Here is a 230686-nt window from a genome sequence, read left to right on the forward strand (position 1 = left end):
CCAGGCGAGCGACAGGCTCGTCGAGCCGACCGGCAGGCTCGTCCAGGCGAGCGACAGGCTCGTCGAGCCGACCGGCAGGCTCGTCCAGGCGAGCGACAGGCTCGTCGAGCCGACCGGCAGGCTCGTCCAGGCGAGCGGCAGGCTGGTCCGGGCGAGCCGGGTGCTCCTCGGAGCTGGCGGTCGGCTGGGTGGGGTCGGCGACGTCAGGACGTGTGTCGAGGGGGGCGGCACGGTCGTCGAGTCGGTTGGCCGCCTCGCCGAACTGGGCAGCCGGCTGACCGGGGTGTGGACCTGGGCCGAGGGGGTTGGCTGGCTCGTCGAGACGGTCGGTGGGGGTTGCCGGGGTGCGCGCGGGGTTAGCAGGTGGGTTGGCGTCGTCAGGACGTGTGTCGAGGCGGGCGGCCGGGGCGCCGAGCCGATCGGCTGGGTTGGCGAAGTCGCCGATCTGGCGGAGCTGGGGACCTGGGTCGACGGGGGTGGCAGGGGCGTCGAGGTGGTCGGTGGAGGTTGCGGGGGTGCTCGCCGGGTTGGCGGGGTGAGCAGGTAGCTCGGACGGCTCGGGGGGCGCGTCGAGGTTGGATGGCTCGGTGGCCGCGGCGGGGGCGAAGGGGGACGGGCCGGTGAAGGAGGCTGGTTCGTCTTCTTCGTCAGTGGGGTCGGGTTCTACGACGGCGGCGATTTCCGCCGTCGGCGCGTCGTCGTCGGCGGTCGGAGGTGAGGCGTGCGCGGGAGGGGTGGCTGCGGGCGCGGGGAGGCTGGCGTCCGACGCAGGCGCGGGAAAGGTGGCTGCGGGCGCGGGAACGCTGATCTCCGACGCAGGCGCGGAAGGGCTGGTGGCCGACGTCGGCGTGGGAAGGGTGGCTGCGGCGGCGGGAGGGGTGGCCGCCGGTGCCGGGCCGCGTGTGGTGGGCGCTTGGTTGGAGGTCGGGATGGTGGGGTTTTCGACCCATTCGCCGTTGATCCAGGCACCGCCTACCCATTCGCGGTCCGGTTGCGCGGGTGCGGTGTCGTCGGCGAAGGGGTTGTATTCGCTCGTGGCGTCCCGGTCGGACCAGGCCGGTTGTTCGGCGGTCTCCCAGTCCTGCTCGTCGGCGGGAGGGTCCTGTTGGTACGCCGCCGCGGCCGGAGCGTCGGCGAACAGGCTCGCGTAGAAGTCCTCGCCGTCGTGCACCCCACCGCCGACGCGGGGCGGCTCCGAGGACGGCAGCGAGCCGTACGGGAGGCCCACTCCGATCTCGCCCTCGGGCAGATAGGTGCCCGGCGCCGGCCCGCCACCCTGGAAGCCGACCGGAGCGGACGCCCCGGCAGCAGACGAGGGAGCAGGCGGAGCGGACCCGTCATCCTGCTTGCGTCGCCGCAGCCAGCCCTGCTTCTTCTCCACGACGCCGTACTCGTCCTGGACAGGCCGAGCCGGCCGGTACGGCGTCTGTTCGTAGTGCGGCTCCGGCGCGACGGTGACCGACTCGTCGATCGGCTGCCCGGTGAACGGGCTGATACCGGGCGGAACGACGTACGACTCCTCGTCCTCCGGGCCCTCGGGTGCTCCAATCACGAGATCTTCAACGACCGAGACCTCGGCTGTGTCAGGGTCGTCTGCCAACTGTTCGCCGATTGCAAGGTTGAAGTCCGCCGCCGCGGCCACGCCGGCCGGCAGATCCGGCTGCACCGGCGAGCGCGGATCGATCCCGAACCGGTCGAAGAACTCCCCCAGCGCCTCGGCCGTGATCCCGGACTGCCCGGCCGTCCGGATCAGTTGCACGCCGAACGGCAACAGCTCGTCCAGCCCGCCGAGGTAGTCGCACCACTCGGCGACCCACTCGATCATCTCGCCGGCGGCTTCCTCGTCCGACGTGATCCACTGGCCGATCGGCGCGAACCCGTCGTCGAGCGGCTGCCACGGATCTCCCGGGTACGACGCCCGCGCCCAGGTGCCGTTGAACGCGCCGTACACGAAGCCCAGCTCGCCCGAGGAGATCAGCCGCCGCACCTCCGGCTGCCCGATCCAGTCCGGCGACCCCGCCAGCAGGTCGGCCCCGGCGGTCCGGCTGTGCTGGGTGTGGAACCCGAACAGCACCGCCCGCCCGCCGTCGAGCCGGGCCATCCGCAGGAACGACGCAGTCTCGTCCTGATGGTGGTACCCCGTCTCGTCGGCGTACCAGCGCCGGTCGAACCCGGTGGCATGCGCGACCGCGGCGAGCGCGACCCAGCGGGCACGCAACTCCTCCGGGTCGTCCAGGTCAACGAGCGGCATCAGGGTCTCCAGAGCATTGGAATCCAGGGCCAGAACGCTACCCGAGCCCCCGGACACTGACCACTCAGCTGTCCACAGGCTCCAGGATGGCGACGCATTCGATGTGGTGGGTCATGCCGAAGAGGTCGAAGGCCCGCAGCGACGCGATGCCGTACCCGAGGCCCGCAAAGGACTTCAGGTCCCGCGCCAGCGCCGCCGGGTCACACGCCACATAAGCCACTCGCCGAGGCGTCAGCGCCGCGATCCGGCGTACGACGTCCTTCCCCGCACCGGTCCGCGGTGGGTCCAGGACGACCAGGTCCACGTGCTCCAGGCCCTGCCCGACCGCAGTGTTCAGCACGCGGTCGACGTCACCCGTCTCCAGCGTCACGTCGGGCAGGTCGTGCAGGTTTCGCCGCGCGTTCCGGACCGCATCCTTGTCGCCCTCGATCGCCAGCACCGGGCACCCGGCCTCAGCCAGGAACGCGGCGAACAGCCCGACACCCGAGTAGAGGTCGAGCGCCGTCTCCCCCGCCGCCGGCTCCAGTCCACTCAGGACGGCGTCCACCAGCGTCTCGGGCGCGGCAGGGTGCACCTGCCAGAATCCATCGGCCTCCACCCGGAATCGCCGACCCCGCACGACCTCCACCACACGCCCACCGGGTGCCTCGTCAGTCAGTACGGCGGTCTTGCCCTCAGACGACACCACAGCCTGCACCGACGTGACATCAGGCCACCGCTGTCCCAGCACGTCCGGACTGTCCGGGTGCGCGATCAGGCACTTGTCGATCTGGATCAGGTTGTGCGACCGGTGCGCGTACATCCCGGGCCGCCCGTCCACCACGGCGTACCGCATCCGGGTCCGCCAGCCGAGGCCGTCGTCCCCAGGCGACTCCATCACCACGGTGCGCTCGATCCCGCCGATGCGCCGCAGCGTGTCCGACACCACGGTGGCCTTCAGCCGCCGCTGCTCCACGATGTTGGCGTGCTGGAAGTCACAGCCTCCGCACAACCCCGGCCCGGCGTACGGGCAGGGCGGATCGATCCGCTGCGGTGACGGCGTGAGGACCTGTACGGCGTCGGCCCGCAGGTACTTCGCGTTCTGCTCGGTGATGCGGGCGTGCACGAGCTCACCCGGCAACGCGTGCCGGACGAAGACGACCTGCCCTTCGTACCGGGCCACGCAGTGTCCCCCGTGTGCTACCGGCCCTACTTCGAGCTCGACTACCGTCCCGACGATGTTCTCGTCTGTCACCGATCTCCTGACGCCTTGCGGGCTCCACGCCGTACCTGGCCTGCCACCCGTTCCTCCCGGTCCTGCCGTTCCTCGGCCACCTGCGATGAGATCAGCTGGTAAGGAACCGACGTAACCATGACACCAGGTGTGAACAAGAGGCGCCCCTTGAGCCGCAGGGCGCTCTGGTTGTGCAGGATGTGCTCCCACCAGTGGCCGACGACGTACTCGGGGATGTAGACCATCACCACGTCCCGCGGCGACTGCCGCCGGATGTCCCGGACGTACTGCAGGATCGGCCGGGTGATCTCCCGGTACGGCGAGGCCAGCCGCTTCAGCGGAACGGGGATCTCCCGGCGATCCCACTCGGCCTGCAGCGCCTCCGATTCCTCCCGGTCGACGTCGACCGTCACCGCCTCGAGCGTGTACGGCCGGGCCGCCTTGGCAAAGGCGAGCGCCCGCAGGGTCGGCTTGTGCAGCTTCGACACCAACACGATCGAGTGCACCCGCGACGGCAGCGTCAGATGCTCGTCGCCCTCGACCGCCATCTGCTTGGCGACCGCCTGGTAGTGCCGCCGGATGCCTTTCATCATCAAGAAGAGCACCGCCATCGCGATGATCGCGATGTAGGCGCCGTGGGTGAACTTCGTGATCAGCACGATCACCAGCACGACGCCGGTCATGGTCAGGCCGATCGTGTTGATGATCCGGGACCGGTACATCTGCCGCCGCCTGGCCCCGTCGGTCTCGGTCTTCAGCAGCCGGGTCCAGTGCCGGACCATGCCGATCTGGCTGATCGTGAACGAGACGAACACGCCGACGATGTAGAGCTGGATCAGCCGGGTCACCTCGGCGTCGAAGGCGACGATCAGGAAGATCGCGAACCCGGCCAGGAGGATGATGCCGTTGCTGAACGCGAGCCGGTCGCCCCGGGTGTGCAGCTGCCGCGGCAGGTACCCGTCCCGGGCCAGGATCGAGCCGAGCACCGGGAAGCCGTTGAACGCGGTGTTCGCGGCCAGCACCAGGATCACGCCGGTGGCCGCGGCGACCAGGTAGAAACCAGGCGAGAAGTGGTCGAAGATCCCCTTCGCCAGCTGACCGATGACCGGGTCCTGGTGGTAGCCCGGCCCGAGCGGTACGCCGTTCTGCTGCAACTGGGTCGCCGGGTCCTCCGCGAACCGCACCTTCATCACGTTGGCCAGCGCCACGACGCTGATCATCATCGCGATCGAGATACCGCCGAGCAGCAGCAAGGTGGTCGCCGCGTTCTTGCTCTTCGGCTTCTTGAACGCCGGCACACCGTTGCTGATCGCCTCGACACCGGTCAGCGCCGCACACCCGGACGAGAAGGCCCGCAGGACCAGGAACCCCATCGCCAGGCCGCCGGCCCCCTGGACGAACGGGTCCTCGGCGACGAGGTCGAAGGACGCCGTCTCGGCGCTCGGCAGGGTCCCGAACACCAACCGGCCGAAACCGAAGGCGGCCATCCCGAGGATGGTGACCATGAAGATGTACGTCGGTACGGCGAACGCCGCGCCGGATTCGCGGATACCGCGCAGGTTCATCGTGGTCAGGAACAGCACCGCGATCACCGCGGCGGTGACCTGGTGACCTTCCAGCGCCGGGATCGCCGAGGCGGCGTACTGAGCGGCTGACGAGATCGACACCGCCACGGTCAGCACATAGTCGACCAGGAGCGCGCTGGCCACGGTCAGGCCGGCCGTCGGCCCGAGGTTCACGTTCGCCACTTCGTAGTCGCCGCCGCCCGACGGGTAGGCGTGCACGTTCTGCCGGTACGACGCCACCACCACGAGCATCACCAGTGCGACGACGATGGCGACCTTCCACGAGATCGTCAGCGCGGTCAGGCCGGCCAGCGACAGGGTCAGGAAGATCTCGTCGGGCGCGTAGGCGACCGATGACAGGGCGTCGCTGGCGAAGACCGGCAGAGCGATGCGCTTGGGCAGCAGCGTCTCACCGAGCTGGGTGCTGCGCAGCTTGCGCCCGAGCAGCAGCCGTTTGCCGATATCGCCGAGAGCGGGAGTCACACCGGTGATGTTAGAGGGAGGCCAGGTCTGGTGATGCTAGAGGGAGCCCGGGTCCGGTGATGTCGGCGGGAGCCCCGGTGCGGTGTAGCGTCTATCCCTGCCGAACCGATGCCAGTGGCCCCGAGGCCGGGGCAAGGAGTGAAACCGAGTGCACGTCGTCATCATGGGCTGCGGCCGTGTCGGGTCGACGCTCGCGCGGACCCTGGAGAAGCGCGGCCACACCGTCGCGATCATCGACCAGGCGGGCGACTCGTTCCGCCGGCTGAGCCCCAACTTCACCGGCCGGACCATCACCGGCATGGGCTTCGACCGGGAGATCCTGATCGAGGCCGGGATCGAAGCGGCCGAGGCGTTCGCCGCCGTCTCGAACGGCGACAACTCCAACATCCTGGCCGCCCGGGTGGCCCGGGAGAACTTCGGGGTCAGCAACGTGGTCGCCCGCATCTACGACCCGGGCCGCGCCGAGGTGTACCAGCGGCTCGGCATCCCGACTGTCGGCACGGTGCGCTGGACCGTCGACCAGATGATGCGCCGGCTGCTGCCGGAGGGTTCCGAGCCGGAGTGGCGCGACCCGTCCGGCACGGTCCGGCTGGCTGAGGTGCACGTGCACTCCGGCTGGGTCGGCCGGCCCGCGTTCGACATCGAGAAGGCCACCGGCGCCCGGGTCGCGTTCCTGACCCGGCTCGGCGAGGGGCTGCTGCCCAAGGCCGACACGGTCATCCAGGAGGGTGACCTTGTCCACGTGGTGATGCTGGAACGGGACGTCGTCGCGATCGAGTCCCAACTCGGCACCGAGCCTGAGGAGCTGTGATGCGGGTAGCCATCGCCGGCGCCGGTAACGTCGGCCGCTCGATCGCCGCCGAACTGCTTGAGAACGGCCACGAGGTGCTGCTGATCGACAAGGATCCCCGGGCGATCAAGGCCGAGTCGGTGCCGCGGGCCGAGTGGCTGCTCGCGGACGCCTGCGAGCTGTCCTCGCTGGAGGAGGCCGCGCTGCAGCGTTGCCAGGTGGCGATCGCCAGCACCGGTGACGACAAGACCAACCTGGTCGTCTCGCTGCTCGCCAAGACCGAGTTCGGCGTTCCCCGGACCGTTGCCCGGGTCAACCATCCGCGGAACGAGTGGATGTTCAACGAGGCCTGGGGTGTGGACGTCTCGGTGTCCACCCCGCGGATCATGTCCGCCCTGGTCGAGGAGGCCGTCTCGGTCGGCGACCTGGTCCGGCTGTTCACCTTCCGCCAGGGCGACGCGAACCTGGTCGAGCTGACTCTGCCCGAGGACTCCCCGATGATCGGTCAGCGGGTCGGCGACGTCGACTGGCCGCTCGACACCGCCTTGGTCGTCATCCTGCGCGAGGGCCGCGTACTGCGCCCGGACCCGGAAGGCACCCTGGAGCTGAACGACGAGCTCCTCTTCGTCGCGGCGGACGAGACCGAGGAACAACTCGAGGACATGCTCTCCCCCCACCACCGCAAAGCGCAGTGAAGTGCAGAGCCCGGGCCTGATGGCACGGGCTCTTCTTACTTCTTGTTCCCGCGGAGCAGGTGCGTGACGTGGTCGCGGGCCTCGTCCCATTTGTCCGGTGGCAGTGATCCGCGCAGTACGGCGTACGCAAGCCAGAGCGCGAGGGCGTAGAACGGGAGTCCCAGGCCGATCTTCGCGATGCCGAGCGCGTTCAGGCTGCCGGTGAAGTACAGCGGCACCTGCACGATCAGGCGGATCGCGAACAGGCCGACGAACACCATCGTGGCCCGCGAGAAACCTCTCAGCATGGCTGGGTCCCGCCGCCAGGCGGTGCCGGTCTGCGTGATCACGCCGTACAGGACGCCGAACAGCGGCCAGCGGATGAGCACGGTGATCAGGTAGAGCGTGCCGTAGCCCAGGTTGGTCAGCAGGCCCGGGACGTAGAAGTCCTTGGCGTTCCCGGTGCGGTTCGCGACCCAGGCGGAGATCAGGACGCCGACGAAACCGCCGAAGACGTTGCGCAGCGGCTGCCGGCGGATCAGGCGCAGCAGGGCGATCGCCGCGGCGCCCCCGATCGCCACCATCAGCGCCAGCCGCAGATTGTGGTCGGTGGCCGCGTAGACGATCAGGAACGCGATCCAGGGCAGGCCGATGTCGAGCAGCGCACCCCAACCGCCGAGCGCGTGGAAGAAGTCCTTGTCGCTGGACGGCGACTTCTTCTTCTCCTCGTCGCTGGTCAGCTCCGCCTCGGCGGCTTCCACCTCCGGACGCAGCATCTCGACGAGGTGCTCGTCGAGATGTTCGTCCAGTTTCCGGCGCGGGCCGGTCTCGGCCTGCTGGTCGTCGTCGACCTGGTCGTCGTCGACCTGGTCGCGGCGCGGCTCAGCCATGCGCGGCCTGCGGACGCAGCTCGTACCGCGGGTTGAACATCACCCGGTCGCCGTCGACGACACCGATCCGCCCGGAGGCGATCAGCTCCGACCCGGGGTGGATCCCGGCGATCTGGCGCCGGCCGAGCCAGATCAGCTTGACCGTACCGGTTCCGTCGTACAACTCACCCTCCAAGGCAGGTACGCCGCCGCGCGGGCTGAACGTGATGGTGCGCAGCGTGCCGAACAGGGTGACCAGCTCCCGGTCGTGGCAGCCGGTGATCGACCGCGCACCACAGTCCTGCGCGAAGTCCTGGAGGACTTCGGCGTCCTGCTGCTCGCGATCGCCGGCCAGGCCGCGGAACGCGCGCCGCCATAGCCCAGCGGGTTTGTCGCTACCCATGATTCGAGTGTAGTCCGTCAAGCCTCGGGCTCGGGCGCCGGTTGAGCGCCCGGCGGCAGCCGCAGCGGCAGCGACTCGCGCACCGCCATCGGCTCGGCGCCACGGACCACGATCGTGCTGCGCAGCGTCTCCTCCATCGGCGGCGTCGCGTCCGGCTCGACGGCGGCCCGGCCGAGCACGGTGGCCCGGAGCAGCCAGCGCGGGCCGTCCACACCGATCACCCGGGAGGTCTGGCTGAAGATCTGGCCGTCGGGGTCCTCGACCGGCACGACCAGCACCAGCTCGGTTCCGAACGGGCCCTCGGTCTCGGTCGCGGTCCCGCCCATCCGGCTCGCCTCGGCGGCAATCTCCCGGCGTACTTCGGACCAGATGCCAGCCGTCTTCGGCGCCGCGAACGCGCGCAGCTCGAGCGCGGAGTCCTCCAGCACCAGCAGGATCGCCTGCACCTGGCCGGACTGCTCGTCGACCTGCAGCCGCAGCTCCATGCCCGACTGGCCTTTGATCACGAGTGCGCCAAGGTCGATCCGGTCCTCCTCCTCGAGGAGCGCGGGGTCGACCTCAGTCGAGTCGAACGGCCCCTCCGCGCGAGGTTCCGGGGTCGCTTCCTCGTCGGCCACCAGGTCGGCGGTGGTCTCGGAGTCCTCGTTCTTGGCCTTGCGGCGGAAGATCACAGCCTTGCCTACTTCCTGATTCTCGATTCGTACAGCCGCCGTAGTCTCGCGTATCCGTCAGGTCAACGCCACGCACCTGATCAGCGTGTCACATGGCCGAAGCCGCCGGTCGAGCCGTACCCCCCGTCGCCGCGGGCCGACCCCGGCAACGTGGCAACCTCGACGAACCGCGCCTTCTCCACCCGCTGGATCACCAGCTGCGCGATCCGGTCGCCACGGCGCAGGGTGACCTCGGCGTGCGGGTCCAGATTGATCAGGCAGACCTTGATCTCGCCGCGGTACCCGGCGTCCACGGTGCCCGGTGCGTTGACGATCGACACACCGTGCTTGGCGGCGAGCCCGGAGCGCGGGTGCACGAACGCGGCGTACCCGTCCGGCAGGGCGATCGCGATCCCGGTGCCGACCAGGCCGCGCTCGCCGGGCTTCAGGGTGATGTCGCTCGCCGCGACCAGATCAGCGCCGGCGTCGCCGGGGTGCGCGTACGACGGGACAGGCAAGTCGGGGTCGAGTCGCTGGATCAGAACCTCGGTCACGGGGAGGACCCTATCGACGCGCCCGGACGGGTCACGTGCCAGGCTGGCCCTGTGGGTACCTATCGCGAACGCCTGAGCGTGCCGGTGTCTTGGTGGATCATCGCCACCGCCTTGGTTGTCACCCTGTTCGTGATCACCTACGTACCGGTGGGCGGCTTCGCCGGCGTCCTTGCCGGTGGCACCGCCGCACTCCTGCTGGTCCTCTTCTTCCTCCAGTACGGCGCCGCGCGGGTCGAGGTGGACGCGGAGCGGCTGCGAGCCGGACGGGCTGTGATCGAGCGGGTTCACCTCGGCAAGGTCGAGGCGCTGACCGGGGACGACGCGCGGCACGCGTTCGGGCGGGACTGCGATCCGAAGGCGTACCTGCTGCTGCGCAGCTACGCGCGGGGGGCGGTCCGGGTCGAAATCACCGATCCGCGCGACCCGGCGCCGTACTGGGTGATCGCCACGCGGCGCCCGGACCGGTTGGCAGCAGCCCTGACGGGGCACAGCGTGGCAAGATCCTGACTGTCGGGATTTGCGTTAGGAGGCTGCTGTGTTCGGAGCGAAGATCGGCTGGAAGCTGGTGCTGACCGCGTTCACGCTGGCCGTGGGCCTGGTCGCGAACAAGGCGGTCAGCACGGCCTGGAAGGTCGGTTCGGGCGGGAAACCGCCGAAGGACGGCCAGGGCAGTTACGCCGAGGTCGTCAGCTGGGCGGTCGCGAGCGGCGCGGCGGCGGCCGCGGCGAAGCTGTTCGCCGAGAAGCGCGCGGCGGCGTACTACCTGAAGTCGACCGGTCACGCGCCGCCGGGCTACGAGCAGGACGCCACCAGGCGCCTGGTCAAGGGCACGGACACCAGCCTGGTCAAGAAGAACGACTGAAGAAAGACCAAAGCCCGCCTCGCGCCGCTCGGCGGGGAGGTAGTGGGAGGGGCCTGGTCAAGAACGAGCTGGACTGACCGCCCAGGGGCATGGCAAGACGAGCGCGACCGACCGCCCCAGCGGGGCATGGCATGACGAGCGCGACCGACCGCCCCCTGTGGGGAAGAAAAGACGAGCGCGACCGCCCCTTCGGGGCAGGGCATGACGAGCGCGACTGACCGCCCAGGGGGCATGGCAAGACGAGCGGGACCGTCCCCAGGGCTGGGGACGGTCCCGCTCGTCATAAAGCCGAAGTAGGGCGCTGGTGTCAGGCTGCGCAGTCGCGGCAGATCAGCTGCCCGTTCTTCGTCTCAGCGAGCTGGCTGCGGTGGTGAACCAGGAAGCAGCTCGAACAGGTGAACTCGTCGGCCTGCCGCGGGAGCACCCGCACCGCCAGCTCTTCGTGGCTCAGGTCGGCACCGGGCAGCTCGAAGCTCTCGGCGGCCTCGGCCTCATCCTCGTCGACCTTGCCGGAGTTCTTGTCGTGACGGCGAGTCTTCAGTTCCTCGATCGACTCTTCGGAAGCGTCTTCGTCCGTCTTGCGCGGGGCGTCGTAATCAGTCGCCATGGTGTTTCCCTGCCCTCTTCGTACCCGTGGTGTTGCCTGCTGAGCCCTTGAACGGGTGGAGCGGCCGAGAAATTCCGCGTTGGAATCTTTCGTCCCCCGAAACCCTTGACAGCCAGGCCGGGACCGGCAACAACCGCTCCCGAGGACGGGATTGTGCCCTATGAAGGGCCCTACGCGCGCGTCAGGGTCCACCTAGCGACCCGCGTGTCGCCACAAATGTCAGGACCGAACATCAGAATGCTCATGAGTGCGCGATATTGCGCACGAACGCGCACTCAGCAACACTTACGCGCGCAAGGGGTCTGTCGCCGCCAGCAGGTCGTGGAGCGGCTCGAACAACGCCGGACTGGCCGCGATCGACATCTCCGGCGACACCGCGGCCCCGTTCAGCCCGCCGACAGCCGCGCCGGCCTCGGACGCGATCAGCGCGCCCGCGCCGTAGTCCCACGGATTCAGTCCGCGTTCGAACACCGCGTCCAGCCGGCCGCACGCGACGTAACACAGATCGATCGCGCCGACCCCGATCCGCCGGATGTCGCGGACCTTGGTGATCAGTTGCTGGATCACCTCGGCCTGCACCTGCCGGCGCGCCGGGTCGTACCCGAACCCGGTGCCGACCAGGGCGGTGCTCAGCTCGGTGCACCCCGACACCTGGATCGGCTTGCCGTCCAGGAACGCACCGCCACCCAGCGTCGCGGTGAACACCTCGCCCTTGGGCGCGTCGACGACCACACCGGCCACCGTCCGGCCGTCGTACTCCACCGCGATCGAGACGGCGTACGTCGGGATGTCGTACAGGTAGTTCACGGTGCCGTCGATCGGGTCGACGACCCAGCGGACCCCGCTGGTGCCGACCACGTCGTCACCCTCCTCGCCGAGGAACGAGTCGTCCGGCCGGGCCTGCAGGATCCGGGCCCGGATCAGCTCCTCGGACTCCCGGTCGACCGCGGTGACCACGTCGGTGACGGTGCTCTTGGTGTCGGCGACGGTGATCGTGCCGCGGCGGCGTTCGACGATCAGCCGCGCCGCCTCCTCCGCCACCTCCACAGCCAGCTTCAGCAGGTCCTGGGGGCTTTCAGTGCTCATCCACGTCCTCGCTTCGCTCCGGGCGCGCATGAGACACGGAGCGCACTGTGCCTGATGATGAACTCGGTTCGCTCGGTCATACGGCTTCCTTCGCTGGTTGAGTCGGGCGACGCAGGGGTGGGCAACAGTCGTGGCGGCAGTCGTCCCAGGCTGGGCCGAGCCTGCCGGCACACGGCCGGGCCGGCTCCTCGCCACGCTCGGCCGCGGCCCGTTCGACGACCAGGTCGCGCAGCATGGTGACGAACCGCTGGTCGGTGCCGGGCGTCGCGGCCCGGGCCATCGGCAGCCGCAGCTTCTCGGCCGTCTGCTCGGCCTCGGTGTCGAGGTCGTAGATGACCTCCATGTGGTCGCTGACGAACCCGATGGGTACGACGGCCACACCCGGTACGCCGTCCGCCGCGAGGGCCTCCAGATGGTCGTTCACGTCCGGCTCGAGCCACGGCACGTGCGGCGGGCCCGACCGGGAGCAGTAGACGAGATCGGTGCGTCGCGCCTGGCCGGTCCGCCGCTCGAGCTCGGCGCTGATCTCCGCCGCCACGTCCAGGTGCCAGTCGACGTACCCGTTGCCGTCCGGCCCGCTGGTCGCGTTCATCGCGGTCGGGATGGAGTGTGTCACGTAGGCGATCGCCGAGCCCTCGGGCAGCTCACCGAGCGCCTTCGCGGTCGACTCGACGAACGAGCCGACGAAACCGGGGTGGTTCGCGTAGTGCCGGAGCTTGTCGACCCGGGGCGCGTCCGGGACCTGCCGGGCGGCGTCCTCGAGGTTCTCCCGGTACTGCCGGCAGCCCGAGTACGACGGGTACGCCGCGGTCACGATCACCACCGCCCGGCGGATCCCGTCATCGGCCATCTGCCGCATCGTGTCGGTCAGGTACGGCGCCCAGTTCCGGTTGCCCCAGTAGATCGGCAGGTCCAGGCCGATCTCGTCGAACGACTCCCGCAAGGCCTGGAGCAGCGCGCGGTTCTGGTCGTTGATCGGGCTCCGGCCGCCGAACGCGTAGTAGTGCTCGCCGACCTCCTTCAACCGCTCGTCCGGGATCCCCCGCCCCCGCGTCACGTTCTGCAAGAACGGCAACACGTCGGCCGGCTTCTCGGGCCCCCCGAAGGACAGCAACAGCACCGCGTCGTACGGCGAAGCATCCACTGGCATGCTCCAAGTTTCTCAGTTCGGTCCAGGGCGCGGACCGCCAGGCCATCACAATCGCCCCCGCGCGGCCCGGCTGAGCGCGAGGGGCAGAGCACACCCGCGCTTGTGATGGCGTGGCGGTCCGCGCCCAGCGGTTAGGGTGTTCCCGGTCCCCATGCTCAAGCCCTACGTTCATCTCATGCGCCGTCCCGGTGCCAGTGCGTTCTGCGCCGCCGGGATCCTCGGACGTATGCCGATCTCGATGATCGGGCTCGGTATCGTCATCCTGATCGCGCAGGAGAGCGGCTCCTACGGTCTGGCCGGTGCGGTGTCGGGCGTCGCGGTCGTCGCGGGTGCGCTGACCGGCCCGATCCAGGGCCGCCTGGTGGACCGGTTCGGGCAGCGCACGCTGCTGATCATCGGTTCCGTCGCCTGCACGATCGCGCTGGCCGCGCTGCTGGTCGCCGTACGAGCCGACTCGGCCACCTGGGCGCTCTACGCGCTGTCGTTTGTTGCCGGTGGCACCCGTCCGCAGGTGGGCTCGTTCGTCCGCGCTCGCTGGACGCACCTGCTCGGCCGCGGCCGGGCGTTGCAGACCGCGTTCGCCCTCGAGGCGGTCGGCGACGAGGTCGTCTTCATCGTCGGGCCCGTCCTGGTCACGATGCTCGCCACTCAGGTCAGCCCGTATGCCGCTCTGGTCGCAGCGGGCGTACTCGGCCTGGTCGGTGGCATCTGGCTCGCACTGCTGCGCGCGTCCGATCCGCCGGGCCGAGGCAAGTCGGACGGGACCGAGCAGGCACCACTCCCCAGGGTCTCGATCCTGCTGCTCAGCCTGATCGGACTCGGTCTCGGTGCGACACTCGGTGGTACCGAGGTCATCACGGTCGCGTTCACCACCGAGAAGGGCCAGGCCGGTCTGGCCGGCGTCGTACTGGCCGTTTGGGCGTTCGGCAGCCTGCTCGCCGGTCTCTGGTACGGCTCAGTGCACTGGCGTGTGCCGGTCGAGCGCCGACTCCTGATCGGCACGATCCTGCTTGCCGTCACGCTGGCCCCACTCCCCTGGGTCGACAGCGTCTGGATGCTCGGTGTGGTCCTGTTCGGCTGCGGTATGACAATCGCGCCGACCATGGTCGCGGTGACGGCCTGCGTCGAAGAGTGGGTACCGCCGCAGCGGCTCACGGAGGCGATCACTTGGACGGTCACCGGGATCCTGCTCGGCGTCGCGCCCGGCAACGCCGCGGCCGGGCATGCTGTCGACCTGTGGGGCCCGTCCGACGCCTACTGGGTGCCCTTCTCCTTCGGCATCGCCTGTGCCCTGATCGCCGCCGTCTCCATCACCTTCGCCCGGCCCAAGACCCGCTTCGCGCATAACTAGGCTTGCAGCTCCTCTGGCGGGAGATGTGAGGGTGTGGGCATGGACCACTCGATCGGCGAGCTGGCCCGGCGGGCCGGGTTGAGCGTGAAGACGGTGCGGTACTACTCCGACCTCGGGCTGCTGGAGCCGCGTCGTACTGCCGCCGGCCACCGCCGGTACGACGCCGGCGCGGCGGCGCGGCTGGAGCTGATCCGGACGTTGCGGAGTCTGGGCATCGAGCTGGCGCAGGTGCGCGCGGTGCTCGAGCGGGAGCGGACGCTCGCCGACGTACTCACGGCACACGCCGAGGCCGTCGCCGTACAGATCCGGACGCTGCGGCTGCAGCACGCGGTGCTGTCGGTGGTCGCCCATCGTCACTCGACCCCGGAGGAGCGCGAACGTATGCACGAACTGACCGCCCGGTCCGCGCAGGAACGCCGTACCTTGATCGCGGACTTCCTGACCTCGACGCTCGGCGACGATCCGGACTGCGCCGCGATCCGGCAGAACCTGACCCCCGTGCTCCCCGACGACGCCGAACCCCGGCAGGTCGAAGCCTGGCTGGAGCTCGCGTCACTGGTCCAGGACGACACCTTCCGGTCCGCGGTACGGCGGATGGCCGCCGGCTACCGCGTGATCATGGCGGCGGCGCCGCTCCAGCACGATCCCGAGGTGCAGGGCCGGTTGATCGAGCTCCGGCGTACCGAAGCTGATCGCCGATGGGAGCGGTATCTGGAGTTGCTAGCAGTTGTGAACGGTTGGGCCGCGCCGTCACGGGTTGCGGGGTAGCGGCGCGTTCCAGCCGCGGCGGATCGCCAGCAGGCGGATGACGAAACAGGTGATCGCGCCGGAGATCGGCACCCACACGGCGTCGTACTCGAGTGCCGCCGCGACCACCACGATGCCGGCGCCGAGGAAGGCCGGGGTGGCGTAGATCTCGGACCGCAGGACTACGGGGACGCGGCCGCTGAGGATGTCGCGGATCACGCCGCCGCCGATACCGGAGATGGTCCCGAGCAGGGCGGCCGAGAGCGGTGACAGGCCGTACTCGATCGCTTTCCGCGCCCCGATCACACAGAACAACGCGAGGCCGGCCGCGTCGAAGATGTTCACCAGCCGCTCGAGCCGGCCGATACCGGGATGCAGGAAGAACGTGATCAGCCCGGCCGCGACCGGGACGACAAGGTAGCGCCAGTCCTCCAACGCGGCCGGCGGGGTCGCACCGATCAGTACATCCCGGATGAAGCCGCCACCGAGCCCGGTCACCAGCGCCAGCACCAGGATGCCGAACACATCGAGCTTCTTCCGTACGCCGACCAGCGCGCCGGTGATGCCGAACACGAAGATCCCGACCAGATCGAGCACATGCAGAGCCACAGCCGCACGGTAAACCACAGGCGGCACCGCCCCGCCGCGCTCTATCGTCTGTGGACATGACCGAGCGCAGCGAGGTCGTCATCAAGCACAGGCCGGCTCGTGCCTCGTCCGCGCCCGGAGCGAAGCGAGGACGCGGATGAGCAAAGCGCCGGACGTCGACTACACCGCAACCTCCCTGCGCCCGGACGGGAACACCCTCCCCCAAACACTCCGCGAGAACCTGGCCGTTGCCCTAGGCAGCGAAGTCGCCGAGCCCGGTCCGCCGGTCGGCTCAGGCTTCACTGGCGGCTTCGCAGGCCCGGTCCGGCTGGCCGACGGCCGCCGAGTCTTCATCAAGGCCGCTGACGACACCCTGCACCCCTACAGCGCCTACCAACGCGAGGCGGAGGTAGTCCCCCAGCTCCCACCGGAGCTCCGCATCCCCGCCATCCTGGCGACTGCTCACGCAGTCGACGAAGAAGGAACGTCGGGTGATGCCGAGCCGCGTGGCGCCCGACCCGGCGGCGAGGCGCCGGATGGTCGCACCGATCCGGCTCCCCCGCCCGATGGCGATCCCCGTCCCATCACTCCGGCTCCCCCGACCGATGGCGATCCCCGTCCCATCACTCCTTCTCCTCCGCCCGCCGAAGGCGGGCAGCGATGGTTCGCGGTGGTGTCGGAGTGGGTTGACGGGCGGATGCCCGGGAACCCGTGGACGGCGGTGGACTTCGAACTCGTGACCGCGACCTGCGAACGGATCGCGGAAGTGATGGACCCGAGTCCGTTGTCCGGGCTGGAGACGTTCTTCAGTGATATCGCCGGTGGTGATCCGTCGCCACTGGACATTCCGGGTCTGATCAACGCCGGCGACCTGCCGCTCCCTACTGGACTGCAGCCATGGGTCCCGCGGATCCTGCCCGAGCTGGCCGACCTCGTGCAGCTCGCGCCCGAGGCGTTCGCCGGGAGTACGGCGACGCACGGTGATCTGCGACCGGACAACCTCCTGATCGACACCGAGAGCGTCTGCTGGACTGTCGACTGGAACTGGCTGGCCCTGGGGCCGCGGTGGATGGACTGGGTGGGGTTACTGCCGGTGGCGCAGCACCACGGCATCGACACGGCCGCCGCGATCCGGCGCAGCCCGCTGACGGCCGGCGTACCGGGTGACCATCTCGACTGCTTCGTCGCGGTGGTGGCGGCGTACATGATGAAGAACACCGACGCGCCACCTCCGCTCGGTTGTACGCAGGCCGTCCGTGAGCACCAGCGGTTCTACGCCTGGACCTTCCTCGACTGGCTCGCGGTACGACGCAACTGGCTACCTTAGACACATGAACGAGCGAAGCGAGTTCATCATCCGACACAGCCTGCCAGTGCCTCATCGGCGCCCGGAGCGAAGCGAGGACGTCGATGAGTAAAGGGCCGGCCACGAGGTTCAAGGTCGAGGTGCTGGACGGCGAGCGGACGTCGCGGCGGGAGGACGTCGTCGTCACCGAGGAACCGCTCGAGCTGCGGCTGGAGTGGCCCGGCCGTCCGCCCGAGCCGCTGGTGGTGACGATGCGGACGCCCGGTTCGGACTTCGAGCTGGCGGCCGGGTTCTGTCTCGGTGAAGGGTTCGCGACCCGGCCGGACGCGATCAAGACCGTTGCCTACTGCACCGATGTGAAGCTGACCCGGGAGCAGCAGTTCAACACCGTCACCGTCACGTTCGACGGCCCGCCGGACCGGGAGCCTCCGCAGCGGTACGGCGTGACGTCGGCGGCCTGCGGTGTCTGCGGCCAGCAAAGCCTCGACGAACTGGCCGAGCGCGACTACGCCCCCGTCGACCCGGTCGAGGTGCCGGTCGACGTCGTACGACGCCTGCCGGACCTGCTGCGGGAAGGCCAGCCGATGTTCAGCCGGACGGGCGGGCTGCACGCGGCCGGCCTGTTCACCGCCGACGGCCGGAAGGTCGTGGTGAAGGAGGACGTCGGCCGGCACAACGCGGTCGACAAGGTGGTCGGGTGGACAGTCCTCAACAACCACAGCCGCACAGGCCTGGTCCTCACGGTCAGCGGGCGCGCCGGCTACGAGATCGTCCAGAAAGCGGTCGCCGCCGGGATCGGCATGATCGTCGCGGTCGGAGCTCCGTCCAGCCTGGCCGTCGAGCTGGCCCGTCGCTTCAACGTCACGATCGCCGGGTTCACCCGAGGCGACCGCTGCGTCGTGTACAGCGCGCCGGAACGGATCACCCGTCCAGTTTGATGAACGTTGCGCGCGGGACGTACTCGTAGCGGTCCGGCATGCAGGTCAGGATGATGATCTGGCCGTGGTCGCCGGCCCGGCCGAGGAGTGCGCCCATGTCGCGCAGCCGAGCCTTGTCGGACCAGCCGAGCGCGTCGTCGAAGATGACCGGCACACTGCCCTCGCCCGTGCTGACCAGATGGCTGATCGCGAGCCGCGTGATGATCGCCAGCTGCTCCTGCGCACCCGTCGACAGGGCCTCGACCGGCAGCCGCACACCATCCAGCTCGCGCTCCGACACCGCGAGGTCGTCGTCCAGCCACACCCGGAACGACGGCCCGTACACGCTCCGCCCGAGTGATTCGATCCGGCTCTGCAGTGGCTCGGAGTACTTCGTCTGCGCCTCGGCCCGATGCCGGCTCAGGGTCTCGAACACCCGCCGGGCCGCCTCAGCCCGGCGCCGCAGGCTCTCGTGCTCCGAACGTACGGCGGCCAACTCCAGCTCGGCCACATCGCGCCGAGTCGCCAACCCGTCCCGCCCCGACTGCTCCAGCCGGCCCTCGGTCGTCCGCAACGCGTCGCGCAAGGTGTCCCGCTCAGCCTGAAGCCGCCCGGCAACGGCCAGCGCGTCGGCCAGCTCACCGGCGACCTGATCGGCTCCGGCCGCATCGACCTGCTCCTGTACGGCGGTCAGCTCCTCGAGCACCGCCTCGACCTCAGTCGTCGCCTCCCCCTCAGCCGCTGCCACCGCCTCGTCGTCGAGGACCGCGCGTGCCGCCTCCAGCGCCTCGACAGCCGCAGCGACCCGCTCGGCCGCGATCTCCGATCGGGCCCGCGCGTTCTGTGCCTCGGACCGATCCTCGTCCGCCGCCTTCCGGGCCTGCGCCGCCGCGAACTCAGCGTCGCCCAGCAACCGCTCCACCTCGGCCAGCCCGGCGCGGGCCTCCTCCAGCGCGCGCTGCGCACCGGCGAGGTCACCGGGCTCAGCCGCCGGTAGCTCGAAGCCCTCGAACAGCGTGTCGAGCGGCGAAGCGAACTCCTCGAACAACGACATCTGCCCCGGCACACCTTCGACCGCCGGCTGCTTGTCGGAACTCTCCTCGGGTTCGTCCGTCCCGAGTCGGGCGGTCAGCACCGCGATCCGCTCCCCCGGATCCCCACCGGCCGTCAGCGAACGCTCGGTCCGCCGCGCCTCGTGCAGCTCGGCCGACGCCGTGGCCGCCTTCCGCAGCAGCTCCCGCGCCGCCGCGACGTCCTTCACCCCCGCCTTCTTCAGCAGGTCCTTCTCCCGCCGGACCGCGTCGTCCACCCGCGACCGCAGCGTCGCCGCTTCCCCACCGGCCCGGACGGTCACCTCGACCAGCCCTGGTACGCCGACCACCAGCTCACCGGAGACGAGCACCTCGGCCGATTCGTCGAAGCCCAGTTCGGCCGGCACCGCACCAGCAGCCGCATCCAGCCCGGTCCCGGACAACTCGACCGGCTCGGCGCCCAAGCGCCGTACGGACACCTCCGGCACGCCGGCTGCCAGCGCGGCGCGGGTCTCGACGACCGCCGCGTGCGCGTCCTCCAGCGCGGCAACCATCGCGTCGTCCACCTTGATCCGGTCCAGGATCGTGCCGGCCGCGGCGATCCGGGCCCGCACGTCGACCAACTCGGCCTGCTGGCCCAGCAGCCGGTCCAGCTCGGCGCGATCCATCAACTCCGAGACGCGGCGTTCCGCTTCCTGGACGTCGGTACGGCGGGCGTCCTTGAGCTCGACCACTTCGGCCAGCGCCGCCTCGGCCGCGTGCACGGTCTCGGCCGCCGTCTTGGCCACCGTCTCGGCGTCGGTACGCCGTGCGGCCAGCTCGGCCTCGATCCTGGTGAACCGTTCGACCTCGTCGAGCAGCCGTTCCCGCTCGACCCGGGTCCGGGTGTGGTTCTCCAACCGGGCGCGGGCCGTCTCGGCCCGGTGCCGCACTGAGTCACGGCGGAGCAGGATCTCGTCGGTCGCCTTCTTGCGTTCGCGCAGCTCCTCGACGGTCGTGAGGTGATCGTTCAGCCGACTGGTGACGTCCTCGAGGTCGAGGGCCAGCCGCTCGGCGCGCCGGATGTCCTGCTGGACCTCCTCCATCGCCCTGACCGCCTGGGCCGCGCTCAGCTCGGCGGCGGCGACCGCCTTCTCGGACTTCGCGAAGTCGCCGGTCGGCCGGCCGCCGCGGGTCCAGTAACGCAGGTACTCGTGCTCGACAGCTGTCACGAGTGGCATCGACGCCCCGTCGACCGGCGTACCGGACTCCGCTGTCACCGCGGTGATCAACGGCTCGGCATCGGCCGGTGTCGGCAGCACCAACGATTGCCCCTGGCTGACCATCAAGGTCTGCCACAACACCGGGTCGACATGGTCGTGGAACAGCCGCTCGGCCTCGTTGTGCGCCTCGCGTCCGGTCCAGGACTTACGCCGGCCGTCCGCGTCGACGATGGCGAGCTCGGTGGAGCGGTTCTTCAGCCAGCGCTTGGTGTAGGTCAGCTCGCGCCCGCCGAGGGTGAGCTCGACCGTCACCTCGGGACCGACGTCCTGGCCGACCGGCTGGATGTCGCGGATCCGGGTCGACTTCGAGTCGTCCGGCAGGTCGAAGATCAGGGCGAACGCCTCGACCAGGCTGGACTTGCCGACCTCGTTGTCGCCGACCACCACGGTGGTGCCGAGTGCGGGCAGCTGAACGGTACGGTCCGCGACGCCGCGGAAGTTCCGCAGCGTCAGACTGTGCAACCTCATCCCGCGTCCCGGGCCAGTCTGTGCATCAACGACAGCGCCGCGCCGGCGCCCTCGTCACCGGCGGCCAGCGCCTGCCGCAACTCCTCCATCGCCGCCCGGGCCGGCCCGCTCAGCTGCAACGCGTCCAGGTCGGCCGCATCCGGTGCCGGCCGGACGGTCCAGAACTTCGCCCACCGCTCGACACTCGCGAACACCTCGCCCTGGGCGTCGATCAGCATGTCCAGCCGGCTGTACAGCGGCAACGGCAGCGAACCGTCACCAGCCAGCCGCACGTAGGTCCGTTCCTTGTCCGGAAGCTCCGCGAACCAGTCCTCGAGCGCGTGCAGCGACTCCTCGTCGAAGAGCTCGACCCGGTGGTCGACCATGTGCCACGCGCCGACCCGCACCGGCTCGACCGCGAGGTCGCCGGCGCCGATCGTCACCTTGAGCACGTTGCCCGGATCGGTCTCCTCCGGAGTCGTCACCTCCTGCGTCCCGGAGAACCAGATCCGCTCGGTCACCTGGGTGGTCGAGTGCCGGTCACCCAGGCCCACGTAGTGCAGCCGCCCGTCGGCCACGGCCGCCTCCAGCGCGGCCTGGTCGATGGTCGGTACGTCGGACATGCCGCCACTGAGACTGGTCAGCTGACCATGCGCGAGCAGGATCCTCGTCGTACCGGCCGGGGCAGGCTTCAGCTCGGCGTACCCGGGAGCCGCCGGGTCCGACAGCGGGCGGCGCGAACGCCAGGGCGCGCCGACGATCTCGACACCGGGCAGGATCTCCAGCGGCTTCGTATCGGTCAGGACGGTCACGTGCTCGGGCGCGTGCGCCTGCCACTGCGCCGACGTCCACAGCGAACCGGGCTCCAGCGCGTCGTGGTTGCCGGGGAGCAGGACGACCGGGACCGGGATCCGCTTGAGCGCTTCACAAGCACGCAAGATGGTCTGCCGCTCGACCTGGTTGTGCTCGAACACGTCGCCGGTGACGACCACGAAGGCCGCTCCGGTGCTGGTTGCGACGTCACCGATCCGCGCGACAGCATCCAGCCGGGCCTGACCCCACCGGGCCTGACCGTCCGGCCCCAGGAACCGGCGCATCATCCCCAGCTGCCAGTCCGAACTGTGCAGAAACGTGATCGACTCTTCCATCGCGCTGAGAACGCTAACCCGACCCACCGACAACCGCCCAACCCAACACACCCCAACCGACACACCGCCCACACTCCGGACGCCCTCATTCCCCACCTTGAGAACCCCCCAACCACTTTTCCGGCCCCAAAGTGGTTGGTGGCTTCTCAAGGTGGGGTGAGAGGCTCGGCAGGTGGAGACGGAGAGGTTGAGGTTGCGTCGGTTCACGGGGGACGACGTGGAGCAGCTGGCAGGGCTGGATTCCGATCCCGAGGTGATGCGGTTCCTGACCGGGCAGGCGACGCCGCCGGAGGAGATCGCGAGCGTGGTCCTGCCGGCGATTCTCAAGGTGTACGACGAGCATCCGGGGCTGGGGACGTTTGCTGCTGAGCAGAAGTCCGATGGCGCGTTCATCGGGTGGTTCGGCCTGCAGCCGACGGCCGCGCCGGCCACAGTGGACGTCGGCTATCGGCTGAATCGGACAGCGTGGGGCAAGGGGTACGCGACCGAGGGAACCAAGGCACTGATCGACAAGGCGTTCGGCGAACTCGGGATGGAGCGGGTGGTTGCGGACACGATGGCGGTCAACCACCGGTCCCGCGCGGTGATGCGGCGGTCCGGGCTGCGGTTCGTGCGGATCTTCCACGAGCATTTCGACGACCCGCTGCCCGGCACCGAGTTCGGCGAGGTCGAGTACGCCATCGACCGCCGTACCTGGGAAGCTGGACGACGTGCCTGACGCTGAACGCCCGTACGCCGTCCTGGACATCGACGCGACGTTGTCCGACACCAGTGAGCGGATCCACTTCATCGAGAAGCGGCCGAAGGACTGGGACTCGTTCTTCGCACACGCCAAGGACGACGCCGTGCTCGACGAAGGGCTCGCGGTCGCGACCACACTGGCGGCCGACCACGAGATCGTCTACCTGACCGGCCGGCCCGAGCGGCTGCGGCGGGACACGCTGAGGTGGCTGAAGGACAACGGCTTCCCGGACGGCAAGGTCTACATGCGCGGCAACACCGACCGCCGCCCGTCAGTGACGATGAAACTCGGCCGGCTGAAAAGGCTGGCCGAGCAGCGTCCGGTCGCCGTGCTGGTCGACGACGACGTCAAGGTGTGCGCGGCCGCTGAGAAGGCCGGCTACACGGTGATGAGGGCCGACTGGGGACTCGACGCCGAGACCCAGCCGACCCTCTTCGAAGCCCAGGAAAAAGAGGGCCGCACCTAGCTACTTGCTCAGCCCGACGATCAAAACGTTCGGGTACGGCGGGTACGGCGGCAGGAAGAAGTTCTGCACCTTGGAGCCGTGCAGGAACGCGTTGCGGGCGTAGATCAGCGGGACCACCGGCGCGTCGGCCATGATCTGCTTGTCCACGGCTCCCCACAGACCGGCGGCCTTGGTCCGGTCCGACTCGGCGGTGGCCGCGGCGATCGCGCTGTCCACCGCCGGGTTGGAGTAGCGGGAGATGTTGTAGCCGCCGTTACCGGCCTCCGATGACGCGAACAGCGGCTGGATGTTGCCGATCGCGCTCGGGAAGTCCGGCAGCCAGCTCGACACGGTCAGGTCGAAGTCGGGCTTGTTCCCGGTGATCAGGTCGGTCAGCGGCTCGGTGTCCAGCGGCTTGATGGTGACCGTGATCCCGGCCCGCTTGAGGCCCTGCTGGATCGCCTGCGCCACGCTGAGACCGGTCGCGTTGTCGGCGGCCAGGACCAGGTTGAGGTTGCTCACCCCGGCCGCGGCGAGCATCGACTTGGCCTTCTCCGGGTCGCCCTGCGGCGGAGCCTGGTACAGGTCGTACTTCTGGTAGCCCTCGATGCCCGGCGTGATCAGCGTCGTCGCGATCTCACCGCCGTACTCCGGTCCACCCTCGGCAACCTGGACGGCCTGCTTGTCGACGGCGTACTGGATCGCCTTGCGGACCTCGGGATTGGCCAGCGCCGGGCGCTTGGTGTTCATCGCCAGGTACTGCAACGCACCGGACGGCGACGTTGCTACGCGGGCCTTGACGGCCGGGTTGCCCGACACGGTCGGGATCAGCGCGGCCGGCACCGAGACACCGGTGGCCGCGGCGAACTTGTCGTCACCGGCGTCCGCGATCAGCCGCTGGTTGACCACGTCGGCCTGCAGGCCCATGTCGATCACGATCGCGTCCGGCAGGCCGGTCCGGGCCTCGTCGGTCGACTTGTCCCAGTTCGGGTTGCGTTCCAGCTCGAGCTTCGAACCGGGCGCGTACGACTTCACCTGGTACGGGCCGCTTGCGACCGGGTCCTCGCCGTAGTGAGCCGGGTCGGTGTCGGCCTTCTTCGGCACCGGCGAGAAGGCCGGCATGCTGACCACCCAGGGCCAGTCGCCGAACGGCTTGTTCAGCTTGAAGACGATCGTCGTGTCGTCCGGCGTCTCGATCGACGCCAGCTGGGCGCCCTTGTACGGGCCGGTGTACTTGTCCCCGCCGACGAGCAGCGACTTGTGGTAGCCGAGGCCGCCGGACAGCTCCGGTGCGAACGACCGCTCCACGCCGTACTTGATGTCGGCGGCAACGATCGGCGAACCGTCGGCGTACTTGAGACCCGGCTTCAGCTTGTACGTCCAGGTCTTACCGCCGTCGCTGACCTGACCGGTGTCGGCGGCCAGGTCCGGGACGAGCTCGGCCGCCTTGTCCGGCGAGGTCTTCCACGAGGTCAGGCCGCGCAGCACCAGGTGGATCGTGCTCGTGCCCAGGTTCTGGCTCTTGGCCGGGTCGAGGCTGATCTCCTTGCTGGTGCTGAGGACGTGGAACGTGCCGCCCGCCTCAGCGGCCGCGGTGCTGCCACCAGCCGCGGGGGGCTGGTTGTTGGCGTTGCAGGCGGCCGCCGCCAGCGCCAACGCGGCCGCAACCGCGACCGCTCGGGTAATCCGCTTCATATTGTCCTCTCAGAGGTGGGGAGCTCAGGGAAGTAGCAGGCGGCCCGATGCTCCGTACTGCCCTCAACTGGCTCAAGCACCGGCCGTTTCGTTGCGCAGACGTCCTCGGCCTTGTAACACCGGGTCCGGAACGGACAGCCGGACGGCGGGTCGATCGGCGTCGGCACATCGCCCGACAACACGATCCGATCGCGGACGCCGCCGGGCGCGGGCACGGGCACGGCGGACAGCAAAGCCTTGGTGTAGGGGTGCGCGGGAGCCGAGTACACCTCGGCCGCCGGGCCCTCTTCCACGATCGTGCCGAGGTACATGACGGCCACCCGGCTCGCCACCTGTCGTACGACGGCCAGATCGTGAGCGACGAGCACATACGACAGGCCGAGCTCGTCGCGGAGGTCGGCGAGCAGGTTCAGCACCTGCGCCTGCACGGACACGTCGAGTGCGGAGACCGGTTCGTCACAGACGAGCAGATCAGGCTTCACCGACAGGGCCCGCGCGATACCGATGCGCTGACGTTGACCGCCGGAGAACTCGTGTGGATAGCGCTCGAGGTGTTCTTCGGCCAGGCCGACCTGCTCCAGCAGTTCCACCAGCTGTGCCCGGGTCGGGCGGACGCCCTGCGCGCGGAACGGCGTGGTGAGGATCGTGCCGACCGACTGGCGCGGGTTCAGCGATGCCTGCGGATCCTGGAACACCATCTGGATCTTGCGCCGGACCGGCCGCAACCTGCGCCCACTCATCCTGGTCACGTCCGTACCGCCGATCGCGACCTTGCCGGACGTCGGGTCGAGGAGCCGGGTCGCGACCCGGGCCAGCGTCGACTTGCCGGACCCGGACTCGCCGACCAGTCCGACCGTCTCGCCTTTGCGGACGACGAAGTCGACACCGTCGACGGCCTTGACCGCCCTGTTCTCGCGCCACGGCGCGCCGCGCACACCGAAGTACTTCCGCACTCCTTCGAGACGGAGCAGTTCGTCAGACATCGGACGGCCTCCGACCCAGGTGGCAGGCTGCCTCGTGATCGCCTTCGCCAGGTCGCGGCGTCAGCTCTGGTCGCTCGGTGACGCAGCGCTCGCCGACCCGTTCGGTGTAGGCGCACCGCGGCTGGAACGGGCACCCGGTGGTGATCGAGCCGGGCGACGGCGGACTGCCCGGGATCGTGGTCAGCCGCGGCTTGGGCGGAACGTCGACCCGCGGCATCGCACCGAGAAGCCCCAGGCTGTACGGATGCGCCGCGCGCTGGAACAGGTCGCGGACCGTACCTCGCTCGGCCGCGCGTCCGGCGTACATGACCAGGACGTCGTCCGCCGCCTCCGCGACCACTCCGAGATCGTGCGAGATCAGGACGAGCGCCGTACCGAACTCCGACTGGACGTCCTCGAGCAAGCGCATGATCTGCGCCTGCACGGTGACGTCGAGCGCGGTGGTCGGCTCGTCCGCGATCAGCACCTTCGGGTTGTTCACCAAGGCCATAGCAATCACGACCCGCTGCCGCATTCCCCCGGAGAACTCGTGCGGGTAGCTGTTCGCCCGCCGGGCCGCGTCCGGGATGCCGACCAGGTCGAGCATCTCGACCGCACGCCGGCGGGCTTCCTTCTTGGACACGTCGTGGTGCAGGCGGTACGCCTCCGCGACCTGCCAACCGACGCTGTAGTACGGATTCAGCGCGGACAACGCGTCCTGGAAAACGAGCGCGATGTCGTTACCGCGGACCTTGCGGAGTTCCTCATTGGACAGGCCGATGAGCTCACGGCCGTCCAGCAGCACCTCACCCTTGACGTCGGCGTTCGACGGCAGCAGGCCCATCACGGCGGCGGAGCTGACGCTCTTGCCGGAGCCGGACTCGCCAACGATCGCGAGCGTCTTGCCGGGCGCGACCGCGAGGTCGATACCGCCGACGGCCGGGACCAGGCCGTTCTCGGTCCGGAAGGTCACGTGCAGGTCGTGCACCTCGAGCACCGGCCGGTCAGCCATGGCTCACCCTCGGGTCGAGCAGGCCATGCACGATGTCCACCACCAGGTTCGCGAGGATGATCAGGAACGCCGAGAACAGCGTCGTGCCGACGACGACGGCGACATCGAGCTGGCCGACCGCGCTGATCAGCAGCTCGCCGAGGCCCTGCATGCTGAACACCTTCTCGGTCAGGATCGCGCCGCCGAGCAGACCGCCGAGGTCGAGGCCGAACAGCGTCACGATCGGCACCAGCGCGCCACGCAGCCCATGGGTCAGGACCACCCGCGCCTCCCCCGCCCCCTTCGCTCGCGCGGTGGTGACGTGGTCGAGGTTCAGCTCCTCGAGCATCTGCGCCCGGGTGAGCCGGATGTACGCCGCCCCGTGCAGCAACGCCAGCACGAGCCAGGGTGTGACCAGGTGCCAGGCCCAGTCGACCGGGCTCTCGATGAGCGGGACGTATCCGTTGACCGGGACCATGTTGAGCCAGAACCCGAACACCAGGATGGCCAGCAGGCCGACCAGGAACGACGGCGACGCGACTCCGATCAACGCCGAGCCGACGGCCAGCCGGTCCAGGAGTTTGCCCCGCTTGAGCGCGGCGACGACACCGAGGGACACACCGATGACCAACCAGAGCACCGCGGCACCGAGCGCGATCGACGCGGTGATCGGCAGCCGTTCGAAGATCAGCGTGGTGACCGGCCGGGCCAGCGGGAACGAGTAGCCGAAGCAGGGCGCGTTGCACTGCACGGCCGCCGCACCCTCGCCGAAGGTCCGGCCGGCGAAGATGCCCTTGAGGAAGTTCAGGTACTGCTGGATCGTGCTCTGGTCCAACTGCATGAAGTGCCGCGCCTGCTCCAGGCGGTCCGGCGTACAAGGCTTGCCGCAGGCGAGGTGGGCCGGGTCCGCGGGCAGCGCGTAGAAGATCAGGTACACAGCGAGGCTCAACGCGAGCATCACGAGTACGGCGGCGGCGAGACGTCGTACGACGAACCACGCGAGGTCGGGCATCAGTTGGCCCTCCTCAGCCGTACGTCGAACGCGTCGCGGACGCCGTCACCGAGCAGAGTGAACCCGAGTACGGCGAGGAACAGCGCGGCACCGGGGAACGCCAGGAACCACGGGTCGGCGCCGGTGTAGACCCAGGCGATCGAGTCCGAGATGGACCGGCCGAGACTCGGTGTCGGTGGTGGTACACCGACACCGAGGAACGACAGTGCGGCCTCCGCGGTGATGTAGCCGGGGATGGCCAGCGTCGCGACGACGAGCACCGGGCCGAGGAGATTCGGCAGCAGCTCGCGGGTGATCACATGCCAGCCGGACGAGCCCACGCTGCGGGCGGCCTCGACGAACTCGCGGGTGACCAGGGACTTGGCCTGGTTGCGGATCAGCCGCGCGAGGGTCGCCCAGCCGAACACGCTGAGCACCAGGATCAGCAGCAGCCAACGCGGGAAGCCGGCCGGGACGATGATGCCGAGGGCAATCATGAAGACCAGCTGCGGGAAGCCGAAGAGGAAGTCGATCAGTCGCGACACGACGGCGTCGTACCAGCCGCCGAAGTACGCCGCGCTGATCCCGACCAAGGTGCCGACGATCGTGGTGACGACCGTCGCGGTGACCGCGATGAACAGCGAGGTCCGCAGGCCGAGCACCACGATCGAGAACAGATCGCGTCCGGTCAACGGCTCCACGCCGAACCAGTGGTCGCCGCTGACTCCGCCCATCGCGCCCTTCGGGGCGTTGCCGCGGGCGGGATCGAGGAGATCGATGTGGTACGTGTACGCGTCCTGTCCCGCCAGCCTGACCAGCAACGGCGCCGCGGCCGCGACCACGATCAGCCCGGCCACGAGGACGACACCGACGCGCGCACTCCGATCCCGCCGTACCCGGCGCATCGCCTGCCGGGTCGGCGACACGGCCTCGACGACCGACGAACTCACAAGCACTCCCCACAGATCGAAACACGCGGCCGACAAACGGTAGGCCGCATCCTCCCACCAGCCAGGTCCCATCCCGAATTCCGAGAATCCCAACCCAAGAACTCGAGATTCGTGCACCCGCCATCGCACGGGCTGTGTTTGATATAGTGAACGCATGGTTCAGCAGATTGCTCCAGCCGTCCAGCACTCCATCTACCTCGAGGACAGCTATCTGACCGAGGTGGTGACTCGGGTCGTGGCCGTCAGGGACGACGCGGTCGCCGTACGGGAGAACGTGTTTCACCCACAGGGCGGTGGGCAACCAGCGGACCGCGCGTGGGTCGGTGAGTGTGAGGGGGTGCCGTCCCGAGGTGATGACGGGCTGGTCTATCTGGTGACCTCGGAGCCGAGCGGATTGAGTGAAGGCGACGTCGTACGGGCGCGGGTGGATGCTGAGCTTCGGTTGCTGCATGCGGCTCTGCACACGGCGGGGCATGTGGTGGACGGGGTTGCCCGCGCCGAGGGGTGGACGTGGGCCGGGAACAACCACTTCCCGGGACAAGCCCGGATCGAGTTCACTTGCCCAGAGCCCGAGCTCGCGGATGCGGCAGAACGGCTCCAGGCTGGAGTGGATGCGGCACTCGCGGCCGATCTGGCGGTGACCGCAGTCGAGCGCGACGGACTTCGGGTTGTGCGGGTCGGGGACCTGCACGAGGCGCCGTGTGGCGGGACGCACGTACGCAGCCTCGCGGATCTGGCCAGCGTGACCGTCACCGGTGTGAAGGTGAAAAAGGGACGCATTCGGGTGTCTTACACGGCGACGCATCGGCCGCTGCGATGACGCGGTCTGTCAGCAGTGCGGCCGCAGCGGCAGGTCTGCAAGTACTGCGGAGACGTCAGCAGCGCGGGATGAGTCAGGCGGAGCTAGCCCGGCGGACTGGGCTCAGCAAGGCGACGCTCTCCCAGCTCGAAGCCGGTGCGAGCAATCCGACGATCGACACGCTCGACGCGATCGCCGTTGCGCTGGCACTCCCCCTCACCGACCTCCTCACCCGTCCGGCAGACTCCGGAACGCTGCACCTGCAGGCGACCGCGGCCGAGTCCGACGGCCCCACCCGGGAACTGCTTCGGCGGATCAGCGGCGGCAACAGCCTGGAGATCTGGCGACTCCGCCTGCCGCCAAACACCTCGGTCGAAGGCGTCCCCCACGCTCCCGGCACCAACGAGCACCTGCTGGTCGCCGCCGGCCGGCTGACCGCCGGACCATCCGGTGACCTCCGGCAACTCGGCCACGGTGACCTGCTGGCGTTCGCCGGCGACGCACCGCACAGCTACCACACCAGCGACACCTCAGCCGACGTCACCGTCGTCATCGCCTCCCCTGTCCAGGCCTGAAACCCACTGGAGTCGAGCGACCGGCCGCCGGACACTGTGGTGATGGACGCGGCGGAGGTTGCACAACGGTTGGTGGCTGAGGAGTACCCAGGCGCCCGGGCGGCGTGGCTGGGTGGCAGCGTGGTGCGGGGTGACGCGTCGTCGACGTCCGACCTGGACATCACCGTGCTGCTCAGCGGACCACCGGCGCCGATGCGGCGGTCGCTCGAGTACGGCGGTTGGCCGGTCGAACTGTTCGTGCACACCGAGGACTCGCTCGCGTACTTCTGCGACAAGGACCGCCAACGGTGGCAGCCGACCATGATGCGCCTCGTCGGCGAGTCGATCGTGTTGCTCGACACCGACGGATCCGGAGCACGGTTGCAGCAGGCGTGCCACGAAGAAGTCGTGGCCGGCCCGCGGGCGTTGACGACCGCTGAGCTCGATCTGCTCCGCTACACGATCACCTGCCTCCTGGACGACCTCACTGACGCCGCGACTGCCGACGTACGCACGGCCATCGCGTCAGTCCTCTGGCAGGACGCGGCCAGGCTCCTACTCACCGGATCGCAGCACTGGTCGGGCACTGGCAAGGGAATGCTGCGGGAGCTCACGGCGTACGACGAGCGGCACGGGACCGACCACGCCCATGCTCTGCTCGCCGGCGTACGCGACCCGGATGCACTGGTCGAGGAGGTGGACGGCATCCTCGACGCGCACGGTGGGCGGCTGTTCGCGGGGTTCGAACTGGCCGCTCAGCCCGTGTGACTCCTACTCCGCGTCGATCAGTTGCCAGTCGCGGCGCTTGGGCAGCACGCGTACGGCGATCACCGCGACCAGCGCACCGAGCAGGAAACCGGGGATGGTCCAGCGCCAGCCGGTGAACACGCTGGTCGAGGCAGCCTGGGTCTGCGCTGAGGGCTCGGACGCCTGAGCCGGTGGTTCGGACGCCGGAGCCTCTCCGGATTGGCCGCCGATGAAGGTCGGACCGCCCGACCAGGACTCACCGCTGCGTTCGCCGGAGAGCAGTTGCAGGGAGCCGAGCAGCTTCAGCAGCCCCACGCGGTCGCTCGGCGTGTGCCAGGTGGGCTTCTCCGGCAGCGTGGAGCCATCCATCGACGCCGTGGTAGCGATCCACGGACCGCCGGGGGCGTCCGGATAGATGACGTCGATGCGCCAGACCGACATGTCGTGGATCAGCCAGGTGGCACGGACGAAACGGCCGACGTCATGCGGCTCCTCGCCGACCGCGTCGCGCGATCCACTGACCTCGGTCAGCCGCTGGAGTTCGGCGTACCGCTTGTCGTCGTAGCCGACGGCAACCACCTTGGGCGGGCTGCTGAGCAGCACACTCGTCGGCCCCCCGGCCTGGGCAGGGGCGGCTCCGAGAGCCGCGACGGCGAGCATAACGACGAACAGAGCAAGAGTACGGCGGATCATGGCAGCTCTCCCTGAGACTAGGACTCACCCTGGTACACCGCCGACGGCTACGAGGTTCCCTGTGCGAGCCGGACCGCCCGATCCATGTCCGCGACCCCTTCCAGCCGGAAGGTGACACCGGCCCGGACCCAGACCAGCGTGGGGCCTGCCACCCGCACGCGGCGCTCTACTCCGGCGGAGTCGACCAGCACGAGCTCATGCGCTGTGTCGAACCAGTAGCCGTTGATCTCCGGTACGTGCTGCAGGCTTTGGTAGTACTTCTTGAAGTAGAGCGGCGACACCTCGGCCTTGAACTGCTCCAGCCGTACGCCGTCCCACCCGATCGCCACGAACCCCGGTGAAGCCTCAACACCTTTCGGCGTACCCAGCTCACTGGGCAGGGCCGGCTTGAACCCAGCTACTCGCTCTGCCTCCTCCAAAGACAGCTGACCGGTCACGGCGGGTGGTGCGGTGGGCGCACTGGTCGGACCGCTCCCGACCGGTTGCGCCCGCACTCCCCCGATGTTGAGCCACTCCGCCACGGTCGCACGCACAGGAGGTGTCGCTACCGCACCCGCGACCAGCACCAGGAACAGAGCCAGGAACGTCCGCCACCTGTCCCGCAGCGACCGCCGCACCGGGAGGTCCGCCACTCGGGTCAGCACCGCGGCCTCCAGACCCTCATCGACCGGAGGCACGACGGCGGAACGGCCGAGAGCCCTCAGTTCATCGTCCAAGTTCATCGCTGCACCTCCTTGTCGGGGAGAGAATCCCGTAGGCGTCCCAGTGCTCGGTGCAGCCGGGACTTGACCGTTCCACGCGGCCAGCCGAGCACCACGGCCGTCTCCTGCTCGTCCAGGTCCAACAGGTAGCGGCAGGTCACCACCAGCCGGAAAGGCTCCGGCAGCGATCGCACGGCCTCCAGCAACTCCCGCCGCCGCTCCAGTGACACAGCCTGCTCGGCAGGGTCCAGTACGACGTCCAGCGGCGCGGCCAGCTCCTCGCGGTGAGACCGGCGGCTGCGGGACCGCAGCACATTCCGCGTCTCGTTGGCCACGATCCGCAGCAGCCAGGGCCGGAAGGCGGCCCCGGTCCGGAAGCTCCCGAGCGCCCGGTAGGCCTTCACGAACGACTCCTGCACGACGTCGTCCGCATCCGCACCGGCGCCGAGAAACACCGCCGTCCGCTTCGCCACCTGGGCATGCCGCACCACCAGCTCGCCGTACGCGGCAGACTCCCCACCCCGCACCCGAGCCAAGATCTCCGCCTCGCCCGTCCCGCTGATTCCGCCTCCTGACGCCCGACCCACCACCCCGCCGACCAGCGAGGCGGCTCCAACCCACACCCCCGCCCAAGCGAGCGGGTTCAACCCCCCGCCTGGCGAGGCGGGTTCAACCCCACACCCCGCCGAGCGGAGCGAGGCGGTGCTGACATTGTCACTACACCGCGGGTAAACAGATGGTTCCGTGTATAGGGTCGGTTTGTGCCTGAAGTCGACGCGAGTTTTCTCGCCCTTCCCCGTCATGAGCTTGCCGAGGCCGCCCTGCAGCGGGCCAAGGACCTCGGCGCCACGTTCGCCGAGTTCCGGCTGGAGCGGATCCGGTCGGAGTCCATCTCCCTGCGCGACAGCCAGCTGGAGAACGCCCAGGACGACGAGGACCTCGGCCTGGCGGTCCGGGTGATCCACGACGGCACCTGGGGTTTCGCCGCCGGGGTCGCGCTGACGGAGGACGAGGCCGTCCAGGTCGCCGAGCAGGCCGTGAACATGGCCCAGGTGTCCCGGCCGATCAACGCCGAGAGGATCGAGCTCGCCGACGAGCCGGTCTACCGCGACACCACCTGGATCTCGTCGTACGAGATCGACCCGTTCAGCGTTCCCCGGGCCGAGAAGGTCGCGCTGCTGACCGACTACAGCGACCGGCTGCTCCAGGCCGAGGGCGTCGACCACGTGAGTGTCAACGTCGCCTCGGTCCACGAGTGCAAGTACTACGCCAACTCCGCGGGGACGTCGTTCACGCAGCAGCGGGTCCGGATCGGGCCGAAGATCACCGCCCATGCCGTGCAGGCGGGCCGGTTCGACTCGATGAGCACCTGCGCGCCACCGGCCGGCCGCGGCTGGGAGTACCTGACCGGCACCGGCTGGAACTGGGACGAGGAGCTGGCCAACATCCCCGGCTGGCTGGCCGAGAAGATGGCCGCACCGGGTGTCGAGGCCGGCACCTACGACCTGGTGATCGACCCGACCAACCTGTGGCTCACCATCCACGAGTCGATCGGCCACGCCACCGAGCTCGACCGCACGCTCGGCTACGAGGCCAACTACGCCGGGACCAGCTTCGCCACCATCGACAAGCTCGGCACGCTGAAGTACGGCTCGCCGATCATGCAGGTCACCGGCGACCGGACCGCCGAGCACGGCCTGTCCACCGTCGGGTACGACGACGAGGGCGTGGCCGGCCAGCAGTGGGACCTGGTCAAGGACGGCATCCTGGTCGGCTACCAGGTCGACCGCCGGATGGCCAAGGTCAACGAGGGCCTGCTCGGTACGCCGCGCTCCAACGGCTGTGCGTACGCCGATTCGTCCGGCCACATCCCGATCCAGCGGATGGCGAACGTGTCGCTGCAGCCGGAGCCCGGCGGCCCGTCCACCGAGGAACTGATCGCCCGGGTGAAGAACGGTATCTACATCGTCGGCGACAAGTCCTGGTCGATCGACATGCAGCGCTACAACTTCCAGTTCACCGGTCAGCGGTTCTACAAGATCACCGACGGCAGGCTGGACGGTCAGGTCCGCGACGTCGCCTACCAGGCCACCACGACCGACTTCTGGGGCTCGATGGAGGCCGTCGGCGGACCACAGACCTACGTCCTCGGCGGGGCGCTCAACTGTGGCAAGGCCCAGCCCGGCCAGTCCGGCGCCGTCAGCCACGGCTGCCCGACGGCTCTGTTCCGCGGCGTCCGCATTCTCAACACCACGCAGGAGGCCGGCCGGTGACGATCGCCATTCAGCTCACCCCGCAGGACACCATCGAGCGGGGTCTCGCCCTCGCCGCCGCCGAGGGCGCCGACGGCTGCGTCGTCATCGTCACCGAGACGTCGAGCACCAACCTGCGCTGGGCCAACAACACCCTGACCACCAACGGCGCGATGCGCGGCTCCAGTGTGACCGTGATCGTGACGGTCGGCCCCGGCGAGGGTACGGCGGCCGGCGTCGTCGGCCGCTCCTCGGTCACCGACACGACGTTGCGGGAGATCGTGTCGGCCGCGGTCGCGACCGCGCGGTCGTCCAGCCCGGCCGAGGACGCTCGCCCACTGGTGGACGGCACCGTCAGCCCCGACTGGGACGAGGAACCCGACGAGACCACGGTCAGTGTCTACGAGAAGTTCGCGCCGGCGCTCGGCGAGACACTGAAGCGGGCCGGCCGCGAGAGCCGCTGGCTCTACGGCTTCGCCGATCACCAGGTCGTCACCGTGTACGTCGGTTCGTCCAGCGGACTGCGGTTGCGCCAGGCACTCCCCCGCGGGTTCGTCACGGCCACCGGCAAGTCGGGCGACCTGAGCCAGTCCGCGTGGGTCGGCGCCGCCACCCGCGACTTCAGCGACATCGACGCGCACGCGATCGAAGCCGAGCTGATCCGCCGCCTCGGCTGGGCGAGCCGGACCGTCTCGGTCGACGCCGGCCGGCACGCGACCGTGTTGCCACCGGCTGCCGTCGCGGACCTCACGACGTACCTCTACTGGTGCCTGGACGGGCGGGAAGCGTTCGAGGGGCGCAGCGTCTTCGCCAAACCGCCGGGTGGAACGCGGGTCGGCGACGTGCTGTCGGCACAGCCGGTCAACCTGCGGTCGGATCCGCGGCTGCCCGGGCTGGAGACGTTCCCGTTCGCGGTGGCGCGGTCGTCCGGCGGATCGTCCAGCGTCTTCGACAACGGGCTCACGCTGACGGCGACGGACTGGATCCGCGGCGGCAAACTCGAGGCGCTGATGACCAGCCGGTACACCGCCGACCTGATCGGTGCTTCGGCCGCGACACCGGATATCGACAACTACGTGCTGTCGGTCGACGGCGCGACCGGGACCACCGACGACCTCGTCGCCGGGCTCGACAACGGTCTGCTGCTGACCTGCCTGTGGTACATCCGGATGGTCGACCCCCAGACCCTGCTGCTCACCGGCCTCACCCGGGACGGCGTCTACCTGGTCGAGAACGGCGAGGTGACCGGTGCCGTGAACAACTTCCGTTTCAACGAGAGCCCGGTCGACCTGCTGTCCCGGTTCACCGCGGCCGGCGTGACGGTGCCGTCGTTCTCGCGCGAATGGGGTGACTACTTCTCCCGGACCGCGACGCCGCCACTGCTGATCCCGGACTTCAACATGTCGACGGTCAGCCAGGCCAGCTGAGCCCTGAACAGCGAAGGCCCCGCGAACCAGATCCGGTTCGCGGGGCCTTTCGGCGTAGAGATCAGACCGTCGGGTAACCCGGCTCGGCGGGACCCGCACCCGGCTGACCGAAGCGCTCGGCGCCCTTCGGGTCGGGACCGTACTGGTTGTCACCGGCCGTGCCCTCCTGGGCGGCCAGCACGATGAACCAGATGAAACCGACACACGGGATCAGGTTGATCAGGATCCACCAGCCGCTGCGGTTCGTGTCGTGCATGCGCCGGATACCGACGGCGATCGACGGCACCAGCACTGCCAGGCTGTAGATCGTCGACAGCCAGCCGGACGAGCTGGTGCCCGAGCCGAAGTCCAGGCCGAGGATCCGGTCCAGGATGCTCAGGATGATCGAGATGATCACGTTGAAGAGCACGAACATCCAGTACTCTTTGCGCCGGGCCCGCCCGCTGAACACGGCGTATTTCTTGAGGACGTCGATGTACCACTGCATTACTGTTTCTCCGATGGTCGAAGGTGAGACGCGGACAGAGCCTGTCGGAACCGGTCGGGTTCGTCAATGCAAGTTTTCGCTTTGGTGACCACACCGCAACCTGGCACGCCGCAGCTTGAGTGAACTTCACCTTTTCGGGACCGCGCGCTACTAGAGCCGGCTTCAACTTCCCGGCGGAGAGTGCGTCATCAGCCTGCTGGGACGGGTTTCGCCAGCGTCACCCGCCACAACCGGCGCGGACCTTCGGCGTACGTCGTGGTGTCGTCGAGCCGCCATCGCTCGGCCAACTCGTGGATCAGCGCCTCGTCGAAGAACCGGCCGGCAAAACCGTCGTGCACCGCCAAGCCGCCCTCGAGTTGCGGCCAGCGACCCGCACACGGATCGTCCGCCGACCAGACGGCGTACACGAACAGCCCGCCCGGGCTCAGGACGCGGTGCACCTCACCGACCAGCGACCGCAGCTCGGCGCGGGTGAACGCCATGTTCAGCAGGACGTTCGCGAACACCGCGTCGACGGTCGCGTCGGCCGGCGGCAGCGGATCGCGGACGTCGTGCAGCGCCGCCGTGACGCGGTCGTCGAGCCTCTCCCGCTGAGCCTCCAGCCGCAGTTGGTCGAGAGCGGACGCACTGAAGTCGGTGGCGTGCACGCTGAAGCCCTGCTGGGCCAGGAAGAGCGCGTCGCGGCCCTGTCCGGCGCCGAGCTCGAGGACATCGTCGATGCCTGCGGCACCGAATACTTCGGCCGCCCACCGGGCCGCCGCCGACGGCTCGGTCCCGTGCAGGTGCGGATGCTGCTCGTACGCCGTCTGCCAACGTTCCTGCTGAGCTCGTCCGAGCTCGACGTGTCCAGTGTTCATGGTGCTCCCCGTGTTTGTCACGCCGGTCTGGACGACCGGCAGACCGCAGCAGCCTACGTCACGAATTGAGTAGACGTACTCACGCGGGCGCCCGTTCCTTCGCGCGAGAGTGAGGTGAGACTCAGGAGGAATGCATGAACGCCCATGTCGCCCCCTTCCATTGCCCGGCCTGTCACAGGCTGTTACATCTCACCGTGGAAGCAGGTCCGCAACCTGCGACTCTGCCTCCGTTGCCCCAGACACCTCTTCCACCACCGCCGAACTTTGCGCCGCCGGTCTACGCGCCGCCTCCGCCGCGCGGCATCCCCGCACCACCAAGACCTACACCCGCGCCTTCCCCTCGACCGCAGCCGATCCGCCGGCAAGCGGCCAGTGTCCAGCCGCTCCCGCCACCGCATCCGCCGGTACGGCGTCCCGCACCGCCGCGGCGCCGGTTGAGTCCGCAGGCCACGCTCCTCAGCCTCGGCGTGCTTCTCCTGCTCGCAGCGGGTGTCACGTTCCTCGCGGTCAACTGGGACAGCCTCCCGGTCGCCGCACAGGCGGGCATCATCGGCATCCTCGCCGCGCTGGCGTTCGCCGGTTCCCTTCCCGCCACCCGTAGCTCGCTCGCCGCGTCAGCCGAAGCCCTCGCGATCCTCGGCTGCGGCCTGCTCACCGTCGATCTGTACGGCGCCCGCGCGCTGGGACTGATCTCACCGGATGCCGTCGACGGTCTCACCTTCAGCGCGATCGTCTTCGGGACCGTTGCCCTGGTCAATCTCCTGATGACCCGGCTGGCACCCAAGGTCGTCACGTACGGCGTCACCACAGTCATCGCGGGCCAACTGCCGTTGCCGCTGGTCCTGATCGATCGCGTCAGCCTGCCTTGGCTGCTCGCGGCGCTGCTCGGCCAGGTCGTCATCACCCTCGTGCTGTCGGCAAGGGGTACGCCGATCGTTCGCCGTACCGGCGCGATCACCTCGGCCGTCGTGTTCTGCGGCATTTTGGTCACGGGGATGGCGCGCACCTTCTCGGGCTTGCTGACCAAGTACTCCGTCGACTACCGAGACTTCACCGGCACGTCGTACACGCAAGCGGAACTCATGACCGTGATCGCCACCACCGCGGTCGTCTGCATTGCCGCGATCACTGGAATCCTCATCCTGCGGAAGCGGCCACTCCCGTCATCCGTCACACCGGGACTCGGCGAAGCGGTCTGCGCCGTTGCCGCCGGATTCGCGGTTGCCACCTGCCTTCCGCAAGTGCCCGGCCCGGGTCGCTGGTTGACCACCGGCCTGGCAACGGCCCTCGCGATCACCGTCATCCTGCGCCACCGCCGTACCGGCACGATCTCGCTGGCCCTGCAGGTCGTGACCATCACTGTTGCCTCAGTCGACCTTTTGTTCTGCCTGTGGCTGGCCGACGTCCGGCAACTCGGCTTCATCGCCGGCATCGTCGCCGTACTGGCGGTCTTCGCGGCCCTGCGTAAGGTGGTCGACGCGGCGCCGGCGGCCGGGGTCGCCGGTCTGGGTGCGCAGCTCGCCGTCGTGCTGTTCGCCATCGACGAGTTCATCAGCCTGTGGGCGGGCGCGGTCAGCCTCGCGGTGATCGGCGCATGCGCCACCGGTCTGGCCTGCCGGTACGTCGGCCGGCCGCTGGAGCGAGTGCTGATGCCTTCGTCGGCGAGCGCCGTACTGCTGGCCGAGCTCATCGCGGTGCTGGTGTCCGCCGATGCCGCCACCGGTGTCGTCCTCACCATCGCCGCCGCGCCACTGGTTGCCTACGGCATGAATCCGGTCCGCCGTCCCGCGCTGCTGGTCGCCGGGCTGCTGCTGATCGTCGCCAACACCGCGTTCGTGCTCGCGGCCGACGGTACGACGATCGAGTGGTTCACCGTGCCACCGGCGATCGTGATGCTCAGTCTCGGCATCCTCGCGTGGCGCGACCAGCCGAGCTGGATCTTCCTCGGTCCCGGTCTCCTGATCGGTCTGGTGCCATCGGCATTGATTGCTGATGGCAACGATAACTGGATCCGGGTGACGCTGGTGGTGGCCGCCGCCCTGACGGTGATCGTCGCCGGCGCACAACTGGGCCGCCAGGCTCCCTTCGTGATCGGCGCCGCCGTGCTGGCCAAGATCGGCATCTGGCAGTTCGTCGAGGTCGCGCCACTGATCCCCCGCTGGATCACCCTCGGCGCGGCGGGTGCGGTCCTCCTCGCCGTCGGCGCGACCTACGAACGGCGGCTGTCCCAGGCCAGGCACGCGGCCCGATGGCTCTCGGCGTTGCGATGACGCGCGCGGCCGGTTTCCCCGGTGACCCGCTGATCCGCATACTTGGTTCCAGGCGAATCACGACCCGGGGGCCGGATGACGAACCGCAGCGACAAGCAGACGGCGGACGTGCTGCTGCTTGCCAGCGTGCTCGAGAAGCTGCGCACCCATGACGGCCTGACCGTCGCCCGGCTGCACGCCGGCCGGACCGGGATCGCGGCGCCGTTGATGGAGCTGGCCGCGACCCGCCGGTTCGCCACCGTACATGAGCTCGACGTCGCGTCCGCCGCGTTCGACCTGGTCGTCAACTGCGTCCGCGACGATCTGCACGGCACCCAGCAGATCGTCGCCGACGCGGTTCTGGCGCTCGGCCTGCACGTGGACACACACGCTCATGCCGGTATCGACGAGCGGATCACCCGTGCGCTGTACAGCACCTCCCTCGGCCGGCGCCGCGAGACGTTGCTGAACAACTGGCACCGGCTGCACCAGGCGCTCGGCCACGAGCCGGGCGAGGCCCCCAGCGACCGTGCCCTCCGCGGTACGACGGAGCCCGCCGTACTGCGCGAGCTGGCCAACCAGCTCATCCGCCGCGACATCTACTCGGTCGGCTCGAAGACGGTCGTGATGCTCGACGCGGCACCGGCGACCGATGTGGCACCGGCCGGCCGGGTGATCGTGGTCGGCGGCGCCGTGATGGACGCGACCTTCCGCACCAAGACCCTGCCGATCCCGGAGACGTCGAGCGAGGCGTACAGCTTCGACCTCTCCCCCGGCGGCAAGGCGCTGACACAGGCGGTCGCGGCCGCCCGGCTCGGGCTGAAGACATCGCTGATCGCCGCCGTCACCGACGACCGGTTCGGCGAGGAGATCCTGGAGCATCTGCGCGACGAAGGTGTCGACACGTCGCTGGTGAAGCGGGTCCGTGGCCGCCGGACGCCGTTCACCGGAGTGTTCGAGAAGGAGCTCGGCGACAGCATCGCGGTCGTCTGGCGGAACCAGAGCGAGGTCTTCCTGGCGCCGGAGGACATGGACGAGCGGCGGGAGCCGCTGGCCGCCTGTGACGCGTTGCTGCTGACGTTCGAGGTGCCGCGGGAGACGATGCAGCAAACGCTCGCGCTGGCCACCCGCGACCCGGACAACCGGCCGCGGACGATCGTCACGCCAGGTCAGCCGTACGTCGACGAGCGCATCTCGCGTGACACGTTCGGGCGGATCGACTACCTCGTCGCGCACCCCTGGGAGCTGGGCAGTTTCGCCTCCCAAGGCCACGGGCCGTTCGACCCGGACCCGGTCGCGCGAAACCTGCTGGCCTTCGGCGTGGAGACCCTGTGCATGCTGGTCAACGGTGGCTGCACGGTCTACTCCGGCCCCGCCCACGACGTCATCAGCGTGCCGACGATCCCGTCCATCTACAAGGAGTCGTCAGCCGCCCGGGACGCGTTCTGCGCGGCTCTCGCGGCCAAGCTCATCGACAACAACCACAAGTTCTCCGGACAGGTCGCCCTCTGGGCCGCGGCGGCGATGTCCTGCGCCACCGCCGACTTCCCGCTGTCCAACTCGATGCCCGACCGCCAGCGCATCGACGCCCTGCTGGCCCGCTCGCCGTTCACCGTGAACGGCGGCGGACTGGCCTGAACAGCGGCAAGGGGTCGGGTCAGCGGCGGAGACGGCGCTGGTCGTCCTCCGGCACCGGCTCGGTCTCGCCGCGGAGGCGGCAGCAGAAGATGACGGAGTCGAGCAGCTTGGCCCGGCTCTGCTCGAACCGGCCGCGCGGGTTGGCGGCGCGGAGCTCGACCAGGTTCGCGCCGCCGAAACGGGTGCGCAGCTGCCGCGGGCTGGCGTAGATCCCGTCGACATACAGGTACGGCCGGGCCTGGATCGACATCCATTGCTGCCAGTTGGCGGCCCGATAGCTCGCACCGACAAATCCCAGATTCGGGTCGACCGCGGTGGTGAGCAACTGAACCGACGGAATCTCGCGCCGGATCACCTGCCGGACTTTGGACAGCAGGAAAGAGATCGCATTCGCCGGCGCCACGTCGAACGAATACACCCGGGAGACGTCCCAGGCCGCGCCCAGCGGCACCCCGAACTGGGTCTGCAACTGGCGCCCGACCCGCATCCATTCCAGCGGGGAAACACTGCACAGCGTCACCGGAAGCTTGTTCACCGGGTCCACCAGGGCGAAGTTCACCGACCCCGCACGGGCACTGCGCAGGTAATGCAAGCGGCTGAAGATCTGGTCCGCCTCGCTGTTCCCGAGGCGTACGAAACGCAGGTCGGAGAGCGGATACTTGTCTTTCGGAATGAGGTCTTCGATAGCCCGCTGATCGTGCCGTAACCGGACCGCGTTGCGATTCAGCTCGGCGATCACCGCGCCCCGCCCGACCATGCCGTTCGGGCGCGCGAGCCGGGGCAGATGGAGCAGCGTCCGGACACTCAGCGCCCGGCTCGGAACGCCGTGCCGGCGCACGGCATCGGCCAGCAGATCGGCGAAGTCCGGAGCATGCCTTCGGCAATCATCCAGCGAAAGCCGGGCTCCTGGAGACGGGGAAACTGCTGGGACTGGCGGCCGGGGAACGACCGTGGGAACCGCCGGACCGGCGGCACTGATGACCACGCGAGAATGCTAGCCGACAGTTGCCGCGTCGTCGCAACTTCCCAACTGGACGAGTTTTGGCGGCGTGTTGCACTCGGTCCTGCGGGTTGCTGCCAGTTGGCAGCCGGCGATTGCCAACTGGCAGAAAATGGTACGCCGAAACCTGCCAGCGTATCGCTGCGGTCGCCAAGCGGCGGCCGAGCGCACGGGCACGGCTGCCAAAATCATGTCCGGACAAAGAAGGCGATGCCAATTTTTCTGGATTGACAACCGATTGTCGTGGCGTTCACTGAAAGCGTAACCAAAAACGCCGACCCGCCGCCTTACTCTAACCAGTTCGCGGCGAATGACAAGCAGTCAAGGGAAGTGAATCGAAGGAAAAGAGGAAACGCCATGCCTCCCAACGAATTCGTCGCGACCATCGTCGTGCTGGCCAGTGCGATACTCCTGATCTCCTTCTGGAAACAAATCCTGTTCATCCTGCTCTTCGGAGTCGTCATGGTCTTCTGCTTCGGCCTCTACAACGTCGCCACCGCGATGGGACGCTGAATCAGCACCGGCTCCGCCTCACTCGACACCCGCCCGGGACTCCCCGGGCGGGTATTTTTTCGTAGGCTCGCAACGTGAGTGACTCCGCCGCGGATCTCAGCCTGACCGAGGTGCTCCAATTACTGGAGCAGCGCAAACTCTCCGCGCGCGAACTCGTCGAGGATTGCCTGCGCCGGATCGACCTGTCCGAATCCGCCATTCGCGCCTTCGTCACCCGCACCCCCGACCTCGCACTCGAGGCCGCGGACCGCGCCGACCAGGCCAGGGCGACGGGCGAGCCGGTCGGACCGCTGGCCGGCGTACCGGTCGCGGTCAAGGACGTCTTCCTGACCAAGGGCGTGCTCACCACCGCCGGGAGCCAGGTCCTGGCGAACTTCGTCCCGGCCGAGGACGCCGCGGTCTGGGAACGGCTCGCGGCCGCCGGTGCCGGCATGCTCGGCAAGACGACGACCCACGAGTTCGCCTACGGTACGGCGTCCTCTCCCACGGCCAATCCGTGGGACGTGCGTCGCACCCCGGGTGGATCGTCCGGCGGCTCGGCGGCAGCACTCGCCGGGCGGATGGTCCCGATCGCCACCGGGACCGACACCGGCGGCTCGCTGCGCATCCCGGCCGCCGCCTGCGGTGTTTCCACCCTCCGCAGCGCCCGCGGCCGTATCTCCCGGTACGGCGTCATCCCGCTGAGCCCGTCGTTCGACGTCGCCGGACCGATGGCCCGCCGGATGCTCGACATCTCGATCCTGATGCGGGTCCTGGCCGGCCATGACCCTCGCGACCCGGCCACCCTGGACGAACCGTGCCCGCCGTACCCGCTCGAACCACCGCACGACCTGACCGGTGTCCGCATCGGCCTGCCGATCGAGATGTCCTGGCAGCAGGTCGACGACCGGATCACGGTCGTTTGCCGGGACGCGCTCGATCTTCTGGTCAGCCGCGGCGCCGAACTGGTCGAGATCGAGAACCCGCCGAACGCGACGGTGGTGCTGGAGAAGTCCACCGGCGTCTTCGACACGATCAACGAGAGCGAAGCCCGCCAGATCCACGATCCGCTCGTCCCGCACAGCCACCTCTACACCCCGCAGGTCCGCGAACGCGTCCGCAAAGGCGAGGACATCCCGCGCCACCGCTACGACGAGGCCCTCCGGCTACGCATCCACTGGACCCGCGACTGGCGTCAACTCGTCCACGTCCATCGCCTCGATGCCATCGCGCACCCGACCATCGACGCGGCACCGCCGTTGATCGACCACACCCGGCCCCCGAAGGGCCCTCGCATCCGCCTGTCGGTTCCCTGGTCGATCGCCGACTTCCCGGCCCTCAGCGTCCCGGCCGGCTTCGACGCCCGCGGCCTGCCCGTGGGCCTGTCGCTGGCCGCTGTCCCCGAACGCGAAGCCGACCTCCTCGGCCTCGGCATCCGGATCGACGAGGATCTCCAACCCTGGCGGCACGGCCCACCGACCGTCGTCTGACTCACCAAGGTGTGGTCGGCAGAATCGGCTGTGCGGTGTGCAGGGGGTTGGGGATGGTGCCGGTGGTGGGGATGGGTGGGCGGGTGTCCAGGTCGGCGTAGCCGAGGGTCAGGCGGTAGCCGTTGAGCGGGTAGCGGGCGAAGGTTTCGGCGAGGAGGGCAGTGGCTGCCAGGCGGTCGGCGTACTGGGGGAAGGTTTGGCCGTAGAGCTCGACTTCTCCGTGGGCCATGCCCCAGAAGTCTGCTGGGTCGAGGAGGCCGGTGTCTGCCAGGAGGTCGGCGAGGGGGTTGAGGACGCCGAGGAGGAGGGCGTCGACGAGGTACTGGCGGAGGATGTGCCAGGGCTTGCGCGGCAGCACGCGGTCGTGCGAATCGGGTTCAATGCCTCGGGCAACGACCTCGTCGGTGGAGACATTGATGTCGTCGACCAGATCCTTGATCACGATGCGCGCGGGCAGCCCCTCGGGGCCGCAGATGACCGCAAGGTTCTCGCCGTGCGGATTCACCGTGATGCCGTAGTGGTGCATCAGGTGCAGCAGTGGCCGGAGGAGAGCCGAGAGCAGGTGCGAGACCCATTCCCGCGGGTCCGCGCCGGACTTCTCGATGAGGGCTTGGACGAGTGGACCGTCCGGGGTCGTGTGCAGTACAGCGGCCAGCGCCCAAGCCGTCTCGTTCGGGTGCAGCCGCGGGTCGAGCGGATCACGCCAGATGCAGCCCAGCGTCTCGGTCCACTGGTAAGGGATGCCGGGCGCGGTCGACAGTTGCGGGTGGCGGACGGTGACAGACGCGACCTCACCGAGCAATTCGGTGCCGAGCCGGCCAAGCACCTCGTCGCGGTGCCACAGGCCGCGCAACCACTGGGTGATCATCGGCGCCGCCAGCGTGCAGTGCTCGGGGATGCCGCGATACACCGACGTGTTCAGGATCTTCAGCGGCAGCTTCACCTGGTAGCGCAGCGGCTGGGAGATGTTCACCATCGTCCGGATCGACTGCGTCGGCAGGTAGTCGTCCGGCCCCTCCCCCAGTACGACGATCTCGCCGCCGGCCAGCTCCCGCGCCCACTGCGTCCGTACGACGTGGTCCAGCTGCCACGGGTGACACGGCAACCACACATACGAGTCGGGATCGACCAGCTTCCCCCGGAACGCCTCCAGCACCTCAGGACCCAGCTCACGCCCGACCACCGAGTGCTCCGACAGGTCCGGCGTACCGCGGAACTCCGCAAGCCCACGCCGTACGGCGAGCCACACCAGTCGCAGCGGCGTGCGAGCCTCGGGCGCATAACGCAAGCTGTCCTCGGCCGAGAACCCCAGTCGCCCCTTGTTGGCCACCAGCAGCGGATGTCCGGTCAGATGCCCTTCCAGCCGGCTGTGGTGCAGATCCAGCAACTCAGACCGTCCGGCGGCTGTAGTAGCCATCCGTACGTCGGCCGCCAGTGTGCTGGCCAACTCCGCCACGTACCCGGCCACAGTGGACCCGTCCAGCCCCAGTACGCCGGCCGCATCGACCAGGAACTGCACTGGGTCGGTCGCGACCTCACTCTCGTCGTTGCCCAGGATCCCGGCAGTGGTACGTCGTACTGAGTCAGGAGCCACCCGCCAACTGCCGAAGGCACCGCGGGTCGCGGCGAACGTGTAGGACACGGCTCCGAGGTCGAGGCGATTGTCGACCGGCTGCAGCAGGTTCTCGGTGCAGAACTGAGAGATCAGCTTCGCCAGCAACTCTGACGAACACCTGGTCCATTCACTCATCCGGGGATGGCGAAGCTCGTGAACGCGGTGGACTTGGGCAGGCGGAACACCTCACGTCCGGCGACCGCGTTCAGGATCGTGGCGTTGCGGATGGCCCCGATACCGAGGTCAGGTGCCGCGACACCGTGACTGTGCAGGTCGGCGTTCGAGACGAACATCCGGCCGGCCAGAGAATCGTCGGTAGCGACGCTGTGATCCCTGTTGATCATCCACCGGCCGGCGGCGTCGCGCCGTACGCGATCCTCCAACGCACTCATGAAGGGCAGCGGCCGGTTGCGGTAACCAGTTGCCGCGACCACCGCGTCGCAGAAGTGCTGGAAGTTCTTCCCGCTGTCCGTGTGGTGCAGCGTCAGCTCCACGCCGTCGGCACGCGCCACAGCGGACACCACGGCAACACCGCACTGCAACTCGACGGGCGCGACCGGGGCGGCACCGAGGTCTCGCTGGTAGAGCACGTCGTGGATGTCGTCGAGAGTGTCCGACGAGATGCCTTTGTAGTGCCTCCACTGCTCCTTGACCAGCTTGTCGCGCGTCGGCTCGTCCAGTGCGTGGAAGTAGTCGACGTACGACGGTGTCGTCATCTCGAGCACCAGCTTCGAGTAGTCCAGCGGCGCGAACGACGGTGTACGAGTCAGCCACGACACCGCGGGCCCGCCGGCCGCGTTGGCACGCAGCAGGTCGAGTGCGCACTCGGCACCGGACTGCCCCGATCCGACCACCGTCACGCGGCCTGCACGCAGCAGGTCCTCCCGCCGGAACAGATAGTCCGCCGAGTGCAGGAAGCGCTCCGACGGCAGACCGCTCAACGCAGCAGGGACGAACGGCTCAGTACCCACGCCGACCACCAGATGCCGCGCCTCGAACGTCTCCACCCCGTCCCCACGTTCCACAGTCAGCTCGAACACCGAGCCGTCCCACGACACGTCCCTGACGTGGTGACCGAAGTGCAACGAGTCCAGCTGGGCGGCGCACCAACGCAGGTAGGCCTCGTACTCACGCCGGGTCGGGTGGAATTTCTCCCGCACATAGAACTGATACAGCCGGTCGTTGTCGCGCAGGTACGACAGGAACGACAGCGGGTGCGCCGGCTCGACCAGGCTCACCAGGTCGGCCAGGAATGACACCTGCAGCATCGCGTCGTCGAACATCAGCCCGCGGTGCCAGGTGAACTCCGGGCGGCTGTCCAGCACCGCGATGCGTACGTCGTCCACACCGTCGGCCAGTGCGGCCAGTCCGAGGTTGAACGGGCCGCAGCCGATCGCGATCACGTCATAAGGGGCGGTACTCATGTTCATGCCTCCACGGTCCGGGTGCGGACCATCAGTAGTGCTGTCTTCTCGGGAAGCTGTAGCTCCCCTTGGCTGACGAAGCCGGCCGCGGCGAACGCGCGGACGGACTGGGTGTTGTCGATGTCGGGCTCGGCCACGACCCGACGGCAGTCCGGGTCGGTTCCGAGGAGCGCGTCGGCGAGGGCCCGTAGCAGCCGGCGTCCCAGCCCTCGACCGATCCGCGTGACCTCGCCGATGGCGACGTGGACTCCCCAGTCGTGCTCGTCACTCGGGTAGTACTCGGCCAGTCGGTCGTGCCTCACCCGGTAGAGCTCGACGTACCCGAAGTCCTCCGAGTCGACCGCTGCCACACAGGGGATCGAGTGCTCGCCCGCTGCTTGACTGCTCAGATCCTGCGCCCAGCGCTCCTCCGGCCAGTCCTGCTGCCACCACCGCTGGATGTGCGGCTGCGCCATCCAGTACGCGATCTTGGCTGCATCCTCGGGACCGGCGGGTCGCAGGTCGAAGCCGTTGTCCAGGTGGAGCATCGGGTTGAGGTCGCACCTCATCGCAGCGGGTTCGGAATCTCGAGGTACACCGACTGAGCGTCCAGCGGCGCGACCACCTCATCGATGCCGCGCAGTCGGGTCAGCATGTTCGCCTTGCACGGCAGGGTCTCTGCCTCCAGCCAGCGCCGCGCAAGCCGATCACCATCCGGCCCAGCAGCCTTCAGCAACGGCAGGGCCAGGGTCAGCCGGTCACGCACGACACCAAGTAGCGAGTCTTCATCCGCGACCCCGTCATAAGCCAGACACCCCACGACGGCCAGCGCCTGGTTGTGCAGCAGGTAATAGGTCAGTCGATCGTCGACAATCGGATCATCGACCACAGCCAGCGTGGAGTCCCGCAGCCCGGTCACGGCCAACAGCCCAGGCAGGTACGACGAAGCCAGGTAGTACCCCTGGTTGTCGCGATAGGCGCCACCCTTGATCCGATCCACACCGTCCAACCGCACCAATGTGTTCTGCTGGTGCGCCTCCAGCCCGATGCCCGTCTCGGCGTACAGCTGCAGCATCGGGATCAGCACGTTGTCGATGTACGTCGCCACCCAGTCGGCCGGGTCCTCAGCGGCGTACTCACTCAACCGGCTGACCCGACCGGGCCGTGGTGCGACCAGACCGGCCAGGCACGCGTAGCTGTTGACGTCAGCCGGCACCTCCCGTACGGCGACGTCCAGACCGGTCAGCGTCGGACCACCCTCGTCGAGGGCCACCCACGCGGGATCGCGGACGATGGTGAACCGCGGGTGTGCGGTCGCCGTACCAGCGTTGTACGCCGCGTCCAGCAACCTGTTGATCTCCAGACCGCGGCGCAGTTCGGTCGGTGTCGACTCTCGGCGTGAGTTCGTGATGCGCAAGCCCAGTGACAGCTTCAGCATCACCGGCAGGTCCGGGTGGTACACGGTCCGCAGGCTCGACGTCGGGTACCACTGAGCGCCCTGCGGGCCTAGCGATTTCACGCGGCCTTCTTCAATGAGCTTCGCCACCCGCGGGCGCTGCAGCACGGCCGCGGCCTGCCACGGGTGCGCCGGGATCAGCACCCGGCCGGCCGACGGAGTGATACCGGCCAGCGCGCCCATCAACTGCAGAGCGTCCAGTCCCTGCAGGGCGGGCGCGCCGGCCACCTGGTCCGACGACACCAGTTCGGCGTCGGCTTCGAACCAGTGCACCGCGAAGCGGCCGCCGAGCTCCGGTGAGTACGCCGCCAGCTCGTCACCGCTCAGTCCGTCCCGGCTCTTCGGCGCCGGATGGTTCAGATGCCCGAACAGCAGCGCCTGCTCCATCTCCAGGAAGCGCCCCGGACCACGCTCGCCGTCAGCCTCGACGAACAGTTCGACGTTGCGGACCGACTCCGCGGTCCGGGCCGCGAGATCCTCGACCTCGGCCGGATCGGCACCGGCCGACAGCAACCGGACCAGGTCCTCCGGCGCCGGCGGCACGCCGTCCACCAGTACGTCGGTGAACTGGTGCAGGCCGGTCCGCGACGCATGCTCGACCCGGACCGTCACGGTCGAGTCGCCCACGTCGAACGCCAGCGGACCGACCGCGACCGGGATCGGTGTCTCCCGCGTGTAGCACCGCAGGATCGCATTCAAGTGGGCAGTAACTGCTGCCGAGGTCATGGGGCCTCCCGGCCTGGACTGAGGAGCGGAGCGACGGTCATGGGGCCCTCCCGCCCTGGACTGAGGAGCGCAGGGAGCGCAGCGACCGGAGTGACGAGGGAAGGGCGGGAGGCAAGGGCCCCATGACCCGCCGGCGCCGAAGGCCCGGCCAAAAGTACTGTCACGCCGCTCCTTCGCCAGTCGCCGCCCGGACGTCGAGGCCGGTGGCCACGACCTGATCGAGCAGGTCCTCGATGTCCGACGCGGTGGCGTTCGGGTTCAGCAGCGTCAGCTTCAACGCGACCGCCGCCGGGCGGCCGCCGCGGGCCGGCAGCTTGGTCCGGCCGATCAGTACCCGCCCGGACGTCAGCAACCGGCGCCGGACCTCACCCTGGAGGGCGTCCACCGAGGAACCCTCCAGCCCCTGCCCGGCGACCCGGAACAACACCGTGGTCAGGGTCACCGGCGCCAGCAACTCGAGGTTGCTATCGGCAACGACTCTGGCCGCGGCGGCGTGCGCGAGCTCGTGGCAGGTGTCGAGCATCTTGCCCAGTCCGGCCCGTCCGTATGCCGTCAACGTGGTGGCGACTTTGACCGCGTCCGGACGGCGGGTGGTCTGCAGGCTCCGGCCGAGCAACCCGTCCAGACCGGAGTCGATGTCGTCGGCCGGGTTCAGGTAGTCGACCGAGCGGCCGAAGGAGGCGAACCGGTTCCTGTCCGCCACCAGCAGCACGCTGGTCGCGGCCGGCTGCCAGCCGATCTTGTGCAGATCCAGCGTCACCGAGTCCGCCTGGGACAGGTCGGCCAGCAGCGGCGCGAGCTGGTCGGAGAACAAGGCCCCGAATCCGTACGCCGCGTCCACGTGCACCCAGGCGCCGTACTCCCGGGCCAGCTCCGCGATCGGCGCGATCGGGTCGACCGAGCCGTAGTCCGTCGTACCGGCCGTCGCGACCACCGCGACCGGGGTGCGGCCCGGTTTGGCGAGTTCGTCGGCCAGCACGTCGGTCCGCATCCGGAAGTTCTCGTCGGCGGCGATCGTGACCGCGGCCTCCTCCCCGAGCCCGAGGGCGGCGCAGGCTCGCTGGACCGAGAAGTGGGCCAACTCGGAACAGAACACCACCGGGTGATCGAGTCCTTGCAGGCCATGACGCCGTACGTCGACACCGACAGCGGCGGCCGCGCTGTCGCGGGCGATCAGTACGGCGAGCAGGTTGGAGATCGAACCACCCGGGGTGAGTACGCCGTCCGCGTCCGGACCGAAACCGGCCAGGCCGGCCAGCGCCTTGACCACCCACTGCTCGATCGCCAGCGTCGCCGGACCGGAGTCGTAGGTGTCCATCGACGCGTTGCTCGCCGAGGCCAGCGCGTCCGCGTCGACCGCGACCTGCAGCACCGGCGGCTGCAGGTGGGCCGCGGCGTGCGGGTGGCTCAGATCGATACCGCTGTCCGCCAGCAGCCCCGCGATCAGATCGAGGGCGGCCGACTCCCCGACGCCGGTCGAGGGGATGCGCGGTTCCCCCAGCACGGCGGCGGTCCGCCGCAGTACGTCGGCAGGCGTGCCGGCCGGCAACGGCCCACGGCCTGGATCGGCGACGGTCGAGGCCAGCGGCCACGAAGTGAACGGGCTGCGCACCGGGGCGGGCAGCGCAGTCAGACGCGCGGGTTGCGGCATCCAGATCTCCCGAGGAGTTGTTAGGTAAACCTTAGTAAGGCAGACCTAACTTAGTCGGGTCGATCAGTATCGTGTCAACTCCGCTGCGTGGCGGTCCAGCAGCTGAAACCTCACCCCAGCAAGGGAATCAACGCCCGTACGGGCTCCGAGTCAGCACGAATGTGGCGAGGTTCACGTGGCTGACCTCCCGCCCCTCCCGCACCACTCGTAACTTCTCCCCGGCAAAATAGCCGTCGCGGCCCTCGTAAAGATCCGGACCGATCGGCGAGAACCTCGAGGTCAGCGCGCCGGACAGCTGCAGGATGCCGCCCGAGACAGTCATCGCCAGTGGCGAGTTTCCCCAATACCAGTGGCCCAGCAGCTCTTCGCCCTGGTCGAGCGCCGGCTCGGGCACCCACTCCTGCGCGAGGATCGGTTCGTGGGTGACCAGAGTGCGCAGCAAGTCCGGCGGCAACGACGCGACCCGGCCGTACGTCGCGTTGCCCAAGGTCACCGCGCCGATCCGGCGGACCCGGTCGACGAACAGGCCGGCCAGGAAGCCGGGCATCGAGCCGGTGTGGCCGATCAGGAGGTACGGATCGTCGGCGATCAACCGCAGGCCGAGGCCGTACGACGCGGTCAGGCCTTCGCGTGGATCGGCGGCCGACACCGCCGCCATCTCCTCGACCGTGTCCCGGCTCAGCACCTCATACACCGGGTCGATCCAGAACATCGCGTACTTCGCCAGGTCCTCGATCGTGCTCCACAGCTGCCCGGCCGGCGCCATCGCACCGGCGTCGTACGCCGGCTCCTCCATCAGCTGACCGCTGAACGGGTGCACCGAGTACCCCTGCGCCGACGGGTTCGCCGGGAAGTACGTCGTACGCCGCATCTCCAACGGGTCGAGGATGCGCTCCTGGACCAGGTCGAGCCAGGACGCGCCACGCAACCGGGCGGCGATCTCGCCGAGCAACGCGTAGCCGAGGTTCGAGTAGTGGTGCCGGCGGTCGGCCGGGCCGGCCGCCTGCGACTCGTCCATCGCCGCGGTCAACTGCTCGAACGAGACCCCCGGATTGCGTTCCCACCAAGGGCCTTCCGGCTCGGCGTTCATACCACCGCTGTGGGCGAGCAGATGCCGGATCGTCCTGTCCCCGAACGCGATCCCGGGCAGATGCTTGCCCACGGCATCGTTCAGCGCGAGCAGCCCGTCGTCCCGGCACTGCAGCACCAGGATCGCCGTCAGCGTCTTCGTGATCGACCCGATCCGGTACTGCACGTCCGGACCGGGCGCACCGCCGTCGGCTGTGGCGAACCGCCCGCGCGACCCGGTCCACACCAGCGAACCGTCTCGGACCACTCCGGCGTTGACCGACGGCAACTTCCATTCGCTCTGCGCCGTCGCGATCTCGGCGTACAGAGAAGCGGCGGTGTCAGGACGTACAGAAGTCACTCAAAGGCCTCCGGGGCTGGGCAGGAGCAGATGAGGTTGCGGTCGCCGTACGCGCCGTCGATCCGGCGGACCGGCGGCCAGTACTTCGACGTGCGGTCGACCGAGCGCGGGAACGCCGCCTCCTCGCGAGTGTAGGCGTGCTCCCACTTGTCGTTGATCACCGACTCGGCGGTGTGCGGCGCGTTCACCAGCGGGTTGTCCGCGGCCGGCCACTCTCCCGCCGCGACCCGGTCGATCTCGTGCCGGATCGCGATCATCGCGTCGCAGAACCGGTCCAGCTCACCCAGGTCCTCGGACTCGGTGGGCTCGACCATCAGCGTGCCGGCCACCGGGAACGACATCGTCGGCGCGTGGAAGCCGTAGTCGATCAGCCGCTTCGCGACATCGTCGACCGTGATGCCGGTCTCCTTCGTCATCGGCCGCAGGTCGAGGATGCACTCGTGCGCGACCAGGCCGTTCTCGCCCGTGTACAGGACCGGGAAGACACCCTCGAGCCGCTTGGCCACGTAGTTGGCCGTGAGGACCGCGGCCTTGGTGGCGGCGGTCAGCCCCTCGGCACCCATCATCCGGATGTACGCCCACGAGATCGCCAGCACACCGGCGGACCCGAACGGCGCCGCGCTGATCGGGCCGACACCGGACTCCGGCCCGGCCTGGTCCAGCAGCGGATGGTTCGGCAGGTACGGCGCCAGGTGAGCGGCCACGGCCACCGGACCGACACCCGGACCACCGCCGCCGTGCGGGATGCAGAACGTCTTGTGCAGGTTCAGGTGGCTGACGTCGCCGCCGAACTCACCGGGTTTCGCGAGGCCGAGCAGGGCGTTCAGGTTCGCGCCGTCGACGTACACCTGACCGCCGTGGTCGTGGACGATCTGGCAGACCTCGGTGACGCTCTCCTCGTACACGCCGTGCGTGGACGGGTAGGTGATCATGATCGCGGCCAGCTTCGCCGCGTGCTCGGACGCCTTCACCCGCAGGTCGTCCAGGTCGATCGTGCCGTCGTCGTTGCCCTTGACAACGACCACCTTCATGCCCGCCATCACCGCGGAGGCCGCGTTGGTGCCGTGCGCGCTGGCCGGGATCAGGCAGACGTTGCGGTCCTCGTCGCCGTTGGCCCGGTGGTAGCCGCGGATCGCGAGCAGGCCGGCCAGCTCACCCTGCGAGCCCGCGTTCGGCTGGATCGACACCTTCGCGTAGCCGGTCACCTCGGCCAGCCAGCGCTCCAGCTGACCGATCAGCTTCACGTAGCCGGCCGCGTCCTCGATCGGTGCGAACGGGTGCAGGTCGGCGAACTCCGGCCAGGTGACCGGCTCCATCTCGGTGGTCGCGTTCAGCTTCATCGTGCACGAGCCGAGCGGGATCATGCCGCGGTCCAGCGCGTAGTCGTAGTCGGACAGCTTGCGCAGGTACCGCAGCATCGCCGTCTCGGACCGGTGCGTGTTGAACACCGGGTGGGTCAGGTAGTCCGACGTACGCCGTACCGCCTCGGGCAGCGCGGCCGTCTCGAGCCCGCCGTCGTACTTGAGGTCGAAGGCGTCGCAGACCGAGCGGAGAGCGTGTGCGTCGGTCTTCTCGTCGCAGGAGATGCCGACGTGGTCGGCGTCGACGAGGCGGAGCCAGATCCCGTTCTGGCGGGCGGCGTCGACCACGTCCGCGGCACGGCCGGGGACGCGGGCGAGCACGGTGTCGAAGAAGTTGTCGTGGACCACCTCGACACCGCCGGCCCGCAGCGAGGCGGCCAGCTTGCCGGCGTAGTCGTGGACGCGTTCGGCGATCGCCTTCAGGCCGTCCGGCCCGTGGTAGACCGCGTACATCGACGCGACCACGGCCAGCAGGACCTGCGCCGTACAGATGTTCGAGGTCGCCTTGTCCCGGCGGATGTGCTGCTCACGGGTCTGCAGCGCGAGCCGGTACGCCGGGGAGCCGTTGGCGTCGATCGAGACGCCGACCAGGCGACCCGGCAACGACCGCTCGAGACCGGTGCGGACGGACATGAAGCCGGCGTGCGGACCGCCGTAGAACAGCGGTACGCCGAAGCGCTGGGACGACCCGATCACGATGTCGGCGCCGGCCTCACCCGGTGCCTCGAGCAACGTCAGGGCGAGCAGGTCCGACGCGACCGCGACCAGGGTGTCGCGCTCGTGCGCGGCGGCGATCAGCGGCTTGAGATCGCGAACCACACCGCCGGAGCCCGGGTACTGCACCAGGAAGCCGAAGAAGTCACCCTCGGGCAGGCCGTCGGTGGTGTCGGCGACCACGACCTCGATCCCGAGTGCCTCGGCCCTGGTCTGGACGACCGCGATGGTCTGCGCGAAGCAGTCGGCGTCGACCAGGAAGCGGTCTGACTTGCTCTTCTTGTTCGACCGGTGCGCCAGCGTCATCGCCTCGGCGGCCGCGGTGCCCTCGTCGAGCAGCGACGCGTTCGCGGTCGGCAGACCGGTCAGGTCCGACACGACGGTCTGGAAGTTCAGCAGCGCCTGGAGCCGGCCCTGGGAGATCTCCGGCTGGTACGGCGTGTAGGCCGTGTACCAGGCCGGGTTCTCGACCAGACGGCGGACGATGACGGACGGGGTGAAGGTGCCGTAGTACCCCTGGCCGATCATCGAGGTGGCCACGTTGTTCCGGGCGGCCAGCTGGCGCAGCTCGTGCAGCGCGTCGACCTCGGAGGCCGGGTCGGGCAGCCGGAGCGCCTCGGCGGACCGGATCGACGCGGGGACAGCGGCGTCCACCAGCGCGTCGACGTCGTCGTACCCGAGCAGCTGGACCATCCGCGCGACCTCGTCCGGGCGCGGTCCGATGTGGCGGTCGGCGAAGGCGGCCGAGACCTGTGGGGTGTCATTCACTAGAGGCTCCGTTGCTGACAATGCTGCCGGTGGCCTCCCCCTCTGTCACGCCCGGTGCGCGCTCCAGAGTCGCCTGTGGCACTCGGTCCTGTGGCCTGAGAGGTTCCGGGGAGGAATTGCCCCTTCGGCGCCCGGGTCAACGGGTCTCTCCCGAATGCTGTGTACGGCGTGTCCGAGGCTACCAGGAATCCCCGAACAGTTCGGGCAGCAGCCGCCGCGCGACCGGCCTCGCCGCCGCGACCTGCTCGGCGGTGGCCGACGTCATCGGCCAGCGAACCCGGGTGCCGACGTCGGCCCAGCCACCGACCGCGGCCAGGAACTTGTCCAGCGCCGGGTTGGACAGCCCGGCCTTCTGCAGCGGTACGACGTGCTGGGCGAAGAACTCACCGATCCGGCGCTCGACGTCCAGATCGTGAGCGTGCGAAACCGCGCCGTTGGGCGACAGCGCCGCGACGTTGGAGTAGCTGCCGTGTGCGCCGAGTAGCGACATGCTGGCGAGGAAGTGACCGGGCACGAAGATCGACAACCGGGATTTCGTTGCCTCGTCGAACCATGCCTTACCGCCACCGGCGGCCTTGAGTCCGATCAAGCTCGGCACCGCGGCGGCCAGGGAGCTCAACAGGTGAGGACCGACGGTGGTCTTCGCATGCGGTGGGTTGTAGAGCACGAGCGGGACGTCACCGGCCGCGTCTGCCGTACGCCGGAGAAAGTCCAGGACCTCTTGTTCACTCAGCGGGAGCCAGTCCGGGACGATCACCTGGATCGCACCCGGGTCGAGTGCGGCTGCTCGTCGTACCCGGTCCAACTGCAGTTGGGCGGACGGATGACTCGCGCCGATCTGGAACTGCTTGCCGGTGGCCGCCAGCACCTCGTTGATCCGGTCGAACTCGTCCTCGGTCAGGGTCTGGAACTCCCCCGCCGTGCCGTGGGCGTACAGGCCGTCCAGTTCGGTGACGGCCAGCGTGGCCGCCTGGGCCTCCAGCCGGCGGTAGTCGATGGAGTCGTCGGCGTTGAGCGGCAGCAACAAAGTCGCCCACACACCGCGCAGTGTTTCGGCGGTGAGTGGGCGCACGGTGTTCTGGAAGGAGTCAGCCGGTCATGCGAGCGCGACGGCGGGCGGCGAGCTCGTCGTTGGCGTGGTGGTCGTCGTCGTGACCGTCGGCACGCTCGGTGGGCAGCTCGGACAGCGAGCCCTCGACCTCGCGCCAGACGCCGCCGAGCGCGATACCGAACACGCCCTGGCCGCCGGCCAGCAGGTCGATCACCTCGTCCGGCGAGGTGCACATGTAGACCGAGGCGCCGTCGCTCATCAGGGTGATCTGGGTCAGGTCGTCGATCCCGCGCTTGCTCAGATGGGCGATCGCGGTCCGGATCTGTTGCAGTGAGATCCCGGCGTCGAGCAGCCGCTTGATCACCTTCAGCAACAGTACGTCACGGAAACCGTACAACCGTTGCGTGCCCGAACCGGTCGCCGGGCGCACCGACGGCGCGACCAGGCCGGTGCGGGCCCAGTAGTCGAGCTGACGGTAGGTGATCCCGGCCGCGGCGCACGCCGTCGGTCCGCGGAACCCGACATCCTCCGGCATCGGCCGCAGGTCGTCGTCGAAGAGCAGACCCTGGACGCCGGCGGTAGCGGCCGCCTCGGCGTGTGCTTCGGACGTCGACTGCGCCGTCAGATCCGTGTCGCCGGTGCGTGTCACGCCTGAGCCTCCCTGGGTACCGACTGGAACGGGTCACATCCGTGGAGTGACAACACCCCACAACTCCTTCAAGGTAAGCCGCCGATCAGGGAGGGTCAACGATCACAGCCCTGGTCCGAGAGCGTGTCGCGACCCTGACCTCAATCGTTACCTGCCGTGCCTTGTACCAGACCGTTCAAATCTGCCTCGACCGAGCGGTCCAGTGGTCAGCTCTTGTCGAAGTCCTCGGGCGTCACCTGGTCGAGGAACTCGCGGAACCGCTCGACCTCCTCTTCCTCCTCCACCTCGTCGGTGCCGGCCGCCTCACTGTCCGGAACCGGGATACCGGCCTCGGCCAGGATCTCCTCGGTGCAGAACACCGGGGTGCCGGTGCGCAGCGCCAGTGCGATCGAGTCCGACGGGCGTGCCGAGATCTCGGTCTTGTCGTCGAACACCAGGATCGCCTCGAACACGCCGTCGGTCAGGTTCACGATCCGGACCTGGCTGAGGGTGTGCCCGAGCACCCGGATGGTCTCGGCGAAGAGGTCGTGCGTCAGCGGCCTGGGCGGCTCCATCCCCTGCTGGGCGAAAGCGATCGCACTCGCCTCGGCCGCACCGATCCAGATCGGCAGGTACCGCTCGCCCCCGACCTCCCGGAGCAGCACGATCGGCTGACTCGAGGGCATCTCAACCCGGACTCCGACCACGTCGACTTCGCGCACACCTTCAGCCTACTCCGACGCCCAGCCGCGAGCAGTCCCACGGGTGCGCCCAACTCGGTGGGCATCCCCTCAACTCGGACGTCCCCCCAAGATTCCGAGGGCACACCCCCGATCCAAGGGGTCATCCCCTCAACTCGGTGGTTGCCCACTAAGAATCCGAGGGGGCAACCCCCGACCCGAGGGGTTATCCCTGCGGATTGGGGGTTTGCGGGTGGGTCAACGAGGCAGACGGGAGCGGACCAGGGCGGCGTGCAGGCGGACGGCCAGGGCGGCGAGTTCCTCGGTCTTCTCGGTACGGCGGGGGCCGGTGACCTGCTCGATCAGGCCTGCCTCGCGGTCGGCCGCAGTACGGAACAGGCGCAGGTGGCGCGGCTCGATGCCGTACCGCGCGAACTCGCCGGCCAGCTTGGCGACCAGGATCGCGTCCCCGTCGTAGTGGTTGCCGCGGGCCACCACCAGTCCGTGGTTCTCCAACTGGTCGAGCAGGTCGGCCGGGATGTCCGCAGCGGCCCGCAGCTCCTCCCGGGTCAGCTTGAGCTCGGTGCCGTAGGCACCGAAGTCCTCGGCGGACGGCAGACCGGGGGTCTCCGGGACCGAACTCGGCGCGACCGGCGGGCCGCTCGCCGACGGCTGCAGGCCGCGATCCATCGCGGCCAGGTGCTCCTTGATGACCCGCAGCGGCAGGTACTGGTCACGTTGCGCGGTCAGCACATAACGCAACCGCTCCACGTCCGCGGCGCTGAACTTGCGGTAGCCCGATGCGGTGCGGGCCGGCGTCACCAGCCCCTCGGCCTCGAGGAAGCGGATCTTGGAGATGGTGACGTCGGCGAACTCGGCCTGCAGCAGCTGCAGCACCGCACCGATGCCGCGACCTTCCGCGGACGGCTCAGGCTTGGCCACTGGCGTAGTACACCAGCCGGTACTTGCCGATCTGGACCTCGTCCCCATTGTTGAGCTGGACCTCGTCGATCCGGTCACGGTTCACGTAGGTGCCGTTCAGGCTGCCCACGTCGCGGACCTTGACGCCGTACGCGTCCCGGCGGAACTCCGCGTGCCGGCGCGACACGGTCACGTCGTCGAGGAAGATGTCGCTGTCCGGGTGCCGGCCGGCGGTCACCACGTCGACGTCGAGCAGGAACCGGCTGCCCGCGTTCGGCCCGCGCTGGACGATCAGCAGGGCGGACCCGGCCGGCAGGGCGCCGACCGCTGCCTCGTCGGCCGCCGACAGCGGCTCACCGGTGCCGGCGGGCTCCGGCTCGGCACCGATCGGGGTGAGCATCGCGGTGTCGGTGACACCGGGCGTCGCCGGGGTTGCCGTCGTGCGGTCCGCGCCAGGGAGCATCGCTCCGCACTGCGAGCAGAACCGGCTGCCCTCGGAGTTCTCGTGCCCGCACTGGTTGCAGAACGGCATGCTGTGATCCTCCCGATCGCCGGCGGTCCGGCGACGTTTTCAATAGACCCCGTATGACAAGTGTGGACTCGGAAACGCGAACCTCAACCCTCTACCAGCGGTTGAGGTCCGGCCAACCTATCAGTTCGTTCCAGGCCGGCTCCGCCCGGTCCGCACGCTGCGTACCCGGCCGGTTCCGGCCTGCTCGGCTCAGCTCTGGTCGAGCTGGCCCTGGTACGTCTCGGCGTCCATCAACGCATCGACCTCCTCGGCGTCCTCGACCTCGATGTCGAGCAGCCAGCCCTCGCCGTACGGGTCGGTGTTGACCAGGTCCGGCTGGTCGGCCAGGGACTCGTTCACCGCGGTCACGGTGCCGTTGACCGGCGCGAACAGGTCGCTCACGCTCTTGGTCGACTCCAGCTCGCCGCAGGCGTCGCCGGCCCGCACTTTGCTGCCGACCTCGGGCAGCTGCACGTACACGATGTCGCCGAGCGCGTCCTGCGCGAAGTCGGTGATGCCGACCCGCACCGGTCCGTCGCCGCCGGCCTTCACCCACTCGTGCTCGGGCGTGTACTTCAGGTCTTCGGGGTACACCTTCGTCCTCTTTCGCTCAAGGCACCGCTACTTGGTCGGGCTGGCTTACTTGGTCGGGCTGGGCGCCGGGCGAGCGTAACGATGCTCCTCGGGCACGTGCAAGGCGGTGATCTGGACCAGCGGCAGCTCGTTCACCTCGGCCGTTCCGCCCACCTGCGGGCCGGTCACCTCACTGACCAGACCGCCCGGGAAGTTGGCCGCCTCGGACAGGTTGTGCGACTCCCCGATGGCTTCGATCACGTACGGCGAGTTGACCTTCTGGCCGTCGATCCGGATCCCCGGCGCGTCGTCGACGAAATCGGTACTGGCGACCACCCGGACCGAGCCGTTGATCTGGATCGCCTCGGCACCGGCGTCGCGCAGTTCCTCGATCGCGTCCAGCAGGTTGCTCGAGCTCATCTTGCTCTCGGGGTCGTTCAGCGTGATCCGCACCCCCGGGCCCTGCGCGGGCAGGGTGCCGGCCAGGATGCCGAGCACCCGGATCTGCGCCTCGGCCTGCTCGCGGGCGGTCTGCGCCTTGTCCGCGCTGGACGACAGCGAGTTCTTCCGCTCCTCCAGCTCGGTGATCTCGCTCTCCAGCCGGCGGGTGTTCTGGCCCAGGCCGTCCAGGATGGCGATCAGGTCCTCGCGGCGGGCGTTCTGGTAGCCGTCGTCGGCCCGGTTCACCCGGACCTGGACGACCGCCATACACGCGACCAGCGCAAGCACCACGGCCACGATCGCCTGACCGCGGGACGGCTTGAAGCCTGCCTTCAGCCGCCGCAACGCCAGGTTCGGCGTCCGCGGTTGCTTCGGCGCCGGCATCGGCGTCGGCTCGTCCGGATGTGGCGCCTCGGCCGCGGGCGTCGTACCGGGCTTGGGGTCCGGGGTGGGGTCTGGTTTGTCGTCGCTCATGTCAGGCCCTGAAGACGTGCCGGCGGATCGCGGCCATGTTGGTGAAGATGCGGATGCCCAGGACGACGACCACGCCCGTGGACAGCTGGGAGCCGACGCCGAGCTGGTCGCCCAGGTAGACGATCAGCGCGGCGATCAGCACGTTGGAGATGAACGAGACGACGAACACCTTGTCGTCGAAGATCCCGTCCAGGAACGCACGCAGCGCGCCGAACACCGCGTCGAGCGCCGCCACCACCGCGATCGGCAGGTACGGCTGAGCCCACTCCGGTACGTCGGGCGCGACCAGCAAGCCGATCACGACCCCGATCACCAGTCCGAGTACGGCGATCATCTCGGTCCACTCACCTTCGCGTAGCGCAACGCGATGGTCGCATCGGCGGGCACCAGCAAGGATTCCTCCGTCGTGATCGTCATCCGGACATCGAAGTTGCTGACCAGGTACTGCACCCACTGACCGCCCGAGCTCTGGGCGAACCGGGCCGGCAAGGTCGCGGTGTCCCCGATCGCGAGCACCGTGTACGGCGGCGTCAGCGAGCTGTAGTCGACCGTGATCGCACTGCCGGCGCCACGGATCGCGGTCATCGAGGTGAGCCGGTGACCGTTCACCGAGATCGCCTCCGCGCCGGCCGTCCACAGGCCGTTGACCAGCTGCTGCAGGTCGACGTCCAGCAGGCGGCCTTCCTTGTCCGCGTCCTTCGCGTCGTCGACCACGGCCTTGATCCCCGGGCCGGTGACGGCGATCGCACCGGTCTGCAGCTCCAGCGCGTCCAGCTGCTGCTGCAAGGCGGCACCCGAACTGGTGTTGCTCAGTCCGCTGGCCTGCAATCGCCGTACCTCGTCGGCCAACTGGGTCTGCTGGGTGCGCATCCCGTCCAGCCGGGTCTCGGCCTGGTTGATGCGGGTGATCAGCTCCTTGCGCTGCTTCTCCGCCTCGGGCGCGGCTCGGTAGTTCTGTGAGGCCGCGACGGCGAGCAGGAAGCCGAGCACCACAGTGGCCGCGACGAGCATGACGCGGTGCCGGGTCCGGGCCGGTTTGCCGTCCTGTTTCGGTCGGGTCCGGGCGGCGACGGCGTACCCCTCGTCGAGCGGGTGGGCCATCAGGTTGTTCAGCAGCGACATGGAGGCGTCGACACGCCGCGGCTTGGGTGGGGCCTGCTGAGTCACGGTCTACCCGGCCGGGTCGTTGATCGGCTTCACCGTCTGGACCAGGTGGCGCAACTGGGCGAAGTACAGCGCGCCGGCCCAGTAGTACAGCCCGGTGCCCCAGATCGCGAACGCCCAGCCGAACACCCGCGCGAGCAGGTTGAGGGTGCTGTCGCCGTCACCGAGCAGAAGCAGCGGGAACGCGTACAGCAGGCAGAACGTGGCGGACTTGCCGAGGAAGTGCACCGGCAGCGCGTTGAAGCCGCGGCGGTGCAGGGCGGGCAGGGTGAAGGTCAGCAGCAGGTCGCGCAACGGCAGCGCGATCGCCAGCCACCACGGGATGATGTCGCGCAGCGCCAGGCCGAGCACGGTGGCGAAGATGTAGAGCCGGTCCGCGACCGGGTCGAGCATCTGGCCGAGCCGGGTGGTCTGGTTCATCCGCCGGGCGATCTGGCCGTCGGCCCAGTCGGTGAAGCCGGACACGGCCAGGACCAGGATGGCCCAGCCGTCCTCCTCCGGACCGAGAATCAGCCACAGGAACAGTGGCACCCCCAGCAACCGGAGGAAGCTGAGCGCGTTCGGGATCGTCAGTACCCGGTCGGACACTTCCAAGTCCGGCACGCGACCCCTCCCTCTCTCACCCTGATTCCCGTCGTAACTCTACTTGGGCACGCCGACAGGTTTACGCCCGGCCACTCCCGGGAAGCCCCGGCCTTCCCCTGATACCTGAACGCCCCCGCTCGGATCCCGCTACGCCCGCTGCGAACCGGTGACCCGATCGATATCCAAGGGTGATGCTGAAGCCGTCTTACCCTGATCTGAACGGGAGGAGTGCAGGTGAAGTTCCTGGTCCTGATCTACGGCAATCCGGAGTCCCGGAAGGTGTGGGACTCGCTGAGTGACGAGCAGAAACGCGAGGGGATGGCCGGCTATGCCGGCTTGCACGAGGCACTGGCCGCCAGTGGGGAGCTGGTCGCGTCGGAGTCGCTCGACGACCCCGAGCGCACCAAGCAGGTGCGGATCCAGGGCGGCCAGGTGATGACGACGGACGGGCCGTTCGCCGAGGTGAAGGAGCAACTGGCCGGGTTCTACCTGCTCGACTGCGACAGCATGGAGCGTGCGATCGAGATCGTGCCGCAGATCCCGGAGGCGCCGTTCAGCATCGTCGAGATCCGCCCGGTCCGGGACCTCGGTGCGCTGATGTGATGATCGAGGAGCTGCTGCGCGAGCTCGCTCCCCAGGTGCTCGCCCCGCTGGTCCGCCGGTACGGCGACTTCGACGCGTGCGAGGACGCCGTACAGGAGGCTCTGCTGGCGGCGTCACAGCAGTGGCCGGTGGACGGCGTACCGGACAATCCGCGGAGCTGGCTGATCACAGTCGCGTCGCGGCGGCGGATCGAAGTGCTGCGAAGCGACGTTGCGCGGGCGCGGCGGGAGGCGGCGGTGGCTGCCGACGTTGTCCCGGAGCCGGCGCCGTCGGTCGATGACTCGCTGACCCTGCTGATGCTCTGCTGTCATCCGGCGCTGACGCCGCAGTCGCAGGTCGCGCTGACGCTGCGGGCGGTCGGCGGGCTGACCACGAGCGAGATCGCGCGGGCCTTTCTGGTGCCAGAGGCAACGATCGGGCAGCGGATCAGCCGGGCCAAGGCGAAGCTGCACGGTGCCCGGTTCGCCCTGCCACCCGCTTCCGAGCAACCTGAGCGACTGGCCGCCGTACTGCATGTGCTCTATCTCATCTTCAACGAGGGGTACACCGCGTCGTCCGGTTCGTCGCTGCACCGGGTCGAGCTGAGCGCGGAGGCGATCCGGCTGACCCGACAGCTCCGGGAGCAGTTGCCGGCCGAGGGTGAGGTCGCCGGGCTGCTGGCCTTGATGCTGCTGACGGACGCGCGGCGGCCGGCCCGTACGACGGCCGACGGCGCGCTGGTGCCGTTGCCGGAGCAGGACCGGTCGCGGTGGGACGCCGAGGCGATTGCCGAGGGCACCGAGCTGATCGAGTCGACGTTGCGCACGGCACCGGTCGGGCCCTATCAGTTGCAGGCCGCCATCGCCGCCGTCCACGATCAGGCGCGCCGGGCCGAGGACACCGACTGGCGGCAGATCCTGATGTTGTACGAACTGCTGGAGTCGACCGCGCCCGGCCCGATGGTGACCCTCAACCGCATCGTCGCCGTCGCCATGGTCCACGGCCCGGCCCGCGGACTCGCACTCCTCGACGACGTCGACCCGGCGTTGAAGGACCACCACCGACTGGCCGCCGTACGCGCCCACCTACTGGAACTGTCCGGCGACCTCTCCGCCGCCCGTGCCGCCTACGACCAGGCGGCCCGCCTCACCGCCAGCGTTCCAGAGCAGCGCTACCTACGATCCCGCGCCAACGCCCTCTGAGCTCGTTCAGCTCGCCCACTCGGTGGAGTGCTGGACGAAGTACTCCGGCTCGCTATGGACCGGGATCACGCAGAGGAGGTGGCCGCCTGGGGCGCGGAGGGTGTGGCAGCCCTGCCAGCTCGACACCTCGACCGCACCGAGTCCGACGAGCCGTGCGACCTCGGCGGCGACGTCATCGGTCTCGATGTCCAGGTGGTACCGCGGCTCGTCGTCGACCGCTTGCACCGCCGTGACGTAGCCAGGCACCGCGTCCTCGAGCACGGTGAACTGTGGCTCTCCGGGCGGCGTGGACGTCTTCACACCGAGCGCGCTCGCCCAGAACTCAGCCGCCCGGTCCGCCTCGTCCCGTCGTACGTCGATCAGAAAAGTAGACACCCGGCTCCTGTGCATGCGATCAAACTATCCGCCGATCCGTCAGAATCGACCAGTGCAAACTCCTGAGGCGTCGTACGACGCTTTGACCGATCGCGTCGCGTCTCTGTACGAGCAGGGTGCCCACGAGCAGGCGCTCGCCGTACTCGACGATGCCGACGACACCCTCCTCCCCTGGGTGGCTGAGCTGACCCACCTGCGTGCCTGTCTGCTCGCCGTACTCGGCCGACCGGAAGCTGCCCTCGCCGCACTCCAGTCCGCCGCCAGCACCGGCTCCTGGTGGGACGAGTCCCTCCTCACCGGAGACGACGACTTGGCCACCCTGCAGGATCTTCCAGGCTTCGCAGACCTCCTCAAGCTGTCCCGCACGCACCGCGATGCAGACCTGTCGTCACGCCCGGCGAGTGCTGAGCCGGTTGTTCGGCTGCCGAGCGGTGAGGTGCGCGGAGTGGTGGTTGCTTTGCACGGTGCCGGTCAGCGGGCGACTCATGCGGCGCGCGACTGGGCGAGTGTGACGTCGCTCGGCTACGCGCTCGTGTGCGTGGAGTCGTCGCAGCTGATGTCTCCCATGTACCGCACCTGGCCGGACCCATCGCGCTCTCGGGACGACATCGCTCAAGGGCTCGCCCACCTGCGGTTCGAACTGCATTCCCTGCCTCTCGTCGCAGCAGGCTTCTCCGCAGGCGGTCGGGTCGCACTCGACTGGGCTCTGAGGGCTCAACCGCGGCGTGCCGACGGCGTCGTCGTACTGGCTCCGGCAATCCGCCAGCTGCCCGCCGAGGCTGTCGGTGCACTGGAGCCTGCGGTGGTGTTGATGGGGACGGACGACAACCTGCGTGACGTTGTCGAGGAGGCTGGTGAGCAGTTGCGCGGCCTCGGAGTCGCGGTGGAGTGGTTGCCGGGTGTGGGCCACGAGTTCCCGGCGGACTTCGCGGATCAGCTCGAGCGCGTGTTGTTCCGGAAGTAGAGCGTCCGGAACGCGGGTTAGCCTTCCGCTCATGAGTGCGATGACGCCGATCGAGGCGGAGCAGCTGACCGTCGTACCCGCGAACGAGGCGTCGTGGGCGGACCTCCAGGCGGTCTTCGGTACGGCCGACGCGGGGCATTGCCAGTGCCAGCGGTTCAAGATCCGCGGCTGGATCTGGCGCGACTCGACCCAGGACGAACGCACCGCGATGCTGCAGGACCAGACCGCGTGCGGCGACCCTTCCGCGACGACCACCAGCGGCTTGGTCGGGTACGTCGACGGCACACCTTCCGGCTGGGTCGCGGTCGAGCCGCGGACGGCGTACCCGAAGCTCTGCACCTCGCGTATCCCGTGGACCGGCCGGACCGAGGACAAGGACGACGAGGGCGTCTGGGCGGTCACCTGCATGGTCGTCCGCAAAGGCTTCCGCGGCCGCGGCCTGACCTATCTGCTCGCCCGCGCCACCATCGATCACGCCTGTTCCCGGGGTGCCCGCGCCCTCGAGGCGTATCCGATGGTCACCCAGCCCGGCAAACAGATCACCTGGGGCGAACTCCACGTCGGACCGCACCAAGCGTTCGAAGAGGCCGGCTTCAAAGAGGTCACCCGGCCCACCGTCCGCCGAACTGTCATGCGCATCGACTTCTAGCCTGCGGAACCTCCGCCTGGGGCCAGCCTGTCTATACGGTGAGGGCTACCGGGGAGAGCAGGTGGGCGTGGGCAGGGACGAGGACTTCAGCGAGTACGTCGCAGCGCGCTGGCCCAGCCTGGTGCGCTCCGCGGTGCTCCTGGGTTGCTCACCCGCCGAGGCTGAGGACCTCGTCCAGACTGCGCTCGAACGGTGCCTGCTGAAGTGGCGCAAGGTCCAGGCGGCCGACGACCGGGATGCCTACGTTCACCGGATTCTGATCAACACCTTCGTCTCGGGACGTCGCCGACGCTGGACAGGCGAGAAACCGACGGAGACCCTGCCCGAGCACACGGACATCGACCACACCGCCGGCATCGACGACACCGACGCCGTCATGCGTGCCCTCGACCGACTACCCAGCGACCAGCGCACCGCGGTGGTACTGCGGTACTACGCGCACCTGAGCGAACAACAGATGGCAACCGTCCTCGACGTCGCCACCGGCACCGTCAAGAGCCGTCTCTCCAGAGCCGTGAAAGCCCTGGCCCAGGACCCGAACCTGGCCGAACTGCGGGGAACCCGATGATCGAATCCAAACTGACCGACCTCCTCGAACGGGCCGCCGACCACACCACCCCCGGACCACCACCGATCGACGCGATGTACGCCGGCGCCGGCCGCCGACGTCGCCGCCGCACCGTGGCGCTGTGCGCATCCGCAGCCTTCGCCGTCCTGGCCGCGACCGGCGGAACCGCCCTGCTCGTGAATACGCGCCCGGCCCCGGAGGACGCTGCACCGCCCATCGCTTCCACCAGTCCGGGCGTACCCACCGACCTGCGCCTAGTAGGCATCGGGCACGTCGCCGTCTCCGTACCCAAGGACTGGGGCACCAACCAGCAACACTGCTTCACACCGACAATGGACACGGTTCTCATCGACGTTGGCGCCGTTGACCTCTGCTTGATCGATCGTCCGCGCGGAGTCGAGAGTCTGTACATGGCGCAAGGTAAGCCGTCCCAGGACTTCCGGTCCGATGAGACGATCGAGGTCGACGGTGTCCGCGCCGAACGTCAGCGGACGAAATGTGTCCCGGGCGGCCCCGGAGAGGCCGACCTGTGCCGTGGCATGGTGTTCCTCCCGTCCCTCGACGTGTCGTTCCGGGCCGAGTCGTCCACCAACGCCGACGAGGTCGACCGCATGCTCGAACGCATCTCGATCGTCCCGGACCGCGTCGGCGTACCGCCGTTCCAGTGGATGTGGAGCCCGCGCGACGGAACCTCAGGTGAGAGGTACGCCGCCGCCCTCCGCAAACTCGGGCTGGTCCCCAAGATCCGAACCATCAAATCCCCCGGCTACACCCCCGGCGAGCTCCTGGCCATCTCCCCCGCCGCAGGCACCATGCTTCCGCCTGGATCAACAGTCACCCTCACTGTCGGCGCTCGCTGATCTCGCCTCGCGGTCACCGGGACTCCAATAGGGTGAGGTCGCGGGTGGCGAAGCGGTGGTGTTCGCATTCCTCCTCCATGAGCACGGCCAGGCATTCGGCCACTGGGCGTTCTCCCTCGGGGTAGCCGGGGGCGGGCGATCGCAGGCACGGGCGGCCGAGGTCCGCGTCGGTCAGGCCGTCCAGCACCCGGCGCACCACCGCGACCCGGTCCGCGCGAGCTTCGAGGACCTCGGCGTACGACGGTTTCGCGTCGAGGTCCATGCCTAGCGCAGCGGCATCGGCCGGATCGTAAGCGGTCTGCGGCAGGGCCAGCGGGTGGAACGGACGCTCCTGGTCGAGGATCGTGCGCCTCACCCAGGAGTCGGTGATGAAGATGAGGTGGCGCATTGTCTCGACGTACGACCACTCGTCGTCGACTCGTTCGTGCCGGACGGGTTCCGGCAGCCGCTCGGCGCGGGCGGTCAGCTCGGACCACAGCCGTTCGATGGTGGTCCACATCGCCCGGAAGCCGTCGGCGTCCTGGATGTTCCGCAGTTGCACCCGCTCGGGATGGCGGCGGTCGAGCTCGGCTTCGACGTACCCGGTGACGTCGATCCCGTTGACGACCAGGTTGCTGACATACCCCGAGATGTCGAGGTCGACCAAACATCCGTCGACGATCTTTGCCCGAGTCAGGTCACAGTCGACGAACCGCGCACCCCGCAGATCGTTCACCATGAATGTCGCCCCACGAAACCGGTCATTCGCCCCGTCGTCGTGATACCCCGCCGACCACCGATGCGGCCCAAACTGCGCTACGTCATTCACCGCGCCATTCTCACCCCCACCACCGACACTCAGGTACTCGCGGCCGACAGGTGGCGACGAGATTTCGACGCGCTGGTCAGTAGACTCCTGCCTGAAATTGTACGTCACCGGTTGGAATGGTGACGGGAGTGCCGGTGTTGTGGGTGGTAATTCGGACACGACACAGGAGGCGGCAATGAGTACTGGCGATGTGAAGCGTGATTTCAAGCTCGAGGCTGTGGTGATTCCGGTCGCGGACGTCGACCGGGCGAAAGCGTTCTACGAGAAGCTGGCCTGGCGGCTCGACGCGGACTTCGCGTTCGACAACGGGTTCCGGGTGGTTCAGTTCACGCCGCCGGGCTCACCATCGTCGGTGCAGTTCGGCACGAACATCACCTCGGCGGCGCCGGGCTCGGCCCAGGGGCTGTACCTGATCGTGTCCGACATCGAGGCCGCGCGCAGCGAGCTCGCCGCTCGCGGGGTCGAGGTCAGTGAGGCGTTCCATCCGGCGACACCGGGCGCCCAGTTCCAGGCCGACCAGAGCGGTCGCATCGGCGGGCCGGCGGACGAACGCTCCAGCTACGGTTCGTTCGCGACGTTCAGCGACCCGGACGGCAACGGCTGGCTGCTGCAGGAGGTCACGACCCGCCTGCCCGGCCGCGTCGACCCCGCTGAGACGTCGTACAGCTCGGTGGACGATCTTCGACAGGCCTTGCAGCGTGCCGCGGCCGCCCACGGCGAGCACGAGAAGCGCAATGGCGGCCAGTACGACGAGAACTGGCCCGAGTGGTACGCGACCTACATGGTCGCCGAACGGACCGGCCAGCCACTCCCGGAGTGACCAGTCGCATCCAGGTCTTCGCGATCATGCATTGACACGAGCTCGCGGGACGCACCTGGGGGCGTATGGATGCCCACAGTGCCGCTGGACCTCGCTTCTCTGCACTAACTCGGCGGTGGCTAAGCGCCCCCGAGCCGTGAAGCCGCACGGCTGCCGGTCTGGGCTGCTATGGGCGGGTGTGGAGGAATCGGGCCAGCGGAGCGTCGTCCCATATCTGAGCCTCGATGTACCGCTCGGGAGCTCGGCTTCCGTCCGGATTCCACGCCTGCGGCAGACCGTGGTCGTCGATCAGCCGGAAGATCTCGTCCTTCGTGTAGACCTGGCCCCGGTACGGTTTCCCGTCGCCGTACCGCATCGTCGGAAACAGATCGCCGTAGGTGAAGCTGATCACTTGCGTGTCGAGCTCGTCGATACCAAGCGTCAGTTCGCGGCCGTCGCGGTACCACTCCACGATCCATTCGCAGGCGCCGAGCGTCATGTAGTGCGGGCGGGCTCTGACAGGCTCACCGCCCTTGCGAATGAACAGCTCCCGCGCCCGGCTTTCCAGCTGTCTCCGGATGGTCAGGTAATCGTCGGTCCGGCGGCTGGCGAAGACGTCACCCCGCTCCTTGAGCCTGCGTTGGACCGCCTCGGCCTCCTCCACCGGCAGATCCGAGAGGTTCCTGAATGGCCCGCATTCGTGCTCGTAGTAGTGGTGCAGGGTCCAGGTCCTCGGTGTGCCGCCGTCCACCCGCCGAACCTTACGGGCCGCCAACCACGAGATGGCCAAGTGGTGCAGTCAACAGAGCGGATGAACTTAGGCCTGCACTTGCCCGGCCCCTCACCGCCATGCCCGATCGACCTGGGCGCGACATGGCCGAACCTGCTAGCTCTTGCTTGCCCGGTTGCTGGTCATCATGACTCGGCGGCGGGCAGGCGGCGGTGCCGGGCAGGTGGCTTCGGCACAGGCGGCGGGCAGGGAACTTCGGCGCAGGTGGCACTGGCGTGCGGCTTCGGCGCAGGCGGCGGTGGCCGGCGGTGGCTTCGGGGCAGGCGGTGGCCGGCTGGTGGCAGGCGGCGGTGGCGGGCGGTGGCTTCAGCGCAGGCGGTTGGTGGCGGGCAGGCGGCTTCGGCGTAGGTGGTGGTCGGACTGTGCGTTGGGCACGGGTCGAGGCGCGCGGCGGGTGGTTGCCCGGCAGTACAGCAGTAGTCGTGGCGAGTGGTTGCCGTCGTCCATCGACGCGGCGACCAACTCGCCCAACAGCAGCGTCGCCGCGGGTGGTTGCCGGCGCTACAGCAGCAGTTAGCACCCACGACAGGTCCACTGTCCCCCGTTAGTCGTAGGTGGCTTCGGCTTGCCAGGTTGTTTGGTGGAGGGTGAAGAGCCAGGCTCGGGTGTCGGCGGTGGTGAATTGGAAGCGGGCGCGGCGGGACTCGGCGCGCGGGTCCCACCAGCGTTCGTCGACGAGCCAAGGGCCGGCCCAGGCGGTGATCGGGTGAAGCTTGTTGCTGTCGGCAACTTGTGGGCCAGGGTCGAGGCGGAAAGCGGTGGGGGTGCCGGAGAGGGCGCCGCGGGCGCTGACCGAGACCTCGGTGCCGTCCTCGGCGAGGACCTGGGCGGGAAGTGGGGTGGGGAAGATGGTGGTGGGCGCGAGGGTGGGCCAGCGGTTTGGGTCGGTGGAAGTGATCGAGCCCGGCCACGGCTGATCCGCGGGATGGGCCGGCACCGGGCGGTCACCCCACGGGACCAGGGTCTGTCGCTCGGCGAATCCGCGACCGCCACCGATCACCACCGACGCGACGGCACCATGGCCGAGCATGCTCTGGACCCGCGACAGCGCCCGGTGGATCCGCTCGTCCGGACCGCCTCCCCACAATCCGTCGACATGGGCGCCAACCGGGTCGACCTGTTCCGGAATGAGACGGAGCCGTACGACGGGTGACGTCAGCTCGGTCGTCGCCGTACCGCTTCCCTGCAACTGCCAGCGGACCCGATCCACCACGTCTGCCGCGGTGAACCAGCGCGGATGCAACCACTCCCGCTCGTGGATCCGGCCGGACTCGGTGCCGGCCTCGACTCGCAGCGTCGTACAGACCAGGCCGAGCTCGGTCAACCGGGCGATCAGGTCGTCGGCGACTGAACGGACCGCGAAGGCGACCTGGTCGACGCGGTCCACCGCCGGCTCGAAGTCGAGGACGCGGATGAGCTCCGGCGGGACCTCGCGGCCGACCACCGGACGATCGTCGGACCCGCAGGCGAGCCGGTGGGCGAAAGCGCCGTCGGGGCCGAATCGGGTCAGCACCTCGGTAGGAGACAAGCCCGCGAACGCACCGAGCGACCGCAGCCCCAGCCGGCGGAGCAGGTCGGTGAGCGTCGGTTGCTCGAGCGTGTCGACACTGAACGGCGCCAGGAACTCCGCCGACTCCCCCGGCGGGACCACCAGGATCCGCGTCGCAGCCGAGCTCGACCTCGCCGCCTGCTCGGCGGCGAACGGGCCGTCGGCGATCCCCACCCGGCTCCCCGGTACGTCGAACGTCTCGAGCCGGTCGAGCAGTTTCTCCGCCGCCGCGGACTCGCTGCCGTAGAACCGGGTCGGGCCGCGCGCCTTCAACGCGCACATGCCGGGGCGGATCACCTGGATGCCGGGGACGAGCGCCTCCAGGCAGCCGATCACCGGGTCGAACGAGCGGGCGTCGATCACCGGGTCGTACTTCAGTACGACGAGCTCCGGGCAGCGTGACTGCGCGTCCCGGGCGCGCAGACCACGACGCACTCCTTCAGCCCGGGCCGCGGCGGAGGTGGCGAGCACCCTGCCCTTCTCCAGTACGGCGATGGGCTCGTCCGGTGATCGCCCGGCCGCCACCGCGGCCGCCGTCACCGGCCAGTCCGGCACCCAGATCACCATCGTGCGAGTCGGTCCACGACCACTCATCAGCCCACCGCCTCGTCCTGCCAGCGCGGAGCCTCCTCGCCCAGCGGATCGACCGAGCGACGCGAATCCACCGAACGACGTGGATCAACCGAACGACGTGGATCGGCCGAGCGGAGTGGATCGGCCGACTCGACCGACCGGATGGCGCCGTCCGGCCCAGGGAGCCAGAGCTGGTGCTTCCGTTGGCGTACGGCGGCTCGCCTGCCAGTCATCACGACCGTCGCCTGTCGCGCGGCCAGCAGTCCCTCGCCGGATCCCAAGCCGGTCCAGGTATTGCTCTCCACCTCCAGCCGCGCCTCGCTCCCCGGCCAGGAGCCGACCGCGATCAACACCGCACCTCGGGTCCGCAGGCGCGCGGCGAGCCGGGACGCCTCCCCTGGTGTCACCTCACCCGGCGGACGGACGACCACCACGGTCAGAGCGTCGACCAGTGCGGCGACGACGTTGAGCCAGTCGTGCTCCGGATCCGGCACCAGAACCAGGCGGTCGAGATCCACACCGAGCCCTCGCGCCGCCTCCGCCCCGAACGTCGGCAACCCGACCACCCCACACCACGCGCCCTCCGCGGACGGGCCGGCCATCATCGCCATCACCAGGGCGGACGAACCGCGGACGGAGTACGCCGAACCGCCGCGCAGACCTGGCCCGGCCAGCAACTCGGAGATCGCCGGCAGGGTGGGCAGCACCCGATCCACACTCGCCGTGTCCAACGCCTGCTGCACTCGCGTCTCGGTAGTCCGCGGCGCCGGCACCACCTGCCGTAACCTCACCGGCTCGGCGGTCTCGTCCAGCTCCTGGACCTGGGCAGCCTTCTGGGCCTTGGCCCGGGCGAGCAGCATCCGCGCCTGGTCCAGCGCCGTGACCGGTGGTCGCGCTCGATCTACCGCAGAAGTCCCCGTCATGAATCCATGTTCGAACACCTGTTCGAACATGTCAATGCGGTCGTCCACAGCCCGCCGAGATACTAAAGTCACGGTATGCGACGGGTCGATCATCCGCGGCTGATCGCCGCGCTGCGCCGGGTCGAGGACAGTATCGACGAAGCCTGGCGGGAGTTCTGCGCCGAGTCCGGGATCACCCCCGGTACGGCGGACGAGCGCGAACTGGCCGAGGTCGTCCTGCAGGACACCTCCGAGTTCGACTGGCGGGTCGTGGACGGCGCGCTCAAGCAGCTGACCTGTCCGGACTGCGGCTCAGGTCTCGGTGCCGGCCCGGCCGGTTGTGCGAGTTGCGACCAGGCCAACGGCTTCCGGTTCGCCGCTCGCGAGGTCGACCGGCCCGACGTACCACCTGGCAACGAGCACGCCATCCGCGTCTCCTCCGCAGTGGCCCGGACCAGGCACCGGTACTCACCACGAGCCCGCGCCGGCTATGAGCTCTATCTCCCGGATCTACTCGAAGGCGCGCTCCCGACGACCCCAGAGGCACAGCGCGGCAAGGCCATCATCAACGAGCTCTCCGACGACGAGCTGGAGCAGCTCCTCACTCCAGCCGACCTGCAACCGAAGGACGCCTGATGGACGAGCTGTACGCCGAGGTCGTCCAGCACCACGACGACCTCGCCAACTGGCTGAGTGGCCAGGCTGGTCCAGACCTGCTCGAGACGTTCAGGAATGCGCACCGCCCGGACTTCACCCTGGTGACGATCGACGGCGCCCACCTTGACCTCAGAGCCCTGATGACCTCGCTGGCCGATGCGCACAACGCCGTACCCGGGCTGCAGATCAGCATCGAGGAGTTCGAGGTGCTACTCAGCACCGCCGACGTGGCCGTGTGCAGGTTCATCGAGCGCCACTCACCCGGCGCACTGCGCCGGGTGACCGCCGTACTCACGCCAGAGCCGCAGGCCCGGTACGGCGTCCGGTGGCTGAGTGTGCACGAGACCCGGGTGGGCTGAGCGAACGTAGGGTGGAGCCATGCCGAGGACTATTGCCACCAACACCAAGGTCGACCTGGACGGGCTGCTGGAGTTCGTCCGGCCGCGCCACCACATGCTGCTGATCACCACTCGGGCGGACGGTACGCCGCAAGCGTCGCCAGTGTCGGGTGGTGTCGACAACGAGGGCCGCATCGTCATCTCGTCGTACCCCGAGCGGGCCAAGAGCACCAACGTGGAGCGGGACCCGCGGACCAGCGTCGTGGTGCTGTCGGACGAGTGGAACGGCCCATGGGTGCAGGTGGACGGCAGTGGCGAAGTGATCCAGCTGCCGGAGGCGGTGGAGCCCCTGGTGGAGTACTACCGGTCAATCTCCGGTGAGCACCCGAACTGGGACGAGTACCGCGAGGCCATGCGGACGCAGGGTAAGTGCCTGATCCGCATCACCCCGGAGCGCTGGGGTCCATTGGCGACAGGTGGGTTCCCGGCTCGCCTGGCCGACTGAGTGCGCACTGCGCTCGTAGTACACGCGCACCCCGATGACGAGGTGTTCGCCACCGGTGCCGCTACCGCGGTGCTGAGTGATGCTGGCTGGCACGTCGTACTGCGTGTTGCCACGCAAGGAATCGGTGACGCAGCGAACAAGTTGCAAGCGTCCTGCGACTTGCTGGGGATCGACGAGTGGGACTGGCTGAGCACCAAGGACCGCTGGGTTGACGATGGTGGGCGAGCTGGGCCGAACAGCCTGGCGAGTGCTTCGCCAGACGATGAAGTCGCGAGGGCCATCCGCGAGGTCTCGCCACAGTTGGTGCTCACTGTGGGCAGAGACGGACTCACCGGGCACCCCGACCACATCGCCATCTCACAAGCCGTGCAGCAGCAGCCGTGCTACGCGTTGGGAGCGCGGCTGCGAGCACACGATGTGCAGGCGGGCCACGACTACCTCCAGCAACTGCTGCCCGGTGAGCAAGTCGGGTCAGGACTCGTGACCGGGTGCACCACTCCCCTGCAGGAGATTTCCGGTGCACCAGATATCGCCGCACGACGTACAAGAGCTTTGGATCAGTACTACGACGGCCTCGGTACGACGCCGATCCAAGAGCTCCTCACGACGTACGGCAGACGCGGTGACGCCCTGCTGCTTCGGTCGGTGTTCGAGGTGAGTGGCTGGGGTGTGGATCGGTTCGAGGTGCTCAGCTCTTCTGGTAGCGGCGTTCCATCGTTTCCGTGATGCGCCGCATCGCGCCTTCGAGGTGCTCGCGCAGCGCGGCTTCCGCACCGGCTTCGTCGTGGGCGACACAGGCGTCGAGGATCGCCTGGTGCTCACGCCGCGTCTGCTCGATCCGCGCCTTGGTCTGACGGGAGCCGAACCGGTAGCGCTCGCTGTTCTGCCACACGGGCTCGATCGCGCGCGGCAGCCAGCGCGAGCCGCCGGCCCGGTAGATGGCGAAGTGGAACTCGGTGTGCGCCTGCCGGGAGGCGATGTTGTCGCCGGCCTTGGAGAGCCGGACGTGCTCGGCCAGTGCGGCTTTGGCCAAGGTGGCGTCGGCGTCGGTGAAGCGGGTCGCGGCCGCGCGGACGGCGAGGGACTCCAACGCCAGCCGGGTTTCGTGAGTGTCGCGCAAATCCTCCATCGACAGCTCGCGGACCCACGCGCCCTTGTGCGGGACGATCTCGACCAGTCCGAGTGCCTGCATCCGCCGCAGCCCTTCGCGAATCGGCATCTGGCTCATGTCCAGCCGCTTGGCGAGTTCCTCGAGCCGGAGCGCCGTACCACTGGGGAGCTCACCGGACAGGATGAGTTCGTGCAGTTCGGCGGCAGCCTCCTCGGCGAGAGTACGACGGCCGGTCGGTCCCCCGGGCGTGAGCTCGAGTCGTCGGGTCATAGGGTGCGGGCTGCCTCTCTCCTCCATGCACAACTCTGGGAGGTAACCGTAGCGGGCAGCAGGTGATCTGGGGCACTCCGACAACAGATTGCCTAGCGGAGATGTGCGGACCACCGATTGGTCTAGTCCGGCAGCGCACAACAGGCAGGCCGCTAGAACGCCGTCAGGTCGACGAAAACCCTGCGATCGGGACCTACTCGATCGAGCGCGTCACCGATCCGATGGGCAGGCAACACCTCGACGTCCGGCCGCACCTGCACAGGCGTTATGTCTGCCAGCGCTTGGCTGACGGCACCGGGCTCGATGACCGTTCGCTGCAGGTTCACCGGCAACACTCGCAGGTCCCGGCCGATCAGCTGATGCAGGTCGATGGTGGTGAATTCACCAGCCTTGTAGCCCAGTACTGCGACCCGCCCGCCCGGAGTGATGTGTCCGAGCACCCCACTGGTCACTGGACCGCCCACAGTGTCGATCGCCGCGTCACACCAGGGCAGTTCGCGGCCGACCTGACCCAGCTCGTCCACCCGTACGATTTGATCGACCAGCGGGGCGGCCGCGTCCACAGGTTCACCGAGCCACGCCAACCCGATCACCTTCTTGGCCCCGGCTGCTCGCGCCGCTGCGGCACTCAGACGACCGACCAGGCTGGTGATCCCGGTGATCACGACAGTCTCTCCGTCCAGTACGCCGGCAACGCGGCGTACCGCTGTATGGGCCATCAGTGCGGGCGTTAGCAGCGCGAGAGCGACACCAGGATCCAGTGCGGCTGGCGAAGGATGTACGGCGGCATCCGGCACGACGGCGTACTGACCCCACAAGCCTGGACCGGTCACACCCACGCCCTCGCCACGGATCACCACAGGCGTTCCGGCCTCGAGGACCGATGACGCGACCACGACGCCGGCACCCTCGGATCCAGGGACGAAGGGTTGCGTGGGCTGTTTGCCAGCCAGCACCGACCGGTCGGCCTGCGTGACTGCGGCCAGCCGCATCTCGACCAGCGTCTCTCCCGGACCGGTGACCAGCTCGACCTTCTCGGTCTTCAACTGCTCACCAGGCCCATGACTGCGCAGCACACTGGCCCGCGCGCTCATAGCTGTCCCCCGTTCCCCACGATTTGATATCTGATCACATCTTGGTCCAGACGAGAAACTCGCCTCACGGCGCGCCGACCTCCTTCGCCAGCGGCACGGTCAGCTCACCCGCCGCCATCGCGCGCATCGTGGACACGGCGTCACTACCCATCGGGAACGGCCAGTCGCTCCCGGCCAGCACCCGATCACGTCCGAACGTCGCGCCGAGCAGCTCCAGTACGGCGTCGTCGTGCACCAGATCGTCAACGTAGAACCGGCGCAACGCGTCCGCGACCGGCAGCGATGGCGGCTCGACGCCCGGCCTGGCCGTGTCGATCCCCCGCTGCCACCGGCCGGCCAACGCCGCCGTCACACCACCCCCATGGCACAGGCAGAACCGGATCCCCGGAAACCGCCCCGGCACATCCGCGAAGACCAGAGTGGCCGCGGCCAGTCCTGTCTCGTACGGATTCCCCAACAGATTCGTCAAGTAGAACGACTCAAGCCGCTTGTCGTCACTATGGCTCGGGTGGATCAGCGTGAAGGCCTCCAGCGAGTGCAGCACCTGCCAGACCGCGTCCAGCCCCTCGTAGCCCGGCACACCGAGAGCAGTACCAAGGGCAAAGCCACTGAATACGCCCTCACGAGCCAGAGACGCAGCAACCGCTGGTGCGGCCGCATCGAGCAGTGGCAACTGGCCCAGCACGCGCAACTGAGGTGTAGCGAGCTCACGAAGCCCTTGGTTCACCAGTTCGGCCCACTCGACACCGGCGTCGTACCGGAACAGTGCGGGCGGCACAGACACCACAGCACCGTCCAACTGCTGTTCGTCGATCCATCGCAGCAGTGCGGCCGGGTCGGCGAGGCGCCTCAATGGGAGCCGCTGTCCGTCCACCACCAGCGAGCCGTCATCGACGGACAACCCGAACTCACCCCTGTGCGCCGCCGACAACACAGTCGGCGGTATCAGGTGGGTATGGACGTCCCAACCGGCCATGTCAGCGAGCGTCCTCGTCGTTGTCGTAGAACGACGGCCGCTCCGGGTAGTGCGGCCCGTCGTACACCTCGAGCAGGACAGAGGTCTCTTCGGCGAGCGTAGGCCCGTGGACGCTGCCCTTGGGGTTCCAGTAGAAGCTCCCCTTGGTCAGCGTCGTACCGGTCGGCAGGTACACGTAGCGCCCGGACAGGCAGAACATGAACTGGTTCGACGCATGCCTGTGCTCCGTCGGGATGCCGGAGCCCTTCTCGAACCGCACCAGTGCGATCGACGCCTCGGTCTCCGGGTCACGCCACAGCATCTTGTGGGACAGCCCGGCCAAGGACTTGTCCACCCACTCGAGGTCTTCCGTCTGCAGCAACACCTCGCGCAGCGGCTCGCCAAAGGAACTCATTCAGCCCTCCTGCGGTACAGGCCGGCCAGTGATTGCGGTGTAGAGCTCCTCCGCCACACCGGCGCGCAGGGGCGCCACGGCGGCGATGTGCCCGTCCGGCCGAACCAGGACGACGCTCTCCGGCGGTACGCCGTACCTGTTCGTGGCAATGCTTCCCGGGTCGAACAGCGCGCGGTCACGCAGACCTGAGTCGTGCGGCGCGTCCCACCGGGAGATCGCGTAGTGCTTCAAGGCAGGCGACTCGTTCAACGGAATGTCCGGCCGACGACGTACGTCGGTGAAGTAGAGCGCAACAAACGAGTCCCGGCAGAGCTCATGGACCGTCACCCGCCCAGAGGGGCCCTGCAGCTGAAGGTCCGGAGCCCGGTCACCGGCTCGTACGGCGGGTGGCTCGGCAGTGGTGGCCACCATCGACCAGTCCCCCTCACCGGCCACGTCCAGCCGCACACTCAGCAGGGTCCGGGTGTACGCCGTCGCCCAGTCACTGCCCGACACCGTCACCGCACCCCGCTGGTGGGACATGTACTTGCGAGCCGCCTCGGCCATCTCACCGGACCCATTGATGGCCACCGGCCGCTGCTCCTGCTCATAACCATCCAGCAGCGTCTCGTCGGCCCAGCCCCGCAGTACCCAGGCCAGCCGCCACGGCAGGTTGGAGGCGTCCAGTGCTCCAGTGTTCAGCCCCAGTGCCCACATCGGAGTGATCAGGTGGGCCGCATCGCCCATCAGGAACACCTTGCGGTCCACCGACCATTGGTCCGCGACCCGGTGGTGCACGTTGTAGACCACCGAGCCGAGCAGCTCGATCCGGTCCACCTCACCGATGAACTGCTTCACCTTGACCAGCAGGTCCTCGTCCCCCGGCGGCTCGGCACCCGGGGCGAGCGGGAACAGGAACCGCCAGTTGTCCGGCTGCCGGATCAGCACCATCCACTCGGAACGGTCCGCGAAGTACGCCAGGTAGGGGTAGTCACGCGCGTTGTCGACGTCCAGGTCGACCACGACGTCGATCAGCATGTAGCGCTCGGGCAGGGTCTCCCCCACCACTGTCACACCGAGCGCGTCACGGACCTTGCTCCGCCCGCCGTCGCACGCGAGCAGGTGCGACGCCTCGATCTCACGCGGCCCGTCCGGCGTCTCCAGCTGCAGCACGACCCGGTCGTCCTGGACGTCGAACGACGTCAGCCGATGCCGCGTCAGTACCGGCTGCTTCAGCGCGCCCGCGAGGATCGGCTCCATCTTCTGCTGCGGCAGGTTGATCACGAACGGGAACTGGGTGTCGTTGACCAACTCAGCCAGCCGCACCGAGGCCCGCGGCGTGTTGCTGGCGCGATCGATGTCCCCGATCTCGTCGATCCGCAGTGCCGCCGTCAGGATCCCGTCGACCGCGCCGTACCGGTTCCAGATCTCCAGGGTGCGGCTCAGCGTCGTACCGGCCTTGGTGTCCGAGGACAGGACCGCGTCCTCCTCGAGCAGCACGAACGGTACGCCGTAGTGCTGCAGGCCGAGTGCCGTCGTCAGGCCGATCGGGCCGGCACCCACTACGGCGACGGGCAGCTGGTCAGCAGTCACTCATCACTCCGCAAAGGTCGCTAGCTTGGCAAAGGCCCGCTCCCGGGTCAGCACTGACCCGGTCATCGCGGCCGCATCGGACAGCAGGAACAACAGCGGGCCGACCACATCCTCGGGGTCCCCGATACCTATGGTGTCCTGCCAGTGCTCCCGGTCCGTTCCGGCGTTCGCACCTCGGAACTGTTCGGTGTCGATCACGCCTGGCGCGGCCACGTTCACCCGCACCCGGTGCTCGGCCACCTCGGCCGCCAGCGACTTCGCGAAGGCGGTCAGCGCGGCCTTGCTCGACGCGTACGCCGCCGCACCGGCGTACCCGGTGACGGCCAGACCCGACGTGAACACGACCACCGATCCGGACCGCCGCGACACCATGTGCGGTACGACGGCCTGACACGCCCACACCACGCCGTCGAGATTCACCTGCAGCGTCCTGGTCCACTCGGCCGGCTCCAGCTCGACCACCGGCGTACGACGCTGCACAGCCGCTCCCGCGACCAGGCCGTCGATCCGCCCGTAGCGCGACACCACCGCCCTGACGGCCGACCCCACCGCCGATCGGTCCGCGACGTCCACTTCGACGTAGTCGACATCGAAACCAGGCTTCACCACGTCGAAGACCACCGCAGTACCCCCGCAGGCCGTCACGGCCCGCGCCAGCGCCGCTCCGATGCCCTGCGCGCCGCCGGTGATCACCACGACCTCACCGGTCGCGTCGAATGTCACCTTCATGACGTCTCCTTCTGCTTCGACGGGCCGTGCTGGTCCCCCTCGGCCCGCCTCGTCATGGTCTCGGTGATCCGCTGGAACGCGCCAGCCAAGTGGTTCCGCAGCGCCCGCTCGGCGGCATCCGGGTCGCGCGCGACACACGCGTCCAGGATGGCCTGGTGCTCCACCCGGTTCTGCTCGATCAGTACGGCGGTGGGCCGGCTGCCGAACCTGTACCGCTCACTGTTCTGCCACACCGGCTCGATCGCCCGGGCAAGCCACTGCGATCCGCCGGCCCGGTAGATGGCGAAGTGGAAGTCCGCATGTGCCTGCCGAGCACCCACCGAGTCCTGGGCGCGGGACAGCCGAAGGTGCTCGGCCAGTGCGGCCGCCGCCTTCTGCAGATCCTCCTCGCTGAAGTGCACCGCCGCCGCCCGTACGGCGAGACTCTCGAGCGCCAGCCGGGTCTCGTGCGTGTCCCGCAGGTCGTCCAGCGACAGGTCCCGGACCCAGGCACCCCGGTGCGGGATGATCTCGACCAACCCGAGTGCCTCCAGCCTGCGCAGCCCTTCCCGGACCGGCATCTGGCTCATCTCCAGGCGACTCGCCAGCTCGACCAGGCGCAACGGCGTACCACTGGGAAGCTCTCCCGACAGGATGAGCTGGTGCAGCTCAGCGGCCGCGTGCTCGGCGAGAGTACGACGCCCTCCCCGGCCACCACCTGGTAGCAACTCCAGTGGACCGCTCATCCGCGTCCTACCCTGTTGCGGAGTTCGCCGATCTTGTCGGCCCGGGTGACGACCACATCGCCCTCCTGCAGGAACACCTGCGGCTCACGGGCGTTGCCGATGCCTGCAGGCGTGCCAGTGAGCAGGAGGTCACCAGGGCGCAGCGTCATACCGAACGACAGCTCACTGATGAGCGTGGCTACGTCAAAAGCCATCTGACGCGTTGACGCGTCCTGCCGCACCTCACCATTCACCAGACACTGCAGCCGAACGTCTTGCGGGTCACCCAGCTCGTCGGCCGTCACGATCCACGGGCCGAGCGGCATGGTGCTGTCGATGCTCTTGCCCTTCAGCCACTGCCCGCCGTGTGCCCGCTGCAGATCGCGCTGCGAGACGTCGTTGGCCAGCGTGTAACCCCAGACGTAGTCCAGTGCCTCCGCGGCAGGGATGTCGCGGCCGGCCTTGCCGATCACCAGTGCGAGCTCCGCCTCGTAGTCCCACTTCGCCGAGATGGCCGGATCCCAGGCGATGTCGTCGTACGGGCCGATCACGACGTCCGGGCCCTTGGTGAAGAACGTCGGGTGCTCGGGCCGGTCGACATCCTGGCCCTCGCGCTTACCGCGACTCTCCTCGAAGTGATCCCAGTAGTTCCAGCCGGTGCACAGGATGTCCCGGCGGAAGCGCCGCAGCGGCGGCCGCAGAATCCCTTCACTGTAAGGGATTCTCTCGCCACTGCCGGCGACGTCACCCAGGATCACCGACGTCAGGTCGGTTGCCGAGAGCAACAGTACGGAATCCCCGTCGAGCACGCCCGGCCGCTCCCGGCCCGCGTGCGCCACCATCACGTACCTCATCTCAGGTCCACTCGACGCCACGCACAGGATCACCCCCGGTCATGAGACCACCGCGATCGCGTTGATCTCGATCAGGTAGTCGGGGTGCGCGAGTTTGCTGACCTCGACCATGGTCGAGGCCGGCAGCGGTTCGGCGAAGTACTGCGCCCGGATCTCGTGGATCTTGGCGAAATCCTCCATGTTGCGCACGTACACGTCCACCCGGCACACGTCCGCGAGCGTGCCGCCGGCCGCGCGCACCGCGGCCTGCACGTTCTCGCACACCTGACGGGTCTGCTCCCGGATGTCGCCGACGCCGGCGATACTGCCGTCCTGACGGCGCGCGGTCATCCCGGAGACGAACACCAGTCGCCCGGTCGCCTCGATCGTGGTGGCCTGCGAGAACACCCCGAACGGGGCGTGCAGTTCGGTCGTCGAAACTTGCGTCTTCGGCATCAGTCGAGCACCCCTCCGGCCGGTATGACGGCGCCGACCACCCGCGCGGCCGCGAGCAGGCCGTCCAGCCCGGACCTTTCGATGAGGACACCGTGCTGCCGCTGATGTGCGGCCCGTTCAGCCTCGATCTCCCCCGGCAGGTACAGCCGGTCCACCCCGGGCGCCGTCGCGCTGCCGCGAACCCGGGCCGCCAGGCCGGACGAACGTTGCCGGAAGTTCTCCAGCCCGCCGAGCAGTTCCGGGTCGATCGCCAGGAACAGATGCGCACAGTCGTTCGGCCGGTCCGGCTCCCGGTACAGCGGCCGCACGTGGTCGCCCCAGCCGCCGCCACTCAGTACGCCGGTCAGTACGTCGATCATGAGCGCCAGCCCGAACCCCTTGTGCCCGGCGGCCGGCAGCAGCATGCCGAGGACCGCCTCCTCCGCGTCGGTGGTCGGAGTTCCGGACGGGTCGGTCGCCCAGGTGTCCGGGATCGGCCGCCCGGCCGACGCGGCCAGCCGAATCTTGCCCAGGGCAACAGCCGACAAGGCCATGTCCAGCACGATCTCCACCCCGGCCGAGGTCGGGACCGCGATCGCGAGCGGGTTGTTGCCGACGATCCGCTCGGCCCCACCGGGAGCCGGCATCAGCGGCGTGGTGTTGGACATTGCGACACCGACGCAGCCCGCGTCGCCGGCCTGCATGGCCCAGCGGCTGGCCGCGCCGAAGTGGTGCGCGTTGCGGACCGACACCAGGCCGATCCCGTACCGGCCGGCCCGGTCGATCGCGTGTCCCATCGCCTGCGGGCTGGACAATTGGCCCATCCCGCCGCGCGCGTCCACGACCAGCGCGGCGCCGGCGTCGTACAGGATGTCGAGCTCGCGTTCCCGGGTGACGCCGCCGGCGTTGAGGCGTTCGACGTACATCGGGACGAGCATGACGCCATGTGAACTCACCCCGCGCAGGTCCGCCTCGACGAGTGCGGCAGCGATCTTGGCCGCGTCGGACGGGTCGAAGCCGAGCGCGCTGAAGACGGCCGAGACGGTCGCCTCCAGCCAGACCGGCCGCACCAGCACCCGCCGGTCGGCGTCCGACGCTTGCGCGGTCATGGGGCCTCCCGCCCTGGACTGAGGAGCGGAGAGAGCGAAGCGACTGGAGCGACGAGGGAAGGCCGGGAGTCAAAGCCCCATGACCCGCCGCGCGGCAGCGCGGCAATGTGCACAGTCATGGGGCTCTCACCGCGTCTCCTGCGCCCAGGGGAGGAACAGGTACTCCAGCAGCACCAGCCCGTAGAACAAGACGATGCTCATGATGCTGAGCAGCGTGATCGCGGCGAACGCCAGCGCGGTGTCGGCACTCGCGCCGGACTGCTGGATCACGTACCCCAGGCCTTGGGTGGCACCGACGAACTCGGCGATCACCGAACCGATCACGGCCAGCGAGATGGCCACCTTCAGACCGGTGAAGATCTGCGGCATCGCGTAGCGCAGGCGCAGCTTGAAGAACTCCTGCGCCCGGCTCGCGTTCAGCGACCGCAGCAGCTCGACCAGCTCGGCCGGGGTGGACTTCATCCCCTGCGCGGTCGAGATGACGATCGGAAAGAAGCACATCAGCAGCACCATGACCACCTTGGGCCACAGGCCGAAGCCCATCCACACCACGAGCAGCGGCGCGACCGCGATCTTCGGGATCGCGTTCACCATCAGCAGCAGCGGGTAGACCAGCCGCTCCAGGATCACCGAGCGGACGATCAACAGCGCGATCGGGATGCCGATCACGATTGCGAGCAGGAACCCCTCGATCGTCTCCAGGAACGACGTACCGGTCTCCTGCAACAGGTACGCCGGCTGGTCGAGGAACGTCCGCAACACGTCGTACGGCGTCGGCAACAGGTACGACTCGATCGTGAAGACGACGGTGGCCAGCCACCACAGCGCGATCGCACCGAACAGGCCGACGACGGGCAGCAGGACGGCCGCGGTCGGCGACGTGGTGAGCCAGGAACGCTTCTTCACGGCCGCACCTCGTCGACCGGGTGGGACTGCTTCTCCGCAAGCAGACCGTGCAGCAGGCCGCTGATCTGCGCGACTTCGGTCAGGTGCGCGTTCTGGCCGAGGCTGCGCGGCCGCGGGATGTCGATGTCGACGACCTCACGCAGCCGCCCCGGCCGCGGCGTCAGCACGACCACCCGGTCGGCCAGTACGACGGCCTCCTCGATCGAGTGGGTGACGAACACGATCGTGGTGGACAGCTCCATCTTGATCCGCTGCAGTTCCTCGGACAGCTCGGTCCGGGTGAGTGCGTCGAGCGCGGAGAACGGCTCGTCCATCAGCATCACCTGCGGGTCGCGGATCAGCGAGCGGCACAACGACACGCGCTGCTGCATCCCGCCGGACAGCTCATGCGGCAGCCGCCGTTCGAAGCCCTTCAGCCCGACGAGGTCCAGCAGCTCGTGGGCCCGGTCCCGGTACGCCACCCGGCCTTTTGACTTGCCCTGCTCTGCGTCACCGCCGTCGATCTCGACCGGCAGCATCACGTTGGACAGCACCGACCGCCACGGCAGCAGCGCCGGCCGCTGGAACATGAACGACACGTCGCGGCGCGGCCCGGTGACCGGTTCCCCGGCCACCGCGACCGTGCCGGACGTGGGGGGTAGCAGTCCGGCGATCAGCCGGAGCAGGGTGGACTTGCCACACCCGGACCGGCCGATCAGCGTGACGAACTCGTTCGGCCGGACGTGCAGGTCGATTTCCTCGAGGGCTACGACCCGGCCCTCGCGTCCGTCGAAGACCTGCCCCACGCCGTCCAGCCGGATCATCGGGTTGGTCTCAGCCCTTCGGTGCCAGGTCGACGGTCACCACGTCGGCGGGCTTGATCGAGCCGGCCGGCTCGATCGCCTTCGCGTCGTCGAGCAAGGTGATGATCTTCTGCACCCGGGTCGGGTCGACCGCGCCCAGCGGGCCGTTGAAGTCCTGCGGCTTCACGTACGGCTTCATCAGCTCGAGTTCCTTGGTGGCCACCGCGAGGTCGGTCTTCGGCACGTACTTCTTCAGGATCGCGGCCGCGGCGGCCGGGTCGTCGATGGTGTCCTGCAGACCCTTGAGCAAGGCCTCGGTGAACTTCTTCACCTGGTCCGGGTGGTCCTTGGCCAGGTCGCTGCGGGTGATGATCGCGTTGCCGTACAGGTCCGGCAGCTTCTCGCCGTACGGGAGGGCGATTGCCTTCTTCTTGGCCACCCCCTCCACCAAGGGCAGGCCGACCACGAACTGACCGATACCGTTCACCTTGTTGGAGGCCAGCAGGGTCGGCAGCGCCGGCGGCGGCGACGGGACGAAGGTGACCGACTCCGGGTCGATGCCGACGGCCTTCGCGTAGACCGGGAACATGACCTGGTTGGTCGAGCCCGGCTGGTCGCCGATCCGCTTGCCGACCAGGTCCTGCGGCTTGGTGATGCCGCCGCCCTCGAGGGCAACGATCGCGGCGAGCGAACGCTGGTGGATCATCCCGACCGTGGTGACCGGCAGCTTCTGCTTGCCCAGCGTGATCACGGTGGCGGTGAAGTCGCCGATGCCGTAGTCGGCCTGGCCGCCGGCGACCAGTTTCATCACGTCGACCGTGCCGGAGCCCGGGTTGATGGTGACGTCGAAGCCGGCGTCCTTGAAGTAGCCCTTCTCCAGGGCGACGTACGCGTAAGCCTCACGACCGAAGGTGTTGAACGAGGTCAGATAGCTGACCTTCTGCAGGCCCGAGTCCTGGCTCTGGCCTTCGTTACCGCTGTTACACGCACTGACCAGGGCGAGCCCCAGGACCGCCATCAGAGCGACGGCGGAACGCCTCAACCTCATATCGTCTCTCCTCCGATATTTGATCAAACATCAAATATGGAAAGGTGGTCAAACCGGCCCCCGGGGACTTCACAGCGACTTTACGTCCACTGCGCCGGGTCCCGCAGAGCCCGCTTGCCACCCGTCCTGGAGCCGTTCCCCATACCTGTCCGCACCGCACAGGCATCCCGCCCCGACCACAGACCGTACCTGTCCGGACAGCAGATCGCGACGCCGAGCCGACTCCCAACCGTCCCTACCCCGTCAAATCTGTGTAAACCCTCAGTTTTGAGTGATCCACCCCACGTGATCAGTCGCGGACTCAAGGGTTGACCGTCGGCGCGCTTTCCCTCCAGGAGTGGAAGGTGCGGTCCGTGGTCGGCCGGGGAGTCAAGAGTTGCCCGTCGGAAGGGTTCCCTCCGGGGAGGGAGGCGCGGGGGCGGCGGGGTTTGGGACCATGGTCGGGTGGTGGACGGGCTGGTGCGTGAGTCGGCGTCTTCCGGGCGTGCGCCGACGCGTCCGGCGGGCCGGCTCCGGCGTACGGCGTACCACCTGATGCGCGGCGTGACGTGCCTGGGCCGCGCGTCGACGTACCTCCGGTGGGTCTACCTGCTGCTCGGTGCGGCGCTGGTGCTGGCGTTCATCCTGGTCGACAGTGCGCTCGGTTCGCTCGCGCAGGATCTGGACCTGCCGGTGGTTGCCAGCGGCATCGTGATCGCGATCCTGGTCGTCGGGCCGCCGATCGCGCTCGGCATCCTGCCCGCGGTCCGCGAGGTCGAGGGCATCGCGGTCGAGTCGCTGCTCGGCGTACGGTTCGAGGAGCGTCCGCTCGGTCCGGCCCGGACCTGGGCGCAGCGCCGCCGGACGGCGACCTGGTTCTGCCTCCACCTGGTCACCGGCGGCATCGTCGGCAGCCTCAGCACGATCGTGTTCGGCGTCGGCGCGGTGTTGCTCGCGGCACCGTTCCGCTCCCCCGGCCGGCACGAGCTCATCCCCGACGTCTCGTACCGGACCACCGGCGGCTGGTCCGATCTCTGGATGCCCGCGGCCGCACTGGCTGGGATCGTCGGGCTGTTCCTGCTGTCCGCCGCGGTCGGCGCCCTCCTCGCCTACCTCGCACCGCGCGTCCTCGGACCGACACCGGCGGAGCGTATCGAGCTGCTCGAGCGCCGTACGGCGATGCTTGCCGAGCGCAACCGTCTGGCCCGGGAGCTGCACGACAGCGTCGGGCACGCGCTGAGCCTGGTCACCATCCAGGCAGCCGCGGCGCGCAAGGTGCTGGCGACCGATCCGGAGTTCGCCGAGACCGCACTGGCGGCGATGGAGACCTCGGCCCGCAACGCGCTGGCCGACCTCGACCACGTGCTCGGCCTGCTGCGGGACGACCGGCGGCCCGGTTCGCAGACCGCCCCGCAGGCGACCCTCGACGATCTTCCCCGACTGGTCGAGGCCACCCGGGCCGGCGGGATCACGGTCGAGGTCCAGCGCGAGGGCGACCTGAGCCGGCTGCCGGCGGCGGTCTCGCGGGAGGCGTACCGAATCGTCCAGGAGGGCCTGACCAACGCGATCCGGCACGCGGGCCGGTCGCCAGGCCTGCTTACCGTCGACCTGTCGATCCGGCTGGACGCATCCGGGCTGCGACTCGAGCTGACCAATCCGGTCAGCGACGGGGGGTCGGATCACGCTGGTGGTGGACGCGGCCTGGCCGGCATCCGTGAAAGAGTCGCCGTACTGCGAGGCACCGTGGACGCGGGCCTCGACGGCGACAGCTGGCGACTCGCGGTCAGTCTGCCCATCGCAGTAACGACGAAGGGATGACATGAACCTGTCGGTGGTCGTGGTCGACGACGAGCCGCTGATCCGCAGCGGGCTGCGCGCCATCATCAACGCCGAGCCGGACCTGACGGTCGTCGGTGAGGCCGGTGACGGCGCCGAGGTCCTGCCGGTGGTGCGCCGGACCGGTGCCGACGTCGTCCTGATGGACGTCCGGATGCCTGCGGTCGACGGCATCCAGGCGACCCGCCTGCTGCTGGAGAACCTCGACCCGGCGCCGCGCGTGCTGGTCGTGACGACGTTCGAGAACGACGACTACGTGTACGACGCTCTGCGCGCGGGCGCCTCCGGGTTCCTGCTGAAGCGGACCCCGCCGGACGACATCATCGCGGCGATCCGGACGGTCGCGGGCAGCGAGTCACTGCTCTTCCCGGAGGCGATCCGGGCGCTGGCGCTGGCGCATGTGGGCGCGCAACCGTCGCGTCCGGCCGGGCTGGACGAGTACCAGTTGACCGAGCGGGAGCAAGAGGTGCTGCGCCTGATGGCGAAGGGGCTGTCGAACGCGGAGATCGCGGACGAACTGATCCTCGGCCTGCAGACGGTCAAGACGCACGTCGCGAACGTGCTCGCCAAACTCAACGCCCGGGACCGCACCCAGGCCGTGATCCGCGCCTACGAGTCAGGCTTCGTCCCGCTGCACTGACGCTAAGCCCGGTCGATGGCTTCTTCGGCCAGGTCGCAGGCGTTGTGGACCGGGTCGATGGCGTTGGCCTTCATCGCCACCCGCTGCAGCAGCATCCGGAAGCTGGAGCGTTCGGCCTCGTCCAGGCTGCCCAGGATCTCGTCCTCGGCCGTGCCGAGGCGCCGCTCCAGCTCACAGAGCAACTCCTGACACTGCGCCGTCGGCACGATCAGCCGCGCCCGCCGGTCGGCCGGATCGGCCTGCCGTTGCACCAGCCCGGCCTTCTCCAGGTCGTCCAGCAGGTACGTCATCACGGTCCGGTCCACGCCGAGCTGCGCGGCCAGGTCAAGCTGTCGCCGCGGGCCTTCGGCGACCGCCGTGGCCAGCACCTGATAACCCCGCGGCCCACCGGGTACGTCCTCCAGCGCCGCGGCGGCCGCCTTCGCATACCGGCGGAATACGACACCCAGCGCCCATCCCAGGTCGGACTCGACCGGAGTGCCGCTGGCAACCCCCGGCTCCACCCCTGCGGCGCCACGACGCGTCACCTCGCGGGCGACCCGCCCCTTGACGTCGGGCGAAGTACTGGTCATGTCCCCATCGTACGTGGTGTATGCCACCCGAAATACGATCTGACTTGAATATGTTCTGCTTAGCAGATTATCTTCAGAGCAGCTCATTCCGAGCATGCCCCTCACGATGGAGACAACCTGAGATGACCACCCTGTTACGCGTCGATGCCAGCCTCCGGCTGGACGGATCGGTCAGCCGCGCGCTGGCGGACAGCGCCGAGGCCGCCTGGAAGGCGGAGCACCCCGACGGTGTCGTGGTCCGGCGCGACCTCGGTCAGTACCCGCTCCCGGCAACCGCCTGGCCGACCCTGGTAGCCGCCAAGTTCGGCACCGAGTCCGCCGACCTCGCCGAGGCCCGGGCTCTGGCCGAGGAGCTCGCCGCCGAGATCAAGAACGCGGACGCGGTCCTGCTCGCCGTACCGCTCTACAACTTCGGCATCGCCCAGCACGTGAAGGCCTGGATCGACCTGCTGCTCATCGACCCCGAGCTGGTGTACGGCCCGAGCCCGATCGCCGGCCGGCCGGCGATCCTCACGCTGGCCCGCGGCGGGGGCTACAGCCCCGGCGCCCCGAAGCACGGCTGGGACCACGCCACGCCGTATCTCGAGCGCATCTTCGGCGACGTCTTCGGCATGAACGTCCGGATCGCCGCCGCTGAGCTCACCCTGGCCTCGGTCACCCCCGGAATGGAGCAGCTCATCGACGCCTCCAAGGTATCCGAGGCCGAGGCCCACGCCGCCGCCGAGAAGCACGGCACCGTGGTGGCCCGCGAGCTCACCGCCAACGCCGCCTGACGCCCGTCGCGCGGTGGTGCCGAGCTCGAGCCGGCATCACTCAGCGAGCGCGGCGCGCCCTGGACCATGCCATCGATACCGGAGAATTCAGGCGATCCGCCAGGTGGACAGCGTCACCGACAGCGTGACCACCGCCGGCTGCGGCAGTACGGCGATCCGAGCCGCGAGCTCACGGTGATTCAGATGTCGTGCACTCGGCGTCATCAGCACCAACTGTTCGATCGCGGTGCGGTCGAGCCGCATCGCCGACTCGACGATCTCACTGCCGACCTGGTCGAACCTCCCGGCCAATGAGTCCTGCAGGCGTCGTTCCTTCTCTTCGTCCACCTTGACCAGCCCGAGTACGCCGACCAGTTCGGCCAGGTGCTCCTGATTCGGCGTCACCACGAGTAGCCTGCCGCCCGGCGCGAGGACGCGGGCCATCTCGGCGGCGTTGCGCGGGGCGAACACATTCAGCATCAGCTGCGCCGAACTGTCGAGCAACGGCAGTTCCCGCCACGCGTCGCACACCACGGAACCGATCCGCGGATCCACCTTGGCCGCGCGCCGGGCGGCGTACCTGGACACGTCCAGCGCGATCCCCCGCCGCCCGGCCGTCGCGCCGACCACACCGGCCAGGTAGTACCCCGTCCCCGAGCCGACCTCGACGACCAGTTCCTCACCGGCGACCCGAAGTCCGTCGTACGCCGTGCTCTGCCGGATCACCGCGTCGCGGATGGGCGTGTAGTGGCCGCCGCCGAGGAAGACGGTGCGGGCGCCGATCATCGCAGCCGAGTCACCGTCGATCCCGGTCGATGCCGAAGGCAACAGATTGAGGTAACCCTGCTTGGCCAGGTCGTAGGAGTGGCGGCGCGGACAGCTCGCGGTCCGGCCACTCAACGCGAGCGCGTCACCGCAGACGGGACAGCGCAGTACGGCCACGAGGTCGGCATCCACCGGCCCATTGTCTCAGCCGTTGATGTCCCGGCTCGTGATGCGGGCCCAGGCGGCAGCGTAGAAGACAACCAGGTAGGCGCCCTGCAGCAGCAGGTTGCGCTCGATCGCGTCCCAGTACGGCGGATCACGCAGCAGGTCGGCGAACGACGTCCAGCCGTACATCAGCAGCCACGGGTGGATCACGTCGATCTGCGGGATCGCACTGAGGATCCCGGACACGACGAACGCGCCGAACGTGGCCGCCATCGCCGCCAGCGGTGTCGACGTGAGCGACGACACGAACAGGCCGATCCCGGCCAGCCCGAGCATCGAGAGCGCGATCAGCACGGCGATCCCGAGTGCGCGGAGCAGACCGTCGGCGAGCGAGACGGTCGTCCCGGAGAGCAGCAGTACGTCGCCGACCGGGAACAGCACCACGCCGGCGATCAGGCCGGACAGCCAGATCGTCATCGTCGCGACCAGGCAGAACACGGCGAGCGCGACCATCTTGGCGGCCAGCAGCCGGGACCGGCCGGCCGGAGCGGTCAGCAGGTTGCGGAACGTGCCGAGGCTCGCCTCACCCGCCAGCGACTCCCCTGACATCACCGTGACGGCGGTCGGCAGGAAGAACGGCAGCGAGATCCCGAGGCTCGCGACGATCAGGAACAACCCGTTTCCGGCGACCTGGCCGAGGAATCCCTCGGCGTCACCCTCGGATCCGGACAGCTTGATCGCGACGCCGATCATCACCGGAACCGCGGCGAGGACGGCGAGCAGCACCCAGGTGCGGGCTCGTCCGAACACCAGGTGCAACTCGGACCGGAAGAGGGCCAGCGTGTGCCGGCCGGCACTCGGCCGGCCCACGTTCACGGCCTCGGCAACCACCGTGCCACCGGCCGAACCCTGCCCGGCCGGAACCTCACCGCGCAACGGCTCGCCGGGCGAGGTCTCACTCGGCGACGTTTCACTCGGCGACATCGAAGCCCTCCCCGGTCAGGGCCACGAAGGCGTCTTCGAGGCTGGGGCGTTCCAGGCCGAAGCCGTGGATGCGGACGTCGGCGGCGACCAGGGCGGCGGCGAACTTGTCGATCGGCAGCTCACCGGCGTCGCCTTCGACGGTCTCGGCCGTGGTCTTCAGGTCGGTGACGCCGAGGCTCCGCAAGGTTTCGGCGGCTTGACCGAGGTCCGGCGTACGGACGACCAGCCGGGGACGGAGCTCGGCGCGCAGCTCGGCGACCGTGGACTGGCGGACGAGGCGACCGCGGCTCATCACCGCGGCGTGGGTGCAGACCTGTTCGACCTCGGCCAGCAGGTGGGTCGAGGTGAAGATCGTGGTGCCGTCACTGGCGAGCTCGCGGATGAGGTGGCGGACCTCGCGGGTGCCTTGCGGATCGAGACCGTTGGTCGGCTCGTCGAGGACCAGCAGCTCGCGACGCTGCATCAGGGCGACCGCGATGGCGAGCCGTTGCCGCATGCCAAGCGAATAGGCGCGCACCTTCTTGTTCGCCGCGTTGGACAAGCCGACGCGCTCGAGCGCCAGGCCCGCGCGGGCCTTCCGCGTCGTGGGGTCGGCGGTCCGGTCCGCCGCGTCGAAGCGGAGCAGATTCGCCTGCCCGGTCCAGAACGGATAGAACGCCGGTCCTTCGACCAGGGCACCCACCCGGGGCAGCACCCGCAGCTGGGCCTTCGGCATCGCCTCCCCCAGCAAGTCCACCGACCCCGCCGTCGGCGTGATCAGCCCGAGCATCATCCGGATCGTCGTCGTCTTCCCGGACCCGTTGGGCCCGAGAAATCCGAACACACTCCCGGCCGGTACCTCGAGATCAACCGAGTCGACCGCCACCTGCCCACCCCGGAACCGCTTCGTCAGCCCCTTGGTCACCACAGGCGGTGACGAGCTGGGACTTTCCACGGTTAGCGTGGAGCCTTCGGCGCGGCGGCTACCAGCGTGTCTGGGCTGACCAGGCCGACCAGGACGCGGCCGTCGTCCATGACCAGGGCGTTGACCATCTTGCTGGACAGGATCTTGCCCTTGCCCCAGGAGCCTTCGACCGTACGGGCGTTCGCGAGCAGCTGGCCGACCGGACCGGTACGAGTGAGCTGCACGTCGCGGAACGCGACCACGGACTCCCAGCCCTCGCCGATCACCGTCGGCTTGTCGTCAGCACTCGCCTTGGGGCCGACCGCCTTCGGAGGCTTTACCGGGCTCGGCACCTGCCGGGTGGCCGGGACCTTCTCCTCCTTCACCTTCACGCCCTTCGGCGGGGTGAACGCGAACGTGCTCGCCGCCGGTACGTCGAACGACACCGAGGAGAAGCCGAGTTGTGCCGCCGGATCCGACCCGGTGCGCGGCATCACCGTCACCTCGAGTGGCACCCACGTCTTCGAGTCGATCGCCAGCGTGACCGATCCGACCGTCGACTTGTCGGTCTTCGGCACCAGGCGCAGCTTGTACGCATCCCGGCCGGCCACCTCCTCCGTCCCGCTCACCTCGATCTTGGTGGTCGGGTCGATCGCGGCCAGGAACTGCTTGGCCACCGCGGACGGATCGTACGACTCCGGGACCTCGGGCTTGGCCGGCCGCTTCGTCCGGGCCGGCAGGGTCAGCTTGACCGCCTCGCGCTCGGACGAGTCGTACGCCCACGCGGTCTTGCCGTCGGTCGTCCAGACCCGCTCGGCCATGTTGTCGAGCACGGAGACGCGCGCCTTGTCCGGGCTGGCAACGGCGACCCGGGCGGTGTGCTCACCGGTCAGCAGGTCGGGGATCTGGTTACCGCCCTCGACCCCGGGCAGCGCGGGCAGGCCGAGATCCGCCGAGGACCGGACAGTGCCGCTCAGACCGTCGACCTTGGCCGTCTGGACCTTGGTCAGCAACTCCTGCGCGGTGATGTCGGGCAGGTTGGGTGACGCGTCCGCGACCACCGGACCGAGCGTGCCCACTCCTGCGATCACCGCGACTGCTGTGACCGGTACGAACCACCGTCGACTGCGCTGCGCTATCCCCATGGGTCAAGACTCGCACCGTGACGAGGCGGAACCAAGGGATCTCAGGGTCCCTTCCCCCAAAAGAGTGAGAGCGCATACCACCAGCGCAGTACGCCGGGAGTACGACGTACTGCGCTGGGTGGATGTCAGCGGCTCTGGAGAGCGTCCAGCGCCACGGTCATCGCGGCGGCGACCCGGAAGTCCAGCCGGGGATCCTGGACCGTGATCCGGTAACGGTCGCGGACCGACACCTTGCGCTCGACCGAAAGCACCGGCTGACCGGTGGCGCGGTCGGTGTAGTCGAAGTGGAAGATGAACGGCAGCGGGATGTCCCCCACGAACGGGACGAACTCCCAGACCCGGCGCACGATCGCGATGGTGGGGTTGCGCTCGGTGCCGTCCGCCTCCAGCCCGGCCGCGGCCAGCTGCCAGCTCGACCGCAGCAGGCTCTTGCCGAACTCCTTCTTGAACCACCCGATCGGCTGCCCGTTCGCGTCGAAGACGTCGTACCCGGACCCGAGGTCGATCGTCTTGCGCGCCTTGAACGAGAACACCGCCTGCGACTTGGAGTCGTCGCTGTAGAAGGTGACCTCCTCCTTGAAGGCCATCCGCTTCTGCTGCGCGAACGCCAGGAGCTGCCCGTCCGAGCCGTCGGGGTTGGTGGCGATGAGTTCGTACTTGTTCGCCATCATGGTGATCCGCTGCTTCATCGAGAACGCGGGCACGTACATGGGCGCTTGACCTTGGGGTGGAACCGTCATGTGGACGAGTCTGTCACCCCGACCAGGCCACTCCACACGCCCGGGCACCAGCCCGCAGCCCGCGCGCCAAGCCGTCAGCCAGCTCGGACTGCTCTACGACCTGTACGGCGAGCTCCCCGACCCCCTGCAGCGCCAGGTCACGTGCGACCTCAAGACCTAGCTCTACCGCCTCCACGGGCGTACGTGCGGGCCGCCAAAGCACTCCGAAGTCGGCCACGGGCCTATCCGGTCCCAGCTGTACGACGATTGCGTCCGCCTCGCCCAGGCACGTCGCCGGATCGCCGCCCACGACCACCCGCACCCGCTGCCGGCCAACAGCCTGTACGGCGTTCTCACTCGCCCGAGCCGCGTCCTCGTAGATAGATGTGGTGCCCCGCTGACCCCACTGCTCGTGGTGAACGGCCCACGCGAGTGGACGCCGCGCCGCCCAGCCAGTCCGCACCAACTCGGGTGCGGCCGCGAACTCCTCGACATGGCCGATGCAGAGGTACCCGACGAGCTCCACGTGTGCTGGAAGGTCCAGTACCGCCGCGACCTCACCGGGCTCGAAGAAGGACACCCAGCCGACCCCGAGTCCTTCCGCACGCGCGGCGAGCCAGAGGTTCTGGATGGCGATTGCCGCCGAGAACCAGGTCGTCCGCGGATCCGCGTGGCGACCCAGAACGTGCCTGCCGCCGCGGCCCGGGTCGCAGGTCACGGCGATGTTCAGCGGAGTGTCGAGGATGGCCTCGATCTTCAGACCGTCGAACGCCTGCCGCCGGTCCGGCGGGAGGGACGCGGCGAACGCGTCCCGCTGGGCAGTGGCCAGGTCATGCACCTTGCGGCGGGTGGCGATGTCGCGGATGAGCAGGAAGTCCCACGGCTGGCTGAGCCCCACACTCGGCGCCCGGTGCGCGGACTCCAGCACTCGCAGGAGTACGTCGTCCGCAATCGGCTGGTCGACAAAGCCGCGCCGCACGTCCCGGCGCTCCGCCAGCACTCGGTGCACCACGTCCCGCTCAGTTGGCGGGTAGCCCGGTGCGGCCGGGAGTCGACCAACCGCTGCGGTCGCATTGACCGACAGGCGCTTGGTGACCACCAGCTCGGCGCCCGTCAGGAGCACGGCTGCCTCAGCAACGCTGGCTGTGCCCTTGAGCTGCTCGACCTGCTCGCTGGGCGTCGGCACCGGCTGACGTGCCAGCTCAGCAGTAGGCGCAGTGTGGAGCTGCGCGTTGATGGACGCCACCAACCGCTGCAGCCCTGGCTCCGTCTCGCGACCGTCTACAGTCACGACCATCCGCACGTCTCCCCCGCCGGCCGCAGCCAGCGCGGCGTCGACCAGGTCCCGCAGTTCGCGGTACGACGTACCGGACCGGAGGCCGACGCCGACGACCAGGTTCACTTCTCCATCCCGGCGTGAACACGGGCCGCCGCCACCAGGCGCGCGGGTACGTCGGGGGTCGCCGTCCAGTGCAGATGCAGGTACGACGCGTGCACGCGGGGCTGGGCGATTCCCTCGACGCCACCGGGGAGATACCAGGCGGGATCCACCTCGGTGTCGAGGTCGACCGTCGTCCGGTGGAACTCGTGGCCGCGGACGCGGCGACCCTCGTCGAAGAACGTGGTCGTGGTCGCGGCGATCGCCGTACGGTAGCCGAGGGTCAGGCTGCCGGTCATCCGGCCGGTGGCGGGGAGGACGCCGGTCATCGGGTGGCCGTCGAGCTCGCGGCAGAGGTAGAGCAGGCCGGCGCACTCGGCGATCACCGGGAGGCCGGCCGCGATCTCGGTCGCCACCTGGCGGCGGAGCTCGGCGTTGGCGGCCAGGGCTTCGCCGTGCAGCTCGGGGAAACCGCCGCCCAGGTACAGGGCTGATGTGGCTTCAGGCAACGGATCGGACAGCGGGTCGAAGGTGACGACATCCGCGCCGGCCGCGACGAGCAACTCGGTCGTCTCGGTGTAGCGGAACGAGAACACTGGACCGCCGGCAACGGCCACGACCGGGCGTCCCTCCTCGGCCGGTGTCACTTCGGCAGCCGGGTCCCAGGCCTCGACGTCGAGCTCCACCGCCGTGCGGGCAGCCGCGACGAAGGCCTCGAGGTCGACGCCCTGACGGACCAGCCCGGCGGCCGCATCAACCGCGTTGACGGCCTGTTCACGCTGTTCGTCGGCCGGAACGAGACCGAGGTGCCGACTGGGCACAGTGAGCCTGGTGTCCCGCCGGAGTACGCCGAGAACCGGTACGCCGGTCGGTGCGACCCCGGCCCGGACCTCGGCCTCGTGGCGATCCGAGCCGACCTTGTTCAGGATCACGCCGACGATCCGCACCTCGGTGTCGAAGGCAACGAAACCGTGGACGACGGCACCGACACTGCGGCCTGCCGCCGACGCATCGACGACGAGGACGACGGGGGCCTTGAGCAACTTCGAGACATGCGCCGTGGACGCGTACCCCTCGGTCCCGAGAGCGCCGTCGTACAGGCCCATCACGCCCTCGACGACGGCCAGGTCAGCACCCGCGGCGCCGTGTGCGAACAGCGGGGCGACGCGTTCCTCGCCTTGCAGCATGGGGTCGAGGTTCCGGCCCGGCCGCCCGGTCGCGACGGAGTGGAAGCCGGGGTCGATGTAGTCGGGGCCGACCTTGAAGCCCGCGACCGTGTGCCCGGCCTGCCGCAGCGCCGCCATCAGGCCGACGGCGACCGTTGTCTTCCCGGCGCCCGAGGCGGGCGCGGCGACGACCAGCCGTGGGATCACCACTCGATGCCTTTCTGGCCCTTCTGGCCGGCGTCCATCGGGTGCTTGATCTTGGTCATCTCGGTGACCAGGTCGGCGGCGTCGAGCAGCCGCTGATCCGCGTTGCGGCCGGTGATCACGACGTACTGGTGACCGGGGCGGTTGGTGAGCGTGTCGACCACCTCGTCGACGTCGACCCAGCCCCACTTCATCGGGTAGGTGAACTCGTCGAGCACATAGAGGTCGTGTGTCTCGGCCTGGATCCGGCGCTGGATCTCACGCCAGCCCTCGAGCGCGTCGGCGGCGTGGTCCTCCTCGGTGCCGGCCTTCCGCGACCAACTCCAGCCCTCGCCCATCTTGTGCCACTCCACCGGACCGCCCTGACCCGTTGCCTCGTGCAACTGGCCGAGCGCCTTGAACGCGCTCTCCTCGCCGACCTTCCACTTCGCGCTCTTGACGAACTGGAACACCCCGATGCTCCAGCCCTGGTTCCAGCCACGCAACGCCATTCCGAAGGCGGCGGTTGACTTCCCCTTCATGTCGCCGGTGTGCACCATCAGCAACGGGCGGTTCCGCCGCTGGCGTGTGGTCAGGCCGTCCTGCGGTACGACGGCCGGCTGTCCCTTCGGCATGTCAGGCGACCTTCCGCTCGGTGACGGTGCGAATGAGGTTGCCTGCGGCAACTTCACCGAGGTCGAGGTACTCCGCGGACAGCGTGACCGCCAGCTCCGCGGCCAGTCCGAGCCGTACGCCGCGATGCGGTTCACAGTCGACGACCACGGTCGCGATCCCTTGCTGGGCAAGCCATCCGGCTGCTTGCTGGGCGCGTGCGAAGGCGTTGTCGCCGTGCGTCGCCCGGCCGTCGGTGACGAGTACGAGCAGGGGCCGGCGACGTGGGTCCCGGATGGCGGAGATCCGTAGTACCTCGGCCGTTTGCAGCAGCCCTTCGGCGAGCGGCGTGCGACCACCGGTGGGCAGCGATTCAAGCCGGCGTACGGCGGTCTCCACGCTGCCCGTCGGCGGCAACGCGACCGTGGCGGCGGCACCGGCGAAGGTGACCAGGCCGACGGTGTCGCGGCGCTGGTAGGCGTCGAGCAGGAGCGAGACGATCGCCGTCTTCACCTCGCCCATGCGCTTCTTCGTCCCCATCGAGCCGGAGGCGTCCACACAGAACAAGACGAGGTTGCCCTCGCGCCCTTCGCGTACGGCGAGGCGCACGTCCGAGGGCCGTACGTCGAGGCCGGGGCCGGAACGTCCTCGGGTGTGCTGGTGCGGGGCCGCCGACCGGATCGTCGCCAGGAGGTGCGGCCGGCCGGACTCCCGCCCGACCCGCGGCCGAGCTCCCACCACGCGACCCACGTCGGTGATCGCCCGGGAACGTCGCCCCGCAACCCCCGCGCCGGCGGACTGGACGCTCAACAGCCGGGCTTTGTACGGCTCGGAGCTGCCAACGACCTCGCCGGTCGGCGCCGGACCGGGCTTGGCATCGCCGCCATCCGGCTCGGCCGGGTCGGAGTCGGTCCGGTCCGCTGGATCAGCCGAGTTGCCGCTGTCGGGATCCGACGGGCCGGAAGGATCCGTGCCCCCACCCCCGGGACCGTCCGGGTCGTCGTCTGGGTCGGGTGGCGGGGTGCTGTTGTTGATGGCCTCTTCGAGCTGGTCGTCGTCCAGGCCGGGGGCGTCGAACGGGTTGCGGCGCTTGCGGTGTGGCAGGGCGAGTTTCGCGGCCGCGCGTACGTCGTCCACCTCGACGACCGTCCGGCCGGACCAGGCGGCGTGGGCGACCGCCGTACGCGCGGTGACGAGGTCGGCGCGCATGCCGTCGACGTCGAAGGACGCGCAGATCTCGGCGATCTGGCGCAGCGCGGAGTCGGTCAGGATCACCTCCGCCAGCAGGTCGCGGGCCTTGACGATGCGCTCGGCGAGCTCGCGCTGGGCTCCGTCGTACTTCGCCGTGAAGCCGGCCGGGTCGGCCTCGTAGGCGAGGCGGGCCCGCATCACCTCGACGCGGACGGCGGGGTCGCGGCTGGCGACGACGTCGACGGTCAGGCCGAAGCGGTCGAGGAGCTGCGGGCGGAGCTCGCCTTCCTCCGGGTTCATCGTGCCGACCAGGACGAAACGCGCCGGGTGAGTGACCGAAACGCCGTCCCGCTCGACCGTCGCCCGGCCCATCGCGGCGGCGTCGAGCAGTACATCGACCAGGTGGTCGTGCAGCAGGTTGACCTCGTCGACGTACAGCAGCCCGCGGTGCGCCGCCGCGAGCAGCCCTGGCTCGTACGCCGTGACGCCCTCGGCCAGCGCCCGCTCAAGATGGAGCGACCCGAGCACCCGATCCTCGGTAGCGCCAACCGGCAACTCGACCAGCCGAGCCGGACGTAGCTCCTGGTCCTCGCCGTGCGGACCGTCCGGGCAGGCCGGCTCCGGGTGATCGGGGTCGCAGGAGAACCGGCACCCCGAGAGGACGTCGACCGGCGGCAGGATCTCGGTCAGCGCCCGCACGGCGGTCGACTTGGCCGTCCCCTTCTCTCCCCGGATCAGCACACCGCCGATCGCGGGTGAGATGGCGGCCAGGATCAAAGCGAGTTGGAGATCCTCCATGCCGACCACCGCGGTGAAGGGGAACCCGGCGTCGGCCCGGAGCCCGCGCGGGGCGAGGTTGCCTGGAGTGGTCGGAGCAGGCCGCATCGGCGGGTCCCTTCGTCGAGCGGGTGTCCACGCCCGCTTCGGCAGCTGGTACGCCGTACCGCGGTGATCGCAGCCCGGCGGACGGGCGCGGATGTCCTGGCTCCCGGGTCTCCCCGGTCACAGTGGCGGGACCGCCCCGGACTCTCACCGGGTTCCTCCACAACCGTCGGCCCGATCATGGCACACCCCACCCCCACCCTCAGCGACGAGGTTCACATCAACCACCTGTCGCGACGGATTCACTTCACCGAGTCGTCGGTTGTGGTCGCTGTTCTCGCCAGACCCAAGCCACAATCGACGACTCGACCAGCGTGGGTAGCAAGCCTGTGGTGGTGAAGGGGCCCGAGGGCCAGCCGGTCGGCAGCGACGCGGACCTGCTGAGTTTTCATCGGTAGCCGGACAGGCGTTTGGCGAGGGCGGTGGCGGCTGTGTCGTCTTTGACCTCGCGGATGCCGATGATCGGGGTCACCGCGACGTACCCGGCGGCGAGGAGGGCCTCGTCGGAGCCGGGGACCGGGTTCGGGCTCGGTGGTTCGAGTTCGATCATGGGCTCGCCGGTCGGTGCGGTCGCGCCGGTGAGACGGGAGCGCTTGATCGGCGCGAGCGATGCGTGGCGTACGCCGGCCAGCTGGTCGAGCGGTCGATCCGGGACGTTGATGGTCAGGACGGTCCCGGCCGGCTCCGGCACGATCCAGGTCAGTGCCTCGGCGGCGACCGCACCCGCCGTCGCCCAGTGCGCGGGATCCTCGGAATCGATGCTCACGGCAACCGCCGACTTCCCTTGGCCGGCCGCGGTCAGGGCAGCGGCCACGGTGCCGGAGTGGAAGATCGGTACGCCGATGTTGTGCCCGCGATTGATCCCGGACACGACCAGGTCCGGGATCGCCCCGAACGCCCCGACGGTCGCCAGCGTCACCGCGAGGGCCGGCGTACCGTCGATGCCGTGGTAGGTGATGCCGCCCGCTTCCTCCGAAGCGGTCCGGATCGGGCGGCCGACCATCCCGGCCCGGGCCGACCCGACGCCACTCTGGTCGTCCAGCGGCGCCACCACCAGTACGTCGTACCCGAGCTCGGCGATCGCCGGTGCGAGGGCCCGGATCCCAGGAGCCTGATAGCCGTCGTCGTTGGTGATCAGGACTCTCAGATTCTCGGGCGCCATACGCTCCACCCAATCAGCCCCGATCTTCGATGTCACCCTCTGTCTCAAGGACTGCGTTGCGTAGCGTCTCGAGTGCCTCCGGGGACGGCTCCGACCACAGCCCGCGCTGGGCCGCTTCCAGCAGGCGTTCGGCGATGCCGTGCCGGGCCCACGGGTTGGACTTGCGGAAGAACTCCGCCATCTCCGGATCGGCGACGTACGACGTGGTGAGCGTCTCGTACATCCAGTCGTCGACCACACCCGCGGTCGCGTCGTACCCGAACAGGTAGTCCACTGTCGCGGCCATCTCGAACGCGCCCTTGTACCCGTGCCGCCGCATCGCCGCCATCCACCGCGGGTTCACCACCCGGGCCCGGAAGACGCGCTTGGTCTCCTCCTCCAGCGTCCGCGTCTTGACCTGCGCCGGTACGGCGGAATCCCCGACGTAAGCCTTCGGGTTCGAGCCGGTCAGGTGGCGGACCATCGCGATCATGCCGCCGTGGTACTGGAAGTAGTCGTCGGAATCCATGATGTCGTGCTCGCGGGTGTCGGCGTTCTTCGCCGCCACCTGGATCCGGGCGTAGGCGCGCTGCATCGACCCGCGCGCCTCGGCACCGTCGAGACCCTTGCCGTAGGCGTAGCCACCCCAGACGGCGTACACCTCGGCGAGCTCGGCGTCGGTGCGCCAGTTCCGCGCGTCCACGAGCGGCAGCAGGCCAGCGCCGTACGAGCCCGGCTTGGAACCGAAGACCCGCGCCGTCGACGAGCGTACGTCGTTGCCTGCCGCAACGTCCTCCTGGACATGTGCGTGCAGGTAGTTGGCCGCCGGAGCCTCGTCCAGCGCGGCCACCGTGCGAACGGCCTCGTCCAGCAGCGCCACGACGTGCGGGAAGGCGTCCCGGAAGAAGCCGGAGATGCGGACCGTCACGTCGATCCGCGGGCGGCCGAGCTCCTCGAGCGGGACCACCTCGAACCCGGTGACCCGGCGGGACGCGTCGTCCCAGACCGGGCGGCAGCCGAGCAACCACAGCACCTCGGCGAGATCGTCGCCCTGGGTGCGCATGGCCGACGTACCCCACACCGTGAGACCGACGGACCGTGGCCACTGCCCTGTCTCGGCCTTGTGCCGCGCGAGCAACGAGTCGGCCAGCGCGACGCCGACGTCCCAGGCGTTGCGGCTCGGAATCGCCTTCGGGTCGACGGCGTAGAAGTTGCGGCCGGTCGGCAGCACGTTGACCAGGCCGCGGGTCGGCGACCCCGACGGGCCGGCCTCGACGAAGCGGCCGTCAAGGGCACGCAGGACGTTCGTCAGCTCGTCACCGGTCCGGGCGAGCCTCGGTACCACCTCGTTGGCGGCGAACGACAGCGATGCCTCGACGCCGGCCGACGAGCGACCGAGCACCTCGACGACCACCACCGGGACCTTCGCCGCATCCCAGCTCAAGGTCTCCATCCCGACGACGAGCTTGCGCGCGATCGCCTCCAGCAGGTCGACCCCGTCCGCGCCGGTGACCGCGGGCAGGTCGGCGAGCGTCGCGAGCTCGGCCAGCTCCGGAACAACGCGGCCCGGCTCGGCCAGCAGTGCGGCCTCGTCCACCCCGAACGTCTCCCCCAGCGCGGCCCGCAGCCCCTGGATCGAGTACGAACCACCCCACAGCTGCCGGGCCCGCAGCACGGCGAGCACCAGGTTGATCCGCGCCTCGCCGGCCGGCGCACCACCGAGCACGTGCAGCCCGTCGCGGATCTGCACGTCCTTGATCTCGCACAGATACCCGTCGAGGTGCAGCACGAACTCGTCGAACTCTTCGTCCTCGGGCTTCTCCGAGGTGTGCAGATCGTGATGCAGTTGCGCCGCCTGGATCAGCGTCCAGATCTGGGCCCGCAGCGTCGGCACCTTGTCCGGGTCCAGCGCCTGCATGGTGGCGTACTCGTCGAGTAGATACTCCAGCTTCGCCATGTCGCCGTACGTCTCGGCCCGGGCCATCGGCGGCACCAGGTGGTCGACGACCGTCGCGTGCGCCCGCCGCTTCGCCTGCGTCCCCTCGCCGGGGTCGTTGACGATGAACGGGTACACCATCGGCAGGTTCCCGAGTACGGCGTCCGGCGCGCAGTCGGCCGCCATCCCGATGCCCTTGCCCGGCAGCCACTCGAGCGTCCCGTGCTTACCGAGATGTACGACGGCGTGCGCACCGAAGCCGCCCTCGTCAGCCGAAGCCTCCAGCCAGCGGTACGCCGCCAGGTAATGGTGCGACGGCGCCATGTCCGGGTCGTGGTAGATCGCGACCGGGTTCTCACCGAAACCACGGGGCGGCTGGATCATCAGTACGACGTTCCCGAACCGCAACGCCGCCAGTGCGATCGCGGGCTCGTCACCGGACATGTCGACATACAGCTCACCGGGTGGCGCGCCCCATGCCTCGGTCATTGCTTCGCGCAACGACTCCGGGACGCGGCCGAACCACCGCTCGTACGTCGACAGCGGAATCTTGGCGACCGCGGAAGCCAGCTGTTCGTCGGTCAGCCAGTCGACGTCGTGACCGCCGGCCGCGATCAGCCGATGGATCAGCCCGTCGGCTCCTTCGGGCCCCTGGAGCTCGCTGAGGTCGAGATCCCCGAGGTCGTATCCGGCCTCCTGGAGCTGACCGAGCAGGGCGACCGCCGACGCCGGGGTGTCCAACCCGACAGCGTTCCCGATCCGGGCGTGCTTGGTCGGGTACGACGACAACACCAAAGCGAGTCGCTTCTCGACGGCTGGGACATGCCGGAGCCGGGCGTGCGCGACCGCGATCCCGGCCAGCCGATCGCATCGCTCCATGTCCGGGGCGTACCGGGCCAGGCCGTCCTCGTCGTACGACTTGAACGAGAACGGGATCGTGATCAGTCGCCCGTCGAATTCGGGGATCGCCACCTGGGTCGCCGCGTCCAGCGGACTCACGGCCGCGTCGCTGGCCAGCCACTGATCGCGCGTCGAGGTCAGCGCGAGGCCCTGGATCAGCGGGATGTCGAGCGACGCGAGCGCGCCCGCGTCCCATGCGTCGTCGGAACCGCCCGCACTCGCGTCAGCCGCGACGGTTCCACCGGCGGCCAGCAGGGTCGTGACCAGTACGTCGCACTTGCGCAGCAAGTCGAACAGTCCTGCGTTGTCCGCGCTCGAAGGATCGAGTCCGCGGAGCGTGCCGCAGTAGACCGGCAGCGGCTGCGCACCCGCTGCTGAGACAGCCGCGGCCAGCGCGTCGACGAACGCGGTGTTCCCGGAGATCTCGTGCGCGCGGTAGTAGACGATGCCGACAACCGGCCGCTCGTCCTCGACGAAGGTCCCCCTGACCCCGTACGCCGGTAGTGCCCGGGGTGGATCGAACTCGTCGCCGGTCAGCAGGAGCGTGTCCCGGAGGAAGCCGGCCAGGTTGCGCAGGTTCTCGGAGCCGCCTTCACGCAGGTAGGCCAGCGCCTCGGTCACGGCCCCGGCCGGCACCGTCGACAGCGACATGAGCTCGGCGTCGGGCGCGGCTTCGCCGCTGACCACCACAGCCGGCTTCCCGGACGCGATGACCGCGTCGAGCCCTTCCTCCCAGGCCCGGCGACCGCCGAGCAGGCGGACGACCACGATCTCGGCCGCCGCCAGCAATGGGGCCAGATCAGCCGGCTCCAGCCGGGCGGGGTTCGCAACCGTCCAGCCCGCATCCGCCTCGGCGGCGGCCAGCAGGTCGGTGTCGGCGGTGGAGAGCAGCAGCAGGTTCGCGGGACGGTATCTGGTGGGGAACTCGCTTCGCTCGTCCACAGGCAACCGATCCTTCCTCGGGGTGTCCACGCCCCGTCCGGAGGTTCGACGGCGGCAGTTCCTGACTCCCACACGAGGTGGTCACAGTGGCGGGACCGTCCCGGACTCTCACCGGGTTCCTGCTGATGCCGTCGAATGACGTGCTGCACTCTAGCCGACCCAGCTCTGCTCGCCTGTTTGCGGCGTCAGCCGAACCGCCAGGCCATCACGATCACGCCGGTCGCACGGAGCCGAGCCTGAAGCCGTCGAACGGCGACGGTTGTGATGGCCTGGCGGTCCGCCTCAGCGGTGCATGGCGTAGTGGGCGGCCAGGAGATCCGTCCCCCAGTCGTTGCGGAAGTCGCGCCAGACGGAATGGATGTGGTTGGCGTTGTCCTGGGTGTTGTCGTACTCGGCGAGGAACGTGGGGCCCGCGATCGAGTAGTAGTGCGGGTGGCCGATTCCTGGTTCGGTGTCGCCGGCCCAGGCGAAGGTGAGGCGTTCGATGCCGTGGTCGGTGATGTCCTGCCACGTCTGCAACCCGATCGGCCCGGCCGCTCGTCCGACGTACTGGCCGACCAGGAGGCTGAGCAACTGCCGTTGTTCGGTGGTCATGTCGCCGTACGCCAGACCCTGGTAGAGGCGGGACCGGTCGGCGACCGGGTCGTGCCGGGTGAGGATGTCGTCGGGCGCCTCGTCCGAGACGACGGCGACCGCGCGCTGGTCGGGGTCGAGGGCGTGCAGGAGCTGGAAGCCCAAGTCCTGCTCGGCGGCCAGGAAGCGTCGCCCGGCCTGCGGGCCCGACCGCACCTCGGCTGGGTTCGACCCGAGGAACTGCGGGGTGAACGCGATCGCGCCGTCGACGAGCGTGACGTGCAAGGCCAGGTGGTGACCGTTCAGACGCCAGGCCCACGGCTCCGTCCCAGCTGGATCGCCCAGCACGCGCAGGAAGTACCGCCCGCCGAGCACGGACCCTTCCCACTCCCCTGTCGGCGGCAGGGCGGGGATCCCGCGCAGGATGACCTCCGCCTCCAGCACGGCCTTCGAGTCGGCCGCGCCGCGCTCGCTGCACCCGATGTCGACCAGCCGCTCCGCGATCCGCTGCTGCGCCGGTGTCAGCTCGGCGAGCGGAAGCCCGGGCCGATCGCCGGGCAGGTAGGTCCACTCTTTGTGGTCCGGCGTGTCGAAGGCCGCCTTGATCTTGTCCAGCTGGGCCGGCGTGAGGCTCGCCAGTAGCTCGAGGACCGCTTCCCGGGTCTGCTCTACAACCATGCCGATCGCTCCCGTTCCGTCGTCTTTTGCCGGCCCGCTTGCGTCCGAAGAAGTGGCGGCACGTCTCCCCTTTTCTTCGGACGTAACGCAAGGATCGCGGCAACCCCCGCCGCCGTGACGCCGACGCGCCGCGCGAGGGCAGCGGTACGGCGGACGTCCGCAACCGTCGGCGTGGGTCCGTACCCCAGCGTGCCACGGTCCTCCTGATAGTCGCCGTAGCTGTTCCGCCCACCGAGCTGCAGACCGAGCGCGCCGGCGAACGCCGCCTCGACCGGGCCCGCGTTCGGGCTGGGATGCTTCGACGCGTCCCGCCGCCACACCGCGACCGCTTCTTGTGGGCGTCCCGCGGCGAGGCCGGTCAGCACGGCGCATGCACGTGCCGGCAGCAGATTGAGTACGTCGTCCAGCCGGGCGGCGGCCCAGCCGAAGTCGAGGTACTTCGCCGACTTGTAGCCGACCATCGCGTCGAGCGTGTTCGCGGCGCGATACCCGAGCAGCCCGGGGACACCGAGGACGCCGCCCCAGAGCAGTGGTGCGACACAGGCGTCGGAGGTGTTCTCGGCGAGCGACTCCACGGTCGCGCGGGCGAGCTCGTCAGCCTCGAGGTCGGTCGCATCCCGCGCACACAGGTGGCTGAGGCGGTTCCGCGCGGCCGGGAGGTCCTTCTCCTCGAGCAGCCGGGCCATGTGTTCGGCTTCGCGATCCAGGCTGCGGGCGCCGAGCACGGTCCAGGTGGCAGCGGCGGTGACCAGGGTGTGGACGATCGGGCGCTTCCTGGTCAGGCGTTCCGCGATCGCTCCGGCGGCGGTCGCCGTACCGACGAGGACGGTCGTGTACGCCGTACCGGCCGCGCGGGAGTCGGCGTACCAGCGAGACTCCAGGCGGGACGCGGCCTGACCGAAGCCAGCCACCGGGTGGTAGCGGCGGGGATCGCCGAGGACGCGGTCGGCGGCGAAACCGAGGATCAGACCCAACGCTCTGGACACCCTCGGAAGTGTGCCAGGCGGTGGTGTGGAAGGGTGAGCGGCATGGGAATCGCGGAGATGCTCCGGGAGGTCGACGGGAGCGGCGAATTCGGGGTGTGGCTGGGCCGGCTGGACGGCGAACCGGTGTTCGAGCATGAGGCGGAGCGGACGCACTACTCCGCCAGCACGATGAAGCTGCCGGTGGCGATGGCGATGATGCGCAAGGTCGAGGCGGGTGAGCTGGCGCTCGACCAGCCGGTGACCGTGCACAACGACTTCGCGTCCGCCGCGGGTGGACGGTTCGGTGTGAACCCGGACGAGGACGAGGCGCCGGCGACCTGGACGAAGCTGGGCTCGCAGGTGCCGCTGGGGTGGCTGGCGACCGAGATGATCACCCGATCGAGCAACCTGGCGACCAACCTGGTGCTGGAGCAGGTCGGGGTCGAGGCAGCTCATGCGGTGCTGGCGGAGTCGACGCTCGCCGGGCCGGAGGCGGCCGGCGAGGGCGCGGAGCTGTCCGGGACGAGCGCGATCCGGCGTGGCATCGACGACGTGGCGGCGCGGAGAGCCGGGATCAGCAACGAGATGAGTCCGGCCGGGCTGGCCGGCGTACTGGTTGCGGTAGGCAATCAGGAAGGTGCCTCGGGCGCCTATCTGCGCGACCTGCTGGCCGGCAACCAGTGGAACGGCGAGATCCCGGCGCTGTTGCCGACCGGGACCCGCGTCGAGCACAAGAACGGCTGGGACACCCGGATCCGGCACGACGGCGGCATCGTCCGCCCGCCGGACGCGGACCCGTTCGTGCTCGCGGTGTGTACGACGTCCGACCTGCCCGACGCGGACGCGCAGAAGCTGATCGCCTCGATCGCCCTGGAAGCCTGGAACCACCGGCACGACCTGGAGGCGGTGCGGTGAAGCTCACCACCCATCTCGTCTCGGCGCCGCTGCACACCCCGTTCGTAACGGCTCTGCGTACGGCGACGCACGCCGACTCACTGCTGGTCGAGATCAGCGACGGCTCGGTCAGCGGGTGGGGCGAGGCCCCGCAGGTGTGGAAGGTCACCGGCGAATCGCTCGCCGGTGGGCAGGCGTGTGTCGAGGGACCGATCGCCGCGGCGCTGGACGGGCTCGGCCCGGATGACCTGACCGAGGCGTTGCGACGCGTGCAGAACGCTGCCGTCGGCAACTTCGGCGCGAAGTGCGCGGTCGACGTGGCTCTGCACGACCTCGCCGCCCGGCGTCGCGGCCAGACGCTGCATGGGTTCCTCGGCTCGACGGTCGACACGGTTGCGACCGATGTGACGCTGTCCGCCGGTGACGCCGACGCGTTGGCCGCCGCCGCGCGTGACCGGCTCGCCGACGGGTTCGACGTACTGAAGGTGAAGGTCGGCACCGGTGACGCGGCCGCCGATGTGGCCCGGGTACGGCGGATCCGCGAGGCGATCGGGCCTGGCCCGCGGCTCCGCCTCGACGCGAATCAGGGCTGGACGCGCCGCGGTGCGGTCACCGCGATCCGTGCGCTGGAGGACTGCGACATCGAGCTGGTCGAGCAACCTGTCGCGGCGGCCGATCTCGAAGGAATGGCGTGGGTGACCGACCGGGTCGATACGCCGATCCTCGCCGACGAGTCCGTGTACGGCGTACGGGATCTGGTGAACGTGATCCGGCACGGCGCCGCGGACATGGTGAACGTGAAGCTGGCCAAGTGCGGCGGGCTCGCCCCGGCCAGAACGCTGCTGGAGCTGGCCCGGGAGCACGGGATCCAGTCCGTCGTCGGGTCGATGCTGGAAGGCCCGGTCGGCGTCGGCGCGGCGGCCGCACTGGTGTCGGCGTACCCGACCTCGGCGGTCAACGACCTGGACGCGGCATGGTGGCTCGCTGAGGCTCCGGTGGCCGGCGGGATCCGCTATGACGGCTCGCTGATCCGCCTGCCGTCTGCGCCCGGGCTTGGCGTGACAGGCTTGATCGCATGAAGCTAGTCGCCGCCAAAGTCCCGGTCAGCACGGTGTGGACCGCGCCGGATGCACCCCGGGACATCGACGCTCCTGCGATCGCCGCCCAACCCGACATGGCCGCGTGGGCCAAGTCGATGGACACCGAGACTCGCCTCGGCCTGCACGGCCGGACCCTGACCCAACTGCTGTTCGCCGAGCCTGTGCTGGTGCGGTCGGAACGGGACGGCTGGTCAGAGATCGTCGCGCCGTGGCAACCGTCGTCGCAGGATCCTCTCGGCTATCCGGGATGGGTGCCGTCGAGCCATCTGGGTGAGCTTCCCGAGGCCGCCTCCGATCCGGTCGCGGTCGCCGTACCGACTGCGCCGTTGTTTGCCGAGCCTGGTGCTGGTGCGTTTGCCGAGCTGTCGTTCGCCACCGTGCTCGCTTCGGTCGAGCACGCGGACGGGTATACGCGGGTGGCCACGCCGGACGGTGGGTCCGGCTGGCTGGCGGACGACGTACTGCGGTCCGGCCCGGGCACGGCTGAGGACCGGCTGCGGCTCGGGTCGCAGTTCCTCGGGCTGGAGTACCTGTGGGGTGGCACGTCGGCGTACGGGCTGGACTGCTCAGGGCTGGTCCACGCGGTCAGCCGGGTGCTCGGCCTGCGTACGCCGCGGGACGCGCACGACCAGGCCGGCACTCTCGAGAACATTCCGATCGATGAAGCGCAGCCAGGTGACCTGTACTTCTTCGCTCGCCCCGGCAAGGAGGTGCATCACGTGGGCTTCGTCTCCCCCGAAGGCATGCTGCACGCCTCGGAAACCGGCAAGCGGCTGGAGAACGAACCAGTGTCCGACGAGCGACGCGCCACCCTGGTCAGCGCTGCCCGTCTGTAACCCGCTGCTTCCGCGGGCCGCTGACACTGCCCCACCGCAGACAAGTCGCCCCGGACCGGATGGTCTGGGGCGACTTGGTGTTCAGGCGGGGTCGTCAGCCCTTCTTGGCGTCGGACTGCTCCGGCTCGCGGATGGCGTCCAGCTCGGCCGCGGTCTTGTCGTCGAGCCCGGTGTCGGTCTTGCCATTCACGGACTCGACCGGGGTGGACTCGTCCAGCTCACCGCCGCCGGCCGACTGTGGCTCTGACTGCGCCCGTTTGCGGGACGCACGCAGGCTGGCGAGGGTGGTGATGCCGAGCGTGATGATGATGAAGCCCAGCGAGAACCAGATCGGGATCTCCGGGGCCCACTCGATGTGGTGACCGCCGTTGATGAACGGCAACTCGTTCTCGTGCATCGCGTGCAGCACCAGCTTCACACCGATGAAGGCGAGCACGACGGACAGGCCGATCGACAGGTACACCAGCCGCTTCAGCAGGTCGCCGAGCAGGAAGTACAGCTGCCGCAGACCCATCAGGGCGAACACGTTCGCGGTGAAGACCAGGAACGGCTCCTGGGTCAGGCCGTAGATCGCCGGGATCGAGTCGAGCGCGAACAGCAGGTCGGTGGTGCCCAGCGCGACGATCACGATCGCCATCGGGGTGACGAGCCGCTTGCCGTTCTGGATGACGGTCAGCTTCACGCCGTTGTACTCATGGGTGGCGTTCAGCCGCTTCTTGGCGAACCGGATGATCGCGTTCTCCTTGAAGTCCTCGTCGTCGTTCTCCCCCTGCATGGCCAGGTGGACCGCGGTGTAGAGCAGGAACGCGCCGAACAGGTAGAAGATCCAGGAGAACTGGTTGATCGCGGCCGCGCCGACGGCGATGAAGATGCCACGGAAGACCAGCGCCAGGATGATGCCGACCAGCAGCGCGGTCTGCTGGTACTTCCTGGGCACGCCGAATCTGGACATGATGATCAGGAAGATGAACAGGTTGTCGACGCTCAGGCTGTACTCGGTCAACCAGCCGGCGAAGAACTCCCCCGCGTACTGACCACCGGAGAACACCCAGACCCCGAGGCCGAAGACGACCGCCAGACCGACGTAGAACGCGATCGCGGTCGCGGACTCCCGGGTGCTCGGTTCGTGCGGGCGCCGCCCGATGATGAAGACATCGAAGGTGAGCAGCGCGAGCAGCACACCGACAGTGATGTACCAGACGTAGTCAGCAACGTGCACAGGAAACCTCCGGAGCGCAGACGGAACAGGACTCCGAAGGTCTCTTCCGCCTGACTCATGGGTCGAGCCTGGCCGGCGGCACCGGGCGCGGGATACGAACCCTTGACCGTGATGACGATACCGCCGCGAAGGAATACTCCCCTTCTCCGCCCCTATTCTGACTGGTCGATGTCCAAGTCACCAAATCCGGAGCGCCCAGTCCGCCTGTCGGGATCATCACGGTTCGCGATGGGAATATCCCCGTTCGGTGACAGGTTGTGACGACTGTTGTGGCTGTCACGACGAGTCAGATTGTGTACGGCGTACTGTATACGCAGCGTCCCGTGGTCGTGGTGACGCACCGTAGCGTCAGGACGGTCGCCTGGATTTCGGGAGTTTCGCCACGATCGTCTCGTACGACGCGTCGATCAGCTCCAGGATCTCGTCGTCGGGGACCGCGCCGCCGAGCCGGACGGTGTTCCAGCCGGACCGACCGATGTACGCCATCTTGCTGACATCCTCCGGGTAGGTGTCGACCAGCTCGTCCGCCTCCTCCCGGTTGCTGCCGCACTTGATCCCGACGCCCTCGGCACCCCCGAGGAACGCGAAGATCTTGTCCCCCACCTTCGCCACCACGTCACCTTCCCAGGGCTCGTCCTGCCAAGCGCCCGGCTTGCTCAAGCAGTGCTGCAGGACATCCGCCCCGGTCAATCTCGTCATGTCGGCACGTTAGCGGGCGGGGTCCTGACCGTCACGGGATGCGCCGTGACGGCAGGACCGGTGCTGCTCGTTTCACGCCGCTTCCAGCCGGGTGAAGCCGGCGCGGTGCACCCTGATCAGCGCGACCGGCAGGTCCGGGACGCCGTGCCGCAGCCACTGCTCCAGGGTCTCGCTGGGTGCGCCGCAGATGTCCAGCGACTCGACCTCGACGTGGTCGAAGGTCTCCCGCACCTTCTCGCCGTACAACTTCAGATGGAACTCCATCGACTCCGCGTCAGGGTGTACCTGGACGACGACCGAGGTGCCGCGATCCTCGGTCTCGTAGATGTTGAACGCCAGCAGCCGCGGCTCGTTCTGCTCGACGTACCGGCAGAACTCCTCGCACCACAGCGCGTAGGCCTCGGCCTTGCCGGGCTTGATCCGCGACCTGCTCACCACGATGAACGGTCCACTCATGGCTCCTCCTCGATCCGGTCTCCTGGGTCCGACGGTAGGAACGCGCGACGACCGGAACATCGGTCGAACGACGTATTCGGGCTCACCCGTCGAGCAGTCCGGTCCGGCGGGCGATGTCGGCCGCCTCCGTCCGCCGGCTCGCGCCGAGCTTGTGCAGGATCCGCGACACGTGTACTCCGACCGTGCGCGGGCTGATCACCAGAATCTCGGCGATCTCGACGTTGCTCCGGCCGGCCGCCAGCAGTGGCAGCACCTCGAGTTCACGGCTGGTGAGGCCGGCCTCGAGCGCCGGCGGTCCCGCCTGGCCAGGCGCGGTGCCCACGTGCAGCCGCGAGGCTTTCACCAAATCATCGATCGCCGTTCGCAGCGGCTCCGCACCGAGGGCGGAGGCCGTCTCCCGCGCCAGTTCGAGCTGTTCGGCCGCCGCGCTGCGACCAGACCGTCTGCCCAGGAGTGCCCAGCCCAGCCGCCAACGCGCGTAGGCCAGCCGGTAAGGGTCTTCACCGGCTAGCCAGGCGTCGACCGCGTCCGACCAGGGACTCGGGTCGCGTGACCCGTTCAGGCGTTCCACCTCGGCACGCACGGTGGCCATGAAGGCACAGATCTGATCGTGATCGGGAATGCTCCACTCCCGGACGCGGCGGAGGATCTCGTCAACCGACAGCTCCGGCATGTAGGTCCGACCATGCATCCGGGACGTGGCGGCCGCGTCCGCCTGTGCCCGCACGAGCGTCGCGAGCGCGTCGGCGCGGCAGTACGGATCGGCGCCGGCGTGGCCCAGCGCCTCGTCTGCCAGGGGTACTCCCTCCTCCGGCCGGCCAGCCCAGAGATGACTTTCGGCCTGGCCCAGCAGCGCGATCGCACGCGGCAGCGGCTGCTGTGGGATCGCGGCGGCCAGTGCCGAGGTCTCGGCGCACGCCTCGGCCAGCACGTCGCCCTGCCCTCGCCACGCCGCAAGCCGGGCCCGATAGCCGCTGGTGAAGTAGCCCGGAACACCTTGGACGCCCCGGCCCCGATTGGCGTCGATCGCCGCGGCCGCCTCGTCCCACCTGCCGAGCTCGAGCATCAGTTCGGCGACCATGTACAGCAGGGCTGCTTCGACGCTGCGGCCGAGACCGTGCGCTGCGACGTACCGGATTCCGGCAGTGAGGACCGCCTCGCACTCCCGGAACCGTCCCAGGTTGCGGAGGCTGACGTTGCGCCACAGGTCGGAGATTGCCACTTCGTAGCCGGCGTCCAAGGACACCGCAACCCGGCGCGCCTCTTCGAGCGCCGCGAGACCTTCCTGCCGGTCCAGGCGCGCGATGCCCCAACTGAGAAGCACCTGCCACCGGACCGTCTCATCACGTATTCCGGCGCCCGCGGCCAGCGCCCGATCCGACAGCTGAGCGGCCCGCTCCGGCTGCGCCGAGACACCCAGAAACCAGGCGTGGCCCGACAACACCTTCGCCTGAACCTCGGGCGGAGCATCAGGCGGCAGGATCTCGACAGCCTTCTCGTACGCCGCTTGCGCACCGGGCCCATCGCCACCCTGCCACCGGTAGCGGGCCAGCTGTTCCCAGACCAGTGGCCGGTCGGCGTCCAGCGTGATGCGCTCCTCCGTGAGAGCTACGGCGGCCGCGAAGGCTCCGTCGCGCTCGGCCGCGACCGCGGCGCGCCTCAGAATCTCGTCGTTGCCACCCGCTCGTTCCCGCAGGTCGTCACTCAGCAAGGGCCACAGCGAAATCACTCGCTGCAAGTGCGTGTGGGCGGCGCTCGGAGCCTGCGCACGCTCTGCGGAGGCAGCCGCATCCAAGGACGCCTCGGCCGACTCCTCTGCCTGCCCGGCACGCTGCCAGTGATGCGCCAGTTCCGCGGGAACCTGCGGACTCGTCCTGGACAGAACCTGGGCGACTCGGCCATGGAGATCACGGCGGTGGCCGGGCGGCAACGCGTCGTACACCGCCTCCTTCAGCAGGTCGTGCCGGATGCGGTATCCGTGGTCGTCCACGATCAGCAGGTCCCACTCGACTCCCGTGACCGCGGCCTCACGCACCTGCCGGACGCTCCTGCCAAGGATCCGCGCGATCACGTCTTCGTCGCAGCCGCGGTCGACAACGGCGCACACGCCGACCACGTCGGCGACCACCTCACCCAATGCGCTCACCCTGGCGAGGAACATGGCGCGCAGATGGTCCGGCACGTCCCTGGTGCCTGCGGCAACGACCTCCTCGACGAGCAGCGGGATCCCCCCACTTCGCCGATAGATCAGGCTCGCCTCATCGGCACTCGGCCGCACTCCGGTGATGGCCGCGGCCTGGGCGCGCACTTCATCCACGGACAGGGTGCCCAGCGACAACCGGAGCGCGCTTCGTCGTTCCAGTGTCGCGACGAAGGCCGTGCCCACCGCTGCCCGGCCCTCGGGCCGGAACGTCGCGATCAAGCCCCACCTGCCGCTCGTGGCCTGTCCGACGAGGTACAGCAGAGCGTCCTGGGTGGCCCGATCCGCCCAGTGGACGTCTTCCATCACCAGGATCAGCGGTTCCCGCCGAGCCAGCCCTTCCACCGCCAAGCGGATCAGTTCGAACAACTGGGTGCGGTTGACCCGGCGTGTCCCGCTGAGTGCCGCCAGTACGGGCGCCTCGGCAGGCAGTCCGCCGCGGAGGGCGGTCAGGAGCGGGAGGTACGGCGGACCGGCGGTGCTCATCAGAAGGCACGCTCCACCGAGCACGCGGAGACGTAGCTCGCGCAACCGTGCGCCGGCCTCGGTGACGAGGCGGGTCTTTCCCGACCCGCCCCGCCCGGCGATCAGTGCAATCCGCGGCTCACCCTCGCGGAGAGTCGCCGCGAAATCCACCAGTGCGCGGGCCTGCTCGTCGCGCCCGATCATGAGCGGACTGGAGACCCGCAACCCCGTGGTCGAGCCCATGGGCAGGACAGTACGCCTGCGTACCCTGCATGACATGAGTTCTGTTGTGGTTGCCGCCGTACAGGCCGGGTCTGTGCTGTTCGACACGCCCGCGACGCTGGTGAAGGCGGAGCGGTGTGTGCGGGAGGCTGCCTCGGCCGGTGCGCGGCTGGTTGTGATGCCTGAGGCGTTTCTGGGTGGCTATCCGAAAGGGCTCGACTTCGGGATCACCGTGGGCGCGCGGTCCGCCGAAGGGCGCGACGTCTTCCGCCGATATCGCGAGGCCGCGGTGGAGGTGCCCGGGCCGGAGACCGCGCGGCTGGTGGAGCTCGCGGCCGAACTCGACGTACATCTCGTCGCGGGAGTGATCGAGCGCGACGGCGGAACGCTGTATTGCACCGCGGTGTTCGTCGATCCGCAGCGGGGGCTGGTGGCGACGCATCGCAAGCTGATGCCGACGGCGGCCGAGCGGTACCTGTGGGGACAGGGCGACGGGTCGACCATGCCGGCGGTGCGGACGGAGGTGGGCGTGCTCGGGGCGGCGATCTGCTGGGAGAACTACATGCCGCTGTTCCGGCAGTCGATGTACTCCAAGGGCGTGGAGATCTGGTGCGCGCCGACCGTCGACGACCGCGATCAGTGGCAGGCCACCATGCGGCATGTCGCGCTCGAAGGTCGTTGCTTCGTCATCAGCGCCAACCAGTACCTCACCCGTGCCGACCTGCCGGACGACGTCCACCCGATCCAGGGCGACGCTCCGGAAACCGTCCTGATCAACGGCGGCAGTGTGATCGTCTCCCCGCTCGGCCAGATCCTCGCCGGGCCGTCACGCGACGGCGAGGGCGTCCTGGTCGCCGAGCTGGATCTCGGCGACCTGGACCGCGCCAAGTTCGACTTCGACCCCAACGGCCACTACGCCCGCCCCGACATCTTCACCCTCACCGTCAACGAGTCCCCCAACCAAACCGTCGTACGCCGCCCCTGACCGCCCTCGGTCAGCTGAGGCGGTTGTAGATGGCGTGGCCGGGGTAGGCGGTCACGCCCAGGCGGGTCGCGTAGCCGCCGTACTGGGCGGTGCCGTGGTAGAACGTCCAGCCGCCGATGCCTCGTCCGTGCAGGTAGGTGTACTGACCGTTCATGGCGGCGTCGTAGGTACGCAGTCCCCAGTGGACGTGCGCACCATAGGCGGCTCCGCCGGCGCACAGGTCGACCCCGATGGTGCCGAGGTAGGCGCTGCGCCCGACCGCGGTTCCGTTGTAGTAGGTCGTGTTGTGCAGGTGGTAGTAGTCCGTCGAGAAGCCGTTCGGGTGGATCACTCGGGTCCAGCCGCCGCCTGGTCCGCACATGGAGGTCGCGGTGCCGGAGCCCGACGATCGGATGATGCCGCTGGCGTTGCCGCCTGAGAAGTCAAGGCTGCTCCATGGACCGGAGCCGCCATCCCAGGCGTGCGGCCCGCCGGACATCGTCATGTAGTAGTCCGGCATCCAAGGCAGCAACAGACCGGTCACGGCGAGGGTGCCGTTGACGTTCGCCGTCGCCTTCTTCTCCGCGAAAGCCTTGAGAGTCTTGCGTTCGGCGGCCGGCACCAGCGGAGAGCCGGCCACGAAGCCGGCGAACTCCTGGTCGCCCTCGAGGCCGGTCACCCACCGCCCGTCCAGATACCGGGCCACGAACAGCCAACCCTGCGGGGCGGCATGCTCCACGTTCGGCGCCTCGATGTAGGCCACACCTCGAGCCCAGCCGGCGGACGCGGACCGGACATCGACCACCACGTCCCGCCCGGCGCGGGCCAAGCGCCCGGCGGCTTCGCCGGGGGCAAGCCCCCTCGTCTCGCCGCTCTGCCCGAGGGCGTCAACGGCCACCGCCTGGGCCAACGCCTGGGTCTGCTGGGTGGTGAACGTCTTCTGGGCAGATCGAAGAGTCACCGGCAATGCTGTGCCGGCAGTGGCCGGAGAGCCGGCCCTATCCGGTGTGGGGGCAGCGTAGGCCGCTGATATCGAGCCAGTCGTCAGGGCGATGCCGAGGCCGGCGATGATCGACCGGCGGACGAGGTCGGGCCGGGGCCTGGACTGCGGACGTTTGCGCATGGCGAAACCATCCTCGGAATGGGGCGGAGCGCTCCGCAGGGCGACGGAGCACACTGCTTTCCTTCCCGACAGTTACCACCATCAAACGCCGCGTCGAGGTAATTGCTTAACGCCCGGGCTCCTACCTCGCGCCGGCGTTGGTCATTTGGCGGAGTTCTTTCTTGAGTTCGGAGATCTCGTCACGGTAGCGGGCCGCGACCTCGAACTGGAGCTCGGCCGCGGCGTTGTGCATTTGATCGGTGAGTTGCTGGATGAGGTCGGCCAGGTCGGAGGACGGCAGGCCGCCGGCCAGCTCCTTGGCCTTCTCGCCGGCCTTCGCCTTGCCGCCACCGGGCACCGGCGCCTTGCCGCGGGACTGGGTGCGGCCGGAGCCGAGCAGCTCGGCGGTGTCGGCGTCCTCGCGGGCGAGCATGTCGGTGATGTCGGCGATCCGCTTCCGCAGCGGTTGCGGGTCGATCCCGTTCGCCACGTTGTAGGCGATCTGCTTCGCCCGGCGCCGGTTCGTCTCGTCGATCGCCTGTTCCATCGACGGGGTGATCTTGTCGGCGTACATGAACACCTGACCGGACACGTTCCGGGCGGCACGGCCGATGGTCTGGATCAGCGACCGGCCGGACCGCAGGAAGCCTTCCTTGTCGGCGTCCAGGATCGCGACCAGGGACACCTCCGGGAGGTCGAGACCCTCACGCAGCAGGTTGATACCGACCAGCACGTCGTACTCGCCCATCCGCAGCTCGCGGAGCAGCTCGACCCGGCGGAGGGTGTCCACCTCGCTGTGCAGGTACCTGGTCCGGATGCCCATCTCGAGCAGGTAGTCGGTCAGGTCCTCGGACATCTTCTTGGTCAGGGTGGTGACCAGGACCCGCTCGTTCCGCTCGACCCGGAGCCGGATCTCGTGGATCAGGTCGTCGATCTGGCCCTTGGTCGGCTTCACGATCACCTCGGGGTCGACCAGGCCGGTCGGCCGGATGATCTGCTCGACGTACCCGTCCGACTTGTCCTGCTCGTACTGTCCCGGCGTCGCGGACAGGTAGACGGTCTGGCCGATCCGCTCCAGGAACTCCTCCCAGCGCAGCGGCCGGTTGTCCATCGCCGACGGCAGCCGGAACCCGTGCTCGACCAGCGTCCGCTTCCGGGACATGTCGCCCTCGTACATACCGCCGATCTGCGGCACGGTGACGTGCGACTCGTCGATGACGAGCAGGAAGTCCTCCGGGAAGTAGTCCAGCAGGCAGTGCGGCGCCGACCCCGGCTCGCGGCCGTCGGTGTGGCGGGAGTAGTTCTCGATCCCCGAGCAGGTGCCGATCTGGCGCATCATCTCGATGTCGTACGTGGTCCGCATCCGCAGCCGCTGTGCCTCCAGCAACTGTCCCCCGCGCTCGAGCTCGGCCAGCCGCTCCTCCAGCTCGGCCTCGATCGAGGCGATCGCGCGCTCCATCTTCTCCGGCGCGGTCACGTAGTGCGTCGCGGCGCCGATGTAGACCTCGTCCTCCTCGCTCAGCACCTCACCGGTCAGGGGGTGCAGCGTCATCACCCGCTCGATCTCGTCGCCGAAGAACTCCACCCGGACGGCGAGCTCCTGGTACACCGGGAACACCTCGAGGGTGTCGCCGCGGACCCGGAACGTGCCGCGGGTGCCGGCCAGGTCGTTGCGCGCGTACTGCACCCCGACCAGCTTGCGGAGCAGGCCGTCGCGGTCCATCTCGGTGCCGACCTTCACGTGGATCATGCGGTTCAGGTACTCGTCGGCGGAGCCCAGGCCGTAGATGCAGGACACGGTCGCGACCACGACCACGTCGCGGCGGGTGAGCAGCGACCAGGTCGCCGAGTGCCGCAGCCGCTCGACCTCCTCGTTGATCGAGGAGTCCTTCTCGATGTAGGTGTCCGTCTGCGGGACGTACGCCTCCGGCTGGTAGTAGTCGTAGTACGAGACGAAGTACTCGACGGCGTTGGCCGGGAAGAAGTGGCGCAGCTCGTTGGCGAACTGGGCGGCGAGGGTTTTGTTCGGCTGCAGGATCAGCATCGGGCGCTGGATCCGCTCGGCCAGCCAGGCGATGGTCGCCGTCTTGCCGGTGCCGGTCGCGCCGAGCAGCACGACGTCCTGCTCGCCGGCGTTGATCCGGCGCTCGAGGTCCGCGATCGCGGCCGGCTGGTCGCCGGCCGGCTCGAAATCGGACACGACCTTGAGCGGCGCGACCATACGCTGAAGATCCGAGACCTGTCTCATGCCCCCCACCGTACGACCCGCCACCGACACTTTCTAAAAACCCCACGTCAGCCCCCGAAAACACCCGCCGAGCGGGGCGGGGTGGGGTGGGTGGGATCAGAAGCTCTTGATGAGGGTGTTGTTCATGTAGATGAGTTCGTTGACGCGGCGTTGGTAGACGCGGGCCTCCAGGGCGGCGTCCGTGGCGGTGACCTTGTCGTACTGGTCCTGGTAGGCGGTGACGAAGCCCTTGAACGGGATCAGCTTGCCGCTCTTGGTCGGCACGTAGGCGGAGTACGACAGCGCGTAGCAGGCCTTGATCGCCTCGTTGGCCGGCTTGCACACCACGCCCTTGCTGATCCGGACGTTCTTCAGGTCGTTCGACTCGATGTCGACCAGGTGCTCGGCGAAGCCCTTGGCGTCGTACAGCTCGGTCTGCCGGACCCAGTAGTAGCCGTCGATCAGGCCGCGCGCGTTGAACTGCTGCAGGATGTAGTTCTTCCCGCCCTTGGACTTGTCCCAGTCCGGCAGCCAGCCCTTCGCCGGGGTGAACCAGATCCCGCCACCCACCTCGACCCCGGTGTCGTGCGGGCCCTTGGTGATCACCGGCTTGGTCGGCGTCGCCGGCGTGTACATGGTGCCGACCGGGTCGGGAGTCGGGTTCGCGGCCGGCTCCTCGTCACCACCGCCGGTGACCAGCAGGACCACCCCGACCGCGACCAGGACGACGGCCAGGACCGCGCAGCCGACGATGATCCACTGGCTGCGGTTCGGCTTCCCCGGCCGCGGCTGCGGCCGTACCGGCCCGGTGCCCCAGCCGACGGGGCCGGATCCGGCCGGACCGGAGGTGCTGGGTGCAGGCCCCCAGCCTCCGGACGACGGGGCGGGTGGCGGTCCCGGGGGCGGCCCGTACTGCTGACTCATGGCTGTTCCTCGTGTGTCTTCGATGTGATCATCAGAGGCTGTCGAGCACCGACTTCTTCATCGTCTCGGCGTCCGCCTCGGCCTTCTGGGCGAAGTCGACCCGGGTCCGGAAGTCCAGCGCGGTGGCCACGTTGTCCTTGCGCCGGTACACCTCCACGTAGCCCTGCACCTTCACGTCCAGCCCGTTCTTGTCCTTGGCGGTGGAGGTGTAGCTGATCGCGACGCACTCCACCAAGACGTCCTTCGGGCACGGCAGGTTCCGGGTGTTGCCGAGCTGGGCGATCTCGTTCTCGGTCTCGCCCTCGACGATCGCCAGCAGGTACGCCTGCGCGGCCACCTTCTGCTTCTGCCGGACCCAGAAGAACGCCCGCGGCTCGCCGTTCGGCGCGTAGGTGACCAGCTCCTTGCCCTGCGTCTCCGTCGCCAGCAGGCTCCAGCCCTCGACCGGTACGACGGACACGCCGAAGCCGACCTGGAGCGCGTTGGCCGGCGGCTTGTACGACGTCAGCGGCGTACTCGCGGTCGGCGCCGGGGACTGGGTCGGCGGGTCCGCGGTGTCGTCACCACCGGACAGCAGAACAAGCGCGACCGCGACCAGCACGACCACGATCAGCCCGGCGCCGATCGGGAGCAGCAGGCTCGGGATCCTGGGGCCCTTCTTCTCCGGCGGCGGCCGCCGCAGCGACGGCGGCCCCACCTTCTCGCCCCACGCCGAACTCGTCTCCGTGGCCGGGCCCGGGTCAGGCCCGGGGCCAGGCTTGTCCGCCCACGGACCGGGCGGCGGAGGTACCTCGAGGTTCCACGGCGACGGCGGCAGCTCCGTCTCCTGCGGAGCCGCCGCGGTGTCGTCGTCGGGTCCCGGCTTGTTGACCCAGGGGTTGCCCCCGCCGGAGCCCTTGTCGCGCTTTCCGTTCACTGGCTCTTGACCACCGACTGCAGCATCTTGGTCGTGTCCCGCTCGGCGGTGGCGATCTTGTCCTTGCGTGCGTACACCCGGATGACCGTGATCACGCCGTCCTCGCGCTCGACCACCCCGACGAACCCGACCACCTGCAGGCTGCCGTTCTGGGTGGTCGACACGGCCGAGTAGCTCTGGGTGGTGACGACCTTGACCGGGGTCTTGTCGTTCGCGCCCGGCTTGGTCTGCCTCGGCGCGTTCAGCTTGACCTGGGACAGGCCCTTCGTCTCGCCCTTCAGCAGCTCCGGCAGCACCGTCGCCGCGGTTCGACCCTCGCCCTTGACCGCCTGCACCATGAAGTAGGCCTCGCCCTGCTTGAGCAGGTACACGCCGGAGAAGTTGTCCAGGCTCTTGCGGACATAGCCGGGCTGCGGCTTCACGTAGATGCCCTCGCCCACCTCGATGCCCTCGTCGGCGTTGGTCGGCTCGGGCGAAGGCGACGGGCTCTCGGTACTGGTGGTGGTCGGCTCCGGGTTCGGGTTCGGGTTCGGGGCAGCCTCCTTCCCGTCACCGCGGCCGAAGATCAGCGCCAGGACGACACCGATCACCGCGACGACGGCGAGCGCACCACCGGCCAGGTACAGGATCTTGTTGCTGCCCTTGCCGCGCGGGGACTGACCGCCGTACTGACCCCACTGCTGCTGGCCACCGCCGTACGGCGGCTGTTGCTGGCCGTACCCCTGCTGCTGCGGATAGCCCTGCTGGCCGGGGACCTGCTGTTGCTGCCCCGGGTACTGCTGCTGGGCAGGGTACTGCTGCTGTCCCGGGTACGACGGCTGCCCAGGCCGCTGGCCGGGTTGCTGGCCCGGCGGCTGACCCTGGTACGGCGGCTGACCCGGCTGACCGTAGCCCGGCGGAGCCTGCGGCGGCGGCCCGTACCCAGGCTGCGCCTGTCCCGGCTGCTGCCCATAACCCGGCTGCCCATACCCAGGCTGGCCCTGTCCGGGCTGCTGTCCCGGCTGCTGCGGTCCAGGCTGACCCGGCGGCTGCCCGTACCCAGGTGGCTGCTGTCCAGGCTGCCCGCCGTACGGCTGCTGCCCCTGGCCACCCTGATAAGGAGGTTGCTGGTTACTCATGCCTGCGTCTCCCCGGTCGTCGCCTCGTAGCTACCTGCTGCCGCCGGCGCTGTCACGCCCCGGGCGGACTTCGGCACGGACCGCACCGAGTTGCCGCACGCGGAGCAGAAGTCGGAGTGCGGCAGCAGCGGCATCTCACAGCGCGAGCAGAACGCCAGGTCGCCCGACGCGTGGTTGGAACCGCCGCGCGCGGCCGCCTCCAGCGCCGCCTCGAGCAGGCCCTTGTGGAGCACGGTCCGGACCCGGATGATCAGCGCGCCGAGCAACAGCAGGCCCCAGGCGACGGCGAGGATCGCGCCGATCGTCGAGCCATGACCGCCGACGAAGCCGAGCAGGTAGACACCGCCCTGGAACAGCACGTTCACCACGATGGCCTGGAGCACGCCGGCCACCCAGCGCGGCGTGAACCCGTCGTACCCCTCGCCCAGGCCGGAGAACTCGGCGGCGGCGAGGCCGGTCGCGGATCCGTAGACCAGCGGCTTGATGAAACCGTGTAGGACCACGATCGAGATCCAGGTGCCGGCGCTGCTGCCCGGCCCGGCGAAGCCGCCGCTGATCCAGCCCCAGTGCAGCACCAGGGTCTCGAAACAGGCGAACCCGACACCGGCCACCACGCCGAACGTGAAACCGTCCATCAGGTCGTCGTACCGCGGCCGCGAAGCCAGGTAGAGCGGGCCGACCTGGCGGATCAGCTCGGACACGACCGGCACCAGCAGGAGCAGGATCAGCAGGTCCCGCGCGGCCGGGCCGGCGTCGTTGCCGCCGATCGTGTCGATGGACAACACGATCTTGTCCGACCACAGCCAGCTGAAGACCGCGGCCAGTACGCCGGTCAGCACGAACGCCGCGGCGACGACCGGGATCGGCTCGTCCTCCCACAGGTTCACGTCGTACAAGTAGAGGATGTAGACGATCGGAATGGCGAAGGCGGCCACCATGATCGCCACCGGCAGTGCGCCGACCGCGGCCGTGACCACGGTCAGCAGCAGTGCGATCCCGAGGGCAACCTTGTACGTGTAGGGCTGCCGGCCGGCGCCCTGCGGCATGATCGTCGAGACCAGCCGGAACGACGCCACCGGCTCATCCGGCCTGGCGGCATACGCCTTCTTCCGCTCGGCGTCCCCGGAGCGCACATCATTGCCACAGTGATGGCAGAAATGCGATACCTCGGGGACGTCTGAGTTGCAGCGCGGACAGACCACGCCATCCTCCCAACCTCGGACGTCCGAACCGGCGCGGGGCCCGCGCCGACGGGGTGACGGCCCGGACACCCGGGCCGAACCGGGACAGATTCTCGTACAGGCCGCCCTGGATTCATCATTTACCGCGCAGGGGTCACCCTTTCGTGTCCGGACCGTGCCCTGCCCGGGCCTGTAACCCGTCCCACACCTCGGCGATCCGCCGACCCAGGTCAGCCAGCGTGCCGGAGTTGTCCACCACCACGTCGGCCACGGCCAGCCGGTCCTCCCGGGAGGCCTGACTGGCGATCCGCTGTCTCGCTTCGGCTTCGGCCATCCCACGCTGCGTGGTGAGCCGCTCGAGTTGTACGTCGACCGGCACGTCGACGACCAGGACGACGTCGAACCGATCGGCCTGACCGGTCTCGACCAGCAGCGGGATGTCGTGCACCACCACCGCGTCGACGGGCGCGGCCGCCTCGATCTCGGCCGCCCGGGCTCGCACCCGCGGGTGGATGATGGCCTCCAGCGTCCGCCGGGCCGCCTCGTCACCGAACACGATCCGCCCCACCGCCGGCCGATCCAGCTCACCCGCGGGAGTCAGTACGCCGTCCCCGAACGCCTTCATCACCTCGGCGAGCCCGTCAGTCCCCTTGGCCACCACCTCACGCGCCAGCACGTCGGAGTCGATCACGACGGCCCCGAGCTCCCCCAGCCGCGCCGCCACCGCACTCTTCCCCGCTCCGATTCCGCCCGTCAATCCCACTCTCAGCACGCGAGCACCCTAGTGCACCCGTCGACTCCTCGATTCCGGCGCGGATTCCCGGCGTACGGCGACCACAATCGACGACTCGGCGACAACGGTCCTGGACGTGCGAGACCCCCGCATCCAGTACGGGGATGCGGGGGTCTCGGGTCGTGCGGGGTGGATCAGCCCTGGCCGGTGAGCTTCTCGCGGAGGGCCTGGAGGGCCTCGTCGGAAGCGAGCGCGCCCTCGACGGGAGCGTCGTCCTTCGGAGCCGCGGCGGAGGAGTACGTCGACGCCTCGCCGGCCTCGACGTCAGCCGTCTTGGCGTCCTCGATCTGCTTCTTGTGAGCCTCCCAGCGCGCGTGGGCCTCGGCGTACTGCCGCTCCCACTCCTCACGCTGCTTCTCGAAGCCCTCGAGCCACTCGCCGGTCTCCGGGTCGAAGCCCTCGGGGTAGACGTAGTTGCCCTGCTCGTCGTACGTCGCCGCCATGCCGTACAGGGTCGGGTCGAAGTCGTCCGAGACCGGGTCGACACCCTCGTTGGCCTGCTTGAGCGACAGCGAGATCCGGCGCCGCTCCAGGTCGATGTCGATGATCTTGACCATGACGTCGTCGTTGACCTGGACGACCTGCTCCGGGATCTCGACGTGCCGCTCGGCCAGCTCGGAGATGTGCACCAGACCCTCGATGCCCTCCTCCACGCGGACGAACGCACCGAACGGAACCAGCTTGGTGACCTTGCCGGGCACGATCTGGCCCATCTGGTGGGTCCGGGCGAACTGCTGCCACGGGTCTTCCTGGGTCGCCTTCAGCGACAGCGAGACGCGCTCGCGGTCCATGTCGACGTCCAGCACCTCGACGGTGACCTCCTGGCCGACCTCGACCACCTCGGTCGGGTGGTCGATGTGCTTCCAGGACAGCTCCGACACGTGCACCAGACCGTCGACGCCGCCGAGGTCCACGAACGCACCGAAGTTGACGATCGAGGAGACGACACCCTTGCGGATCTGGCCCTTCTGCAGCTGGGTGAGGAAGTTCATCCGCACCTCGGACTGCGTCTGCTCCAGCCACGCCCGGCGGGACAGGACCACGTTGTTGCGGTTCTTGTCCAGCTCGATGATCTTGGCCTCGATCTCCTGGCCGACGTACGGCTGGAGGTCGCGGACCCGGCGCATCTCGACGAGCGACGCCGGCAGGAAGCCACGCAGGCCGATGTCGAGGATGAGACCACCCTTGACGACCTCGATGACGGTACCGGTGACGACGCCGTCCTCTTCCTTGATCTTCTCGATCGTGCCCCAGGCCTTCTCGTACTGGGCGCGCTTCTTCGAGAGGATCAGACGGCCTTCCTTGTCCTCCTTCTGGAGAACCAGGGCCTCGACGTGGTCGCCGACGTTGACGACCTCGTTCGGGTCGACGTCGTGCTTGATCGACAGCTCCCGGGAGGGGATGACGCCTTCGGTCTTGTAACCGATGTCGAGCAGGACCTCGTCCCGGTCGACCTTGACGATGGTGCCCTCGACGATGTCACCGTCGTTGAAGTACTTGATGGTCTGATCGATCGCCGCGAGGAAGTCTTCCTCCGACCCGATGTCATTGACCGCTACCTGCGGGGTGTTGCGCACTGCGGGGTCGAGAGGTGCCTCGATGCTGGCCGTCATGTGGTGGGTTGCTCCGTGGACTGGTGGTGTCGTGCGGTCGCGTCATGAACCGTTGGATCGCACCAAACCGCTGGATTGCCTGAAGAGGACAGATTCACCACCGACTGCTGCGAGCACGAGCCTGCTCCGTCCGAGGTCGCGCGGGCCCATAGCGCATCTCACAGAATACGGGTATTGACGAAGGCACGGCAACCCGGGGCACCCGGCCCGCACCGGCTGCCCGCCGAGGTCTCCCGACGTGCCCGACAACTGCCACTTGATCTCAATGTACGACCTCCAGGGCTGGTCGGCCTCCGGAGAGGGTGCCGGTGTCCGCCATTCGGGAGACCAGGTCCTGGGCGGCAGCCGCGACCTCGTTCTCGCCCGCGCGTGCAGCGAGCTCCAGGAGGGCCCACAGGTCCGCCGCCCGGCCGAGGTCCACCAGCGGCTCGCCCAGCCCGAGCCCACTCCCCCGGACGACGCTCAGCACGCCCCCGGCCAGCACCGGGTCGGCGCAGAACCGGAAAAGGTTTCCCAGATCCGTGTACGGCGACCCCGCGTGAGCGAACTCCCAGTCGATCAGCCCGGTGATCCGCGCGGTCGCGGGATCGATCAGCAGGTTCTTCGGATTGAAGTCGCTGTGCACCAGGCACACCCGGTCGACCCCTTCGGCGAGCAGATCCTCCGCCTCGGCGATCACGCCGGCGAAGCTGTCCCGCTGCTCCGCGGTGAGTCTCAGGTCGAGTCCCTCGGCGTACCGCTCCAGATCACCGAGTCCGAACGGATCGATCGCCAGCTCGCCGTCACGGAACATCCCGAACGTCAGGAACGGCATTCCGCTCAGCCGCACCAGCAACTCTCCGAGCTGACGCCCGACCTCCCGCCGCTCCGCCTCGCCCGCGCTGTCCAGGAACACCTGCAGGTTGATCCCCGGCAGCCGCTCGGTCAGCAGGAACGGCGGGTCGTCGACCGACCCATCGCGCTTGACGTCCAGGATCCGCGGCACCGGCAGCAGCCCGTGCACCAGCCGCAGCAACGCCGCATCCACCGCCGCCCGTCCCGGGTCGCGCACATACAGCTTCAGTACGGCGTCCTCGCCGCCGGCGCTGACCGCATACGTCTGGCCGCCGTACCCGCCCGTCAGTGGAACGGCGCTCGCGGCGAAATCACTCATACCCGCGATCCTGCCAAAAGAGTTTGAAGTTGTCGTAACGGCAACATCTACCGTCAAGTCTGTCGACGGAAAGGAGCAGCACGATGGCGTGGTCGATCGCGGAAGTGGCCCGGGCGTCCGGCGTCACGTCCCGCACACTGCGGCACTACCACTCCATCGGGCTGCTGGTGCCGGCCCGGACAGCTCCCAACGGACGGCGGTACTACGAGCAGGAGCAGTTGCTGCGGTTGCAGCAGATCCTCCTGCTGCGGGACCTCGGTCTGAGTCTGGACGTGGTCGCCGAGGTCATCGAGCACCGGAGCAGCCACGACACGATCGAGGTGCTCACCCGGCACAAGGAGTGGCTGCTGCGTGAGCAGCTCCGCCTCGGCCAGCTGCTCCGGACCGTCGACACCACCATCGAGAACCTGAGGAAAGGAGGAGAGATGTCACCGGAGAAAGTCTTCGAAGGGTTCGAGCACAACCCGTACGAGGCCGAAGCCCGCGAGCGGTGGGGTGACGAGGCCGTCGACGCGAGCTATGAGCGGATGCGCGGCTGGTCCGAGGCGGACGCCGAGAAGGCCCGCACCGGCTACACCCGCGTGCACGAGGGTCTGGCCGCACTCAAGGCGGAGGGGGTCGCCGTGACCGAGCTGAGCGTGCAGGAGCTGATCCAGCTGCACTACGAGGTCACCTGCCTGTTCTGGACACCGACGCGGGACGCCTACAAGGGCCTGGGGCAGATGTACGTCGACGACGAGCGCTTCCGGCAGAACATCGGCACCGGCGACGACGCACTGGTCGAGTACCTGCGTGACGCGATGACCGTGTACGCCGACAACCGGCTGGACGCGTAATCTGACCGCGTGGTCGAGCCGCGCAGAGTAGAGCTGACTGAGACCCAGACCTCACGAGCCAGCCGCACCTACTGGGACTCGGCGGCGAAGGAGTACTTCGCGGATCATGGCGAGTTCCTCGGCGACGACCGCTTCCTGTGGTGTCCGGAAGGCGTCGACGAGGAACACGCCCGATTGCTCGGCCCGGTGCGGAACAAGCGGATCCTCGAGGTCGGCTGCGGCGGCGCCCAATGCTCGCGCTGGCTCGTCGGGCAGGGCGCCGACGTGGTCGCCTTCGACATCTCGATCGAGCAGCTCCGGATCGCCCGGCAGCTCGACGCGCGGACCGGCACCGCTGTTCGGACCGTAGCGGCCGATGCGACGGCCATGCCCTACCGAGACGCCAGCTTCGACATCGTCTGCTCGGCCTTCGGCGCGCTGCCGTTCGTGGCCGACGCGGAGGCCGCGCTGCGCGAGGTCGCCCGGACGCTGAAGCCGGGCGGCCTGCTGGTGTTCTCGGTCACCCATCCGTTCCGCTGGACCATGCCGGACGACCCGTCACCGGCCGGTCTGCACCTCACCCATTCGTACTTCGACCGGACGCCGTACGTGGAGGTGGACGACGCCGGTACGCCGATCTACGCCGAGCACCACCGGACGACCGGCGACTGGATCCGCGCGCTCACCGGCGCCGGTTTCGTCGTGGACGACCTGATCGAGCCCGAGTGGCCGGCCGGGCACGACCTGGTCTGGGGTGGCTGGGGACCGGACCGCGGCCGCCTGGTCCCAGGCACCGCGATCTGGTCCGCCCACAAGGGCTAGCTAGCTGCGCGGCCGGAGCTGCCGGAAGCCGACGAAGCCGAACAACAGCAGGCCAAGGATCAGCGCGACGAGCGGGACCCAGAAGGCGATCAGGTTCAGCTGCGCCGACTTCGACGCGTAGCCGCCCTCGGCGACGTCGTTCTCGATCGCGCCCTTCACGTTCTTCGTCACGGTCGCGTCGTCGTACTTGATGGTCACCTGGGTCGCGGTCAGCTTGTCCTCGCCGTTGTACGCGATGGTGGCGTTCTGCTTCTCCTGGCCCTTGATGATCGCGCCGGTGATCGGCTCGATCCACAGGGTCCGGGTGTTCTTGTACGTGCGTTGCACCTCGACCGAGTCACGGCCGGGCTGGTCGACCAGGCTGCCCGGGACCATCAGCGGCTTGGCCAGCGGCACGTCCTGCTTGGGCACTTCCTGCTCGAAGACGTACACCTTGAGACCTTCGAGCGTGGCCTCTTCCTTGTAGTGGATCGGGAACGCCTTGCGCAGCGTGCTGTCCCAGAAGTCGTAGGTCTTCTTCTCGGTGCCGAACGGGAACTTCAGCACCAGGCCCTCGTGCCCCTTGAACAGCGGGCTGTTCGGGTCGGGCTCGAGCCGGTCCGCCTTCTCCAGCGAGGTGGCGATGTACTCGCCGCTGTTGTCGTCGCCCGACGGGTTCCACCGCACCGCCTCACCGGTGTGGGCGTCCAGCACCACGCGCTCCTGGACGAAGCTGAGCGGGAGCTCGTCGGTCTCCGTCGCCTTGTCCGGGAACTGGTAGTTCTTCGAGTCGTCGGTCACCACGGCGGTGTCGAACACCACGACCTTGCGGTCGAGCGCCTTGCTGATCTTCTCGGCCGCGACCACGTCCCCGCGGACGGTCCGGCGCGCCTCCAGCTCGACGCCACTCTTCTCCTTCAGCTCCGCGATGCTGAAGATCGTGGCGTCCGGCCCGGCCGACACCGTGTGCGCGATCTGGTCCGCCGGCGCCACCGCCAGCGCCGGATACGCGTAGAACCTGGCCAGCGCCGCAACGCCGACGAAGAACACCCCGAGCCCGATCATCAGTGCACGGCTGCGATTCCCCACAACATCCCCTCCCGGTCTGTTCGCGGGGACGCTACCAGCGAGTAGCCACCTTGAACAGACGGCGGAGACAACAAAATCCGGCGGTGCCCGATCTCTGTCTGTCTGTCATATAGTCGCGCCGCTTGACGTCCTCCCCGCCTGAGGACGGGGATTCCAACTACTACCCGGAGGCAGCGTGTTGAGGTTCACGCTTCAACGAGACCCGCGGTGGCGTCTCTCGGCGTGCGCTGACGGCCCGCCCGGCCGCGATGTTGACTGCCGCGTTCACGTCCGCGTTCGCCCGGTGTCCGCAGGCTGTGCACCGGAAGACCGCTTGGCTCTCACGGTTTCCCCGTGCGCAGTGCCCGCAGACGCTACAGGTCTGCGACGTGTACGCAGGATTGATTCTCTCGACGCGTCCCGGCGCCTTGTGCTCCAGCCGTTGGACGAGCAGTCCCCAGCCGTTGGCCAGGATGCCGCGGTTGAGTCCGGCTTTGGCACGGCGACGGTTCGGCAGATACCTACCCGGCCGTTCGGGGTCGGGCTTCGGCTTGGGCCGCCTGGTCAGCTGCGCGACCCGCAGGTCCTCCACCCGGATGACATCGAACCGGCGGGCGAGGTCGGTGCTGGTCTTCTCCACCCAGTCCTTGCGACGGTCGCGGGCACGGGCCAGCAGCGTGGCGATCGCGGCCTTCACCCGTCGGCTCCGGTTGGAGCCGGGCCGACAGCGAGCCAGGCGGCGTTGCAGCTGCCTGAGTCGTTCCTGTTCGCGCTCGGAAAGCCCGGGGCAGGTCAGGAGCTCTCCGGTGGACAGGGCCGCCGAGACGGTCACACCGCGGTCCACGCCGACGACCTCATCGGTGCCCGGTGCGGGGATCGGCGGCGGGATGGTGGCGAACGCGAGGTGCCAGCGGCCTGCGCGGTCGCGGGTGATGCGGTACGACTTCGCCTCGGGAATCGCGTTGGAGAGCCGGAACCGGACCCAGCCGACTTTGGGCACCAGCACCCGCGCCCACTTCCGGCTCAACTGCTCGACCCGGCCCGCTTGCGGGCCGACAATGCGGAACCCCTCGTGCAGGCCGGCTTTGCGCCAAGTCGGCCGCCGGTGGGTACCTGCGTAGAAGTTCTTCACGGCTTGGGCGAAATCCCGCAGCGCCTGCTGCTGGCCCGTCTGCGACCCGGCCCGCAGCCAGCCGAACGCGGCTCGCGCCTCGGTCAACTGCCGGGCTTGCTCGACGTACCCAGGCGTCGGGCCTCTGTCGCGAGTCCACATCGACCACTGCTCAAGCGCCAGATTCCACACGCACCGGGCATGCCTGCACTGCTCCAGCAACGCAGCGCGCTGCGGCGGAGTTGGGTACATCCGGTATCGGGACACGAGACCAACCAAATCAGCCAGGACCGACAGTTCCGGATCTCCGAAGGGAGGGAGTCGCGGTTCCTCCCCACCCAGAACGACGGGGCCTCCCCGCGGTCTACGCGATGAGGCGGATCACTGGGCTGACGGCGGTATCAAGCTATGGGCCGGATTCATCGGTTCTCCGTGTCGTCGTGGTGGCGATCGCCGTGGTGCAGGCAGCCGTGCTCGGGCTGCTCGCACGGCGCGGTTCGTGGCTCAGTGACGACCTCGACTTCCTCGTCCAGGGCAGCCGCGGGTTCGCGCCGGCCGAACTGCTGACCCCGGTCAACGACCACATCGCGCCCGGGCTGCGGTTCGTCTACGCGCTCTTCGCCGAGCTGGCGCCGCTGAACCACGACCTCACCGTCGCCTGGCGGGTGCTGATGCAGGCCGTCGCGATCTTCCTGATGGGCCGCCTGCTGCTCCGCGTCCTGGGCCCGACCTGGTGGGTCATTGCCGGCACGGTGTTCTACGCGCTGAGTCCGCTCAGCATGCCGTCGTTCATGTCGCTGTCGAGCGGCGTGAACAACCTGTCCGCGCACGTCTTCGGCTTACTGTTGCTACACGCAACCATCGACTGGTACGCCGGCCATCGCCGCCGAGCCCTCGCCTACGGCCCGCTGGCATTGCTCATCTCCCTTGCCTGCTGGGAGAAATCCGCTCTCATCCTGTTCACCGTCGCGGCCCTCGCCCTCTACCTCCGCGACGAGCCGATCCGCCCGTGGTTGCGCCGCACCTGGCCCTACGCCGCCGCCCTCACCGTGGCGATCGTTGCCTTCGGCACTCTCTACCTCGCCCACGGCACCCCGTCCTCGGGCCGGCTGCCTGGGTTCGGTGACCTGGCCGGTCTCGCCGGGCACGCCTTCGAAGTCCCACTGAGCGCCCTGGTGGGCGGACCCTGGACCTGGGCGGAGACCGGGATTCCGATGAGCATCGCCGACCCACCCACGGCCGCCGTCGTGACGGGCGGGCTAGTGGCCGGTCTGCTGATGCTGGTTGCCTGGCAACGAGACCGCCGAGCTCTCCTGCTGTGGGCCAGTGTTGTCGTCTACGTGCTGGTGACCTTGCTGCTGGTGGCGTACGGACGCTTTGCGCTGTTCGGTGTCGTGATCACCCTGCACTACCACTACTGGTCCGATCTCTCGATCCCGTTGACGTTGGCCGTCGTCCTGTCGGCTCGCTCGGTGCGGATCGCCGTACCCGCCGTCGCGTTGGCGTGTCTGGTCATCGGCGCGGTGGTGTCGGACGTCGGGTTCGCCAGGACCTGGGCGAAGAATCCGGCCAAGGCGTACTTCGCCACCGTGACCGCGGAGCTGGAACGGGCCGGGCCCAACGTCAACTTGTGGGACACGGCGATGCCGCAGCCGATCGTGAACGGGTTGATGTCCGACATCAGGCTGTCGCCGGTGCTGCGGATGGCAGGAATCCCGTTCCGGTTGCAGGCGGCGGGAAGTGAGCCGTTGATGGTCGATGAGACCGGGAAGCTGCGGCCCGCGCAGCTGGCGGTCTGGTCCCGCGGGGAGCCGGCGTCCACGGGCAACGCCTTCTGCAACCTGTTGCTGCACGGCACCGAACCGCTGACCGTGCCACTGAGGTCGACGCAGGACCAGATCGCCACCGCCGGCTGGTTCGTCAAGGCGGCGTACTTCTCCAACCGGGAGAACCAGGTGTCGATCGAGCTCGTCGATGCCTCCGGCAACGTCGCCGCGCTACCGTCGGCCACCTGGCCCGCGGGAGTCGGCAGCATGTACTTCGGCCCGTCGCGGCGCATCACCGCCACCGCGGTTCGGCTACGCTCCTCCGATCCCGCGACGAACGTGTGCGTGGAGGACCTCGAGATCGGACTGCCAAGGGTGAACGGATGACACGCACCAGATTCCCCGCGCTGGACGGGTTGCGAGCGATCGGGGCCCTCGCGGTGCTGACCACGCACGTCGGGTTTCACAGCGGAGCCTCGCTGGACGGCCCGTTCGCCGGGTTGCTCGCCCGGCTCGACGTCGGCGTGGCGATCTTCTTCGCGATCTCCGGGTTCCTGCTCTACCGGCCGCATGTGGTGGCGTGGTTCGAGGGCACACTGCCGCCCCTGACGTTCCCGTACCTGCGCAATCGGGCGCTGCGGATCCTGCCGGCGCTGTGGGTCGCCGTACTGCTCGCAGCTCTCCTTGTCCCGCACAAGGACGGCGTGACGTGGACGACGTACCTGCAGCACGCGACCCTCACCCAGATCTACTTCGACGGCCTGGCCGCGGACGGGCTCACACAGCTGTGGAGCCTGGCGACGGAGGTCGCGTTCTACCTGCTGCTGCCCGTGCTGGCGAAGCTGTTGACCGGGTACGAGCGTCCTACTCGGCGGAGCGTCCGCTGGCGGCTCGTCGTACTGGGTGCGTTCACTCTGCTCGGTCCGGTCTGGATGGCCGCTGTGAACGCGACGGACCACCCACAGGCGGGGCTCTGGCTTCCCGGGTACGTCGGTTGGTTCGCAGTCGGGATGGGGTTCGCACTGTGGCAGGTGGCGCGTTCCAGCGGGCGACTCGGGCCGTCCGCGCTGGACACCCTCACCAAGATCCCCGGCACTGTCTGGGGCGTCGCTGTGGCGTTGCTGGTCGTTGCCGCCACTCCGGTGGCCGGTCCGTACAACCTATCGACCGCCACCCCCGGCCAGGCGTTCGTGAAAAGCCTTCTCTACACGGGGATCGCGGCCTGCGTCCTGTTCCCGGCCCTGACCCCGACCGCACGGACTGCCCGCGTGCTCGGCGGCCGGATCGGTCACATAGCCGGTGACATCTCGTACGGCGTCTTCGCGTACCACGTCATCGTGCTGAGCGTGGTCGAGCGGATCAGCGGCTACACCTTGTTCAGCGGGCGGTTCGCGCTGCTGTTCTTCCCGACCCTCATCGTGTCGGCTGCGGTCGCGGCCGCGAGCTACTACGGGATGGAGCGCCCGATCATGCGGCTCGGCCGCCGGGACAAGGACTACGACGTCTCGCCGGTCGGCCGGGACAACAGCACCAGCGCGCAGCCGAACAAGATCGACGCCTGGACGACTCCGGATGTCAGCCCCGCTCCCCCATCCGGCCAAGGCTGAACGGCCGCGATCAGCGTCCCGACCAGGACCACACCGGCAGCCACTGCGATCACCCGCCGCCCGGACAGGTACCACGAACAGGCTGCTGCGATCGCTACGGCGACCAAGCCGATCCAGCCAGACATGAACGCACCTGCGGCGAGCCCGACCGCAACAGCCGCCCAAGTGCCGACGTAGCGGCCTTCGCGCAGCCGGTGCCCTGAGTGCCGAGACCGGCGGCGGAAGAACACGGCCATCGCGATCACCGACAGCAGAGCGAGTAGACCCACCAGCAACCCTGCCCGGTACGTGCGGTCAGGCATGAACCGGGCAGTGACCACCTGCTCGGTCCCCCCGGGCAGCACCCAGCCCTGCTGCCAGCCACCGACCCGGATCGGCGTCAGCTTGCGCCCACTGCCGTCGTACGCCTCCCAGCCCTCGTTGTAGTTCTGCGCGACAGTCAGGACGGACTGCTCTTCGGCCCCCGGCACCTCGACGGTCAGTTCGGCAGGGTTGGACCGCCACACGTCGACGGACCGCACCGGCGTCTTCGACACATTGCCGAAGCCGGCCCTGGCCCAAGTCGTCTCGATCGGCACAAAGCCGCCACCAGCCAGGACGTCGAGGTTGTGGCGTCCTGCCTGCAGGGTGACCGTGCTGTCCTTACCGCACGTCGTGAACGTGACCGGCCGCCGCTGCAGCAGGTCCCGCACGGTCGCCGTCACCTGCGTATCCGCGGGTACGCCGTCCAGCCGCACACCCGGGCCATAGCCGCAGTACGCGCCGGTCTGCGCATCGAGGTCGAGTGCCTTGCGCAGACCGTCGGCGCCGAGAACCCGGACCTCCGCCACGCCGACCGGGGCGTTCCGGGCGTAGCCGGTCGCCGAGTCGAGGTCGACCAGCGGTCTGGTGCTGGTGAAGTTCAACTCGATGGTCTGTGCCGTCCGCCCGGCGAACCGGACATAGCCTTCCTGGTCGACCTTGCTCGTGACCGGCGGGCCGCCGTCGAACCGGACTGCCACCTCGGTCGGCGGCGACGCGGTCAGGTACGGGTCGGTGAGGAACTGCAGCCCGCTCACCTTCCTTGCCGCTGGCAACTTCAAGGTCAGGGACGGGCTGCCGTCGGCGGGATCCGCGACCCAGCCGGTGCCCAGATCACGATCCACCGCGGCACCTGGTCGGCCCTCTGGCGCAGTGACGGCTCGCGACGACGCGGTGGCGGTGATCGCGCCCGGAACGGTCAGCAGGGCTTCCAGGGCAGCACCGTCCTTGGGCAGTGCGGTCCCCTGCAGCTGGTACGACGCCGCCTGCGGCAAGTCCACGCTTCGCTGGATCCCGGTGGGCTCCTCAGAGTCCCTGGCAACGCTTTGCCTGCACAGCGGCCGGGTGGCCACGTGCAGACACGCAGACCGCCCGAGCTGCTGGTTCCTGAACACCAGAGCGCTCGGCTGACGATCCTCCGACGGAACCAGCAGCCGACTGACCGCGAGCATCCCCGGCAGGCTCACCTCGGCGATGGACACGCCGTTCGGGTTCTTGCCGTCGGTGATGCCGACGCTGAGCCGCAACCGTTGGGTCTTGCCAGGTGGTGTCGGGATGTTCTGTGGTTCGGTCGACCCGGACACCACCGAGGCCAGCGAGCCCGCGTCGGTCTCCACCTGCAGCGTCCGGACCGGCTCGGTGGTCGGAGCCGCCAGCGAGAACTGGACCTTCAGTCCGTCGACGGTCCGCGGTGAGGTGAACGTCAGCTCCAGCCACTCACCACTGCTGCGCCCGAACGTCCCGGAGATCCAGCGGGTGGACGGATCACCGTCAACCGCCGCGGCCGGCCCGTTGCCAGGCCCGGTCCGCAGCGTGGCGTTCGCATCCGCTGCTGACGACGACGCCCGTACGTCGACGACGCCGCCACCCCACGTCCGCGTCGTACTCGGTGCCGCTGGGCTGACGTCGTACCCGAGGGTCCGGCGGCCTTGGCGGCCTGGTTCCGATGCGGTGAGGACGGGCGAGTAGTTCTCGGCTGGGCGGCCGACGGAGACCTCGCGGCGTTGCAGGCCGTCAGTCTGGATCAGTGGGAGGCCCGTGAGCTTGCCGACTGCGTCGGACGTGGTCACCGCGCTGCGATCACCGCCCAGCGCGGTCAGTACGGTAGGCACGTCTTCGGCCGCTCCACGGACCTCGAGGAGCTGCGACCGCGGGATCAGGCGGGCTGGGCTTGTGTCACCGACGTCGTAGATCTCCACAGCCGGATACGGCAGCCGAGTCCTTCCGTCGAGGGTCACGCCGGGCTGTTCGATGCTGCTGCCGGTGGCCGGTCCGAAGTGCGCCACCCGGTCGATACCGGACTCGGCCAGGCTTTCGTGGACTGCCAGCGTCGGCGTCACCTGTGCGTCGTACCGCAGGTCGTTGCGCACTACGACGTACCTGACTCCGGCCCGGGCGAGTGCCTGCCGCAGTGTCTGGTCACCGACACCTGAGCCGAGTCGGCGTTCCACCTCGTCCAGCCACCGAGTCGCACCGGCAGACCCCAGGGGTACGGCGTCTCGCACGGCCATGGGCCGCTTCAGCAACGCCTGGAACGGCTCGTCCTTGGTCGAGCCCCAGGTGAAGTCGGCGAACGACGCGGCCGGTACGACGAGGACACTGCCGCTGGCCGTCTGGCTGTCGAGCCAGGTCGCGGCATCACGCCAGTGTGCGGGGATGGCGTCGTACCCCTCGCGTCTGGGCAGTTGACCGAAGACGGCCGGCGTCGCCACCGACAGGATCAGGCACGCCACCAGCACTGGCACCACTCGGCGGTGCAGCCCTCGAGCTGTCGCCCAGAGGGTCAGCCTGCTCAGTGCGTGTGCTGCGGCGAGTGTCAGCGGCAGCCGGACGACGAGCTCGAACTTGTGGGTGTTGCGGAGCGCGGCGAGCGGTCCGTCGAGCAGGTCCTGCAGCTGCGGTGCCAGCGGAGATCCGGCGGCACCGGCGTGGCCGAGTGTCACCAGCAGGAGTCCGACGACGAGTGAGAGTTGCAGGAACCCACGGTGCTTGAGCGAACCCATCGCCAGTCCGACCAGGCCCAGCAGCGCGATGACCGCAGTGGTCAGGATCAGCATCGGCTGGGTGACGTACAGCCATCCGGCAGGCCAACTCGGTCCGTCGGAGCCGGACAGGAAGTTGAGCCACTGCGACGTACCACGGAACGACTCGAAGACGCTTGCCATACCGGTCGTCACGCCGGCGTCCTCGATCCAGTCCAGGAACGGCGGGCTGTAGCGACCGAGCAACATCAATGGGACGAGCCACCAGATCGACACCGCCACCACACAGCCCAGCCAGCCGACCGCCACTTTCAGCGTCGACCGGTCCAGCCGTCGCGTGATCAGCCAGAGCGCAGGGAGTACGAGCGTCGCGCCGGTGGCGACTGCATTGACTCCACCGACGAGTGCGAACGCCGCCGCCGACCAGCCGACTCTCCACCACCCCGAGCGCGCCCGTGGGGTCACCAGCGGCAAGAGCACCCACGGAGCCATCGCCATCGGCCACACCTCGATTGAGGTGATCGACAGCTCGCCGAGCATGCGTGGACTCAGTGCGTAGAGCAGCGCCACGGCAAAGCGAGTCCAGGGCACTCCGTAGTCGAGGGCGTTGCAGAGCTTCCACACACCGAGGAAGGCGACGCACAATACGACGGACCACCACAGTCGTTGCGTCACCCAGTCGGGCACCGACAGCGCGTCCAGCAGCCAGTGGAACGGACCCATCGGCAGCAGGTAGCCGTACGCCTGGTTCTGTAGCTGGCCGAAGGCGCCCTGCGGATCCCACAGGTGGAGTGAGCGGGCAAGGAAGCCACCCGGCCCGGCGGTGAGGTCGAGCTTGGTGTCCGGCACGATCTTGCCCGGCGCCTGGTGGAAGCACAGGGCGATCAGGACCAGGCAGCCCAGCACGAGCCTCGCTCGCCAGACCACCTGTTCGGAGCTTCCCGCTTTCAGTCTCCTCATCGGCGCCGGAGCACCAGGACGAGGTTCCAGGTCACGACCTCGCGCAACCCGGGCAGCGCGAGTACGCCGTACGCCCAGCGCGGGTGGTACCTCGGCACTGCGGCCACCAGGTCCGCGTCCGGGCAGGCGCGAGCCCAGCGCAGCCCGCCGGCGACGGTGATCGGGAAGAGCGATTCACCGAAGCGGTTCTTCGGCGGATGGCCAGTCACCCGCTCGTAGCGACGAGCCGCCCGGCGTCCGCCGAGGTAGTGCCACGGCGCGGTCTCGTGCCCGCCGTGCGGACCCCACCAGCCGGTGTACGACAGGAAGACCATGCCGCCCGGCCTGGTGACGCGGACCATCTCGTCGGCCATCAGCCACGGCTCCGGCACGTGCTCCAGCACGTTGGACGAGAAGCAGATGTCGACCGCGGCGTCGGCCACGGGCAGTGCCATGCCGCTGCCGAGCACTGTGTCCGGCGCCGGCTCGCCACGGCCGCTCAGCTCGCCCAGGTCGGAGTCGATCGCGTAGTACGTCGCTCCCGCCTGCCGGAACGCGTCCGCGAAGTATCCGGGGCCGCCGCCGACATCCAGCATCAGCGCGTCGCGCAGGTCGGCGTACTGCTGGAGCTGTCCGACGGAGTCCGCGGCCAGCGTGCCGTAGAAGTGGTCCGGGTCCGACTGCTCGACGCCGAACGCCCGGAACAGCCGGAGCGCGCGACCGAGGTCGGCGGTCCACGGACTGCTCGATGTGGGGTTCGTCATCACTGGCACAGGCGGGACATTAACGGATCTCGTGAGCTCTGGCGGACATCGTTACTCCTTGGTAACGTCCCCGCCCATTACCTCGGGGGAGGTTACCGGAGGGTGGGGCTCACAAGGTGCGTGCTCAGAGCGTGCTGTTGCTGAACTGGCGGGACACGACGAACCCGGAGGGTGGAGGGTCGGAACGCTATGTGGAGGAGGTGGCGAGAGGCCTTGCCGCGTTGGGCTGGCAAGTAGCCGTGCTTTGCGCGGCGTACCCGGGCAGTCCACGCGAATCACGTCGGTACGACGTGCGGTACGTGTACCGCGGCTCCAAGGTCACGGTGTACCTCCGTGGCCTGCTTCACACGTGGCTGCACCGCCCCGACCACGTGATCGACGTGCAGAACGGTCTCCCATTCTTTACCCGGCTCGTACGTCGTACGGGCGTCGTCGTCCTCGTGCATCACGTGCACCAGGAGCAGTGGCAGGTGGTGTACCCGGGCTGGCGCGGCCGGCTGGGCTGGTGGCTCGAATCACGCGTCGCACCACGGCTGTACGACGACTGCCGTTACGTCACCGTGTCGTCGGCCTCACGTGACGAACTGGTCAGCCTTGGCGTGAAGAGCATCGACGTCATCCACAACGGCACTGACCCGGCACCGCCCAGGCAGCGGCCGCGGGCCGCCGCGCCGACTGTGGTGTGTGTCGGCCGGCTCGTGCCACACAAGCAGATCGAACACGCCATCGACGCGATCGCCGAAGCCCGCAGGGTGCTGCCCGACGCGCGCCTGGTCGTGGTCGGCTCAGGCTGGTGGGAGGACGCGCTGCGGACGTACGTCGACGAGCGCGGACTGCAGGACGCCGTCGAGTTCCTCGGCCACGTCAGTGAGGACGACAAGCACGCGGCGTACGACGAGGCATGGGTGCAGGCCCTGCCGAGCCTCAAGGAGGGCTGGGGCCTCGTCGTCGGTGAGGCCGCGGGTCACGGCGTACCGACGGTGGCCTACCGGAGTGCGGGCGGCCCGACCGAGTCCGTACACAACGGAGTGTCGGGCCTCCTGGTGGACAGCCCGGCCGAGTTCAGCGCTGCGATCACCGAGCTGTTGCGGAACGTCGAACTGCGGAAGCGGTTGTCGGACGGAGCAGCTGCCAGTGCGGGCAACTTCACTTGGGGCGCGACCGCACTGGCCTTCGATCAGCTGCTCACTACTTCGTGCCGTACCCCACGATCGGAACGTCAGCCTGCCCCTGAGTCTGTCCCGGCGGCGGCGTCGGGTCGTCCTGAACCGATTGCACGACCCCGACAACCGTGGTCGTAGCAACCGCCAGGCCGGCGAATATGGCGATGGCCGCACCGATCAGTGATCCCATGAAGCGTGTCCCCTCCTCGATAAGTGAACCGAAGAGTAACAATCGCTCAGCGACTCCGCCAGATCGTGGAGCGCCGTGTGATCAGACCGGCCAGCGCGGCCGCCAGCACCGCTCCGGCGAGCACCCACGCAGTCAGAACGACGGCAGCCCGCCACGGCTGTGCCCGTTGCGGTACGGGCGTCCCGGCCAGCCGGTAGACGCTCACCGTCGGGCCGGAGAACTCCTCGGTCAGCCCGGCGATCGAGTCGCGCGGGGACGGTCCACCGAGCTCGCGGTCGACGACCAGCCAGCCGACGCCCTGCTCCAGCAGCACCGGTGTCGGATCGGTTCCGCTGCGAATCGCCGTACGGATCGCCGTTGCCACCGCGGCAGCGCGCGGGTCCTCACCGGCCAGGCGGTGGCCGCCCACGATCAGCTCGTCGGGGACGACCGCGGGTTGGTCGAAGTACCGCGGCATCGGGTCGAGCACCGGGCGGCGTTCGTTCCAGACCGGTGCCCGATAGGACTCGAACGGCCACGGGATGAACGGCCCGGCCAGCACCTGCTGCGCCCGCTCCCAGTCCGCCGGATAGTGCGACACCTTGGGCCCTCCCCCACCGGCAAGCGCGGGCAGCGCCGCGATCGGGAGCAGTACGGCGGTCGCGCCGACAACCCGATGCAGCGGGACATGCCGCAGCAGCGCACCGACCGCCACACCGAAGCCCACAGACTCGAGCAACACCAGTGGAGCCAGGTAGCGCTGGCCATCGCGGAAGAGACCAGCGCCAGGGACGTTGGCCACGACGCCAGCAGAGGCACCCGGCGCGACCACGCCCGCCATGCCTATCAGTACGGCGATGGCCGCAGCCACGACCAGTGCGCCGACGACACGCTCCTGTCGCCACCACAGCACGACGCCGGCCACAGACATGACCAGCATGAGGAACGCGAAGATCAGCGGTAAGAGGTCGCCTCTGTTGCCAGGGACAACATCTGCGTTCCAGACACCGCCGAGCGTGAGCAGGGTGGGCAGCGTTCCCCCGTATCCCTCGTCACGAGCAGCGAAGGCGGTCACCGACGCAGGATCGACCGTCGCGTTGCCACCGTGCACAAGGCCGGCCACCAGCCAGGGCGCGTTCAGCAGAGCCGCTGCACCCAGTGGCCACACGCGGCGTCGCCCCGGCCACAGCAGGATGAGACCGGCGACCAGGAGCCCCGTGATCCCACCCGAGGCAGTGAGCGCACAACCGGCCGATGCGAGGAGGAAGCCCGGCCAGCCCGCCCCTTTGCGCAGTCGCAGTGCGGACCGCACCAGCCACGGCAGGGCGGCGTACCCGAGGAGTAAGGCCCATGCGCCCAGCCGGAGGCGTTCGGCGACGAAGGGGTTCCAGACGAACAGCGTCACGGCCGCGGCACCAGGCAGAGCGCCGCCGAGCCGCAGCTCTCGCCACAGCGCGGTCATGCCCAGTCCGGACAGCAGCGGGATGGCCACCAGCACTGCCTTGTTCAGGACTTGGCCGCCGACCACGTCGTCCAGTACGGCGACGATCACGTCCGACGGGACCGCCCTAGGCATGGCCGTTGTGACACCGAACAGGTCAAGCCGTACCGTGAGGTCCGGCACGAAGACCAGGTCGTAGCCGACCACATAGCCCGGAGCGAGCAGCGGAGCAGTGATCAGCAGGGTGAGCAGGACAGGCCACAGCCAGGCCAGGACGCGCACGGCACGTTCTGACATGAAGACTTCCACCCTCCGTCCGCCCTCTCCCGTTCCTCCGTCACGAGGCAGTAGAGCATGAGCGCTGAGACGACCCCAGAGCAAGAGCCCGCGGCACCGCGGTTCGCGTTCCTCCGCAGCGCCACGGTGGTAGCCGTCGGCATGGCCGTCATGAACGTCGCCGCCTACGGTTTCACCCTCATTGGCGTTCACCGCCTCGTGCCGGAGCAGTTCGGGGCCATCACCGCCCTGCTGGGTCTGTTGCTGATCGGCAACGTCGCGTCCCTGGGTCTGCAGGCGTCCGGCGCCCGCCGGCTCGCCACCCACACCGGAGAGGGCGCCGCGGCGCTCGCCGACGCCATGCTCAAGGCAGGCCGCCGGGCCGCGCTCGGACTCATGGTCGTCTGCCTGCTGGCTACGCCGCTGTTCATCTGGCTGCTGCACATCGATTCCGTGGTAGCGATCCTGCTGCTCGCACCCACCCTCGGCGGCCTCACCCTGATGGGCTCACAGCTCGGTGTCCTTCAAGGCAGCCAGCGCTGGACTGAACTGGCAGCCGTCTACACCTCGGTCGGCGTCGGACGCCTGGCCCTGGGCGGTGGCGCTCTGCTCATCCACCCCTCCCTCGACGCGGCCATGATCGGCCTCGCACTCGGTGCCGCCGTACCGGCTCTGCTGGGCGGCTTCCTGCTCCGTGGATCAGCCGGAGGTACGTCGGCGCAGGTCAAGGAGGTGCTGCGGGAGACGGTGCACGGTACGCATACGCTGCTCGCGTTCTTCGCGATCGCCAACGCCGACGTGCTGTTTGCCCGTGCGCTGCTCGACGGCCGGCACAGCGGCTACTACGCGGCCGGTGTCATCGTCGCGAAGGCGTGCCTGTTCCTGCCGCAGTTCGTGATCGTCATCGTGTTCCCGTCGCTCGCCAGCTCACCCGGCGACACTCTCCGCCTGCGCAGGGCGATCCAGGCCGTCGCGGGACTCGGGGTATGCGCGGTCCTCGGTGCGCTGATCCTGCCCGACCTGGTCGTGGCCGTCATCGGTGGCAAGGAGGACTACGGGCCACTCGGTCCCTACACCTGGCTGTTCGCGATCGCCGGTTCGTCGTACGCCGTACTGCAACTGGTCGTCTATGCCGCGATCGCGCAGCAGGAGAAGCGTGCTGCCCTGCTGATCTGGATCGGGCTGGTCGTACTGGCGATCGGCACCGGCATCGTCCTCGGAACCGGCATCGCCACCGGCATGGACGGTGTGAAGGTGCTCGTCGCGATGACCAGCACCTGCGCCCTGCTCCTGTCGGCTGGCCTAGCGGCAGGACTCCACCGCCAGACCATCGACAACTGACTCACCAGAGACTGGACTTGGCGAAGCGGCGGGCGAACGCATTGGCCAGCACCAGCAACACCAGCCCGATCACCGACCGGAACAACCCGATCGCGGTCGCATAACTGAACTGCGGCACCGCCGAGGCCAGACCGATCTTGTAGACGTAGGTATCGATCACTTCGGCGGTATCGAGATTCAGGTTGTTCTGCATCAGCAGCACCTTCTCGAAGCCGACCGACAGGATCGAGCCGATGTTCAGGATCAGCAGGATGACCGCGACCGGCACGATCGCCGGCAGGTCGATGTGCCACATCCGGCGCAGCCGGGAGGCACCGTCGACGATCGCCGCCTCGTGCAGTTCCGGCGGCACACTGGTCAGTGCGGCCAGGTAGATGATCGCCGCGAAGCCCATCGTCTGCCACGCACCCGACCACACGTAGATGTGCCGGAACATGCCGGCATCGCCCATCATGTCGACCGGCCCGAACCCGAACAGGCCGATCAGCTTGTTCGCCACCCCGGTGTTCGGGTTCGTCAGGACGACGACCAGGCCGACGACGACCACCGTCGAGATGAAGTGCGGTGCGTACGTGATCAGCTGGGCCGAGCGGCTGAACCACTTCTTCCGGACCGTGTTCAGGCAGAGCGCGAGGATGATCGGCAACGGGAACGTCGCGACCAGCTCGTACACGTGCAGGTAGACCGTGTTCCGGATCAGCTTCCAGAACTGGTACGACTCGATGAACCGGTCGAAGTACTTGAACCCGGCCCACGGGCTGCCCCAGATCCCGGACACCACGTTGTAGTCCTTGAACGCGATGATGACGCCGTACATCGGCCAGTAGGCGAAGATCGCCAGCCAGATCAGCGGCAGCGCCAGCATCGCGTACAGCTGCCAGTTCCGGCGCATCCGGATGCCCAGCCGGACCGAGGGTTTCGCCTCCTTGACCCGACCGCGTCTGCGGCCGGCCGGCGCGCGCCGCCCGGCCGGCGGTTTCGCGGCGGGCTTGATCCGGGTTTCCGTCGATGCGGTCATCTCGTCACCCCTTCAGCGAGCCGATCATGGCCCCCTTGACGAAGTGCTTCTGCACGAAGGGGTAGACCAGCAACGGCGGAATCATGCCGATCACGATCAGCGAGTACTTGAGCTGCTGCTGCAACTCCTTCAACTGCGCCAGCTTGCTCGTGTCGGGCATCTGGGACGGGTCGACCTTGCTCTGGATCAGGATCTGCCGCAGCACCACCTGCAACGGGAACAGGTGCTCGTTGGTCAGGTAGATCAGCGCGTTGAAGAACGAGTTCCACTGCCCGACCGCGTAGAACAGCAGGTTCACCGCGATGATCGGCTTGCTCAACGGCAGCACGATCCGCCAGAAGAAGCCGAAGTCGCTGCAGCCGTCCACCTTGCCGGCCTCGACCAGCTCCTCCGGGATCGTGACCATGAAGTAGGTCCGGGTGATGATCACGTTCCACACCGCCAGCGCGGTCGGCAGGATCATCGCCCACCGGGTGTTCAGCAGTCCCAGCTGGTCGACCACCAGGTAGGTCGGGATCAGGCCGCCGCTGAACATCATCGTGAACACGAACGCCGCCATGATCACCCCCTTGCCCGGCAACCCCTTACGGGACAGCGGGTACGCCGCCAGCAGCGTGAGGACCGTGGCCACGACCGCCCCGACCACCGCGTAGTACACGGAGTTGCCGAAGCTGCTGACGATCGCGTCGTAGTCGAAGATCGCCTTGTACGCGTCCAGCGTGAGGCCGACCGGCCACAACCAGACCTCACCGGCCGACACCTTCGACGTGTCGCTGATCGAGGCGCTGATCACGTAGACGATCGGGTACAGCACGGCGAGGCAGAAGAGTCCGAGTGCCGTGGAGATGCACGCCAGCGCGATCTTGTCGCCTCGGGTGTCCTGGATCGGCGCTCCGACCGCCAGCCGCTTCTCGTCCGGCGCCAGCGTGTCCGCGGTGCTCATCCACGTCCTCGCTTCGCTCCGGGCGCGGCTGAGACACGAAGCGCACTGTGCTTTCTGGTGACCTCGCTCCGCTCGCTCACGGCACGTCCTCGCTTCGCTCCGGGCGCGGCTGAGACACGAAGCGCACTGTGCTTTCTGGTGACCTCGCTCCGCTCGCTCACGGCACGTCCTCGCTTCGCTCCGGGCGCGGCTGAGACACGAAGCGCACTGTGCTTGTTGATGAGCTCGCTGCGCTCCCTCATGAGTTGTACGTCTCGTAAGCGGCCTGCTGCAGCTCCAGATACGGCTTCACACCGATCTTCTCGACGCGGTCCTTGTAGTCGTTCCAGGCGGCGTCGTCGTTCGGGTCCAGCTGGCCGGTGACGAACTTGGAGAACGACAGGTCGACCTCGCTCTTCAGGTTCGTCTTCAGCTCCGCCTCCTGGGCCGCCTGGTCCTGGTCCAGGGTGACCGGCGGGAACTGCATCTCCTGCGGCTGCTTGTACGGGAAGTAGTTCTCCAGCGTCTGCTGGTAGAGCGGACTCTCGAAGGTGAGGTCCTTCGGGTTGACCCGCTCGCCCAGGCGGAAGTCCTGCGAGCGGTACATCGGGTTGTACTGGTTCCAGCTGATGTTCTTCTCGGTGTTCCAGGTCGCGGAGAAGCCGTACACCGCCTGCTTGCCGTTGATGCCGAGCTCGCCCTTCTTCGCCCACTCGAACTTGGGGCCGCCGTACGCACGCAGGATCGCCTCCAGCTCCATCTGCGCGTCGGCCCACTGGACCAGCAGCTCCGGCTTGGCACACTTCTTGGTGATCACCAGCTGCGAGACCTCGACCCCGACGCCGAGGTAGTTCCAGGCGGCGTACCGGACCTTGTTCGGCCCTTCCAGCGGGGGGATCGCGAGGTACTTGCGCCAGCGCGCGTTCGGGTCCTTCTGGTCGATGTCGAGGAAGCCGCCCCAGTAGTACGACCGGGCGCCGCCGATGATCGGCTTGCCCGGCGCGTTGCCGTACCGATTCATCTGGTCCTGGTCGGCGGTGAACACGTCCTTGTTGATCAGGCCCTCGGCGTACATGCCGTGGATGTACTTCAGGCCCTCGCGCCATTCGTCCTTGTTGAAGGTCACGTCGACCTTGCCGTCGTTGACGACCAGCCACGGGTCGCCGGGGTTGTAGAGGAACGAGTTCATGAAGAACGTGTCGAACGGCGCGTCCTTGTAACCGCAGAACGGGATGGTCCGGCCGTTGCCGCCGAGGTCGGCCTTCTTGAAGGCGCGCAGGAGCTCGACGAACTCGTCGGTGGTCTTCGGGATGTCCAGCCCGACCTGCTTGATCCAGTCGGTGTTGAGGAACGTGCGGCCGTTGCTCGCCCGGCAGTGGTAGCAGTCGTTGATGTTCGGGAACGAGTAGACCTTCTTGTCCGGCGCCTGCACCAGTTTGCGGGCGTCCGGGTAGTCCTTCATCGCCTGCTGGAGGTTCAGCGCGTAGGAGTCGATGAGCGGGTTGATGTCGGTGAACAGGCCCTGCTGGCCGTACAGGTACAGCTGCGACCGGCTGAAGTCGATCCCCATGAAGGCGTCCGGGATGTCGCCGGCGGCGATCATCGCGTTGACCTTGGTCATGACGTCGTCGCCGGTGCCGCCGATCTGGTTCCACTCGATGTGGATGTTGGTCTTCGACTCCAGCCACTTGGTGAACGCGTTGGTCTTCCAGTCGCCGATCGTCACGTCCTGCGGGACCGCGATCTTGAAGGTGACCTTCTCTGTGGTGAGCGGCTTCAGTTCCCGGGCCACCGGGCCGACGTACCCGTCCGGATACTGCATCCCCGCCAGCTTCGGGCCGAGCGTGACACTGGGCGCGCCGCCGCCGGCGGCGGCGTCGGCGGCACCGCTCGTACTGCCCGAGCTGCTACAGCCACTGAGCAGACCTCCACCGGCGGTCGCGGCGGTCAGTCCGAGCGCCCCCGCAATGAGTGATCGACGGCTGATTCCCGTCGGCCCGGCAGCGTTGTTCGGCATGGGTCCCTCCAAGGCGGTGTACGCGGAACGAGACGAAATATCCGATAGGATCTCGGATCTTTGGCGGGAGAATGGCACAGATCCGATGACTTCGGAAGGGTTCGGGCGTAACTTGGCGGGATCGAATGGCCACAGTCTGTGTCTTGCGCGGGAAACGTTTCCCGCTTGCTCGATCCCGAGCAACTTTCTTGCGGAAACTAAAGGACTTCCCTGTTTCTATAGGGTTCACACCATGGCGACCCCGAAGTTCATCCTCGAGTTGCGTGAGAAGATCGGACACGATCTGCTCTGGCTCACCGGCATTTCCGGTGTAGTCCTGAACGACGCCGAGCAAGTGCTGCTGGCACGGCGTGCGGACGACGGGCGATGGGCTCTGATCGCTGGCATCCTCGAGCCCGGCGAGCAGCCGGCCGTCGCACTGGTCCGTGAGATCGAGGAGGAGACCGCGGTCACCGCCGAGATCGAACGGCTGATCAGCGTGCAGTCCCTGCCGCCGGCCAGCTACCCCAACGGCGACCAGGTCCAGTTCCTCGACCTCTGCTTCCGCTGCCGCTGGCTGCACGGCGAGCCGCGCGTCAACGACGACGAGTCCGTCGAGGTCGCCTGGTTCCCGCTCTCAGCCCTCCCACCGTTGTCGCCCCACGAGCAGGAAGCCATCTCCAACGCCCTCTCCCCCGACCCCACCCCGGTGTTCGAGCGCCCCTGACGCCAAACCGGCCGGACCAGCGTGCGCTGGTTCGGCCGGTTCGCTGTCTTGCTGCTAGTGGGCGGCTTCGTGCCAGGTACGGCCGATGCCTACCGAGACGTCGAGCGGGACGGCCATGTCGACGGCGTGGCCCATGTCGCGGCGGACGAGCTCTTCCAGCGCGTCGCGTTCGCCCGGGGCGATCTCGAAGACGAGCTCGTCGTGCACCTGCAGGAGCATCCGCGACTTCAGGCCGGACTCACGCAGTGAGGCGTCGACCTTCAGCATCGCCATCTTGATCACGTCGGCGGCCGAGCCCTGGATCGGCGCGTTCAGCGCCATCCGCTCGGCCATCTCGCGCCGCTGGCGGTTGTCGCTGGTCAGGTCGGGCAGGTAGCGCCGGCGGCCCAGGATCGTCTCGGTGTAGCCGTTCTTGCCGGCGTCGATGACAAGCGAGCGCAGGTAGTCGCGGACGCCGCCGAAGCGCTCGAAGTACTCGTCCATCAACCCCTTCGCCTCGTCCACACCGATCTTCAGCTGCTGGCTCAGCCCGTACGCCGACAGCCCGTAGGCGAGGCCGTAGTTCATCGCCTTGATCTTGGCCCGCATCTCCTGGGTGACGGCCGACGGATCGACCGAGAACACCCGCGCCGCGGTGACCGAGTGGAAGTCCTCGCCGGAGGTGAACGCGTCGATCAGGCCCTGATCGGCGGACACGTGCGCCATGATCCGCATCTCGATCTGGCTGTAGTCGGCCGACATCAGCGACTCGTTGCCCTCGCCGACGATGAACGCCTGCCGGATCCGGCGGCCCTCCTCGGTCCGGATCGGGATGTTCTGCAGGTTCGGGTCGGTCGAGCTGAGCCGACCGGTCGCCGCGATGGTCTGGTTGAAGGTGGTGTGGATCCGGCCGTCCTTCGGGCTGATCGTCTTCAGCAGGCCCTCGACCGTCTGCCGCAGCCGGCTCGCGTCCCGGTGCGCCAGCAGATACGCCAGGAACGGGTGCTCGGTCTTCTCGTACAGCGCCTGCAGCGAATCCGCGTCAGTGGTGTAGCCGGTCTTCGTCCGCTTCGTCTTCGGCATCTGCAGCTCGTCGAACAGCACCACCTGCAACTGCTTCGGCGATCCGAGGTTGATCTCCTTGCCGATCACCTCGTACGCCGCCGTCGCGGCTTCCCGCACGCCCGTGGCGAACCGGTCCTCCAGCTCCTCCAGGTACGGCCGGTCGACTGCGATACCGTCCCGCTCCATCCCGGCGATGACATCGATCAGCGGCAGCTCCACGTCCGCCAGCAGGCCGGTACCGGCCTGCTTGTCCAGCTCGGCGTCCAGGGTGTCGGCGAGGTCCGCGATCGCGCGGGCCCGCAGCATCGTCGCGTCCGCGGCCGGGCCGCCCTCGACGTCGTCGAAGCTGAGCTGACCGTTCTCGGCCTCCTCGTTGCGTAGCTCGCGCTTGAGGTAGCGCACGGTCAGGTCGGCCAGGTCGTAGGACCGCTGGTCCGGCCGGGCCAGATAGGCACTCAGCTGGGTGTCCGAGCTCAGCCCGGCCAGTGTCCAGCCGCGCTCGAGGAAGCCGAGCAGCGGCCCCTTCGCGTCGTGGAGCGCCTTCGGCTGCTTCGGGTCGGCGAGCCAGGCCTGCCAGGCCGCGTCGTCGTCCGCCGTCAGCGTGGCCGGATCGAACCAGGCGGCCGCACCCGAGGTGTTCGCCAGCGCCAGACCGGTGATCTCGCCGGTGCCGCGACCCCAGCCGCCCTGGACGGCGACACCGACCCGCTCGCCGGTGCTCACGTGCTCCTTGAGCCAGCCGGCCACCTCACCGGGCTTCAGCTGCACGCCGTCCAGCTCGAAACCGTGGTCGACGGTCGCGTCGACCTCCTCGTGCTCGGCGACCAGCCGCTCCCGCAGCACCCGGAACTCCAGGCTGTCGAACAGCGTGTGCACCTTCTCCCGGTCCCACGGCGTCCGGACCAGGTCGTCCACCGTGACGTCCAGGGTCAGGTCGCGGACCAGCTCGTTGATCTGCCGGTTCCGGATCACGTCGGCCAGGTGCTCGCGCAGCGACTCGCCGGCCTTGCCCTTGATCTCGTTCACCCGGTCGACCACGTCGTTCAGCGAGCCGAACTGGTTCAGCCACTTGGCCGCCGTCTTCGGCCCGACGCCGGGCACACCGGGCAGGTTGTCACTCGACTCCCCCACCAGCGCCGCGAGATCCGGGTACAGCCGCGGTGTCACGCCGTACTTCTCCTCGACCGCGGCCGGGTCCATCCGGGCGATCTCGGACACGCCGCGCTTCGGGTACAGCACCGTGATGTCGTCGCTGACCAGCTGGAAAGCGTCCCGGTCGCCGCTGCTGATCAGCACCTCGAAGCCCTGCTCGGACGCCTGGGTGGCGAGGGTGGCGATGACGTCGTCGGCCTCCCAGCCGTCGATCTCCGTGGTCGGGATCCGGAGCGCCTCCAGCACCTCCTTGACCAGCGAAACCTGCCCCTTGAACTCGTCCGGCGACTTCGACCGGCCGGCCTTGTACTCGGCGTACTGCTCGGAGCGGAAGGTCTTGCGGGACACGTCGAACGCGACGCAGACATGGGTGGGCTGCTCGTCGCGGAGCATGTTGATCAGCATCGAGGTGAACCCGTACACCGCGTTGGTGTGCTGCCCGGTGGTGGTGGAGAAGTTCTCCACCGGCAGCGCGTAGAACGCCCGGTACGCCAGCGAGTGCCCGTCCAGCAGCAGGATCCGCGGCCGGCCGGCGCCCGGTTGCGGAGTGTCCTTGGTCATCGTCGAGGTGTTGGTTTCTGGAGCCACGTACCGACTCTAGTGGGTCCCTGGGACAGTTCTGACCCGCCCGCGCGGAGGGCTCACGTAGTCTGCCCCCTGTGACTGAACAGAGCACCGACGGTATGGACCTCGGCCCGGGAATGGGCGTCGAGGGCACCCTGCTGAGCCTGATGGGCATCCAGGTCTTGGAGGCCGCCCCGGAGCGGATCGTCGCCACCATGCCGGTCAAGGGCAACACCCAGCCGTACGGGCTGCTGCACGGCGGCGCGTCCTGCGTTCTCGCCGAGAGCCTCGGCTCGATCGGCTCGGCCCTGCACGCGGCGGCCTACGACAAGGTCGCGGTCGGTGTCGACATCAACGCCACCCACCACCGCGCGGTCCGCGACGGCATCGTGACCGGCGTCGCCACCCCGATCTACCTCGGCCGGACGACGACGTCGTACGAAGTCGTCATCACCGACCAGCGGGACAAGCGGGTCTGCACCGCGCGGATCACGTGCCAGCTGATTCCGGCGCCGCCGGGTAGCTGACCTCGGCTCGATCGACCGGCAGCGGGCGGGCCAGTTGCGCGCGGCGGGCGATCACCGACCGTCGCGACGAGAGCAGGGCCAGCAGGTTCGGCGCGTGTTCGGCGGCGAGCCGGCGACGGACGGTGTGCGTGGCGGCGAACCGCAGTACGCCGGCCTGCCCCAGGCCCAGCCGGGCCAGGAACCGGTTCGCCTCGCGGGCGACCGCGGGGGCGACGGCGGCCAGGTGCGCGCAGTTCTCGTGCTCGGCCCAGGCGGCGGCTTCCGCGATCAGCGCCTTGCCCAGGCCGTGCCGGCGGGCGGTGTCACTGACGTGCAGATACTCGACCGTCACCGTGAAGTCGTTGTGCAGCGGGCTGATCGCGGTCCGGCGCAGATAGGCCATCCCGTGCACGGCGCCGTCCAGCTCGCCGACCAGCAGCCGGCCGAACGGGTCGTCGAGATGTTTGCCTATAGCAACCTCGACGGCGGCGACGGCCGGCGGCGCGGGCAGTCGCAGCGGGTGGCCGGACCCCGTGGTCATCTCACGCCACAACGCCACCAAGGCGTCGGCGTCACCGCGTTGGGCGTCCCTCACCTCGATGGCTGATGCCACAGCGACCTCCTGGTCTGGTCCACCCCCGAGGTGAACGGGACGTGCGGATACGCTCGTCCTCGCGCAACAGTAGGCCCTTGGGGGTCAGTTGCAAAGCTGCCCCCCGGGCTGATCGGAGACCAGGTTTGTTCGTCGGAATCGGAACTGTCGTCAACGTCGCGACAGTCCTCGTCGGGTCGGTACTCGGCGTACTCATCGGCCATCGGCTCAGTCACCGCACCCGAGACCTGGTCACCGACGCGCTCGGCCTCGTCACGCTGCTGATCGCGATAACGTCGGCACTCACGGTCGGCGATCAGGTGCTCAGCGACGCGGTGGGTGACAGCGCGCCGATCCTGATCGTGCTCGGCGCGATGCTGATCGGCGGGATCACCGGCTCGTTGCTGCGGATCGAGCAGCGGCTGGAGGACTTCGGTGCCTGGATGCAGCACCGGTTCAGCCGCGGCGACAGCGAGAGCAGGTTCGTCGAGGGGTTCGTGACCGCGTCGATGGTGTTCTGCGTCGGGCCGCTGACGTTCCTCGGCGCGCTGTCCGACGGGCTCGGCCGGGGCGCGGACCAGTTGTTCCTCAAGGCGGTGCTGGACGGTTTCGCCTCGATCGCCTTCGCCGCGTCCTTCGGCTGGGGCGTGGCGGCCTCCGCGCTCGTCGTACTGGTGCTCCAAGGCCTGATGACCGCGGTCGGTGCGGTGCTGGGCGACGTACTCCCGGAAGCGCATGTGACCGCGTTGGGCGCCACTGGCGGGGTGATGCTGGTCGGTGTCGCGCTCCGGCTGCTGAAGCTCAAGCAGATCGCGGTCGCGGACCTGCTGCCCGCCCTGATCGTCGCCCCGCTACTCGTGCAACTCCTGATCATCCTCCGCCGCTGACCGGCCCCATTTCGCTGGCTGACCCACGAGCTTGTGGGTTTGCCACCCGTATTCAGGGTGGCAAACCCACCACTCGGTGGGTCAACCCACCAAATGTGCCGGGGTCAGTCCTCGCCGAGGTAGGCCTTGCGGACCTCGTCGTTGACCAGCAGGTCGCTTCCCGTTCCGGACAGCACGATCTTGCCGACCTCGAGCACGTAGCCGTAGTCGGCCCGCTTCAGCGCGGCCTGGGCGTTCTGCTCGACCAGCAGGATCGTCGTACCCTGCCGCTGCAACTCGGTCACCGTCGACATGATCCGCTTCATCATGATCGGCGACAGACCCATCGACGGCTCGTCCAGCATCAGCAGTTTCGGCCGGCTCATCATCGCCCGGCCCATCGCCAGCATCTGCTGCTCACCGCCGGAGAACGTCCCGGCCGGCTGCTTGCGCCGCTCCCCCAGGATCGGGAACAGGTCGTACGCCGCGTCCAGGTCGGTGCGGATCCCGGCCGCGTCCTTGCGGGCGAACGCGCCGAGCAGCAGGTTCTCCTCGACCGACAGCCGGGGGAAGATCCGCCGGCCCTCGGGTGAGTGCGCCAGCCCTCGCGCGACGATGTCGTGCGCCGCCACGGTGTCGATCCGCTCACCCTGGAAGAGCACCTCGCCCGACGACGGCCGGAGCAGGCCGGAGATCGTCCGCAGCGTGGTGGTCTTGCCGGCGCCGTTGGTGCCGATCAGCGTCACCACCTGGCCCTGCTCCACGCTGAAGCTGATCTTCTTCACCGCGACGATCTTGCCGTAGGCAACTTCCAGGTCGCGGACCTCGAGCATCGCGGTCATGGGGCCTCCCGGTCTGGACTGAGAAGTGGAGGGAGCACGGTCATGGGGCCCTCCCTGCCTGGACTGAGGAGCGCAGGGAGCGGAGCGACTGGAGCGACGAGGGAAGGCTGGGAGGCAAGGCCCCATGACCCTGCCGGCGCCGAAGGCCCGGCCAAAAGCACAGACTGGGAGCCGAAGCCCCATGACCCGCCGCGCCGGAGGCGTGGCATCAATACCGTCATGGGGCCTCCTCCTCCACATCCTGCGGACGATCGCCGGCGACGAGTTCGTCCTCGTCCTCCTCGCCGGTCCCGATGTACGCCTCGATCACCCGCGGATCCGACTGCACCTCCGCCGGTGTGCCCTCGATCAGGGCCTCGCCGCGGACCAGGCAGAGCACCCGGTCGCAGAGGTTGAAGATGAACCGCATGTCGTGCTCGATCACCACGACCGACAGACCCGAGTCCCGGATCTTGAAGATCAGGTCGCTGGCCTGCCGGGTTTCCAGCGGGTTCATACCGGCCGTCGGCTCGTCCAGCAGGATGAGCTTCGGGTCGGTGGCCAGCGCGCGGGCGATCTCGAGCCGCCGCTGGTCGCCGTACGGCATGTTCCGGGCCAGGTGCTCGGTGGACTTGCCCAGACCGACGAAGTTCAGCAGCTCCTGGGCCCTGGCCCGGGTGGCCTCCTCCTCCTTGCGGAACTTCGGCCCGCGCAGCACCGAGGTGAGCGCGCCGGAGCTGGTCCGGCAGTAGCGGCCGACCATGACGTTCTCCAGCGCGGTCATGTTGGCGAACAGCCGGATGTTCTGGAACGTCCTGGCCATCCCGGCCCGGACCACCGCCCGCGGCTTCGGCGGCAACGGTGTCAGCGCACTCAGCGGCTGCGCCGGTACCGCCTCCTCCGACTCGCTCTTCTGGCGCTTCGGCGGCTTCGGCTTCCGCGGCGTGCCGGCGAACCTGACCACACCGCTGGTCGGCTTGTAGAGGCCGGTCAGGCAGTTGAAGAACGTCGTCTTGCCGGCCCCGTTCGGGCCGATCAGACCGACGATCTCGCCTTCCCGCACGGTCAGGTTGACATTGTTGACCGCCAGCAGACCACCGAACCGCATGGTCACACCGGAGACCTCCAGCACCGGCTGCCCGATCGGCCGGGTCGTCGTCGGCTGCGTTTCGGTGACGGTCATTTCGCCTCCTCGACGATCAGGCGCTCTTCCTCGACCGCGACGGCCAACGCCTCGTCCTCCTCGTGGAACTCCAGCAGCCGGCGCCTGTTCGCGACCAGGCCCTCCGGCCGGAACCGCATCATCAGCACCAGGGTGAGACCGAACAGCATCAGCCGGTACTCCGAGAAGAACCGCAGCTTCTCCGGCAACAGCTTGAGGATCGTTGCCCCGAGCAACACACCGGCGATGGTGCCCATACCGCCCAGCACGACCGCGGCGAGCAGGAACGCCGACTCCAGGAAGATGTACTGATCAGGGCTGACCGCGACATCCTGGTGCGCCTTGATGGTGCCGGCCAGACCGGCCAGGAACGCGCCGATCGCGAACGCCAGCACCTTCAGGCCGAAGACGTTCACGCCCATCGCCTCGGCCGCCTTCTCGTCCTCCCGGATTGCGACCCAGCCCCGGCCGATCCGGCTGTCGTTCAGCCGGGCGAAGACCAGGATGACGAAGGCGATCAGGACCAGCAGCAGGAAGTAGTAGTTCGAGAAGCGGCCCAGCTCCAGCCCGGCGACCGTGTGCTCGTCGCCGAAGTTGAAGTTGCCGATCTCCAGCTCCGGGATGCCGGGGATACCGTTCGGGCCGTTGGTCAGCAGCGGGCCGTTGATGCCGTCCAGGTTGAACATCGCCAGCCGGAAGATCTCACCGAAGCCCAGCGTCACGATGGCCAGATAGTCACCTGAGACGCGTAGTGTCGGTGACCCGATGATCAGACCGAGAGTCGCCGCCACACAGGCGCCGATCAGCACCACGACCGGGAACGGTGGGTGCCAGTCGATCGTCGCGAACGCCGACTCCGACAACATCGCGGCCACGTAGGCGCCGGAACCGAGGAAGGCGATGTAACCGAGGTCCAGCAGGCCGGCCAGTCCGACCACGATGTTCAGGCCCATCGCGGTGGCCGCGAAGATCAGCACCTGGGTCGCGATCGACATGTTCGCGTCCGACCCCTTCTGGGTGAAGGGGAAGAAGAACGCGACCACGAAGGCCGCCAGCGTCAGCACTTTCTTGTGCCGCTGGGCGACGTGGCCGAACCAGCCGATCACGCCGGTCCGGAACAGCGTCAGGATCACCGTGGCGATGAGGAGCAGGCAGAGGATGAACGACCACGCATCCGTCAGGCCCAGCGCGTACGCCGCGCCGAACAGGATCGCCGCCATCATCACGGCGATGGCGAGGATCTCCGACCAGGCCGGCAGCCTCGCCTGGCTCAGGTCACGCAGCTGCCGCAACGCGAGCATCCGCGAGCTCGCCAGGATCAGGGCGGCGCCGGCCAGCGAGACGTAGGCACCCGGGTTGACGTTGATCAGGCCGTCCGACTCCACGGTGATCGCCACCACGATCAGCACCATGTACAGCGTCAGGCCGAGGCCCAGCGCCCGCAGGCCGAGAGTCGCGTCCAGCCAGGTACCCAGCGTCGTCAGCGGCCCTCGCTCGGCCAGCAGCAGGACCAGCGCGAGCACGGCCCCGATGATCGCGAGGATCTGCAGGCCGCCCGGATAGAAGTTGATCGACAGATCGTTCAGGATCGAGCCGTCGTAGCTCCAGGACAGGAAGGAGCCCACGATCACCAGCACCGCACCGGCGACACCGACCGTCCACGCGATCGGTTTCACCGGCGGCTGGGCCACCGCCTCCGGAATCTCCGGAGTCGTTTTCACGTCGCTCATGCCCGATCCACCACCCTCGCTCCGAGCAGGCCCTGCGGCCTGAACACCAGTACCAGGATCAGGATGACGAACGCCCAGACATCCTTCCAGGAACCGCCACCGAACTGACCTGGCACGTACTGGGTGGCCATCGCCTCGACGACGCCCAGCACCAGACCACCGACGACGGCACCGTAGACGTTGCCGATGCCACCGAGAACCGCGGCGGTGAACGCCTTCAGACCGGCCAGGAAGCCCATCCGGAACTCGATGTTGTTGTTCTGGAAGCCCTGCGAGATCCCGGCGACCGCGGCCAGCACCGCACCGAGGGCGAAGGCCACCACGATGATCCGGTCGACGTTGATGCCCATCAACCGGGCGGTGTCCGGATCCTGCGAGACCGCCTGCATTCCCCGGCCGAGCCGGGTCCGGTTGATGAAGTACCACAGCAGCACCGCACAGACCGCCAGCGCGGCGACGGTGAAGATCGCCGACCGCTGGATCGTCACTCCACTGACGTCCAGCGCGCTGCCGGTGACCACGTCGATCTGCGGGAACGGGATGCGCTGCTTGGCACTGGGCCACTCGATGCTGCTGATGATCGTCTTGAAGATCACCCAGGTCAGCTCCGCGGCCGCCGCCGCGACGGCCGCCGCCTCCAGGATCGCGACCGTGCCGATCTCGGTGCGCGCGCGCTGCCGTACGGCGACGGACAGCAACCAGCCGATCGCCGTACCGACGGCCGCGCCGACGATGATGACGCCGGGCACCAGGATGAAGGACAGGTCGCGATCGATCAGCCGGACCACGACCCAGAGCCCGACCGCGCCGGCGGCACCGCCGAGCAGCGGGGCGCGGTCGTACCACTTGGTCACCGGGTTGTTCAGCTCGGCGTTCGACAGCAGCCCGCCGACGAAGTACCCGAGGGCGACGGCCAGGACCGCGAACACCACAACGGTCCAGCCCGGCTGCTCGTAGAACAACCGGATGAACTCCTGCAGGAAGACGGAGATGCCGATCGCGGTGATCAGCGGTGCGAGTCGTGGCGCGTTCCGCAGGGGACGGTACGCGACACGTTCCATCGCCACCGCGGTACCGACCGACGCGATGATGGCGCCGACGATCATGATCGGCAGGATCCACACGCCGGTCTGACCGTCGAAGAACAAAAGGTACGTGGTCAGTGCGCCGAACGCACCGATCATGAACACCTCGCCGTGGGCGAAGTTGATGAGCTGCACGATGCCGTAGACGACGGTGTAACCGACCGCGATCAGGGCGTACAGGGATCCCAGGGTCAGCCCGTTCACGAGCTGCTGGAAGAACTGGTCCACGTCGACCTCCCAACTGCCTCAGTTCCGACATGCCACGGGGGCGGGAGGATCAGCTCCCACCCCCGAGGCATGAGGTCGACCTACTTACTCGGACTTGAATTCCTTGGTCTCGACGGTAGCCCACTTGCCGCCTGAGACCTTGTAGACAGTCAGCACCTTGGAGGTGGTGTCACCGTACTCGTCGAACGCGACCTTGCCGGTCACGCCGTCGAACGAAACGTCCTTCATGGCGTCGACCGTGGCCTGGCGCGCGGACTCGACGTCCTTCGCGTCCTTCAGCGAGTTCTTCAGCGCAGCGATGATCGCGTTCGCCGCGTCGTAGGAGTAGCCGCCGTACGCCGCGTACGGGTCCTTGAACCCGGCCGCGGTGTAGTCCTCGACGAACTTCTTCGCCGACGGCAGTTTGTCGATCGGGGCGCCGACCGAGGTGGCGAGGTCGTTCTCACTGGTCTTGCCGCCCAGGCTGATGAACTTCGGGTCGTAGATACCGTCGCCACCCATCAGCGGGACGTTCAGGCCGGCGGCCTTCATCTGCTGCGAGAGCGGACCGGCCTGCGGGTACTCACCGCCGTAGTAGACGGCCTGCGGCGCGGACGGCTTGATCGCGGAGATCACGGCCTGGTAGTTCGAGTCGTCCGGGTTGATGGTCTGGGCCGCGACGACCTGACCACCCAGCTTCTTGAACTCCTCGGTGAAGGTGCCGACCAGGCCCTGGCCGTACGCCTTCTTGTCGTGGATCGTGGCGACCTTGGTGATCTTCGCGGTCTCGTACAGGTAACGCGCCGCGAAGGGACCCTGGACCGCGTCGGTGGTGCAGGTGCGGAAGTACGTCGGGTACGGCCGCTTCGGGTCGGTCTGCCAGTTGGCGCCCTGGGTCAGGCCCGGGCCGGTGTTGGCCGGCGAGACCTGGACGATGTTCTTGGGTGCGAGAACGGGCTGGACCTGCTGGCTGACGCTGGTGTTCAGCGTGCCGACCACGCCGATCACGTCGGCGTCACCGGCGAGCGCGGTGGCCGCGTTCTTGCCCGGCTCCGGCTTGCCTTCGTCATCCTTCGGCACGACCTCGAGCTTCCAGCCCGGGATCGCGTTGGAATCGTTGGCCTGCTTGACGGCCAGCTCCACTGAGTGCTGGATACCCAGACCCAGCGCCGACAGATCTCCTGACAGAGGCGCGATCACGCCGATCTTGGCGGTCTTGGTCGCATCTCCGCCAGAGCCCCCGCCATCGTCGCCACTGCGTGAACCGCAGGCAGTCAGGGCCAACGACGCAACGATCAGCGACGCGCCGACCCGTACTACGGAACGCTGGTGCACTGTTCCTCCCATGTCTGGATAGTCCGAACGATTGGCCGGACCCCCGCGTTTCCCGCGAGCACCCGCAGGTTAGACCTCCGGTGCCACCTGCGGCGACGTCACCGAGCGTGTGTTGTGAGGTCGTTACAGCGGTAAGCACCATGGGAGGTGGTGATTGCTGTACGCGCGCTCAGCGCCATACGCGGAGAGTGACTCAATCGCTACCACCCGCCTCGTCAACGACCAACTCCGCGACCTGGCGCATGGAAACTCTCTTGTCCATGGCGGTTTTCTGGATCCACCGGAACGAGTCCGGCTCGGACAGCCCGAACTTCGTCTGCAGGATCGACTTGGCCCGATCCACCAGCTTGCGCGTCTCCAGCCGCTCGGCCAGGTCGGCGACCTCACGCTCCAGCTCGGCCAGCTCGACGTACCGGGACGCGGCGATCTCGATCGCGGGCAGCAGATCGGCCTTGGAGAACGGTTTCACCAGGTACGCCATCGCGCCGGCGTCGCGGGCCCGCTCGACCAGCTCGCGCTGCGAGAACGCGGTCAGCATCAGCACCGGCGCGATCCGCTCACCGGCGATCTTCTCCGCCGCGCTCAATCCGTCCAGCTTCGGCATCTTGACGTCGAGAATCACCAGATCGGGCCGATGCTCCGTCGCCAGCCGGATGGCCTCTTCCCCGTCTCCCGCCTGCCCGACGACGTCGTACCCCTCCTCAGCCAGCATCTCGGCCAGATCCATCCGGATCAACGCCTCATCCTCAGCGATCACCACACGCTTACCAGTCACACCGCACACCTTATCGACCCCACTTCACATCTTCGGTCCAACGAAGGTGTCGAGCGCCGCAACCGCCTCCTTCCGACTCACCGCGATCGCGTTCCGCCGCGGCTGTCGCCAAGCAATACCCAGCAGATCAAGGGCGTCGGTGAGTATCTTCCGGATATCTTCCGACTCATTGGCGAACCAGTAGCGCACGTAGTAGTGCCGCCGGTCCACCCCGGCCTGCTGGCCCAGTTAACGAGCCGGCACCCGTCCGAATGGAACAACCCTCGCAGCAACCGTTCGGGATACTTGGCAACAATCTCCAGCTGCCATGGCTCCAACTCGATCTTGCGCAGGCGCTTCCGTCCGGCACCGTGCTGCGGGAAGACACAGGGCCAGTGCTTCCATCGCGCCTCGATCCGGATCGCGGTCGAGCCGCCGCGCAGACACGGGCTCGCATTTGGCTTCACCACCTTGATCGTCGCGGCGATCTCCTGGTTCAGCTCCGGATACTTCTGATCGTTCGCGATCTGCAGCGTGAACACGCCACGTCGTGCCCGTGCGATGGACCCATCGCCCAGATACCACCCCAACAAGGCCTACGCCGCCTCATCCAGCTCAGCCCCATCAGACGGCGGACAAGGCGTCGCTGGATACCCGCCACCTTTGCGAGTCCGTCCTTCGAGCTGATACCGCCGCCGCCAGGTCCGAATCGTCTGCACCGCAACACCGTGGATCTCGGCGTTGTGCTGATCGCTGACCCCTTCATCAGACATCCGCAGCGCCGACTCCACAGTCTCCCGCGACCTGAAGTGAGCCATGCCACATGCTCCGGCAGACCACCGACAGTTCTGCTCGACGTCTGGCGGAGCGGAATCCCCACGTGGCAATTTGACCAGCCCAATGGGCTAGGATCTTCCAGCGGAATGCCCTGGTACTCCAACGGCAGAGAGGGCGCACTCAAACTGCGTACAGTGTGGGTTCGAATCCCACCCAGGGCACAGATAGGCGACCGGGATCTGTCGGTCGTGGGTGACAACCTCGGGTCATGTACGACGAGGAGATGCGGGCTGTCGCCCGGACCGCGATGGCGGGCGGTGAGAGCCTCAACGCGATCAGCAAGCGGCTCGGGGTGAGTCGGGCTACGCTCCGTGACTGGCGGGACCGAGAGGGTCGTCGGCCTTACCCGAGCGACTGTCCGCGCTGCACGAACAGGCAGCCCGCGGCGACGTCGTACGCGCATCTGCTGGGGCTGTACCTGGGCGACGGCTGTCTCTCGAAGCACAGGAAAGAGGTCTACGCCCTGCGGATCGCGTGCGACGACGCGTATCCCAGGCTGATCGACGAGGCAGTGGCGGCGGTGACCGCCGTACACCCGAGTCGACCGGTCCACCGGGTTCAGGCCGTCGGCTACACCTCCGTCGTTTCGTACTGGAAGCACTGGCCGTGCCTGTTCCCTCAGCACGGGCCTGGCCCGAAGCACCACCGCCGGATCGAGCTGGCGGGTTGGCAGCGGGAGATCGTTGCCCAGCACCCCGATCTCTTCCTCCGCGGCCTGTTCGACTCCGACGGGTGCCGGGTCGCGAACTGGGCGACTCGGGTCGTCGGCGGGGAGGTGAAGAGGTATGAGTACCCGCGGTACATGTTCTCCAATGATTCCGCGGACATCTTGGCGCTGTGCCAGTGGGCGCTGGGGCTGCTTGGCATTCCTTGGCGGATGCCGCGACGCAATGCGTTGTCGGTCGCCCGGCGAGACGCAGTCGCGCGGCTCGGCGAGTTCGTCGGGCCTAAGTCGTAGGACGCCGAACCGGGTGGCAGGTCGCCGTACCGTGCCACAACGCAGTTGAGGCGGGCGGTCAGGTGACCGCTCGCCTCAACAACAGGTTTCTGGCTGTTCTGTTGTCGTTCTCCGCTGCCTGGTTACGGGTTGCGGTAGGCGGGGGCTATGCCTTCGATGGCGTCGCCCATGCGGTGGACTCGGAGGGCGTTGGTGGAGCCGGGGATGCTGGGGGGTGAGCCGGCGACGATGACGACGATGTCGCCCTTCTGGAGTTTGCCGAGCTCGAGCAGGCGCTGGTCGACCTGGCGGACCATCTCGTCGGTGTGGTCGACGGTGGGGACGATGTGCGTCTCGATGCCCCAGACGACGCTCAGCCAGGAGCTCACCGACGGGACCGGGGTGAAGGCGAGCACCGGGATCTCGGTCCGGTAGCGGGCCAGCCGGAGCGCGGTGTCACCGCTCTGGGTGAACGCGACCAGGAACTTCGCGTCCAGCCGCTCGGCGACGTCCGCGGCGGCCCGGGCGATCACGCCGCCCTTGGTCCGCGGCTCCCACTCGATCTCCTTCAGCCGGCTCAGGCCGTGCTGCTCGGTCGACGAGACGATCCGCGACATCGTGTTCACGGTCTCGATCGGGAACCGGCCGACACTGGTCTCACCGGACAGCATCACCGCGTCGGCACCGTCGAGTACGGCGTTCGCCACGTCGGACGCCTCGGCCCGGGTCGGCCGCGGCGCGGAGATCATCGACTCCAGCATCTGGGTGGCGACGATGACCGGCTTCGCGTTCAGCCGGGCCTGGTCGATGATCAGCTTCTGCACCAGCGGGACCTCCTCGAGCGGGAGCTCCACGCCGAGGTCGCCGCGGGCCACCATGAACCCGTCGAAGGCCTCGATGATCTCGTCCAGGTTGGCGACCGCCTGCGGCTTCTCGATCTTGGCGATCACCGGGACCCGCAGGCCCTCCTCGTCCATGATCTTGTGCACCAGCTGCACGTCGGCCGCGTCCCGGACGAACGACAGCGCGATCATGTCGGCCGGCAGGTGCAGCGCCCAGCGCAGGTCCTCGGCGTCCTTCTCCGACAACGCCGGCACGCTGACCGCGACGCCGGGCAGGTTGATGCCCTTGTGGTTCGACACCGGCCCGCCGACGGTGACCCGGCAGACCACGTCGGTCTCGGTCACCTCCTCGGCGACCATCGCGATCCGGCCGTCGTCGATGAGCAGCTGGTCGCCCGGTTTCACGTCACCGGGCAGGCCGTCGTACGTCGTACCGCAGATGGTCACGTCACCCGGGACCTCCCGGGTGGTGATGGTGAAGCGCTCGCCGTAGGTCAGGGTGACCTTGCCCTCGGCGAACTCGGCCAGGCGGATCTTCGGCCCCTGCAGGTCGACCAGGATGCCGACGTTCTGGCCGGTCTCGGCCGCTGCGGTGCGGATCCGCTGATAGATGCGCTCATGCTCGGCATGGGCACCATGGCTCAGGTTGAGCCTTGCGACGTCCATACCTGCTTGGACGAGTTCCAGGATGCGCTCGGGGGCGGCCGTAGCCGGGCCGAGCGTACAAACGATCTTTGCGCGACGCACGTCACAAAACCCTACTCCTACAAACCACTGGGCTTGCTGGTCCGCCCCCGTTACTGGACAGTTAACAGCTCATGACCGTTGCGTACGACGCCTGACGCGGCACCTGAATCGTCAAGAAGGCAAGGGGGTGTAGGCCCCGACGGTGACCTCGCCGGTGAGTTCCGCGGTGACGCTCTGGAGGCCGATCGGTTGCCCGTCGGAGTAGGTGATCAGGGTGACCTCGCCCGGCCGTCGCAACGTGTAGCCGAGGGCGAAGGCGTACGCCGCTCCCCCGGTCGTGCCGTTCGTGTACGTCGTGACCGGGCGGCCGTCGACCACCTCGTGCTCCGGCCCGACCTGGCGATGCAGGTGGCCGGACAGCAGCAGCGTCGCGCAGCCGCGGGCCGCGGTGTCGGCGAACGACGACGGGTCGTGGACGACGAAGGTCGAGATGCGCTTGTCGTCCGGCTGCTCGCAGGCGACGTCGGCGAGCCGTTCGGACTGTTCGGCGATGGTCTCGTCTCCCGGCGAGTCCGCACTGCCGAGCCCGGTCCGGGTCGGGTCGCTGTCGCCGAGGAACCGGATCCCCTCCACCTCGACCGGTTTGCCGTCCAGCACGGTGAACCCGTTCTTGCGCATCGCGTTCTCGATGTGCCCGCCGGCGTCGTGGTTGCCGGCCACCGCGACCACCTTCAGGTCCCGGAAGTGCTGGGCCAGCGAGTGGATGCTGAACACCTCCCAGGACTGCCCGGACGAGGAGTCGTCGCCGGCGTCGATCAGCACCTTGGCCCCGGCCACCTTCGCCACCTCGGCGGCGAACGGGTCCATCCCGATGTTGTCGTGCCGGTCCGACACCAGCAGCGCGACCGTCTCCCCCTCGGTCGCCTGGTGGATCCGGCCGCCGACCCGGGTGACCCGGTCCCGCAGCCGGCCGTAGAACTGGGTGGATCGCTCGTACGTCTCGACCGCCGTACGGATGACGCCGACACCACCGGTGGTGGAGAAGCCGGCCGCCACCTCGACGTCCTTCAGCCGTTCGTCGAACGACAGCTCCGGCAGCAGCTGGTGCAGCGGCCGCCACTCGGTCGGCGGCACCTCGGCTGGTCGCATCCGGCCCGGGCCGAAGATCGACGCGATCGTGATCAGCATCGCGACCAGTACGACGATCGCGCGGTGCTCGACCCGGCGTTCGTGCTTGTGCACCAGATCCCACAGCTCGCGACGGCGGCGTGGGCCGAGTGCGGTCCAGACCGTTGCGACGACGACCGCGACCAGCAGGCCGGTGCCGGCGCCGGCGACCGCGTTGTCGACGGCCATCTCCCCGATCACCTGCTGGATCCGCGCGATCTCACCGTCCGGCTGCGAGGCGATCAGGGCGTCACGGTTGAGCAGCTCGGCGAGGTTGTCGGCGTCGGTCTCCTGGATGTCGATGTTGACGCCGACACCGCCCGGAGAGTCGGTGGGCAGGCGCAGGCGGGGCAGTACGGCGCCGAGGTCGAGGGTGGCGTGGCCGTCGAACGTCGGGGAGACCGTCGCCGCGTGGGCGCCGATGGTGACCCGCTCGGAGTCGTTGGAGAACCCGAACAACCCGACCGAGACCGAGGTGACCAGGAAGAGCAGGGCGAGTCCGGCCCAGGGCGCGATCGCGCGCAGCCGGGCTCTGGTCACGAGTCGGCCAACCATGGCTCAACCGTAGGGGGCCGGACAAGCCGTCGCATCTTCCGGCGCTGCGTGTGTCGGCACGCGAACCGGGCCGCAGGCAACAAACAGTCGCCGACGGCCCGGTTCATCGCGCTGGGCTCAGACCGTCAGCGGGCGAGCTGTCGGCGGGATGGGAGTGGGCAGGGTGGAGGACCCGGTCAGGTGGGTGTCGACACCGTTCGCGCAGGAGCGGCCCTCGGCGATGGCCCAGACGATCAGGGACTGACCGCGGCCGGCGTCGCCGCAGGCGAACACACCGTCGACCGAGGTCTGGTAGGTCTTGTCCCGCTTGACGTTGCCGCGCTCGTCCAGCTCGACGCCGAGCTGCTCCAGGAAGCCCTCGCGCTCCGGGCCGAGGAAGCCCATCGCCAGCAGCACCAGCTGCGCCGGGATGGTCCGCTCGGTGCCCTCGACCGGGATGAACTTCCCGTCCTTGAACTCCACCTCGACCAGGTTCAGCCCGGACACGTTGCCGTGGGCATCGGACTCGAAGTTGACGGTCGAGACCGAGTACACCCGCTCGCCGCCCTCCTCGTGCGCCGACGCGACCCGGTAGATCATCGGGTACGTCGGCCACGGCTGCCCGGCCGGCCGGTCGTCGCCGGGTCGCGGCATGATCTCCAGCTGGGTGACCGAGCGGGCCCCCTGCCGGTGCGCCGTCCCGAGGCAGTCCGCACCGGTGTCACCACCACCGATGATCACCACGTCCTTGCCAGTGGCAACGATCTGGTTCTCGACCGGCTCCCCCAGCGCGACCCGGTTGGCCTGCGGCAGGTACTCCATCGCCTGGTGGATGCCGCCGTACTCGCGTCCCGGCACCGGCAGGTCGCGGGCCGCGGTGGCACCGGTGGCGATGACGACGGCGTCGTACCGCTGCTTGAGCTGGGTCCCGGTGACGTCCACGCCGACGTTGACGCCGGAGCGGAAGACCGTGCCCTCCTCCTTCATCTGCTGGATCCGGCGCTCGACCTGGATCTTCTCCATCTTGAACTCGGGGATGCCGTAGCGCAGCAGCCCGCCCGGGGCGTCGGCCCGCTCGTAGACCGCGACGGTGTGACCGGCGCGGGTCAGCTGCTGGGCGGCGGCGAGACCGGCCGGGCCGGAGCCGACGACGGCGATCGTCTTGCCGGTCAGCCACTCGGGCGGCTGCGGCTTGACGTCACCGGCGTCCCAGGCCTTGTCGATGATCGCGACCTCGACGTTCTTGATCGTCACCGGCTGCTGGTTGATGCCGAGCACGCAGGCCGGCTCACACGGCGCCGGACAGAGCCGGCCGGTGAACTCCGGGAAGTTGTTGGTCGCGTGCAACCGCTCGATCGCACCGGACCAGTCGTCCCGCCAGACCAGGTCGTTCCACTCCGGGATCAGGTTGCCCAGCGGGCAGCCGCTGTGGCAGAACGGGATGCCGCAGTCCATGCAGCGTCCGGCCTGCTTGGTGATGATCGGCAGCAGTGCCTTGCCGGGCCCACCGGGGTAGACCTCTTTCCAGTCCTGCACCCGCTCCTCGACCGGACGTCGCTCGGCGACCTCCCGCGGGGTGGTCAGGAATCCCTTCGGGTCAGCCATCAGATGGCCTCCATCATCGCTCGCGTGGTGGCGTCCTCGTCCAGCCCGTCCCGCTCGGCGGCCGCCTTGGCCGCCAGCACCCGGGCGTAGTCGCGGGGCATCACCGTGGTGAACCTGGCCGCCGCCGCGGGCCAGTCGGCGAGCAGCTTGGCCGCCCGTTCCGAACCGGTCTCCTCGTGGTGGGTGCGGACCAGGTCGTGCAGCAGTTCGGACTCGTCCTGGGTGACCGGGTGCAGGTCCACCAGTTCCGGGTTCACCAGGGCGGGGTCCAGGTCGAGCACGTGGGCCACGCCGCCCGACATGCCCGCCGCGAAGTTCCGGCCGACGGCGCCGAGTACGACGACGCGCCCACCGGTCATGTACTCGCAGGCGTGGTCGCCGACCGACTCGACGACCGCGGTGGCGCCGGAGTTCCGGACGCAGAACCGCTGTCCGGCGCCGCCACTGATGAACAGCTCGCCTGACGTCGCGCCGTACGCGATGACGTTGCCGGCGATGATCTGGTCGGCCGCGTCGAAGCGGGCCCGGCGGTCCGGCCGGATCACCACCCGGCCACCGGACAGACCCTTGCCGACGTAGTCGTTGGCGTCACCCTCGAGACGGAGCGTGACCCCGCGCGGGACGAAGGCGGCGAACGAGTTGCCGGCCGAGCCGGTGAAGGTCAGGTCGATGGTGCCGTCGGCCAGGCCGGCGGCCCGGTACCGCTTGGTGATCTCGTGACCGAGCATGGTCCCGACGGTCCGGTTGACGTTGCGGATCGGCAGCTGTGCCCGCACCGGCTCACCGCTGTCGAGCGCCGGCCGGCAGATCCGGATCAGCTCGTTGTCGAGCGCCTTGTCGAGACCGTGGTCCTGCTCGACGGTCTGGTGCCGCGCGGCGCCTTCCGGCAGCGACGGCACGTGCAGGATCGGCGACAGGTCGAGACCGTCGGCCTTCCAGTGGTCGACCGCGCGCCGGATGTCCAGCACCTCGGCGTGCCCGATCGCCTCGTCCAGCGACCGGAAGCCCAGCTCGGCCAGGTACTCCCGGACCTCCTCGGCGATGAACTCGAAGAAGTTCACCACGAACTCGGGCTTGCCGGAGAACCGCTCGCGCAGGACTGGATTCTGGGTCGCGACGCCGACCGGGCAGGTGTCCAGGTGGCAGACCCGCATCATGATGCAGCCCGACACCACCAGCGGCGCGGTGGCGAAGCCGTACTCCTCCGCACCGAGCAGCGCCGCGACGATCACGTCCCGCCCGGTCTTCAGCTGGCCATCGGTCTGTACGACGATCCGGTCGCGCAACCCGTTGAGCAGCAGGGTCTGCTGGGTCTCGGCCAGACCGAGCTCCCACGGACCACCGGCGTGCTTCAGCGACGTCAGCGGAGCGGCACCGGTACCACCGTCGTGTCCGGAGATCAGTACGACGTCCGCGTGCGCCTTGCTCACGCCCGCGGCGATCGTGCCGACGCCGACCTCGGAGACGAGCTTCACGTGGACGCGCGCCTGCGGGTTGGCGTTCTTGAGGTCGTGGATCAGCTGAGCCAGGTCCTCGATCGAGTAGATGTCGTGGTGCGGTGGCGGCGAGATCAGGCCGACGCCCGGCGTCGAGTGCCGGGTGCTGGCCACCCACGGGTAGACCTTGTTGCCGGGCAGCTGACCGCCCTCGCCGGGCTTCGCGCCCTGCGCCATCTTGATCTGGATGTCGTCGGAGTTCGTCAGGTACTCCGCCGTCACGCCGAACCGGCCGGACGCGACCTGCTTGATCGAGCTCCGCCGTACCGGGTCGTGCAGGCGGTCGGAGTCCTCGCCGCCCTCACCGGTGTTCGACTTGCCGCCGAGCTGGTTCATCGCGATCGCCAGCGTGGTGTGCGCCTCGGCGCTGATCGAGCCGTAGCTCATCGCACCGGTGGAGAACCGCTTGACGATCTCGCTGACCGGCTCGACCTCCTCGACCGGGATCGGCTCCCGGTCCGAGCTGAAGCCGAACAAGCCACGCAACGTCATCAGCCGCTCGGACTGCTCGTCCACCCGAGCCGTGTACTGCTTGAAGATGTCGTAGCGCCCGGTCCGGGTGCTGTGCTGCAGCCGGAACACCGTCTCCGGGTCGAACAGGTGCGGCTCACCCTCACGGCGCCACTGGTACTCGCCGCCGATCTCCAGCTTGCGGTGCGCGGCCAGGATGCCGTCGGCCGGGTACGCGCGCAGGTGCCGGCGCCGTACCTCCTCGGCGATCGTGTCGAGCCCGACCCCGCCGAGCTTGGACGACGTACCGGTGAAGTAGGTGTCGACCAGCTCCGGGGCCAGACCGGTCGCCTCGAAGATCTGGGCACCCGTGTACGACGCGACCGTCGAGACACCCATCTTCGACATGACCTTGAGCACGCCCTTGCCGAGCGACTTCACCACGTTGCGGACGGCCTGCTCGGGCTCGATCCCCGGCAGGTAGGTGCCCTGGCGGCAAAGATCCTCGACCGACTCGAGAGCGAGGTACGGGTTGACCGCGGCCGCGCCGTACCCCATCAGCAGGGCGACGTGGTGGACCTCGCGGACGTCACCGGCCTCGACGACCAGGCCGACCTGGGTGCGGGTCTTCTCCCTCACCAGATGGTGATGAACCGCGGAGGTCAGCAGCAGCGACGGGATCGGCGCGTTCTCGGCGTTCGAGTGCCGGTCGGACAGCACCAGGATGCGGGCGCCGTCCTGGATCGCCGCGTCGGCCTCGGCGCAGATCGCCTCCAGCCGCGCCTTCAGCGCCTCGCCGCCGCCCTCGACGTCGTACACGCCGCGCAGCACCGTGGTCGCCAGGCCCGGCATGTCGCCGTCCAGGTTGATGTGGCGCAGCTTGGCCAGCTCGTCGTTGGTGATCACCGGGAACGGCAGCACGACCTGGCGGCAGGACGCCGGGCTCGGGTTGAGCAGGTTCGACTCCGGACCGAGGGACGACGACAGCGAGGTGACGAGCTCCTCGCGGATCGCGTCCAGCGGCGGGTTGGTGACCTGGGCGAACAACTGCGCGAAGTAGTCGAACAGCAGCCGCGGCCGCTCGCTCAGGACGGCGATCGGCGTGTCGGTGCCCATCGACCCGATCGGCTCGGCGCCGGTCTTGGCCATCGGCGTGAGGATGACGCGCAGCTCCTCCTCGGTGTACCCGAACACCTGCTGGCGGCGGGTGACCGAGGCGTGGCTGTGCACGACGTGCTCGCGCTCGTGCAGGTCCTCGAACCGGATCAGGCCGGCGTGCAGCCACTCGTCGTACGGGTGCTCGGTCGCGAGTGCGTTCTTCACCTCGGAGTCGGTGATGATCCGGTGCGCCTCGACGTCGACCAGGAAGATCCGGCCCGGCTCGAGCCGGCCCTTCTCGGTCACGGTGGCCGGGTCGATGTCGAGCACGCCGGCCTCGGACGCGAGTACGACGAGACCGTCCTCGGTGACCCAGTAGCGCGACGGGCGCAGGCCGTTGCGGTCGAGCACCGCGCCGACCTTGGTGCCGTCGGAGAAGACCACCGACGCCGGGCCGTCCCACGGCTCCATCAGGGTCGAGTGGAACTCGTAGAACGCACGCCGCCGCGGGTCCATCGTGGTGGCGTTCTCCCACGCCTCCGGGATCATCATCAGCATCGCGTGCGGCAGCGACCGGCCGCCGAGGTGCAACAGCTCCAGCACCTCGTCGAACGACGCCGAGTCGGAGGCTCCCGGCGTACAGATCGGGTAGAGCTGCTCGAGGTCGCCCGGGATCAGGTCGCTGGCGAGCAGCGCCTCGCGGGCGCGCATCCAGTTCCGGTTGCCCTGGACGGTGTTGATCTCACCGTTGTGGGCGATGTACCGGTACGGGTGGGCCAGCGGCCAGGACGGGAACGTGTTGGTTGAGAAGCGCGAGTGCACGACACCGATCGCGGAGGCGAGGTCGGGGTCGGTCAGCTCGGGGAAGAACTTGTCCAGCTGGTCGGTGGTCAGCATCCCCTTGTAGGTGACGGTGCGGCCGGACAGCGACGGGAAGTAGGTCTCCGTCTCCTTCTCGGCCCGCTTCCGCAGCCGGAACACCATCCGCTCCAGCGCCAGGCCGAGCACCCGTCCCGCCGTGGCGGTGACGAACAGCTGCTTGAACGTCGGCATCACCGAGCGGGCGGTGGCGCCGAGCAGCTCCGGCGTGGTCGGCACGTCGCGCCAGCCCAGGACGGTCAGGTTCTCCTCCGCGGCGAGCTCCTCGATCCGGGCGATCGCCTTGGCGGCGTCGTCCGGGTCGGCCGGGAGGAAGGCGATACCGGTGGCGTAGCTGCGCGGCACCGGCAGCTCGAACTCGCACACCTTGCGGTAGTAGGCGTCCGGGATCTGGATCAGGATGCCGGCACCGTCGCCGGAGTCCGGTTCGGCGCCGGAAGCACCGCGGTGCTCGAGGTTGCGCAGGGCGGTCAAAGCCTTCGCCACGATGTCGTGGCTGGGTTCACCGGTCAGGGTCGCGACGAAGGCGACACCACAAGCGTCGTGCTCGTGCTGTCCGTCGTAGAGACCCTCGCTCGGGAATGGGGGGCGACCAAACATTCAGGAGCTCCCGTCGTCCTACGGTCAACAACTGGCCGCGGGACAACATTGGCCCAAGCCGGGAGTCCCGAGACTACCTCATGACGCCCGACAGATGGACTTCCATTCCACCGTCACCACGGCCTTCTCACCCACAGTAAGCAAGCGCTCACTACCTGCCCTCCCATCTTCCCAAGAACGCTCGTCACCAACCACCCACAGCACCCAAAATTCACCTGATGAGACTGGTTTGAGCTGGTAGGCCTTTCGCTATGACCTGGCAGCCCTCCCCCGACTGGCGTCCGCTCACCGCCGGCACCGGTCAGTCCACCGGCGGCGTCTGGCTCACCGACGACGGCGAGGTCGTCAAACGTCTCGTCCCGGGCGTGGCGGATCCACGGCACCACGCCTATTGGGAACGCCAGGCCCTGGTCGCCGAATCCGGCGTGGTGGCCAGCACTCCAGGGCTCCGCTCACCTGCCTGCCTGGGCGTGGAGCGCGACCGAGCCGGCATCACCCTCCGTATGGCCCACGTGGAGCCGGCCGCTTGGCCCCCGCTGGCCCTGGCTGCCGCTCTAGGCCGCTTTGCACGCTCTCCGCTGGACGAGCCCGCCTGGGTGCCCGCGACGTACTCCGAGACCGTCTGACGACCGTAGAGGGCCGCGGCGGTTGGTCGACACTCTCCCGTCACGCTGCCATCGAAGCTCTGTGGGTACGCCGGGAGGCCGCGCTAACCGCTCTGGACGCACTACTGCGTGTGCCAACCCACGGCGACGCCCATCCGGTGAACCTGCTGGGTCGGGACGGTGACGACGTCATCGCCATCGACTGGGAGCAGTTCGGGCTCGCTCCAGCCGGCTTCGACCTCGGCTACCTCCTACTGGCCGTCGACACCCGGCTGGAGGAGCTACTGGCGGCGTACGGCGCTGATGCGGACGTACGGCGTGGGGCCGTGCTGGTGGCGGCGTACTCCGGGGTGTCGCGCGCAGCGTGGTCACTGGGCCAGCCGGACCCCGGAGATCACGTGGAGCGGCTCGCGAGGCTCTCAGCTGTAGTGCAAGAGGCTGTGTGGATCGCCTCAGACGACCGGTGAGGGTCAGAGGTGCCGTCGGGTCGATGGCGGGTTAGGTGTTTGCTGGCGGGTTACAACACGCCAGCGGTGAAACAACCGGTCAGTGCTCCGGGCCGCACGCGTGCCGGCATCTGGCCGACAATAGCCACGAGGGCGACCGAGTTTTGGAGGAGCGATGGCACTGGCTGGATTTCCGCGGTATCCGTTGCTGTTCGGGCCGAGTCCGGTGCATCCGCTCGACCGGCTGAGCGCGCACCTCGGCGGCGCGCGGATCTGGGCGAAGCGGGAGGACTGCAACTCCGGGCTCGCGTACGGCGGCAACAAGACGCGGAAGCTGGAGTACCTGATCCCCGACGCGCTCGCCCAGGGCGCGGACACGCTGGTGTCGATCGGCGGCTACCAGTCCAACCACACCCGGCAGGTCGCCGCGGTCGCCGCGAAGGTCGGGCTCAAGGCCGTCCTCGTCCAGGAGAACTGGGTCGACTGGCCCGACGCGCTCAGCGACCGGGTCGGCAACATCCTGCTCAGCCGGATCATGGGTGCCGAGGTCCGGCTCGACCCGGCCGGTTTCGGCATCGGCTTCAAGGACAGCTGGAAGCAGGCACTGGCGGACGTCGAGGCTCGCGGAGGTACGCCGTACGCGATCCCGGCCGGTGCGTCGGACCACCGGCTGGGCGGGCTCGGGTTCGCGCAATGGGCTGAGGAGGTGGCGCAGCAGGAGCGGGAGCTCGGCGTCTTCTTCGACACGATCATCGTCTGCGCGGTGACCGGGTCGACTCAGGCCGGCATGATCGCGGGTTTCGCCGGACAGGACCGGCCGCGGCGAGTCATCGGGATCGACGCGAGCGCGAAGCTGCAGGAGACCCGCGACCAGGTCGAGCGGATCGCCCGCGCGACCGCGGACCTGATCGGGCTCGGCCGGGAGTTGCGCGACGACGAGATCGTCGTACTCGAGGGCTGGGCCGGTGAGTTGTACGGCATCCCGGTCCAGTCGACCCTGGACGCGATCCGGCTGACCGGGGAGCTCGAGGGGATGATCATCGACCCGGTCTACGAGGGGAAGTCGATGGCCGGCCTGATCGACCTGATCCGCAACGGCGAGATCCCGAAGGACTCCAACGTCCTGTACGCCCACCTGGGCGGGCAGCCCGCCTTGAACGCCTACAGCGGACTCTTCAGAACCTAGATGCTGGGGCCGACCAGGGTGCCGACGAAGTAGGTGAGGGCCGCGGCCAGGCCGCCGAGGATCAGTTGGCGGAGGCCGGAGTACCACCAGGAGCGCGTGGTGACGCGGGCTACGACAGCGCCGCAGCCGAACAGCGCGGTCAAGGACAGGATCAGGGCCGGTACGACGGTGCCCGCGCCGAGGAGGTACGGCAGCAGCGGCACGAATGCGCCGACCGCGAAGCAGATGAACGAGGACGCGGCCGCGATCAGCGGGCTCGGCAGATCGTGCGGATCGATGCCGAGCTCCTCGCGGACGTGTTCCTCCAGCGCCTGGTCCGGGTCGGAGTGGAACTGCTTGGCGACCTTGCTGGCCAGATCCGGGTCGAGGCCTTTCGCGCGGTAGGTCTCGGCGAGCTCGATCTCCTCGTCGACCGGGTGCCGCTGGATCTCCTTGCGTTCCACCTCGATCTCGGCCCGGGCCAGCTCGCGTTGCGAGGCGACCGAGGTGTACTCCCCCGCCGCCATCGAGAACGCTCCCGCGGCGAGACCCGCCAGCCCGGCCAGCACGATGAACCGGGAACCGGACTCGGTGCCGCCGTCCATCCCGGCGATCAGGGCGAAGTTCGAGACCAGCCCGTCCATCGCCCCGAACACCGCCGGCCGCAACCAGCCGCCGTTCACATCACGATGGGTGTGATCCCCGTGATGCTCGGCAGAAACCTCGGATCCCTCAGTCACGAGCCGCATCTGCCTCGGACCCGTTGGTCGCCTCGACCTTCGGCTTGTCCTCCGCTCCGGGCTCAGCCGGTACGTCGGTCTCGGCCGTCTGCTCGGTGTCGGTGTCGTCAGCAGCCTTCGGCTCATCGGCTTCGGGCGTGGCTGCGTCGTCGGCGGGCTTGCCGGCGGCGGGGCCGGTGGAGATGACTTCGATGCCGGGGCGCAGGCGGGCGCTGAGGACGAATGCGACCACTGCGAGGACGAAGAGAATGATCGAGGTCCAGACGTTCAGGCGGAGACCCAGGAAGTGATTGACGGTGTCGATGCGCATGTTCTCGATCCACGCGCGGCCAGCGGTGTACCCGGCCACGTAGAGGAAGAACGCGCGCCCGTGACCGAGGGTGAACCGGCGCCCGGCCAGGATCACCAACGCGATCACACCCAGGTTCCAGATCGCCTCGTACAGGAACGTCGGGTGGAAGGTGGCGAAGTCGACGTACCCCTCGGGCCGGTGGCCGGGGTCGATCTCCAGGCCCCACGGCAGGTCGGTCGGCTTGCCGAACAACTCCTGGTTGAAGTAGTTGCCGAACCGCCCGAGGATCTGGGCCAGCGCGATCCCGGGCGCCATCGCGTCCGCGACCGCCAGGAACGGCACCTTGGCCCGCCGGCAGGCGATCCACGCACCCAGCGCGCCGAACCCGACCGCACCCCAGATCCCCAGCCCGCCGTGCCAGATCTTCAGTGCGTCGATCGGGGTGCCGGGGCCTGCACCGAAGTACAGCTCCGCGTCGGTGACGACGTGGTAGATCCGGGCACCGACCAGGCCGAACGGGATCGCCCAGAACATGATGTCGGCAAGCACCGTCGGCGAACCGCCGCGGGCGACCCAGCGCTTACGGCCGAGCCAGTAGCCGGCGAAGATACCGGCCAGGATGCACAGCGCGTAGGCACGGATCGGCAGCGGGCCAAGGTGCCAGACACCCTGGCTGGGACTGGGGATGGACGCCGGAACGATCACGGCGGAAATCAGACTAGACATGGCAACCAGGAACGCTACTCGACCGGCCCCATCGCGACCAGGAAACTCATGGTCACGATGGGGACTCGGTGAGTCAGCCCATCCCCCCAGCCGCGCCGACGGCCTTCTGCAGGCCGTCGGCGGTGAGCTGGTCGGCGTCCAGCTGCTTGTCGTTGACGTAGACCGTCGGCGTCCCGGTCACACCGCGGTCATCGGCGGCCTTGGAGACCGTGTCGAGCCAGCCACCGTAGGTGTTGTCCCGCACCGCCTGCTCGAACTTCGGGTCGTCGAGACCCAGCTGCTTGCCCAGCTCGATCAGCTGGTCGGTGGTCCAGGACTTGGAGAAGTCGGCGTACATCTCGTCGGCGTAGCTGAGCGCCTTGCCGTTCGCGGCCGCGGCGGCGAACGCGTTGGCCAGCCGCGGCGAGGCGTCCGGGTTGACGAAGGTCAGCGGCCAGTAGGTCAGCGTGGCGGTGCCGTCCTGGACCAGCTTGTCGACGGTCGCGCCGGTCGCCTCCTCGAACTCCGCGCAGTGCGGGCAGCGGAAGTCCAGGTAGATGTCGATATGCGCCTTGGCGCCTTCCTTGCCGACGGTGACCCCCTTGCCGGGCGTGCCCGGCCCCTGGATGACGGCCGGTTCCGGGCGGCCGTTCGAGCTCACCTCGACCTTGGAGTGGCTGCGCCAGTACTGCACGCCGACCCCGCCGGCGAGGGCGAGGACCAGCACGATCACCACGACGATCCCGGGCGAGATCCGCCGCTTCTTCTGCTGCAGCAGCGGGTTCACGGGGGCTTTGGTCTTGCTCACGACGCGGTGACTCCTGTCGGGACGTGCGGATCGGACTCGAGGGCGAACTTGCTCACCGGGTTCAACCACAGCCAGGCCGCCAGTAGCAGCAGTCCGGCGTCCCGCAGGATCTCCTGCAGGTACTTGGTGTCACCCGGGGCGACCTGTCCACCGCCGCCGAAGCAGCCGCAGTCGATCGCCAGGCCGCGCGCCCAGGCGGAGGCCACCGCGGCAATGAACACAACCATGAAAACACCCGCGGCCACCGCCGCGGCGCGGACACCGAAACCGACGATCAACAGCAATCCGATCGCGATCTCCAGGAACGGCAGGCCCCAGCCGACCGGGGCCACCAGCGCCGAGGGCAGGAGCTCGTACGCCCGGACCGCCTGGGACGCGGTCTCCGGATCCGTCACCTTCAGCGCACCGGCCACCAACATCACACCGCCGAGCACGAGCCGGGCCGCCAGCGACACCCAGGGGAACCAGGGCTGCTGCTTCACCTTCACTGGTTGTTCTCCACCAGCTTTCCGAAGTCATGCGCCAGGTCGCCGATGGCGGCGTTCGACAACCACAGCACGTTCGCCTTGTCGTTCTTGCCGAAGCCGATCACCTGCGCACCGTGCCCGACCTCGTAGCCGCCGGACGGCAGCTTCTTCATCCCTTCCACCGGTACGCCGACAGCCTTCGCGACGTCCTTGATCTCGGTCAGCGACCCGGTCAGCCCCACGAAGGCCGGGTCGAACCGGTCCAGGTACTTGCGGATCACCGGCCCGGTGTCGCGAGCCGGGTCCGTGGTGATGAACAGCAACTGCACCTGGTCGCGGACCGACTCGTCCAGCTTGGTCAGCGCGGACGCGACATCGGCCATCACGGTCGGGCAGACGTCCGGGCAGTTCGTGTAGCCGAAGAACACCAGCGTGACCGGCTTCTTGGTGGACGTGACCAGGTTGAACTTGTTGCCACTGGTGTCGGTCAGCGTCGCCGCGGGCAGCGAGTACGGCCGGTCCAGCGTCGCCCCACGGAACCCGTTCGGGTCCTGGGTGGTGCGGATGATCGCACCACCGGGGTTGTCCGCCTGGTCCTTGTCCTTGCCGCCGCTGCAGCCCACGAGGGCGAGCAGAGCCACCGCGGCAAGGAGAATGGCCGCGTTCCTGGTTCGACTCACGGCGGGTCTAACGACCGGCGGTGGCGCTGGGTTCCCGCCGGACACCTTCGGCCAGCCCTTCGGTCAGCTCACGGACGGCGGCGGGACTGTCGGCGGCGGCCTTGACCAGCGCCGAGCCGACGATCACCGCGTCCGCGAAGGCCGCGACAGCCGCCGCCTGGTCCGCGGTCGACACCCCGAGGCCGACGCCGACCGGGAGTCCGGTGACCGCCTTGGTCCGTTTCACCAGCGGCTCGGCCAGGTCCGACGGCTTCTCCCGCGCACCGGTGACACCCATCACAGCGGTCGCGTAGACGAAGCCGCGGCAGGCGGCCGTGGTGAGTTTGATCCGCTCGTCGGTGGACGACGGCGAGACCAGGAACACCTTGTCCAGGTCGTTCTTGTCGGCGGCCGCGCTCCACTCCACGCCCTCGTCCGGGATCAGGTCGGGCGTGATCAGCCCGGCTCCCCCGGCACTCGCGAAGTCCACGGCGAACCGATCCACGCCGTACCGCTCGATCGGGTTCCAGTACGTCATCACCAGCACCGGCACGTCGGCGTACGACGCGACCTTCTCGACGGTGCTGAGTACGTCGCGGGTCCGCAGGCCGCCGGCCAGCGCGACCTCGGACGCCCGCTGGATGGTGACACCGTCCATCACCGGGTCGCTGTACGGCAGGCCGATCTCGATCACGTCGGCACCACCGTCGATCAGCGCCTTGATCGCGTCGATCCCGCCGTCGTACGACGGGAACCCGGCCGGCAGGTAACCGACCAGGGCCGCCCGGCCCGCGTCGTTGGCCTTCCGGACCGCGGCCCCGGCCTTGCCCAGGGCAACGAGCTCACTCACGTCCGGTCTCCTCGCCGGCCAGGCCGAACCAGGTGGCGGCCGTGTCCATGTCCTTGTCCCCGCGGCCGGACAGGTTCACCAAGATGGTTGCCTCCGGCCCCAATTCTTTGGCGATGTCGACCGCGCCGGCGACCGCGTGCGCCGACTCGATCGCCGGGATGATGCCCTCGGTCCGCGACAGCAGCCGGAACGCCTCCATCGCCTCGGCGTCGGTGATCGGCCGGTACGACGCCCGCCCGGTCTCGGCCAGCCACGCGTGCTCCGGCCCGACGCCGGGATAGTCCAGCCCGGCCGAGATCGAGTGCGACTCGATCGTCTGCCCGTCCTCGTCCTGCAGCAGGAACGACCGGGCACCATGCAGTACGCCGACCTGGCCCGCGCTGATCGTGGCCGCGTGCCGGCCGGTGTCGAACCCGTCGCCGCCGGGCTCGATGCCGTACAGCTTCACGTCCGCGTCCGGGATGAACGCCGCGAACAGGCCGATCGCGTTCGAGCCGCCACCGACGGAGGCGACAGCGGCGTCCGGAAGCTTGCCGAGCAGCTCCAGCGACTGGGCCCGGGCCTCGTCGCCGATGCCGCGGACGAAGTCGCGCACCATCGCCGGGAACGGGTGCGAACCGGCCGCCGTACCCAGGATGTAGTGGGTCTTGTCGACGCTGGCGACCCAGTCGCGCAGCGCCTCGTTGATCGCGTCCTTCAGCGTCCGGCTGCCGGTCTTGACCGAGATCACCTCGGCGCCGAGCAGTTTCATCCGGGCCACGTTCAGGGCCTGCCGCTCGGTGTCGACCTCGCCCATGTAGACCACGCACTCGAGGTCCAGGTAGGCGCAGGCGGTCGCGGTCGCGACGCCGTGCTGGCCGGCGCCGGTCTCGGCGATCACCCGATGCTTGCCCATCCGCTTGGTCAGCAGCGCCTGGCCGATCGCGTTGCGGATCTTGTGCGCACCGGTGTGGTTCAGGTCCTCGCGCTTCAGCAGGATCCGGGCGCCGGCCGCGTCCGACAGCCGGGTCGCGTCGTACAGCAGGCTCGGCGCACCGACGTACTGGCGCAGCATCCGCTCGAACTCACCGGTGAACGCCGGATCGGCCATCGCCTCCCGCCACGCCGTGGTGAGCTCGTCGAGCGGCGCGATCAGCGCCTCCGGCATGAACCTGCCGCCGAAACGGCCGAAGTGCCCGAACTGGTCGGGCAGCACAGTTGTCATCCGTAACAGCCTTCCGCATACCCCGCGGCCTGCGGCGCGGGGTCCTTGTGCCCCGGCCGGCCCACGGCGCGGGGGTAGCTAGTGGCGCTGCTGGATGGCCGGGTGCGATCCGGCAGCGACGAGATCGGCGACCGAGGCGCGGGGATCGCGGCCGGTCACCAGGGTTTCACCGACGAGGACGACATCGGCCCCGGCGCGCGCGAACTCGATTACATCATGCGGACCGCGGACCCCGGACTCCGCCACCCGGACCAGGTTGGACGGGATCGACGGCGCCACCCGGGCGAAGGTGTCCCGATCGACCTCGAGGGTCTTCAGGTTCCGGTTGTTCACGCCGATCAGCTGAGCTCCGGCGTCCACCGCACGCCGGGTCTCCTCCTCGTCGTGCACCTCGACCAGCGGGCACAGCCCGATCGACTGGGCCCGCTCGATCAGCGAGACCAGCGCCTCCTGCTCCAGCGCCGCGGCGATCAGCAGCACCATGTCGGCACCGGCCGCCCGGGCCTCCCAGAGCTGGTAGGAGGACACGATGAAGTCCTTGCGCAGCACCGGTACGTCGACCCGGCCGCGGACCGCGCGCAGGTCGTCCAGGCTGCCGTTGAACCGGCGCTGCTCGGTCAGCACCGAGATCGCGGCCGCACCGCCCTCCTCGTACTCCCCGGCCAGCGCGGCCGGGTCGGTGATCTCGGCGAGCTCGCCCTTGGACGGGCTGGACCGCTTCACCTCGGCGATGATCGCGATCCCGTCGCCGCGGAAGATCGGCATCGGGTCCTTGGCGTCGGGCTTGCGCTGCGCCTCCAGCTTCAGATCGTCCAGGCTGACCCGCGCCTGGCGCTCCGCGAGGTCCTCCCGGACCCCGGCGAGGATGTCGTCAAGCACAGTCATGATCGTGGTCTCCTCAGTGGCCGTCGGCCGGGACACCGAAGCCGAGCAGCTGCATCACCTTGCCGGTGAGCGCGCCCAGCAGCGCGATCCCGACCGAGATCCAGAACAGCAGCCAGTTCGGCCCGAGCACCATCGCGATGGCGCCCACGGTGAAGGCGATCAGCACGATGGTCACGGCGGTCCAGGCCGCCGGGCTGTTGCCGTGCAGGTCATGAGCCTCCTCGCTCACCTGCGTCGCCGGTTGATCCGCCCTCGTCTTGTCCATGGTTGGCGCCACTCCTCGTCGTCGTCCCGTCCTATTGTGGCGGTAGCCCGCCGCGATCACAGAGTCGGGTCCTCCCCGGCGTCGATCGCCTTCCATTGATCGGCCCCGCGACCTGAGGCCGTCGCGGCCGGATCACGCTCGTAGCGAGCCGTAGCCCGCCGCCAGCGCTGCGCTGTCAGTACGGCGACCAGCCCGGCCGCCACGAGTGCCAGGCCCCCGGCCAGCGCGAACCAGGGGGCGACTCCAGTGCTCAGTACGACCCGATCGGTGACCGCCTGGCTCAGCTCCGGCCGGATCCGGCTCAACTCGGTCGCGTCCGGCCGCACCTGCAACGCGACACCGATCGCGGCGACGCCCATCAGCAGGACCAAGGCGCCGAGCACGCGGCGAAGCGCCGTACCGGCGAGTTTGGTGACGACCACGGCGACCACCGAGGCCAGCGCGAGTGTCACCGGCGCCTTCGTGACCGTGTAGCCGTTGAAGTCCACCGCCGGCCGGCCGCTGCCCGGGTCAGCCGACGACCAGGTCAGGTACGCCGACGACGCGAGCAGAGCCAGCGCCACCAGCGTGAGCAGGTCAACCAGCCGCTGCGACCGCATCAGACCTCGCTGAACGTGCCTGCGACGGCGATGGCGTCGAGTACGGCGGCCGCCTTGGTCCGGCACTCCGCGTCCTCCGCGGCCGGGTCGGAGTCGGCCACGATGCCGGCCCCCGCCTGCACGTACGCCGTCGTACCCCGCAGCACGGCGGTCCGGATCGCGATCGCGGTGTCGGCGTCACCGGCGAAGTCGAGGTAGCCGACCACACCGCCGTACACGCCGCGCCGGGTCACCTCGAGCTTGTCGATGATCTCCATCGCCCGCGGCTTCGGTGCCCCGGACAACGTTCCGGCCGGGAAGGCGGCGGTGAGCGCGTCGAACGCGGTCTTGCCGGCCGCCAGCTGGCCGGTGACCGTGGACTCCAGATGCATGACGTGGCTGTAGCGCCGTACGTCCATGAAGTCGACCACCTCGACGGTGCCGGGCACGCAGACCCGGCCGACGTCGTTGCGGCCGAGGTCGACCAGCATCAGGTGCTCGGCCCGCTCCTTCGCGTCGGCCCGCAGCTCCTCCTCCAGCGCGTGGTCCTCCTCCGGCGTCGCGCCGCGACGACGGGTGCCGGCGATCGGATGCAGGATCACCTTGTTCTCGGTGACCTTGACCAGCGCCTCGGGGCTGGAGCCGACGATGTCGAAACCGTCCAGCCGGACCAGGTACATGTACGGGCTCGGATTGGACCGGCGGAGCACCCGGTAGATGTCCAGCGCGGACGCGGTGGTCTGCAGCTCGAACCGCTGGGAGACGACGATCTGGAACGCCTCACCCGCACGGATCTCCTCCTTGGCGTGCTCGACCGCCTCCCGGTACTCCGCGCTCGACCGCTGCCGGTGCGGATCGGGCTGGGCGTCCCGATCGGCCCGGACGACGTACGACGGGGTCGGCCGGGCCAGGTCGGACTCCATCGCGTCGAGCCGGCGGACCGCGTCCGCATAGGCCTCGTCGACGCGCTCGTCGGAGTCGTCCCAGTTGACCGCGTTCGCGATCAGCCAGATCTCACCGGTGTCGTGGTCGAGTGCGGCCAGGTCGGTGGCGAACAGGAAGGTCAGCTCGGGCAGGCCGAGGTCGTCGGTCGTTGTGTCCGGCAACCGTTCCAGCCGGCGGACCGCGTCGTACCCGAGGAAGCCGACCATGCCGCCGGTCAGCGGGGGCAGGCCGGGCAGCCGCGGCGTGTGCAGGATCTCCAGCGTCTCTCGCAACGCCCTCAGCGGGTCACCGGTCTGCGGCAGGCCGACCGGCGGGTTGCCGGTCCAGACGGCCTGGCCGTCCCGCTCGGTCAGCGTCGCGACGGACCGGACCCCGATGAACGAGTAGCGCGACCAGACCCCGCCGTTCTCGGCCGACTCGAGCAGGAACGTGCCGGGCCGCTCGGCGGCGAGCTTGCCATATACACCGATCGGCGTCTCCGCGTCCGCCAGCAGCCGGCGCGTCACCGGAATGACGCGCCGATCCTTGGCGTACTCGCGGAAGGTCTCGATACCCGGGTTGGCGTCGGTCATGGGGCCTCCCGGCCTGGACTGAGGAGCGCAGGGAGCGCAGCGACGGTCATGGGGCCCTCCCGCCCTGGACTGAGGAGCGGAGGGAGCGAAGCGACCGGAGTGACGAGGGAAGGGCGGGAGCCAAGGGCCCCATGACCCGCCGGCGCCGAAGGCCCGGCCAAAGGCACAGTGACGAGGGAAGGCCGGGAGCCAAGGCCCCATGACCCTGCCGGTGCCGGAGGCCCGGCCATGAACACAGCCATCACGCGACCTCGATCTCGCCGTGTTCGAAGCAGGTGCGGGTGCCGGTGTGACAGGCCGGGCCCTCCTGGTCGACCAGGACGAGCAGGGTGTCGGCGTCGCAGTCGACGAGGATCTGCTTGACGTGCTGGCGATGGCCGCTGGTCTCGCCCTTCACCCAGTACTCCTGCCGGCTGCGGGACCAAAACGTGCTCCGCTTGGTCTCCGCGGTACGGCGTACCGCCTCGGCGTCCATCCAGCCCACCATCAGGACCTCGCGCGTGTCGTACTGCTGTACCACCGCCGGGATCAGCCCGGCCGCGTCGAAGGTCAGCTCGTCGATGCTCACCGGACCATTGTCGCCGATCCCGGGTTGCCTTCTGACCACGGTCCGGAACTGCGAGGATGGCCCGATGGTGAGGATCCCGGAACTGCTGCGCGACCACCCGGTGATCGACGGTCACAACGACCTGCCGATCGCCTTCTACGAGCTGTGCGGCTACGACCTGGACGCGTACGATCTGGGCGACTCGGTGCCGGCGCTGAACACGGACCTGCCGCGGTTACGGGCCGGTCACGTGGGCGGGCAGTTCTGGTCCCTGTGGGTGCCGCAAGACGCCGACGCCGTACGCCGTACGTTCGAGCAGATCGACTTCGTCCACCGACTGGTCGAACGCTTCCCGGAGACGCTGCGGCTGGCGTCGTCGGCGGATGACGTGGAGGCGGCGATCAAAGCCGATCGGATCGCGTCGCTGATGGGGATGGAGGGCGGCCACTCGATCGGCGAGTCCCTCGGCGTACTGCGGGTGATGCGTGCGCTCGGTGTTCGATACATGACGCTGACGCACAACAGCAACGTGTCGTGGGCGGACTCGGCGACGGACGAGCCGGTGCTCGGCGGGCTGAACGAGTTCGGCGAGGACGTGGTCCGGGAGATGAACCGGATCGGCATGCTGGTCGACCTGTCCCACGTCTCCGCGGACACCATGCGGCACGCGCTCCGCGTGACGAGCGCGCCGGTGATCTTCAGCCACTCGTCCGCGCGTGCGGTGTGCGACGTACCGCGGAACGCTCCCGATGACGTCCTGGAGACGCTCGCGGCGAACGAGGGCGTGTGCATGGTGACGTTCGTCCCGTACTTCGTCTCCCAGGCGTACGTCGACTGGGTCGCCGGGGCCCGGGAGGCCGCGCCGGAGCTGAACCCGCTCCGGCCCGAGGACCAGGCCAAGCTGGCCGACTCGTACGACGTACCGAAGCCGGCGGTCACGCTCGACGACGTGGTGGCACACATCGAGCACGTCCGCGGGATCGCCGGCGTCGACCACATCGGGATCGGCGGCGACTACGACGGGTGCCCGCAGTTCCCGGACGGGCTGGCCGACGTGGCGTCGTACCCGGCGCTGTTCGAGGCGCTGGCCGAGCGCGGCTGGAACGACACCGAGCTGGCGAAGCTTGCCGGAGGCAACATCCTGCGCGTGCTCCGCGCCACCGCCTAGGCGTTCCGATAGACCGCCCGGATCTCGGGCAGCGGCTCGAAGCCGGCCGCCTTGTAGGTGGCGACCGCGCCCACGTTGAAGCTGGGTGTGCACACGAACGCGCTGGACGAGCCCAGCTCCTGCAGGGCGCGCGCCGCCGCGACGGTGATCGCCTCGCCGTAGCCGTGGCCGCGGTGTGCCCGGTGCACGCCCATCGGCTCGATCAGCCCGGGCTTGCCCGCGCCCGCCGACCAGACGGTCACACCGGCGACTGCCTCGCCCTGCGCGTTCCGCCCGATGAGACACCGCGCGTCGCCGTACGGCGCTCCGGCCGCCATCGCCTGCCAGCGCTCATCGGTGAACGTCGACCCGTCGAACGACGCCCGCTGCACCGCCGTCCGCTCGGACGCCTGCTCCGGCCCGACCACCTCTGTCCGGAGACCCGGCTCCGGCACAGGCTCGGACAGATCACGCCGCAGCGGCACCCACGGCTCGTCGAGCTCCCAGCCGTCCTCGGTCAGCAGGTCCAGGACGAGCGATCCCATCGGCGCGTCGACGTACACCTTGCCCTCGATCAGTACGCCGCGCTCCGGCGCCGACACGTCCTCCACCAACTGCCGCGCCAACTCCTCGTCGCGCTGAACCTCCGGCGCGATCGCCAGCCGCAACATCTCGGGATCGTCCAGCAACCCCACCGCCAGGACCTGCCCACCCCGGCTCCACGTCCGCGTTGCCGCGGCGGTCTGCTGACCCCCGAATCGCCAGAACCACCCCAGGTCCCCCGGATGCAGCTGCACCACCGCGCCGTCGTACTGCCACTCCCGCAACACCCGCACCACGCCGCCCAGCCCGTCAACCCCCGGCCTGTCCATCACAATCGCCATCCCCCGATCACACACCACCCCACCACCCCTCCGCACCCGACTTTCCGCCCACCTTGAGAATCCACCGTTCACTTTCGGGTCCAATTTGCGGTCGGTGGGTTCTCAAGGTCGGAGGAGTCGGGGTTTTCCACAGGCGGACGATAAGGGTCAGCGGAGGGGAGAGCGGACGCGGCACGCTGAGTTCATGGATCGACTCGAGGCCGGACTGCGCGATCACCTGCTGGTGATCGTCGCCACTCCGCAGCGCCGACAAGTCCTGCTTGAGCTGGGACTGCGCGACGCCGATCTCCGCAGACTCCTCCGCAGGCATGCGCTGCAGCACCACCACGGGCACTATCTCGACGGGCGGGTGGACGAGGACCTGGCGAAGATCGCTTGTGCGCAGGCGAAGCACTCCGGCTCGGTCGTCAGTCACTTCAGCGCGGCCCGGCTGGCCGGCCTGCGGACTTGGACGGACAGCAGACGTCCGTACGCTCCTCCCATAAACGCCGTCTGGCTGACGAGACCTCCCTCGGCCAAGCGGAATCAGCGTCGCGCCGATGTCGTCGTACGCCGGGCCTCGTTGGCCGCGACCGACCTGTCCCGACGCCAGGGGCTGCTTGTTACCAGCGCGGCGAGAACCGTCGTTGACCTCGCGCGAGCCTTGCCGCTCCGCGAGGCGATCGTGACAGTCGACCACGCGTTACGGACAGGTACGACGATCGCCGAGATCGAGGCCGTCCTCGACCGACAGCAGCGGTGGACCGGAATCCGGCGGGCGCGGAGCACAGTCGACTTCGCCGATCCCAGGTCCGAGTCTGCCCTGGAGTCGATCGCGCGGGCGTTCATCGCCACCGCGGGGCTGCCTGCCCCGGTGCTCCAGGCGCAGTTCTGGGACGGCGTCTGCTGGATGCCCGAGCGCGTCGACTTCTGGTGGCCGCAGTTCCGGACCGTCGGAGAAGCCGACGGGCTCGCGAAGTACGAGGATGACAGCGTAGAGAAGCGCCGCCGGCTGTTGCGCAGCAGCCACCGCCGCGACCAGCGGCTCAGTGACAGAGGCATCGAGCTTGTGCACTTCGGCTGGGAGGACGCGATCGATCGCCGCTCAGACCTCCCCGCCCGCCTCCGCGCAGCCTTCCACAGGGGCCGATCCCGTCCTGGCGATCCTCCGATCTGGAGAGCCCCCGACCCAACTCTCTGGCTCACCGCCGCGTAAACAGGCCCCCGCGAGCTCCACCTTGAGAAGCCACCGACCATCTCTGGGGACGATTTGTGGTTGGTGGGTTCTCAAGGTAGAGACGGGGCGGCGTGGTGGGTGGGTTTGGGGTTGGAGGGATCGGGCACGGGGCGGGCTCAGTGATGTCTAGAGGTTGGAGTAGTTGTGCTGACGCTGACCGAGAACGCGACTCTGGTGATCAAGAGCATCACAGGGGTCGAGGGTGCGCCGGAGGGCGCCGGGGTGCGGATCTCGCAGGATGATCCGGCCAACCCCGCGCTGGCGGTGACGACCACGGAAGCGCCACGACCAGGTGACCAGGTGGTCGAGGAGAGTGGAGCGCGGGTGTTCCTGGAGCAGAACGCCGCGAACGCGCTCGACGACAAGGTCTTGGACGCGGCGGTCGACGACAAGGGCGGCGTCGAGTTCCTGCTGGTACCCCAGCCGGGGGCCGGGCGGGAGAACGGTGCCGCCCCGACTCCCTGAGTCGATCTGACTGCACGTACGGCCGGGACCGCCCCTTTCCGTGGTCCCGGCCGTTGCGTGTGTTCCAGAGCGCGCTCCCCTGGGTGTCAGACCGCGCTGCGCTGGGCGATCAGAGCGCGCTCCGCTGGGCGATCCAGCTGTCGTGCAGCCGCGTGTAGACCCCGCCGGCGCCGACCAGCTCCGCGTGCGGACCTCGCTCGACGACCTTGCCGTCGTCGAAGACGAGCACCTCGTCCGCGGCCTCCGCGGTCGACAGCCGGTGCGCGATCGTCACGGACGTCCGGCCGGCCATCAGTCGCTCCAGCGCCGCGTTGACCCGGACCTCGGTGCCGGGGTCGACGGCCGACGTCGCCTCGTCGAGGACGAGCAGGTCCGGATCCGCGATGTTCGCGCGAACCAGCGCGACCAACTGACGCTCACCCGCCGACAGCGACTCACCACGCTGACCGACCGGCGAATCGAGGCCGTCCGGCAGCGACTCCAGCCAGTCCGTCAGACCCAGCGACTCGAACGCGTCCAGCAACTGGGCGTCCGTCACCTCAGGCCGGCCGAAGCGGACGTTCTCCGCCAGCGACGCGTCGAAGAGATACCCGTCCTGCGGCACCATCACCACCCGCTCCCGGAGCGACGCGAACGAGATCTCCCGCGCGTCCACCCCGTCCAGCAGTACGGCGCCCGACGTCGGGTCCATCAATCGCGTCAGCAACTTCGCGAACGTCGTCTTCCCCGACCCGGTCTCCCCCACCACCGCGACCCGCCGATGCGGTTCCAGTCGTACGTCGACATCCCGCAAGACCAGGTCGCCGTCCGGGTAGGCGAAGTCCACGTCGCGGAACTCGACCGAGATCGGCCCGCGCGCCTGCGCCACACCCGACTCGCCCGGGTCGACCACGTCGGCCGGGGTCGCGATCACCCCGAGCACCCGCCGCCAGCCGGCGAACGCACTCTGCGCGTCCGTCAGCACCTGGGTCGCGATCTGCACGGGGTCGGAGAACAACGCGACCAGGAACATGAACGCGAGAATCTCCCCCAGCGTCGCCTGCCGGTCGACACCGAGCAGTACGCCGGCCGTCAGCACGCCGGCGTTCGCCAGACCGGCCGCCAAGCCACCGATCGAGAAGGTCAGGCCGGTGATCGCCTGCGCACGGGTCGCCGTCCGCCGGTAGTCCTCGATGGAGGCGTCGATCCGTGCCTGGGTGCGCTTCTCGATCGCGTACGCCCGGACCACCTGCGCCCCGACGACCGGCTCGGCGACCGCGGACAGCATCTCGCCGACCTTCGCCCGGACCACGCCGTACGCCGCGGACATCAGCCGCTGCAGGTACTTCAGGCTGGCGAACAGCGGGATGAAGCAGACCAGCACGACCAGCGCGAGCTGCCAGGAGTAGACGAACATCACCACGGTCGCGAGCAGCATCTGCCCGAGGCTGACCAGGAAGATGAACCCACCGAACTGCAGGAACTGCGACACCGTGTCGACATCCGACGTGACCCGGCTGACCAGTGCGCCACGCCGCTCGGTGCTCTGCGTCAGCACCGGCAGGTCGTGCACGTGCCGGAATGCCTTGATCCGCATCGTCGACAGACCACGTTCGGAGTTGATCGCGAGCCGCACGGTCGTCAGGTACGACGCCACAGCGGTGAGCAGCACGGCCGCCGCGCACACCGCGCACATCCACGCCACATACGACATGTCCGGACCACCGGGACCGGACAGCCCCTTGTCGATGGTCTGCTGCACTGCGATCGGTACGACGATGCGCCCAGCCGTCATCACCAGCGCTAGCAGCCCGGTGATCCACCAGCCCTGAGCCAGCTCCGGCGATACCCGAAGACCCTGCCGCAGCGTCTCCAGCCCACCCGCGTCATCGCCATGGTCAAGCCTCGTAGTCTCAGCGGCTCTCATCCCCGTCCTCGCTTCGCTGTGGGCGCGGATGAGTGCGAAGGCACACTGTGCCTGATGGTGAACTCGCTCCGCTCGTTCACGCGGACGCTCCTTCCGCGTCGAGGTCATCTATCTCGGCGGCCAGCTCTGCCTCTTCCTGGCGGCGGGCCGCGTCTTTCTCGTAGGCGTCGACCAGCTCGCGATAGGCGGCCGACTGCTGCTGCAGCTCGAGGTGCGTGCCCTGCGCCGCGATCCGGCCCTCGTCCAGGAACACCACCTCGTCGGCGAGCGAGATCGTCGCCTTCCGGTAGGCGATCACCAGCACGGTCGTAGCGGCTTCGGAGTCCTGTACGGCGGATCGCAGCCCGGCCAGGATCCGCGCCTCGACCTGGGGGTCGACAGCGCTGGTCGCGTCGTCCAGAATCAGCAGCCGCGGTCGCCGTACCAGGGCCCGGGCCAGGGCTATGCGTTGCCGCTGGCCGCCGGACAGCGTCGTCCCGCGTTCGCCGACCTTGGTGTCGAGACCCTCCGGCAGTCCCTTCACGAAGCCGTCGCCCTGGGCGATCCGCAGCGCGTCCCAGATGTCCTCGTCGCTGTAGTCGCCGCCGAGCGTGATGTTGCCGCGGATCGTGTCGTCGAAGAGGAACGCGGTCTGGGCCACCAGCGCGACCGAACCGGCCAGCTCGTCCCGGGCGAGGTCGCGCAGGTCGACGCCGTCGACCTTGACCGCCCCTTCCTCCGGGTCGACCAGCCGAGTGAGCAGCGTGGTCAGCGTCGACTTCCCCGCTCCGGTCGGGCCGACCATCGCGACGGTCCGGCCGGGCTCGACGGTGAAGTTCACGCCGGCCAGCACGTCGCGCTCGGGCAGGTAGCCGAACCGTACGTCGGACACCTCGAGCCGGGCTGCCTTCGTCGACGTCAGGCGCTGGTCGCCGTACTCCATCCCGCCCTCGGCGGTCAGCACGCGCTGGATGCGGTCCCACCCGACGACCGATCGCGGCAGCTCGCCGAGCACCCAGCCGAGCGCCCGGATCGGGAACCCGATCAGCATGAAGAGGAACGCCACCTGGACGACGTCACCCGCGTCGGCGGCGCCCGACCGCACCCGGCCGACGCCGACCAGCAGCACCGCGAGCACCCCCAGCCGCGGCAGACCGTCGATCACCGGGTCGAACATCCCGCGGGCCTTGTTCACCGCGATGTTCGCGTCCCGCAGCGCGTACGTCGGGGTGCGGAAACGCTCGGTCTCGGCCGCCTCGCGACCCAGTGTCTTCACCACCAGCGCGCCATCGAACGACTCGTGCGCGACCTCGGAGACGTCGGCGCGCAGCTCCTGCGCCCGGGTGGCGAGCGGCTGCAGGTAGCGCTGGAAGATCACGTTCGCGATGAACACCAGCGGGAAGACCAGGCAGCCGACGAGGGCGAGCCAGACGTCGGCCGCGAACATCGCGACGGTCGCGAACCCCAGCATCGCGATCACGCCGACGGCCATCGGCAGCGGCGCGATCACGAACCAGGTCGACTCGACGTCGGCGTTGGCGTTCGAGAGCAGCTGCCCGGTCGGGTGCCTGTGGTGCCACTCGATCGGAAGCTTCAGGTACTGCCGGGTGACCCGCCGGCGGTAGGTCGCCTGCAGCCGGTACTGCATCACGCCGGCCCCGATCCGCCGGCCGACCACACCGATCGCCCGCAGGATCGCGATCCCGAGGAACAGCCCGACCAGTGCCGCGATCGCACCGAACGTGGTGTCACCGCGCTCCAGCGCCGGCCGGATGACGTGGTCGGTGGCCCAGCCCAGCGCCCACCCGTCGGCCACCGTCATCGCGCCGTACAGCATGCTCGCCAGCACGGAGAGGGTGAAGATCCACGGCTCCTCCCAGATCGCGACCTTCAGGACCGCGAAGCCCCTCCGGGTCACGCTCCCCTTGTCCGGGACTTTCGGCGGCACGGGCAACACACTCCAGGACAGTCAGGTGCATAGACAGGGCACAGGCATGACAACGATTGACATTCTGCCATTCCAGCGCCCTCTGCTGTTCTCTTTATTCCTCCGTCCGCCCGTGGCGGAGCGAGGAGAAGAACCAAGAGGTAGTTGGAGATTACGATCGAGAACGTGACCGACTACAGCCGGGTGGAACGACTAGCTCTGTGTGACCTGTTCGACCAGCTCGGGCCGGATCAACCGACGCTGTGCGAGGGGTGGACGACGCACGATCTGGCCGTGCACCTCTACGTCCGCGAGTCCGACCCGATGGCCGGGCCGGGGATCGTGATCCCGGCGCTGTCGGACACCACCGAGAAGCGGATGGCCCGGGCCAAGGCGCAGTACAGCTTCGCCGAGATCGTGGACAAGGTCCGCAACGGTCCTCCGAAGGTCTCGATCTACGCGGTGCCCAAGTTCGGACCCCAGCTGAACACGACCGAGTACTTCGTCCACCACGAGGACGTCCGCCGTGCCCAGCCGTCGTACGACATCCGCACCCTCCCGGCCGGTCAGCAGACCGGGCTGTGGAAGGCGGTCCGGCTCGCCGCGAAGTCGATGACGCGCAAGGCGCCGAGCGGCCTGATCCTGCGGCTGCCGGACGGTACGACGTCGGTCGCGAAGAAGCCGACCGAGTTGGGCTCGGTGACAGTCACCGGCGAGGCGTCGGAGCTGGTGCTGTTCTGCTTCGGCCGGCAGCGGGTGGCCGACGTTCACCTGGACGGCGACGCGGAGACGGTGGAGCGGCTGCGCAGCGCGTCATTCGGAGTCTGACGCGCGCTGGTTCCGCCGCCAGCGCTGGATCACTCTGCTCACCACGGTGGTGAGGATCACGAGCACGATCGCCGCGACGACGCCCTGCCAGGGCTCGTCGAACAGCGCGTACCCGAGCAGGCCGATCGCCATGTAGACCGCCGCCCACAGTGACGAGGCGGTCAGGTCGACCAGGGCGAACCGCTCCCAGCGGTACCCGGCGAGGCCGGCCGCGAGCAGCACCGGCACACGTCCGCCGGGGATCAATCGAGAGGTCAGCAGCACGCTGATCTCGTGCTCGGCCAGGCGGTCCCGCAGTGCGTCGAGCGACGCGTTGTCGCGCAACCAGCCGATCCGTTTCGCCAACCGCTCCCCGCCGAACCGGCAACCGGCGTACACGATCAGGTCCCCGACATACGCCCCACCCGCACCCGCGATGAGTACGCCGAGCAACCCGATCGGACTCGAGTGCGACGCGAGCACGGCACCTGCGGACACGGCCGCACCCGTCGGCAGCACCGGTAGCACGGCCCCCAGCAGAACGGCACCGGCCAGCGCGAACAGATACCAAAGGTCGAAGCGCGTCTCTCCGGTCATGGGGCCACGACCTCGGTGGACTCGCCGGGCACCAGGAGCTCCACCTTCACCGCGGGATCCACCTCGGCCATCGCGGTCTTGAACCTGTCGCCCGGTGGCAGGAACATCTCCGGCTTCAGCCAATCGCATCCGATCGGCCAGAACGTCCCGAAATGTACCGGTATCGCAATCCGCGCCCCGACCCGCCGAACCGCCTCCGCGGCGCGGTCCGGGTCCAGGTGCCCGGGCCCGAGCGACGGACCCCAGCCGCCGACCGGCACCAGCGCGAGGTCGACCGGTCCGGCCTCCGCGGCCAGGTCGTCGTACAGGTCGGTGTCACCGGCGAACCACACACTCGGCGATCCCTCGACGCGATAGCCGAGCGCCGGTCCGCTGTACGACGACCACGGCAGCCGACGGCCGTCGTGGTGCGCCGTGACCGCGGTGATGTCGAGTGCGCCGATCCGTACCTGGTTGCCGGGGGCAACCTCGATGCAGCGATCCGCGATGTCGGCGCCGCACTCCTGCCGGATGAGCCGGGCCGCGCCCCGCGGCACGACCAGCGCCGCGCCCGGCGCGACCAACGGGATCGAGGTGATGTGCAGGTGGTCGGCATGCAGGTGTGAGACCAGTACGGCCTCACACTCCGCCGCGGTGGGCAACGGGGCCGGTCCGCGGCGGCGGCGCAGGTGCGCGATACGTGAGGTCAGCACGGGATCGGTGAGCAACCGCGTGCCGTTCTCCTCGATGGTGGTGGTGCTGTGCCCCCACCAGGTGATCCGCACGCGTCAGGCCTCCACCCTCGTCTCGACCGGTTCCCGGAGGTCCTTGCGGTGGCCGAGCTGTTCGAGCCAGCCGATCAGCAGCGCGTGGACCTCGTCGGAGCCTACGGGAGGCTTGTCCACCACCCAACGACTCGGGTGCACCAGCACCGCCTCGGTCTGCCAGCCGCCGATACCGCCGTGGCATCCGACCAGCTCCTCGAACGCCGCCACCTCGTGCGTGTACTCGTCCAGCCGGCTGATCACCACGATGTCCCCGTTGTGCGGCATCTCGGCCTGCCGCAGCATCGACGCGGCGGCGAACGGCCCGTACCGCGCCAACGGGTCGTCGCCCTCGATCCGGCCGGTCCGCAGTACGTGCACCCCCGCGCGGCCGATCGCGACCGGTCCCTCGGCGAGTGAGTCGACCACGACGAAGCCGACGCCGGGGTGGGTGGCCAGTCCGGGAATCAATTTCGGGTGCAGCAGCTCGATCTCTTCGAGCGGCACCCGGCCAGGCGTGGTCGCGAGGTAGATCAGCGCCAGGTTGCCCGACGACGTGACCACCATCTGCTCATCGGCGGCCACCAGCGGCTCGCAGTCCTTCGGGCCGAGCTCGACCTCGCCACTGATGGCCTTGGCGTGCAGCGCCCTCCGGGTGACCGATCCGGCCACGCTGCGGCGGAGGCTGAGCTCGGTCAGGAACGCGTTCACCGGACCCCAGCCCTCGGTGGTGCCGACCGCTGCCACCGGTTCCTTGGTGGTGTCGACCAGGTCATCGACCACCTGGGTGAGGGTCCGGCCGTACCGCTGCAGGAACGTCGAGCCCTGGCTCTGGCCATGGTCGGACAGGACGACGACCTCGTACGAGTGCGGCAGGATGTCGATGATCCGCTTCAGGGCGCCGAGCACGCGGTCCAGCCCTTCCAATGTCTGCAGCGACTCGGCGCGGGTCGGGCCGGCGTGGTGCGCGACCTCGTCGTAGTCGACGAAGTCGCAGTAGATGACCGGCGTGCCCTTCACCAGCTCGTCGGTGATCAGCGAGACGTTCAGGTCGCGCAGCAGCACGTTGGTGATCGCGCGCAGAAAGATGTACGCACCGCCGCGCTTGACCCGCGGCACCAGGTGCCGGGCTCGCTGGCGGCGGGCCTGGTGCAGCTCCTTGACCATCTCGGCCACGCACAGCACCATTCCGCGGGCGGCGCCCTGCGGGCTGGAGAAGAACCGGACGTACCCGCGGCTGCGGTGGCTCGGCAGCGAGGCGCGGCTGAACACGAGCTCGGACCGCTCCGCGTCACCTGACCAGTTGTTGCTGATGCTGACGCCTCCGTCGGCGAGCAGGCCGCGCCCGGTGGACATCCGATCCTCGATCTCGGCGGCGTCCCGGCCCCGGTTGGTCACCATCACCCGGGCGGACTCCTTCTCGTACCACCGGAACGCCGGGATCTGCCGCGAGCCGCCGTGCAGGATCCCGGCCTGACTCGCCGGCGTCGTCGACGGTACGCCGGTGTGCCAGCCGACCATCGAGTGTTTGCCGTCCCGGATCCAGCCGCCCAGGTTCGGCAGGTTGCCGGCCAGCACCATCCAGTTCAGCAGCGGCGCGGACAGGCCGTCGATCTGGATGATCAGCATCCCGGTCTTCTGCGTGGGCGTGATCCTGCGGGCCCGGCGGTGCACCACCCGCATCACTTCGGCGACGTACGCGTCAGCGCTGCCGGCGTACGCGACCCAGCCGACGAAGGCGCTCACCGAGGACATCACGATCGACACCAGCAGCGGCGCCTCGACGCCGCCGTGCAGGTTCACCCCGGGGTCGACGGTGATCCCGAGGTAGACCACGCCGAACTGGGACAGCAGCCCGCCGACCAGTACGCCGATCGAGCCGATCAGGATCGCGATCCCGGCCAGCACCCAGCGCATCAGCATGCTGAACACGGCCAGCAGTACGACCAGGCGCAGGATCGGCACCCGGCCGTCACTGCTGATCTGCGGCAGCGTCCAGAACGTGATGATGAGGGAGATCAACGAGGCCAGGCCGCCGAACAGCATCGTCTGCAGGCCACGGCCGGTTCGGCTGCGCAGGTCCAGCCAGACCGGACGTCGTCGCCGCCGGTCCCCGGACACTTCTGGTGGTTTGGCCATCTCCTGGTCGTGCTCCCCGTCCGACGCCGCTGTGCTGTACCGAGCCTACGAGGCATCGTCCAGTCCGGTCGCATCGCGCTACGCATCACGCGGGAGGATCCCGGGTCATCCCTGACCCGGGACTGACCGCGACCGAGCTCTGCCGCCGGTTGTCGCAGCCCGTGACCAGCTGCTCATCACCACCTGGTTGTTGCCGTTGACAACGAGTCCCACGGCGCCCGACGCCACTGGCCACCGCGGCGGTGGTGCGCTGGTTTTCGGCTGATCTCTGGACCCGGGACGTTCCGGGGTGGAGACTCCCGCTAGTTGGTTTTCGCCTGGATGGAGGGGTGTTCTCGTGAGGCATTTACCGAGAGTGTCAGGACGCGGGGTGATCGCCGCGATGGCCGTACTCGCGACTGCCGTCGGCGGGGTCGTCACGCAGTCGGCCGGAGCGCCGGCGACCGTGCATGCGACGCCGCTGCAGCAGCGGCTCGACAGCCTGCTCAACGACAGCCGTTACAACGGGTCACAGGTCGCGCTGGTGGTCCGGGACGCGACGACCGGCGAGACGTTGTACGACCGCAACGGCGGCCAGCGGATGCTGCCCGCGTCGAACACCAAGCTCTTCTCCTCGGCGGCCGCGATGCACGTCCTCGGCCCGTCGTACCGCTTCCACACCGACGTCCTGGCGACCGGACCGGTCCATGGCGGCCAGTTGCTCGGAAATCTCTATCTCAAGGGGTACGGCGACCCGACCGCACTCGAATCCGATTACGCCGGACTCGCCAAGCAACTCGCCCAGTCCGGCGTACGCCGGGTGATCGGTGACCTGATCGCGGACGACACGTACTTCGACCGCGTCCGGCTCGGTGACAGCTGGGCGTGGGACGACGAGTCGTTCTACTACTCGGCCCAGATCTCCGCCCTCACCCTGGCGCCGGACACGGACTACGACTCCGGTACGGCGATCGTCGAAAGCCGGCCTGGCGCGTCGGTCGGAGCACCGGTCGACCTCACGCTCGTCCAGGCGAACGGCGTACTCAAGCCGGTCAACACCGCCAAGACCGGCGCGGCCGGATCGTCGAACACGCTGAACGTCGAGCGCGAGCACGGCACGAACATCGTCCGAGTGACCGGCTCGGTGCCGCTGGGCGCGTCGGTCGGCCAGGACTGGGTGACGGTCTGGGAGCCGGAGGTGTACGCGGCCGACGTGTTCCGGCGCGCGCTCGCGGCCCAGGGCATCAGCGTCATCGGGAAGATCAAGAACGCGGGCTCCCCCACCACGGCCCGCGTCCTCGCCCGGGACGAGTCGATGACGGTCGGCGAACTGATGAACCCGTTCCTCAAGCTGTCCAACAACATGCATGCCGAGACTCTGGTCAAGGCGATGGGCGCGGTGGCCGAGGCTGAGGGCAGCTGGTCCGCCGGCCTGGGTGTCGTCACCGACTATGCGAAGGACATCGGCGTCGACACCACCACGATCCGGTTGTCCGACGGCTCGGGTCTGTCCCGCAAGGTGAACGTGACCGCCGACAGCATCACCGACCTGCTGATCGGGGTTCAGAAGGAGCCGTGGTGGCAGCAGTGGTACGACGCCCTGCCGATCGCTGGCAACGCGGACCGCTTCACTGGCGGCACCCTGCGCAGCCGCATGCGCAACACACCGGCCGCGAACAACCTGCACGGCAAAACCGGCTCCCTCACCGGCGTCACCTCGCTGTCCGGCTACGTCACAAACGCCGACGGCCGCAAGCTGGTGTTCGCGATGATCAGCAACAACTACCTGGTCAGCCCTCGTTCGATCGAGGACGCGGTCGGCGTCACCCTCGCCTCCTGGTCGGACCAGGCACCGGCAGCCCTCAGCCCCAACACCCTCCGAACCACCCCCACGACCTGCGACCTCGAATGGGACAAGGCCTGCTAAACCGTTAGACAGTACGGCGGTCATTCCCCACGATGACGAAATGACCGCCGTACTGCCCGAGACCTACACCGTCCGCCCACCGGCCAAGGAAGACGCCGAGACGGTGCTGGCGCTGGTGTCCGCCTACAACACCGCGGTCGTCGGGTTCGCCGACTACACGCTCGACGACGCTGTCGACGCGCTCACTGAGCCCGGGGTCGAGCCGGCGACGGACGCCTGGCTGGTCTGGCGGCGTGAGGTGAGGGTGTGATGGAGGGCTTCAGCGTTCGTCCGATGGCCGTGGACGATGCTGTGCTGATCGCTGAGCGGAGTGCCGCTTACACGAGCGCGCTGCTCGGGTTCGCGAAGCACAGTTTCGAGGATGTCGCGAACTATCTGCGGGATCCCGGGTTCAACCCCGAGACGGATGGCTGGGTTGCACTCGACGCCGACGGGGAGTTCGCCGGGTCGGCGACAGCGGCGGTGAACAGTGACGGGTCGCGGGTGAATCTCGAGGTGCTGAGTGAGGTCCCGGCGGTGGCCGGGTGGCTGCTTGATCGTGCCGTCGAGCGGGCCGGACAGGCCGGGCCGGGCGAGGTGGTCCTGAGTGTCGGCGTGATCCGGCAGGACGAGTTCCTACCGGAGATCGTGGCCGCGAAGGGCTTCGCGATCGATACGTCGATTCACCGGATGCGGATCAGCTTCGATGGCGCGGTCGAGCGACCCGCCGTGCCGGCTGGAGCAGTGGTACGGCGCGGGGCCTTCGACGACGCGAGTCGCCGGGCGGCGCACGCCGTACTGGTGGAGGCGTTCAGCACGCAGCCGGGAGCGGATCCGCGGCCGTATGACGATTGGGCGGCGTCACGGGAGAGCCGGTCGACCTTCGACTGGTCGCAGCTGACCACGGTCGAGCACGACGGGCGGGCGGTCGCAGTCAGCGAGTGCAACGACAACTTCGTCAGCACCGACAACTGCGGCTACATCGGCCGGCTCGCCGTCGTACCGGACGCTCGTGGCAAGGGGCTCGCGAAGTACCTGCTGTACGACGCCTTCGCCACCGACGCGGCCGCCGGCCGGGCCGGCACCATGCTGCACGTCGACAGCTCGAACCCCACGCCGGCCGTTGGTCTCTACACCTCGGTCGGCATGCGTCCCGACCTGATCAGCGACATTTGGCGCAAGACGATCCAGGGATAGATACCTCCTCGCCACCTGCTGCCGGCGCATGCCCCGCACCCGAGGCCGTAGGTCTTGCATCCCAGAGATCTGAGAGATTACTCTCGAAACATGTCTCTCAGAAATCCGTACGGTGACTTCGAGATCACCGACCCGCAGGCGATGCGGGCGCTGGCGCATCCCGTCCGGCTGGCGGCGCTGAGCTGGCTGCAGAAGAACGGCCCGGCCACGGCGACGCAGCTGTCCGAGCATGTGGGCGCGTCGCCGTCGGTCACCAGCTGGCATCTGCGTCACCTGGCCAACTTCGGCCTGGTGATCGACGAGCAGCCACCGGATGCGGACAAGCGGCAACGGTGGTGGCGGGCGGCGGCCCGCGGGTTCCGGTACGAGATGCCGGACACCCCCGAGGGCAACGAGGCCGGCCGGCTGCTCCGCGCCGAGATGATGAACCAGGCGCTGGAGGCGGCTCAGCAGTGGCTGGTCGAGACCGAACCCGAGCTCGATCCCGAGTGGAGCCGCCTGGCCGGCTCGGCGAACACCCGGCTGATCCTCACAACCGCCGAGGCCGAGGCGATCGAGGACGCCATCGAGCAGCTGCTCGCGCCCTACGTCCAGCGCGGCGAAGAGGGCGCCCCCGCGGACGCCTGCGCGGTCCGTTACCTCCGCATGTCATTGCCTGAAGCACCGAACTGATCGGGGCACCTACCGTGAAGACTCTTGCCGCCACGAGTCTCTGGCGTGACCGGCGGTTCCGGACCTTCTGGTCCGCGCAGACCGTGTCGGAGTTCGGCGACCGGGTCACCGAGCTGGCCTTGCCGCTGATCGCCGTACTGCTGCTCGACGCGTCACCCAGCCAGGTCGGCCTTCTCACCGCCGCGGTCTGGTTGCCGAACATCGCGTCGCTGTTCATCGGCACCTGGGTCGACCACCGGCCGGACAAGCGCCCGCTGATGATCGCGGCGGATGTCGCCCGGGCGATCCTGCTGCTCACCCTGCCCGCGGCGTACTGGCTGGACATGCTGACGCTGGGCCATCTCTACGTGATCGCGATCCTGGCCGGCACCGCCGACGTCGTGTTCGGTACGTCGTACGCCTCGTTCTTCGTCCGGCTCGTGTCCCGCGAGCAGTTCCTGGAGGCGAACAGCAAGCTCTCGGCCACCCGGTCGATCTCGTTCATGGGTGGACCGGCGGTCGCGGGCGCACTCGTGCAGTGGCTGACCGCGCCGGTCGCGATCGTGATCGACGCGTTCTCGTTCCTGATAGCGGCGTTCCAGCTCAGCCGCGTCAAGACGCCCGCCGGTCAGACAGAGGAGGCTGCCGAACCGCTCCTCCAGCGCGCCCGGGCCGGGATGCGCTACCTGCTTCGTCATCCGTACCTGCGCAGAAGCCTGGGCTGCGCGACGACGGTGAACTTCTTCAACCTGATCAGCCTGGCCCTGCTCGTGCTGTTCGCCAGCCGCAACCTCGAGCTGTCCGCCGGGACGATCGGTCTGGCCTTCGGGATCGGCGCCACCGGCGGCCTGCTCGGCGCCCTGGCCGCCTCGCCGCTGAGCCGGATCTTCGGCGCCGGGCGGGTGATCGCGGCCAGTTCGATCATCTTCCCGGGCTCGGTCGCGATCGCCGCGCTCGCCGATGGTCCGACCTGGGTCCGGGCCGCCGCCCTCGCCGCGGCCGAGTTCGTCGGGGCGTTCGCGGTGATGTGCTTCGACGTACCGCTCAACTCGCTGCAGGCCGCCGTCACCCACGACCACATGCGGAGCCGGGTCGCGGGGGCGTTCAGCAGCATCAACTACGGCGTCCGCCCGCTCGGCGCGGTCGTCGGCGGCTTCCTCGGAACGTGGATCGGCGTTCGCGAGACGCTGCTCGTGTCCGCGGCCGGCGGCCTCCTCGCCGTACTGTGGTTGCTGCGCTCCCCTATCATCCGCACCGGGGACCTCGACGGCCTACGCCCACCGGGATACCTGATCGCCTGTGAGTGATCACGGACGGTGAAACTTGTGCTGGACCAGGACTCTCGGCGACTGTCGTCTATCATCAGAGAGGGGGGCGCACTGCGTTGGCGGGGGGCGGGGGTGCACCGAAGTCCAAGGCGCGACTGAGGTGAGGCCATGAAGGCCACCAGAATTGACCAAGCACGATTCGAACCGACTGTGATCGGTGCGGTACGCCGCTACCGGATCATGGTCCTGGTCGTCGCGCTGCTGACGGCCGGGGCGGCGGTAGGGTACTCGCTGCAGCAGACGGAGCTGTTCCGTGCGTACGCCACGGTCACGGTGCCGCAGGGCCCGCTCGCCGAGGGCGAGGACCGAACGCAGTACCTCGACAGCCAGGTGCTTCTCCTGCAGTCACAGGAGGTCGCCGACCGGGCGGCTCGCATCGCCAACACGTCCCTCAACGACAACGTGCTGACCCGGCGCGACTTCTCGGGCGTGGACGCGTCGTTGGTGATCACCCCGCCGGAGCAGGCCGCGCCGGGCGGCTTCGGCTCCACCATCGTCGCCCTGACGTTCACCTGGCCGGGCGCCAAGGTGGCCCAGACCGGTGTGAACGCGGTGCTCCAGGCCTTCGACGACGTACGGTCCGCCACCATCGCTGCTCAAGGGGCGGCCCACGTCGCCGCTATCGAGCGGTCGATCAAGGACTTCCGCACCCAGGGCCAGCTGTCCGACCTGCTGAACCAGCGCTCGCGGGCACTGGTCGACCTACAACTGGACATGGCCACCCATCCGACCATCGCTTGGGCCGCCGAACCGCAGGTTCCGATCAACGCCAACTCGAAACGGTCCGGCGCCATCGGCCTGTTGGCCGGGCTCGTGCTGGCTGCCGGGCTGGCGTACCTGCGGGCCAGCCGCCGCCGGTGCCTCGACGATCGGCTCGACCCGGTCGCGATCTACGACGCGCCCCTGATGGGGGACATCCCGCCGGGCGCGAAGCGCATCCTCTTGCCGGCCGCCGATCCACTCCCGATGGCCGTCGATCCGCAGTCCCAGGCCGCGGAGGCGTTCCGGTTCACCGCGGCATCGGTCGAGCGCATGCGCGCCGTCCGGGACGACCGGCTGGCCGTCGTCTTCGTCTCTCCGGACCGCGTCGCCTACCGGAGCTCGGTCGTTGCCAACATCGCGCTCGCGGTCGCCGAGAGTGGGACGCCCGTCCTTGCGATCGACGCGGACACCACCACGAGCACCCTCACCAGCCTCCTGCTGCCCGGCAGCCCGCAGGCCGACGGCTTCGAGCAGGTCGTGGCCGGGTGCCGTCAGGTGGGCGAATGCATCGAGCCCAGCCCGCTCAACGCGGACGTGACCGTTCTCCGGGCCGGACCCTCTCGGGTCCAGCGGACCACCGGCAAAGCCTACGCCGAGGCAGTGGAGCAACTGATCCAGGAAGCCAAGCAGTCCTTCGCCCTGGTGCTGATCGACAGCCCCGCCGTGCTGCGAGTGGCGAATGCCGTCGAACTGGTGGACGGGGCCGATGCCTCCGTCGTCGTCCTCGGCCCCGGCGAACCGGTCGAGGATCACGTGGCGATGGTCGAGCGGCTGGAGCAGGTCGACTCCGGACTGGTCGGCTACATCTTCCGCCGGGCCGGCCGTGGTCCGAGGTTCCTCCGCCGGCTGCGGGAGCGGATCGCCGCCCGGACCACTCGCCGTACTGGCCCTCAGGCCGTGCCATCGGCCGAACTGCTGGCATTCCGGCGGCCCAAGGACCGTCGTACGTCGGCGCGGAACTGAGACCGGGATGTCGTCGCCCACCAGTACGGTTCTGGGCGCCCGGACGCAGGGCGGGCGCCTGTTCGTCCTGTACGGACGCTTGCTCGGCCCGCTCCTGGCCGGATACCTGTTGTTCGACCGGGCCTTCGCTTACCTGCACCTGCCGGGCAGTCCGTTGTTCGTCGGCGAGATGGTGCTGGGGGTCGGGGCGGCGGCTGTTGTCGTGTCCACGCGGTTCATCAAGGTGCCGCTCAGAGACGAGCCGATCCTCGCGTTGCTGCTGGCGTTCGCTGCCTGGGGTCTGATCCGGATGGTGCCCGGTGTCGCCACCTACCAGCTCGATGCGCTGCGGGACGCCGCGCTCTGGTTCTACTGCCTGTTCGCCTTCTTCGTGATGGCCGCGCTGGCCAGGTCGCCGGAACTCCTCGACCGGTTGATCGCCGGGCTCACTCGGCTGACGCCCTGGTTGCTGCTGTGGCTGCCGTTCGCCGTGGTGCTCCATCCGCTCTCCGCGACAGCGCCGGCTGTACCCTTCACCACCGTGTCGGTGCTGTCGCACAAGTCCGGGAACGCGGCCGTCGCAGCGCTGCTCGTGCTCGGGTGCATGTGGCTGCTGCCCGGCACTCGCAGCGCTCGCAGCCGCGTGGTCTGGAGCCTGATGGCGCTCCTGACCATCGCCCTCGCCGCGACCCAGAACCGGGGCGGCATGGTCGGCGTGATGGCCGGCGGAGCGGTCGGGCTGGCGTTCCTCCGCAACCGCCTTGGTCTCGCCGCGCGCGTCGTACTCGTGTTCGCCGTCGGCTTGGGCGTGGCATCGCTGCTGTCGCTGAAGGTTCCGCTCGGCGGACTGCAGGGCCGAGAGTTCTCGGCGTCTCAGCTGATCGCCAACGTGGCGAGCCTCGGTGGGTCGGACTCACCCGGCAACCTAGGTGGCACCGTCGAGGGGCGGGAGCAACTGTGGACGCGGATCCTCGACAAACAGGTCACGGACGGCCATCTCGTCGACGGGTCCGGCTTCGGTCAGAACCTGGCCAGCGAGGTCGGGATCTACGACGCAGGCAAGGACACCTTGCGCAGCCCGCACAACTCCCACCTGCACATCCTGGCCCGGATGGGTCTGGTCGGCCTCTCCTTGTGGATCGCCTTGTGGGTCGGCTGGTACTGGCGCATGGCCGCGGGGTGCCGGCGCCTGGCGCGAGAAGGGCTACACACCAGACGCCAGGTCGGTGTGCTCTCGCTGATGCTCACCACGGCGGTGCTTGTGTCCTGCTTCTTCGACCCTGAGTTGGAGGGACCGCAGGTGGCGGCACTGTTGTGGACCACGGTCGGGATCGGCGTGGCGGTCACCACGATCCGGCCCTGGTTCCGTGATGCACCGTCCGAGCGAGACGGACCGTGAGTCGGCGTCATTGGATCGCGGCGGCCTGCGCACTGGGGGCGCTGCTGGCAGTGTCGTGGCCCTTCGACGACATCGAATCCGCCGCACCTGGTCATGCCGGTCTCACCGGTCCTGTTGGACCGCGGCCGAGATCCTGTGACGGTGTCACAGTCGGGCCGGCCGACAACCTCCAGCAGGTGATCGACGCCCAGCCGTCCGGTACGACGTACTGCCTCTCCCCCGGTGTGTACCGCCTGGAGCAACCACTACGACCGAAGGAAGGCGACGCGGTCATCGGGCGGCCGGGCGCCGTCATCAGCGGATCGAAGGTGCTGACCGGCTGGCGGCAGAGCGGCGGGGCCTGGTCGACCACGGGATTCCTGCCTGCTGCTCCCAGCACCCACGGCGAGTGTCTGGCGGACGTGCCGACCTGCACGTACGCCGAGGACGTCTTCGTCGACAGGCGGCGGCTGGCCCGGGTGGAATCCAGGTCGGCCGTGACCGGCGGCACGGTCCATGCCGACTACGCGACGAACACGATCACGATCGGCGACGATCCTGCCCTGCGCTTGGTCGAGCAGGCCGTCGCGCACAGCCTCATCCAGGCGACCGTCGACGACGTGACGGTCGCCAACCTGGTCCTCGAGCAAGCCGCCAACGAGGCTCAGGTCGCCGCGGTCGAGAGCCGTCAGACAAGGCCGTACCGGATGGGATCCGGCTGGCGGATCCTGCACAACGAGGTGCGCCTCAACCATGGCGTCGGTCTCGGCCTGGCCGACGACGCCGTCGTCACCGGCAACTTCGTGCACCACCAGGGTCAGCTCGGTTTCGGTGCCTGGGGCAACGGATCGGTGGTCAGCGGCAACGAGATCTCGGTCAACGGTGTGGCCGGCTACTCGGCGAACTGGGAGGCGGGCGGCAGCAAGAGCTGGCAGACCGACCGGCACACGGTCAGGCACAACTACGTCCACGACAACCTCGGTCCAGGACTGTGGACGGACGGCGGCAACATCCGCACGGAGTACTCGCACAACAGGATCACCGGCAACTGGGGAGCCGGCATCCAGCACGAGATCAGCTACGACGCGACCATCCGGCACAACGAGATCTCCGGTAACGGCCGGCGGCACCGCGGCTGGGCCTGGGAGGCAGGCATCCAGATCCAGTCGTCCGGCGGGACCGGGCTCATCGAGGTCACCGGCAACACCCTGAGCGACAACGCGAACGGTATCGCCTTGATCGAGAGCGGCGGCCGAGCCGGGGAACTGCCGGCGCCGCACGGCCCGCACGTCGTCCGCAACGTGTGGGTCCACGGCAATCGCGTCACGATGTCCGACGGCCAGACCACCGGCGCCGTCCAGGACATCGGCGACACCGCCGTCTACACCGAGAACAACAACCGCTTCGAGAACAACACGTACGTCGTGCCGTCACTCAGCGAGCCGTACTTCACCTGGCACGACACCCACCTGACCTGGTCCGAGTGGCGCGCCCTCGGCAACGACGCCGGCGGCCGCGCCACCAGCTGAGCTCAGCTGAGGTCGTCGTTCAACCGGGAAAGGAGACGGCCCAGGTCGGCTGGGTTCCAGCGGTCCAGGTGTTCACACTCACCGGACCACGATCCCTGCGTCGCGCAGGGCCTTCTTCACGTCGGCGATCCGGAGGTCGCCGAAGTGGAACACGCTGGCGGCCAGGACGGCGTCCGCACCGGCCTGGACCGCGGGCGGGAAGTGCTCGGGTGCCCCCGCTCCCCCGCTGGCGATCAGCGGTACGTCGACCACCGCGCGGACCGCCCGGATCAGCTCCAGGTCGAAGCCCTGCTTGGTGCCGTCGGCGTCCATCGAGTTCAGCAGGATCTCCCCCGCGCCCAGCTCGCATCCCCGCTGGGCCCACTCGATCGCGTCCAGCCCGGCCGACTTGCGGCCACCATGTGTGGTCACCTCGAATCCGCTCGGCTGGTCCGGCGCCCGGCGTACGTCGAGGGACAGCACCAGCACCTGGTTGCCGAACCGGTGGGCGATCTCGCGGATCACCTCCGGCCGGGCGATCGCACCGGTGTTGATCCCGACTTTGTCCGCGCCGGCCCGCAGCAGCCGGTCCACGTCCGTCGCCTCGCGCACACCGCCACCGACGGTGAGCGGGATGAACACCTGCTCGGCGGTCCGCCGAACCACGTCGTACGTCGTCTCGCGCGACCCCGACGAGGCGGTGATGTCGAGGAAGGTGAGCTCGTCGGCACCCTCCGCGTCGTACACCTGGGCCATCTCGACCGGGTCCCCGGCGTCGCGCAGGTCGGTGAAATTGACACCTTTGACCACCCGGCCGGCATCGACGTCCAGGCACGGAATCACTCGCACGGCAAGACTCACGCGGACAGCCTAGCGTCAGGCAGGGAGGACCCAGCCCGCGATGAGGCCCAGGAGCATAGCGCCGGCGAGGAAGGCGAGGATCAGCGGCAGGCGGCTGGTCCCGTTCCGGGGCGCGCCAGGCACTTGCGGCAGGCCGAACATCAGGCTTACCCGCCTCGGCAGCACAACACCACGCTGACCCGCTGCATGCAGCCCGTCGCGGATCGCCTCGCGCACCGGCGCGGCGACGGGGAGGGTGATGGCCACGTCGGTGATCGGATCACGCAGCCGCAGCATGCCGCTGGAGCCGCCGCTGCGGCCAGGTTCCCACCGGGCTTCGGTCAGCGCCGCGAGGTCGAGTGACTGCCGCCCGAGCATGGTGGTCACCTCCAGGTACTGTCCCCGCAGTCGCGGCCCGAAGCCGACGTTGCCCACGAGCATCGCGATGACGACGATCCCGACCGCGGAGGCCCCGATCGCCACCATCGCCCCGGTCTCGCCGCCCTCGCCCCGCGGGCCGAAGAAGCCCAAGAAAGGCAGGATCACCACGGTCAGAACCGCACTGACGCCGTACCGGATCGTGCGCGAGATCCGGCGCGGCGGTGTCTGATTCACGCGGGCAAGCGTAATCAGCCCAGGTGTCAGAGCAGCAGTACGCTCACGTCACTTCCAGGCGCGGCGTTTGGTGGCGGGGGGTTTGATCGGGGCGGTGGACTCCCAGACGCGGCGCCAGCGGGCGGCGTCGGGGCCGGACTGGGACGGCGAGGCGCCGATCGCGACGCGGCGACGGGCCTCCCACCAGGTGGTCGACTCCTCGTCCAGCAGGGCCGACACCGCGGCGGAGATCTTCGGCGCGAAGTCGCGGGCGCTCTCGCCCTCGGCCGGCGTCAGCGGGTCGCCGTACCGGACCGCGACCGTCGGGCGGCCGGGAACCGGCCAGCCGCGGCCGCGCGGCATCGCGGCGAACGAGCCCTTGATCCCGACCGGGACCACCGGCACGCCGTGCTCGACGGCCAGGTACGCCGCGCCCATCCGGAACCGCTCCATCCACCCGTCCGGCGACCGGGTGCCCTCCGGGAAGACGACCACGTTCCAGCCGTCCGCGAGCAGGTCGCCCGGGGTCGAGCTGAGCTTGCCGCCGCGGCGCTCGATCGGGAACGTGTTGAACACGATCGCCGACGCGGTCGCCCGCCACCAGGTGTCGAAGAAGTAGTCCGCCGCGGCGGCCACCGCGGTCTTGCGCCGCATCGAGTCCGGCAGCGTGCACAGCAGCAGCGGGGTGTCCAGGTGCGACGAGTGGTTCGCCACGATCAGGGCCGGACCGTTCAGCTTGAACAGCGAGTCGAGTCCGCTGACGTGCGGGTTCACCTCGAACCGCAGCACCGAGTTGAGCGCGCCCTTCTGCAGCACCTCGCGGACCGCGATCGCGGCCGGGGTCCGGGCCCACTTGGTCGGGAAGACCGAGGTTTCCTTGGGGATCACGTACGGCTCGGCCGACCGCGGTACCTGCGGCCGCCGGCCCCACCGCCAGCCGCGCGCGACCTGCTTCACGTCGCGTGCGGTGTCACGGCTGAACTTCACCAGGCTGGTCCCCATCAGCGCACGTCCGCGAGCAGGTGCGGCGGGTTGTGCAGGTACGTGATCGACGGCGACCGGCCGACCGAGTGGCTGACCATCTCCAGCGCGTCCTGCAGCGTCGACGCGGACCGGAACCCCATCCGCTCGACCGTCTTGCGGTTCGCGCCGACCCAGACGATGTCACCGCAGTGGTCCAGCGCGTGCGAGATCCAGTACCACATGTAGAACGGGTGCACGCCGTGGTACGCGTACGACGTCCGGTACAGGTGGATGTACCAAGGGTCCTCGGCGTACTGCTTCTCGAACTTCGCCTCGATCGTGGCCGGATCGGTGCTCTCGGCAAGCACTTCCTCGAAGAAGTCGACGTACGACGGGTGGTGCAGCTGGCTGAACTCGTACGGCACCGGGTGGTAGAGGATCACCGCGCCGTCCTTGCGGACCACGGGATTGCCCCGGTACGAGTTGAAGTAGTAGCCCAGCCCCATGCAGGCAGCCAGGATCGGGTTCATCACCGAGTTCACGTTGTACGGGCCGACGAACGGCACGCCCATGATCGCGACGTCCGACTGGCCCTGCACCTCGACCAGGTGCTGGCGGTGCACGTTCTCGAGCGTCTTGTCGTGCACCGGCTCGATCTTGCCGGCGTTGATCCCGGTCAGGCCGTAGTTCGAGCGGACCTCGGTGAAGATCTTGTGCCGCAGCTTGTTCGGCGCGGCCGCCAGCGCTCGCTTGGTGCCGAGCATCGAGGCCTGGTCCTTGATCGACCACTCCCACTCGCGCTTCTGCAGGAACTCCAGCGGACCGCCGAAGATGTCGTTGTTCAGTGTCGTCTCGATCTGGAAGACCTTGACGTGCTCGGTCAGCACCGCGCCCATCCGCCAGGCCGAGTGGTGCATCTTCGAGGCCTTGTGATCCATGAACGACCGCGAGTGGATCAACGTGTGGCTGTTGTGGTGGTGCTTCAGCGACTTGTAGGACGCCAGCCCGATCGACGTCGACTTGTGGCCGCCGTCCATCGCCACCAGGTTCACGTTCACGTAGACCAACAGGTCCGACTCGGCCGCCCGCTTGGAGATCTCGACGTCCTCACCGTGCTTCGTCTGGCCCAGGTGGGTCAGGTTGGCGGTGTCCTCGGCGTCGAAGTTGTACAGCTTGCCGTCGGGGAAGAACGACCGGAACACCCGCTCGCCGACGATGTCGCGCAGCTCGTTCGGGGTGAGCCGACGGTGCAGGGCGTTCGCCGAGATCAGCTCGACGTCGTCGACCCCGGCGTCGGCCGCCATCGTCAGCACGGCCTCGATGATGCGCTGCCGGATGTCCGGCTTCTTCATCGGCGGCAACGGCAGCGAGATGTCGTCGAACGCGATCGTCAGCCGCATCCCCGGCCGCAGCAGCTCCGGCAGCGGCTCCGACTCGATCGGGTTGAGCAGCGCGTTCTGGATCGACTCCTCCACGTCGCGCACCGGCGGCAGCGCCTCGGGCGGGTACACCACCCTGGTACCGAGCGGGAACCGCTCCAGCAGGAACCCCTCACCGTTGTGCACGAGCAGCGGCGGCGTCCGGTCGTCCACCTCAAGCACAAACCCTGGCCGAGACATGTCAGAACCTCTCTCGTCGTACGTTCAGCGCCCTCATGAGGCCCTCACATCGAAAGCAACCTTGACCGTGCCCAGTCGGCCGGCCGAGTGCGCGTGGTCGATCGCCTCGCGCCAGCGGTACAGCGGGTAGCGCGCACCGACGATGCCGTCCAGCGGCGCCTTGGCGGCGAGCTCCAGCGCCGTCTCGAAGGCCGGCTGGTCGTTCGGCTCGTCCCGCGCGGACGCGTAGGTGCCGGTCAGTTCCAGCTCCCGGAACCACACCGGCGACAGGTCGGCGCCGCTGGCCGGCATCCCGGACAGCACCACCCGGCCACCGGCCTTGGTCACCCGCAGCACGGTGTCGATCGAGTCCTTGCTGCCGACCGCGTCCACGGCGATGTCCACACCACCGAGCAGGAATTCCTTGGCCAGCTCCGGCTTCAACCGGAACGCACCGGTCGAGCGCCGTACCCCGCGGAAGACCTCGTCGGGGGCGACCACGTCGCTGGCGCCGAACGCCCGGGCGAGCTCGCGCTGCTTGGCGTGTTTGGCGACGACCGTGATCCGGCCGGCCTGGGTCAGCTCGCGCAGCGCGAGGGTCGCGAACAGACCGACCGCGCCGGCCCCGCTGACCAGGATCGACTGCCCTGGCTCCACCTTCGCCCGCAGGGCGGTGTGCACGGCGCAGGCCAGCGGCTCCGTCAGTACGGCGCGCTCGTCGGACATCCCGTCCGGTACGGCGTACAACTGGCTGCGGTGCGCGACCATCACGTTGCCCCAGCCGCCGCCGGTGTCCTGGCAGAACCCGGTCTGCAGACCCGGCGCCACGTGACCGACCGTGATGCGGTCGCACCGGTTGGTGTTGCCGGACGCGCAGCCCTGACAGGGCTCGACACCGCGAGCCGCGCAGGTCAGGACGGAGTCCATCACCACGCGGGTGCCCTTCGGCAGGTCTTCGCAGTCGTCGAGCAACTCGCCGACGATCTCGTGACCGGGGACGAACGGCATCGACACCATTGCGGAGAAGTACAGCTTGGTCGAACCGGTGACCATGCCGAGGTCGGAACCGCAGATGCCGGACAGGATCGGGCGGATCCGCGCCCAGCCCTCCCGGTCGGCCTTCGGCTCGTTGATGGTGACGAGGCGCAGCGGCGCGGCGGGGCCGGTCAGGATGCCGGGGATCCGGCCGCCGACCGCCTTGGCCGCCAGGTACTTGGCCGGTGACCGGTACATCTCGAGGGCGAGCATCATCGGGCGTTCACCCCAGGCAGCTCCAGTCGGGACGAGGTGGACGGGGTCTTCCAGTCGACGATCTGCCAGCGCGCGGCCCGGGCGGCCCGGAACAGCGACACGTCCGGCGAGACGGCGACCGGATTGCCGACGACCGACAGCATCGGCAGGTCCGAGTGGCTGTCGGCGTAGGCGTAGGACTTGGACAGGTCGATGTTCGTGCCGCGGGCGCGGTGCTTGATCCACGCGGCCCGGGACTCACCGACCAGCGGCGGCCCGGACAGGAACCCGGTGCAGCGGCCGCGGTCGTCGACGGCCAGCTCGGCCGCGACGATCTCGTCGAACAGCGGCTCCAGCGGCCGGGTCAGCGGCCGGATCGCACCGGTGATCAGGATCGTCTTGTGACCGGCCGCGCGGTGCTCGCGGATCCGCCGTACGGCGTCACCACTCAGCCGCTCCAGGACGTGCTCGGCCAGGAGCTCGTCGACGATCCGGTTCAGCTCTTCGAGGTCGGCGCCCTCGTACCGGCGGTAGATCGTGCGCAGGAAGGTGCCGCGGTCCTTGCGCTCGGCCGAGATCAGCTTCGGCAACTTGCGCAGCATCGAGCCGATCTCACCGACCCGCTGGTGGCTGTCCAGCTCGGGCAGCCGCATCCACAGGTAGGTCTCGATCACGTTCGAGGACAGCAGCGTGCCGTCCATGTCGAAGGCCGCGATCACCTCGGCGTCCTGTTGCGGCTCGACCTTCTTGAGGACACCCGCGGACTCGGCCAGCGCCTTGTTCCGCTTCTTGCGTACGACGTCCAGCCGGCGAAGCGAGTCGGTGACGCTCGGACAGTGCACTTCCTGCAGGTAGTGCTGCCAGTCGACGATCGAGGTGTCGCACCAGAATTTCTCCCGGTCGTCGCCCTCGAGCGCGTTGTGCAGGGCAAGCACGTTGTCGTCGATGAACTGGAGCTCCGCCTGTGCGTACTCGGAGTACAGATCCATGTAGCGGCGGAGGAAGTCGAGCCGACGCTTCTGGACGTCGAGCTCGCGCGCGTACTTCCGGGTCCGCTCGCCACGCGGGACGTGGGTGATGATCTTGTCGGCGATCTTGTGCGCGCGTTCGCCGTACCGCAGCATGCTCTCGACCGAGTCGCCGCCGGGGAACTTCCAGACCGGCAGCCGGACGGCGCCGCGCTCGCCCAGATCGAAGGGGTGCTTGGAGAAGTACGCCCGGACGCCGGCGTACAGCTGCTCGAAGGTCAGCGGGTTCCGCGCGCCGGAGCTGACGTGGTAGTACTCCGGCTTCGACAGCTCCGGCTCGGTCGCCATCACCGCGCAGATCGCGCCGACGACGTGGTCGACCGGGATGATCTCGACCACGGAGTCCGGGCTGGCCGGGAACTCGGGCAGCTCGCCGCGGCCGTAGGCCAGGATCAGCGGCTCGGCCATCTTGAAGCCCTCGATCCAGCCCGGGTGCGGGCTCTGCACCGCGGACTCGATGATGGCCGGCCGGACGATCGAGGTCGGCAGCGTGGCCGCGAACTCCTCGACCACCCGCTCGCCGAGGGCCTTGGTGAACGTGTAGCAGTCGGTCCAGCCGAGGCTGCGGGCCCGCTCGGTGCCGGTCTCGACCAGCTTCTTCGCGACCCACTCGGTCCGGCGCCGCTCGGTGTCGGACGCGGCGGTCAGGTGGCCGGCCCGGCGGTGCAGCTTCTCGGCGTCCTTGCGGAACTTGGCCAGCATCGGGGCGGAGCGGGACTGCTCCTCGACCCGGGCCTTCATCGCCATCCCGGCCTCGGCCTCGGTCCGCCAGTCGACGGTGTGGTCGACCGGGGCCTCCGGGATCGCGCCGCGCCGGCGGCCCGCCGTGTACGCCGTGGAGATGTGCACGTAATGAACCTGACGGCCAGTTTCGACGATGCGCTCGAGCAGGCTCTTGGTGCCGAGCACGTTGGTCGTGAACGCCTCGTGGATCGGCGGGTCGAAGCTGACGTCGCCGGCGCAGTGCACGACGATGTCGAGATCCTTGGGCAGCTCCGGTACGTCGGACAGGTCACCCTCGACGACCTGGATCCGGGCCGCGGCCAGGGCCTCGGCGTCGGCGTACTCGGTGCCCTCGCCGTAGAACGGCTTGAAGATGTCCTTCTTCAGCAGTTGCGCCATCCGGGCGGTGCCGGTCAGCGACCCCTTGGGACGGATGATCGCGACGACCGTCGTGCCGGGGAGGTCCCCGATGATCCGGTGCAGCAGCGCCTCACCGACGAACCCGGTGACGCCGGTGACCAGGACCTTCTTGTCCTTGAGCTTGTCGGCCAGACTCACTTGTCGCCTCCACGCGTGAGCTCGAGTGCCTCGGTCAGGGTGAACGCACCGGCGTACAGGGCCTTACCCACGATGACGCCCTCGACGCCATCCTTGACCAGCGTGCTGAGTGCCTTGAGGTCGTCGAGGCTGGAAACCCCGCCCGAGGCGATGATCGGCTTGTCGGTCCGCGCGCACAGGTCGCGGTACAGGTCGAGGTTGGGGCCCTGGAGCATGCCGTCCTTGGTCACGTCGGTGACGACGTACCGCTCGCAGCCGGCCGCTTCCAGCCGCTCGAGCACCTCGTAGAGGTCGCCGCCCTCCTTGGTCCAGCCGCGGGCCGCCAGGGTCCGGCCGCGGACGTCCAGCCCGATCGCGACCCGGTCGCCGTACTGCTGGATGATCCGGTCGCACCACTGCGGGTCCTCCAGCGCGGCGGTGCCGATGTTGACCCGGCGCGCCCCGGTGGCGAGGGCCGCCGCCAGCGAGTCGTCGTCACGGATGCCGCCGGACAGCTCGACCTGGACGTCCAGCTTTCCGGTCACGTCCGCGAGCAGCTCACGGTTGCTGCCGCGGCCGAACGCGGCGTCCAGGTCGACCAGGTGGATCCACTCGGCGCCGGCTTCCTGCCACGCCATCGCGGCCGCCAGCGGATCGCCGTACGACGTCTCGCTTCCGGCCTCCCCTTGCACCAGCCGGACCGCCTGACCGTCCGCCACATCGACGGCAGGCAGCAGCACCAGGTTCTCAGACATGGCCCACACCCTAGATGGCCTGAGTTCGGATTTCGTAACCCGCTGCCCTGTTGAGTCGTTGGGATCCAATCTGTCGCAGCAATACCACTCTAGACAGTGGTCTGATCGCCTTAGGGTGGCCGCATGGTCACCCTGGAGCAGCTCGCGGCGGATCCGCACCCAGCCCTCGCGGACCTCCGCCCGATCGGTTGGGTGGACGCCCTCGACGGCTGGGTGGTCGCTTCCCGCGACCTCGCGCTGGCCGTACTGCGTGACCCGGAGACCTTCACCGTCGACGATCCCCGCTTCTCGACCGCGCAGGTCGTCGGCCCGTCGATGCTGTCGCTGGACGGTGCCGCACACAAGGCGCACCGGGACCCGTTCGAGTCGCCGTTCGGCCTGGCCGAGACCCGCCGCCGCTTCACAACCTTCGTGCAGCAGACCGTCGCCGACTTGATCACCGCCATCCAGCCGCCGGCCGCTGGAGTTGGCGTCGACGGCCCGTCGGCCGGCCGAGTTGTCGACCTGCGGCGGACTGTGGCCGGGCCGTTGTCTGTGGCGGTGGTGGCCTACTCGCTCGGCTTACCGCCCACCTCGGCCTCGACGGTGCTGGATTGGTACACCGCGATCTCCGACTCGGTCAGCGGTGTCTCGGCCGGCCGGGAGGTGACGCGCGAGGGTGCCGACGCGTTCGCCCAGCTGCACGCACACGTTGCCTCAGGCATCGATTCCGCCGACTCGCTGATCGCCACCGCGGCGCACGCCGGCCTTGGCGTCGACGAGGTGGTCGCAAACGCGGCCGTGCTGATGTTCGGCGGGATCGAGACCACCGAGGGCATGATCACCAACGCCCTCTGGCACCTGCTCAACCACCGCGACCAGCTGGACCTGGTACTTGCCGACCCATCGCTACTGCCGAACGCATTGGAGGAATCCCTGCGCCTGGAGCCGGCCGCCGCCGTGGTCGACCGCTACGCCACCCGCGACGTCGAGGTGGCCGGCGCACCGATCCGTCGCGGCGATCTGGTGACGGTCTCCTTGGCCGGCGCGGGCCGCGATCCCGCCGTCTTCCCATCGCCGGACGTGTACGACGTACGCCGTAGCAACGCACGCCGTCACCTGGCTTTCGCCAGCGGTCCGCACATCTGCCTGGGCATGCATCTGACGCGCCTGGAGACCCAGGCCGCGGTCAGCGCCCTCCTCGACCTCCCGGGCCTCCGCCTCGACCCGGCCTCTCCACCCCCACGCGGCCTCGTCTTCCGCAAACCGTCCGCCATCAACGTCAGCTGGGATGTGCGAAAACAAACCTGAGTTCGTCAGATGTCAGCCGCTCGGCGCGGTCTCGCTTCAGCGCCGAGTGCCGCGCAGTAGGCGGGGAACCGTCAGACACGCCTAGGCGATAGGACGCCGGAGCACCAGCATCGCGGCGGGATGCACGGGCATGAGCTTGTCCGGCTCCCGCTCGGCGTCGGCCGCCAGCCGGGCGAACCCCTGCTCGATCTCGTCCTCCGGCAGGTGTTCGAACGTCGACAACGCCCTGTGGGTGAGCCGCTCGTGAGCCTCCCGGAGTGTCCGCGGTTCCTCCGCGCTCACCCAGACAGGCCCCTCGCCGCACCACAGTCCGGCCGTTTCGGCGAGTTCCTTGGCCTGGTCGAGGCTGAGATACATGCCGGCGTCGACCTCGCGTGCGGACGGAAAGTAGTCGTACCAGAACAGATCCGGCATCAGATCCGCGAACTGGCTGCGCAGGAACGCCGCTCCCCCGGGTTTCAGCACCCTGCGCACCTCCTGGAGTGCTTTCAGCTGATCCCGGAAGTGGTGGAACGACAGGAACATCAGCACCCCGTCGGCCGATGCCTCAGGCAACGGAATGTCCTCGGCACTGCCCTTCAGGTAGGTGACACCGGGGTGCGCCGCGGACTCTTGGGCGATCTCCCGCATCCGGTCCGACGGCTCGACGCCGTACGCCTGTCCCCCGAATGCCTCGGCCAGCCCCGGTGTGAGGCGGCCGGTCCCGCTGCCCAGGTCGAGGGTCGTCAGCGGGCGCTCGTCGGGGAGATAGGCCCGGAAGGCTGCGGTCCACCGCCGCACCTCGTCCACTGTCATCCCACGTCCCGCGGCGTACACAGTGCTCAACCGTCCGTTGTAGTCGACCATGCTCAGGACCCTAGTACTGGCGCCGTACGCCGAAGGCCCCGCACAATAACCGCATGACGAAGCTCGCGGCAGCGCAGACCTTGGCCGAGGTGTGCGACATCGTGCGGGTCGAGGCCCGGCGACTCACCGGCGCGCAGGGCGCGACCTTCGTCCTCCGCGAGCAGGACCGCTGCTTCTACGTCGACGAGGACGCGATCGCGCCGCTGTGGAAGGGCCAGCGGTTCCCGATCACCGCCTGCATCAGCGGCTGGGCGATGCTGCACGACGAGATCGCGGTCGTGCCGAACATCGAGCGCGACGAACGCATTCCGCTCGAGGCCTACCTGCCCACCTTCGTCCGCAGCCTGCTGATGGTCCCGGTGGGTTCCCCGAGCCCGGTCGCCGCCATCGGCGCCTACTGGTCCCGCCCCTACCGAGCCACCCAACCGCAGATCGACGCCCTCCAGACCCTGGCAGCCGAGACGGCCGAAGCCATCCAGCGCATCGGCCTGGCCGACGCCCCCTGGGCGCCCACCTTCACCAACGGGTGACGCCGGATCAGCCCCAGAAGACGTCGTACGCCAGGCGGAGGATGAGGGCGGAGACGACGACCAGGAAGACGATGCGGACGAACCGGCTGCCGCGGGCCACGGCGGTGCGGGCGCCGAGGAGGCCGCCGAGCATGTTGGCGGCGCCCATGATCAGGCCGAGGATCCACAGCGGGGCGCCGTTGGCGGCGAAGACGATGATGGCGCCGAGGTTGGTGGCGACGTTGGCGATCTTGGCCTTCGCACTGGCCTGCAGGAAGTTGTAGCCGAGGAAGCCGACCAGCGCGAAGATCAGGAACGAACCGGTGCCCGGTCCGACGGCGCCGTCGTAGAACCCGATCAGTACGCCGACCACACTCGCCGCGACGTAGTGGTCACGGCCGTCGAACCGCAACGCCGTACGCGCACCCAGCGACGGCTTCAGCGCGGTGTAGATCGCGACTCCGACCAGCAGCACCAGCACGATCGGCTTGAACCACGACATCGGGATCTTCGTCGCCACCAACGCACCCGCGGCCGAGCCGAGCCCGGCCAGGATCGCCAGCGGTATGACGGTCCGGCGATCGGGGCGCACTTTCACACCGAACGTCACGGCGCTGGTCGTCGTACCGCACAACGACGAGATCTTGTTGGTCGACAGGATCTGCGCCGGTGTCGCGCCCGGGAGGCCGAGCAGCATGGCGGGCAACTGGATCAACCCGCCACCTCCGACCACGGCGTCGATCCAGCCGGCCGAGAAGGCCGCGATCACCAGGAAGAGCAGGGTCCACAGCGAGACATCAGGCACGGCGGCACACCCGGCGGAAAGCACTCACCCGCCCATGATCGGGTAAGGACGTTGTTTCAAAAAACCCTTACACCGCTGGATGTGACCCACCCCACTCCCCGCTCGTGGCCTGAGAGCTCATCGAGGGGATTGGGGAGCGCTACCCACCTGAATCGACAGGCCAGACTCCCCAGTCGAGCCCGGAGTCCCGGTGAGGTCCCGGTGAGGTCCCGGTGAGGTCCCGGTGAGGTCCCGGTGAGGTCCCGGTGAGGTCCCGGTGAGGTCGCGGTGGGATGCCGGGCGGGCACAGCCTCACACGGGTGGCCGACGTGTACTGATCCGCGCGGTTGGGGGTCGGGTCTGTCGGATGCGTTCGCTGTGGAAGGTGGTCCGATGGTGGACTGGGGAGGATTTTGCCCCGGATTGGGCGCAAAACTCTCCCCAGTCGGCAAGACCCGGACCTGCTGGTCTGGTGGTTCGTCACGAGTACCCGAAGCTGACGACCGGCGACCGGCTCAGATCCCATACCGGTGAACAATCACCCACATATCGGGCATCAGAGCCGAAATTTCTCGCCCACAGTCGACCCCGCCGATCCAGGCGGCCCACCACTCGGGCCTTCCCACCCCCAGACCTCCCACCCCAGGGCTCACCACCTCCCAGTCAGCCAACCCCGCCTCCGTGGAGCGCGGCCGGCCCGTCGGTCAGGCGCGGACGGTGGTGACGAGGTGGTCGACGACCTCTGCCACTGGGATGTCAGCGCGGTTGCCGGAGCGGCGGTCCTTGACCTCGATGGTGCCGTCGGCGAGGCCCTTGCCGACCACCGCGATCGTGGGCACGCCGAGCAGCTCGGCGTCCTTGAACTTCACGCCCGGGGACACCTTCTCGCGGTCGTCGTAGATCACCGTGAGACCGCGCGACTCCAGCTGCGCGGCGAGCTCGGCGGCCTTCTCGAAGACCTCGGAATCCTTGCCGGTGGCAACGAGGTGGACGTCCGCGGGGGCGATCTCGCGCGGCCAGACCAGGCCGAGCTCGTCGTGGTTGCCCTCGGCGATCGCGGCCACCGCGCGGGTGACGCCGACACCGTAGGAGCCCATGGTGACGGTGACGAGCTTGCCGTTCTGGTCCAGCACCTTCAGGTCCAGGGCGTCGGCGTACTTGCGGCCGAGCTGGAAGATGTGGCCCATCTCGATCCCGCGCGCCGTCTCCAGCGGACCCGAACCGTCCGGCGCCTCGTCACCGTCGCGCACCTCGGCGGCCTGGATCGTGCCGTCGGCGGTGAAGTCGCGGCCGTGCACCAGGTTGATCACGTGGAAGCCGGACTTGTCCGCGCCCGTCACCCACGCCGAACCCTCGGCGATCCGGGGGTCGAGCAGGTAGCGGATGCCGGAGGTGTTCTCCTTGCCCAGCACACCGGGCCCGATGTAGCCCTTGGCCAGCGAGGGGAACTTCTCGAAGTCCGACTCCTCGAACGCGACCACCTCAGCGGGCTCCAGCTGGGCGCCCAGCCGCTTCTCGTCGATCGCCCGGTCACCGGGGAGGCCGATCGCCAGCGGCTCGCGGGTGCCGTCGGGGTGCACCACCATGACGAGGACGTTCTTCAGCGTGTCCGCCGCGGTCCACTCGCGACCGTCCGTGCGGGCGTGCTTCGCGTTCAGCGCGTCCACCAGCGTCTCGATCGTGGGCGTGTCCGGGGTGTCGACCACCTCGGCCGCGGGCACCGCGGACGCGTCCACAGGCGCCGCCTGCGGAACCACGACCGCCTCGACGTTGGCGGCGTACCCACCCGGCGAACGGACGAAGGTGTCCTCACCGTTCTCCGCGATGGCCAGGAACTCCTCCGACCGGGAGCCGCCCATCGCGCCGGACATCGCCTTGACGATCACGTAGTCGAAGCCGAGCCGGTCGAAGATCTTGATGTACGCCTGCCGGTGCAGCTCGTAGGACTTCTCCAGGCCCGCGTCGTCGACGTCGAACGAGTACGAGTCCTTCATCACGAACTCGCGCCCGCGCAGCACACCGGCCCGCGGCCGCGCCTCGTCGCGGTACTTGTTTTGGATCTGGTAGATCGACAGCGGCAGGTCCTTGTACGACGAGTAGAGCTCCTTCACGACCAGCGTGAACATCTCCTCGTGCGTCGGCCCGAGCAGCATGTCGGCGCCCTTGCGGTCCTTCAGCCGGAAGATGTTGGGACCGTACTCGGTCCAGCGGCCGGTGGCCTCGTAGGGCTCCCGGGGCAGCAGCGCGGGGAACACCAGCTCCTGCGCACCGATCGCATCCATCTCCTCGCGCACGATCCGCTCGACGTTGCGCAGCACCCGCAGGCCCAGCGGCAGCCAGGTGTAGATGCCGGGCGCGGCCCGCCGGATGTAGCCGGCGCGGACGAGCAGCTTGTGGCTCGGGACCTCCGCGTCCGCCGGGTCCTCGCGAAGGGTGCGGAGGAACAGCGACGACATACGCAAAATCACGGGAGTCTCCAAAAAGCCTGAGAAAGATGGATGGAACAACGGACGTCACAGAGGATATCCGCCCCGCGACCATGCTCTCACCACGTTATCCACAGGTACGGCCGTGGCGCGGATGCAGCAAGCTGCTCGAAGACGTCACCGCACCAGCTGTCACCGGCGGGACACGGTAGGCGCCCAGGATCAGAACAGGATTGTCGCGAACGTCTCGATGGTCCGGAAGCCGACCCGTTCGTACGCCGCCCGGGCCGGTGTGTTGAAGGCGTTCACGTACAGCGTGACCACCGGCGCGATCTGCCGGGCCAGTTCGACCACCGTCGCCATCCCCGGCGCCGCCAGCCCCCGGCCGCGGAACTCGGGATCCACCCAGACCCCCTGGATCTGGCAGACGCCCGTACCCACCGATCCGACCTCGGCCTTGAACACCACCCGGCCGTCCTCGATCCGCGCGAACGCCCGCCCGGCCCGGATCAGCTCGGCCACCCGCGACCGGTAGAACGTCCCGTCCGGCCCGGTCTGCGGTGGTACGCCGACCTCCTCGGTGTACATCGCCACACAGGCCGGGTAGAGGATCGGCAACTCGACCGGCTCGACCACCCGGACCAGTGGATCCGGAGCGATGGCGGGCGCGTCCTCGATCACCATGAACGGCTGGTTGTCGCGGACCTCGCGGGCCGGCCCCCAGTGCGGTTCGAGAATGCTCCACAGCATGTCGACAGAACCGGCCGGCCCGAGGATCTGGAAGCAGTTGCGACCGCGACGCATCGCGTACGCCGCGAACGCTCGCAGCGCGGCCTCATCCGCGCCCACCGGCACCATGTTGCCGCCGGCATGGCACAGCGCCTCGAGTTCGCCCTTCTCGACGTACCCCCAGACCTCGGCACCCCGCCGCGGATCGAGTCCGGAGGCCTGCACCAGGCTGTCGACGAACACGTTGACGACCGGGTCGCGGGCGATCACGGCCCGCGCCGCCGCGAGGTCGCGAGGACCGAGAACCCGAACGCCCACGCGCAGAACCTAGCGGATGATCGTCTCTCAGGCGTGCCCCGGGTCGTACGCCGCGTCGTGCGCCGGGTCGTACGCCGCCGCGATCCGGCGCAACGGCGACGTCCACGCGACCACCACCGCGACGAACCCGAAAGCACCCATCACGACCATCGCGGTGCGGACGCCGTACTGGTTCCCGAGCAGTCCGCCGACGACAGAGCCCAGCGTCCAGCCCACTCCCCAGGACAGCATCCGGCCGGCCGTGTTGACCCGGCCGAGCAGCTGCTCGGGCGTCACCTGCTGCCGGTAGGAGATCGAGTTGACGATCACCAGCACGTACGCCGAACCCCACACGAGCAGTGCGAGGGCGGCAAGCCCCCAGCCCGGCATCAGCGCCGTGACGATCCCGAGCACCGCCGACATCGGCAGCGCGTAGAGCGTGATCGCGGCCGGAGCCATCCGCCTCAGCAGCCGCGGCAGGCCGAGCGCGGCGATCAACCCACCGATCCCCCACGCGCCCCACACGAGTCCGAACCGGACACCCGACGTACCGATGTGCAGGATCCGGTCACACCAGACCACCATCAGCGCAACGAATCCGCCGCCCGCGAAGGACTGCAGGCTGCCCACGATCGTCATCGTCCGCACACCGGGATGCCGGACGAGGAACCGCACACCCTCCCCGATGTCCGCGAACACCACCCGCGGCCGCAGGGGCAGCTGCCCGTCCCGCCGCTCCGACATCGCGCGCACGATTCCCCGTACGGCGACCGCTGACGCCACGAAGCTCAACGCGTCAAGCGCCAGCAGGCTGGCCGGATTCAGCACCGCCAGCGCCAGACCGGCCAGCGCCGGGACGAACAACTCGACCAGGCTCGACGCCGTCCAGACCGCCGAGTTCGCCTGCGCGACGCGAGCCCGGCCGACCAGCACCGGAAGCGCACCGAAGTTCGCCCCGTCGAAGAACGTGTAGACCGCCTGCACCGCGAACCCGACCACGAGCACCTGCCCGACGGTCAGTACGCCGAGCACGTGTGCAGCCGGGATCGACCCGATCAGCACCGCGTTGACCAGGTCGGCCGACACCATCACGCGTTGGCGATTCCAGCGGTCCGACAGGGCGCCGGCGAACAGACCGGTCAGCAGGTACGGCGCTGCCTCGAGCGCTGTCGTGAGAGCGGTCAGGAAGGTCGAACCGCTCATCCGGTAGACGAGCACCGGCAACGCGACCGCGGTGACCATCGACCCGATGATCGAGAACACCCGGGCCAGCCAGTACCGCCGGAAGTCCGGATCGTCACGCAGCCGCGCGGGCACAGTCGTCGTCATGCCGGGCACTCTGCAACTTCAAGCCGTCTGGAGGTCAAGGCTCATCCACATCAGGTCGTCGCCGAGATCGCGATCAGGGGTACCAACAGCATCGCCGAAACCGTTGGCCCGATAGAAGACGCTGGCCTTCATCCGTGCACCGCCACGATCTGCCCGTCCGGGTCCACCATCTCGAGACCGTCGTCCGTTCGCGTCGACTCGTACCCCGCCGCGGCGAGCCGCCGTTGCACAGCGTCCAGGTCTTCGGTGGTGGTCAACTCCAGCCGGACGGCGTGCTCCGCGCCCGGGCCGAAGTAGACCCGCTGATCGGTGCCGAGCACGGTGAGGAGTCGCTCCCACGCGGCTTGATCGGCGCCGAGCAGGCGTGGCGTGACCGACCACCGCTCGTCCGGGCGCGTCTCGTGGACCCTGTAGCCGTACAGGTCCTTGCTGCGCTCGTCGATCCACAGCTTCGTCCCGTCCGGGGCGGCTGCCGACAGTACGCGCCCGAATGCCTCGTCCCAGATCGTCGCGTCGTCGTACCCGGCGTTCTCCAGCGTCATCTTCAACTCGTCGATGTCCTCCGCCTCGAACGTCAGACTGGTGTGCCCGGGCGGAAGGCCGTTGTCACTGGTGGCGGCATCGTGCAGCGAGACCGCTCCACGGCCGGCCAGCAGGACCGCCCAGCCGCGGCGCTCCGACTCGATCCGCGCCTGCAGCCCCAGCGTCTCCAGGAACGCCCGCATCGCATCCACGTCCGCTGAGAACCGCAGCGGCCGGATCACCACGTCCTTCATCCTCGCGCCTCCCCGTGCTTGTCCAGGTACTCCGTCAGCGCCTGCTCCACCAGCGCGGACAGGCTCGCCGCCTCGTCGATCGCCTTGTGCTTCACCCGCCGAATCAGCTCGGGCGGCAGATACACGTTGAACTGCGCTTTCTTTCCACCCTCGTCGCTCATATCTAGGATGCTAGCAATCTAGGCAGCTACCAAGCAAGGGTCGCTTCGGAATGGGGCAGTCACAACGAGCCCGCCGGCGGATGCGAGGAGCGCATCCGCCGGCGGGCTGACTGCATTCAGACGACGGCGAGCAGGGCGTCGTCCAGTTCCTTGACCAGCTTGTGCTTGGGGCGGGCGCCGACGACGGACCAGATCACCTCGCCGCGGTGGAACAGCATCAGCGTCGGCAACGCCAGCACCCGGTAGCGGGACGGGATCGACGGGTTCTCGTCGGAGTTCAGCTTCACCACCGTCAGGTCGTTGCGCTCGGCATCGATCTGCTCGAGGACCGGCACGATCTGGTGGCACGGCGGGCACCACTGCGCCCAGAAGTCCACCAGTACGGGTTTGTCCGCGCGCAGCACCACGTCGTCGAAGGTCGTCTCGTCGACAGTTTGCAAACCACTCATAGTTGTCTCGTCCTCCAGCTCTCGGCATCGGCCAGGAGGTCGGTCAGCCGGGCCCGCAGCTCGGTGAGCTCGCTGATCCGCCGGTCCACGTCGGCGATCCGGGTCCGGTACGCGGTCAGCGACGCCGGGCACACGTCGGCCCGCTCGTTTCCGGCCCGTAGACACTCGATGAACGGGTACGTCTGCTCCGCGGTCAACCCGAGGGACAGCAACGCCTTCACCTCGCGGACGACGACCACGTCATCGGCGTCGTACGTCCGGTACCCGTTGGCCTCCCGCCGGGGCTTCAGCAGTCCCTGCGCCTCGTAGTACCGAACCGCCTTGACCGTCACTCCGGCCTCGGCCGCCAGATCACTGATCCGCATCCCGCCTCCTTCACCCCGACGCTAAACCTTGCCCCCAGGGTCAAGGTCAAGCCAGCATAATCCGCATGCTGCCCGGCAGGCCGTCGACATCGCGGGCGGCCCGGGCTCGGCTCGACTATCGAGGAGGTGCTGACCGCCGTACTCGAATGGCCGGCGTCTCAGGACACGTAGGCGGTGACCCACTCGCCCAGCACCTTCGCACTGGCGTCGACAAGGGCCGGCCAGTCGAGGGCGCTCTCGTCGGCCGAGTCGGAGACGTGTTTCACGACGCGCACCGGTACGCCGTACTGCTGGCACGCGTAGACGACGCCATACGCCTCCATGTCGACCAGGTGCGCCCGCTCCGCCAGCCGCGCCCGGATGACCGGATCGGTGACGAACACATCCCCCGACGCCAGCACGGTGCCGTCGCCGCCCTCGACCTGCAACGTCTCCCGCGGATCGAGCCCCAACGCCCGGACCGCATCCGCGTTGATGTCGTGATTGATCACCTGCGACGGCAGGTACAACCCCACCATCCCATGCCGCAACGCGCCGGTGGTCCCCACATTCAGCACCACCAGGTCCGTGGTGTCCCGCTCCCCCAACGCCCGCGCCGTGGCCACGGCTGCCGCAGTCTTGCCGACACCGGTCACCACGACCGGAATCCCCTCCGGCGCATACCGAGCCTCCCCGGCGACCGCACTGACCACCAGGTACTCGGCCATGTTCAGAGTGAACCCTTCGGCACGACCCATTCCACCGGCTGTCCGGTGACCTTCGCGATCCGGTCGTAGTCCTCGTCGTAGTGCAAGACCGTCAACCCGGCCACCTCAGCAGTCGCGGCGATGATGAGGTCCGGCAGGCTGAAATGCCGATGCTGACTCTTGGCCGCGAACTCGCGATGCACCTGCAGGGCCCGCTGCATCGCGTCATTGGTCACCTCGACCCAGCGTTGACCGTGGAGCGCCCCCCACAACGTTTCGTACCACTCCGGGTCGGGAGCGTTGTTGAGGTACTCGAGCGCCGTCAGCTCGCACGTGGCGAGTCTGCCCTCGACGAGCAACGACTGGAACCTCCGGAAGACATCCTCGGATCGCGACTGGTGAACGTAGACAGAAGTGTCAGCAAGGTAGACGGCCCCGGCCATCATGCGCTGCGGTCCTCCCTCGCACGTTCGGCCAGACCCTCTAGATCGCGACCACCTCCGTAGCGCCAGGCCTCAGCCGAACCGGAGAAGTCCATCGGCGCACTGGCGAAGATCTTGGCGATCTCCCGGCCCCGCCGTCGCACGGCGAGCTCCCGGAGCGCGCCGTTGATCGTCTCGACCTTGCTGTCGGTGCCCAGCTCGGCGCGAGCGGCCTCCAGCCACTCGTCGTTCACGTCCACGGAGATGCGCGTCATGGCATCAACCTTACACCAGAGACGACTTCAGAGATGCACCGAAGTCGGTCCTTGCGTTACACCAGAATCCCCGGCACTGGCGCACCATGTCGAAGCTCTACTGGATGTCTCAGCTGACGGTGACGGTGGGCTCGCCGCCTTCGACGGACTCGCCCATCTCTTCGGCGATGCGCATGGCTTCTTCGATCAGGGTTTCGACGATGGCCGACTCCGGGACGGTCTTGATGACTTCGCCCTTGACGAAGATCTGGCCCTTGCCGTTGCCGGACGCGACGCCGAGGTCGGCCTCGCGGGCCTCGCCGGGGCCGTTGACGACGCAGCCCATCACCGCGACGCGGAGCGGGACCTCCATCCCCTCCAGGCCGGCGGTGACCTGCTCGGCCAGGGTGTAGACGTCCACCTGGGCGCGGCCGCAGGACGGGCAGGAGACGATCTCCAGCTTCCGGTCGCGCAGGTTCAGCGACTGCAGGATCTGCAGGCCGACCTTGACCTCCTCGACCGGCGGCGCGGACAGCGAGACCCGGATCGTGTCACCGATGCCCTTGGACAGCAGCGCACCGAACGCGACCGACGACTTGATCGTGCCCTGGAACGCCGGCCCGGCCTCGGTGACGCCGAGGTGCAGCGGCCAGTCGCCGCGTTCAGCCAGTAGTTCGTACGCGCGCACCATCACGACCGGGTCGTTGTGCTTGACCGAGATCTTGAAGTCGTGGAAGTCGTGCTCCTCGAACAGTGACGCCTCCCAGACGGCCGACTCGACCAGCGCCTCCGGCGTCGCCTTGCCGTACTTCTGCAGCAGCCGCGGATCCAGCGACCCCGCGTTCACCCCGATCCGGATCGAGGTGCCGTGGTCCTTCGCCGCGGCCGCGATCTCCTTCACCTGGTCGTCGAACTTGCGGATGTTGCCCGGGTTCACCCGGACCGCCGCACAGCCCGCCTCGATCGCGGCGAACACGTACTTCGGCTGGAAGTGGATGTCCGCGATCACCGGGATCTGCGAGTGCCGCGCGATCTCCGGCAGCGCGTCCGCGTCGTCCTGGGACGGGCAGGCGACCCGGACGATGTCGCAGCCGGCCGCGGTCAGCTCCGCGATCTGCTGCAGCGTCGTGTTGACGTCGGCGGTCAGCGTCGTCGTCATCGACTGCACCGAGATCGGGGCGTCACCGCCGACCAGCACCTTGCCCACCTTGATCTGGCGGGTCTTGCGGCGCGGAGCGAGGGTCGGCGGCGGCAGCGCGGGCATGCCCAGGTTGATGCTCATGGGTCCTTTATCCGTTGAGGTGGTGCGTTATCCGTTGAAGAGCCGGATCGGGTTGACGATGTCGGCGATGACGAGCAGGACGCCCATCACCACGATCACACTGGCCGCGACGTACGCGAGCGGGAGCAGCTTGGCGACGTCGACGTACCCGGGATCGGGCCGGCCGAACAGCTTGGCGAAGCCGCGCCGGATGCCCTCCCAGATCGCGCCGATCATGTGCCCGCCGTCGAGCGGGAGCAGCGGGATGAAGTTGAACAGGGCAAGGAACAGGTTCAGCGAGGCGAGCAGCGAGATCAGGAAGGCGATCCGCTCGCCGCCGGTGAGCGACTGGTTCGAGGCGATCTCGCCGGCCACCCGGCTGGCGCCGACCACGCTCATCGGGCTGTTCTCGTCGCGGTCGCCGCCGACGATTGACTTGGCCACACCGATCAGCTTCTCCGGGAAGTTGCCGATCGCCTTGACCGTGGCGACGGTCAGCTCGCCCATCTTGTTGACCACGAACCCGAAGTCCTGCCGCTCGACCTTCATCTCCGGTGAGACACCGAGGAAGCCGACCGAGACGATCTTGTCCGACCCGGCCTCGTCGCGGACCTGGTTGATGATCGTGTTCGTCTGCAGGGTCTTCTGCTCACCGTTGCGCTCGACAACGATCGTCGCGTGCTTGTCGGTGTTGGCCCGGATCAGCGGGGTGAGCTGGTCCCAGCTGGTGATCTGGGTGCCGTTGAAGGAGACGATCTTGTCGCCGACCTGGAACCCGGCCGTCTTGGCCGGCGACACCTGGTCACCCGCCTCGCACTTGCGGTCGGCGCTCGCCTGGGAGGCCGGGATGACGCAGTCGGTGACGGTCGCGACGGTTGTCTGGGCCACAGTGGCGCCGTACAGCATGAACAGGCCGCCGAACAGCACGAAAGCGATCGCGACGTTGACCAGCGGCCCGGACGCCATCACGATCAGCTTCTTCCACCACACCTTCTGGTAGAAGAGCCGGCCGTTGTCCTCGGGCGAGATCGTCTCGTACTCCGCGTTCCGGGCGTTCTCGACCATCGACTGGATCGGGCCGGTGTTGGCCTTGCGGACCTTGGTCGGGTCGTCGCCCTTGGCCGGCGGCATCATCCCGATGATCCGGACGAACCCGCCGGCCGGGATCGCCTTGATGCCGTACTCCGTCTCGCCGCGCTTGGTCGACCACAGCGTCCGGCCGAATCCGACGAAGAACTGGGTCACCTTCATCCCGAACGCCTTCGCGGGCAGCATGTGCCCCAGCTCGTGCAGGCCGACCGAGATCAGGATGCCGGCCACGAACAGCACGATGCCGATGAAAGTGAGAAGCGCGGTCATGCCTTCGTGGTCTCCTGTACGCCTGTCAGCTGCCGGGCCCGGGCACGCGCCCAGTCGTCCGCGGCGAGTACGTCGTCGATGGACAGTTCCTCATACGAGGGTACGTCGTGTTCGGTCACGACCTGGGCCACGGTGTCGACGATCGCCAGGAACGGCAGCCGCCCGTCCCGGAATGCCTGGACACAGACCTCATTGGCGGCGTTCAGTACGGCGGGAGCCGTACCGCCTCGCTCACCGGCCTCCCGGGCCAGCTGCACCGCGGGGAACGCCTCGTTGTCCAGCGGCTCGAACTCCCAGGTGTTCGCGGTGGTCCAGTCACAGGCCGGCGCGACGTCCGGAATCCGGTCAGGCCAGCTGAGCGCGAGCGCGATCGGCAGCCGCATATCCGGCGGTGACGCCTGGACCACGGTCGAGCCGTCGATGAACTCGACCATCGAGTGCACGATCGACTGCGGGTGCACCACGACCTCGATCCGGCTCATCGGCAGCCCGTAGAGCAGGTGTGCCTCGATCACCTCGAGACCCTTGTTCACCAGGTTGGCCGAGTTGATCGTGATCACGGGGCCCATGTCCCAGGTCGGGTGGTTCATCGCCTGCTCCGGCGACACGTCGGCCATCTCGGCCCGCGACCGCCCCCGGAACGGACCACCGCTCGCCGTCACCACCAGACGCCGTACCTCGTCGGCCGTGCCGCTGCGCAGACACTGGGCGAGCGCGCTGTGCTCGGAGTCGACCGGGACCACCTGTCCCGGTTTGGCCCGGCGCGTCACCAGCGGGCCACCGACGACGAGGGACTCCTTGTTGGCCAGTGCGAGGGTCGTCCCCGCGTCGAGGGCCGCGAGCGTCGGCCGGAGCCCGACCGAGCCGGTGATGCCGTTGAGAACCACGTCACACGGCATCGCCGCCAGCTCGCTGGACGCGTCCGGGCCGGTGATGATCTTCGGGATCCGGAACTCGCCCTGGGCGTAGCCCTTGCGCTGCGCCTCGGCGTAGAACGCGAGCTGCAGATCCTGGGCCACCGTGGCCTTCGCCACACCGACCACCTCGACGCCGAACTCGAGCGCCTGCCGGGCGAGCAGCGTGACGTTGTCGCCGCCGGCGGAGATCGCGAGCACCCGGAACCGGTCCCGGTTCCGGCCGATCAGCTCCAGCGCCTGAGTGCCGACAGAGCCGGTCGAGCCGAGGATGACGACGGTTCGCGAATTCACGGCGCCATTGTCCCAGGTCGGCGGACTAGGTCGCGTCAAGGCTGCGGGGGAAGCTTCCGAGGCGGATGCGGCACCGCCCGGGGTCGTGAAGCACGAGCCCGTCGGACTCGTCAGCACACGCCCAGCTGAGCCTGCAGCTCAGTGTCTCGACAGCGGCTCTCCGGTACGGCGACTCGCGGTGTACCGCCGTGGTTTACCGTTGGCCGCTGTGTCGACGACCGTGTTGATCATCGAGAACGACCCCGGCAGCGGCCCGGGCAGCTTGCTCGGCTGGCTCGACGACGCGGGCTTCACTCCGGTCGTCGTACGCGCGTGGGCCGGCGAGCCGATCCCGCCCGGCGTCGACGGCCATGCCGCGCTGATCCTGCTCGGTGGTGGCATGCTGCCGGACGCCGATGACGCCTCGCCGTGGCTGAAGCCCGAGCGGGAACTGCTGCGGACGACGACCGAGCAGGATCGCGTACCGGTGCTGGGAATCTGCCTGGGCGCACAGCTGCTGGCGCACACGTTCGGCGGTGAGGTGCGCGGGAAGTACGGCCTCCCTGAGAAAGGCGTGACCGAGCTTCGCCTGCTGCCCGGTGCCGAGGACGACCCGTTGCTGGCCGGTCTGCCGGCCTCTGTGCGAGCGGTGGAAAGCCATCAGGATCAGATCACCCGGCTTCCGGCTGAGGCGGTGCCGCTCATGTCGAGCGAGCGCTGTCCGCACCAGATGCTGCGCATCGGCCGGAGTTGGGGCGTCCAGTTCCACCCCGAGGTGACCGCCGACCGGGTACGGCGCTGGGATCCTGACCGGCTGCGGTCCTGGGGGTTCGATCCCGAGGTGGTAACCGCGGAGGCGGATCGATATGAGGCCGAGCTGGAGCAAACCTGGTCGACGGTGTTCGGCCGGTTCCTGGGTCTGGCCGGCTGATCCGCGCGGACCGGGACCGGTAGCGGCGCTACCCTTGCGAAATGAGTCTGGAGCAGCCGCCGCCCGCCCAGCGGGCCTCTGACAGCGACCGCGAGCGTGCCGCCGCCCTGGTTCAGGAAGCGCACAGCGACGGGCGGTTGGACTTTCCGGAGCTGGACGAGCGGCTCACCCAGATCTACTCGGCCAAGACCCAGCTCGAGTTGCGCAACGCGACCGCTGATCTGGTCCCGGTCGCGCACGGCAGCAACGCCGCCGAGCTGACCATCCGGGCCAAGCACAGCGCGCAGAAGCGCGAGGGTCCGTGGACCGTCCCGGAGCGGGTGGTCGCGGTCGCCGAGCACTCCTCGGTCCGGCTCGACTTCACCGACGCGGTGGTGCGGTGGCCCGAGATCCATGTCGACGCGCAGGCCAAGCACAGCTCGGTGGTGATGATCGTGCCGGAGGGCTGGAGCATCGACCTCGACGCCGTCGACGTTGTCCACGGGACCACCCGGAACAAGGCCACCACTCCCCGAGCCGGCGGCGTCCGCCTCCGCGTCACCGGCCAGGCAAGACACGGCTCGATCGTCGTCCGCCACCCCCGCAAACGGCACTGGTGGTGGCCCTGGTACCGCAAGTGAACGAGCGCAGCGAGTGAACCAGACAACACAGCAGCCCTCGGCTCACTTGGACGGCGAGCGAAGCGAGTGAACCAGACAACACAGCCGGGTCGCTCCGGGATCTCGTCGTACCGGCTAGCGTGAGTGCTATGACGGCTTCGCTCGATCTTGTGGATGTGGACTCGTTGTTGACCGAGGACGAGGTCGACGTACGGGCGGCCGCCCGGCGGTTCGCGGATGAGCGGCTGCGGCCGTCACTGCCGGAGTGGTTCGAGTCCGCGAGTATTCCGGCCCGCGAGCTGGCGAAGGAGCTGGGGGCGCTCGGGTTCCTCGGGATGCACCTGACCGGGTACGGGTGCGCCGGCGTCGGTCCAGTCGCGTACGGGCTGGCCTGTCTGGAGATCGAGGCGGCCGATTCCGGGATGCGTTCGCTGGTGTCGGTGCAGGGGTCGCTGGCCATGTACGCGATCTGGAAGTACGGCAGCGAGGAGCAGAAGAACGAGTGGCTGCCGCGGATGTCCGCGGGCGAGGCGATCGGCTGTTTCGGCCTGACCGAGCCGGACTTCGGCTCGAACCCCGCCGGTATGCGCACCAACGCCCGGCGCGACGGCGACGACTGGGTGCTGAACGGCTCGAAGATGTGGATCACCAACGGCTCGGTCGCCGACGTCGCGGTGGTGTGGGCCCGGACGGACGACGGCGTGCGCGGCTTCGTCGTACCGACCTCGACCCCTGGGTTCTCGGCGCCGGAGATCACCCGGAAGCTGTCGTTGCGCGCGTCGGTCACCTCCGAGCTGGTGCTGGACGACGTACGCGTGCCCGCGTCGGCTCTGCTACCTCTGGCGCAGGGTCTGTCCGGACCGCTGGGCTGCCTGAACGAGGCTCGCTTCGGCATCATCTTCGGCGCCATGGGCGCGGCCCGGGACTGTCTGGAGACGGCGCTCGCGTACGCCGGTGCACGGACGGTCTTCGACAAGCCGCTGGCCGGCTACCAGCTGACCCAGGCCAAGATCGCCGACATGGCGGTCGAGCTGAACAAGGGCATCCTGCTCGCCGTCCACCTCGGCCGGCTGAAGGAGAAAGGGTCCCTGCGGCCCGAGCAGGTCAGTGTCGGCAAGCTGAACAACGTACGCGAGGCGATCGCGATCGCCCGCGAGTGCCGCACGATCCTGGCCGCGAACGGCATCAGCGGCGAGTACCCGATCATGCGGCACGCCAACAACCTCGAGTCCGTCCTCACCTACGAGGGCACCTCCGAGGTCCACCAA

Annotated in this window: 214 protein-coding genes, 1 tRNA gene, 2 pseudogenes and 3 riboswitches (1 of these 220 running past the window's edge); of the genes and pseudogenes, 68 read left to right on the plus strand and 149 right to left on the minus strand. The window is 68.9% G+C overall.

Annotation, left to right across the window (positions count from 1 at the left end; all coding sequences use genetic code 11):
• The 3 genes and pseudogenes from AB0F43_RS00190 to AB0F43_RS00200 all read right to left on the minus strand — a co-directional run.
• Positions 1-2251 (minus strand): annotated as a pseudogene (locus tag AB0F43_RS00190) (hypothetical protein); the annotation flags it as partial.
• A gap of 64 nt (positions 2252-2315) precedes the next feature.
• Positions 2316-3485 carry a class I SAM-dependent RNA methyltransferase gene (locus tag AB0F43_RS00195; RefSeq protein ID WP_360468557.1) on the minus strand — a complete coding sequence of 390 codons (1170 nt, stop codon included), beginning with the start codon at positions 3483-3485 and terminating at the stop codon, positions 2316-2318.
• A complete protein-coding gene (locus AB0F43_RS00200; protein ID WP_360468558.1) occupies positions 3482-5512 on the minus strand; it encodes an APC family permease in 2031 nt (676 codons plus the stop codon). Before AB0F43_RS00200 ends, AB0F43_RS00195 begins: the two co-directional genes overlap by 4 nt.
• Before the next feature lie 148 nt (positions 5513-5660).
• Here AB0F43_RS00200 and AB0F43_RS00205 point away from each other — a divergent pair, with 148 nt between their 5' ends.
• Both AB0F43_RS00205 and AB0F43_RS00210 read left to right on the plus strand, forming a co-directional pair.
• A complete protein-coding gene (locus AB0F43_RS00205; protein ID WP_360468560.1) occupies positions 5661-6323 on the plus strand; it encodes a TrkA family potassium uptake protein in 663 nt (220 codons plus the stop codon).
• Positions 6323-6997, plus strand: coding sequence for a TrkA family potassium uptake protein (locus AB0F43_RS00210; protein WP_360468562.1), 675 nt, complete (start codon positions 6323-6325; stop codon positions 6995-6997). Before AB0F43_RS00205 ends, AB0F43_RS00210 begins: the two co-directional genes overlap by 1 nt.
• A 35-nt stretch (positions 6998-7032) precedes the next feature.
• Here AB0F43_RS00210 and AB0F43_RS00215 read toward each other — a convergent pair whose 3' ends face one another.
• The 4 genes from AB0F43_RS00215 to dut all read right to left on the minus strand — a co-directional run bounded on the left by AB0F43_RS00215 (position 7033) and on the right by dut (position 9452).
• Positions 7033-7866 (minus strand): DUF3159 domain-containing protein, encoded by an 834-nt coding sequence (locus AB0F43_RS00215; RefSeq protein ID WP_360468564.1) that lies wholly within the window; start codon positions 7864-7866, stop codon positions 7033-7035.
• A complete protein-coding gene (locus AB0F43_RS00220) occupies positions 7859-8248 on the minus strand; it encodes an OB-fold nucleic acid binding domain-containing protein (protein WP_360468566.1) in 390 nt (129 codons plus the stop codon). The genes AB0F43_RS00215 and AB0F43_RS00220 overlap by 8 nt, the downstream gene beginning before the upstream one ends.
• Positions 8249-8265: 17 nt before the next feature.
• Entirely contained in the window at positions 8266-8919 is a 654-nt protein-coding gene (locus tag AB0F43_RS00225; protein WP_360468568.1) for a DUF3710 domain-containing protein, read from the minus strand.
• A gap of 80 nt (positions 8920-8999) precedes the next feature.
• Positions 9000-9452, minus strand: coding sequence for a dUTP diphosphatase (dut, locus tag AB0F43_RS00230; RefSeq protein WP_360468570.1), 453 nt, complete (start codon positions 9450-9452; stop codon positions 9000-9002).
• 51 nt (positions 9453-9503) lie between these two features.
• Here dut and AB0F43_RS00235 point away from each other — a divergent pair, with 51 nt between their 5' ends.
• Entirely contained in the window at positions 9504-9959 is a 456-nt protein-coding gene (locus AB0F43_RS00235; protein WP_360468572.1) for a DUF3093 domain-containing protein, read from the plus strand.
• Positions 9960-9987: 28 nt separating this feature from the next.
• Entirely contained in the window at positions 9988-10314 is a 327-nt protein-coding gene (locus AB0F43_RS00240; protein ID WP_360468574.1) for a DUF4235 domain-containing protein, read from the plus strand.
• Between the two features lie 307 nt (positions 10315-10621).
• On the opposite strand, the gene AB0F43_RS00245 is transcribed toward AB0F43_RS00240, so the two are convergent.
• From AB0F43_RS00245 to AB0F43_RS00255, 3 genes are all read right to left on the minus strand, one after another.
• Positions 10622-10921, minus strand: a complete 300-nt coding sequence (locus tag AB0F43_RS00245) for a DUF4193 domain-containing protein (protein WP_130379292.1) — start codon at positions 10919-10921, stop codon at positions 10622-10624.
• A 285-nt stretch (positions 10922-11206) separates the two neighbouring features.
• Entirely contained in the window at positions 11207-12007 is an 801-nt protein-coding gene (locus AB0F43_RS00250) for an inositol monophosphatase family protein (protein WP_360468576.1), read from the minus strand.
• A gap of 76 nt (positions 12008-12083) precedes the next feature.
• Complete coding sequence (locus tag AB0F43_RS00255) at positions 12084-13157, minus strand: ferrochelatase (protein ID WP_360468578.1); 1074 nt, start codon at positions 13155-13157, stop codon at positions 12084-12086.
• A 175-nt stretch (positions 13158-13332) separates the two neighbouring features.
• On the opposite strand from AB0F43_RS00255, the gene AB0F43_RS00260 reads away from it, so the two are divergent.
• Positions 13333-14508 carry an MFS transporter gene (locus tag AB0F43_RS00260; protein WP_360468580.1) on the plus strand — a complete coding sequence of 392 codons (1176 nt, stop codon included), beginning with the start codon at positions 13333-13335 and terminating at the stop codon, positions 14506-14508.
• Positions 14509-14547: 39 nt separating this feature from the next.
• On the plus strand, positions 14548-15276 hold the full coding sequence (locus tag AB0F43_RS00265) for a MerR family transcriptional regulator (RefSeq protein WP_360468582.1): 729 nt from the start codon (positions 14548-14550) through the stop codon (positions 15274-15276).
• Here AB0F43_RS00265 and AB0F43_RS00270 read toward each other — a convergent pair.
• Positions 15259-15864, minus strand: a complete 606-nt coding sequence (locus AB0F43_RS00270; protein ID WP_360468584.1) for a trimeric intracellular cation channel family protein — start codon at positions 15862-15864, stop codon at positions 15259-15261. The genes AB0F43_RS00265 and AB0F43_RS00270 overlap by 18 nt on opposite strands.
• Positions 15865-16000: 136 nt before the next feature.
• Here AB0F43_RS00270 and AB0F43_RS00275 point away from each other — a divergent pair, with 136 nt between their 5' ends.
• Both AB0F43_RS00275 and fdhD read left to right on the plus strand, forming a co-directional pair.
• The gene (locus tag AB0F43_RS00275) at positions 16001-17170 is read left to right on the plus strand and encodes an aminoglycoside phosphotransferase (RefSeq protein ID WP_360468586.1); all 1170 of its coding nucleotides are present in this window, start codon (positions 16001-16003) and stop codon (positions 17168-17170) included.
• Positions 17171-17253: 83 nt separating this feature from the next.
• Entirely contained in the window at positions 17254-18087 is an 834-nt protein-coding gene (gene fdhD / locus AB0F43_RS00280; protein ID WP_360468588.1) for a formate dehydrogenase accessory sulfurtransferase FdhD, read from the plus strand.
• Here fdhD and AB0F43_RS00285 read toward each other — a convergent pair.
• Positions 18071-20827, minus strand: a complete 2757-nt coding sequence (locus tag AB0F43_RS00285; RefSeq protein ID WP_360468590.1) for an AAA family ATPase — start codon at positions 20825-20827, stop codon at positions 18071-18073. The two genes, fdhD and AB0F43_RS00285, sit on opposite strands and share 17 nt — an antisense overlap.
• On the minus strand, positions 20824-21954 hold the full coding sequence (locus AB0F43_RS00290; protein ID WP_360468592.1) for a DNA repair exonuclease: 1131 nt from the start codon (positions 21952-21954) through the stop codon (positions 20824-20826). The genes AB0F43_RS00285 and AB0F43_RS00290 overlap by 4 nt, the downstream gene beginning before the upstream one ends.
• Before the next feature lie 172 nt (positions 21955-22126).
• On the opposite strand from AB0F43_RS00290, the gene AB0F43_RS00295 reads away from it, so the two are divergent.
• Positions 22127-22672 carry a GNAT family N-acetyltransferase gene (locus AB0F43_RS00295; RefSeq protein WP_360468594.1) on the plus strand — a complete coding sequence of 182 codons (546 nt, stop codon included), beginning with the start codon at positions 22127-22129 and terminating at the stop codon, positions 22670-22672.
• Entirely contained in the window at positions 22665-23162 is a 498-nt protein-coding gene (locus AB0F43_RS00300) for an HAD family acid phosphatase (RefSeq protein ID WP_360468596.1), read from the plus strand. The genes AB0F43_RS00295 and AB0F43_RS00300 overlap by 8 nt, the downstream gene beginning before the upstream one ends.
• On the opposite strand, the gene AB0F43_RS00305 is transcribed toward AB0F43_RS00300, so the two are convergent.
• From AB0F43_RS00305 to AB0F43_RS00325, 5 genes are read right to left on the minus strand one after another with little or no spacing between them, the layout of a single operon-like run.
• A complete protein-coding gene (locus tag AB0F43_RS00305; RefSeq protein ID WP_360468598.1) occupies positions 23163-24836 on the minus strand; it encodes an ABC transporter substrate-binding protein in 1674 nt (557 codons plus the stop codon).
• A complete protein-coding gene (locus AB0F43_RS00310) occupies positions 24833-25819 on the minus strand; it encodes an ABC transporter ATP-binding protein (protein WP_360468600.1) in 987 nt (328 codons plus the stop codon). The genes AB0F43_RS00305 and AB0F43_RS00310 overlap by 4 nt, the downstream gene beginning before the upstream one ends.
• Positions 25812-26810: an ABC transporter ATP-binding protein gene (locus tag AB0F43_RS00315; RefSeq protein WP_360468602.1), complete on the minus strand. Its 999-nt coding sequence runs from the start codon at positions 26808-26810 to the stop codon at positions 25812-25814. The genes AB0F43_RS00310 and AB0F43_RS00315 overlap by 8 nt, the downstream gene beginning before the upstream one ends.
• Positions 26803-27801: an ABC transporter permease gene (locus AB0F43_RS00320; RefSeq protein ID WP_360468604.1), complete on the minus strand. Its 999-nt coding sequence runs from the start codon at positions 27799-27801 to the stop codon at positions 26803-26805. Before AB0F43_RS00320 ends, AB0F43_RS00315 begins: the two co-directional genes overlap by 8 nt.
• Entirely contained in the window at positions 27801-28730 is a 930-nt protein-coding gene (locus AB0F43_RS00325; protein ID WP_360468606.1) for an ABC transporter permease, read from the minus strand. Before AB0F43_RS00325 ends, AB0F43_RS00320 begins: the two co-directional genes overlap by 1 nt.
• A gap of 154 nt (positions 28731-28884) precedes the next feature.
• Between AB0F43_RS00325 and AB0F43_RS00330 the strand changes: the two genes are divergently transcribed.
• The 3 genes from AB0F43_RS00330 to AB0F43_RS00340 are packed head-to-tail and all read left to right on the plus strand — an operon-like array spanning position 28885 to position 30851.
• The gene (locus tag AB0F43_RS00330; RefSeq protein ID WP_360468608.1) at positions 28885-29550 is read left to right on the plus strand and encodes an alanyl-tRNA editing protein; all 666 of its coding nucleotides are present in this window, start codon (positions 28885-28887) and stop codon (positions 29548-29550) included.
• Positions 29547-30104, plus strand: coding sequence for an XRE family transcriptional regulator (locus AB0F43_RS00335; protein ID WP_360468610.1), 558 nt, complete (start codon positions 29547-29549; stop codon positions 30102-30104). Before AB0F43_RS00330 ends, AB0F43_RS00335 begins: the two co-directional genes overlap by 4 nt.
• A 42-nt stretch (positions 30105-30146) precedes the next feature.
• Positions 30147-30851, plus strand: coding sequence for a nucleotidyltransferase domain-containing protein (locus AB0F43_RS00340; RefSeq protein WP_360468612.1), 705 nt, complete (start codon positions 30147-30149; stop codon positions 30849-30851).
• A gap of 3 nt (positions 30852-30854) precedes the next feature.
• On the opposite strand, the gene AB0F43_RS00345 is transcribed toward AB0F43_RS00340, so the two are convergent.
• The 3 genes from AB0F43_RS00345 to AB0F43_RS00355 are packed head-to-tail and all read right to left on the minus strand — an operon-like array spanning position 30855 to position 32751.
• On the minus strand, positions 30855-31523 hold the full coding sequence (locus AB0F43_RS00345; RefSeq protein WP_360468613.1) for a hypothetical protein: 669 nt from the start codon (positions 31521-31523) through the stop codon (positions 30855-30857).
• A 47-nt stretch (positions 31524-31570) separates the two neighbouring features.
• Positions 31571-32245, minus strand: coding sequence for a hypothetical protein (locus AB0F43_RS00350; protein WP_360468614.1), 675 nt, complete (start codon positions 32243-32245; stop codon positions 31571-31573).
• Positions 32242-32751 (minus strand): sigma-70 family RNA polymerase sigma factor, encoded by a 510-nt coding sequence (locus tag AB0F43_RS00355; RefSeq protein ID WP_360472957.1) that lies wholly within the window; start codon positions 32749-32751, stop codon positions 32242-32244. Before AB0F43_RS00355 ends, AB0F43_RS00350 begins: the two co-directional genes overlap by 4 nt.
• Before the next feature lie 234 nt (positions 32752-32985).
• Between AB0F43_RS00355 and AB0F43_RS00360 the strand changes: the two genes are divergently transcribed.
• Both AB0F43_RS00360 and AB0F43_RS00365 read left to right on the plus strand, forming a co-directional pair.
• Positions 32986-34497: a TldD/PmbA family protein gene (locus AB0F43_RS00360; protein WP_360468616.1), complete on the plus strand. Its 1512-nt coding sequence runs from the start codon at positions 32986-32988 to the stop codon at positions 34495-34497.
• Positions 34494-35903, plus strand: coding sequence for a metallopeptidase TldD-related protein (locus tag AB0F43_RS00365; protein ID WP_360468618.1), 1410 nt, complete (start codon positions 34494-34496; stop codon positions 35901-35903). The genes AB0F43_RS00360 and AB0F43_RS00365 overlap by 4 nt, the downstream gene beginning before the upstream one ends.
• A gap of 61 nt (positions 35904-35964) precedes the next feature.
• Here the strand turns inward: AB0F43_RS00365 and AB0F43_RS00370 are convergent, their stop codons facing one another.
• Complete coding sequence (locus AB0F43_RS00370) at positions 35965-36390, minus strand: DUF805 domain-containing protein (protein ID WP_360468620.1); 426 nt, start codon at positions 36388-36390, stop codon at positions 35965-35967.
• A 188-nt stretch (positions 36391-36578) separates the two neighbouring features.
• Entirely contained in the window at positions 36579-37247 is a 669-nt protein-coding gene (locus tag AB0F43_RS00375; RefSeq protein ID WP_360468622.1) for a class I SAM-dependent methyltransferase, read from the minus strand.
• A gap of 467 nt (positions 37248-37714) precedes the next feature.
• Here AB0F43_RS00375 and AB0F43_RS00380 point away from each other — a divergent pair, with 467 nt between their 5' ends.
• Together AB0F43_RS00380 and AB0F43_RS00385 are read left to right on the plus strand one after the other, a co-directional pair.
• The gene (locus AB0F43_RS00380; protein WP_360468624.1) at positions 37715-39517 is read left to right on the plus strand and encodes a hypothetical protein; all 1803 of its coding nucleotides are present in this window, start codon (positions 37715-37717) and stop codon (positions 39515-39517) included.
• A gap of 75 nt (positions 39518-39592) precedes the next feature.
• Positions 39593-41134: a PfkB family carbohydrate kinase gene (locus tag AB0F43_RS00385; protein WP_360468626.1), complete on the plus strand. Its 1542-nt coding sequence runs from the start codon at positions 39593-39595 to the stop codon at positions 41132-41134.
• Between the two features lie 19 nt (positions 41135-41153).
• On the opposite strand, the gene AB0F43_RS00390 is transcribed toward AB0F43_RS00385, so the two are convergent.
• Entirely contained in the window at positions 41154-42119 is a 966-nt protein-coding gene (locus AB0F43_RS00390) for a hypothetical protein (protein WP_360468628.1), read from the minus strand.
• A 372-nt stretch (positions 42120-42491) separates the two neighbouring features.
• Here AB0F43_RS00390 and AB0F43_RS00395 point away from each other — a divergent pair, with 372 nt between their 5' ends.
• Entirely contained in the window at positions 42492-42647 is a 156-nt protein-coding gene (locus AB0F43_RS00395) for a hypothetical protein (RefSeq protein WP_158290890.1), read from the plus strand.
• Positions 42648-42721: 74 nt separating this feature from the next.
• The gene (locus AB0F43_RS00400; protein ID WP_360468630.1) at positions 42722-44116 is read left to right on the plus strand and encodes an amidase; all 1395 of its coding nucleotides are present in this window, start codon (positions 42722-42724) and stop codon (positions 44114-44116) included.
• Position 44117: 1 nt separating this feature from the next.
• Here AB0F43_RS00400 and AB0F43_RS00405 read toward each other — a convergent pair whose 3' ends face one another.
• The 17 genes from AB0F43_RS00405 to AB0F43_RS00485 all read right to left on the minus strand — a co-directional run bounded on the left by AB0F43_RS00405 (position 44118) and on the right by AB0F43_RS00485 (position 62285).
• Complete coding sequence (locus AB0F43_RS00405) at positions 44118-45866, minus strand: IucA/IucC family protein (protein WP_360468632.1); 1749 nt, start codon at positions 45864-45866, stop codon at positions 44118-44120.
• Positions 45863-47155 (minus strand): SidA/IucD/PvdA family monooxygenase, encoded by a 1293-nt coding sequence (locus AB0F43_RS00410; RefSeq protein WP_360468634.1) that lies wholly within the window; start codon positions 47153-47155, stop codon positions 45863-45865. Before AB0F43_RS00410 ends, AB0F43_RS00405 begins: the two co-directional genes overlap by 4 nt.
• 2 nt (positions 47156-47157) lie before the next feature.
• Positions 47158-47703, minus strand: coding sequence for a GNAT family N-acetyltransferase (locus AB0F43_RS00415; protein ID WP_360468636.1), 546 nt, complete (start codon positions 47701-47703; stop codon positions 47158-47160).
• Entirely contained in the window at positions 47700-49316 is a 1617-nt protein-coding gene (locus AB0F43_RS00420) for an IucA/IucC family protein (protein ID WP_360468638.1), read from the minus strand. Before AB0F43_RS00420 ends, AB0F43_RS00415 begins: the two co-directional genes overlap by 4 nt.
• Before the next feature lie 160 nt (positions 49317-49476).
• Complete coding sequence (locus AB0F43_RS00425; protein ID WP_360468640.1) at positions 49477-50967, minus strand: pyridoxal-dependent decarboxylase; 1491 nt, start codon at positions 50965-50967, stop codon at positions 49477-49479.
• A gap of 127 nt (positions 50968-51094) precedes the next feature.
• The gene (locus AB0F43_RS00430; RefSeq protein ID WP_360468641.1) at positions 51095-52396 is read right to left on the minus strand and encodes a serine hydrolase domain-containing protein; all 1302 of its coding nucleotides are present in this window, start codon (positions 52394-52396) and stop codon (positions 51095-51097) included.
• Positions 52393-55239, minus strand: a complete 2847-nt coding sequence (gene gcvP / locus AB0F43_RS00435; RefSeq protein ID WP_360468643.1) for an aminomethyl-transferring glycine dehydrogenase — start codon at positions 55237-55239, stop codon at positions 52393-52395. Before gcvP ends, AB0F43_RS00430 begins: the two co-directional genes overlap by 4 nt.
• 73 nt (positions 55240-55312) lie before the next feature.
• A riboswitch (glycine riboswitch) is annotated at positions 55313-55402 on the minus strand.
• A 15-nt stretch (positions 55403-55417) separates the two neighbouring features.
• Positions 55418-56278 carry a dihydrodipicolinate synthase family protein gene (locus AB0F43_RS00440; RefSeq protein WP_360468645.1) on the minus strand — a complete coding sequence of 287 codons (861 nt, stop codon included), beginning with the start codon at positions 56276-56278 and terminating at the stop codon, positions 55418-55420.
• 49 nt (positions 56279-56327) lie between these two features.
• Entirely contained in the window at positions 56328-56852 is a 525-nt protein-coding gene (locus AB0F43_RS00445) for a MerR family transcriptional regulator (RefSeq protein ID WP_360472960.1), read from the minus strand.
• A gap of 293 nt (positions 56853-57145) precedes the next feature.
• The gene (locus AB0F43_RS00450; protein WP_360468647.1) at positions 57146-57640 is read right to left on the minus strand and encodes a bifunctional nuclease family protein; all 495 of its coding nucleotides are present in this window, start codon (positions 57638-57640) and stop codon (positions 57146-57148) included.
• Positions 57641-57856: 216 nt separating this feature from the next.
• Positions 57857-58540, minus strand: a complete 684-nt coding sequence (locus tag AB0F43_RS00455) for a MerR family transcriptional regulator (protein ID WP_360468649.1) — start codon at positions 58538-58540, stop codon at positions 57857-57859.
• Entirely contained in the window at positions 58527-59051 is a 525-nt protein-coding gene (locus AB0F43_RS00460) for an FHA domain-containing protein (protein ID WP_360468651.1), read from the minus strand. The genes AB0F43_RS00455 and AB0F43_RS00460 overlap by 14 nt, the downstream gene beginning before the upstream one ends.
• Before the next feature lie 189 nt (positions 59052-59240).
• Entirely contained in the window at positions 59241-59624 is a 384-nt protein-coding gene (gcvH, locus tag AB0F43_RS00465; RefSeq protein WP_360468653.1) for a glycine cleavage system protein GcvH, read from the minus strand.
• A 45-nt stretch (positions 59625-59669) separates the two neighbouring features.
• Positions 59670-60518, minus strand: coding sequence for a DUF881 domain-containing protein (locus tag AB0F43_RS00470; protein WP_360468655.1), 849 nt, complete (start codon positions 60516-60518; stop codon positions 59670-59672).
• A 1-nt stretch (position 60519) separates the two neighbouring features.
• Complete coding sequence (locus AB0F43_RS00475; RefSeq protein WP_132211858.1) at positions 60520-60852, minus strand: small basic family protein; 333 nt, start codon at positions 60850-60852, stop codon at positions 60520-60522.
• Entirely contained in the window at positions 60849-61685 is an 837-nt protein-coding gene (locus tag AB0F43_RS00480; RefSeq protein WP_360468656.1) for a DUF881 domain-containing protein, read from the minus strand. The genes AB0F43_RS00475 and AB0F43_RS00480 overlap by 4 nt, the downstream gene beginning before the upstream one ends.
• 3 nt (positions 61686-61688) lie before the next feature.
• Positions 61689-62285, minus strand: coding sequence for a CDP-alcohol phosphatidyltransferase family protein (locus AB0F43_RS00485; protein WP_360468658.1), 597 nt, complete (start codon positions 62283-62285; stop codon positions 61689-61691).
• A gap of 216 nt (positions 62286-62501) precedes the next feature.
• Here AB0F43_RS00485 and AB0F43_RS00490 point away from each other — a divergent pair, with 216 nt between their 5' ends.
• Positions 62502-62870, plus strand: a complete 369-nt coding sequence (locus AB0F43_RS00490; RefSeq protein WP_360468660.1) for a YciI family protein — start codon at positions 62502-62504, stop codon at positions 62868-62870.
• Positions 62870-64051, plus strand: a complete 1182-nt coding sequence (locus AB0F43_RS00495) for a DUF6596 domain-containing protein (protein WP_360468662.1) — start codon at positions 62870-62872, stop codon at positions 64049-64051. Before AB0F43_RS00490 ends, AB0F43_RS00495 begins: the two co-directional genes overlap by 1 nt.
• Positions 64052-64057: 6 nt before the next feature.
• Here the strand turns inward: AB0F43_RS00495 and AB0F43_RS00500 are convergent, their stop codons facing one another.
• The gene (locus tag AB0F43_RS00500) at positions 64058-64426 is read right to left on the minus strand and encodes a VOC family protein (protein WP_360468664.1); all 369 of its coding nucleotides are present in this window, start codon (positions 64424-64426) and stop codon (positions 64058-64060) included.
• Positions 64427-64478: 52 nt separating this feature from the next.
• On the opposite strand from AB0F43_RS00500, the gene AB0F43_RS00505 reads away from it, so the two are divergent.
• The 4 genes from AB0F43_RS00505 (at position 64479) to AB0F43_RS00520 (ending at position 67467) form a co-directional block, all read left to right on the plus strand.
• The gene (locus AB0F43_RS00505) at positions 64479-65390 is read left to right on the plus strand and encodes an alpha/beta hydrolase (RefSeq protein WP_360468666.1); all 912 of its coding nucleotides are present in this window, start codon (positions 64479-64481) and stop codon (positions 65388-65390) included.
• 31 nt (positions 65391-65421) lie between these two features.
• The gene (locus tag AB0F43_RS00510) at positions 65422-66039 is read left to right on the plus strand and encodes a GNAT family N-acetyltransferase (RefSeq protein WP_360468668.1); all 618 of its coding nucleotides are present in this window, start codon (positions 65422-65424) and stop codon (positions 66037-66039) included.
• A gap of 61 nt (positions 66040-66100) precedes the next feature.
• Positions 66101-66607: a SigE family RNA polymerase sigma factor gene (locus tag AB0F43_RS00515; protein ID WP_360468670.1), complete on the plus strand. Its 507-nt coding sequence runs from the start codon at positions 66101-66103 to the stop codon at positions 66605-66607.
• Positions 66604-67467 (plus strand): PASTA domain-containing protein, encoded by an 864-nt coding sequence (locus AB0F43_RS00520; RefSeq protein ID WP_360468671.1) that lies wholly within the window; start codon positions 66604-66606, stop codon positions 67465-67467. The genes AB0F43_RS00515 and AB0F43_RS00520 overlap by 4 nt, the downstream gene beginning before the upstream one ends.
• Positions 67468-67480: 13 nt before the next feature.
• On the opposite strand, the gene AB0F43_RS00525 is transcribed toward AB0F43_RS00520, so the two are convergent.
• A complete protein-coding gene (locus AB0F43_RS00525; RefSeq protein WP_360468673.1) occupies positions 67481-68185 on the minus strand; it encodes a DinB family protein in 705 nt (234 codons plus the stop codon).
• A 265-nt stretch (positions 68186-68450) separates the two neighbouring features.
• Between AB0F43_RS00525 and AB0F43_RS00530 the strand changes: the two genes are divergently transcribed.
• On the plus strand, positions 68451-69095 hold the full coding sequence (locus AB0F43_RS00530) for a VOC family protein (protein WP_360468675.1): 645 nt from the start codon (positions 68451-68453) through the stop codon (positions 69093-69095).
• Positions 69096-69261: 166 nt separating this feature from the next.
• Here the strand turns inward: AB0F43_RS00530 and AB0F43_RS00535 are convergent, their stop codons facing one another.
• The 3 genes from AB0F43_RS00535 to AB0F43_RS00545 form a co-directional block, all read right to left on the minus strand.
• Positions 69262-69825: a hypothetical protein gene (locus AB0F43_RS00535; RefSeq protein ID WP_360468677.1), complete on the minus strand. Its 564-nt coding sequence runs from the start codon at positions 69823-69825 to the stop codon at positions 69262-69264.
• Positions 69826-70408: 583 nt separating this feature from the next.
• A complete protein-coding gene (locus tag AB0F43_RS00540; RefSeq protein WP_360468679.1) occupies positions 70409-72007 on the minus strand; it encodes a DNA polymerase Y family protein in 1599 nt (532 codons plus the stop codon).
• Positions 72007-72909: a hypothetical protein gene (locus AB0F43_RS00545; protein ID WP_360468681.1), complete on the minus strand. Its 903-nt coding sequence runs from the start codon at positions 72907-72909 to the stop codon at positions 72007-72009. Before AB0F43_RS00545 ends, AB0F43_RS00540 begins: the two co-directional genes overlap by 1 nt.
• 75 nt (positions 72910-72984) lie before the next feature.
• On the opposite strand from AB0F43_RS00545, the gene AB0F43_RS00550 reads away from it, so the two are divergent.
• The 4 genes from AB0F43_RS00550 to AB0F43_RS00565 are packed head-to-tail and all read left to right on the plus strand — an operon-like array spanning position 72985 to position 75114.
• Positions 72985-73524: a hypothetical protein gene (locus AB0F43_RS00550; RefSeq protein ID WP_360468682.1), complete on the plus strand. Its 540-nt coding sequence runs from the start codon at positions 72985-72987 to the stop codon at positions 73522-73524.
• Positions 73524-73904 (plus strand): hypothetical protein, encoded by a 381-nt coding sequence (locus tag AB0F43_RS00555; RefSeq protein ID WP_360468684.1) that lies wholly within the window; start codon positions 73524-73526, stop codon positions 73902-73904. Before AB0F43_RS00550 ends, AB0F43_RS00555 begins: the two co-directional genes overlap by 1 nt.
• Positions 73905-73923: 19 nt before the next feature.
• Positions 73924-74388, plus strand: a complete 465-nt coding sequence (locus AB0F43_RS00560; RefSeq protein ID WP_360468686.1) for a PPOX class F420-dependent oxidoreductase — start codon at positions 73924-73926, stop codon at positions 74386-74388.
• Positions 74389-75114 carry a PIG-L family deacetylase gene (locus AB0F43_RS00565; protein WP_360468688.1) on the plus strand — a complete coding sequence of 242 codons (726 nt, stop codon included), beginning with the start codon at positions 74389-74391 and terminating at the stop codon, positions 75112-75114.
• On the opposite strand, the gene AB0F43_RS00570 is transcribed toward AB0F43_RS00565, so the two are convergent.
• The 13 genes from AB0F43_RS00570 to AB0F43_RS00630 form a co-directional block, all read right to left on the minus strand.
• Complete coding sequence (locus AB0F43_RS00570; RefSeq protein ID WP_360468690.1) at positions 75077-75769, minus strand: GntR family transcriptional regulator; 693 nt, start codon at positions 75767-75769, stop codon at positions 75077-75079. The genes AB0F43_RS00565 and AB0F43_RS00570 overlap by 38 nt on opposite strands.
• A 152-nt stretch (positions 75770-75921) precedes the next feature.
• Positions 75922-76863, minus strand: coding sequence for a zinc-binding alcohol dehydrogenase family protein (locus tag AB0F43_RS00575; RefSeq protein WP_360468691.1), 942 nt, complete (start codon positions 76861-76863; stop codon positions 75922-75924).
• 64 nt (positions 76864-76927) lie between these two features.
• Positions 76928-77839 (minus strand): amidohydrolase family protein, encoded by a 912-nt coding sequence (locus tag AB0F43_RS00580; protein WP_360468693.1) that lies wholly within the window; start codon positions 77837-77839, stop codon positions 76928-76930.
• 1 nt (position 77840) lies between these two features.
• Entirely contained in the window at positions 77841-78233 is a 393-nt protein-coding gene (locus tag AB0F43_RS00585) for a cupin domain-containing protein (protein WP_360468695.1), read from the minus strand.
• Positions 78234-79805, minus strand: a complete 1572-nt coding sequence (locus AB0F43_RS00590) for an FAD-dependent monooxygenase (protein WP_360468697.1) — start codon at positions 79803-79805, stop codon at positions 78234-78236. It lies immediately after the preceding gene.
• A gap of 3 nt (positions 79806-79808) precedes the next feature.
• Entirely contained in the window at positions 79809-80534 is a 726-nt protein-coding gene (locus tag AB0F43_RS00595; protein ID WP_360468699.1) for an SDR family NAD(P)-dependent oxidoreductase, read from the minus strand.
• Positions 80531-81259, minus strand: coding sequence for a GntR family transcriptional regulator (locus tag AB0F43_RS00600; protein WP_360468701.1), 729 nt, complete (start codon positions 81257-81259; stop codon positions 80531-80533). The genes AB0F43_RS00595 and AB0F43_RS00600 overlap by 4 nt, the downstream gene beginning before the upstream one ends.
• On the minus strand, positions 81256-82092 hold the full coding sequence (locus tag AB0F43_RS00605; RefSeq protein ID WP_360468703.1) for a fumarylacetoacetate hydrolase family protein: 837 nt from the start codon (positions 82090-82092) through the stop codon (positions 81256-81258). The genes AB0F43_RS00600 and AB0F43_RS00605 overlap by 4 nt, the downstream gene beginning before the upstream one ends.
• Before the next feature lie 39 nt (positions 82093-82131).
• On the minus strand, positions 82132-82527 hold the full coding sequence (locus AB0F43_RS00610) for a RidA family protein (RefSeq protein ID WP_360468705.1): 396 nt from the start codon (positions 82525-82527) through the stop codon (positions 82132-82134).
• Entirely contained in the window at positions 82527-83615 is a 1089-nt protein-coding gene (locus tag AB0F43_RS00615; protein WP_360468707.1) for an Ldh family oxidoreductase, read from the minus strand. The genes AB0F43_RS00610 and AB0F43_RS00615 overlap by 1 nt, the downstream gene beginning before the upstream one ends.
• 126 nt (positions 83616-83741) lie before the next feature.
• On the minus strand, positions 83742-84521 hold the full coding sequence (locus tag AB0F43_RS00620; RefSeq protein WP_360468709.1) for an ABC transporter permease: 780 nt from the start codon (positions 84519-84521) through the stop codon (positions 83742-83744).
• The gene (locus AB0F43_RS00625; RefSeq protein ID WP_360468711.1) at positions 84518-85324 is read right to left on the minus strand and encodes an ABC transporter ATP-binding protein; all 807 of its coding nucleotides are present in this window, start codon (positions 85322-85324) and stop codon (positions 84518-84520) included. The genes AB0F43_RS00620 and AB0F43_RS00625 overlap by 4 nt, the downstream gene beginning before the upstream one ends.
• A gap of 10 nt (positions 85325-85334) precedes the next feature.
• Positions 85335-86351, minus strand: coding sequence for an ABC transporter substrate-binding protein (locus tag AB0F43_RS00630; RefSeq protein ID WP_360468713.1), 1017 nt, complete (start codon positions 86349-86351; stop codon positions 85335-85337).
• Positions 86352-86795: 444 nt separating this feature from the next.
• On the opposite strand from AB0F43_RS00630, the gene AB0F43_RS00635 reads away from it, so the two are divergent.
• Positions 86796-88148, plus strand: a complete 1353-nt coding sequence (locus AB0F43_RS00635; RefSeq protein WP_360468715.1) for a histidine kinase — start codon at positions 86796-86798, stop codon at positions 88146-88148.
• 1 nt (position 88149) lies between these two features.
• Positions 88150-88806, plus strand: a complete 657-nt coding sequence (locus AB0F43_RS00640) for a response regulator transcription factor (protein WP_360468717.1) — start codon at positions 88150-88152, stop codon at positions 88804-88806.
• 2 nt (positions 88807-88808) lie between these two features.
• On the opposite strand, the gene AB0F43_RS00645 is transcribed toward AB0F43_RS00640, so the two are convergent.
• Entirely contained in the window at positions 88809-89378 is a 570-nt protein-coding gene (locus AB0F43_RS00645; protein ID WP_360468719.1) for a MarR family transcriptional regulator, read from the minus strand.
• A gap of 122 nt (positions 89379-89500) precedes the next feature.
• On the opposite strand from AB0F43_RS00645, the gene AB0F43_RS00650 reads away from it, so the two are divergent.
• Entirely contained in the window at positions 89501-90151 is a 651-nt protein-coding gene (locus AB0F43_RS00650; protein WP_360468721.1) for an NAD(P)H-dependent oxidoreductase, read from the plus strand.
• Positions 90152-90238: 87 nt separating this feature from the next.
• On the opposite strand, the gene AB0F43_RS00655 is transcribed toward AB0F43_RS00650, so the two are convergent.
• From AB0F43_RS00655 to AB0F43_RS00715, 13 genes are all read right to left on the minus strand, one after another.
• Positions 90239-91087 (minus strand): putative RNA methyltransferase, encoded by an 849-nt coding sequence (locus tag AB0F43_RS00655; protein WP_360468723.1) that lies wholly within the window; start codon positions 91085-91087, stop codon positions 90239-90241.
• 12 nt (positions 91088-91099) lie between these two features.
• Positions 91100-92044 (minus strand): ABC transporter permease, encoded by a 945-nt coding sequence (locus AB0F43_RS00660; RefSeq protein WP_360468725.1) that lies wholly within the window; start codon positions 92042-92044, stop codon positions 91100-91102.
• On the minus strand, positions 92031-92978 hold the full coding sequence (locus tag AB0F43_RS00665) for an ABC transporter ATP-binding protein (RefSeq protein WP_360468727.1): 948 nt from the start codon (positions 92976-92978) through the stop codon (positions 92031-92033). The genes AB0F43_RS00660 and AB0F43_RS00665 overlap by 14 nt, the downstream gene beginning before the upstream one ends.
• A gap of 2 nt (positions 92979-92980) precedes the next feature.
• On the minus strand, positions 92981-94018 hold the full coding sequence (locus AB0F43_RS00670) for a hypothetical protein (protein ID WP_360468729.1): 1038 nt from the start codon (positions 94016-94018) through the stop codon (positions 92981-92983).
• A gap of 179 nt (positions 94019-94197) precedes the next feature.
• Positions 94198-94812 carry a hypothetical protein gene (locus AB0F43_RS00675; RefSeq protein WP_360468731.1) on the minus strand — a complete coding sequence of 205 codons (615 nt, stop codon included), beginning with the start codon at positions 94810-94812 and terminating at the stop codon, positions 94198-94200.
• Positions 94813-94825: 13 nt separating this feature from the next.
• Positions 94826-96193, minus strand: a complete 1368-nt coding sequence (gene bluB, locus AB0F43_RS00680; protein WP_360468733.1) for a 5,6-dimethylbenzimidazole synthase — start codon at positions 96191-96193, stop codon at positions 94826-94828.
• The gene (locus AB0F43_RS00685; RefSeq protein WP_360468735.1) at positions 96190-97542 is read right to left on the minus strand and encodes a cobyrinate a,c-diamide synthase; all 1353 of its coding nucleotides are present in this window, start codon (positions 97540-97542) and stop codon (positions 96190-96192) included. The genes bluB and AB0F43_RS00685 overlap by 4 nt, the downstream gene beginning before the upstream one ends.
• On the minus strand, positions 97539-98153 hold the full coding sequence (gene cobO, locus AB0F43_RS00690) for a cob(I)yrinic acid a,c-diamide adenosyltransferase (RefSeq protein ID WP_360468737.1): 615 nt from the start codon (positions 98151-98153) through the stop codon (positions 97539-97541). Before cobO ends, AB0F43_RS00685 begins: the two co-directional genes overlap by 4 nt.
• 1 nt (position 98154) lies before the next feature.
• On the minus strand, positions 98155-100206 hold the full coding sequence (locus tag AB0F43_RS00695) for a putative cobaltochelatase (protein WP_360468739.1): 2052 nt from the start codon (positions 100204-100206) through the stop codon (positions 98155-98157).
• A gap of 83 nt (positions 100207-100289) precedes the next feature.
• A riboswitch (cobalamin riboswitch) is annotated at positions 100290-100394 on the minus strand.
• Positions 100395-100591: 197 nt separating this feature from the next.
• The gene (surE, locus tag AB0F43_RS00700) at positions 100592-101365 is read right to left on the minus strand and encodes a 5'/3'-nucleotidase SurE (RefSeq protein ID WP_360468741.1); all 774 of its coding nucleotides are present in this window, start codon (positions 101363-101365) and stop codon (positions 100592-100594) included.
• Between the two features lie 13 nt (positions 101366-101378).
• On the minus strand, positions 101379-105122 hold the full coding sequence (gene cobN, locus AB0F43_RS00705) for a cobaltochelatase subunit CobN (protein ID WP_360468743.1): 3744 nt from the start codon (positions 105120-105122) through the stop codon (positions 101379-101381).
• A gap of 35 nt (positions 105123-105157) precedes the next feature.
• Positions 105158-105301: riboswitch (cobalamin riboswitch) on the minus strand.
• A 103-nt stretch (positions 105302-105404) separates the two neighbouring features.
• Positions 105405-106373: a DUF3500 domain-containing protein gene (locus tag AB0F43_RS00710; protein ID WP_360468745.1), complete on the minus strand. Its 969-nt coding sequence runs from the start codon at positions 106371-106373 to the stop codon at positions 105405-105407.
• The gene (locus AB0F43_RS00715; protein ID WP_360468747.1) at positions 106364-107359 is read right to left on the minus strand and encodes a cobalamin biosynthesis protein; all 996 of its coding nucleotides are present in this window, start codon (positions 107357-107359) and stop codon (positions 106364-106366) included. The genes AB0F43_RS00710 and AB0F43_RS00715 overlap by 10 nt, the downstream gene beginning before the upstream one ends.
• Before the next feature lie 42 nt (positions 107360-107401).
• Between AB0F43_RS00715 and AB0F43_RS00720 the strand changes: the two genes are divergently transcribed.
• The 3 genes from AB0F43_RS00720 to AB0F43_RS00730 are packed head-to-tail and all read left to right on the plus strand — an operon-like array spanning position 107402 to position 110168.
• Positions 107402-108253 (plus strand): serine hydrolase, encoded by an 852-nt coding sequence (locus tag AB0F43_RS00720; RefSeq protein ID WP_360468749.1) that lies wholly within the window; start codon positions 107402-107404, stop codon positions 108251-108253.
• Entirely contained in the window at positions 108250-109311 is a 1062-nt protein-coding gene (locus AB0F43_RS00725) for a dipeptide epimerase (RefSeq protein ID WP_360468750.1), read from the plus strand. The genes AB0F43_RS00720 and AB0F43_RS00725 overlap by 4 nt, the downstream gene beginning before the upstream one ends.
• A complete protein-coding gene (locus tag AB0F43_RS00730) occupies positions 109308-110168 on the plus strand; it encodes a C40 family peptidase (RefSeq protein WP_360468752.1) in 861 nt (286 codons plus the stop codon). Before AB0F43_RS00725 ends, AB0F43_RS00730 begins: the two co-directional genes overlap by 4 nt.
• A gap of 94 nt (positions 110169-110262) precedes the next feature.
• On the opposite strand, the gene AB0F43_RS00735 is transcribed toward AB0F43_RS00730, so the two are convergent.
• The 4 genes from AB0F43_RS00735 to AB0F43_RS00750 all read right to left on the minus strand — a co-directional run bounded on the left by AB0F43_RS00735 (position 110263) and on the right by AB0F43_RS00750 (position 115450).
• Positions 110263-111387, minus strand: a complete 1125-nt coding sequence (locus AB0F43_RS00735; protein ID WP_360468753.1) for a TerC family protein — start codon at positions 111385-111387, stop codon at positions 110263-110265.
• Between the two features lie 348 nt (positions 111388-111735).
• Entirely contained in the window at positions 111736-112086 is a 351-nt protein-coding gene (locus AB0F43_RS00740; protein ID WP_360468755.1) for an MmcQ/YjbR family DNA-binding protein, read from the minus strand.
• A 72-nt stretch (positions 112087-112158) separates the two neighbouring features.
• Positions 112159-112542: an antibiotic biosynthesis monooxygenase gene (locus AB0F43_RS00745; RefSeq protein ID WP_360468756.1), complete on the minus strand. Its 384-nt coding sequence runs from the start codon at positions 112540-112542 to the stop codon at positions 112159-112161.
• A gap of 82 nt (positions 112543-112624) precedes the next feature.
• Positions 112625-115450, minus strand: a complete 2826-nt coding sequence (locus AB0F43_RS00750) for an AAA family ATPase (RefSeq protein WP_360468758.1) — start codon at positions 115448-115450, stop codon at positions 112625-112627.
• 34 nt (positions 115451-115484) lie between these two features.
• Between AB0F43_RS00750 and AB0F43_RS00755 the strand changes: the two genes are divergently transcribed.
• Complete coding sequence (locus AB0F43_RS00755) at positions 115485-116414, plus strand: nitrilase-related carbon-nitrogen hydrolase (RefSeq protein WP_360468760.1); 930 nt, start codon at positions 115485-115487, stop codon at positions 116412-116414.
• A gap of 10 nt (positions 116415-116424) precedes the next feature.
• Here the strand turns inward: AB0F43_RS00755 and AB0F43_RS00760 are convergent, their stop codons facing one another.
• The 9 genes from AB0F43_RS00760 to AB0F43_RS00800 all read right to left on the minus strand — a co-directional run bounded on the left by AB0F43_RS00760 (position 116425) and on the right by AB0F43_RS00800 (position 127420).
• Positions 116425-117354: a M23 family metallopeptidase gene (locus tag AB0F43_RS00760; RefSeq protein ID WP_360468762.1), complete on the minus strand. Its 930-nt coding sequence runs from the start codon at positions 117352-117354 to the stop codon at positions 116425-116427.
• A gap of 283 nt (positions 117355-117637) precedes the next feature.
• Positions 117638-119743, minus strand: a complete 2106-nt coding sequence (uvrB, locus tag AB0F43_RS00765; RefSeq protein ID WP_360468764.1) for an excinuclease ABC subunit UvrB — start codon at positions 119741-119743, stop codon at positions 117638-117640.
• A gap of 96 nt (positions 119744-119839) precedes the next feature.
• Positions 119840-120646: a hypothetical protein gene (locus AB0F43_RS00770; RefSeq protein ID WP_360468766.1), complete on the minus strand. Its 807-nt coding sequence runs from the start codon at positions 120644-120646 to the stop codon at positions 119840-119842.
• Between the two features lie 31 nt (positions 120647-120677).
• Entirely contained in the window at positions 120678-121562 is an 885-nt protein-coding gene (locus AB0F43_RS00775) for a hypothetical protein (RefSeq protein WP_360468768.1), read from the minus strand.
• A complete protein-coding gene (locus AB0F43_RS00780; protein ID WP_360468770.1) occupies positions 121559-122680 on the minus strand; it encodes a hypothetical protein in 1122 nt (373 codons plus the stop codon). Before AB0F43_RS00780 ends, AB0F43_RS00775 begins: the two co-directional genes overlap by 4 nt.
• Complete coding sequence (locus AB0F43_RS00785; RefSeq protein WP_360468772.1) at positions 122677-123813, minus strand: PrsW family glutamic-type intramembrane protease; 1137 nt, start codon at positions 123811-123813, stop codon at positions 122677-122679. The genes AB0F43_RS00780 and AB0F43_RS00785 overlap by 4 nt, the downstream gene beginning before the upstream one ends.
• 202 nt (positions 123814-124015) lie before the next feature.
• Positions 124016-124633 carry a dephospho-CoA kinase gene (gene coaE, locus AB0F43_RS00790; RefSeq protein WP_360468773.1) on the minus strand — a complete coding sequence of 206 codons (618 nt, stop codon included), beginning with the start codon at positions 124631-124633 and terminating at the stop codon, positions 124016-124018.
• 155 nt (positions 124634-124788) lie between these two features.
• Positions 124789-126267: a 30S ribosomal protein S1 gene (rpsA, locus tag AB0F43_RS00795; RefSeq protein WP_360468775.1), complete on the minus strand. Its 1479-nt coding sequence runs from the start codon at positions 126265-126267 to the stop codon at positions 124789-124791.
• A 262-nt stretch (positions 126268-126529) separates the two neighbouring features.
• Entirely contained in the window at positions 126530-127420 is an 891-nt protein-coding gene (locus AB0F43_RS00800) for a phosphotransferase (protein WP_360468777.1), read from the minus strand.
• A gap of 83 nt (positions 127421-127503) precedes the next feature.
• On the opposite strand from AB0F43_RS00800, the gene AB0F43_RS00805 reads away from it, so the two are divergent.
• On the plus strand, positions 127504-128256 hold the full coding sequence (locus AB0F43_RS00805; protein ID WP_360468778.1) for a TipAS antibiotic-recognition domain-containing protein: 753 nt from the start codon (positions 127504-127506) through the stop codon (positions 128254-128256).
• 9 nt (positions 128257-128265) lie between these two features.
• On the plus strand, positions 128266-129057 hold the full coding sequence (locus tag AB0F43_RS00810) for a class I SAM-dependent methyltransferase (protein ID WP_360468780.1): 792 nt from the start codon (positions 128266-128268) through the stop codon (positions 129055-129057).
• Here AB0F43_RS00810 and AB0F43_RS00815 read toward each other — a convergent pair whose 3' ends face one another.
• Both AB0F43_RS00815 and AB0F43_RS00820 read right to left on the minus strand, forming a co-directional pair.
• Complete coding sequence (locus AB0F43_RS00815; protein ID WP_360468782.1) at positions 129058-130125, minus strand: DUF3068 domain-containing protein; 1068 nt, start codon at positions 130123-130125, stop codon at positions 129058-129060.
• Positions 130126-130285: 160 nt separating this feature from the next.
• Positions 130286-131467 (minus strand): transposase, encoded by a 1182-nt coding sequence (locus AB0F43_RS00820; RefSeq protein WP_360472963.1) that lies wholly within the window; start codon positions 131465-131467, stop codon positions 130286-130288.
• Positions 131468-131655: 188 nt separating this feature from the next.
• Here AB0F43_RS00820 and AB0F43_RS00825 point away from each other — a divergent pair, with 188 nt between their 5' ends.
• A complete protein-coding gene (locus AB0F43_RS00825; protein ID WP_360468784.1) occupies positions 131656-133368 on the plus strand; it encodes a hypothetical protein in 1713 nt (570 codons plus the stop codon).
• Complete coding sequence (locus AB0F43_RS00830) at positions 133365-134588, plus strand: acyltransferase (protein ID WP_360468786.1); 1224 nt, start codon at positions 133365-133367, stop codon at positions 134586-134588. The genes AB0F43_RS00825 and AB0F43_RS00830 overlap by 4 nt, the downstream gene beginning before the upstream one ends.
• On the opposite strand, the gene AB0F43_RS00835 is transcribed toward AB0F43_RS00830, so the two are convergent.
• Complete coding sequence (locus AB0F43_RS00835; RefSeq protein WP_360468788.1) at positions 134477-138550, minus strand: alpha-(1->3)-arabinofuranosyltransferase; 4074 nt, start codon at positions 138548-138550, stop codon at positions 134477-134479. The two genes, AB0F43_RS00830 and AB0F43_RS00835, sit on opposite strands and share 112 nt — an antisense overlap.
• Positions 138547-139293 carry a class I SAM-dependent methyltransferase gene (locus tag AB0F43_RS00840; protein WP_360472966.1) on the minus strand — a complete coding sequence of 249 codons (747 nt, stop codon included), beginning with the start codon at positions 139291-139293 and terminating at the stop codon, positions 138547-138549. Before AB0F43_RS00840 ends, AB0F43_RS00835 begins: the two co-directional genes overlap by 4 nt.
• A 116-nt stretch (positions 139294-139409) precedes the next feature.
• On the opposite strand from AB0F43_RS00840, the gene AB0F43_RS00845 reads away from it, so the two are divergent.
• On the plus strand, positions 139410-140594 hold the full coding sequence (locus AB0F43_RS00845) for a glycosyltransferase family 4 protein (protein ID WP_360468790.1): 1185 nt from the start codon (positions 139410-139412) through the stop codon (positions 140592-140594).
• Here the strand turns inward: AB0F43_RS00845 and AB0F43_RS00850 are convergent.
• Positions 140548-140646, minus strand: a pseudogene (locus tag AB0F43_RS00850) (DUF2613 family protein); the annotation flags it as partial. The gene AB0F43_RS00845 and the pseudogene AB0F43_RS00850 sit on opposite strands and share 47 nt — an antisense overlap.
• Positions 140647-140692: 46 nt before the next feature.
• Positions 140693-142363 (minus strand): hypothetical protein, encoded by a 1671-nt coding sequence (locus tag AB0F43_RS00855; protein ID WP_360468792.1) that lies wholly within the window; start codon positions 142361-142363, stop codon positions 140693-140695.
• 57 nt (positions 142364-142420) lie between these two features.
• Between AB0F43_RS00855 and AB0F43_RS00860 the strand changes: the two genes are divergently transcribed.
• Positions 142421-143683: a polysaccharide biosynthesis protein gene (locus AB0F43_RS00860; protein WP_360468794.1), complete on the plus strand. Its 1263-nt coding sequence runs from the start codon at positions 142421-142423 to the stop codon at positions 143681-143683.
• A 1-nt stretch (position 143684) separates the two neighbouring features.
• Here the strand turns inward: AB0F43_RS00860 and AB0F43_RS00865 are convergent, their stop codons facing one another.
• The 3 genes from AB0F43_RS00865 to AB0F43_RS00875 all read right to left on the minus strand — a co-directional run bounded on the left by AB0F43_RS00865 (position 143685) and on the right by AB0F43_RS00875 (position 147640).
• Positions 143685-144701, minus strand: coding sequence for an ABC transporter permease subunit (locus tag AB0F43_RS00865; RefSeq protein ID WP_360468796.1), 1017 nt, complete (start codon positions 144699-144701; stop codon positions 143685-143687).
• A gap of 4 nt (positions 144702-144705) precedes the next feature.
• The gene (locus AB0F43_RS00870; RefSeq protein WP_360468797.1) at positions 144706-145644 is read right to left on the minus strand and encodes a carbohydrate ABC transporter permease; all 939 of its coding nucleotides are present in this window, start codon (positions 145642-145644) and stop codon (positions 144706-144708) included.
• A gap of 238 nt (positions 145645-145882) precedes the next feature.
• Positions 145883-147640 carry an extracellular solute-binding protein gene (locus tag AB0F43_RS00875; RefSeq protein WP_360468799.1) on the minus strand — a complete coding sequence of 586 codons (1758 nt, stop codon included), beginning with the start codon at positions 147638-147640 and terminating at the stop codon, positions 145883-145885.
• 232 nt (positions 147641-147872) lie between these two features.
• Here AB0F43_RS00875 and AB0F43_RS00880 point away from each other — a divergent pair, with 232 nt between their 5' ends.
• The gene (locus tag AB0F43_RS00880; protein ID WP_360468801.1) at positions 147873-148346 is read left to right on the plus strand and encodes an NUDIX domain-containing protein; all 474 of its coding nucleotides are present in this window, start codon (positions 147873-147875) and stop codon (positions 148344-148346) included.
• A 54-nt stretch (positions 148347-148400) separates the two neighbouring features.
• On the opposite strand, the gene polA is transcribed toward AB0F43_RS00880, so the two are convergent.
• Entirely contained in the window at positions 148401-151103 is a 2703-nt protein-coding gene (gene polA, locus AB0F43_RS00885) for a DNA polymerase I (RefSeq protein WP_360472969.1), read from the minus strand.
• Between the two features lie 98 nt (positions 151104-151201).
• On the opposite strand from polA, the gene AB0F43_RS00890 reads away from it, so the two are divergent.
• Complete coding sequence (locus AB0F43_RS00890; RefSeq protein WP_360468803.1) at positions 151202-151633, plus strand: hotdog fold thioesterase; 432 nt, start codon at positions 151202-151204, stop codon at positions 151631-151633.
• Here the strand turns inward: AB0F43_RS00890 and AB0F43_RS00895 are convergent.
• Complete coding sequence (locus AB0F43_RS00895; protein WP_360468804.1) at positions 151596-152225, minus strand: GNAT family N-acetyltransferase; 630 nt, start codon at positions 152223-152225, stop codon at positions 151596-151598. The two genes, AB0F43_RS00890 and AB0F43_RS00895, sit on opposite strands and share 38 nt — an antisense overlap.
• A gap of 125 nt (positions 152226-152350) precedes the next feature.
• Here AB0F43_RS00895 and AB0F43_RS00900 point away from each other — a divergent pair, with 125 nt between their 5' ends.
• A complete protein-coding gene (locus AB0F43_RS00900; RefSeq protein WP_360468805.1) occupies positions 152351-153091 on the plus strand; it encodes a DUF554 domain-containing protein in 741 nt (246 codons plus the stop codon).
• A gap of 104 nt (positions 153092-153195) precedes the next feature.
• Here AB0F43_RS00900 and AB0F43_RS00905 read toward each other — a convergent pair whose 3' ends face one another.
• The 8 genes from AB0F43_RS00905 to AB0F43_RS00940 all read right to left on the minus strand — a co-directional run bounded on the left by AB0F43_RS00905 (position 153196) and on the right by AB0F43_RS00940 (position 160982).
• Complete coding sequence (locus AB0F43_RS00905; protein ID WP_360468807.1) at positions 153196-153912, minus strand: ABC transporter ATP-binding protein; 717 nt, start codon at positions 153910-153912, stop codon at positions 153196-153198.
• Between the two features lie 217 nt (positions 153913-154129).
• Entirely contained in the window at positions 154130-155074 is a 945-nt protein-coding gene (locus AB0F43_RS00910) for an ABC transporter ATP-binding protein (protein ID WP_360468809.1), read from the minus strand.
• Entirely contained in the window at positions 155071-156783 is a 1713-nt protein-coding gene (locus AB0F43_RS00915; RefSeq protein WP_360468811.1) for a branched-chain amino acid ABC transporter permease, read from the minus strand. The genes AB0F43_RS00910 and AB0F43_RS00915 overlap by 4 nt, the downstream gene beginning before the upstream one ends.
• Entirely contained in the window at positions 156780-158096 is a 1317-nt protein-coding gene (locus tag AB0F43_RS00920; protein ID WP_360468812.1) for a branched-chain amino acid ABC transporter permease, read from the minus strand. Before AB0F43_RS00920 ends, AB0F43_RS00915 begins: the two co-directional genes overlap by 4 nt.
• An 84-nt stretch (positions 158097-158180) precedes the next feature.
• Entirely contained in the window at positions 158181-159422 is a 1242-nt protein-coding gene (locus AB0F43_RS00925; protein WP_360468814.1) for a branched-chain amino acid ABC transporter substrate-binding protein, read from the minus strand.
• A gap of 181 nt (positions 159423-159603) precedes the next feature.
• Entirely contained in the window at positions 159604-160194 is a 591-nt protein-coding gene (locus AB0F43_RS00930) for a response regulator (RefSeq protein WP_360468816.1), read from the minus strand.
• Between the two features lie 68 nt (positions 160195-160262).
• Positions 160263-160706: a hypothetical protein gene (locus tag AB0F43_RS00935; protein WP_360468818.1), complete on the minus strand. Its 444-nt coding sequence runs from the start codon at positions 160704-160706 to the stop codon at positions 160263-160265.
• A gap of 54 nt (positions 160707-160760) precedes the next feature.
• On the minus strand, positions 160761-160982 hold the full coding sequence (locus AB0F43_RS00940; protein WP_360468820.1) for a helix-turn-helix domain-containing protein: 222 nt from the start codon (positions 160980-160982) through the stop codon (positions 160761-160763).
• Positions 160983-161089: 107 nt separating this feature from the next.
• On the opposite strand from AB0F43_RS00940, the gene AB0F43_RS00945 reads away from it, so the two are divergent.
• Positions 161090-161162 (plus strand) — tRNA-Leu (locus AB0F43_RS00945).
• A gap of 47 nt (positions 161163-161209) precedes the next feature.
• Positions 161210-161959, plus strand: a complete 750-nt coding sequence (locus AB0F43_RS00950; RefSeq protein ID WP_360468822.1) for a transcriptional regulator — start codon at positions 161210-161212, stop codon at positions 161957-161959.
• A 122-nt stretch (positions 161960-162081) separates the two neighbouring features.
• On the opposite strand, the gene pyk is transcribed toward AB0F43_RS00950, so the two are convergent.
• The 4 genes from pyk to gltB all read right to left on the minus strand — a co-directional run bounded on the left by pyk (position 162082) and on the right by gltB (position 171296).
• Entirely contained in the window at positions 162082-163527 is a 1446-nt protein-coding gene (pyk, locus tag AB0F43_RS00955; RefSeq protein WP_360468823.1) for a pyruvate kinase, read from the minus strand.
• A 111-nt stretch (positions 163528-163638) separates the two neighbouring features.
• The gene (locus AB0F43_RS00960) at positions 163639-165189 is read right to left on the minus strand and encodes a metallophosphoesterase (protein ID WP_360468825.1); all 1551 of its coding nucleotides are present in this window, start codon (positions 165187-165189) and stop codon (positions 163639-163641) included.
• A gap of 117 nt (positions 165190-165306) precedes the next feature.
• Positions 165307-166773, minus strand: a complete 1467-nt coding sequence (locus AB0F43_RS00965; RefSeq protein WP_360468827.1) for a glutamate synthase subunit beta — start codon at positions 166771-166773, stop codon at positions 165307-165309.
• Entirely contained in the window at positions 166773-171296 is a 4524-nt protein-coding gene (gltB, locus tag AB0F43_RS00970) for a glutamate synthase large subunit (RefSeq protein ID WP_360468829.1), read from the minus strand. The genes AB0F43_RS00965 and gltB overlap by 1 nt, the downstream gene beginning before the upstream one ends.
• Before the next feature lie 251 nt (positions 171297-171547).
• Here gltB and AB0F43_RS00975 point away from each other — a divergent pair, with 251 nt between their 5' ends.
• From AB0F43_RS00975 to AB0F43_RS00985, 3 genes are all read left to right on the plus strand, one after another.
• Positions 171548-171922 carry a hypothetical protein gene (locus AB0F43_RS00975; protein ID WP_360468830.1) on the plus strand — a complete coding sequence of 125 codons (375 nt, stop codon included), beginning with the start codon at positions 171548-171550 and terminating at the stop codon, positions 171920-171922.
• A complete protein-coding gene (locus AB0F43_RS00980) occupies positions 171823-172368 on the plus strand; it encodes a phosphotransferase (protein WP_360468832.1) in 546 nt (181 codons plus the stop codon). The genes AB0F43_RS00975 and AB0F43_RS00980 overlap by 100 nt, the downstream gene beginning before the upstream one ends.
• Before the next feature lie 154 nt (positions 172369-172522).
• Positions 172523-173533, plus strand: a complete 1011-nt coding sequence (locus AB0F43_RS00985; protein WP_360468834.1) for a 1-aminocyclopropane-1-carboxylate deaminase — start codon at positions 172523-172525, stop codon at positions 173531-173533.
• Here AB0F43_RS00985 and AB0F43_RS00990 read toward each other — a convergent pair.
• From AB0F43_RS00990 to hisI, 12 genes are all read right to left on the minus strand, one after another.
• Positions 173530-174252, minus strand: coding sequence for a VIT1/CCC1 transporter family protein (locus tag AB0F43_RS00990; RefSeq protein WP_360468836.1), 723 nt, complete (start codon positions 174250-174252; stop codon positions 173530-173532). The genes AB0F43_RS00985 and AB0F43_RS00990 overlap by 4 nt on opposite strands.
• Complete coding sequence (lgt, locus tag AB0F43_RS00995) at positions 174245-175270, minus strand: prolipoprotein diacylglyceryl transferase (RefSeq protein WP_360468838.1); 1026 nt, start codon at positions 175268-175270, stop codon at positions 174245-174247. The genes AB0F43_RS00990 and lgt overlap by 8 nt, the downstream gene beginning before the upstream one ends.
• Before the next feature lie 73 nt (positions 175271-175343).
• Entirely contained in the window at positions 175344-176057 is a 714-nt protein-coding gene (locus AB0F43_RS01000) for a thioredoxin domain-containing protein (RefSeq protein WP_360468840.1), read from the minus strand.
• Complete coding sequence (locus tag AB0F43_RS01005; protein WP_360468842.1) at positions 176054-176545, minus strand: MauE/DoxX family redox-associated membrane protein; 492 nt, start codon at positions 176543-176545, stop codon at positions 176054-176056. The genes AB0F43_RS01000 and AB0F43_RS01005 overlap by 4 nt, the downstream gene beginning before the upstream one ends.
• Positions 176542-177204 (minus strand): SCO family protein, encoded by a 663-nt coding sequence (locus AB0F43_RS01010; protein WP_360468844.1) that lies wholly within the window; start codon positions 177202-177204, stop codon positions 176542-176544. The genes AB0F43_RS01005 and AB0F43_RS01010 overlap by 4 nt, the downstream gene beginning before the upstream one ends.
• Before the next feature lie 7 nt (positions 177205-177211).
• Entirely contained in the window at positions 177212-178033 is an 822-nt protein-coding gene (gene trpA, locus AB0F43_RS01015) for a tryptophan synthase subunit alpha (RefSeq protein WP_360468846.1), read from the minus strand.
• Positions 178026-179237 (minus strand): tryptophan synthase subunit beta, encoded by a 1212-nt coding sequence (gene trpB / locus AB0F43_RS01020; RefSeq protein WP_360468848.1) that lies wholly within the window; start codon positions 179235-179237, stop codon positions 178026-178028. The genes trpA and trpB overlap by 8 nt, the downstream gene beginning before the upstream one ends.
• 78 nt (positions 179238-179315) lie before the next feature.
• Entirely contained in the window at positions 179316-180122 is an 807-nt protein-coding gene (gene trpC / locus AB0F43_RS01025; protein WP_360468850.1) for an indole-3-glycerol phosphate synthase TrpC, read from the minus strand.
• A 13-nt stretch (positions 180123-180135) separates the two neighbouring features.
• A complete protein-coding gene (locus AB0F43_RS01030) occupies positions 180136-180387 on the minus strand; it encodes an HGxxPAAW family protein (protein WP_360468852.1) in 252 nt (83 codons plus the stop codon).
• A gap of 56 nt (positions 180388-180443) precedes the next feature.
• A complete protein-coding gene (locus AB0F43_RS01035; protein WP_360468854.1) occupies positions 180444-180986 on the minus strand; it encodes a Trp biosynthesis-associated membrane protein in 543 nt (180 codons plus the stop codon).
• A complete protein-coding gene (locus AB0F43_RS01040) occupies positions 180986-182482 on the minus strand; it encodes an anthranilate synthase component I (protein ID WP_360468856.1) in 1497 nt (498 codons plus the stop codon). Before AB0F43_RS01040 ends, AB0F43_RS01035 begins: the two co-directional genes overlap by 1 nt.
• A gap of 241 nt (positions 182483-182723) precedes the next feature.
• The gene (gene hisI, locus AB0F43_RS01045) at positions 182724-183050 is read right to left on the minus strand and encodes a phosphoribosyl-AMP cyclohydrolase (protein WP_360468858.1); all 327 of its coding nucleotides are present in this window, start codon (positions 183048-183050) and stop codon (positions 182724-182726) included.
• A 64-nt stretch (positions 183051-183114) separates the two neighbouring features.
• Between hisI and AB0F43_RS01050 the strand changes: the two genes are divergently transcribed.
• Positions 183115-184197, plus strand: coding sequence for a dipeptidase (locus AB0F43_RS01050; RefSeq protein ID WP_360468859.1), 1083 nt, complete (start codon positions 183115-183117; stop codon positions 184195-184197).
• On the opposite strand, the gene AB0F43_RS01055 is transcribed toward AB0F43_RS01050, so the two are convergent.
• The gene (locus tag AB0F43_RS01055) at positions 184194-185060 is read right to left on the minus strand and encodes a GNAT family N-acetyltransferase (protein WP_360468861.1); all 867 of its coding nucleotides are present in this window, start codon (positions 185058-185060) and stop codon (positions 184194-184196) included. The genes AB0F43_RS01050 and AB0F43_RS01055 overlap by 4 nt on opposite strands.
• 184 nt (positions 185061-185244) lie before the next feature.
• Between AB0F43_RS01055 and AB0F43_RS01060 the strand changes: the two genes are divergently transcribed.
• Complete coding sequence (locus tag AB0F43_RS01060; protein ID WP_360468863.1) at positions 185245-186255, plus strand: hypothetical protein; 1011 nt, start codon at positions 185245-185247, stop codon at positions 186253-186255.
• Positions 186256-186420: 165 nt separating this feature from the next.
• A complete protein-coding gene (locus AB0F43_RS01065) occupies positions 186421-186741 on the plus strand; it encodes a Fe-S cluster assembly protein HesB (RefSeq protein ID WP_360468865.1) in 321 nt (106 codons plus the stop codon).
• 109 nt (positions 186742-186850) lie between these two features.
• On the opposite strand, the gene AB0F43_RS01070 is transcribed toward AB0F43_RS01065, so the two are convergent.
• Together AB0F43_RS01070 and AB0F43_RS01075 are read right to left on the minus strand one after the other, a co-directional pair.
• Positions 186851-188647, minus strand: a complete 1797-nt coding sequence (locus tag AB0F43_RS01070; RefSeq protein WP_360468867.1) for an ABC transporter ATP-binding protein — start codon at positions 188645-188647, stop codon at positions 186851-186853.
• Between the two features lie 76 nt (positions 188648-188723).
• Positions 188724-190544 carry an ABC transporter ATP-binding protein gene (locus tag AB0F43_RS01075; protein WP_360468869.1) on the minus strand — a complete coding sequence of 607 codons (1821 nt, stop codon included), beginning with the start codon at positions 190542-190544 and terminating at the stop codon, positions 188724-188726.
• A 195-nt stretch (positions 190545-190739) separates the two neighbouring features.
• Between AB0F43_RS01075 and AB0F43_RS01080 the strand changes: the two genes are divergently transcribed.
• The gene (locus AB0F43_RS01080) at positions 190740-191381 is read left to right on the plus strand and encodes a TIGR03085 family metal-binding protein (protein WP_360468871.1); all 642 of its coding nucleotides are present in this window, start codon (positions 190740-190742) and stop codon (positions 191379-191381) included.
• Here the strand turns inward: AB0F43_RS01080 and AB0F43_RS01085 are convergent.
• The 3 genes from AB0F43_RS01085 to AB0F43_RS01095 are packed head-to-tail and all read right to left on the minus strand — an operon-like array spanning position 191367 to position 194839.
• A complete protein-coding gene (locus AB0F43_RS01085) occupies positions 191367-191957 on the minus strand; it encodes a VTT domain-containing protein (protein ID WP_360468873.1) in 591 nt (196 codons plus the stop codon). The genes AB0F43_RS01080 and AB0F43_RS01085 overlap by 15 nt on opposite strands.
• Positions 191954-192721 (minus strand): MBL fold metallo-hydrolase, encoded by a 768-nt coding sequence (locus tag AB0F43_RS01090; protein WP_360468875.1) that lies wholly within the window; start codon positions 192719-192721, stop codon positions 191954-191956. The genes AB0F43_RS01085 and AB0F43_RS01090 overlap by 4 nt, the downstream gene beginning before the upstream one ends.
• Positions 192722-192724: 3 nt before the next feature.
• Positions 192725-194839, minus strand: coding sequence for an alkaline phosphatase family protein (locus tag AB0F43_RS01095; RefSeq protein WP_360468877.1), 2115 nt, complete (start codon positions 194837-194839; stop codon positions 192725-192727).
• Positions 194840-195209: 370 nt separating this feature from the next.
• Here AB0F43_RS01095 and dacB point away from each other — a divergent pair, with 370 nt between their 5' ends.
• From dacB to AB0F43_RS01135, 8 genes are all read left to right on the plus strand, one after another.
• On the plus strand, positions 195210-196745 hold the full coding sequence (gene dacB, locus AB0F43_RS01100) for a D-alanyl-D-alanine carboxypeptidase/D-alanyl-D-alanine-endopeptidase (RefSeq protein WP_360468879.1): 1536 nt from the start codon (positions 195210-195212) through the stop codon (positions 196743-196745).
• A 40-nt stretch (positions 196746-196785) separates the two neighbouring features.
• Positions 196786-196995 (plus strand): hypothetical protein, encoded by a 210-nt coding sequence (locus tag AB0F43_RS01105; protein ID WP_360468881.1) that lies wholly within the window; start codon positions 196786-196788, stop codon positions 196993-196995.
• Between the two features lie 23 nt (positions 196996-197018).
• Positions 197019-197921 carry a GNAT family N-acetyltransferase gene (locus AB0F43_RS01110; protein ID WP_360468883.1) on the plus strand — a complete coding sequence of 301 codons (903 nt, stop codon included), beginning with the start codon at positions 197019-197021 and terminating at the stop codon, positions 197919-197921.
• A 90-nt stretch (positions 197922-198011) separates the two neighbouring features.
• Positions 198012-198593: an ArsR family transcriptional regulator gene (locus AB0F43_RS01115; RefSeq protein WP_360468885.1), complete on the plus strand. Its 582-nt coding sequence runs from the start codon at positions 198012-198014 to the stop codon at positions 198591-198593.
• A 14-nt stretch (positions 198594-198607) separates the two neighbouring features.
• The gene (locus AB0F43_RS01120) at positions 198608-199879 is read left to right on the plus strand and encodes an MFS transporter (protein ID WP_360468887.1); all 1272 of its coding nucleotides are present in this window, start codon (positions 198608-198610) and stop codon (positions 199877-199879) included.
• A gap of 129 nt (positions 199880-200008) precedes the next feature.
• A complete protein-coding gene (locus AB0F43_RS01125) occupies positions 200009-201625 on the plus strand; it encodes a Wzz/FepE/Etk N-terminal domain-containing protein (RefSeq protein WP_360468888.1) in 1617 nt (538 codons plus the stop codon).
• A gap of 7 nt (positions 201626-201632) precedes the next feature.
• The gene (locus tag AB0F43_RS01130; protein ID WP_360468890.1) at positions 201633-203003 is read left to right on the plus strand and encodes an O-antigen ligase family protein; all 1371 of its coding nucleotides are present in this window, start codon (positions 201633-201635) and stop codon (positions 203001-203003) included.
• Complete coding sequence (locus AB0F43_RS01135) at positions 203000-204511, plus strand: right-handed parallel beta-helix repeat-containing protein (RefSeq protein ID WP_360468892.1); 1512 nt, start codon at positions 203000-203002, stop codon at positions 204509-204511. Before AB0F43_RS01130 ends, AB0F43_RS01135 begins: the two co-directional genes overlap by 4 nt.
• Positions 204512-204589: 78 nt before the next feature.
• Here AB0F43_RS01135 and hisF read toward each other — a convergent pair whose 3' ends face one another.
• The 7 genes from hisF to priA are packed head-to-tail and all read right to left on the minus strand — an operon-like array spanning position 204590 to position 212758.
• Entirely contained in the window at positions 204590-205351 is a 762-nt protein-coding gene (gene hisF, locus AB0F43_RS01140) for an imidazole glycerol phosphate synthase subunit HisF (RefSeq protein WP_360468894.1), read from the minus strand.
• Positions 205352-205366: 15 nt separating this feature from the next.
• Positions 205367-205945, minus strand: a complete 579-nt coding sequence (locus AB0F43_RS01145; RefSeq protein ID WP_360468896.1) for a hypothetical protein — start codon at positions 205943-205945, stop codon at positions 205367-205369.
• A 48-nt stretch (positions 205946-205993) separates the two neighbouring features.
• Entirely contained in the window at positions 205994-206926 is a 933-nt protein-coding gene (locus tag AB0F43_RS01150; RefSeq protein ID WP_360468898.1) for a lysophospholipid acyltransferase family protein, read from the minus strand.
• Positions 206926-208506 carry a lactate racemase domain-containing protein gene (locus AB0F43_RS01155; RefSeq protein ID WP_360468900.1) on the minus strand — a complete coding sequence of 527 codons (1581 nt, stop codon included), beginning with the start codon at positions 208504-208506 and terminating at the stop codon, positions 206926-206928. Before AB0F43_RS01155 ends, AB0F43_RS01150 begins: the two co-directional genes overlap by 1 nt.
• Positions 208507-208539: 33 nt before the next feature.
• Positions 208540-209736 (minus strand): zinc-binding dehydrogenase, encoded by a 1197-nt coding sequence (locus tag AB0F43_RS01160; RefSeq protein ID WP_360468902.1) that lies wholly within the window; start codon positions 209734-209736, stop codon positions 208540-208542.
• Positions 209733-212024, minus strand: coding sequence for an HAD-IB family hydrolase (locus AB0F43_RS01165; RefSeq protein ID WP_360468904.1), 2292 nt, complete (start codon positions 212022-212024; stop codon positions 209733-209735). Before AB0F43_RS01165 ends, AB0F43_RS01160 begins: the two co-directional genes overlap by 4 nt.
• The gene (gene priA / locus AB0F43_RS01170; RefSeq protein ID WP_360468906.1) at positions 212021-212758 is read right to left on the minus strand and encodes a bifunctional 1-(5-phosphoribosyl)-5-((5-phosphoribosylamino)methylideneamino)imidazole-4-carboxamide isomerase/phosphoribosylanthranilate isomerase PriA; all 738 of its coding nucleotides are present in this window, start codon (positions 212756-212758) and stop codon (positions 212021-212023) included. The genes AB0F43_RS01165 and priA overlap by 4 nt, the downstream gene beginning before the upstream one ends.
• Positions 212759-212881: 123 nt before the next feature.
• Between priA and AB0F43_RS01175 the strand changes: the two genes are divergently transcribed.
• Positions 212882-214048 (plus strand): cytochrome P450, encoded by a 1167-nt coding sequence (locus tag AB0F43_RS01175; RefSeq protein WP_360468908.1) that lies wholly within the window; start codon positions 212882-212884, stop codon positions 214046-214048.
• Positions 214049-214129: 81 nt separating this feature from the next.
• On the opposite strand, the gene AB0F43_RS01180 is transcribed toward AB0F43_RS01175, so the two are convergent.
• Positions 214130-214894: a class I SAM-dependent methyltransferase gene (locus tag AB0F43_RS01180; RefSeq protein WP_360468910.1), complete on the minus strand. Its 765-nt coding sequence runs from the start codon at positions 214892-214894 to the stop codon at positions 214130-214132.
• Positions 214895-214947: 53 nt separating this feature from the next.
• On the opposite strand from AB0F43_RS01180, the gene AB0F43_RS01185 reads away from it, so the two are divergent.
• Positions 214948-215424 (plus strand): GAF domain-containing protein, encoded by a 477-nt coding sequence (locus AB0F43_RS01185; protein ID WP_360468912.1) that lies wholly within the window; start codon positions 214948-214950, stop codon positions 215422-215424.
• Between the two features lie 7 nt (positions 215425-215431).
• Here the strand turns inward: AB0F43_RS01185 and AB0F43_RS01190 are convergent, their stop codons facing one another.
• The 14 genes from AB0F43_RS01190 to dxr all read right to left on the minus strand — a co-directional run bounded on the left by AB0F43_RS01190 (position 215432) and on the right by dxr (position 227909).
• Entirely contained in the window at positions 215432-216208 is a 777-nt protein-coding gene (locus tag AB0F43_RS01190; RefSeq protein ID WP_360468914.1) for a TSUP family transporter, read from the minus strand.
• Between the two features lie 683 nt (positions 216209-216891).
• Complete coding sequence (locus AB0F43_RS01195) at positions 216892-218655, minus strand: proline--tRNA ligase (RefSeq protein ID WP_360468916.1); 1764 nt, start codon at positions 218653-218655, stop codon at positions 216892-216894.
• Positions 218656-218835: 180 nt separating this feature from the next.
• Entirely contained in the window at positions 218836-219660 is an 825-nt protein-coding gene (locus tag AB0F43_RS01200; protein WP_360468918.1) for a GNAT family N-acetyltransferase, read from the minus strand.
• A gap of 27 nt (positions 219661-219687) precedes the next feature.
• Entirely contained in the window at positions 219688-220968 is a 1281-nt protein-coding gene (locus AB0F43_RS01205; RefSeq protein WP_360468920.1) for an MFS transporter, read from the minus strand.
• Between the two features lie 128 nt (positions 220969-221096).
• Positions 221097-221744: a VOC family protein gene (locus tag AB0F43_RS01210; protein WP_360468922.1), complete on the minus strand. Its 648-nt coding sequence runs from the start codon at positions 221742-221744 to the stop codon at positions 221097-221099.
• Positions 221741-221905, minus strand: a complete 165-nt coding sequence (locus AB0F43_RS01215) for a CopG family transcriptional regulator (protein ID WP_360468923.1) — start codon at positions 221903-221905, stop codon at positions 221741-221743. Before AB0F43_RS01215 ends, AB0F43_RS01210 begins: the two co-directional genes overlap by 4 nt.
• A gap of 116 nt (positions 221906-222021) precedes the next feature.
• Entirely contained in the window at positions 222022-222354 is a 333-nt protein-coding gene (gene trxA, locus AB0F43_RS01220; protein ID WP_360468925.1) for a thioredoxin, read from the minus strand.
• Positions 222351-222719, minus strand: coding sequence for a MerR family transcriptional regulator (locus AB0F43_RS01225; protein WP_360468927.1), 369 nt, complete (start codon positions 222717-222719; stop codon positions 222351-222353). The genes trxA and AB0F43_RS01225 overlap by 4 nt, the downstream gene beginning before the upstream one ends.
• Positions 222720-222877: 158 nt before the next feature.
• Complete coding sequence (locus tag AB0F43_RS01230) at positions 222878-223426, minus strand: nucleosidase (protein WP_360468929.1); 549 nt, start codon at positions 223424-223426, stop codon at positions 222878-222880.
• A gap of 2 nt (positions 223427-223428) precedes the next feature.
• Positions 223429-223851, minus strand: a complete 423-nt coding sequence (locus tag AB0F43_RS01235) for a PIN domain nuclease (protein WP_360468931.1) — start codon at positions 223849-223851, stop codon at positions 223429-223431.
• On the minus strand, positions 223848-224102 hold the full coding sequence (locus AB0F43_RS01240) for a DUF2191 domain-containing protein (RefSeq protein WP_360468933.1): 255 nt from the start codon (positions 224100-224102) through the stop codon (positions 223848-223850). Before AB0F43_RS01240 ends, AB0F43_RS01235 begins: the two co-directional genes overlap by 4 nt.
• Before the next feature lie 109 nt (positions 224103-224211).
• On the minus strand, positions 224212-225363 hold the full coding sequence (gene ispG, locus AB0F43_RS01245; RefSeq protein WP_360468935.1) for a flavodoxin-dependent (E)-4-hydroxy-3-methylbut-2-enyl-diphosphate synthase: 1152 nt from the start codon (positions 225361-225363) through the stop codon (positions 224212-224214).
• 27 nt (positions 225364-225390) lie between these two features.
• Entirely contained in the window at positions 225391-226701 is a 1311-nt protein-coding gene (locus AB0F43_RS01250) for a M50 family metallopeptidase (protein ID WP_360468937.1), read from the minus strand.
• A complete protein-coding gene (gene dxr / locus AB0F43_RS01255; protein WP_360468939.1) occupies positions 226698-227909 on the minus strand; it encodes a 1-deoxy-D-xylulose-5-phosphate reductoisomerase in 1212 nt (403 codons plus the stop codon). The genes AB0F43_RS01250 and dxr overlap by 4 nt, the downstream gene beginning before the upstream one ends.
• Before the next feature lie 208 nt (positions 227910-228117).
• Here dxr and AB0F43_RS01260 point away from each other — a divergent pair, with 208 nt between their 5' ends.
• From AB0F43_RS01260 to AB0F43_RS01270, 3 genes are all read left to right on the plus strand, one after another.
• On the plus strand, positions 228118-228819 hold the full coding sequence (locus AB0F43_RS01260) for a type 1 glutamine amidotransferase (RefSeq protein ID WP_360468940.1): 702 nt from the start codon (positions 228118-228120) through the stop codon (positions 228817-228819).
• Positions 228820-228860: 41 nt separating this feature from the next.
• Positions 228861-229439: a DUF1707 domain-containing protein gene (locus AB0F43_RS01265; RefSeq protein WP_360468942.1), complete on the plus strand. Its 579-nt coding sequence runs from the start codon at positions 228861-228863 to the stop codon at positions 229437-229439.
• Between the two features lie 128 nt (positions 229440-229567).
• Positions 229568-230686 carry the 5' portion of an acyl-CoA dehydrogenase family protein gene (locus AB0F43_RS01270; protein WP_360468943.1) on the plus strand. 45 nt of this gene lie beyond the right edge of the window, so only the first 1119 of its 1164 coding nucleotides appear in the window; the start codon lies at positions 229568-229570; the stop codon falls past the right edge of the window.

Source organism: Kribbella sp. NPDC023972 (genome assembly GCF_040639075.1).
In the GTDB taxonomy this organism is placed as follows: domain Bacteria; phylum Actinomycetota; class Actinomycetes; order Propionibacteriales; family Kribbellaceae; genus Kribbella.

What these genes read in the sequence shown, in the direction of transcription:
- AB0F43_RS00210 (WP_360468562.1), top strand. Translation starts at nt 6,323, where the DNA reads ATGCGGGTAGCCATCGCCGGCGCCGGTAACGTCGGCCGCTCGATCGCC.
- AB0F43_RS00215 (WP_360468564.1), bottom strand. Translation starts at nt 7,866, where the DNA reads ATGGCTGAGCCGCGCCGCGACCAGGTCGACGACGACCAGGTCGACGAC.
- AB0F43_RS00220 (WP_360468566.1), bottom strand. Translation starts at nt 8,248, where the DNA reads ATGGGTAGCGACAAACCCGCTGGGCTATGGCGGCGCGCGTTCCGCGGC.
- AB0F43_RS00245 (WP_130379292.1), bottom strand. Translation starts at nt 10,921, where the DNA reads ATGGCGACTGATTACGACGCCCCGCGCAAGACGGACGAAGACGCTTCC.
- AB0F43_RS00250 (WP_360468576.1), bottom strand. Translation starts at nt 12,007, where the DNA reads ATGAGCACTGAAAGCCCCCAGGACCTGCTGAAGCTGGCTGTGGAGGTG.
- AB0F43_RS00255 (WP_360468578.1), bottom strand. Translation starts at nt 13,157, where the DNA reads ATGCCAGTGGATGCTTCGCCGTACGACGCGGTGCTGTTGCTGTCCTTC.
- AB0F43_RS00260 (WP_360468580.1), top strand. Translation starts at nt 13,333, where the DNA reads ATGCGCCGTCCCGGTGCCAGTGCGTTCTGCGCCGCCGGGATCCTCGGA.
- AB0F43_RS00265 (WP_360468582.1), top strand. Translation starts at nt 14,548, where the DNA reads ATGGACCACTCGATCGGCGAGCTGGCCCGGCGGGCCGGGTTGAGCGTG.
- AB0F43_RS00275 (WP_360468586.1), top strand. Translation starts at nt 16,001, where the DNA reads ATGAGCAAAGCGCCGGACGTCGACTACACCGCAACCTCCCTGCGCCCG.
- fdhD (WP_360468588.1), top strand. Translation starts at nt 17,254, where the DNA reads ATGAGTAAAGGGCCGGCCACGAGGTTCAAGGTCGAGGTGCTGGACGGC.
- AB0F43_RS00285 (WP_360468590.1), bottom strand. Translation starts at nt 20,827, where the DNA reads ATGAGGTTGCACAGTCTGACGCTGCGGAACTTCCGCGGCGTCGCGGAC.
- AB0F43_RS00290 (WP_360468592.1), bottom strand. Translation starts at nt 21,954, where the DNA reads ATGGAAGAGTCGATCACGTTTCTGCACAGTTCGGACTGGCAGCTGGGG.
- AB0F43_RS00305 (WP_360468598.1), bottom strand. Translation starts at nt 24,836, where the DNA reads ATGAAGCGGATTACCCGAGCGGTCGCGGTTGCGGCCGCGTTGGCGCTG.
- AB0F43_RS00310 (WP_360468600.1), bottom strand. Translation starts at nt 25,819, where the DNA reads ATGTCTGACGAACTGCTCCGTCTCGAAGGAGTGCGGAAGTACTTCGGT.
- AB0F43_RS00315 (WP_360468602.1), bottom strand. Translation starts at nt 26,810, where the DNA reads ATGGCTGACCGGCCGGTGCTCGAGGTGCACGACCTGCACGTGACCTTC.
- AB0F43_RS00320 (WP_360468604.1), bottom strand. Translation starts at nt 27,801, where the DNA reads ATGCCCGACCTCGCGTGGTTCGTCGTACGACGTCTCGCCGCCGCCGTA.
- AB0F43_RS00330 (WP_360468608.1), top strand. Translation starts at nt 28,885, where the DNA reads ATGGTTCAGCAGATTGCTCCAGCCGTCCAGCACTCCATCTACCTCGAG.
- AB0F43_RS00335 (WP_360468610.1), top strand. Translation starts at nt 29,547, where the DNA reads ATGACGCGGTCTGTCAGCAGTGCGGCCGCAGCGGCAGGTCTGCAAGTA.
- AB0F43_RS00340 (WP_360468612.1), top strand. Translation starts at nt 30,147, where the DNA reads ATGGACGCGGCGGAGGTTGCACAACGGTTGGTGGCTGAGGAGTACCCA.
- AB0F43_RS00345 (WP_360468613.1), bottom strand. Translation starts at nt 31,523, where the DNA reads ATGATCCGCCGTACTCTTGCTCTGTTCGTCGTTATGCTCGCCGTCGCG.
- AB0F43_RS00350 (WP_360468614.1), bottom strand. Translation starts at nt 32,245, where the DNA reads ATGAACTTGGACGATGAACTGAGGGCTCTCGGCCGTTCCGCCGTCGTG.
- AB0F43_RS00370 (WP_360468620.1), bottom strand. Translation starts at nt 36,390, where the DNA reads ATGCAGTGGTACATCGACGTCCTCAAGAAATACGCCGTGTTCAGCGGG.
- AB0F43_RS00375 (WP_360468622.1), bottom strand. Translation starts at nt 37,247, where the DNA reads ATGAACACTGGACACGTCGAGCTCGGACGAGCTCAGCAGGAACGTTGG.
- AB0F43_RS00385 (WP_360468626.1), top strand. Translation starts at nt 39,593, where the DNA reads ATGACGAACCGCAGCGACAAGCAGACGGCGGACGTGCTGCTGCTTGCC.
- AB0F43_RS00395 (WP_158290890.1), top strand. Translation starts at nt 42,492, where the DNA reads ATGCCTCCCAACGAATTCGTCGCGACCATCGTCGTGCTGGCCAGTGCG.
- AB0F43_RS00405 (WP_360468632.1), bottom strand. Translation starts at nt 45,866, where the DNA reads ATGAGTGAATGGACCAGGTGTTCGTCAGAGTTGCTGGCGAAGCTGATC.
- AB0F43_RS00410 (WP_360468634.1), bottom strand. Translation starts at nt 47,155, where the DNA reads ATGAGTACCGCCCCTTATGACGTGATCGCGATCGGCTGCGGCCCGTTC.
- AB0F43_RS00415 (WP_360468636.1), bottom strand. Translation starts at nt 47,703, where the DNA reads ATGAGGTGCGACCTCAACCCGATGCTCCACCTGGACAACGGCTTCGAC.
- AB0F43_RS00420 (WP_360468638.1), bottom strand. Translation starts at nt 49,316, where the DNA reads ATGACCTCGGCAGCAGTTACTGCCCACTTGAATGCGATCCTGCGGTGC.
- AB0F43_RS00425 (WP_360468640.1), bottom strand. Translation starts at nt 50,967, where the DNA reads ATGCCGCAACCCGCGCGTCTGACTGCGCTGCCCGCCCCGGTGCGCAGC.
- AB0F43_RS00460 (WP_360468651.1), bottom strand. Translation starts at nt 59,051, where the DNA reads ATGCCGTTCTGCAACCAGTGCGGGCACGAGAACTCCGAGGGCAGCCGG.
- AB0F43_RS00470 (WP_360468655.1), bottom strand. Translation starts at nt 60,518, where the DNA reads ATGAGCGACGACAAACCAGACCCCACCCCGGACCCCAAGCCCGGTACG.
- AB0F43_RS00475 (WP_132211858.1), bottom strand. Translation starts at nt 60,852, where the DNA reads ATGATCGCCGTACTCGGACTGGTGATCGGGGTCGTGATCGGCTTGCTG.
- AB0F43_RS00495 (WP_360468662.1), top strand. Translation starts at nt 62,870, where the DNA reads ATGATCGAGGAGCTGCTGCGCGAGCTCGCTCCCCAGGTGCTCGCCCCG.
- AB0F43_RS00510 (WP_360468668.1), top strand. Translation starts at nt 65,422, where the DNA reads ATGAGTGCGATGACGCCGATCGAGGCGGAGCAGCTGACCGTCGTACCC.
- AB0F43_RS00520 (WP_360468671.1), top strand. Translation starts at nt 66,604, where the DNA reads ATGATCGAATCCAAACTGACCGACCTCCTCGAACGGGCCGCCGACCAC.
- AB0F43_RS00525 (WP_360468673.1), bottom strand. Translation starts at nt 68,185, where the DNA reads ATGGTGAACGATCTGCGGGGTGCGCGGTTCGTCGACTGTGACCTGACT.
- AB0F43_RS00530 (WP_360468675.1), top strand. Translation starts at nt 68,451, where the DNA reads ATGAGTACTGGCGATGTGAAGCGTGATTTCAAGCTCGAGGCTGTGGTG.
- AB0F43_RS00540 (WP_360468679.1), bottom strand. Translation starts at nt 72,007, where the DNA reads ATGAGTGGTCGTGGACCGACTCGCACGATGGTGATCTGGGTGCCGGAC.
- AB0F43_RS00545 (WP_360468681.1), bottom strand. Translation starts at nt 72,909, where the DNA reads ATGACGGGGACTTCTGCGGTAGATCGAGCGCGACCACCGGTCACGGCG.
- AB0F43_RS00550 (WP_360468682.1), top strand. Translation starts at nt 72,985, where the DNA reads ATGCGACGGGTCGATCATCCGCGGCTGATCGCCGCGCTGCGCCGGGTC.
- AB0F43_RS00555 (WP_360468684.1), top strand. Translation starts at nt 73,524, where the DNA reads ATGGACGAGCTGTACGCCGAGGTCGTCCAGCACCACGACGACCTCGCC.
- AB0F43_RS00560 (WP_360468686.1), top strand. Translation starts at nt 73,924, where the DNA reads ATGCCGAGGACTATTGCCACCAACACCAAGGTCGACCTGGACGGGCTG.
- AB0F43_RS00570 (WP_360468690.1), bottom strand. Translation starts at nt 75,769, where the DNA reads ATGACCCGACGACTCGAGCTCACGCCCGGGGGACCGACCGGCCGTCGT.
- AB0F43_RS00575 (WP_360468691.1), bottom strand. Translation starts at nt 76,863, where the DNA reads ATGAGCGCGCGGGCCAGTGTGCTGCGCAGTCATGGGCCTGGTGAGCAG.
- AB0F43_RS00580 (WP_360468693.1), bottom strand. Translation starts at nt 77,839, where the DNA reads ATGGCCGGTTGGGACGTCCATACCCACCTGATACCGCCGACTGTGTTG.
- AB0F43_RS00585 (WP_360468695.1), bottom strand. Translation starts at nt 78,233, where the DNA reads ATGAGTTCCTTTGGCGAGCCGCTGCGCGAGGTGTTGCTGCAGACGGAA.
- AB0F43_RS00595 (WP_360468699.1), bottom strand. Translation starts at nt 80,534, where the DNA reads ATGAAGGTGACATTCGACGCGACCGGTGAGGTCGTGGTGATCACCGGC.
- AB0F43_RS00600 (WP_360468701.1), bottom strand. Translation starts at nt 81,259, where the DNA reads ATGAGCGGTCCACTGGAGTTGCTACCAGGTGGTGGCCGGGGAGGGCGT.
- AB0F43_RS00605 (WP_360468703.1), bottom strand. Translation starts at nt 82,092, where the DNA reads ATGAGGTACGTGATGGTGGCGCACGCGGGCCGGGAGCGGCCGGGCGTG.
- AB0F43_RS00610 (WP_360468705.1), bottom strand. Translation starts at nt 82,527, where the DNA reads ATGCCGAAGACGCAAGTTTCGACGACCGAACTGCACGCCCCGTTCGGG.
- AB0F43_RS00615 (WP_360468707.1), bottom strand. Translation starts at nt 83,615, where the DNA reads ATGACCGCGCAAGCGTCGGACGCCGACCGGCGGGTGCTGGTGCGGCCG.
- AB0F43_RS00625 (WP_360468711.1), bottom strand. Translation starts at nt 85,324, where the DNA reads ATGATCCGGCTGGACGGCGTGGGGCAGGTCTTCGACGGACGCGAGGGC.
- AB0F43_RS00630 (WP_360468713.1), bottom strand. Translation starts at nt 86,351, where the DNA reads ATGAGGTTGAGGCGTTCCGCCGTCGCTCTGATGGCGGTCCTGGGGCTC.
- AB0F43_RS00640 (WP_360468717.1), top strand. Translation starts at nt 88,150, where the DNA reads ATGAACCTGTCGGTGGTCGTGGTCGACGACGAGCCGCTGATCCGCAGC.
- AB0F43_RS00645 (WP_360468719.1), bottom strand. Translation starts at nt 89,378, where the DNA reads ATGACCAGTACTTCGCCCGACGTCAAGGGGCGGGTCGCCCGCGAGGTG.
- AB0F43_RS00650 (WP_360468721.1), top strand. Translation starts at nt 89,501, where the DNA reads ATGACCACCCTGTTACGCGTCGATGCCAGCCTCCGGCTGGACGGATCG.
- AB0F43_RS00660 (WP_360468725.1), bottom strand. Translation starts at nt 92,044, where the DNA reads ATGTCGCCGAGTGAAACGTCGCCGAGTGAGACCTCGCCCGGCGAGCCG.
- AB0F43_RS00675 (WP_360468731.1), bottom strand. Translation starts at nt 94,812, where the DNA reads ATGACGGTTCCACCCCAAGGTCAAGCGCCCATGTACGTGCCCGCGTTC.
- cobO (WP_360468737.1), bottom strand. Translation starts at nt 98,153, where the DNA reads ATGCCGAAGGGACAGCCGGCCGTCGTACCGCAGGACGGCCTGACCACA.
- AB0F43_RS00695 (WP_360468739.1), bottom strand. Translation starts at nt 100,206, where the DNA reads ATGCGGCCTGCTCCGACCACTCCAGGCAACCTCGCCCCGCGCGGGCTC.
- surE (WP_360468741.1), bottom strand. Translation starts at nt 101,365, where the DNA reads ATGGCGCCCGAGAATCTGAGAGTCCTGATCACCAACGACGACGGCTAT.
- AB0F43_RS00710 (WP_360468745.1), bottom strand. Translation starts at nt 106,373, where the DNA reads ATGGTTGTAGAGCAGACCCGGGAAGCGGTCCTCGAGCTACTGGCGAGC.
- AB0F43_RS00720 (WP_360468749.1), top strand. Translation starts at nt 107,402, where the DNA reads ATGGGAATCGCGGAGATGCTCCGGGAGGTCGACGGGAGCGGCGAATTC.
- AB0F43_RS00730 (WP_360468752.1), top strand. Translation starts at nt 109,308, where the DNA reads ATGAAGCTAGTCGCCGCCAAAGTCCCGGTCAGCACGGTGTGGACCGCG.
- AB0F43_RS00740 (WP_360468755.1), bottom strand. Translation starts at nt 112,086, where the DNA reads ATGACGAGATTGACCGGGGCGGATGTCCTGCAGCACTGCTTGAGCAAG.
- AB0F43_RS00745 (WP_360468756.1), bottom strand. Translation starts at nt 112,542, where the DNA reads ATGAGTGGACCGTTCATCGTGGTGAGCAGGTCGCGGATCAAGCCCGGC.
- AB0F43_RS00750 (WP_360468758.1), bottom strand. Translation starts at nt 115,450, where the DNA reads ATGGGCTCGACCACGGGGTTGCGGGTCTCCAGTCCGCTCATGATCGGG.
- AB0F43_RS00755 (WP_360468760.1), top strand. Translation starts at nt 115,485, where the DNA reads ATGAGTTCTGTTGTGGTTGCCGCCGTACAGGCCGGGTCTGTGCTGTTC.
- uvrB (WP_360468764.1), bottom strand. Translation starts at nt 119,743, where the DNA reads ATGAGACAGGTCTCGGATCTTCAGCGTATGGTCGCGCCGCTCAAGGTC.
- AB0F43_RS00770 (WP_360468766.1), bottom strand. Translation starts at nt 120,646, where the DNA reads ATGAGTCAGCAGTACGGGCCGCCCCCGGGACCGCCACCCGCCCCGTCG.
- AB0F43_RS00780 (WP_360468770.1), bottom strand. Translation starts at nt 122,680, where the DNA reads ATGAGTAACCAGCAACCTCCTTATCAGGGTGGCCAGGGGCAGCAGCCG.
- rpsA (WP_360468775.1), bottom strand. Translation starts at nt 126,267, where the DNA reads ATGACGGCCAGCATCGAGGCACCTCTCGACCCCGCAGTGCGCAACACC.
- AB0F43_RS00800 (WP_360468777.1), bottom strand. Translation starts at nt 127,420, where the DNA reads ATGAGTGATTTCGCCGCGAGCGCCGTTCCACTGACGGGCGGGTACGGC.
- AB0F43_RS00805 (WP_360468778.1), top strand. Translation starts at nt 127,504, where the DNA reads ATGGCGTGGTCGATCGCGGAAGTGGCCCGGGCGTCCGGCGTCACGTCC.
- AB0F43_RS00820 (WP_360472963.1), bottom strand. Translation starts at nt 131,467, where the DNA reads ATGTACCCAACTCCGCCGCAGCGCGCTGCGTTGCTGGAGCAGTGCAGG.
- AB0F43_RS00830 (WP_360468786.1), top strand. Translation starts at nt 133,365, where the DNA reads ATGACACGCACCAGATTCCCCGCGCTGGACGGGTTGCGAGCGATCGGG.
- AB0F43_RS00835 (WP_360468788.1), bottom strand. Translation starts at nt 138,550, where the DNA reads ATGAGGAGACTGAAAGCGGGAAGCTCCGAACAGGTGGTCTGGCGAGCG.
- AB0F43_RS00840 (WP_360472966.1), bottom strand. Translation starts at nt 139,293, where the DNA reads ATGACGAACCCCACATCGAGCAGTCCGTGGACCGCCGACCTCGGTCGC.
- AB0F43_RS00855 (WP_360468792.1), bottom strand. Translation starts at nt 142,363, where the DNA reads ATGTCAGAACGTGCCGTGCGCGTCCTGGCCTGGCTGTGGCCTGTCCTG.
- AB0F43_RS00860 (WP_360468794.1), top strand. Translation starts at nt 142,421, where the DNA reads ATGAGCGCTGAGACGACCCCAGAGCAAGAGCCCGCGGCACCGCGGTTC.
- AB0F43_RS00865 (WP_360468796.1), bottom strand. Translation starts at nt 144,701, where the DNA reads ATGACCGCATCGACGGAAACCCGGATCAAGCCCGCCGCGAAACCGCCG.
- AB0F43_RS00870 (WP_360468797.1), bottom strand. Translation starts at nt 145,644, where the DNA reads ATGAGCACCGCGGACACGCTGGCGCCGGACGAGAAGCGGCTGGCGGTC.
- AB0F43_RS00875 (WP_360468799.1), bottom strand. Translation starts at nt 147,640, where the DNA reads ATGCCGAACAACGCTGCCGGGCCGACGGGAATCAGCCGTCGATCACTC.
- AB0F43_RS00880 (WP_360468801.1), top strand. Translation starts at nt 147,873, where the DNA reads ATGGCGACCCCGAAGTTCATCCTCGAGTTGCGTGAGAAGATCGGACAC.
- polA (WP_360472969.1), bottom strand. Translation starts at nt 151,103, where the DNA reads ATGACCAAGGACACTCCGCAACCGGGCGCCGGCCGGCCGCGGATCCTG.
- AB0F43_RS00905 (WP_360468807.1), bottom strand. Translation starts at nt 153,912, where the DNA reads ATGACCGCGATGCTCGAGGTCCGCGACCTGGAAGTTGCCTACGGCAAG.
- AB0F43_RS00910 (WP_360468809.1), bottom strand. Translation starts at nt 155,074, where the DNA reads ATGACCGTCACCGAAACGCAGCCGACGACGACCCGGCCGATCGGGCAG.
- AB0F43_RS00915 (WP_360468811.1), bottom strand. Translation starts at nt 156,783, where the DNA reads ATGAGCGACGTGAAAACGACTCCGGAGATTCCGGAGGCGGTGGCCCAG.
- AB0F43_RS00925 (WP_360468814.1), bottom strand. Translation starts at nt 159,422, where the DNA reads ATGGGAGGAACAGTGCACCAGCGTTCCGTAGTACGGGTCGGCGCGTCG.
- AB0F43_RS00940 (WP_360468820.1), bottom strand. Translation starts at nt 160,982, where the DNA reads ATGGCTCACTTCAGGTCGCGGGAGACTGTGGAGTCGGCGCTGCGGATG.
- AB0F43_RS00950 (WP_360468822.1), top strand. Translation starts at nt 161,210, where the DNA reads ATGTACGACGAGGAGATGCGGGCTGTCGCCCGGACCGCGATGGCGGGC.
- AB0F43_RS00960 (WP_360468825.1), bottom strand. Translation starts at nt 165,189, where the DNA reads ATGGTTGGCCGACTCGTGACCAGAGCCCGGCTGCGCGCGATCGCGCCC.
- AB0F43_RS00965 (WP_360468827.1), bottom strand. Translation starts at nt 166,773, where the DNA reads ATGGCTGACCCGAAGGGATTCCTGACCACCCCGCGGGAGGTCGCCGAG.
- gltB (WP_360468829.1), bottom strand. Translation starts at nt 171,296, where the DNA reads ATGTTTGGTCGCCCCCCATTCCCGAGCGAGGGTCTCTACGACGGACAG.
- AB0F43_RS00975 (WP_360468830.1), top strand. Translation starts at nt 171,548, where the DNA reads ATGACCTGGCAGCCCTCCCCCGACTGGCGTCCGCTCACCGCCGGCACC.
- AB0F43_RS00985 (WP_360468834.1), top strand. Translation starts at nt 172,523, where the DNA reads ATGGCACTGGCTGGATTTCCGCGGTATCCGTTGCTGTTCGGGCCGAGT.
- lgt (WP_360468838.1), bottom strand. Translation starts at nt 175,270, where the DNA reads ATGTCTAGTCTGATTTCCGCCGTGATCGTTCCGGCGTCCATCCCCAGT.
- trpB (WP_360468848.1), bottom strand. Translation starts at nt 179,237, where the DNA reads ATGACAACTGTGCTGCCCGACCAGTTCGGGCACTTCGGCCGTTTCGGC.
- trpC (WP_360468850.1), bottom strand. Translation starts at nt 180,122, where the DNA reads ATGACTGTGCTTGACGACATCCTCGCCGGGGTCCGGGAGGACCTCGCG.
- AB0F43_RS01030 (WP_360468852.1), bottom strand. Translation starts at nt 180,387, where the DNA reads ATGGACAAGACGAGGGCGGATCAACCGGCGACGCAGGTGAGCGAGGAG.
- AB0F43_RS01035 (WP_360468854.1), bottom strand. Translation starts at nt 180,986, where the DNA reads ATGCGGTCGCAGCGGCTGGTTGACCTGCTCACGCTGGTGGCGCTGGCT.
- AB0F43_RS01040 (WP_360468856.1), bottom strand. Translation starts at nt 182,482, where the DNA reads ATGACCGACGCCAACCCGGGTATCGAGACCTTCCGCGAGTACGCCAAG.
- AB0F43_RS01050 (WP_360468859.1), top strand. Translation starts at nt 183,115, where the DNA reads ATGGTGAGGATCCCGGAACTGCTGCGCGACCACCCGGTGATCGACGGT.
- AB0F43_RS01055 (WP_360468861.1), bottom strand. Translation starts at nt 185,060, where the DNA reads ATGGCGATTGTGATGGACAGGCCGGGGGTTGACGGGCTGGGCGGCGTG.
- AB0F43_RS01060 (WP_360468863.1), top strand. Translation starts at nt 185,245, where the DNA reads ATGGATCGACTCGAGGCCGGACTGCGCGATCACCTGCTGGTGATCGTC.
- AB0F43_RS01070 (WP_360468867.1), bottom strand. Translation starts at nt 188,647, where the DNA reads ATGAGAGCCGCTGAGACTACGAGGCTTGACCATGGCGATGACGCGGGT.
- AB0F43_RS01085 (WP_360468873.1), bottom strand. Translation starts at nt 191,957, where the DNA reads ATGACCGGAGAGACGCGCTTCGACCTTTGGTATCTGTTCGCGCTGGCC.
- AB0F43_RS01095 (WP_360468877.1), bottom strand. Translation starts at nt 194,839, where the DNA reads ATGGCCAAACCACCAGAAGTGTCCGGGGACCGGCGGCGACGACGTCCG.
- AB0F43_RS01105 (WP_360468881.1), top strand. Translation starts at nt 196,786, where the DNA reads ATGACCGCCGTACTGCCCGAGACCTACACCGTCCGCCCACCGGCCAAG.
- AB0F43_RS01110 (WP_360468883.1), top strand. Translation starts at nt 197,019, where the DNA reads ATGGCCGTGGACGATGCTGTGCTGATCGCTGAGCGGAGTGCCGCTTAC.
- AB0F43_RS01115 (WP_360468885.1), top strand. Translation starts at nt 198,012, where the DNA reads ATGTCTCTCAGAAATCCGTACGGTGACTTCGAGATCACCGACCCGCAG.
- AB0F43_RS01125 (WP_360468888.1), top strand. Translation starts at nt 200,009, where the DNA reads ATGAAGGCCACCAGAATTGACCAAGCACGATTCGAACCGACTGTGATC.
- AB0F43_RS01130 (WP_360468890.1), top strand. Translation starts at nt 201,633, where the DNA reads ATGTCGTCGCCCACCAGTACGGTTCTGGGCGCCCGGACGCAGGGCGGG.
- AB0F43_RS01150 (WP_360468898.1), bottom strand. Translation starts at nt 206,926, where the DNA reads ATGGGGACCAGCCTGGTGAAGTTCAGCCGTGACACCGCACGCGACGTG.
- AB0F43_RS01155 (WP_360468900.1), bottom strand. Translation starts at nt 208,506, where the DNA reads ATGTCTCGGCCAGGGTTTGTGCTTGAGGTGGACGACCGGACGCCGCCG.
- AB0F43_RS01160 (WP_360468902.1), bottom strand. Translation starts at nt 209,736, where the DNA reads ATGATGCTCGCCCTCGAGATGTACCGGTCACCGGCCAAGTACCTGGCG.
- priA (WP_360468906.1), bottom strand. Translation starts at nt 212,758, where the DNA reads ATGTCTGAGAACCTGGTGCTGCTGCCTGCCGTCGATGTGGCGGACGGT.
- AB0F43_RS01175 (WP_360468908.1), top strand. Translation starts at nt 212,882, where the DNA reads ATGGTCACCCTGGAGCAGCTCGCGGCGGATCCGCACCCAGCCCTCGCG.
- AB0F43_RS01180 (WP_360468910.1), bottom strand. Translation starts at nt 214,894, where the DNA reads ATGGTCGACTACAACGGACGGTTGAGCACTGTGTACGCCGCGGGACGT.
- AB0F43_RS01185 (WP_360468912.1), top strand. Translation starts at nt 214,948, where the DNA reads ATGACGAAGCTCGCGGCAGCGCAGACCTTGGCCGAGGTGTGCGACATC.
- AB0F43_RS01205 (WP_360468920.1), bottom strand. Translation starts at nt 220,968, where the DNA reads ATGACGACGACTGTGCCCGCGCGGCTGCGTGACGATCCGGACTTCCGG.
- AB0F43_RS01210 (WP_360468922.1), bottom strand. Translation starts at nt 221,744, where the DNA reads ATGAAGGACGTGGTGATCCGGCCGCTGCGGTTCTCAGCGGACGTGGAT.
- AB0F43_RS01215 (WP_360468923.1), bottom strand. Translation starts at nt 221,905, where the DNA reads ATGAGCGACGAGGGTGGAAAGAAAGCGCAGTTCAACGTGTATCTGCCG.
- trxA (WP_360468925.1), bottom strand. Translation starts at nt 222,354, where the DNA reads ATGAGTGGTTTGCAAACTGTCGACGAGACGACCTTCGACGACGTGGTG.
- AB0F43_RS01225 (WP_360468927.1), bottom strand. Translation starts at nt 222,719, where the DNA reads ATGCGGATCAGTGATCTGGCGGCCGAGGCCGGAGTGACGGTCAAGGCG.
- AB0F43_RS01230 (WP_360468929.1), bottom strand. Translation starts at nt 223,426, where the DNA reads ATGGCCGAGTACCTGGTGGTCAGTGCGGTCGCCGGGGAGGCTCGGTAT.
- AB0F43_RS01235 (WP_360468931.1), bottom strand. Translation starts at nt 223,851, where the DNA reads ATGATGGCCGGGGCCGTCTACCTTGCTGACACTTCTGTCTACGTTCAC.
- AB0F43_RS01240 (WP_360468933.1), bottom strand. Translation starts at nt 224,102, where the DNA reads ATGACGCGCATCTCCGTGGACGTGAACGACGAGTGGCTGGAGGCCGCT.
- ispG (WP_360468935.1), bottom strand. Translation starts at nt 225,363, where the DNA reads ATGAGCATCAACCTGGGCATGCCCGCGCTGCCGCCGCCGACCCTCGCT.
- AB0F43_RS01250 (WP_360468937.1), bottom strand. Translation starts at nt 226,701, where the DNA reads ATGACCGCGCTTCTCACTTTCATCGGCATCGTGCTGTTCGTGGCCGGC.
- AB0F43_RS01265 (WP_360468942.1), top strand. Translation starts at nt 228,861, where the DNA reads ATGAGTCTGGAGCAGCCGCCGCCCGCCCAGCGGGCCTCTGACAGCGAC.